At 41.9% G+C, this 230,686-nt stretch carries 218 protein-coding genes, 5 pseudogenes, 6 riboswitches and 1 other annotated feature (1 of these 230 cut by a window edge); of the genes and pseudogenes, 160 read left to right on the top strand and 63 right to left on the bottom strand.

All coding sequences use genetic code 11. The annotated features are described in order from the left end of the window. Positions 1–743: 743 nt before the first annotated feature. A complete protein-coding gene (locus ACQKMF_RS02245; RefSeq protein ID WP_402939222.1) occupies positions 744–2,156 on the bottom strand; it encodes a sigma-54 interaction domain-containing protein in 1,413 nt (470 codons plus the stop codon). Positions 2,157–2,540: 384 nt separating this feature from the next. Between ACQKMF_RS02245 and pruA the strand changes: the two genes are divergently transcribed. From pruA to ACQKMF_RS02335, 18 genes and pseudogenes are all read left to right on the top strand, one after another. Further along, complete coding sequence (gene pruA / locus ACQKMF_RS02250) at positions 2,541–4,088, top strand: L-glutamate gamma-semialdehyde dehydrogenase (RefSeq protein ID WP_101223092.1); 1,548 nt, start codon at positions 2,541–2,543, stop codon at positions 4,086–4,088. Between the two features lie 18 nt (positions 4,089–4,106). Beyond that, positions 4,107–5,300 carry an ornithine--oxo-acid transaminase gene (locus ACQKMF_RS02255; protein ID WP_034309472.1) on the top strand — a complete coding sequence of 398 codons (1,194 nt, stop codon included), beginning with the start codon at positions 4,107–4,109 and terminating at the stop codon, positions 5,298–5,300. A 22-nt stretch (positions 5,301–5,322) separates the two neighbouring features. Then, positions 5,323–6,588, top strand: coding sequence for a Glu/Leu/Phe/Val family dehydrogenase (locus ACQKMF_RS02260; RefSeq protein WP_260358427.1), 1,266 nt, complete (start codon positions 5,323–5,325; stop codon positions 6,586–6,588). Between the two features lie 35 nt (positions 6,589–6,623). Further along, positions 6,624–6,878 (top strand): hypothetical protein, encoded by a 255-nt coding sequence (locus tag ACQKMF_RS02265; RefSeq protein ID WP_076364404.1) that lies wholly within the window; start codon positions 6,624–6,626, stop codon positions 6,876–6,878. Positions 6,879–6,995: 117 nt separating this feature from the next. Next, positions 6,996–7,184 (top strand): annotated as a pseudogene (locus ACQKMF_RS02270) (M20/M25/M40 family metallo-hydrolase); the annotation flags it as partial. A gap of 447 nt (positions 7,185–7,631) precedes the next feature. Beyond that, on the top strand, positions 7,632–8,303 hold the full coding sequence (locus tag ACQKMF_RS02275; protein ID WP_101223087.1) for a DUF975 family protein: 672 nt from the start codon (positions 7,632–7,634) through the stop codon (positions 8,301–8,303). Between the two features lie 124 nt (positions 8,304–8,427). Then, entirely contained in the window at positions 8,428–8,607 is a 180-nt protein-coding gene (locus ACQKMF_RS02280) for a DUF4083 domain-containing protein (RefSeq protein ID WP_230176665.1), read from the top strand. A 655-nt stretch (positions 8,608–9,262) separates the two neighbouring features. Then, entirely contained in the window at positions 9,263–10,498 is a 1,236-nt protein-coding gene (locus ACQKMF_RS02285) for a cytochrome P450 (RefSeq protein WP_427572403.1), read from the top strand. Positions 10,499–10,788: 290 nt separating this feature from the next. Beyond that, positions 10,789–11,439: a phosphatase PAP2 family protein gene (locus tag ACQKMF_RS02290; RefSeq protein ID WP_402939215.1), complete on the top strand. Its 651-nt coding sequence runs from the start codon at positions 10,789–10,791 to the stop codon at positions 11,437–11,439. An 83-nt stretch (positions 11,440–11,522) separates the two neighbouring features. Continuing rightward, entirely contained in the window at positions 11,523–12,134 is a 612-nt protein-coding gene (locus ACQKMF_RS02295) for a DedA family protein (protein WP_402939212.1), read from the top strand. A 178-nt stretch (positions 12,135–12,312) separates the two neighbouring features. Further along, positions 12,313–13,950: a spore germination protein gene (locus ACQKMF_RS02300; RefSeq protein WP_402939209.1), complete on the top strand. Its 1,638-nt coding sequence runs from the start codon at positions 12,313–12,315 to the stop codon at positions 13,948–13,950. Further along, positions 13,940–15,166, top strand: a complete 1,227-nt coding sequence (locus ACQKMF_RS02305) for a Ger(x)C family spore germination protein (protein WP_402939206.1) — start codon at positions 13,940–13,942, stop codon at positions 15,164–15,166. Before ACQKMF_RS02300 ends, ACQKMF_RS02305 begins: the two co-directional genes overlap by 11 nt. Before the next feature lie 21 nt (positions 15,167–15,187). Continuing rightward, positions 15,188–16,327, top strand: a complete 1,140-nt coding sequence (locus tag ACQKMF_RS02310) for a GerAB/ArcD/ProY family transporter (RefSeq protein ID WP_402939203.1) — start codon at positions 15,188–15,190, stop codon at positions 16,325–16,327. Further along, positions 16,324–16,557, top strand: a complete 234-nt coding sequence (locus ACQKMF_RS02315; protein WP_098186276.1) for a hypothetical protein — start codon at positions 16,324–16,326, stop codon at positions 16,555–16,557. Before ACQKMF_RS02310 ends, ACQKMF_RS02315 begins: the two co-directional genes overlap by 4 nt. Before the next feature lie 169 nt (positions 16,558–16,726). Next, on the top strand, positions 16,727–19,936 hold the full coding sequence (locus ACQKMF_RS02320; protein ID WP_402939199.1) for an SNF2 helicase associated domain-containing protein: 3,210 nt from the start codon (positions 16,727–16,729) through the stop codon (positions 19,934–19,936). 207 nt (positions 19,937–20,143) lie between these two features. After that, on the top strand, positions 20,144–20,626 hold the full coding sequence (locus ACQKMF_RS02325) for a DUF2975 domain-containing protein (RefSeq protein WP_101223078.1): 483 nt from the start codon (positions 20,144–20,146) through the stop codon (positions 20,624–20,626). Positions 20,627–20,636: 10 nt separating this feature from the next. After that, positions 20,637–20,858: a helix-turn-helix domain-containing protein gene (locus ACQKMF_RS02330; protein WP_101223077.1), complete on the top strand. Its 222-nt coding sequence runs from the start codon at positions 20,637–20,639 to the stop codon at positions 20,856–20,858. Between the two features lie 58 nt (positions 20,859–20,916). Beyond that, the gene (locus ACQKMF_RS02335; protein ID WP_402940140.1) at positions 20,917–21,708 is read left to right on the top strand and encodes a DUF817 domain-containing protein; all 792 of its coding nucleotides are present in this window, start codon (positions 20,917–20,919) and stop codon (positions 21,706–21,708) included. Between the two features lie 168 nt (positions 21,709–21,876). Here the strand turns inward: ACQKMF_RS02335 and ACQKMF_RS02340 are convergent, their stop codons facing one another. The 3 genes from ACQKMF_RS02340 to ACQKMF_RS02350 form a co-directional block, all read right to left on the bottom strand. Next, positions 21,877–22,191: a DMT family transporter gene (locus tag ACQKMF_RS02340; protein ID WP_034309447.1), complete on the bottom strand. Its 315-nt coding sequence runs from the start codon at positions 22,189–22,191 to the stop codon at positions 21,877–21,879. Next, complete coding sequence (locus ACQKMF_RS02345; RefSeq protein ID WP_063232562.1) at positions 22,191–22,532, bottom strand: DMT family transporter; 342 nt, start codon at positions 22,530–22,532, stop codon at positions 22,191–22,193. The genes ACQKMF_RS02340 and ACQKMF_RS02345 overlap by 1 nt, the downstream gene beginning before the upstream one ends. A 72-nt stretch (positions 22,533–22,604) precedes the next feature. Continuing rightward, a riboswitch (guanidine-I (ykkC/yxkD leader) is annotated at positions 22,605–22,705 on the bottom strand. A gap of 287 nt (positions 22,706–22,992) precedes the next feature. Next, positions 22,993–23,964 (bottom strand): DMT family transporter, encoded by a 972-nt coding sequence (locus ACQKMF_RS02350; RefSeq protein WP_101223076.1) that lies wholly within the window; start codon positions 23,962–23,964, stop codon positions 22,993–22,995. 486 nt (positions 23,965–24,450) lie between these two features. Between ACQKMF_RS02350 and ACQKMF_RS02355 the strand changes: the two genes are divergently transcribed. Next, on the top strand, positions 24,451–24,735 hold the full coding sequence (locus ACQKMF_RS02355) for an AbrB/MazE/SpoVT family DNA-binding domain-containing protein (RefSeq protein WP_053536026.1): 285 nt from the start codon (positions 24,451–24,453) through the stop codon (positions 24,733–24,735). Between the two features lie 61 nt (positions 24,736–24,796). On the opposite strand, the gene ACQKMF_RS02360 is transcribed toward ACQKMF_RS02355, so the two are convergent. The 4 genes from ACQKMF_RS02360 to ACQKMF_RS02375 all read right to left on the bottom strand — a co-directional run bounded on the left by ACQKMF_RS02360 (position 24,797) and on the right by ACQKMF_RS02375 (position 29,284). After that, positions 24,797–25,234, bottom strand: coding sequence for a GNAT family N-acetyltransferase (locus ACQKMF_RS02360; RefSeq protein WP_427571629.1), 438 nt, complete (start codon positions 25,232–25,234; stop codon positions 24,797–24,799). A 340-nt stretch (positions 25,235–25,574) separates the two neighbouring features. Beyond that, entirely contained in the window at positions 25,575–26,720 is a 1,146-nt protein-coding gene (locus tag ACQKMF_RS02365) for a Ger(x)C family spore germination protein (protein ID WP_402939188.1), read from the bottom strand. Positions 26,721–26,724: 4 nt separating this feature from the next. Next, on the bottom strand, positions 26,725–28,209 hold the full coding sequence (locus ACQKMF_RS02370; RefSeq protein ID WP_402939185.1) for a spore germination protein: 1,485 nt from the start codon (positions 28,207–28,209) through the stop codon (positions 26,725–26,727). Beyond that, on the bottom strand, positions 28,184–29,284 hold the full coding sequence (locus ACQKMF_RS02375; RefSeq protein WP_402939182.1) for an endospore germination permease: 1,101 nt from the start codon (positions 29,282–29,284) through the stop codon (positions 28,184–28,186). The genes ACQKMF_RS02370 and ACQKMF_RS02375 overlap by 26 nt, the downstream gene beginning before the upstream one ends. 226 nt (positions 29,285–29,510) lie before the next feature. Between ACQKMF_RS02375 and ACQKMF_RS02380 the strand changes: the two genes are divergently transcribed. The 9 genes and pseudogenes from ACQKMF_RS02380 (at position 29,511) to ACQKMF_RS02420 (ending at position 38,257) form a co-directional block, all read left to right on the top strand. After that, positions 29,511–30,035: a YfiT family bacillithiol transferase gene (locus ACQKMF_RS02380; protein WP_427571632.1), complete on the top strand. Its 525-nt coding sequence runs from the start codon at positions 29,511–29,513 to the stop codon at positions 30,033–30,035. Between the two features lie 2 nt (positions 30,036–30,037). Next, entirely contained in the window at positions 30,038–30,574 is a 537-nt protein-coding gene (locus tag ACQKMF_RS02385) for an N-acetyltransferase family protein (RefSeq protein WP_427571634.1), read from the top strand. Positions 30,575–30,597: 23 nt separating this feature from the next. After that, positions 30,598–31,083, top strand: coding sequence for an SRPBCC family protein (locus ACQKMF_RS02390; RefSeq protein ID WP_427571636.1), 486 nt, complete (start codon positions 30,598–30,600; stop codon positions 31,081–31,083). A 644-nt stretch (positions 31,084–31,727) separates the two neighbouring features. Further along, positions 31,728–32,978: an MFS transporter gene (locus ACQKMF_RS02395; protein WP_427571638.1), complete on the top strand. Its 1,251-nt coding sequence runs from the start codon at positions 31,728–31,730 to the stop codon at positions 32,976–32,978. 128 nt (positions 32,979–33,106) lie between these two features. Beyond that, a complete protein-coding gene (locus ACQKMF_RS02400; protein WP_101223067.1) occupies positions 33,107–33,304 on the top strand; it encodes a hypothetical protein in 198 nt (65 codons plus the stop codon). 165 nt (positions 33,305–33,469) lie between these two features. Then, positions 33,470–33,598: pseudogene (locus tag ACQKMF_RS02405) on the top strand (DJ-1/PfpI family protein); the annotation flags it as partial. A gap of 284 nt (positions 33,599–33,882) precedes the next feature. After that, the gene (locus ACQKMF_RS02410; RefSeq protein WP_101223065.1) at positions 33,883–35,964 is read left to right on the top strand and encodes a methyl-accepting chemotaxis protein; all 2,082 of its coding nucleotides are present in this window, start codon (positions 33,883–33,885) and stop codon (positions 35,962–35,964) included. Between the two features lie 247 nt (positions 35,965–36,211). Continuing rightward, entirely contained in the window at positions 36,212–37,567 is a 1,356-nt protein-coding gene (locus ACQKMF_RS02415) for an arsenic transporter (protein ID WP_402939163.1), read from the top strand. A 24-nt stretch (positions 37,568–37,591) separates the two neighbouring features. Next, entirely contained in the window at positions 37,592–38,257 is a 666-nt protein-coding gene (locus ACQKMF_RS02420) for a DUF2642 domain-containing protein (protein WP_101223063.1), read from the top strand. Here ACQKMF_RS02420 and ACQKMF_RS02425 read toward each other — a convergent pair. Continuing rightward, positions 38,228–38,452, bottom strand: coding sequence for a hypothetical protein (locus ACQKMF_RS02425; protein WP_402939160.1), 225 nt, complete (start codon positions 38,450–38,452; stop codon positions 38,228–38,230). The genes ACQKMF_RS02420 and ACQKMF_RS02425 overlap by 30 nt on opposite strands. A 394-nt stretch (positions 38,453–38,846) precedes the next feature. On the opposite strand from ACQKMF_RS02425, the gene ACQKMF_RS02430 reads away from it, so the two are divergent. Further along, a complete protein-coding gene (locus ACQKMF_RS02430; RefSeq protein WP_427571641.1) occupies positions 38,847–40,049 on the top strand; it encodes an NlpC/P60 family protein in 1,203 nt (400 codons plus the stop codon). Positions 40,050–40,054: 5 nt separating this feature from the next. Here ACQKMF_RS02430 and ACQKMF_RS02435 read toward each other — a convergent pair whose 3' ends face one another. From ACQKMF_RS02435 to ACQKMF_RS02470, 8 genes are all read right to left on the bottom strand, one after another. Then, positions 40,055–40,684 (bottom strand): poly-gamma-glutamate hydrolase family protein, encoded by a 630-nt coding sequence (locus ACQKMF_RS02435; RefSeq protein WP_101223061.1) that lies wholly within the window; start codon positions 40,682–40,684, stop codon positions 40,055–40,057. A gap of 69 nt (positions 40,685–40,753) precedes the next feature. Continuing rightward, positions 40,754–40,903, bottom strand: coding sequence for a CapE family protein (locus ACQKMF_RS02440; RefSeq protein WP_402939153.1), 150 nt, complete (start codon positions 40,901–40,903; stop codon positions 40,754–40,756). A 69-nt stretch (positions 40,904–40,972) separates the two neighbouring features. After that, on the bottom strand, positions 40,973–42,556 hold the full coding sequence (locus ACQKMF_RS02445; RefSeq protein ID WP_427571644.1) for a gamma-glutamyltransferase family protein: 1,584 nt from the start codon (positions 42,554–42,556) through the stop codon (positions 40,973–40,975). A gap of 69 nt (positions 42,557–42,625) precedes the next feature. After that, complete coding sequence (locus ACQKMF_RS02450) at positions 42,626–43,903, bottom strand: CapA family protein (protein WP_427571646.1); 1,278 nt, start codon at positions 43,901–43,903, stop codon at positions 42,626–42,628. A gap of 10 nt (positions 43,904–43,913) precedes the next feature. Further along, positions 43,914–44,363 carry a poly-gamma-glutamate biosynthesis protein PgsC gene (gene pgsC / locus ACQKMF_RS02455; protein ID WP_048687555.1) on the bottom strand — a complete coding sequence of 150 codons (450 nt, stop codon included), beginning with the start codon at positions 44,361–44,363 and terminating at the stop codon, positions 43,914–43,916. A gap of 15 nt (positions 44,364–44,378) precedes the next feature. After that, positions 44,379–45,560 (bottom strand): poly-gamma-glutamate synthase PgsB, encoded by a 1,182-nt coding sequence (gene pgsB, locus ACQKMF_RS02460; RefSeq protein ID WP_427571648.1) that lies wholly within the window; start codon positions 45,558–45,560, stop codon positions 44,379–44,381. Positions 45,561–46,344: 784 nt separating this feature from the next. Next, positions 46,345–46,560, bottom strand: a complete 216-nt coding sequence (locus tag ACQKMF_RS02465; RefSeq protein ID WP_101223058.1) for a hypothetical protein — start codon at positions 46,558–46,560, stop codon at positions 46,345–46,347. Positions 46,561–46,998: 438 nt separating this feature from the next. Further along, positions 46,999–48,678, bottom strand: coding sequence for a methyl-accepting chemotaxis protein (locus tag ACQKMF_RS02470; protein ID WP_427571650.1), 1,680 nt, complete (start codon positions 48,676–48,678; stop codon positions 46,999–47,001). Between the two features lie 185 nt (positions 48,679–48,863). Then, a riboswitch (PreQ1 riboswitch) is annotated at positions 48,864–48,906 on the top strand. A 55-nt stretch (positions 48,907–48,961) separates the two neighbouring features. Here ACQKMF_RS02470 and queC point away from each other — a divergent pair. From queC to queE, 3 genes are read left to right on the top strand one after another with little or no spacing between them, the layout of a single operon-like run. Continuing rightward, the gene (gene queC, locus ACQKMF_RS02475; protein ID WP_101223056.1) at positions 48,962–49,627 is read left to right on the top strand and encodes a 7-cyano-7-deazaguanine synthase QueC; all 666 of its coding nucleotides are present in this window, start codon (positions 48,962–48,964) and stop codon (positions 49,625–49,627) included. Further along, on the top strand, positions 49,627–50,097 hold the full coding sequence (gene queD, locus ACQKMF_RS02480) for a 6-carboxytetrahydropterin synthase QueD (RefSeq protein ID WP_101223055.1): 471 nt from the start codon (positions 49,627–49,629) through the stop codon (positions 50,095–50,097). Before queC ends, queD begins: the two co-directional genes overlap by 1 nt. After that, positions 50,090–50,818, top strand: a complete 729-nt coding sequence (gene queE, locus ACQKMF_RS02485; RefSeq protein ID WP_402939139.1) for a 7-carboxy-7-deazaguanine synthase QueE — start codon at positions 50,090–50,092, stop codon at positions 50,816–50,818. Before queD ends, queE begins: the two co-directional genes overlap by 8 nt. Before the next feature lie 52 nt (positions 50,819–50,870). Here queE and ACQKMF_RS02490 read toward each other — a convergent pair whose 3' ends face one another. Beyond that, positions 50,871–51,218, bottom strand: a complete 348-nt coding sequence (locus ACQKMF_RS02490) for a DUF4260 domain-containing protein (protein ID WP_101223053.1) — start codon at positions 51,216–51,218, stop codon at positions 50,871–50,873. 50 nt (positions 51,219–51,268) lie between these two features. Next, entirely contained in the window at positions 51,269–51,838 is a 570-nt protein-coding gene (locus ACQKMF_RS02495; protein ID WP_101223052.1) for a TetR/AcrR family transcriptional regulator, read from the bottom strand. Positions 51,839–52,068: 230 nt separating this feature from the next. Between ACQKMF_RS02495 and ACQKMF_RS02500 the strand changes: the two genes are divergently transcribed. Beyond that, positions 52,069–52,392, top strand: a complete 324-nt coding sequence (locus ACQKMF_RS02500) for a hypothetical protein (protein ID WP_402939133.1) — start codon at positions 52,069–52,071, stop codon at positions 52,390–52,392. A gap of 23 nt (positions 52,393–52,415) precedes the next feature. Beyond that, the gene (locus ACQKMF_RS02505; protein ID WP_427571653.1) at positions 52,416–53,384 is read left to right on the top strand and encodes an HD domain-containing protein; all 969 of its coding nucleotides are present in this window, start codon (positions 52,416–52,418) and stop codon (positions 53,382–53,384) included. A 136-nt stretch (positions 53,385–53,520) separates the two neighbouring features. Here the strand turns inward: ACQKMF_RS02505 and ACQKMF_RS02510 are convergent, their stop codons facing one another. Both ACQKMF_RS02510 and ACQKMF_RS02515 read right to left on the bottom strand, forming a co-directional pair. Next, positions 53,521–53,961, bottom strand: coding sequence for an SRPBCC family protein (locus ACQKMF_RS02510; RefSeq protein WP_402939127.1), 441 nt, complete (start codon positions 53,959–53,961; stop codon positions 53,521–53,523). A 28-nt stretch (positions 53,962–53,989) separates the two neighbouring features. Continuing rightward, positions 53,990–54,472: an SRPBCC family protein gene (locus ACQKMF_RS02515; protein WP_402939124.1), complete on the bottom strand. Its 483-nt coding sequence runs from the start codon at positions 54,470–54,472 to the stop codon at positions 53,990–53,992. 249 nt (positions 54,473–54,721) lie between these two features. After that, positions 54,722–54,764, top strand: a riboswitch (PreQ1 riboswitch). Positions 54,765–54,814: 50 nt separating this feature from the next. On the opposite strand from ACQKMF_RS02515, the gene ACQKMF_RS02520 reads away from it, so the two are divergent. Both ACQKMF_RS02520 and ACQKMF_RS02525 read left to right on the top strand, forming a co-directional pair. After that, entirely contained in the window at positions 54,815–55,357 is a 543-nt protein-coding gene (locus tag ACQKMF_RS02520) for a VUT family protein (RefSeq protein ID WP_402939121.1), read from the top strand. Positions 55,358–55,378: 21 nt separating this feature from the next. Then, the gene (locus tag ACQKMF_RS02525; protein WP_402939118.1) at positions 55,379–55,528 is read left to right on the top strand and encodes a hypothetical protein; all 150 of its coding nucleotides are present in this window, start codon (positions 55,379–55,381) and stop codon (positions 55,526–55,528) included. Between the two features lie 397 nt (positions 55,529–55,925). Here the strand turns inward: ACQKMF_RS02525 and ACQKMF_RS02530 are convergent, their stop codons facing one another. Then, complete coding sequence (locus ACQKMF_RS02530; protein ID WP_101223047.1) at positions 55,926–56,246, bottom strand: PadR family transcriptional regulator; 321 nt, start codon at positions 56,244–56,246, stop codon at positions 55,926–55,928. Between the two features lie 310 nt (positions 56,247–56,556). On the opposite strand from ACQKMF_RS02530, the gene ACQKMF_RS02535 reads away from it, so the two are divergent. After that, positions 56,557–57,303: an alpha/beta hydrolase gene (locus tag ACQKMF_RS02535; RefSeq protein WP_101223046.1), complete on the top strand. Its 747-nt coding sequence runs from the start codon at positions 56,557–56,559 to the stop codon at positions 57,301–57,303. A 102-nt stretch (positions 57,304–57,405) separates the two neighbouring features. Here the strand turns inward: ACQKMF_RS02535 and ACQKMF_RS02540 are convergent, their stop codons facing one another. Further along, positions 57,406–58,110, bottom strand: a complete 705-nt coding sequence (locus tag ACQKMF_RS02540; RefSeq protein WP_427571657.1) for a DUF421 domain-containing protein — start codon at positions 58,108–58,110, stop codon at positions 57,406–57,408. 254 nt (positions 58,111–58,364) lie between these two features. Further along, positions 58,365–58,465, top strand: a riboswitch (purine riboswitch). Positions 58,466–58,631: 166 nt separating this feature from the next. Here ACQKMF_RS02540 and ACQKMF_RS02545 point away from each other — a divergent pair. After that, a complete protein-coding gene (locus tag ACQKMF_RS02545; protein ID WP_101223498.1) occupies positions 58,632–59,825 on the top strand; it encodes a nucleoside transporter C-terminal domain-containing protein in 1,194 nt (397 codons plus the stop codon). A gap of 89 nt (positions 59,826–59,914) precedes the next feature. Here the strand turns inward: ACQKMF_RS02545 and ACQKMF_RS02550 are convergent, their stop codons facing one another. From ACQKMF_RS02550 to ACQKMF_RS02560, 3 genes are all read right to left on the bottom strand, one after another. Beyond that, the gene (locus tag ACQKMF_RS02550) at positions 59,915–61,057 is read right to left on the bottom strand and encodes a CAP domain-containing protein (RefSeq protein ID WP_427571659.1); all 1,143 of its coding nucleotides are present in this window, start codon (positions 61,055–61,057) and stop codon (positions 59,915–59,917) included. Positions 61,058–61,095: 38 nt separating this feature from the next. Continuing rightward, on the bottom strand, positions 61,096–61,401 hold the full coding sequence (locus ACQKMF_RS02555) for a hypothetical protein (RefSeq protein WP_101223496.1): 306 nt from the start codon (positions 61,399–61,401) through the stop codon (positions 61,096–61,098). A gap of 229 nt (positions 61,402–61,630) precedes the next feature. Continuing rightward, positions 61,631–62,002 (bottom strand): winged helix-turn-helix transcriptional regulator, encoded by a 372-nt coding sequence (locus ACQKMF_RS02560; RefSeq protein ID WP_063232600.1) that lies wholly within the window; start codon positions 62,000–62,002, stop codon positions 61,631–61,633. A 188-nt stretch (positions 62,003–62,190) separates the two neighbouring features. On the opposite strand from ACQKMF_RS02560, the gene ACQKMF_RS02565 reads away from it, so the two are divergent. From ACQKMF_RS02565 to ACQKMF_RS02590, 6 genes are all read left to right on the top strand, one after another. Then, positions 62,191–63,396, top strand: a complete 1,206-nt coding sequence (locus ACQKMF_RS02565) for an MFS transporter (protein ID WP_101223044.1) — start codon at positions 62,191–62,193, stop codon at positions 63,394–63,396. Positions 63,397–63,577: 181 nt separating this feature from the next. Continuing rightward, a complete protein-coding gene (locus ACQKMF_RS02570) occupies positions 63,578–64,420 on the top strand; it encodes an aldo/keto reductase (protein ID WP_427571662.1) in 843 nt (280 codons plus the stop codon). A 165-nt stretch (positions 64,421–64,585) separates the two neighbouring features. Beyond that, positions 64,586–65,614: an NADH:flavin oxidoreductase/NADH oxidase gene (locus ACQKMF_RS02575; protein ID WP_427571664.1), complete on the top strand. Its 1,029-nt coding sequence runs from the start codon at positions 64,586–64,588 to the stop codon at positions 65,612–65,614. Between the two features lie 161 nt (positions 65,615–65,775). Further along, entirely contained in the window at positions 65,776–66,087 is a 312-nt protein-coding gene (locus ACQKMF_RS02580) for a rhodanese-like domain-containing protein (protein ID WP_034309364.1), read from the top strand. A 267-nt stretch (positions 66,088–66,354) separates the two neighbouring features. After that, a complete protein-coding gene (locus ACQKMF_RS02585; protein ID WP_427571666.1) occupies positions 66,355–67,437 on the top strand; it encodes a tartrate dehydrogenase in 1,083 nt (360 codons plus the stop codon). 64 nt (positions 67,438–67,501) lie between these two features. After that, positions 67,502–67,687 (top strand): sporulation protein Cse60, encoded by a 186-nt coding sequence (locus ACQKMF_RS02590; RefSeq protein WP_048682016.1) that lies wholly within the window; start codon positions 67,502–67,504, stop codon positions 67,685–67,687. Between the two features lie 123 nt (positions 67,688–67,810). Here the strand turns inward: ACQKMF_RS02590 and ACQKMF_RS02595 are convergent. Then, positions 67,811–68,738 (bottom strand): annotated as a pseudogene (locus tag ACQKMF_RS02595) (SDR family oxidoreductase). Positions 68,739–68,886: 148 nt separating this feature from the next. Here ACQKMF_RS02595 and ACQKMF_RS02600 point away from each other — a divergent pair. The 3 genes from ACQKMF_RS02600 (at position 68,887) to ACQKMF_RS02610 (ending at position 70,190) form a co-directional block, all read left to right on the top strand. Next, positions 68,887–69,057, top strand: a complete 171-nt coding sequence (locus ACQKMF_RS02600) for a hypothetical protein (protein WP_260358390.1) — start codon at positions 68,887–68,889, stop codon at positions 69,055–69,057. 238 nt (positions 69,058–69,295) lie between these two features. Continuing rightward, complete coding sequence (locus tag ACQKMF_RS02605) at positions 69,296–69,856, top strand: MEDS domain-containing protein (protein WP_402939088.1); 561 nt, start codon at positions 69,296–69,298, stop codon at positions 69,854–69,856. A 1-nt stretch (position 69,857) separates the two neighbouring features. Beyond that, positions 69,858–70,190: an MGMT family protein gene (locus ACQKMF_RS02610; protein WP_101223038.1), complete on the top strand. Its 333-nt coding sequence runs from the start codon at positions 69,858–69,860 to the stop codon at positions 70,188–70,190. Between the two features lie 172 nt (positions 70,191–70,362). On the opposite strand, the gene ACQKMF_RS02615 is transcribed toward ACQKMF_RS02610, so the two are convergent. Continuing rightward, entirely contained in the window at positions 70,363–71,628 is a 1,266-nt protein-coding gene (locus ACQKMF_RS02615) for an NAD(P)/FAD-dependent oxidoreductase (protein ID WP_427571669.1), read from the bottom strand. Between the two features lie 205 nt (positions 71,629–71,833). Between ACQKMF_RS02615 and ACQKMF_RS02620 the strand changes: the two genes are divergently transcribed. Then, on the top strand, positions 71,834–73,435 hold the full coding sequence (locus ACQKMF_RS02620) for a putative polysaccharide biosynthesis protein (protein ID WP_230176692.1): 1,602 nt from the start codon (positions 71,834–71,836) through the stop codon (positions 73,433–73,435). 124 nt (positions 73,436–73,559) lie between these two features. Continuing rightward, positions 73,560–74,282 (top strand): pseudouridine synthase, encoded by a 723-nt coding sequence (locus ACQKMF_RS02625; protein WP_101223035.1) that lies wholly within the window; start codon positions 73,560–73,562, stop codon positions 74,280–74,282. Between the two features lie 84 nt (positions 74,283–74,366). Here the strand turns inward: ACQKMF_RS02625 and ACQKMF_RS02630 are convergent, their stop codons facing one another. Continuing rightward, entirely contained in the window at positions 74,367–74,588 is a 222-nt protein-coding gene (locus ACQKMF_RS02630) for a DeoR family transcriptional regulator (RefSeq protein WP_034309346.1), read from the bottom strand. 525 nt (positions 74,589–75,113) lie between these two features. Here ACQKMF_RS02630 and ACQKMF_RS02635 point away from each other — a divergent pair. The 4 genes and pseudogenes from ACQKMF_RS02635 (at position 75,114) to ACQKMF_RS02650 (ending at position 77,765) form a co-directional block, all read left to right on the top strand. Then, the gene (locus tag ACQKMF_RS02635) at positions 75,114–75,464 is read left to right on the top strand and encodes a hypothetical protein (protein WP_101223034.1); all 351 of its coding nucleotides are present in this window, start codon (positions 75,114–75,116) and stop codon (positions 75,462–75,464) included. Between the two features lie 442 nt (positions 75,465–75,906). After that, positions 75,907–76,664: pseudogene (locus ACQKMF_RS02640) on the top strand (isocitrate lyase/PEP mutase family protein). A 22-nt stretch (positions 76,665–76,686) separates the two neighbouring features. Then, positions 76,687–77,259 (top strand): bifunctional transcriptional activator/DNA repair enzyme AdaA, encoded by a 573-nt coding sequence (locus ACQKMF_RS02645; RefSeq protein ID WP_427571672.1) that lies wholly within the window; start codon positions 76,687–76,689, stop codon positions 77,257–77,259. 29 nt (positions 77,260–77,288) lie between these two features. After that, entirely contained in the window at positions 77,289–77,765 is a 477-nt protein-coding gene (locus ACQKMF_RS02650; RefSeq protein ID WP_101223031.1) for a methylated-DNA--[protein]-cysteine S-methyltransferase, read from the top strand. Between the two features lie 393 nt (positions 77,766–78,158). On the opposite strand, the gene ACQKMF_RS02655 is transcribed toward ACQKMF_RS02650, so the two are convergent. Next, positions 78,159–78,917, bottom strand: coding sequence for a DeoR/GlpR family DNA-binding transcription regulator (locus ACQKMF_RS02655; RefSeq protein WP_230176695.1), 759 nt, complete (start codon positions 78,915–78,917; stop codon positions 78,159–78,161). Positions 78,918–79,145: 228 nt separating this feature from the next. On the opposite strand from ACQKMF_RS02655, the gene ACQKMF_RS02660 reads away from it, so the two are divergent. From ACQKMF_RS02660 to phnX, 5 genes are read left to right on the top strand one after another with little or no spacing between them, the layout of a single operon-like run. Continuing rightward, positions 79,146–79,898: an ABC transporter ATP-binding protein gene (locus ACQKMF_RS02660; protein WP_101223028.1), complete on the top strand. Its 753-nt coding sequence runs from the start codon at positions 79,146–79,148 to the stop codon at positions 79,896–79,898. Further along, positions 79,891–81,507, top strand: coding sequence for an ABC transporter permease subunit (locus ACQKMF_RS02665; protein ID WP_427571675.1), 1,617 nt, complete (start codon positions 79,891–79,893; stop codon positions 81,505–81,507). Before ACQKMF_RS02660 ends, ACQKMF_RS02665 begins: the two co-directional genes overlap by 8 nt. 13 nt (positions 81,508–81,520) lie before the next feature. Beyond that, complete coding sequence (locus tag ACQKMF_RS02670) at positions 81,521–82,513, top strand: extracellular solute-binding protein (RefSeq protein ID WP_230176696.1); 993 nt, start codon at positions 81,521–81,523, stop codon at positions 82,511–82,513. Between the two features lie 25 nt (positions 82,514–82,538). Continuing rightward, a complete protein-coding gene (gene phnW / locus ACQKMF_RS02675) occupies positions 82,539–83,633 on the top strand; it encodes a 2-aminoethylphosphonate--pyruvate transaminase (RefSeq protein ID WP_101223025.1) in 1,095 nt (364 codons plus the stop codon). Next, positions 83,630–84,445: a phosphonoacetaldehyde hydrolase gene (phnX, locus tag ACQKMF_RS02680; RefSeq protein WP_427571677.1), complete on the top strand. Its 816-nt coding sequence runs from the start codon at positions 83,630–83,632 to the stop codon at positions 84,443–84,445. Before phnW ends, phnX begins: the two co-directional genes overlap by 4 nt. A gap of 251 nt (positions 84,446–84,696) precedes the next feature. Here the strand turns inward: phnX and ACQKMF_RS02685 are convergent, their stop codons facing one another. Both ACQKMF_RS02685 and ACQKMF_RS02690 read right to left on the bottom strand, forming a co-directional pair. Further along, positions 84,697–86,052 (bottom strand): APC family permease, encoded by a 1,356-nt coding sequence (locus ACQKMF_RS02685; RefSeq protein ID WP_427571679.1) that lies wholly within the window; start codon positions 86,050–86,052, stop codon positions 84,697–84,699. 343 nt (positions 86,053–86,395) lie between these two features. Continuing rightward, positions 86,396–87,517 carry an alanine dehydrogenase gene (locus ACQKMF_RS02690; protein WP_101223022.1) on the bottom strand — a complete coding sequence of 374 codons (1,122 nt, stop codon included), beginning with the start codon at positions 87,515–87,517 and terminating at the stop codon, positions 86,396–86,398. A 445-nt stretch (positions 87,518–87,962) separates the two neighbouring features. Between ACQKMF_RS02690 and ACQKMF_RS02695 the strand changes: the two genes are divergently transcribed. Continuing rightward, complete coding sequence (locus ACQKMF_RS02695) at positions 87,963–89,603, top strand: PucR family transcriptional regulator (protein WP_427571681.1); 1,641 nt, start codon at positions 87,963–87,965, stop codon at positions 89,601–89,603. A gap of 309 nt (positions 89,604–89,912) precedes the next feature. Continuing rightward, positions 89,913–90,977, top strand: a complete 1,065-nt coding sequence (locus ACQKMF_RS02700) for an NAD(P)/FAD-dependent oxidoreductase (RefSeq protein WP_230176701.1) — start codon at positions 89,913–89,915, stop codon at positions 90,975–90,977. Between the two features lie 52 nt (positions 90,978–91,029). On the opposite strand, the gene ACQKMF_RS02705 is transcribed toward ACQKMF_RS02700, so the two are convergent. From ACQKMF_RS02705 to ACQKMF_RS02720, 4 genes are all read right to left on the bottom strand, one after another. After that, on the bottom strand, positions 91,030–92,976 hold the full coding sequence (locus tag ACQKMF_RS02705; protein ID WP_101223019.1) for an FtsX-like permease family protein: 1,947 nt from the start codon (positions 92,974–92,976) through the stop codon (positions 91,030–91,032). After that, the gene (locus ACQKMF_RS02710) at positions 92,966–93,727 is read right to left on the bottom strand and encodes an ABC transporter ATP-binding protein (protein WP_402939046.1); all 762 of its coding nucleotides are present in this window, start codon (positions 93,725–93,727) and stop codon (positions 92,966–92,968) included. The genes ACQKMF_RS02705 and ACQKMF_RS02710 overlap by 11 nt, the downstream gene beginning before the upstream one ends. A 100-nt stretch (positions 93,728–93,827) precedes the next feature. Then, the gene (locus tag ACQKMF_RS02715; protein ID WP_260358370.1) at positions 93,828–94,832 is read right to left on the bottom strand and encodes a sensor histidine kinase; all 1,005 of its coding nucleotides are present in this window, start codon (positions 94,830–94,832) and stop codon (positions 93,828–93,830) included. Next, positions 94,829–95,518: a response regulator transcription factor gene (locus ACQKMF_RS02720; RefSeq protein ID WP_054400643.1), complete on the bottom strand. Its 690-nt coding sequence runs from the start codon at positions 95,516–95,518 to the stop codon at positions 94,829–94,831. Before ACQKMF_RS02720 ends, ACQKMF_RS02715 begins: the two co-directional genes overlap by 4 nt. 153 nt (positions 95,519–95,671) lie before the next feature. Between ACQKMF_RS02720 and ACQKMF_RS02725 the strand changes: the two genes are divergently transcribed. Further along, positions 95,672–96,013, top strand: a complete 342-nt coding sequence (locus ACQKMF_RS02725) for a zinc ribbon domain-containing protein YjdM (protein WP_402939041.1) — start codon at positions 95,672–95,674, stop codon at positions 96,011–96,013. Between the two features lie 51 nt (positions 96,014–96,064). On the opposite strand, the gene guaC is transcribed toward ACQKMF_RS02725, so the two are convergent. Next, positions 96,065–97,048, bottom strand: a complete 984-nt coding sequence (gene guaC, locus ACQKMF_RS02730; protein ID WP_101223016.1) for a GMP reductase — start codon at positions 97,046–97,048, stop codon at positions 96,065–96,067. A 1,099-nt stretch (positions 97,049–98,147) separates the two neighbouring features. On the opposite strand from guaC, the gene ACQKMF_RS02735 reads away from it, so the two are divergent. Next, positions 98,148–99,005 (top strand): PHP domain-containing protein, encoded by an 858-nt coding sequence (locus tag ACQKMF_RS02735; RefSeq protein ID WP_402939038.1) that lies wholly within the window; start codon positions 98,148–98,150, stop codon positions 99,003–99,005. A gap of 228 nt (positions 99,006–99,233) precedes the next feature. Beyond that, a complete protein-coding gene (locus ACQKMF_RS02740) occupies positions 99,234–99,935 on the top strand; it encodes a GntR family transcriptional regulator (protein ID WP_402939035.1) in 702 nt (233 codons plus the stop codon). Positions 99,936–100,441: 506 nt separating this feature from the next. Here the strand turns inward: ACQKMF_RS02740 and ACQKMF_RS02745 are convergent. Further along, positions 100,442–100,945, bottom strand: coding sequence for a DinB family protein (locus ACQKMF_RS02745; RefSeq protein WP_057276759.1), 504 nt, complete (start codon positions 100,943–100,945; stop codon positions 100,442–100,444). 631 nt (positions 100,946–101,576) lie between these two features. Here ACQKMF_RS02745 and ACQKMF_RS02750 point away from each other — a divergent pair. From ACQKMF_RS02750 to ACQKMF_RS02760, 3 genes are all read left to right on the top strand, one after another. Then, a complete protein-coding gene (locus ACQKMF_RS02750; protein WP_402939031.1) occupies positions 101,577–102,245 on the top strand; it encodes a YdeI/OmpD-associated family protein in 669 nt (222 codons plus the stop codon). Between the two features lie 116 nt (positions 102,246–102,361). Next, positions 102,362–103,372 carry a permease gene (locus ACQKMF_RS02755; RefSeq protein ID WP_101222996.1) on the top strand — a complete coding sequence of 337 codons (1,011 nt, stop codon included), beginning with the start codon at positions 102,362–102,364 and terminating at the stop codon, positions 103,370–103,372. Beyond that, positions 103,372–104,136 (top strand): TIGR03943 family putative permease subunit, encoded by a 765-nt coding sequence (locus ACQKMF_RS02760; protein ID WP_402939028.1) that lies wholly within the window; start codon positions 103,372–103,374, stop codon positions 104,134–104,136. The genes ACQKMF_RS02755 and ACQKMF_RS02760 overlap by 1 nt, the downstream gene beginning before the upstream one ends. Here ACQKMF_RS02760 and ACQKMF_RS02765 read toward each other — a convergent pair. After that, positions 104,107–104,253: pseudogene (locus ACQKMF_RS02765) on the bottom strand (hypothetical protein); the annotation flags it as partial. The gene ACQKMF_RS02760 and the pseudogene ACQKMF_RS02765 overlap by 30 nt on opposite strands. 121 nt (positions 104,254–104,374) lie before the next feature. Between ACQKMF_RS02765 and ACQKMF_RS02770 the strand changes: the two are divergent. After that, positions 104,375–104,815, top strand: coding sequence for a ferritin-like domain-containing protein (locus tag ACQKMF_RS02770; protein WP_427571687.1), 441 nt, complete (start codon positions 104,375–104,377; stop codon positions 104,813–104,815). A 120-nt stretch (positions 104,816–104,935) separates the two neighbouring features. On the opposite strand, the gene ACQKMF_RS02775 is transcribed toward ACQKMF_RS02770, so the two are convergent. Further along, a complete protein-coding gene (locus ACQKMF_RS02775; RefSeq protein ID WP_427571689.1) occupies positions 104,936–105,133 on the bottom strand; it encodes a hypothetical protein in 198 nt (65 codons plus the stop codon). Positions 105,134–105,270: 137 nt separating this feature from the next. Here ACQKMF_RS02775 and ACQKMF_RS02780 point away from each other — a divergent pair, with 137 nt between their 5' ends. From ACQKMF_RS02780 to ACQKMF_RS02830, 11 genes are all read left to right on the top strand, one after another. Then, the gene (locus tag ACQKMF_RS02780; protein WP_101222993.1) at positions 105,271–105,726 is read left to right on the top strand and encodes an RrF2 family transcriptional regulator; all 456 of its coding nucleotides are present in this window, start codon (positions 105,271–105,273) and stop codon (positions 105,724–105,726) included. 74 nt (positions 105,727–105,800) lie between these two features. Beyond that, positions 105,801–106,511 carry a DsbA family oxidoreductase gene (locus tag ACQKMF_RS02785; protein WP_101222992.1) on the top strand — a complete coding sequence of 237 codons (711 nt, stop codon included), beginning with the start codon at positions 105,801–105,803 and terminating at the stop codon, positions 106,509–106,511. A gap of 130 nt (positions 106,512–106,641) precedes the next feature. Beyond that, the gene (locus ACQKMF_RS02790) at positions 106,642–106,923 is read left to right on the top strand and encodes a hypothetical protein (protein WP_101222991.1); all 282 of its coding nucleotides are present in this window, start codon (positions 106,642–106,644) and stop codon (positions 106,921–106,923) included. A 350-nt stretch (positions 106,924–107,273) separates the two neighbouring features. Next, positions 107,274–108,089, top strand: a complete 816-nt coding sequence (locus ACQKMF_RS02795; RefSeq protein WP_101222990.1) for a uroporphyrinogen-III synthase — start codon at positions 107,274–107,276, stop codon at positions 108,087–108,089. 13 nt (positions 108,090–108,102) lie between these two features. Beyond that, positions 108,103–109,551: a uroporphyrinogen-III C-methyltransferase gene (gene cobA, locus ACQKMF_RS02800; protein WP_402939017.1), complete on the top strand. Its 1,449-nt coding sequence runs from the start codon at positions 108,103–108,105 to the stop codon at positions 109,549–109,551. A gap of 203 nt (positions 109,552–109,754) precedes the next feature. Further along, complete coding sequence (locus tag ACQKMF_RS02805) at positions 109,755–109,928, top strand: hypothetical protein (protein WP_157831021.1); 174 nt, start codon at positions 109,755–109,757, stop codon at positions 109,926–109,928. A 170-nt stretch (positions 109,929–110,098) separates the two neighbouring features. Then, complete coding sequence (locus tag ACQKMF_RS02810) at positions 110,099–110,512, top strand: DUF4064 domain-containing protein (protein ID WP_101222988.1); 414 nt, start codon at positions 110,099–110,101, stop codon at positions 110,510–110,512. A gap of 388 nt (positions 110,513–110,900) precedes the next feature. Beyond that, positions 110,901–112,571, top strand: a complete 1,671-nt coding sequence (locus ACQKMF_RS02815) for an immunoglobulin-like domain-containing protein (RefSeq protein ID WP_427571693.1) — start codon at positions 110,901–110,903, stop codon at positions 112,569–112,571. A gap of 439 nt (positions 112,572–113,010) precedes the next feature. Further along, on the top strand, positions 113,011–113,394 hold the full coding sequence (locus ACQKMF_RS02820) for a DnaJ family domain-containing protein (RefSeq protein WP_101222986.1): 384 nt from the start codon (positions 113,011–113,013) through the stop codon (positions 113,392–113,394). Between the two features lie 64 nt (positions 113,395–113,458). Beyond that, complete coding sequence (lepB, locus tag ACQKMF_RS02825; RefSeq protein WP_101222985.1) at positions 113,459–114,037, top strand: signal peptidase I; 579 nt, start codon at positions 113,459–113,461, stop codon at positions 114,035–114,037. A gap of 233 nt (positions 114,038–114,270) precedes the next feature. Continuing rightward, positions 114,271–114,756 (top strand): DedA family protein, encoded by a 486-nt coding sequence (locus ACQKMF_RS02830; RefSeq protein ID WP_101222984.1) that lies wholly within the window; start codon positions 114,271–114,273, stop codon positions 114,754–114,756. 86 nt (positions 114,757–114,842) lie between these two features. On the opposite strand, the gene ACQKMF_RS02835 is transcribed toward ACQKMF_RS02830, so the two are convergent. Further along, positions 114,843–115,577, bottom strand: a complete 735-nt coding sequence (locus ACQKMF_RS02835; RefSeq protein ID WP_101222983.1) for an SDR family NAD(P)-dependent oxidoreductase — start codon at positions 115,575–115,577, stop codon at positions 114,843–114,845. Positions 115,578–116,031: 454 nt separating this feature from the next. Here ACQKMF_RS02835 and ACQKMF_RS02840 point away from each other — a divergent pair, with 454 nt between their 5' ends. The 8 genes from ACQKMF_RS02840 to ACQKMF_RS02875 all read left to right on the top strand — a co-directional run bounded on the left by ACQKMF_RS02840 (position 116,032) and on the right by ACQKMF_RS02875 (position 125,519). After that, complete coding sequence (locus tag ACQKMF_RS02840; RefSeq protein ID WP_101222982.1) at positions 116,032–117,369, top strand: MATE family efflux transporter; 1,338 nt, start codon at positions 116,032–116,034, stop codon at positions 117,367–117,369. A gap of 324 nt (positions 117,370–117,693) precedes the next feature. Then, on the top strand, positions 117,694–119,106 hold the full coding sequence (pepV, locus tag ACQKMF_RS02845; protein WP_402938999.1) for a dipeptidase PepV: 1,413 nt from the start codon (positions 117,694–117,696) through the stop codon (positions 119,104–119,106). A gap of 20 nt (positions 119,107–119,126) precedes the next feature. After that, on the top strand, positions 119,127–119,981 hold the full coding sequence (gene dat, locus ACQKMF_RS02850) for a D-amino-acid transaminase (protein ID WP_101222980.1): 855 nt from the start codon (positions 119,127–119,129) through the stop codon (positions 119,979–119,981). A gap of 203 nt (positions 119,982–120,184) precedes the next feature. Continuing rightward, positions 120,185–121,423: an Nramp family divalent metal transporter gene (locus tag ACQKMF_RS02855; protein WP_427571698.1), complete on the top strand. Its 1,239-nt coding sequence runs from the start codon at positions 120,185–120,187 to the stop codon at positions 121,421–121,423. A gap of 499 nt (positions 121,424–121,922) precedes the next feature. Further along, a complete protein-coding gene (gene thpR, locus ACQKMF_RS02860) occupies positions 121,923–122,480 on the top strand; it encodes an RNA 2',3'-cyclic phosphodiesterase (protein WP_230176851.1) in 558 nt (185 codons plus the stop codon). A 19-nt stretch (positions 122,481–122,499) separates the two neighbouring features. Further along, positions 122,500–123,501, top strand: a complete 1,002-nt coding sequence (locus ACQKMF_RS02865) for an NERD domain-containing protein (protein WP_427571700.1) — start codon at positions 122,500–122,502, stop codon at positions 123,499–123,501. Beyond that, on the top strand, positions 123,488–124,444 hold the full coding sequence (locus ACQKMF_RS02870; RefSeq protein ID WP_427571702.1) for a diacylglycerol/lipid kinase family protein: 957 nt from the start codon (positions 123,488–123,490) through the stop codon (positions 124,442–124,444). Before ACQKMF_RS02865 ends, ACQKMF_RS02870 begins: the two co-directional genes overlap by 14 nt. Positions 124,445–124,736: 292 nt before the next feature. Next, the gene (locus ACQKMF_RS02875) at positions 124,737–125,519 is read left to right on the top strand and encodes a phosphotransferase family protein (protein ID WP_063232868.1); all 783 of its coding nucleotides are present in this window, start codon (positions 124,737–124,739) and stop codon (positions 125,517–125,519) included. Here ACQKMF_RS02875 and ACQKMF_RS02880 read toward each other — a convergent pair whose 3' ends face one another. Beyond that, complete coding sequence (locus tag ACQKMF_RS02880) at positions 125,520–125,795, bottom strand: YtzH-like family protein (RefSeq protein WP_101222975.1); 276 nt, start codon at positions 125,793–125,795, stop codon at positions 125,520–125,522. Positions 125,796–126,048: 253 nt separating this feature from the next. On the opposite strand from ACQKMF_RS02880, the gene trmB reads away from it, so the two are divergent. Both trmB and ACQKMF_RS02890 read left to right on the top strand, forming a co-directional pair. After that, the gene (gene trmB / locus ACQKMF_RS02885; RefSeq protein ID WP_101222974.1) at positions 126,049–126,687 is read left to right on the top strand and encodes a tRNA (guanosine(46)-N7)-methyltransferase TrmB; all 639 of its coding nucleotides are present in this window, start codon (positions 126,049–126,051) and stop codon (positions 126,685–126,687) included. Positions 126,688–126,830: 143 nt separating this feature from the next. Beyond that, entirely contained in the window at positions 126,831–127,676 is an 846-nt protein-coding gene (locus ACQKMF_RS02890) for a YtnP family quorum-quenching lactonase (protein WP_427571704.1), read from the top strand. Between the two features lie 42 nt (positions 127,677–127,718). Here ACQKMF_RS02890 and ACQKMF_RS02895 read toward each other — a convergent pair whose 3' ends face one another. Next, a complete protein-coding gene (locus tag ACQKMF_RS02895; RefSeq protein ID WP_101222972.1) occupies positions 127,719–128,036 on the bottom strand; it encodes a PepSY domain-containing protein in 318 nt (105 codons plus the stop codon). A 177-nt stretch (positions 128,037–128,213) separates the two neighbouring features. Here ACQKMF_RS02895 and ACQKMF_RS02900 point away from each other — a divergent pair, with 177 nt between their 5' ends. From ACQKMF_RS02900 to ACQKMF_RS02910, 3 genes are all read left to right on the top strand, one after another. Next, entirely contained in the window at positions 128,214–129,287 is a 1,074-nt protein-coding gene (locus tag ACQKMF_RS02900) for a M42 family metallopeptidase (RefSeq protein ID WP_053535952.1), read from the top strand. A gap of 81 nt (positions 129,288–129,368) precedes the next feature. Further along, entirely contained in the window at positions 129,369–129,890 is a 522-nt protein-coding gene (locus ACQKMF_RS02905; protein WP_101222970.1) for a DUF84 family protein, read from the top strand. Between the two features lie 118 nt (positions 129,891–130,008). Further along, positions 130,009–130,878, top strand: coding sequence for an AraC family transcriptional regulator (locus ACQKMF_RS02910; protein ID WP_402938981.1), 870 nt, complete (start codon positions 130,009–130,011; stop codon positions 130,876–130,878). A gap of 133 nt (positions 130,879–131,011) precedes the next feature. On the opposite strand, the gene ACQKMF_RS02915 is transcribed toward ACQKMF_RS02910, so the two are convergent. Continuing rightward, on the bottom strand, positions 131,012–131,461 hold the full coding sequence (locus tag ACQKMF_RS02915) for a YtoQ family protein (RefSeq protein WP_427571707.1): 450 nt from the start codon (positions 131,459–131,461) through the stop codon (positions 131,012–131,014). A gap of 123 nt (positions 131,462–131,584) precedes the next feature. On the opposite strand from ACQKMF_RS02915, the gene ACQKMF_RS02920 reads away from it, so the two are divergent. From ACQKMF_RS02920 to murC, 6 genes are all read left to right on the top strand, one after another. Continuing rightward, positions 131,585–132,091, top strand: a complete 507-nt coding sequence (locus ACQKMF_RS02920; protein WP_101222967.1) for a hypothetical protein — start codon at positions 131,585–131,587, stop codon at positions 132,089–132,091. Positions 132,092–132,200: 109 nt separating this feature from the next. Continuing rightward, complete coding sequence (locus tag ACQKMF_RS02925) at positions 132,201–132,512, top strand: thioredoxin family protein (protein WP_101222966.1); 312 nt, start codon at positions 132,201–132,203, stop codon at positions 132,510–132,512. A gap of 50 nt (positions 132,513–132,562) precedes the next feature. Beyond that, a complete protein-coding gene (locus ACQKMF_RS02930) occupies positions 132,563–133,369 on the top strand; it encodes a DUF1444 domain-containing protein (RefSeq protein WP_101222965.1) in 807 nt (268 codons plus the stop codon). A 140-nt stretch (positions 133,370–133,509) separates the two neighbouring features. Next, positions 133,510–133,612: riboswitch (glycine riboswitch) on the top strand. Positions 133,613–133,836: 224 nt separating this feature from the next. Then, a complete protein-coding gene (locus ACQKMF_RS02935) occupies positions 133,837–135,024 on the top strand; it encodes an amidohydrolase (protein ID WP_230176852.1) in 1,188 nt (395 codons plus the stop codon). Positions 135,025–135,442: 418 nt separating this feature from the next. Continuing rightward, the gene (locus ACQKMF_RS02940; RefSeq protein WP_427571710.1) at positions 135,443–138,283 is read left to right on the top strand and encodes a DNA translocase FtsK; all 2,841 of its coding nucleotides are present in this window, start codon (positions 135,443–135,445) and stop codon (positions 138,281–138,283) included. Between the two features lie 285 nt (positions 138,284–138,568). Further along, the gene (gene murC, locus ACQKMF_RS02945) at positions 138,569–139,873 is read left to right on the top strand and encodes a UDP-N-acetylmuramate--L-alanine ligase (protein ID WP_101222964.1); all 1,305 of its coding nucleotides are present in this window, start codon (positions 138,569–138,571) and stop codon (positions 139,871–139,873) included. 48 nt (positions 139,874–139,921) lie between these two features. Here the strand turns inward: murC and ACQKMF_RS02950 are convergent, their stop codons facing one another. Beyond that, positions 139,922–141,034: an aminopeptidase gene (locus ACQKMF_RS02950; protein ID WP_260358334.1), complete on the bottom strand. Its 1,113-nt coding sequence runs from the start codon at positions 141,032–141,034 to the stop codon at positions 139,922–139,924. A 228-nt stretch (positions 141,035–141,262) separates the two neighbouring features. Between ACQKMF_RS02950 and ACQKMF_RS02955 the strand changes: the two genes are divergently transcribed. The 5 genes from ACQKMF_RS02955 (at position 141,263) to ccpA (ending at position 145,830) form a co-directional block, all read left to right on the top strand. Next, positions 141,263–141,772, top strand: a complete 510-nt coding sequence (locus ACQKMF_RS02955) for a DUF948 domain-containing protein (protein ID WP_101222962.1) — start codon at positions 141,263–141,265, stop codon at positions 141,770–141,772. A gap of 48 nt (positions 141,773–141,820) precedes the next feature. Then, a complete protein-coding gene (locus ACQKMF_RS02960; RefSeq protein ID WP_230176732.1) occupies positions 141,821–142,393 on the top strand; it encodes a YtxH domain-containing protein in 573 nt (190 codons plus the stop codon). A gap of 127 nt (positions 142,394–142,520) precedes the next feature. After that, positions 142,521–142,847 (top strand): bacillithiol system redox-active protein YtxJ, encoded by a 327-nt coding sequence (ytxJ, locus tag ACQKMF_RS02965; protein WP_427571713.1) that lies wholly within the window; start codon positions 142,521–142,523, stop codon positions 142,845–142,847. Between the two features lie 519 nt (positions 142,848–143,366). Further along, positions 143,367–144,443 carry a bifunctional 3-deoxy-7-phosphoheptulonate synthase/chorismate mutase gene (locus ACQKMF_RS02970; protein WP_101222960.1) on the top strand — a complete coding sequence of 359 codons (1,077 nt, stop codon included), beginning with the start codon at positions 143,367–143,369 and terminating at the stop codon, positions 144,441–144,443. A 382-nt stretch (positions 144,444–144,825) separates the two neighbouring features. Beyond that, entirely contained in the window at positions 144,826–145,830 is a 1,005-nt protein-coding gene (gene ccpA, locus ACQKMF_RS02975) for a catabolite control protein A (RefSeq protein WP_101222959.1), read from the top strand. A 91-nt stretch (positions 145,831–145,921) separates the two neighbouring features. Here the strand turns inward: ccpA and ACQKMF_RS02980 are convergent, their stop codons facing one another. The 3 genes from ACQKMF_RS02980 to ACQKMF_RS02990 are packed head-to-tail and all read right to left on the bottom strand — an operon-like array spanning position 145,922 to position 148,405. Beyond that, complete coding sequence (locus ACQKMF_RS02980) at positions 145,922–147,103, bottom strand: acetoin utilization protein AcuC (protein WP_427571716.1); 1,182 nt, start codon at positions 147,101–147,103, stop codon at positions 145,922–145,924. Further along, a complete protein-coding gene (locus ACQKMF_RS02985) occupies positions 147,096–147,746 on the bottom strand; it encodes an acetoin utilization AcuB family protein (RefSeq protein WP_101222957.1) in 651 nt (216 codons plus the stop codon). Before ACQKMF_RS02985 ends, ACQKMF_RS02980 begins: the two co-directional genes overlap by 8 nt. Before the next feature lie 26 nt (positions 147,747–147,772). Next, a complete protein-coding gene (locus tag ACQKMF_RS02990; protein WP_034309235.1) occupies positions 147,773–148,405 on the bottom strand; it encodes a GNAT family N-acetyltransferase in 633 nt (210 codons plus the stop codon). Positions 148,406–148,743: 338 nt separating this feature from the next. On the opposite strand from ACQKMF_RS02990, the gene acsA reads away from it, so the two are divergent. Beyond that, on the top strand, positions 148,744–150,462 hold the full coding sequence (acsA, locus tag ACQKMF_RS02995) for an acetate--CoA ligase (protein WP_427571718.1): 1,719 nt from the start codon (positions 148,744–148,746) through the stop codon (positions 150,460–150,462). Positions 150,463–150,594: 132 nt separating this feature from the next. On the opposite strand, the gene ACQKMF_RS03000 is transcribed toward acsA, so the two are convergent. Next, positions 150,595–153,621: a transglycosylase domain-containing protein gene (locus ACQKMF_RS03000; RefSeq protein ID WP_402938961.1), complete on the bottom strand. Its 3,027-nt coding sequence runs from the start codon at positions 153,619–153,621 to the stop codon at positions 150,595–150,597. 148 nt (positions 153,622–153,769) lie between these two features. Beyond that, positions 153,770–153,986 (top strand) — a binding site (T-box leader). Positions 153,987–154,051: 65 nt separating this feature from the next. Between ACQKMF_RS03000 and tyrS the strand changes: the two genes are divergently transcribed. Next, positions 154,052–155,308: a tyrosine--tRNA ligase gene (tyrS, locus tag ACQKMF_RS03005; RefSeq protein ID WP_101222954.1), complete on the top strand. Its 1,257-nt coding sequence runs from the start codon at positions 154,052–154,054 to the stop codon at positions 155,306–155,308. 96 nt (positions 155,309–155,404) lie between these two features. On the opposite strand, the gene rpsD is transcribed toward tyrS, so the two are convergent. Both rpsD and ACQKMF_RS03015 read right to left on the bottom strand, forming a co-directional pair. After that, the gene (rpsD, locus tag ACQKMF_RS03010; RefSeq protein ID WP_241592485.1) at positions 155,405–156,007 is read right to left on the bottom strand and encodes a 30S ribosomal protein S4; all 603 of its coding nucleotides are present in this window, start codon (positions 156,005–156,007) and stop codon (positions 155,405–155,407) included. Positions 156,008–156,459: 452 nt separating this feature from the next. After that, positions 156,460–156,939, bottom strand: coding sequence for a GAF domain-containing protein (locus ACQKMF_RS03015; RefSeq protein ID WP_427571722.1), 480 nt, complete (start codon positions 156,937–156,939; stop codon positions 156,460–156,462). A 154-nt stretch (positions 156,940–157,093) separates the two neighbouring features. Between ACQKMF_RS03015 and refZ the strand changes: the two genes are divergently transcribed. Continuing rightward, positions 157,094–157,732, top strand: a complete 639-nt coding sequence (refZ, locus tag ACQKMF_RS03020) for a forespore capture DNA-binding protein RefZ (protein WP_101222952.1) — start codon at positions 157,094–157,096, stop codon at positions 157,730–157,732. Between the two features lie 14 nt (positions 157,733–157,746). On the opposite strand, the gene hisJ is transcribed toward refZ, so the two are convergent. Beyond that, the gene (gene hisJ, locus ACQKMF_RS03025; protein WP_402938954.1) at positions 157,747–158,550 is read right to left on the bottom strand and encodes a histidinol-phosphatase HisJ; all 804 of its coding nucleotides are present in this window, start codon (positions 158,548–158,550) and stop codon (positions 157,747–157,749) included. 168 nt (positions 158,551–158,718) lie between these two features. On the opposite strand from hisJ, the gene ezrA reads away from it, so the two are divergent. From ezrA to rarD, 7 genes are all read left to right on the top strand, one after another. After that, the gene (gene ezrA / locus ACQKMF_RS03030) at positions 158,719–160,413 is read left to right on the top strand and encodes a septation ring formation regulator EzrA (protein WP_101222950.1); all 1,695 of its coding nucleotides are present in this window, start codon (positions 158,719–158,721) and stop codon (positions 160,411–160,413) included. Between the two features lie 233 nt (positions 160,414–160,646). Next, positions 160,647–161,795 (top strand): cysteine desulfurase family protein, encoded by a 1,149-nt coding sequence (locus ACQKMF_RS03035; RefSeq protein ID WP_427571725.1) that lies wholly within the window; start codon positions 160,647–160,649, stop codon positions 161,793–161,795. Then, positions 161,792–163,003 carry a tRNA uracil 4-sulfurtransferase ThiI gene (gene thiI / locus ACQKMF_RS03040; protein ID WP_427571727.1) on the top strand — a complete coding sequence of 404 codons (1,212 nt, stop codon included), beginning with the start codon at positions 161,792–161,794 and terminating at the stop codon, positions 163,001–163,003. Before ACQKMF_RS03035 ends, thiI begins: the two co-directional genes overlap by 4 nt. An 82-nt stretch (positions 163,004–163,085) precedes the next feature. Next, on the top strand, positions 163,086–163,292 hold the full coding sequence (locus tag ACQKMF_RS03045) for an alpha/beta-type small acid-soluble spore protein (protein ID WP_034309203.1): 207 nt from the start codon (positions 163,086–163,088) through the stop codon (positions 163,290–163,292). A gap of 904 nt (positions 163,293–164,196) precedes the next feature. Then, complete coding sequence (gene mbcS, locus ACQKMF_RS03050) at positions 164,197–165,780, top strand: acyl-CoA synthetase MbcS (RefSeq protein WP_427571729.1); 1,584 nt, start codon at positions 164,197–164,199, stop codon at positions 165,778–165,780. A 150-nt stretch (positions 165,781–165,930) separates the two neighbouring features. Continuing rightward, positions 165,931–167,532, top strand: coding sequence for an amidohydrolase (locus ACQKMF_RS03055; RefSeq protein ID WP_402938942.1), 1,602 nt, complete (start codon positions 165,931–165,933; stop codon positions 167,530–167,532). An 80-nt stretch (positions 167,533–167,612) separates the two neighbouring features. Beyond that, positions 167,613–168,542, top strand: coding sequence for an EamA family transporter RarD (gene rarD / locus ACQKMF_RS03060; protein ID WP_427571731.1), 930 nt, complete (start codon positions 167,613–167,615; stop codon positions 168,540–168,542). Positions 168,543–168,609: 67 nt separating this feature from the next. Here rarD and ACQKMF_RS03065 read toward each other — a convergent pair whose 3' ends face one another. Next, complete coding sequence (locus tag ACQKMF_RS03065; protein WP_402938936.1) at positions 168,610–169,431, bottom strand: protein-glutamine gamma-glutamyltransferase; 822 nt, start codon at positions 169,429–169,431, stop codon at positions 168,610–168,612. A 313-nt stretch (positions 169,432–169,744) separates the two neighbouring features. Further along, positions 169,745–169,854, top strand: a riboswitch (TPP riboswitch). 133 nt (positions 169,855–169,987) lie between these two features. On the opposite strand from ACQKMF_RS03065, the gene ACQKMF_RS03070 reads away from it, so the two are divergent. The 5 genes from ACQKMF_RS03070 to ACQKMF_RS03090 are packed head-to-tail and all read left to right on the top strand — an operon-like array spanning position 169,988 to position 173,574. Next, a complete protein-coding gene (locus ACQKMF_RS03070; protein ID WP_427571734.1) occupies positions 169,988–170,983 on the top strand; it encodes an ABC transporter substrate-binding protein in 996 nt (331 codons plus the stop codon). A gap of 11 nt (positions 170,984–170,994) precedes the next feature. Beyond that, a complete protein-coding gene (locus tag ACQKMF_RS03075) occupies positions 170,995–171,279 on the top strand; it encodes a thiamine-binding protein (protein WP_034309193.1) in 285 nt (94 codons plus the stop codon). Further along, a complete protein-coding gene (locus tag ACQKMF_RS03080) occupies positions 171,276–172,058 on the top strand; it encodes an ABC transporter permease (RefSeq protein WP_402938933.1) in 783 nt (260 codons plus the stop codon). Before ACQKMF_RS03075 ends, ACQKMF_RS03080 begins: the two co-directional genes overlap by 4 nt. Continuing rightward, a complete protein-coding gene (locus ACQKMF_RS03085) occupies positions 172,042–172,785 on the top strand; it encodes an ABC transporter ATP-binding protein (protein ID WP_427571736.1) in 744 nt (247 codons plus the stop codon). Before ACQKMF_RS03080 ends, ACQKMF_RS03085 begins: the two co-directional genes overlap by 17 nt. An 18-nt stretch (positions 172,786–172,803) precedes the next feature. Beyond that, positions 172,804–173,574 carry a TatD family hydrolase gene (locus ACQKMF_RS03090; protein ID WP_402938931.1) on the top strand — a complete coding sequence of 257 codons (771 nt, stop codon included), beginning with the start codon at positions 172,804–172,806 and terminating at the stop codon, positions 173,572–173,574. 38 nt (positions 173,575–173,612) lie between these two features. Here ACQKMF_RS03090 and ACQKMF_RS03095 read toward each other — a convergent pair whose 3' ends face one another. Beyond that, positions 173,613–174,413, bottom strand: coding sequence for an NAD kinase (locus ACQKMF_RS03095; protein ID WP_402938928.1), 801 nt, complete (start codon positions 174,411–174,413; stop codon positions 173,613–173,615). A gap of 306 nt (positions 174,414–174,719) precedes the next feature. Here ACQKMF_RS03095 and ACQKMF_RS03100 point away from each other — a divergent pair, with 306 nt between their 5' ends. The 9 genes from ACQKMF_RS03100 (at position 174,720) to tpx (ending at position 183,632) form a co-directional block, all read left to right on the top strand. Next, the gene (locus ACQKMF_RS03100; RefSeq protein ID WP_402938925.1) at positions 174,720–176,387 is read left to right on the top strand and encodes a sigma-54-dependent Fis family transcriptional regulator; all 1,668 of its coding nucleotides are present in this window, start codon (positions 174,720–174,722) and stop codon (positions 176,385–176,387) included. A gap of 155 nt (positions 176,388–176,542) precedes the next feature. Next, positions 176,543–177,517: a 2-keto-3-deoxygluconate permease gene (locus ACQKMF_RS03105; protein WP_402938922.1), complete on the top strand. Its 975-nt coding sequence runs from the start codon at positions 176,543–176,545 to the stop codon at positions 177,515–177,517. A 28-nt stretch (positions 177,518–177,545) separates the two neighbouring features. Then, complete coding sequence (locus tag ACQKMF_RS03110; protein WP_402938919.1) at positions 177,546–178,838, top strand: four-carbon acid sugar kinase family protein; 1,293 nt, start codon at positions 177,546–177,548, stop codon at positions 178,836–178,838. After that, the gene (gene pdxA / locus ACQKMF_RS03115; RefSeq protein ID WP_402938917.1) at positions 178,838–179,833 is read left to right on the top strand and encodes a 4-hydroxythreonine-4-phosphate dehydrogenase PdxA; all 996 of its coding nucleotides are present in this window, start codon (positions 178,838–178,840) and stop codon (positions 179,831–179,833) included. Before ACQKMF_RS03110 ends, pdxA begins: the two co-directional genes overlap by 1 nt. A gap of 276 nt (positions 179,834–180,109) precedes the next feature. Continuing rightward, entirely contained in the window at positions 180,110–181,111 is a 1,002-nt protein-coding gene (gene sppA, locus ACQKMF_RS03120; RefSeq protein ID WP_137018152.1) for a signal peptide peptidase SppA, read from the top strand. Positions 181,112–181,243: 132 nt separating this feature from the next. Then, the gene (locus tag ACQKMF_RS03125; protein ID WP_402940135.1) at positions 181,244–181,663 is read left to right on the top strand and encodes an RDD family protein; all 420 of its coding nucleotides are present in this window, start codon (positions 181,244–181,246) and stop codon (positions 181,661–181,663) included. 100 nt (positions 181,664–181,763) lie between these two features. Then, complete coding sequence (locus ACQKMF_RS03130) at positions 181,764–182,456, top strand: DUF2953 domain-containing protein (protein ID WP_402938914.1); 693 nt, start codon at positions 181,764–181,766, stop codon at positions 182,454–182,456. 16 nt (positions 182,457–182,472) lie between these two features. Continuing rightward, positions 182,473–182,955, top strand: coding sequence for a GerW family sporulation protein (gene ytfJ, locus ACQKMF_RS03135; RefSeq protein ID WP_137018154.1), 483 nt, complete (start codon positions 182,473–182,475; stop codon positions 182,953–182,955). A gap of 176 nt (positions 182,956–183,131) precedes the next feature. Continuing rightward, on the top strand, positions 183,132–183,632 hold the full coding sequence (gene tpx / locus ACQKMF_RS03140; protein WP_101222931.1) for a thiol peroxidase: 501 nt from the start codon (positions 183,132–183,134) through the stop codon (positions 183,630–183,632). A gap of 206 nt (positions 183,633–183,838) precedes the next feature. Here the strand turns inward: tpx and ACQKMF_RS03145 are convergent, their stop codons facing one another. Beyond that, positions 183,839–184,150, bottom strand: coding sequence for a hypothetical protein (locus ACQKMF_RS03145; RefSeq protein WP_101222930.1), 312 nt, complete (start codon positions 184,148–184,150; stop codon positions 183,839–183,841). Between the two features lie 615 nt (positions 184,151–184,765). On the opposite strand from ACQKMF_RS03145, the gene ACQKMF_RS03150 reads away from it, so the two are divergent. From ACQKMF_RS03150 to ACQKMF_RS03165, 4 genes are all read left to right on the top strand, one after another. Next, positions 184,766–185,752, top strand: a complete 987-nt coding sequence (locus ACQKMF_RS03150) for a class I SAM-dependent methyltransferase (protein ID WP_402938909.1) — start codon at positions 184,766–184,768, stop codon at positions 185,750–185,752. Between the two features lie 177 nt (positions 185,753–185,929). Next, positions 185,930–187,135: an acetate kinase gene (locus tag ACQKMF_RS03155; protein WP_402938906.1), complete on the top strand. Its 1,206-nt coding sequence runs from the start codon at positions 185,930–185,932 to the stop codon at positions 187,133–187,135. A gap of 211 nt (positions 187,136–187,346) precedes the next feature. Next, positions 187,347–188,189: an EcsC family protein gene (locus ACQKMF_RS03160; RefSeq protein WP_101222927.1), complete on the top strand. Its 843-nt coding sequence runs from the start codon at positions 187,347–187,349 to the stop codon at positions 188,187–188,189. Further along, a complete protein-coding gene (locus ACQKMF_RS03165; RefSeq protein WP_402938903.1) occupies positions 188,186–188,698 on the top strand; it encodes a MogA/MoaB family molybdenum cofactor biosynthesis protein in 513 nt (170 codons plus the stop codon). Before ACQKMF_RS03160 ends, ACQKMF_RS03165 begins: the two co-directional genes overlap by 4 nt. 58 nt (positions 188,699–188,756) lie before the next feature. Here the strand turns inward: ACQKMF_RS03165 and ACQKMF_RS03170 are convergent, their stop codons facing one another. Beyond that, positions 188,757–189,071: a hypothetical protein gene (locus tag ACQKMF_RS03170; RefSeq protein ID WP_101222925.1), complete on the bottom strand. Its 315-nt coding sequence runs from the start codon at positions 189,069–189,071 to the stop codon at positions 188,757–188,759. A 213-nt stretch (positions 189,072–189,284) separates the two neighbouring features. Between ACQKMF_RS03170 and ACQKMF_RS03175 the strand changes: the two genes are divergently transcribed. Together ACQKMF_RS03175 and argH are read left to right on the top strand one after the other, a co-directional pair. Continuing rightward, the gene (locus tag ACQKMF_RS03175) at positions 189,285–190,490 is read left to right on the top strand and encodes an argininosuccinate synthase (RefSeq protein ID WP_402938900.1); all 1,206 of its coding nucleotides are present in this window, start codon (positions 189,285–189,287) and stop codon (positions 190,488–190,490) included. After that, entirely contained in the window at positions 190,487–191,866 is a 1,380-nt protein-coding gene (gene argH, locus ACQKMF_RS03180; protein WP_101222923.1) for an argininosuccinate lyase, read from the top strand. The genes ACQKMF_RS03175 and argH overlap by 4 nt, the downstream gene beginning before the upstream one ends. 55 nt (positions 191,867–191,921) lie before the next feature. Here the strand turns inward: argH and ACQKMF_RS03185 are convergent, their stop codons facing one another. Then, the gene (locus ACQKMF_RS03185) at positions 191,922–192,356 is read right to left on the bottom strand and encodes a universal stress protein (RefSeq protein ID WP_402940132.1); all 435 of its coding nucleotides are present in this window, start codon (positions 192,354–192,356) and stop codon (positions 191,922–191,924) included. A 221-nt stretch (positions 192,357–192,577) separates the two neighbouring features. Here ACQKMF_RS03185 and bamE point away from each other — a divergent pair, with 221 nt between their 5' ends. Then, on the top strand, positions 192,578–193,147 hold the full coding sequence (bamE, locus tag ACQKMF_RS03190; RefSeq protein WP_101222922.1) for an outer membrane protein assembly factor BamE domain-containing protein: 570 nt from the start codon (positions 192,578–192,580) through the stop codon (positions 193,145–193,147). Positions 193,148–193,228: 81 nt separating this feature from the next. Here bamE and ACQKMF_RS03195 read toward each other — a convergent pair whose 3' ends face one another. Continuing rightward, positions 193,229–194,326, bottom strand: a complete 1,098-nt coding sequence (locus ACQKMF_RS03195) for a M24 family metallopeptidase (RefSeq protein WP_402938893.1) — start codon at positions 194,324–194,326, stop codon at positions 193,229–193,231. Between the two features lie 119 nt (positions 194,327–194,445). Here ACQKMF_RS03195 and ACQKMF_RS03200 point away from each other — a divergent pair, with 119 nt between their 5' ends. The 3 genes from ACQKMF_RS03200 to ACQKMF_RS03210 all read left to right on the top strand — a co-directional run bounded on the left by ACQKMF_RS03200 (position 194,446) and on the right by ACQKMF_RS03210 (position 196,942). Continuing rightward, positions 194,446–195,126, top strand: a complete 681-nt coding sequence (locus ACQKMF_RS03200; protein WP_402938891.1) for a metal-dependent hydrolase — start codon at positions 194,446–194,448, stop codon at positions 195,124–195,126. A 200-nt stretch (positions 195,127–195,326) separates the two neighbouring features. Then, positions 195,327–195,551 carry a hypothetical protein gene (locus tag ACQKMF_RS03205; RefSeq protein ID WP_034309145.1) on the top strand — a complete coding sequence of 75 codons (225 nt, stop codon included), beginning with the start codon at positions 195,327–195,329 and terminating at the stop codon, positions 195,549–195,551. A 71-nt stretch (positions 195,552–195,622) separates the two neighbouring features. Continuing rightward, entirely contained in the window at positions 195,623–196,942 is a 1,320-nt protein-coding gene (locus tag ACQKMF_RS03210; protein WP_137018167.1) for a DRTGG domain-containing protein, read from the top strand. A gap of 27 nt (positions 196,943–196,969) precedes the next feature. Here ACQKMF_RS03210 and ACQKMF_RS03215 read toward each other — a convergent pair whose 3' ends face one another. Beyond that, positions 196,970–197,272: a YtpI family protein gene (locus ACQKMF_RS03215; RefSeq protein ID WP_260358625.1), complete on the bottom strand. Its 303-nt coding sequence runs from the start codon at positions 197,270–197,272 to the stop codon at positions 196,970–196,972. A 168-nt stretch (positions 197,273–197,440) separates the two neighbouring features. Between ACQKMF_RS03215 and ACQKMF_RS03220 the strand changes: the two genes are divergently transcribed. Beyond that, the gene (locus ACQKMF_RS03220) at positions 197,441–198,376 is read left to right on the top strand and encodes a DHH family phosphoesterase (RefSeq protein ID WP_402938888.1); all 936 of its coding nucleotides are present in this window, start codon (positions 197,441–197,443) and stop codon (positions 198,374–198,376) included. Positions 198,377–198,447: 71 nt separating this feature from the next. Here ACQKMF_RS03220 and ytrI read toward each other — a convergent pair whose 3' ends face one another. Both ytrI and ACQKMF_RS03230 read right to left on the bottom strand, forming a co-directional pair. Next, positions 198,448–198,951: a sporulation membrane protein YtrI gene (gene ytrI, locus ACQKMF_RS03225; RefSeq protein WP_402938886.1), complete on the bottom strand. Its 504-nt coding sequence runs from the start codon at positions 198,949–198,951 to the stop codon at positions 198,448–198,450. Further along, positions 198,948–199,283, bottom strand: coding sequence for a YtrH family sporulation protein (locus ACQKMF_RS03230; RefSeq protein ID WP_034309135.1), 336 nt, complete (start codon positions 199,281–199,283; stop codon positions 198,948–198,950). The genes ytrI and ACQKMF_RS03230 overlap by 4 nt, the downstream gene beginning before the upstream one ends. A gap of 182 nt (positions 199,284–199,465) precedes the next feature. Here ACQKMF_RS03230 and dnaE point away from each other — a divergent pair, with 182 nt between their 5' ends. The 10 genes from dnaE (at position 199,466) to aceA (ending at position 213,649) form a co-directional block, all read left to right on the top strand. Continuing rightward, complete coding sequence (gene dnaE, locus ACQKMF_RS03235) at positions 199,466–202,825, top strand: DNA polymerase III subunit alpha (protein WP_427571746.1); 3,360 nt, start codon at positions 199,466–199,468, stop codon at positions 202,823–202,825. A 112-nt stretch (positions 202,826–202,937) separates the two neighbouring features. Then, positions 202,938–204,179 carry an NAD(P)-dependent malic enzyme gene (locus ACQKMF_RS03240; protein WP_101222916.1) on the top strand — a complete coding sequence of 414 codons (1,242 nt, stop codon included), beginning with the start codon at positions 202,938–202,940 and terminating at the stop codon, positions 204,177–204,179. Between the two features lie 5 nt (positions 204,180–204,184). Next, positions 204,185–204,814, top strand: coding sequence for a FadR/GntR family transcriptional regulator (locus tag ACQKMF_RS03245; protein WP_101222915.1), 630 nt, complete (start codon positions 204,185–204,187; stop codon positions 204,812–204,814). Positions 204,815–204,904: 90 nt separating this feature from the next. Beyond that, positions 204,905–205,768 carry an acetyl-CoA carboxylase, carboxyltransferase subunit beta gene (accD, locus tag ACQKMF_RS03250; RefSeq protein ID WP_101222914.1) on the top strand — a complete coding sequence of 288 codons (864 nt, stop codon included), beginning with the start codon at positions 204,905–204,907 and terminating at the stop codon, positions 205,766–205,768. Next, the gene (gene accA / locus ACQKMF_RS03255; protein ID WP_101222913.1) at positions 205,765–206,763 is read left to right on the top strand and encodes an acetyl-CoA carboxylase carboxyl transferase subunit alpha; all 999 of its coding nucleotides are present in this window, start codon (positions 205,765–205,767) and stop codon (positions 206,761–206,763) included. Before accD ends, accA begins: the two co-directional genes overlap by 4 nt. Positions 206,764–207,041: 278 nt before the next feature. Further along, positions 207,042–208,001: a 6-phosphofructokinase gene (gene pfkA / locus ACQKMF_RS03260; RefSeq protein ID WP_427571749.1), complete on the top strand. Its 960-nt coding sequence runs from the start codon at positions 207,042–207,044 to the stop codon at positions 207,999–208,001. A gap of 120 nt (positions 208,002–208,121) precedes the next feature. Continuing rightward, a complete protein-coding gene (gene pyk / locus ACQKMF_RS03265) occupies positions 208,122–209,882 on the top strand; it encodes a pyruvate kinase (RefSeq protein ID WP_101222911.1) in 1,761 nt (586 codons plus the stop codon). An 81-nt stretch (positions 209,883–209,963) separates the two neighbouring features. Next, the gene (locus tag ACQKMF_RS03270) at positions 209,964–210,356 is read left to right on the top strand and encodes an FxsA family protein (RefSeq protein ID WP_034309123.1); all 393 of its coding nucleotides are present in this window, start codon (positions 209,964–209,966) and stop codon (positions 210,354–210,356) included. 377 nt (positions 210,357–210,733) lie between these two features. Continuing rightward, complete coding sequence (aceB, locus tag ACQKMF_RS03275; protein WP_260358300.1) at positions 210,734–212,326, top strand: malate synthase A; 1,593 nt, start codon at positions 210,734–210,736, stop codon at positions 212,324–212,326. A 39-nt stretch (positions 212,327–212,365) separates the two neighbouring features. Then, positions 212,366–213,649: an isocitrate lyase gene (gene aceA / locus ACQKMF_RS03280; protein ID WP_101222909.1), complete on the top strand. Its 1,284-nt coding sequence runs from the start codon at positions 212,366–212,368 to the stop codon at positions 213,647–213,649. Positions 213,650–213,736: 87 nt separating this feature from the next. On the opposite strand, the gene ytvI is transcribed toward aceA, so the two are convergent. Next, complete coding sequence (ytvI, locus tag ACQKMF_RS03285; RefSeq protein WP_101222908.1) at positions 213,737–214,861, bottom strand: sporulation integral membrane protein YtvI; 1,125 nt, start codon at positions 214,859–214,861, stop codon at positions 213,737–213,739. Positions 214,862–215,053: 192 nt separating this feature from the next. On the opposite strand from ytvI, the gene ACQKMF_RS03290 reads away from it, so the two are divergent. After that, positions 215,054–215,515 carry a DUF441 domain-containing protein gene (locus ACQKMF_RS03290; protein WP_101222907.1) on the top strand — a complete coding sequence of 154 codons (462 nt, stop codon included), beginning with the start codon at positions 215,054–215,056 and terminating at the stop codon, positions 215,513–215,515. 17 nt (positions 215,516–215,532) lie between these two features. Here ACQKMF_RS03290 and ACQKMF_RS03295 read toward each other — a convergent pair whose 3' ends face one another. Next, positions 215,533–215,739, bottom strand: coding sequence for a hypothetical protein (locus ACQKMF_RS03295; RefSeq protein WP_427571753.1), 207 nt, complete (start codon positions 215,737–215,739; stop codon positions 215,533–215,535). Positions 215,740–216,054: 315 nt separating this feature from the next. On the opposite strand from ACQKMF_RS03295, the gene citZ reads away from it, so the two are divergent. From citZ to ACQKMF_RS03355, 12 genes are all read left to right on the top strand, one after another. Continuing rightward, the gene (gene citZ, locus ACQKMF_RS03300; RefSeq protein WP_095390768.1) at positions 216,055–217,170 is read left to right on the top strand and encodes a citrate synthase; all 1,116 of its coding nucleotides are present in this window, start codon (positions 216,055–216,057) and stop codon (positions 217,168–217,170) included. 94 nt (positions 217,171–217,264) lie between these two features. Next, the gene (gene icd, locus ACQKMF_RS03305) at positions 217,265–218,581 is read left to right on the top strand and encodes an NADP-dependent isocitrate dehydrogenase (protein WP_402940129.1); all 1,317 of its coding nucleotides are present in this window, start codon (positions 217,265–217,267) and stop codon (positions 218,579–218,581) included. A 122-nt stretch (positions 218,582–218,703) separates the two neighbouring features. Then, positions 218,704–219,639, top strand: coding sequence for a malate dehydrogenase (gene mdh / locus ACQKMF_RS03310; protein WP_101222904.1), 936 nt, complete (start codon positions 218,704–218,706; stop codon positions 219,637–219,639). Positions 219,640–219,882: 243 nt separating this feature from the next. Beyond that, positions 219,883–220,602 (top strand): response regulator transcription factor, encoded by a 720-nt coding sequence (locus tag ACQKMF_RS03315; RefSeq protein WP_101222903.1) that lies wholly within the window; start codon positions 219,883–219,885, stop codon positions 220,600–220,602. Next, positions 220,599–222,377 carry a two-component system histidine kinase PnpS gene (pnpS, locus tag ACQKMF_RS03320; RefSeq protein WP_230176755.1) on the top strand — a complete coding sequence of 593 codons (1,779 nt, stop codon included), beginning with the start codon at positions 220,599–220,601 and terminating at the stop codon, positions 222,375–222,377. The genes ACQKMF_RS03315 and pnpS overlap by 4 nt, the downstream gene beginning before the upstream one ends. 448 nt (positions 222,378–222,825) lie before the next feature. After that, a complete protein-coding gene (gene hflK / locus ACQKMF_RS03325; protein ID WP_230176855.1) occupies positions 222,826–223,860 on the top strand; it encodes an FtsH protease activity modulator HflK in 1,035 nt (344 codons plus the stop codon). Beyond that, positions 223,857–224,789, top strand: a complete 933-nt coding sequence (gene hflC / locus ACQKMF_RS03330) for a protease modulator HflC (RefSeq protein ID WP_101222900.1) — start codon at positions 223,857–223,859, stop codon at positions 224,787–224,789. Before hflK ends, hflC begins: the two co-directional genes overlap by 4 nt. A gap of 127 nt (positions 224,790–224,916) precedes the next feature. Then, complete coding sequence (gene polA, locus ACQKMF_RS03335; RefSeq protein WP_427571757.1) at positions 224,917–227,541, top strand: DNA polymerase I; 2,625 nt, start codon at positions 224,917–224,919, stop codon at positions 227,539–227,541. Positions 227,542–227,560: 19 nt separating this feature from the next. Then, entirely contained in the window at positions 227,561–228,391 is an 831-nt protein-coding gene (mutM, locus tag ACQKMF_RS03340) for a DNA-formamidopyrimidine glycosylase (RefSeq protein WP_230176758.1), read from the top strand. 79 nt (positions 228,392–228,470) lie between these two features. Beyond that, positions 228,471–229,103, top strand: a complete 633-nt coding sequence (gene ytaF / locus ACQKMF_RS03345; protein ID WP_101222895.1) for a sporulation membrane protein YtaF — start codon at positions 228,471–228,473, stop codon at positions 229,101–229,103. A gap of 24 nt (positions 229,104–229,127) precedes the next feature. Then, positions 229,128–229,727: a dephospho-CoA kinase gene (coaE, locus tag ACQKMF_RS03350; RefSeq protein ID WP_101222893.1), complete on the top strand. Its 600-nt coding sequence runs from the start codon at positions 229,128–229,130 to the stop codon at positions 229,725–229,727. A 159-nt stretch (positions 229,728–229,886) separates the two neighbouring features. Beyond that, on the top strand, positions 229,887–230,686 hold the 5' portion of the coding sequence (locus tag ACQKMF_RS03355) for a glyceraldehyde-3-phosphate dehydrogenase (protein ID WP_230176759.1). 238 nt of this gene lie beyond the right edge of the window; 800 of the gene's 1,038 nt are visible here — the first part of the coding sequence; the start codon lies at positions 229,887–229,889; its stop codon lies beyond the right edge, outside the window.

The raw sequence follows: 230,686 nt of genomic DNA on the forward strand, positions 1-230,686 counted from the left end.
CGGGATTTAATTCGCCCGTTGATGCATTAATTCGACCTACACGGGATTTAATTCGCCCGTTGATGCATTAATTCGACCTACACGGGATTTAATTCGCCCGTTGATGCATTAATTCGACCTACACGGGATTTAATTCGACCGTTTGAAGCATTAATTCGACCTACATGGCATTTAATTCGCCCGTTGATGCATTAATTCGACCTACACGGGATTTAATTCGACCGTTGAAGCATTAATTCGACCTACATGGGATTTAATTCGACCGTTGGGGCATAAATTCGACCCTTAATTCGACCGTTGAAGCATTAATTCGACCTACATGGGATTTAATTCGACCGTTGGGGCATAAATTCGACCCTTAATTCGACCGTTGGGGCATAAATTCGACCCTTAATTCGATCGTTGAAGCATTAATTCGACCTACATGGCATTTAATTCGACCTACACGGGATTTAATTCGACCGTTGATGCATTAATTCGACCTACATGGCATTTAATTCGACCGTTGAAGCATTAATTCAACCTACATGGCATTTAATTCGACCTACACGGGATTTAATTCGACCGTTGATGCATTAATTCGACCTACACGTAACTTAATTCAACCGTTCACGAATTTTTTTAACCTTCACCTCACTATTCGGAATTTGGGCATTTATTTTAGGGTATACGCATGAAACCCGCTCGCTTTCCGCCGATAAACTAAAGGGCCCACCTTATATATAATGGGGGCCTTCTTTGTGTTATTTGACCTGATACTTTTTCAAGCGGTATTGAAGACTTTGGCGGCTAATATTCAGGGCCTTGGCTGCTTTGGAGATATTCATCCCATGTTCTTTTAAAATCTTCTCCAAGTATTGCTTTTCAGTATGGGCGATATAATCATCAAGAGATAAGGTCGACTCCTGTAAATCTCCATTTTCATGATTTTCTTTTTTATCGGGACGAATGTCTTCCAAATGGGCTTTCTTCCTAAATAGAGCCGGAAGGTGGGTGATGGCAATCTTTGTATCGCCAGGTTCCATTAAATTCATGGCCCCCTCAATGATATGTTCAAGTTCCCTTACGTTCCCGGGCCAGTCGTAATCATAAAAAAGCGAGTAGACATCTTCGCTGATTCCTTCTATATTCAATTCGAACAGCGCATTGAATTTCTCGATGAAGGATTGCGCCAGCAGAGGAATATCCTCTTTCCGTTCACGAAGAGGCGGGATGAATAACGAAACGACACTTAATCGGTAGTATAAATCCTTTCGTAAATGATCATTTGCAATGGCATCTATCGGATCTTCATTTATCGTTGCAATGACCCTAACGTCAATTTTTTTATCCTTTGTATCCCCAACACGGCGAATCGTCCTTTCTTGAAGGGCTCGTAATAATTTTGCTTGCATGTTCGGATTTAATGAGTTGATTTCATCGAGCAGGATGGTACCGCCCTGTGCCTGTTCGAATAATCCAGGCCTTTCAATCGATCCGGTGAAGGCGCCTTTCTTTGTTCCGAAGAGTATTCCTTCAATTAGACTATCTGGCAGGGCAGCACAGTTTTGGCTGATGAAAGGATGTGTCGAACGGCTGCTGCCATTATGGATGCTTTGGGCGAAGAGCTCTTTTCCTGTGCCCGTTTCTCCGACGACGAGGATGGAGGATGCCGTTCTGGTCGAGCGCTTGCTCTTTTCTATGACTTCCAGGAAATTTTCACTCGTTCCGATGATGCTGTCAAACGTATATTTGGTATCGCCCTTATTTAAGATATTATCTTTAATGATTCTTTCCAGATTCGTTATATCCTTTGCCACTTCAATTGCTCCGATGATATTTTGCTTTTGATCCAAAATCGGAAACGTATTATTGATTGTTGTAATTTCCTGACCAAGATTATTGAAGTAGGTCTGCTTCGAGTTCTCGGTTGTCTTACCCGAATGAAGTGCCCTTATTAATGTACTCTCCGTTTCTTCCTTGAATTTAAAGATTTCGTGAATCTTCTTCCCTAACACTTCTTCTGAATCCATTCCTTCTATTTCTGCCATTTTCTTGTTATATACAATGGTCCGCCCTTTTATATCGATTATATGTATCCCTGTATCGATTACATCCACAAGCGAATAGAGGATGGATTGGAAACCATCTATTTTAATGATTTGATCTAAATTCATGAATGCCTCCCGTTTTTCTTCTTTTCTTAGAGCTATTGTAGAGGAATTGAAGTAAAGGCGCAAATAAAATTTGCACAGCAAGATAATTTTGCATCGAAGTGCAAAAATATTTTGCGGAAAAAGTGAAAAAACACTGTTTTTTATGGTTTTTATAGTTGGCATGAATCTTGCATTAATAAAAAGTGTAAGGTTTAAGCGACATAAATAGGGATTAGAGCAAAAAAAGATGGCATACTATGTCAATTTTGCCCCAAAAGTGCTGAATTTCATTGCATATCTAATGAAATATCATTATTTTTTCAAAAAAATGAAAAGTTGGCACGGAACTTGCTTGTTAAGTAAGGGTGAAGAAAAAAACATAAAATTTTAGGGAGATGAGCTATAATGGTCCAAACATATAAACACGAACCATTTACTAATTTTAAAATCGAAGAAAACAATAAAGCTTTTCAAGCGGCATTGAATGATGTAGCTAATGATTTAGGGAAGAAATATCCGTTGATCATTAATGGTGAAAAAGTGTTTACTGATGAAGTCATTACCTCTGTAAACCCAGCAAATAAAGAAGAAGTTATTGGAACCGTATCCAAAGCGAATAAGGATCTTGCTGAGCAAGCTATGCAAGCGGCAGATAAGACATTCCAAACTTGGAGAAAAACGAAAGCGGAAGTGCGTGCAAATATTTTATTCAGGGCTGCAGCCATCGTACGGAGAAGAAAACACTATTTCTCGGCTCTATTGGTGAAAGAAGCAGGAAAGCCTTGGAATGAAGCGGATGCGGATACAGCGGAAGCGATCGACTTCATGGAATACTATGCACGTCAAATGCTGAAGCTTAAAGACGGCATGCCAGTGGAAAGCCGTCCGATTGAACACAATGCTTTCAATTATATTCCGCTTGGTGTCGGTGTCATCATCTCACCTTGGAACTTCCCGTTTGCGATCATGGCAGGCATGACGACGGCAGCTCTTGTTTCAGGAAATACGGTCTTATTGAAACCGGCCAGTACAACACCGGTCATTGCAGCTAAATTCATCGAAGTGCTGGAAGAAGCGGGCATGCCTGCAGGAGTTGTGAACTTCATTCCAGGAAGCGGTGCTGAAGTTGGAGATTATTTGGTAGATCATCCTCGTACACGTTTCATCAGCTTTACTGGATCTCGTGATGTTGGAATCCGTATTTATGAGCGTGCGGCAAAAGTTCATGAAGGCCAAATTTGGTTAAAACGTGTCATCGCTGAAATGGGCGGTAAAGATACGATCGTTGTTGATAAAGAGGCTGATCTGGAATTGGCGGCACAATCAATTGTCGCTTCTGCATTCGGATTCTCCGGTCAAAAATGTTCTGCTTGTTCACGTGCCGTAATAGTGGAAGATGTATATGACCAAGTCTTGAATCGTGCCATTGAATTAACGAAAGAAAAAACAGTCGGGGAACCAACAGATCTAAACAATTTCATGGGTCCGGTTATCGATCAAGCAGCTTACGACAAAGTCATGAGCTACGTTGAAATCGGTAAAGAAGAAGGGAAAATTGTTACAGGGGGAGAAGGAGACAATTCAAAAGGTTTCTTCATCCAGCCAACTATCATTGCCGATGTGGATGAGAACGCACGTGTCATGAAAGAAGAGATTTTTGGACCAGTGGTTGCATTCTGTAAGGCAAAAGATTTCAATCATGCAATCGAGATTGCCAATAACACGGATTATGGATTAACGGGTGCGGTCATCTCGAACAACATTGAACATATCGAACAAGCGCGTGAGGATTTCCACGTAGGTAACTTGTACTTCAATCGCGGCTGTACTGGTGCAATTGTAGGATACCAGCCATTTGGCGGATTCAATATGTCAGGTACAGATTCAAAAGCGGGCGGTCCTGATTATTTAGTTCTTCATCTTCAAGGAAAAACAACTTCTGAAACGCTATAAATCTTAGGGGGAATCAACATGACAACATTAACGGAAAAATTAATCGAGCAAACAGAACAATATGGTGCAAACAATTATAATCCACTTCCAATCGTCATTTCGAAAGCAGAAGGAGTTTGGGTTGAAGATCCTGAAGGCAACAAATATATGGATATGCTTAGTGCCTATTCAGCAGTGAACCAAGGCCACAGGCATCCGAAAATCATCGACGAATTAAAAAAACAAGCTGATCGCGTAACATTAACGTCCCGTGCATTCCATAGTGATAAATTAGGACCATGGTATGAAATGGTTTCGCGCATTACGCAAAAAGACATGGCACTGCCTATGAATACAGGTGCTGAAGCTGTTGAAACTGCAATCAAAGCTGTTAGACGCTGGGGTTATGATGTTAAGGGAATCGCAGAAAACCAAGCTGAAATCATTGCATGTATCGGGAATTTCCACGGCCGGACGATGGCAGCAGTGTCCTTGTCATCCGATGATGAATATAGAAGGGGCTTTGGACCGATGCTGCCAGGAATCAAGCTTATCCCTTACGGCGACCTTGATGCATTGAAAGAAGCGATTACACCGCAAACGGCTGGATTTTTAATCGAACCGATTCAAGGTGAAGCGGGAATCATCATACCGCCACAAGGATTCTTGAAAGAAGCTTACGACTTATGTAAAGAAAATAATGTCCTATTCGTTTCTGATGAAATTCAGTCAGGACTTGGACGTTCAGGAAAAATGTTCGCCTCTGACTGGGATGGAGTAGTTCCGGATATGTACATTTTAGGTAAAGCGCTGGGCGGCGGGGTTTTCCCAATCTCTTGCGTAGCTGCAAACCGTGAAATCCTTGGCGTATTCAATCCTGGTTCCCATGGTTCTACATTCGGCGGCAATCCATTGGCATGTGCGGTTTCCATCGCTTCATTGGAAGTCCTTGAAGAAGAGAAGCTTGCTGAACGTTCATTGGAGCTTGGACAATACTTTATGGATAGTTTAAAAGAAATCAAGAATCCAATGATTAAAGATATCCGCGGCAGAGGCTTATTCATCGGAGTCGAATTAACGGAAGCAGCAAGACCTTATTGTGAGCAGCTTAAAGAAGAAAAATTGCTATGTAAAGAAACACATGATACAGTTATCCGTTTTGCTCCGCCATTAGTGATTACAAAAGAAGACTTGGATTGGGCAATCGAACGCATTAAAAAAGTTTTATCCTAATATACCTATGAGGTGAATTCAATTGAGTACAACAGTCAAAGAAGAAAAAGAAACTGCCAGTTTGCTTGATTCAACACAGGTCGTAATCAAGGAGGCGCTGGATAAGCTTGGCTATTCTGAAGAAGTGTTCGAGCTTTTGAAGGAACCTCTTCGGATGCTGACCGTCCGGATTCCAATCAAGATGGATGACAATTCGACGAAGATTTTCACTGGATACCGTGCACAGCACAACGATGCTGTAGGTCCGACGAAAGGCGGAATCCGTTTTCATCCTGAAGTCGATGAGGAAGAAGTCAAGGCACTTTCAATGTGGATGAGTTTGAAATGCGGAATCGTGAATCTGCCATATGGCGGAGGAAAAGGCGGCATCATCTGTGATCCGCGCCAAATGTCCATCGGTGAATTGGAAAGGCTTAGCCGTGGATACGTTCGGGCAATCAGCCAAATAGTGGGGCCGACTAAAGATATTCCGGCCCCGGATGTTTATACGAATTCACAAATCATGGCATGGATGATGGACGAATACAGTAGAATAAGAGAACACGATTCGCCTGGTTTCATTACAGGCAAGCCACTGGTACTGGGCGGTTCACACGGTAGGGAAAAGGCGACGGCACAAGGTGTCACCATCTGTATCGAGGAAGCGGCAAAGCGTAAGGGCATAGAATTGAAAGGTGCACGCATCATCGTCCAAGGGTTTGGGAACGCAGGAAGCTTTTTGGCCAAATTCATGCATGATGCTGGTGCGAAAGTGATTGGCATATCGGACGCATATGGTGCCATCTATAAACCGGATGGTCTGGATATCGATTACTTACTTGATAAAAGGGATAGCTTTGGAACGGTAACGACACTATTCGATAATACAATCACCAACCAGGAGCTTCTGGAACAAGATTGTGATATTTTAGTGCCTGCTGCCATTTCCAATCAAATCACCAAAGAAAATGCACATCTTATCAAAGCCCAAATTGTTGTGGAAGCAGCTAATGGACCTACCACTTTGGAGGCAACCAAGATCTTGACGGAACGCAATGTGCTTCTCGTACCTGATGTATTGGCAAGCTCAGGCGGTGTGACAGTTTCTTACTTTGAATGGGTTCAAAATAATCAAGGTTATTATTGGGAAGATGCAGAAGTCCAAACCAAATTAAAAGAGTTATTGGTCAATTCATTTAATCAAGTATATGAAATGTCCGAGACAAGAAAAGTGGATATGAGGCTGGCAGCGTATATGGTGGGTGTCAGAAAAATGGCAGAAGCCTCGATATTCCGTGGCTGGGTATAAGCTAGCCAAATAATGGAGAGTGGAGGAGTGATTCCGTGTTAAAACCGATTCATACCATCGAGTGTGCTCAGGATGGGACCGTCGAACAAGTTTACGTTCAAAAGAATTCCTATGTTTATGAATGGGAGAGGCTCTTTTTAGTGAAAACGGAGGATGGGAAATTGATTGATGTTTCAATAGGTGCCAGTGGTCACATTACTGAAATTAATGTTTCGGCAGGGGATCCTATAAATAGAAAGCTTCCTTTAGCTTTGCTCCAAGACGATTTTGTTATAACTGGCTCTGATTGATTATAGGAAAGAGGGTGTTCCAAAGGCGGAAGTGATTTCTGCTTTGGGGTGCTCTTTTTTTTGTTGTGATGATTTATATGGTGATGACAAAGCCAGGAAAAAGTTTGAAAAGAAAAAACGATGGGGGCTGAGGACTTTTCGGCTTTCCGACAAAAGGCACCTAGCAATTATTTCTTGATAGGAGCTGGGAATAAGGAAAAGGGAATAACCTACCCCCACCATCATCCGCGTTTTACTTTTGACGAAGATGCCATAGAGTATGGTGTTAACATTTTTATACACGTTGTTCGAATGATTTTAGGATAGAATTAAATGAGTGGCCCGGTCTATCTGGGAGAAGGAAAAAGGAACTAGAAAGTACATTATCCAAAATCTATGAAAGCACCTTCGCTGACCGTACACTTAATTGGGTATGGTTACGCGAAGGTTTTTTCAAATGGAAGGAATTAAATGGTTTATGGCACTGAATGATTGATGGCATATTGTCATATTCGCTTTCATAAACTGTTACAAGCCAATAGCCAAGGCGAGAAAGGAGTTGTTCATGGTTGCTCGAAACCGATTCAACAGCTTTTCTTTATCTGTGTGTGCTTTCTAGGAAATTAAGCCCACAGCTAGAAATATTATGTTAGAATACAACATGGGATTTAAACATCAAAAAAATAGTGGTTTTTCTTTATTCGACCAGATTTTACAATTAAATGGTGAATATTCAGAATTCCGCTGTTTAAAAAAGGGGAGTTAAATAGGAGTATGAGAATCTCAGAATTAAAAAGGAACGCCCTTCAGTCGTTGGGAGGTAAATGGGGAGTAACTGTATCGCTGATGTTGCTTCTGTTCTTGATCAACATCATTTTACCTTTAATTGTCGAAGTGATAGGAAGCGGTGGGTTTTCACAATGGCTCATGCAGGAAGAAACACCGATATGGTCTGATATCTTCAGTCTCGTCTTTTCCATTGCCTTAATCCCGCTTACCATTTCAACCACTTGGTTCTACCTGAATTTGGTTAGGGAAGGAAACCCTGATATTCCAGAAGTATTTGCTATCTATAAAGAAGGAAAAACCTCTTTCAAGCTTATTGGGGCATCCATCTTACAAGGTATTTTCATTTTTTTATGGTCATTATTATTAATCATTCCGGGTATCATCAAAGGCATCGCCTATTCGCAGGTGTTTTTCTTATTGAAGGATCATCCTGAATACACGGTGCTTGAAAGCATTACAGAAAGCAGAAAAAGGATGAAGGGCTTGAAATGGAAGTATTTCCTTATGCACCTAAGCTTCATCGGATGGGGCATCCTTAGCATGTTCACGCTGGGAATTGGTTTACTATGGTTGATTCCTTATGCAGGAACAACAATGGCTGCATTTTATAATGAATTAATTGTGCCACAAGATGACGATCAACAATTAGAGGTATAAAAGATCAACCGATAGCAACTGGCTATCGGTTTTTTTATTCCCGATTCCCCTTAAAAAGGTTAAATTGTTCATTTTGCCTGGTGTATAATAGAATATTGAGAATGCCATTTAGGGGGATTACATAGTGAGTGGGTATAATATTGCGGATATGGTATACCAATTGTTTTGTCTTGTATTTCTAATCCTGATCATCGTGGGAACCGTATCTCTTTTCCGTTCAATCAAGCACCGTAAAACAAGACTGGATATCATGGAAAAGAAGATGGATGATTTGCATGAACTGATTAAAAGGGGCAAAAATTGACGGCTACAGTGCAGCCGTTCAGACTGTAGACAAACTCGAAGAAAAGCGAGTCTGCCTGCAGTTTTTTTCTTTTAAAAATTTCCAGCTTGATTTCAGAAATCCGCTACCTTTCCGCCGATTGCCTGCCAAAGCCTCCTCACCGCAACCGGCTGTGGGGTCTCGGCCATCCCAGTTATTCGGCAGGAGTGTCACAAATTCACTTAAATCCAGTGAGGGATTAACTAACCTGACGGCTGCATTGTGCAGCCGTTTTTCCATGCAGTGGATTCATTCAGAATCAAACTCGGGTATTATAAAAATAATTTATACTGAAATAACTTAGTGAAAGGACTTTCACCGAATATGAAAATGAGGATTGGATTTTAAGCTTCAATTGAGAGACATAAAAAAATAGAAAAAGAAAGGGAATTGTAAAAAATAAGCAGTTTTACATAGGGTTGTTGGGATTGTGGGGCAAATTTCATGTAAGGCTGCTGGTATGGAAGATGCATGGTTTGTTGCGGGGTTTTACCCTATAATGGAATAGATGTGTATTTAAGGATATGGTGAAAAAGTCTATCAGGAATGCTCGACCCTTTAACAAATCGACTGAGATGGTAATGCTGAACATTCGATCCTTTTGTTAGGTAACTTTTAAGAAGTGGGAGGAGTCGGTATCATGAAAGAAGTTATTGCAGTAAAAGAAATTACTAGGTTTAAAACACGGACGGAGGAATTCAGTCCGTACGCTTGGTGTAAACGGATGTTAGAAAATGACCCGGTGAGTTATCACGAAGGAACGGATACGTGGAATGTTTTTAAATATGAAGATGTGAAGCGGGTTCTCAGTGATTATAAACATTTTTCAAGTGTGCGTAAACGGACTACCATATCGGTTGGAACGGATAGTGAGGAAGGTTCTGTGCCTGATAAAATCAAAATTACTGAGGCGGATCCACCTGAGCATAGAAAACGCCGTTCACTGTTGGCCGCAGCATTCACACCTAGAAGTCTTCAAAACTGGGAACCTCGCATTCAGGAAATTACGGATGAGTTGATTGGACAAATGGATGAGGAAACGGAAATCGATATTGTACAATCATTGGCGAGTCCGCTTCCGATCATTGTCATGTCGGATTTGATGGGCGTTCCCTCGAAAGATCGTTTATTGTTTAAGAAATGGGTGGATACCTTATTTCTTCCTTTTGATAGAGAAAAACAAGAAGAAGTAGATAAATTGAAGCAAGTGGCCGCAAAAGAATACTATCAGTATTTGTATCCGATTGTTGTGCAAAAACGATTGAACCCGGCGGATGATATCATCTCAGATCTATTGAAGTCAGAAGTGGATGGGGAAATGTTTACGGATGATGAGGTTGTCCGGACGACCATGCTGATTTTAGGGGCAGGGGTAGAGACAACTAGTCATTTACTGGCCAATAGCTTTTATTCCCTGCTATATGATGACAAGGAAGTTTATCAAGAGTTACATGAAAACCTGGATTTAGTTCCGCAGGCGGTCGAAGAAATGCTCCGATTCCGATTCAATCTTATTAAATTGGATCGAACCGTAAAGGAAGATAACGATCTATTGGGAGTGGAATTGAAAGAAGGGGATAACGTGGTTGTTTGGATGAGTGCAGCTAATATGGATGAAGAGATGTTTGAAGACCCCTTCACCCTTAATATCCACCGCCCTAATAATAAGAAGCATCTCACCTTCGGAAATGGCCCGCATTTCTGCCTGGGAGCGCCGCTAGCCAGGCTGGAAGCGAAGATTGCGCTTACTGCCTTCCTGAAGAAATTCAAGCATATTGAAGCAGTGCCATCGTTCCAGTTAGAAGAGAATCTTACCGATTCAGCGACCGGGCAAACTTTGACATCATTACCGCTTAAGGCAAGCCGCATTTAAAAAACGAAAAACCTTGTGCCCTAACCTGCATAAGGTTTTTTTCTTTTTGCATGTTGAATGGCACCCTTTAAATCGAGTTGATGTTCCTGTAGTCGTCGGGAAATCTTATAGTAACCTGAAGTTGAGGTGACAATGACGAATGGAGTAGTATGATAAAGTAGTAAATTTTGTGCCCAGGCAAATTCCTGAATTCGGTTGGCGGGCGATTACACTCACCATGCAATGTAGAAGATATGATAAAATGGAAATTTGCATATGAATCGGTTTTAAATAAGTGAAAGGATGTTATTATGAAATTAAAGCAGCAATTAACCATTGCCTTTATAGTAAGTGTACTTTCTTTAATCGGGTTCAGTTTCATGGCATTTACCATAAGTGCAAATGAATACCTGAAATTTGATGAAGATGTGATTTCCTTGGTGCAGGGATGGGAGTCTCCACTTCTCACGGACATCATGAAGTTCTTTACCTACATAGGTTCAACCGTTTCCCTGATCATCCTTTCCTTGGTCATTTTGTTTTTCCTATATAGGGTTTTGAAGCATCGTTTGGAACTAGTCTTATTCACTGCAGTCATGGTGGGTTCACCTCTTCTCAATTTGATGGTTAAGCTATTCTTTCAACGCGCCCGGCCCGATTTACATCGACTCATCGAAATTGGGGGGTACAGTTTCCCAAGTGGACATGCCATGAATGCATTTTCTTTATACGGTATTCTTACATTTTTGCTATGGCGTCACATTACGGCTAGGTGGGCAAGGATTCTATTGATTCTGATCAGCATGATCATGATTCTCTCGATAGGTATTAGCCGAATATATTTGGGGGTCCATTATCCTAGTGATATCATTGCCGGGTATTTGGCGGGCGGTTGTTGGATTGCGATTTCCATCTGGTTTTTCCAAAGGTATCAAGACCGGAGGAAGAACAAAGATCGTTAATAAAGGGAGCAAGGTTATTGCAAGATAAGCAGCCGGCAGGTAACATGCCAGCTGTTGATTCAAGAAAGTTAGGAGCGTATTAAATGGAAAACTGGATTACGGAATTCATGAATGATTTTGGGTATATGGGAATCTTTCTATTAATAGCATTGGAGAATATTTTCCCGCCGATCCCGTCTGAGGTCATTCTTACTTTTGGCGGTTTCATGACGACAACAGCGGATATGACGATTATGGGTGTCGTGATCGCTGCGACTATTGGGTCAGTGGCAGGGGCAGTCGTCCTTTATGGAATTGGTTTACTTCTTGATGTGAAGGTCATTGAAAAGTTCGTGGAAAGATGGGGCCATATTTTTCGGTTAACGGTGTCGGACGTCCATAAGGCGAATTCTTGGTTTGACAAGTATGGGGCATGGACCGTGTTTTTCTGTAGATTGGTTCCGCTAATCAGAAGTTTGATCTCGATTCCAGCAGGGATGTCCCATATGAGCTTTTGGCTCTTCCTGCTTTACACAACATCCGGAACATTAATTTGGAACATCATCTTGGTGAATATCGGGGCAGCAGTTGGCTCTTCGTGGGAAGATATTGTAGGGTACATGGACATTTATTCAAACATCGTATATGCGATACTGGCCTTGCTATTGATTGCTTTCGTTGTTTTGATTTTTAGAAGGAATAAAGGCAAAGTATAATTTCAGTTTAGTTGATTGGGCCGTTATCATCGGCACTTCATTCCCAAACCGAATATGACCATCAAAGGCTGTCATTGCGACAGCCTTTTTTGTATGGAAGGAAGTAGGCTGAACCAGAATAAAGGGGGAGTGCTTTGGACAAAATGAGTGAAACGAAAAAGGAATGAGGTTCGGTGCTATGGCTTCTTTTTTCAAACAAAAGAGACAAGTGAAGCAACGTGAAAAGAAAAAGGAAGATGAAAGTCAATCCAAAAGCAAAACGCCTGATTATATTGAAAGTTCCCTTTCGGCCAATCTGGAAATCGTGAAGAAAAAGACGGGAAAAAGTCCCGACATCATTATCCGAACGCTGAAAATCGGGCAAAATCCGGAGATTAAAACAACTATTTTGTATGTGCAGGGTCTGATTGATAATCCAAGCGTTACGGACTTTTTAATTGAATCAATCATGAAAAATCCTCATCTATCAGAAAAAATACTTCCACAAGAAGCGTTGGATGTAATCTCTGAGGACGTGGTTTCCCTCGGTGGTGTAGAAACGGTCACGGACTGGGAAAAACTATTTTTATCCTTATTATCAGGGGACAGCATCATTTTTGTTGATGGTATCAACATAGCCCTTGTTGCCAGTACAAAAGGGGGAGAGCGGCGCTCGATTCAGGAACCAAGCACGCATTTGACTGTCCGGGGATCAAGGGAAGGGTTTACGGAATCGATTGGAACGAACATTGCCATGTTACGCCGGATCATCAATACCCCGGATTTATGGATAGAGTCGATGAAAATAGGCACGGTGACAAAAACGGACGTTTCCATCATGTATATAAATGGAATTGTTAAAGAAGGGATCGTCGAGGAGGTCAAGAAGCGCTTAAATCGAATTAACATCGATAGCATTCTTGAATCAGGATATATTGAACAATTGATAGAAGACCAGGTCATGACCCCATTCCCAACCCTTAACCATACAGAAAGACCGGATATGGTCGCAGGAAACCTTCTGGAAGGAAGAGTGGCGATATTCGTTAATGGAACGCCTTTTGTCCTGGTGGCACCGGCAATATTCGTACAGTTTTTCCAATCTGTCGAAGACTACTATAATCGCTTCGACATTGCTTCAGCCACACGTTTTTTACGGATCATCGTTTTCATCATCTCGATAGTCGGGCCGGCTGTCTATGTTGCAGCCACGACTTTTCATCAGGAAATGATTCCAACGAAGTTGCTGGTCATTGTAGCGGCCCAAAGGGAAACGGTTCCTTTGCCTGCCGTCGTTGAAGCGCTTCTTATGGAAATGACCTTTGAAATATTACGGGAAGCAAGTCTTCGGATGCCAAAGGCCGTTGGTTCGACGATGTCCATTGTCGGAGCATTGGTCATCGGGCAGGCGGCTGTCCAGGCTGGTATCGTATCGCCGGCAATGGTCATCATCGTCTCGATCACGGCGATTGCCAGTTTCGCAACCCCTTCTTATTCCATAGCGATTTCTGCACGCATTGTGCGGTTCGGATTCATTATTTGTGCCGGCACTTTAGGCTTTTATGGGATGATTTTAGCCTTTATCGTCCTTATTGTCCATTTATGCAGCCTGCGTTCACTTGGAGTTCCTTATATGACACCGCTCGCCCCTCTGAATCCGGAAGGGTTGGGTGACACATTCTTCAGAAGACCCATGTGGGCATTTAAGGAAAGGCCAAAATTTTTAACCAACGAAAATAATCTGATAAGGGAAGGCGAGAATCAAAGACCATTGCCTCCTGAATCGCGCGGAATGAAAACTTCTGACGGGAAAAAAGGTGAAGGCAATGAATCGTAAAAGATTAGTTCCGCTCTTGATGATGTTAATCGCCACCACATTCACCACAGGCTGTTGGGATAAAACAGAGTTAAACGAAATGGCCATCGTCTCGGCGGTCGGACTCGATAGAAATAAAGAAGGAAAGTTAGTGGGAACGTTCCAAATCATCAATCCAAGCAATGTAGCGGGAGCTCTTCAGGGCGGCGGCGGGACAAATCCACCGATATCCATTTATAGGGCCACCGGAAATAATGTGCTTGACCTGGATAGCATCGCTTCAACGAAAATCTCCCGAGATATGTATTTTGCTCATGCCAACCTGGTTGTCATCGGTGAGGAACTAGCAAAAGAGGAGGGCCTCAACGATATTTTCGATGCGTTTGAGCGCTCACCGGAATTCAGGGCAACTACGAGGATCGTGATTGCCCGGGGTGTGAAAGCAAGGGATATTGTAGAAACGTTAACTGCAATCGATAAGGTATCTGCTGAAAAAGTCATTAGGACGATTGAAACCACTGAAAAAACCCAGGGGAAAAGTATTAGCATCAATCTCCAAGAAACGATCAAGAATCTGCTTAGTACCGGAAAAGAACCGATAATAAGCGGTTTTACCGTGAAAGGAAACACGGGTAAGGAAAATAAAATGGAGAATACTATGTCCTCGGATATTGAGGCAAACCCTACTGCAGCAGGGATAGGTGTTTTTAAAGATGGAAAATTGATTGACTGGCTGGATGGTGATAAGGCAACAGGATCAATGTGGGTATTGGATAGGATCGAAAATACCTATTTAAACCTTGATTGGGAGGGTAAAAAAGACGCAATCACCTATTCAGTTATTCGGCAAAAAACCAACGTCGGGGTAAAATTGGTAAACGGCAAACCGAAAATATCGATAAAGGTCCGTGCAGAGGGAGATGTCCGGGAGGTGAATGTTCCTTTGAATCTAACCGATATGCATGTTCTGATAGATATTGAAAAGAAGTTAGCGAAAGAATTGAAGAAGGAGATGGAAGGTGCGATCGTTCGGGCACAAAAAAATAAATCCGATATTTTTGGCTTTGGGGAGCTCATGCACGAATCCCATCCGAAAGAATGGAAGAAACTAGAGAAAAACTGGGACGACGATACTTTTCCTAAACTGGAAGTTGATGTGCAGGTAGAAACTTTCATTCGCCGTACCGGATTACGTAATAAGCCATTTCTTTCAAATTTAAAAAAGAAAGATCAATAATGGAAAGGAAGTGGCATTCTCATGGAAAAGGCAAAAATCAGCGGTTACCAGCTGTTCGTCCTTATTTTCATGTTTGAAATGGGCAGTGCACTTTTGGTTCCGCTTGCCGGTGAAGCCAAGCAGGCTGCTTGGCTAGTCATCCTTATTGCGATGACAGGCGGATTTTTATTATTTTTCGTTTATTATGGCCTTTTTCAATACTACCCTGAGCAGCTGTTAACAGAGTTTGTAAAACATATATTGGGAAATTTTCTAGGCAGGATCGTAGCTTTTCTATACATCCTTTATTTGATCTATCTTGCTGCAAGGTGTCTGAGGGATTTCGGAGATACACTCCTTACTTTTGCCTATCCTCATATTCCGTTATTTGTTGCGAACGCAGCATTCATTTTAGTCGTGGTGTATACGGTCCGTAAAGGGATAGAAGTATTGGCGAGGACGGGGGAACTATTCTTTGTCTTGGAGAATTTACTTTTAATGACCTTCATGCTTCTGATTATTGCTTCAGGCATGATCCATTTAAACAACTTAAAACCCATTTTTGAAATGGGCGGGACAGAGATGGTGAAAATGGGCTTCACTAAAACCGTATTTTTTCCATTTGGCGAGATCATAGTGTTTTTAATGATTTTTCCTTATTTGAACGAACCTCAGCGACTGAAAAAAATTGGGATAGGGAGCTTGGCGACAAGCGGTATTTTTCTCGCGGTCATAATGGCTGTGAATGTTGCTGTACTTGGTGTGGACCTTACGACACGTTCGCAATACCCTCTTCTTACCCTCATACAGTCCATAGAGGTCGCTGGCTTTCTTGAACGTCTCGATGTGTACTTCTTGTTTTTGTTGTTGATTGGCGGGTTCATCAAGATAAGTGTATTAACTTATGTAGCGGTAACGGGTACGGCGAATGTTTTCAATGTTAAACAGCCCTCCAGACTTGCATACCCTGTTGGCATCGTCATTTTATTGATTTCGATCATTATGTCAAGCAGCTATACGGAACATATCTATGAAGGGCTAGATGTCGTACCAAATTACATCCATCTGCCATTTCAGGTGATCATCCCGTTAGTTCTCTTGATCATTGCCTTTTTTAAGAATCGGAAAAAAAGGAAAGGCCAGCAACAAAATAAGTTCCAAGGCGGAGTTGATCAAAAATGAAATTCTTCGGTATTACGCTTTTGCTTCTGACCCCTTTAGTGGTCATATCTTTAGGTATGGATATTCTATTGGGATTTGATTTGGATAATTCAATCAAGCATGCCTTTAACCCATTTTTGGTGAAGGACCCCGCTGAACTTATCCTTTTTTACATTCTTCTTGCATTCCTTGTATTCAGCTTCTTTTATCGAAAAAAAAAGAAAAAGAACCAGGTCAAAGGACAACAATGAAGTTGCAATTCCCGTTGCTGAAAAATTGAGATGAACTCCGAATAGGGGAGTTTGTCTTTTTGCTTTTTTCCACCCTGTAAACCCATTTCATAGTATGATGATAAAATGAGATATTTTCAGCGGAATGTAAAATCACTCAACAAAAAACCCCCGGGAGGAGGACGGCAATTTGGATATCAAATTAAATCAAAAAATCATAAAAGACATGTGCGGGGCCGTCTCCTTCAAAAGAGGGGAAGCTTTTCATCGTGCCAATAAAGTGACATTTGAAAGCTATCGTCATGATGGCTGTGAAGCATCGGTTAGAGGCAAGGAAGACTTCCATGTCACGATTGAAGTGGATGCAGTCGGCGGATTTCAGACGAAATGCAGCTGTCCTGTGCTAGCTTCCTTCCCTAGGGATTGCCAGCATATTGCAGCTGTCCTGCTGTCGGTATACGACCATCAGCGAGATGGAACGATTCCTGAAGGCCTGCATGCAGCCGGTTCTGATGCTACAGCCCATGAGAAGTTGTCAGAGGGCTTGCTGACCCTTTTCAATAATCAGCCTGTACGCAAAAGCGGTCATCAGCGCCATTTTGAAAAAAGAAAGATGCTTGAAGCGGAATTTACGTGTAAACCAGTATGGATGGGCATGGACCAATATATGTTAGGACTGGAAATGAAAATCGGTTCTCTCAATGTGTCGAATGTCCGGGATTTCCTGAAGCGAGTTAAAGAAGGAAAGCCTGCCCAAGTGTCCCCTTCATTTATATATGACCCGGTGCTGCATTGTTTTCAAAATGAAAATGATTCCGTGCTTCAGGAGCTCATTACAGTGATATCGGATGAAAAAGTCTACGTGGACGCCCTGACGGATATATCTGAATATACATTGGACGATCACTTATTACTTTTGCCTCCATCTTCTTTCCGAAGGCTTGTCCCCATCCTTGAAGAGGCGCCAATGGTGAAGCTTGCCTATGGCGGCCTTACATTCAATGGCTTTCGTGTAACAAACGGACCGCTTCCTTTACAGTTTGACTTTACCGAAAGCGAGGTCAAAGGTTATCACCTGAATATTAAAAGGCTGCACGAGATGATCGTCATGAATGCATACACATTGGTCCTATTTGAGGGGAAATTGGTTCAGCTTGAAGATGGGGATTTCCAACGCCTTTCAGAGTTGAAGCAAATGATGGAGGATTCGGGGATGAATCAAATTCCAATCCATCATGACCAGCTGGAATTATTCCTGGACAAAGTGGTACCAGGTTTGAGAAGACTTGGTGAAGTCCATATAGCAAGATCCATCACCGAATTGTTTTTGAAGACACCGCTGGTTGCAAAGCTATACTTGGATCGAGTGAAAAACAGGCTGCTTGCCGGGCTGGAATTCCATTATGAAAATATCGTGATCAACCCTTTGGAAAAACAGGAATCCAAGGTCATAAGGGATGTTGAGAAAGAGGCGGAGATAATAAAGCTGATGGAGGATAGCCAGTTTGCCAAGACGGACGGCGGCTATTTCTTGCATAACGAAGAGTTGGAGTATGAGTTCTTGTACCACATCGTTCCTAAACTCCAGAAGCTGGTACAAGTCTATGCCACGACCGCTGTAAGAAACCGAATTTCCCGTGGAAATGCTGCACCGCGCATTAGGGTGAAAATTAAAAAAGAGCGTACTAATTGGCTCGAATTCAAATTTGAAATGGATAATATCCCAGATAAACAAATACGTGAGGTCTTAGCAGCGCTTGAAGAAAAAAGGAAATACTATCGTTTAAGGAATGGATCGCTGCTTTCCCTTGAAACAAGGGAATACGAGGAAATCAATCGTTTTCTGAATGCACTGCCCGTACAGGATGAAGACCTGGAAAGCACACTGAACATGCCAATCATAAAAGGGCTCCAGCTCCTTGACTCCGTTCAAGACAGCCAGACATTCACGATGGAAGAATCATTCCGGCAGTTTTTGGATAACATCAGGAATCCGGGCGCCTTGGAGTTCAAGGTGCCAAATAGTCTGGACCCGATTTTGCGCGAGTATCAAAAAAACGGCTACAAATGGATGAAAATCCTTGCACAATACGGTTTTGGCGGGATTCTTGCTGATGATATGGGTTTGGGAAAAACACTGCAAAGCATCACGTTCATTTTATCCGAGCTACCTGACATCCGTAAGAAAAGGGTTCCGGCGCTTATTGTCTGCCCATCATCATTGACCTACAATTGGCTTAGTGAATTCACTAAATTCGCTCCTGATATACAAGCCGTCGTCGTGGATGGAGACAAGGCGGAAAGGTCGAAGCTGCTTAAAGAAATGAAGGACGTGGATGTAGTGATCACCTCTTATCCATTGCTTCGGAAAGACATCAAGTCGTTTGAAAAAGAGGACTTCCATACGGTGTTTTTCGATGAGGCACAGGCCTTTAAGAACCCGGTGACACAAACGGCACGAGCGGCCAAGAAGATAAAAGCGGCACATCGCTTCGCGTTGACTGGTACGCCTATCGAGAATTCACTAGAAGAGCTCTGGTCCCTTTTCCACGTCGTATTCCCTGAACTATTCATGGGGTTAAAGGAGTATAGCAATCTCTCAAGGAAGCAGATTTCCCGCAGGATCCGCCCATTTTTGCTGCGGAGAATGAAAGAGGACGTGCTGGGTGAACTTCCGGAAAAAATCGAGTCGCTGGAATCGATGGAACTGCTTCCTGATCAGAAGAAACTGTACGGGGCCTATCTGGCGAAGCTGCGGCATGATACGCTGAAACACCTGGATAAGGACACCCTCCGGAAAAATCGGATCAGGATCCTCGCTGGCTTGACCCGGCTTAGGCAAATATGCTGTCACCCCGCGTTGTTTGTGGACGGATATAAAGGCAGTTCAGCTAAATATGAGCAACTGATGCAAATTATCGAAGAATCGAAGCATTCTGGAAGACGGGTGCTGATTTTCTCGCAATTTACAAAAATGCTTCAAATTATCGGCAGGGATTTGGCCATGAAGGGACAACCTTTTTTCTACCTGGATGGACAAACCCCATCAAAGGAACGTGTGGAAATTTGCAATCGATTTAATGCAGGAGAGCGGGATATATTCCTCATTTCATTGAAAGCGGGAGGTACGGGTCTCAACTTGACAGGTGCCGATACAGTCATTCTATATGACCTTTGGTGGAATCCGGCAGTTGAAGAACAAGCCGCGGACCGTGCCCATCGAATGGGACAGAAGAATGCTGTTCAAGTCATCAAACTTATTGCCCGTGGCACAATCGAAGAAAAAATGAATGAACTTCAAGAGAAAAAGAGACACCTTATTGAAGAAATCATCGACCCTGGAGACAAATCGTCGTCTGCACTTACAGAAGAGGATATCAGGGAAATCTTGATGATATAAGGGAACAGCTGAAGGTAATCTTATTAATGAATCGAATAGTTCAGTTATGGAGCATTCCTTTGTAAATGAGGAGTGCTTCTTTTATTTTTAAAAGAAAAGGATATTACGGTAACAATAATAATATAATAAAAAACAACAATGTTTTATTGTAAAACGATAAAAATTGTGTTAAATTCAAATTGATAAAAAATAAATGAGGTGCTTTTTATGAAACAAGTGTCAACGATCTTTTTGAAGATAGCCGTTATTCTTATTGGAATGCCGATTCTTGCTTTGTGCATCTTTGTGGTGCCTGAGATTGCGAATTTTGCAGCAGAATTATATCCGGATATGCCTTATTTGAAATATCTCGTTTTAATCGATTTGTATGCTTCGGCGATACCTTTTTACTTCGCTCTATATCAAGCCTTTAAACTTTTAAGCTATATTGACAAGAACAAAGCTTTCTCGGAATTATCTGTAAGAGCTTTAAAGACAATAAAAAATTGTGCAATCACAATCAGCAGCTTGTATGTGGTAGGAATGCCGCTCTTTTATCTCATTGCGGAGATGGACGACGCCCCAGGCATCATAGTAATCGGATTGGTCATCATTTTTGCTTCAATGGTGATTGCAGTCTTTGCTGCTGTTCTTCAAAGGCTTTTGCAAGAGGCCATCGATATAAAATCAGAAAATGACTTAATAGTCTGAGGTGAATAAAATGGCAATTATAATCAATATTGATGTAATGCTGGCTAAAAGGAAAATGAGTGTTACAGAACTTTCTGAGAGGGTTGGAATAACGATGGCTAACCTTTCCATATTGAAAAACGGCAAGGCAAAAGCGATTCGATTATCAACTTTAGAGGCGATTTGCAAGGCGTTAGAATGTCAGCCCGGAGATATTTTAGAATACCGTAATGATGAAGACACCCAAGGATAATGGTAAAGGGGAGTAAAACATGAATTTTTTAACCATTAAAAAAGAGGAAACACCAATCATGCGAGCACTAAAACAACTCGTTCGGTTTGGCTGGGAGCAGGCCCTGTCATGTTTGTTTCCTGCAGCTATTTGTGCTTCTTTGGCTATTACAAAATTCATTCCGCTTCCCTTCCTGCCGCGGTATGACTGGCTGCTCATCATCTGCCTTCTGATGCAGTGGTGGATGCTGCGTTCCGGGCTTGAAACACGGGATGAACTAAAGGTTATCACATTGTTCCACCTTATTGGACTTGCTCTTGAACTTTTCAAGGTACATATGGGCTCCTGGACTTATCCAGAGGAAGGTATTTTTAAGATCTTTGGAGTGCCTCTGTATAGCGGATTCATGTACGCAAGTGTAGCGAGTTATCTTTGCCAGGCGTGGAGGAGGTTAAAGGTTGAACTTGTCAAGTGGCCGCCGTTTTTGGTCGTTGTATCTCTTGCAGCTGCGATTTATTTGAATTTTTTCACCCACCATTATTGGATTGATGTTCGTTGGTGGTTATCTGGACTTGTCATCATCGTCTTTTGGCGGTCATGGGTCACATACGAGGTTGGTGGAACTCTATATCGTATGCCAATCGCGCTTTCTTTTGTGCTCATCGGATTTTTTATATGGATAGCCGAAAATATCGCAACGTTCTTTGGGGCATGGGAATATCCAAACCAAACCGATGCATGGAGTCTTGTTCATCTAGGAAAGGTAAGCTCATGGCTCTTATTAGTAATTGTTAGCTTTCTTATAGTAGCGACGCTAAAGCAGGTTAAAGGGAAAGATTCCACTAAGATGGATGCTAATCATTTTTTATAAAATGGCTTCACACAAGAAACTAAATAAGTAAGGACGACACATTAATTCGATATATCAAAATTGTGTCGTCTTTGTTTTTCTATGCTTTTATATACCAGATAACATAATGGTAATGCGGTGTCATATTCCGAATTTCTATAGACAAAAGAAAATCACCTTCACTCATTCTTATGAAACAAGTTTTAATCCCACTGCTGCGCCAAGGACCATGGCTATAAAAACGACTCTTCGCCAATCTTTGGATTCCCCATATAATAGCATCCCGATTATCGCTCCGCCTGATGCGCCGATTCCTGTCCAGATAGCATAAGCAGTCCCCATCGGCAAGGTTTTCATGGCATAAGCAAGAAAAAGGAAACTTGCTCCAAATCCGATGAACAACAGCAGCAAGGATTGCCAATTACGGTCTTTGTGCAATTTATTTATCATCGCAACCCCAAACATTTCAAATAGCCCCGCTAAGATTAAAGAGACCCAAGCCATTATGATTCATCCCCTTTCTCTGCCTTATCATCAGTCACTAGCTTCAAGCCAATCACCCCTGATAATAAAAGGAGGATCAATAGCGTTTTGCTCAGCTTGAAGGATTCTCCAAAGAAAATGATTTCTGAAAAAACGGTACCGGCTGTCCCCATACCAACAAAAACGGCATATACCGTACCGACAGGAAGCTTCCTGCCAGCCATTATCATCAAGTAAAAACTGATGATGATCGAAATGACCGTTCCAGACCAAGTCCAAAAGTCATCTGCATGTTTTAAGCCAATCACCCAAAATACTTCAAAAAAAGCTGCAATGAATACTTTAATCCAGTTTGTGCTCATGAATACCGCACCTCCGATTTTATTCTTTACCAAAAAAAACAAAAAAAGCCCAAGAGATAACTGTTAAACAGTTTCTCCCAGGCTTTTATCCTTCCGTGACACAGCATGCTGTGAGTTTTCTCTCGGACCAGACCAGCAATAAGACGCACTGCGGAACCCTAGAAAACCTTTGACATATGCAATTACCTTTCATTATACATACTTTTTGAACTTACTCAAGATAAAGATTTTTTTGCCAAGGCCATGCCCAATTTGGTCTAATATCAGCAAATGCCCCGTAACGTTTGCAGCAGAGATGACTGAAAAGTTTAATGATAAAAATGGAAGGTGAGCTGTTTGCCACTTTAAAAAATCATCAATTTATCATGACCTGTCAATGGAAAAAAAGAACGTAGGCAGTTTCTGTTTTTAAGGTCAAAAAAGCCCCGAAATCTTATCCGGGGCTTTTTTGACTTGCTATTTAGGCACTCACTGTCCGTTTCCGGGATGAACCTTCTTTTTTATGTGAAACATAGCTATGCAGGATCATTCCTATGATGACGATAAAGATACCGAACCACGATAACGGAGAAGGGATAGGTAAAGATAGGAATAGTAATTCGCCGGCGAGGGCAAAAAGGACCTCCATCGATTGTGTAGCTTCGACTGAAGCTAATTTCTGCATATTTCCACTTACCAAATCGGTCGCCTTGAAAAAAAGGACTGTGGCAATGACACCTGAAAATAGTGCGACCAAAAGGGATTGGAAACTCTGCATCTTCGTCGGTGCCCCTACTGTAAAGAAACCGTACAATGAAAGCAGGAACCAGAATGGCAAACTCGCCAAAGTCATTCCCAATACACGCTGGTAAGCATCTAAACGACCTTCGGATACTTCCATCATTTTGCGATTTCCCAAAGGATATGCAAACGAAGCGATGACGATTGGAATCACTCCCAGCCAAAGATTGGCCATTGAAATGTGTTTAGTATGTTCCAGCTGCATCAGGATGATCCCAAGCAGAATGATCATGGACATGAGGAGGCCTTTCACAGAAACCCTTCCTCTTTGCCTTTCGATCCCATCTTTCGTTTGGACACTTTCAAAAAACAGCGGCGCAAGCAGCGCACCCGAAATGATCGTGATTTGCCAAGTGCCGGCGATCAGCCAGCCAGGTGAGTAGGCGGACGCAAAGCATAAAGGAGCATAAAATAACCCAAATCCGACAAAACTCCAAAGCAGCCAAGGACCTGGCTTTTCTCTCATCACTTGTAAAAGGGGACGCAGGTTTTTTCTGCTCAATACGATACACAACAGAAATGGCACCATGAAGAAATAACGCAGCGAAGCACTCCAAATCCAACTTCCGCCAGACAGCTCCATGGCCTGATTCAAAACAAACGTAAATGCAAAAAAGAAAGCAGAACAAATACCTAATATAATCGGACGCAATTGACTCACCTCAATCTGTTTTATGAGTCAATAAGACTCTGGAAGGATGGCAATCGTTTCGGCTTTCTGAATCCACTGTTTTAAAAGCGGAATGAATTTTCGGAATATTATAAGCGATCAATTTAAATTTTCCTTCAAAAGCAAAAGAAAATCAACAGGATTCTTTTAGGCTAGTGAAATTCATTCTTCATGATTCGACATGACTTAAAAAGAATGCTTGTTGGAATTAAATGAAGGCGTTTCCATTTTAATATTCATTTTAACAATATATACCAACTAAAGAAGCGGGAAACGTTGTCAAGACGCGTGTTATGAAGGTATTACTAATATTTTATATAAAAATCATATAGAGGCAGATAATATATGAAGATACGAGAATTGACGAATATGGTAGGTAGTGGTATCTTAATAGAAGTGCAAATAATGTCGAATGGTGACGAAATATATAAATGCAACATTCGCAAGAAAGTTAGTGGGGTAAATTAAATGAAATCTACAGGTATTGTACGTAAAGTTGACGAATTAGGACGGGTAGTCATTCCAATTGAACTGCGCCGAACATTAGGAATTAATGAGAAAGACGCTCTGGAGATTTATGTAGAACAAGAGCGCATCATCCTTCAAAAATATAAACCAAACATGACTTGTCAGGTTACAGGTGAAGTTTCCGATGACAATATGAAACTTGCTGACGGTAAATTAATACTTAGCCCTGAAGGTGCCGAACTTCTAATTAAAGAAATTCAAGCCAGCATGGAAACTGCTAAATAATTAATATGCTAGATTAATAGCATCCAAGTGTAGGGAGGTTTTCCCTACACTTTTTTTTATATTAAAGGGTGAAATAATAAAAATGATTCGATTCACGGACGAAACCAATTTTTTCATAAAGCTTCTGTGCATTAACATTATCCTTACCTGTCTCCAGTGAAACCCCTTTGGCACCTGTTTCCCGTGCAAAACTGATGGCCGCGTTCAATAACTCCTCGCCAAATCCCTTTTTGCGGGCGGACTCCTTCACGAATAAATCATTCAATACCCATGACCGCATCATACTGACAGACGAAAAAGAAGGATACAATTGTACAAAACCAATTGGATTTCCTTCATCAAACGCCATAAAAACCACAGACTCCCCATTTGTCAGCCTTTCCCTTAAAAACTCCGTTGCGCGACCAGGATCAGAGGTTTGCTCATAAAACACCCTGTATAAATCAAAAAGTTCCGTCAGTGATTCCAGCTCAAGTAATGTAGCCTTTTGTATGCTCATAAATGGACCCTCCAATTGTTAGAATACTCTAAATTTACCATTTAATCATACTTCCCGCCAAATTCAGGACCACATTTTCCGGCGCCAAAAATCAGGATGGAGCCTAAAAAGGCACCATCCTACATGAAAAGGGCTATTAAACCCAAGTTGGGCTGTAAACTCATGGATTATAAGCGATAATACGTCAAATGCAGCAGCAAACTCACGAATTATAAGCTTTTACTTGTGAGTTTTGGCAATTTACTCGTGAAATTAGAACAAATACTCGTGAGTTTGGCCGATTTACTCGTGAAAGGAGCATCATCAAATTGGGACCTAAAATAATAAATCAAATCCTTCATTACTCGAGTGGTTTAGCTTCTAAACCGCCTGTATTAAGGATGTGAACTTTAACGTTTATATCATGTAGTGAATCGTTATCTAAGTAGTCCTTCGGATCATTTATATGATTCTTTTGCCAGTATTTTGTCTCTTTGATATAAAGGATTTTACCTAAGCTTAAAGGATCCGCGTTCTTTTGAATCCCTGTCATGAAGGTTGTTTGGATTTCTTTTTTTATTTGGCTTTCGAATTTTCGTTTTATTTTATCGATATCCATTTGTGTATCAAGCCCCAGTATCTTACCTGATACATCAACGTCAATATTGAATTTGTACTTTCCATCCATGAGAACAGGCTTTACTTGATAATGCGGATGGGAGAAAGAGGCATAGATGTCTTGCTTATTCATGTTAATATTTAAGGGTGTTTTGTTGGTCCTTTTATTGAGCCAGCGTAAACCGCTCAAATCCTTTTCAGAGAACCAGGGCTGGGACACTTTATAGTAAATGACATAAGCACCATCCATATAGATGCTTTTTCTTTTTTTATCTTTTTCCTTCCATACTTTATCGTTCCAGGAAATGGAGGGCAGGATGGTTGTAGATGCTTTTTCCCGTTGATTGGAATAATACCTTTGGACCGTAATGGGTTGGATGAATGATCGATTCCTGTAGACATCCTCAGGAAAATATAATGTCGTGTATAAAGGCGATAAATTAAAATATCCATTAATGGAGAAAAGCTCATCCATGGAACTTTTTGTGGCAAAGATATTGGCTGAATACCTAAGTAACTGGTTTCTGTATATATAATCCACTATTTCTGTACTTTGCAGCTTCAAAACATTTTCACTGATGACAAATGTGGAAACATGCCCTATATAGAGAGACTGTTGAGTATTGCGCATTAGTTTATTAATGGCGATCGAGATGGAACGCGCTTTTTGTTTCCCTACATATACGGGCGGGGCTTGAGTGGGTTTTGCCTCCGTTTTAGCTACCGCAGAGAAGTCCACAAGTTGCGTATAAACAATGTATTCCCCATCTTTGAAATCTATCCCGATGGCCGTTATATAATGAAAATCCTGGATCGTTTTTTCATCCCAGCAGCCTGAAAGTAAAAGGAATAGAGGGATGGTTAATAATATTTTGCAGATGCGGAACATGGCCTTACTGCCCCTTTCTGGTCTTATCATTAGCTGCCAAGGATCGTTTGCTCATGGAATTCCATGGCCTCATTATGAATGAATCCAGTAGTTTAGTGAATATTGGCGGGTTCATTCCGCCAATATATGAAATCCCGAATGAATCAAGCCTGGATAGTAAAGTGACAATGGAAAGGAAACCGATTATCGTGCCATAGATTCCATAAATACAGCTTAGTAACAGCACAAACATGCGCAGAATCGTTACGGCCCCTGTTAAAGACTGGTTTACAAGAGTATAAGATGCGACAGAGGTTACGGCAGTAACCACAAGCATGGTTTGTGAGGTCAGTCCGGCCCTTATCGCGGCATCACCGACAATGAGTCCGCCTACAACGGCAACTGTCTGCCCAACCGCTTTAGGTAACCTGACTCCGGATTCGCGGAATAATTCAAATAAAATGAGCATGAGAATGAATTCCATGGTGGCGGATAAGGGAAGTCCAAGCCTTGAAAGGGTGATGGTGGCCAATAACGGGAACGGCACCTGTTCAATGTTGAAAGCGGAAATGGATATCCAAAACCCCGGCAATAAAATGGTAATGCCAAGCCCCATAAAGCGAAGCAGTCGCTCAAGACTTACAAATAGATAAGGAAGATTCGAATCTTCTGCTGTTTTTATTTGCAATAATAATGTAGAAGGAGCCACGATTATTGTTGGCATTCCGTCCACGATTAGAATGAATCTTCCTTGATTGAGTGCTTCCACTCCAAAGTCGGGGCGACTTGTATAATGAGTGAGTGGAAATATACTAAATTTACTGTTAGTGATCAATTCCTCCAATTGTTGGCTGCTCACCAATATATCAATATCAATGGAGTTAATCTTGGACCTCACATTTTTGACCAGTTCTTTATCAATGATGTCATCCATGTACATTAGTGCGACTTTCGTTTGACTGCGCCTGCCGACAATAAAGTCTTCATAGGCGAGCGATTTTGTTTTTAGCCGCTTTCTGATTAAAGCGGTATTTATGGATAAATCCTCGACAAATCCATCTCTTGGTCCTCTTACAGAGACCTCGAAGGAAGACTCCTCAGGCTGCCTGTTCGGAACATTGGACAAATTTATTGAAAATAACTTTTGGTTTGATGGAATGAATAATAAGGCATTCCCGGAGAAAATCAGCTGCTGGACGCTATTGAATTCACTATCAATTGTCACTTTAGTCAAATCTATCAATGGTTTTAGCTTGTTGATTGCCTCTTCTTCATCGATTCTCTCATCCAATTCCATCATTTTGTTTAACTTTTCCAAAATCCCCTCGTTCAGTAAACTGATATCGGTCATACCCGAGCAATAAAAGATAAGGACAGGAATGGGCCTTTCGGTTTCTCCAATATAAATCGTGTCAAATATGATATCCGAGCTTGAACTGAATAACTCCCGAAATGTCTCCTCCTTTAATTCAGGCAGGGTTGGTTCATTTTTGGATCGTTTCATTCTCATGTCGTTTACCCTCCTTAGATCTAATGAACGTGCCGATAAACAAAAAGGCGGACAAAAGTAACAGGAAATAAAAAGCGCCAGGATAATAAAAAGTTTGGGTCACATGCAAAAACTTGAAATTACTGAATGGTACGATGGAGATGACGACCATGAGAAAGCCGACAGCGAAAAGAATTCCTACCTTCATTTTTTCAGTTTTCCTATTAAAGATTTCCGTTATTAAGAATAATGCCAGTGAAACACGGATATAGGCACCAGCAAGCCATTGATAAATGGAAAAGAAATCTGTATGTTCGATATATTTTCCAATAGTCAGCAGACGCCACTGTTCAAATGCAGGGTACCTCATGGCTTCGGCTAAGGTCGGTCCGAATTCGGCAATTGCAGCTGTTAATGGTCCTAGAAGTAAAAACACTAAACCGAGGCATATGAAAACCAATACTTTCCGACTGATTTTATCAGTAAGCTTTTCCTGGAAAAAAGCGATTAAAATCAGTTCGGCAAGACCATAACCAGAATATTTCATGGCTTTAACGCCATGAAAATAGCCATTCTCGAAAAGGGGAAGGAGGTGGCTATAGTCTTTTGTCGGTATATTTCCGGTCGCAACAAACATGCCAAGAATGACGACTATTGGCAATAATACAGAAGAGCAAATGGCGATGGAGCGCATACCTGAATGGGCAAGGAAGATGCAAAGCAGTGTAAACGGAATGATAATCGCTAAACTTGGGGTTTCAAAAAGAAAGCTTGTCGTAATCCAATCAATCGTTTCCTTTGTGGTGGCCAATACAAGACTGATCAGATAAATCACGATAAAGAATAAAACGATATTTTTAATAGGATTACCAAATCTATTTTCAAGCCAATTTGTAAGGGATTGATTATTCATATTCTTGATTATCCTCGATAATATGTAGACCCAAACCGGTATCAATCCAATAGTCAGGATAGAAAAAAACCAAGAATCCCTTCCGCCGGTGGATAGAAGGAAAGGGATCAAGATAACGTGATTTAGAAGGCCGATTGATAAAAAGAAGATGCTAAGAGTTTGTATCGATCTGATTTTCTTCAAGATGATCCTTTCCCCATTTCCATTGTTTAAAGATTGTATTAATGCAAATGCCATTCTTTTGTTATGGTTGCTAAATGTGGAAATAGTATACGTGCTAATGATATGGATTAAATTTCCTGATGTTTAGTGATGAGCAGTAGAGCAAAGCAAAGTATGCCGGAAAAAGGATTTGTCTTAATTGATAAAGAATATATATAGATGCATTTTTATTGAACATCAAGGGGGAATGAAGGTGGATTTAAGATACCCGATTGGAAAGTTTCAGTTTGATGGGGAGATTACTATTGGTGTAGCCGAGGGGTGGCTCAACGAGATCGATGCTTTGCCTCGGATGCTGCGGGAAGCGGTAGGCAACATGGAAGATGAACAACTGGATACGGCTTATCGGCCTGGAGGATGGACGGTGCGCCAAGTGGTGCATCATGTTGCGGATAGCCATATGAACGCGTATATTCGCATCAAATTGGCCCTTACGGAAGAAAGTCCGGTCATTAAACCATACGAAGAGGGGCAATGGGCAGAGCTGCCTGATTATGATTTGCCGATTGAAGTTTCTCTATCACTGCTCGAAGGTATACATATTCGAATGTGCAAACTTTTATCGGGTCTTCATGCGGATGATTTGAGCAGAACATTCATCAATCCTGATTCGGGAGAGGTGACAGTCGGTGAAAATATAGGGATTTATGCCTGGCACGGACGCCATCACCTGGCTCATATTACTTCTTTATCAAAGCGCCAGGGATGGTGAATATGACTGAGAAAGGTGTGATTACTGTGAATGCCGAAGTGAAAATCGAACAATTAACATCAATCGAAGAACATCTTAATGATCTTTCCGACCTTTTGGTGCAAGTGGTGGATGATGGCGCGTCCATCGGTTTTTTACCTCCCATGGAACGGTCTGAGGCGATTGATTATTGGAGTAGTGCCATAAATCCTGATGTGATTCTATTAGTTGCTAAATTACAGGGTAAGATAGTCGGGAGTGTACAGTTACATTTATGTTCAAAGCAAAACGGCGGCCATCGAGCGGAAATCGCAAAATTAATGACGCATACTGGTTATAGACGAAATGGAATAGGACGTTCACTCATGCTAGAGGCTGAGAAGAGGGTCAAGCAGGAGGGACGGACATTATTGGTCCTGGATACAAGGGAAGGGGATCCTTCTAACTCCCTGTATACATCATTGGGATATATTCAGGCAGGCAGGATTCCTGATTATGCGAAATCTGCAAATGGTGAATTACATCCGACCATGTTTTATTATAAAAATAAAATCGGGTAACGAATTGTAAGGGGGGAATCCAATTGCAAGCTGTAATCGAAAAAGAAGGTAATGGGATTATCGCAAGATTTGATCGCCTGCTCAATCATTCGGTTGAAAAGGTATGGGGTGCTTTAACGGAGAATGATAAGGTGGAAAAGTGGATGTCCAACCTGGAAATGAAAGACCTTCGAAAAGACGGGACCATAAAATTCAATTTCAATGATGGGTCAGGGAAATCTTTTGATATGAAGGTCAGGGACTTCCAAGAATTTTCCGTTTTAGATTTTGAATGGGGGGACGGCTGGGTTCGTTTCGAGGTATCCCCTGAAAAGGATGGATGCTCATTAGTATTGAAAGAATCCATCACGCCAGTTAATGATCATACATCAAAAGATTTGGCAGGCTGGCATATATGCCTTGATATGTTTAGTGATTTACTTAATGGTCATCATCAGGACTTCCCGATGGATGAATGGGAAAAAAGGCATAAGGAATATACGGCCGCCGTCAAACGAATTGAAGGATGAATGGAATGTGTGACATGCAGGTGGATGCATAAGGAAGCGGAAAAGTGAATTTCGGCCAAAACCGAAGTGAGGCTTCTGCCATTAAGGCAGTTTTTTATTGATATTCCAGTTGGCTCCATGTTAAGATGACTTTAACTTTTAAGAAATGGAGGTTTTCCTTGTGACATTTATCAGACTGCGTTTCCAATCTTTGAACCGTTAATTGAATACGTTCAAAGGCTCTGCATGTCCGCAGGGTGAATGGGAATGGTCTGTCTATTTTTAAGGAAACCTTCATTTTACGCTTTAGTGAAAAAAAGAGACGATTTCAACCTCTTTTTTTTGTGTCCAGCTGATGCCGCGACAACCTTTGTGATCAAAGGGTTTCGCTATTCCAGTTGACTTTAAAATAGAAGAATTATTAAGGGGAGAAATACTTTACCTATCCAAGGAGGTCATTTTGGATACGTGTAAAGTGGTGAATTCTCCATTGTATTGACCAAACCGAAGGCCAGTAGGAGATTACTTTTTATCGTGAAAATAATCATCCTCTCAGTTTCTTTAGATAGGTTCTGATCCATTTACTCTAAACACAGGCAGATAGCCTGTGTTTTTTTTAGGGCATTAAGAAAAAAATATTGAAAATAGAATGAGGTGTTTAAGAGATGAAATCATTAAATGAACAAGTAAAGGACAATTGGAAAAAGAATATCACTCTTTTTCTAGGCAGTCAGACCATATCCCTCTTTGGTTCGTCCTTAGTTCAGTATGCCATCATGTGGTATATCACGTTGAATACACAGTCGGGTGTCATGATGACGATATCCATCGTTTGTGGTTTCGTGCCTACCTTTATACTCTCCCCAATCGCGGGGGTATGGGCAGACCGCTATAATCGGAAGATGCTGATCATTCTTTCGGATTCATTGATTGCCATTTCAACGCTGATTTTGGCCATCTTGTTTTTAATCGGCTACGATGAGCTTTGGCTGCTTTTCGTCATGTCCGCTGTCCGGGCGATAGGAACTGGAATCCAGACTCCTGCAGTCGGGGCCATTCTTCCGCAGCTTGTGCCAGAGGATAAACTTACGAAGGTGAATGGGACAAATGGAAGCATTCAAGCGCTGGTGATGCTAGTTTCCCCCATGGTGAGCGGCGCGCTGCTTACGATGGCTTCAATCGAAACCATTTTCTTCATTGATGTGATTACAGCTGCAATTGCCATCTTCACTTTGCTGGCATTTTTGAAAATTCCAGCACATGCGAAGGCATTACAAAAGCAAACTACCAGCTATTTCACCGATTTGAAAGAAGGATTCAGTTATATCAGGAATCACGACTTTCTTAAGAAGTTCTTTATATTTTTCGCATTTTTCTTCGTGCTTGCCGCACCTGTAGCATTTCTTACACCGCTTCAGGTCACACGCTCTTTCGGGAATGATGTTTGGCGGTTGACTGCGATAGAGATCACTTTTGCCATCGGAATGATGCTAGGCGGGATTTTCATGGCTTCGTGGGGAGGCTTTAAAAACAAGATCCATACGATGACACTTGCGAGCCTGATAATTGGCGCCTGTACTTTCGCTCTTGGAATCATCCCCGTTTTCTGGATTTACTTGATCATCATGGGGGTAGTCGGATTGGCGATGCCCATCTTTAATACGCCGTCCATGGTCTTGTTACAGGAGAAGGTAGAGGGTGATCTTCTTGGAAGGGTATTTGGTGTTTTAGGGATGATCTCGACATCGATGATGCCCCTGGGAATGCTAGTATTCGGACCGATATCCGACATCATTAAAATTGAGTTGCTGCTTATAGGAACTGGTTTATTGCTGTTCATTCAAGGTTTTTTCCTGCTGGGCAGCAAAGTGTTGATCGAAGCCGGAAAACCAATCTCGAAAGATGCCCCCGAGTAATGGTACACGGGACATCATGTGAGCTGAAGGACTGGAGCCAGAAGGGTATTGGATATTAGGGCAGCACTCCAGTTTTTTATTCTTATTACACCATGAAAGTCATCATTAGATTGGCTAAGGAGGAAAAGATGGATTTTTTGGGAAAGTTATTTAATTGGATGGTAGTTATCGGAATGATCCTACTTATAGGACGACTGCTTACGATGGCGTTTTTATTTCTGGAAATTCCATTTACGACCTTTTTTAAGGACTACAGTCTCATTTCGATCATCATTTTAATAATAGGTGCAATTGGTCAGCAATTCACCAAACCGGGTAAAAGGTAAATTGGTTTGAGTTATCATCTTTCCTTTTCATGGGAAATGATCAGCTTCGAATCCAACAGATCGACATATTCTATTGTCGGTCTAAAGTTTTTCTGGAAAAACGGAAGGTATGAGACTCCGCGCAAAGCGAGTGCCTGGAGTGGAAAGTGAGTTCACTAAGTTCCTGACGAATTGAAAGCCAATTCCGTTGAATATGCAAAACAGCATGTCGTTGCGCATGATGATATCATTACAGGTGATGGTCCGGATGGTGCAAAAGAATTCGGAGAGAGCCTAGCTGCAGCATTACGCTAAATCTCGTTTTCTGCTAACCTTGTTATTACCCATTTGAAACCCTTGGATTCTATGTAATCCAAGGGTTTTTTGAATTTGAAAACGCAATAAGTTCTTTATACCTACATATTTATCCTTAATTGGCAATTGACAAGGTTTGATTAGGTATATAGTATGTTTATGTGGAAAAATAAAGTAAGTGATCGTAAATAAGGAAGGATCCATTTTGAGCATAGATTGAATCTTTGTTTTCACACAGGTAAGCGAAGCATTTTTGCAGGTCAAATAAAAAGGGGAAATTATTAATGAGAAGTTCATCGATTGAAAAGAAAGAAAAAGTGAAGAGGAGGATATCGGTCCGGATAAAATGGTTATTATTTATATGCACATCCGTTTTTCTAGCTATTGTCGTATCCGTTTCGATAATGGGGGTAAAAGTGACCTCCATTTTTAAAGAAGATAGTATATCCATCAACAAAAGCTCGGCCCAAAATGCGGCGGCACAAATCAATTTGAGCATGGCCACGTATGAGAATTCGCTAGAGCAGTTATCACAGCTAGTTTCCAATCAGATCAAGAATGGTGATTCAATCAAGGATATCCAAAAAACGATAGAGGCATTTCAAAAGAACAATGAAGATTTAATTTCTGTTTATTATATGGATGGATCGGATGGTTCCTTGTATGCTTCGCCCCAAATGGATTTCAATCAGGATGCAAGGGAGACCAAGACATATACGCAGCTGACCGAAAGGCCAGAAACGAAATGGATGGATGTGTATAAGGATGGAGTTTCAGGGATGATCATGACTTCCGTTGTAACGCCCGTTTTATCGGACGGGAAAATGGCAGGAGCCCTGGGCTATGACATCGACCTTTCGACAATCGGGAAAATGAGGACAACCATCGAAAAAGAGTCCACTAGCAATCTGGTTATATTGGATTCACAAGGTTTTATTGTGAGTTCATTCATGCAGGGGATGGACGGGAAGAATATGAATCCTGAAAAAAGCGGGATGGAAGTAGGTGTGGAGGATTTCATGGCGGATACTGACCGATTCAATTCAGAGTTCAAGTGGGTGGCCGACATGTATAATGGCAACGTCAAGGCGAATCAGGCCTTGACGTTGGAAGGTGAAGATTATACAGGTGAATTGAGTACGGTCCCTGAAGTGAACTGGAAGGTTTTGGCGCTCAATCCAGATAAAATACTGCAATCAAAGCTGGATGACATTAATAGAATCGTAGTGATATCAGGTATTTTAGGTCTTCTATTCGGGACGGCATGTGCTCTTTATCTAGCAGGAAAGTTAACGAAGATCATGGCCGACTTCCAAAAAATCATAGAAAAGACAGCTAATGGGGATTTAGTGTCCGAATTTGCCATTAAATCCAATGATGAGATTGGGGACTTAAGCAAAAGCTATAACTCGATGTTGGGGAAATTAAGAGGATTGGTTGCCAAGGTAAACGGCAATGCGGAATCGGTGACAAAGGCCAATGCCGGCTTAAGCCAAATAGCTGCTGAGAATAGTGCGGCCATTACAGATGTTTCACGCGCGATAGAAGAGATTGCAGCGGGAGCATCGAATCAATCTGAACAAGTGGAGCATGGTGCGGGCACGATCCAGGTTCTTAGTGGCGAAATCGATGGGTTATCAAAAAAATCGAGGGAGACCCAAACCGTATTGGAGCTTGCATCTGAAAAAATAGAGTCAGGGAAACAACAGGTAAGTGGCTTGGAAACGTCGTACCATAAATTAGAAATGGCTTTTGCTGCAGTCAACAGCATGAGCTTAAGACTTGTGGAAAAATCAAAAACCATTTCCGATGTCACGAATGCCATCTCGAAAATATCGGAACAAACCAATTTGTTATCTTTGAATGCATCCATAGAAGCGGCAAGGGCAGGTGAGTCCGGCAAAGGGTTTGCCGTCGTGGCGAATGAAGTAAGGAGCTTGGCTGATGATTCAAAAGAAGCTACAAAAAACATTCAAGCCATCATCCAAAGCATTCTATCAGATACAGAGGAATTGCTGAGGACGACCAATGAAACGAATCAAATCAGCAAGGATCAGAAAAATGCTGTGATCACGGTAAGTGAAGCCATGAAAGAGCTGGAGGATTCCGTTGAGGAGATTTCTAATTCGATCCAGGAAGAAACACGATCCATTGAAAGTATCAATCAACAGAAAGAAACGGTTATTAAAGTAATAGAAGAAATCACCGCCGTATCTCAGCAAACGACAGCTTCATCAGAGGAAATTGCATCATCGATGGAGGAACAAGCAGCTTCATCCAATGAACTAGCTCAATATACACAGCAGCTATCACAGTTAATAAATGATTTGGAGCATACGCTCGGGGAATTTCAGATAAAGGATTAGAGGAACGGACAACATAAGTGTTTCGAAAAGGGGAGGCCACTAAGTGGTCTCCCCTTTGTTGTATTGCCATTGACCCTGATTTCTGTGAACTGGGCATCTCTCTTTAGTGGACAAAATCACTAGAAGTACAAAAGTACAATTTAGAAGGACTGGTCAAGTATCCATGCTTTTTTTACAAAGGGGAATAATATATAGGAATCGGACAAGTAGGGTCCAATGGCTCAAGGCCCAAAAAGGGGAGAACAACATGCATTTCGAAATAGGAATGACTATTTTTGTGTTCGTCATGACAATGATAGTTATATTGTGGAGGCCAGGAGGTATCAATGAAGCATGGCCAGCTTCAATCGGTGCAGTGATAATTTTACTGAATGGCACAGTATCCCAAGGCGATATTTTGGATATCATCAATAAAATCGGGGGCGCATCGATCACCATCATGGCAACGATTGTCATGGCAGTCATCTTGGAAAGTTTCGGATTTTTTCACTGGGCGGCTGCGAGACTTGCGATCCTTGCCAAAGGATCGGGGTATCGTCTGTATTGGTACATTCAATTATTGTGCTTTTTAATGACCTTGTTATTCAATAACGACGGCAGCATCATGATTACGACCCCCATCTTGATCTTGCTTTTGAAAAATCTCAGATTAAAGCCGCATGAAGCCATCCCGTATCTTTTGAGTGGAGCATTGATTGCAACAGCTTCAAGTGCGCCTATTGGTGTGAGTAATATTGTTAATTTAATCGCTTTGAAAATTGTGCACATGACGCTTTATATGCATACTGCCATGATGTTTGTACCTGCAACTTTGGGGTTGGTCTTCATGTCATGGTTGATGTTCGTAGTGGTCAAGAAAAAATTGCCCAAGAAACTGCCAAAAATTTCTTATGACATTGAGGAAAGTTTCTTCACTAAGAATTTCCACCCCCTAAAGGGGAAAGTGACGGTTGAAACAAAAAGGCAACGCACAAAATTCATGTTGAAAGTATTGCTCTATGTGTTCGTGGTGCGCTGTTTACTCTTTGTAGCTTCTTATTTTTCCATTCCAATCGAGTGGGTTGCTGTACTTGGCTCTTTATCTTTACTGATCTGGAGGTGGTACCATTTACGGACAAACCCTGTCGATATCTTAAAAAAGACCCCATGGCACATCCTGATATTCGCATTCTCCATGTATGTGATCATTTATGGTCTACATAATGTAGGCCTTACAGACATGCTCGTACAGATATGCGAACCGATTGTAAATCAAGGGTTACTGAGTGCGAGCTTTGTCATGGGAGGATTGGTTTCGATTCTATCAAACATCTTCAATAATCATCCAGCATTAATGATAGGTACCATTACCTTAACCGAAATGGGACTGGATCCGATCACATTAAAAACTATCTATCTAGCTAATATAATCGGTAGTGACATGGGATCATTGTTATTGCCCATCGGTACTCTTGCCTCACTTATCTGGATGCACATCCTGAAACAAAACAAAGTGAAAATTAAGTGGAAAGATTATTTAAGTGTAACCCTGATAGTCATACCAATAACGACAGTGGTGACACTGCTCTTATTATTTTATTGGGTGCAAATGATTTTTAGCTGAATAACCCCCTAGGAGGAGATAGTAATGAGTGATGCGTTTGCATTACTGGGTAAACAGATTGATGTCCAAATCTCAGGAAAAAAAACTTTCAAAGGAATTCTAACTGATCTGAGCACGGATATTCTAGTGTTGTTTAATGGACAGCAGTTTTTGTATTTTCCTATGCTGCACGTCCATAAATTCAATCTGAGTACAGAGATTGATAACGAGATCAAAAATCCTATGGAGTCCCCCATAATGGAAGACATGGCGTCGATTTCCTATCGTAAAACACTAATGAACGCAAAAGGGGTTTTTTCAGAAATCCATGTTGCTGGACACATTCCTTTACACGGCTATATAACCAATGTTTTCAATGATTACTTTGCATTCTACTCGCCTGTATATAAAATGATGTATGTCTCGCTGCATCACCTTAAATGGCTTACCCCGTACAATCAAAGTGCCACACCCTATACACTCAGTAAAGAGAGTTTTCCCGTCAACCCTTCAGATGTGCCAATGCTGCGTTCTTTGGAAGACCAATTAAAGAAAAATGCAGGAAAGCTAGTAGTATTTGATGGGGGAGAGGACCCGATGAAAATCGGTATGCTTAAAAAGGCGGAAAACAACTTGGTTGAATTAACGACAGCCAGTGGAGAACATGTGTTTTTGAAGCTTTCACATATTAAAACGGTGTACATGCCATAGATTCTTAGAAACGAGGGGAAGGCCATTAAGCTTTCCCCTTTTTTCTTCTGCTAGATGATGGGTGATGATATCAATGGATTCGGGTTCCTGATCCTTTTTTAGAGTTGCCAAGCTATATGTGTAGTTCATCACGTTACAGCAAGGTCTGTTTATGCCAAACCTCAAATGCGTTGCCCCTCCTAAACTATGTTGCATATCTTCACTCCTATATCGTTAGTACGACTTTATCATCACTGGCCTCAGCTAACTTTACCCATTCTGTCCAAAAAAATAAAATCTTCTAGTAATTTTCCGATTCCAACCATGAACATTTCTCCATGACCTGGGTAGCTATAGGGAAAGTCACACTGTGACGGTAAAAGAGCATAATATAGGAATAATGGTTTGTTTTTAAAGTGGTTTTATTGAATCGGATTGATGATAATTTGTGAAAATAGGCTAAATGTTTTATTCTGTTCGCCGATAATATGGAAGTGTTGAGAGTTAAGGCTCATTTTTTTGGGTGGATGATAGGATAAAAGATTCGTGTGATGGAGTTTACTTGAACATCGTATATTTAAAAATATTTCAGCTATAAAGGAAGGTTAAAATGTTTAACGGAAAATTAAGCGGTATGATACTTACATTGGTATTCATGATCAATTTCACTTTTTTACCTGGCTTAATGGTCGAGGCAGCAGAGCCTGTGCATACTGTAACCTCTGGCGAAACGGTTGAATCGATTGCCAAGACATATGAGATATCGGCTGAACAATTAATGAAAACGAATGGTTTACCGGATGATAAGTTATTTGCGGGCCAAAGGTTGACAATCATTCACACGGCGTATACTCCTTCCATCTTTCAATGGTCGGAGAGAGGAAAAAAAATTGCAAACTATGCGAAATCCTTTATAGGGTTTAAAAAGACAGCTGGAGAGGAGACGCCTGAAAAAGGATTTGATTCGAGCGGATTGATTCATTGGGTGCTTTCCCGGCAAAATGTGCCGGTCGACCGTTTGACAGTAGATGGTTTTTATAAGCAAGGGATGGATACAGCCACTCCGAAAACGGGGGATATTATATTCTTTCTGGAAAAAGACAGCTTAAAAGTCGTGACTGCGGGTATTTATGTCGGCAAAAACCAATTTATCAATTCTGGATATGGTGCGGAAACGGTGCAGGTGAGATCCACTACAGAAGATTACTTTGCAAAATACCAAGTGGCGTACAAAACATATACGCCTAAAGGAGAGCATATCGTCCAAACGGGAGAAACGCTTAAAAGTATATCGGAGAATTATAGCATTTCCATGAGGACGATCAAAAGTCGCAACGCTTTAAGTACGGATGAATTGATGCAAGGGCAGTATCTTCAACTATACAGCAACCCGTTGTATCCGTTTTATGTAAACCAGGAGGCTGCATATGATAAAGCATATGATGTCATCAAGTATGCATACACTCTACGCGGATTCAACTATGTTTTCGGTGGGGAAGATCCGATGATCGGAATGGATTGCAGCGGATTCATTTATTGGGTCATGAAGGAACAGGGCCTTTCAGTAAAACGGGGTTCTGCAGCGGATTACTTCTCATTACTGTCCAAAATCGAAAATCCAAAGGCAGGGGATTTAGTGTTTTTTAGGGACACAGGAACAAGGCTGGGTGTGACCCACGTAGGTATTTATCTAGGTGATGGCCGTTTTCTCCATACAACGGAAAACACGGGCGTTCATATCTCCAATCTTTCGTCAGTTTATTTTGCCGAGAAATTCGAAAGCTTCGGCCAAGTTGAAAGCCTTATGGACTAAGAAGATCATTCAATCTGTTTATATTCAAGAGTCGCTTTTTCAATGGCAGTAACGAACCGTTTAAAAAGATCACAGTGATTGACCCTGTTTTTACTGGTAAAGTCATCACCTTTGAAAAAGCTTTTTCTAAGCTTAGTGGAAAGTTCCAATTGCACGCCTGCACCCGTTTTGGATATGTTGGTGATGTTGTTTCCTTTCATCCCTGAAAGGTGCTGCGGTGCATGAGCAGTTTGGAATCCAGCTTTGTTGAGGCATTGCTGTATCAGGTTCTTAAAGGGTTCGTTCCTTCCGCCAAAGTAAATCAGCGCATTATGTACGTCGTAGTGGCCATGGATGGAAAGGGTGGTTTGTGCGTTCGCTGCCATTGAAACGCCGATCGGTTCATTGAACAAGCGGGATGTTATATGGAGGACCTGGTTGCCCCTTGGTTTAAGACCTTCGAATAGATAGGTGCTTGCACAAAGTCTCTCTCCAAGTGCGGCTGCAATCTCGCTAGTTCCTGGTTCGATATTCCCGCCATGTATGGCTAGAACTGCAATATCAGGATTCCTGTGATGAACGATGATACGGTAATCGAGGTCTTCTTGTTCATTTTGCTCTAGTTCAATAAAATCAGTATAGTTATTTTCCTTCATGGTTATCCTCCGTATATCTTTCACTCGTTGACGGCAAAAATAAAAAAAGCGGGGATGCCCCGGCTTTTTTCATTTTTCGACAGTCGTATATTGTTCTATCTTTTTTTTCTCGTCGGGTGTTAAAGTTTCTGTTCGTTTAAACGTATTCATGGTCACAAGCAGGGCCGCTATTATAAAAACGGGTATGACCCAGCTTGTTATTTTTTTTACGATATTCATATTCTACGTCCCCTTATTCATCGCTAAAATTCATATGATATTTAGAAAAGGAGGAGCTGGATTGCTCGTTTATTGCTGAGCTTTCCAGCTTCCATTTCTTCTTTTATCCCCTGCTCCGGATAATTGTCCATTTTTCTCGTTTTTAACAAGTACTTGAACACCGCCATAATACATGGGGGAAATCTTCTGAATGACTTCATATCCTGAATCTTCCAATTCTGATATTGTTTCATCCGAAAGCCTGGATTCTGTATAAATCTTCTTTCCATCAAAGACGAACCGATTACGGTCGACGATATCCTGAAATGGGCCTTCATTCTCTGTGTAAGAATAAAGAACCTGCATCAATACTTGCGGAATCCTATCACCGCCTGGTGAGCCGATCCCAATCGATTCCTGCCCTGGTTTCTTGAGAATGGTCGGAGCGGTGAAAGTTCTTGACCGTTTATATGCCTCTTGAGAATTCAAGCCGGACCGGAAATTTTTCAATTGATCGTTAAGGAAAAATCCATTCGTATAATCCCCAGATCCGAAAAAGTTACTGAGCGTATTTGTTGTTGAAACGACAGTGCCATACTTGTCCATTATCACAAAGTGTGTCGTACTTTCATGTTCTTCTGAACCATTCGATTCTTTATCGTCCCATTTTTCACTTTTGATCTTATTTTTAAGATTATCCAAATGAATGGGGGAGAGCAATTTTTCCGCTTTAGAGTGACTTATTCCATCTCCAACATGGGCGGACCGATCTTGATAAGCAGTATCCGTGATGCCCCCCAAGACTTTCATATAAGCTGATTTGCTTGAAGTATCACCTAGGTTCATTACCTCGGCGAGCTTTAACATTTCAAGAACTGTAATTCCTGAAAAGGGCGGAGGGGCGGTAAAAACATCATAACCGGCAAATGCTCCTTGGACCGGCTTACGTTCCTTCACCTCATAGCGTTTTAAATCCATCAAGTCGATATCTGATTCTCTTTTAATATCCCGTGCAATTTCCCCTTTATAAAAACCATCAGGACCTTCCTTTTGAATCTGCTTCAATGTTTCAGCAAGTCTTTCTTGGACGAGAGTTTTGCCTGGTTCAATGGCATCACCATCAGGATAAAAAAGAGAAGTCGCATCGGAAGATATCCTTGGCTGAGCTGCTTCTAAGCGTGATGATAACGATTTGTCGACTTCAAATCCGTCTTCAGCCAGATCTATCGCCGGCTGAAGTAGATCCTCCATCGGTACGCTCCCATACTTATCACTTATAACCTGCATGCCGGCCACTAAGCCTGGAATCCCTGTATCGTGTCTTGAACTTGGGTCTTCCGGAGAGGATTCACGATAATCGATAAAATTGGGATCGCCGGATTCCGGGGCAATCAGCATACCGCCGCCGCCACCCACGCCAGATCCATAAGGTTCAACTACACCTAATACATAGGATACCGCAATGGCGGCATCTGCCGCCGTTCCACCATTTTTTAATATATCCATCCCTACATCTATTGCGATTGGGTTTGAAGAACTGACCCCATATGATTGTTCCGTTTTACTCTCTATCGGATCATTCGTGTCAGAAATAGGGGGTGTCTTCGAACATCCAGCAATATATATGAGTATGCTAATGGGAATGAGCACTTTTCTCGTCATACGGTTAATCATCGATTATTCCCCCTTCTCGTTGAGCTTCCAAGTTGTTTCTCTTTTCACATAGTAGTATCCAATTGATCCTTACTGAATGGGCTGGATGTCCTGTTGTATAGCTTGTGCTGCCTTTTTCTCTTGTGCAGCTTTTTTCCTTTCCTTTGCTTCCTTCGCTGCTTTTGCTTCTTGTTCACGTTGTGCCTTATGGTCGATTACCTTTTTGTGATCCAAGGTAATCTCGATGCGATCCTCTTTTTTCGACCACTGGACCTTTTTACTCGTTTCCTTCGTCAACTGCCGGTAAACACGTGATTTGTCGATTGAAGAGGTAGCTGGCCTTGGTGTTGCTTCTTCAATTTGAAGTGGAACGACATCGATTGTAGCTTTTCCGTCTTCCGCTAAATGGTATTGAACCATGGCCGAATCCTTTGTGCGTGTCCAGCCTTGATCGAATATGAAATTTCCTAAACTATAGAAAATGATTCCATCTTTATAAACATCAAACGATTGAAGCACGTGGGGGTGATGGCCGATGATGATGTCAGCCCCCGCATCGATGATAGCTTTAGCCAAGTCTTTTTGACGAGCGGTGGTTGATGTTGAATACTCTTGTCCCCAGTGCATATTCACCACAACCAAGTCTGCGTTGCCTTGCTTGGCATTCCTTGCTTTGCCGATCATTTCAAATAATAAATCAGGGTTGGAGTTTAATAGTCCGGCTTTATCATTTTTTGACACGGCATCCTTACCGTAAACATCTGTGAAGCCAAGTGTTGCGACACGTACGCCATCAACATCCGCATAGTCGATGCTATTTTTAGCTTCCGCAGTGTTCGATCCAACACCGACATAGTGCATATCTGCACTTTTGAATTCATCAATCGTGTCAAGGAGTCCTTGTTCTTCATAGTCCATCATATGGTTATTTGCCAAAGACATCACAGAGAAGCCAGCATCTTTAACGGCTTCCACACCACTAGTATTGGAGTTTAACCGGATGGGCGTATCTGCTTCCTTGTAGTTAGATACCTCTTCTTTTAAAGCGGTATGTTCATAATTCCCACTGACATAATCTGAATTGGCGAAATATGGCTTCATATACCGGAAGAGGTATTCATACCCGTGCCTTTCCGTCACTTCTTCAACATAACGTCCCATCATCACATCACCGACCATTGTCATAGTCAATGGTTGATCGGATTTTGGAGCGGTTGTTTTCACTTCTTCAGCCCGTCCCATCCAAGTGGTGATGACCAAAGCGATTAGTAATATAGGTAGTATGATTGCAGAGTATTTAAGATTCTTTTTCTTAGTGCGTTTAATAAAGATAAGTGTTTTTTCTTTTGCATTTAAAGTCCGTTTCATTTTTTGCACCTCAGAATAGGTAGTACACGTTCATTAAACCGAAAGTCAAGCCGGATAATAAAAGCGTGCTGCCAAGTGTCAATGGCATTCCTTGTCTTTGAATCGTATTCGCTATCAATCCAGGTACGATTATACCGATTCCCCGAAACTCGAATATTTCAAATGGCATGACGGGGTAGACTAAGTCCAATAGGAGCTTCAAGCAAATCCCGGTTACCATCATGGCTGCGAATTTTCTTCTTCCATATAAAATCACCCATCTTGAAAGACCATGAGTGACGATTAAATAAGTTACGACACTGATGATCAGGATGGTCAGCATGATTTCCCATTGGTCAAATACCAATGCCAAATAACCTGGCACGATAAGTCCTGCGGGTACGACACCCGTTTTTTCTGAAAATATAAGGCTAAGCGTAACTCCTAGCACTAGGGCTACATATAAATCCGATCCAAACATTAAGGTTCCTCCTACTTAACTCGCTTTTTGCTTCGTTTTAGATTTCATGAATGCTTCAATTAATGGTTCCGCTGCACCGTGAATATTCCCGACACCGTAGACGATGCGATTTTTCATCATTGGGCGGAGGCGGGCTACGATTTCTTCAGTTGACCAGTTTTCCAAATCCCAATACTCTTTTGTATCCAATTTACCTTGCTCGAATGCCCGAGTGATCGGTGATGTGGTTTCACCAATGGATATGACGATTTCAGATTTTATGTAAGGCAATACATCTCTAGCAAATTGCTCGGTACGGTCCACACGGTCGGGACGGCAATTCATGATGACGATAGGAGGTTCTGTGCTGTATCCGAATGTATTGACTCGTTCCCAGATGTTCAACGTCGATGACGCGTCATTGGCAGCAAAGCCATTGACAAAGAAAGTTGGCTGGATGGGATCTCCGAATTTGGTGATCCGCATGGCACCTGGATCGGGATGCGCATTCAACATGCCGCGAAATGCTGTTTTTTCATCAATGCCCAAAGCTTCCGCAACGGCCAATGCGAGGGATGCATTATCCGGAAATACCATATAGTCGAATTCGCGTAGAAATTCTTCCGAAATTCTGGAGTTATCTGCAACAATCACTTTTGTGTTGCGTTCTTTGGCAATTTGCTTGAAAAAGTCCAAGTATTCACTTTCGATGGTTATTAAGTGACCATTATAGGGAATGGTAGCGGTGAAGGCTTCAGCAACCTCATCCAAAGTCGGTCCCATGACATCCATATGGTCTTCCAATACATTCACGATGACCCCGATGTTTGCTTGGATCATTTTGTTTTGGAAGATTAGTTGATAGTCAGGCTGTACGGCCATACATTCACAAACCAACGCTTCGGTTCCTAAATCGGCAACTTCTTTAATTACACGCCGTTGTTCTCCTATGTTGGGTCCTTCCGGTCGGCGTACAATCGGTTTTTCCTTGTCGGTAAACCAATAGATCATTCTTGCTGATGTACCGGTTGTTTTACCTACTGTTTTGTACTTAGCTTCCTGGATCACACCTGTAATCAGACGCGTTACAGTCGATTTCCCTCGGATCCCATTCACATTCACACGTACCGGGATGGAGTCGAGACGCTTCTGATGGCGCTTTTGTTCGCAAATGCCATAGCCAAGCAAAAAGATCGCACAAATAAATATTGGTGCCATTTTTTAACCTCTCTTTTTTTAAATATTTGATTTACTGAATACACACTACATGATTTTAAACTTAATAGGCAAGAGTCAATTATTCTATTGCAATATAGTTATTATCAGCTTTTTCAAATAAATGTATATTGGAGTGTAATAGTATCTAATGGGATAAATTGTTTTATGAGTACAAAGATATGGCTGGAAATCAAGGGAATCCTCGGTTTATTTACACTAAATTATGGAAAGTTTAATAAAAACCCATTTTGATTAGAATCAAAATAGATTCATGAGCATTTAAACCTAATTCATAATGGCTATATTTGAATAATAATTGTTTTTGAAAAGTGAGGTTTATTACAGTTTGTTAATTGTTTCTACCCATTGTTTGACATAAACGTAACAATTTTTAAGCATTTGTCATTCAATGTGAAATATTGCATCTAACGACTCAATTAGTTGAACTCTTTTGAATATGGACAAAGATGAGTAAAAGAACACATCTCTTTTTTTTGATATTTACCGGTTTTTTCCTTAGGTAATACCCATGGGTCTATCATTGATCTTTTACCTAAAACGAAATAAAATAAAGTTAACCCATTTTTTAAAAAAATACCTAGTTTCTTCTATAGATATAGTGTTTATAGATGAATGCAAAATAAAAAAGCTCAGAAGCATTTCTGAGCTTTCGGCTTATATATTGCAAATGAATGGAATGGTCACGAATCTCCGTTCATCTGGAGATTTAACGTTGGGGAGTCTTGAGCTGCAGTCTGGGTAGCTGATTATGGAAGGAATCAGGTCAACTGGATTTCTTTCTGTCAGAAATTTCAAGGTTGGAGCCCTTTTTACCGCCATCAATCACATAAAATCTAGGAGTTAATCTCCTTCTTTTTCCTTGATTGTCAGGATTCATCTTCATATAATTTTCGTATTCTTTGCGAAAGAATTCATCGGTTTCCCGTTCCAGTGCTTTTCTTTCGTTAAAATCTGTTATGAATTTGAAAAAACGTTTCATATGAATTCCTCCTTATGGGGTTAAAAGGTCTTGGTTTAATAGTATCATATCATTAGTGAAATTTAACCTTTTTAAAAAATTTGAAGTGGGAATCGTGTTTTTGTGTGAATAAAGTTGTGAATGGCTTGATTCGAGAGAAAGCATGCAATGGAACCTTACTGGGTATATGTTCTCGTGCATGTTGAAAGGAAATGTCGGGATTTGCAGTAGCAGGTATTGGAAGTAATGAATATTTAAGTTAAAATATTCCTTTAATCAATTATACACTAAATATTCTGAAAACAAAGGGAAATATTCACTTCCAGCCACTTCTGATAGATTTGTTTTTTAATGGTTCATTATTGTGTATAGTTATTTATTCCCCGAATATACGAAAATGAAACAACCCTTATAATGGAAGGGAAAAAGCAATTTCCCGCATTCGGGAAATTGCTAGTGTCATAATTGGAACTTCTTAACCTGTTCAGTGAGCAGTTCTGCCGAAGATGCAAGTTCACTGGCATGATTCGTGATTTCATCCATCGAAGAGCTGGATTGCTGAGCGGAGGCGGAGACTTGTTCGATTCCTGCCGCGGACTCTTCAGAAACGGCTGCGATATCTTCGATAGCCTGATTGATTTTTTTGCTATTTGAGGAAATATAGTTCAATTCGTCTGTTATATGCAGTATTTTCATTTCCATATTCCCGACAGAATGATTGATTGTTTCAAAGGTTTGCCCTGTGAGCGTGATTTGTTTCGTGCCTTCATCCACTTGAGTATAACCATCTTCCAGGGAGTGGACGACCGTTTTTGAACCTTTTTGAATGGCGGAGACAATATTGGTGATATCCCCAACGGAGTCTGTGACCTCTTCAGCGAGTTTCCGCACTTCATCGGCGACGACGGCAAAGCCCTTGCCATGTTCACCAGCACGAGCAGCTTCTATGGCTGCATTCAGCGCCAATAGATTAGTTTGATTGGATATATCCTTGATGACCTGCACAAGCTGCGAAATTTGCTGTGATTGAGAATCGAGCCCTTTCACTTGCTCTACGGCATTTTTGACAATCCCATCAATACTTTGCATCTGTTGGACCGAACTGCGCATTAAAGTGGTGCCTTCCTTGGTCAAGGAAAGGATTTCGGTTGAACTGTTAGCTACATCCACCCCTTCTAGGTGGGCAAGCTTAATCCTGCCGGTGAAATCATCCATGATGCGAACCATTTCAGATGCCAGGTTGGCTTGTGACTCCGAACCTTCCGAAAGTTCATACATAGTAGTCGCTATCTGTTTGGTGCCCTGCTGCACTTCATTTGCTGATTGAGTCAGATCTTCGCTTTGGTTGGAAACGGATTGCGAAACAATGAGCATTTTTTCAATCGTATCACGAAGGTCTTTCTGCATTTGATTGGCGGATACCGTTAGTTCGCCCATTTCATCATTTGACTTTTGCTCCAGGGGCTCATGATTCAGCTCTCCTGCAGCCACCATTTTCATCCTATCCCTGATTTTAAGGAGGGGGGTGGTAATGAGGTTGGCGGTAACAACCGCAAGGACAAGGCCGATAAGGACTGCCGCAATGGATATGATGATACTTGTCGTCTTAACCGATTTCCCGCTGGTGATGACGGTTTCACCTGAAGCGACAATCAATTCCTCGCGTTCCGAAGCAAGCTCCTTGAAACCCTCCATAACTTCATTGCTTATTGGCGCCACTTCATTTTCGAGTATCTCTTTAGCGCGTTCTTCATTTCCATTTTCATATTGTGGAAACACCCGGTCTACAATCATCGTGCTCCAATCCACGCTTTTCTCGATTAATTCCTTCGCTTTAACAGAATCGCTTAAGGCAAGAAGATCCTCCTGGATGACCTGGCTTTCTTCGGTATATTGTAAGAACCCTTCTTTATAACTCTCGTCACCATAAAGAATATATGCCCGGGCGTATGCGGTTCTTTGTGCTAGATTGTATAGCAGCTTTTCGTCTTGGATAAGAAGCGGAAGCTCCTTTTCGATGATATCCTGGGAATATACCAGTGACTTGTTGCTGCTGTAGATATTGAATGATCCTAAGATGACACATAAAGATATGATGAGTGAAAATGCCACCAATACCTTTGCTTTAATGCTTTTCAAATTATTGGACCCCTTTATCGATATTTTATTCACACTGTTTTATCGGATAAATAAAAGGATATTTAAGCAATGAAAAGTTAACCAAATTTTCCATCAGATCCAATGTTCTCTTAATAAAAACATCTTGATTTCTTATCGTTTTCAAGTTACTATTGACTTGGAAAAATATAATATTCCGTGTTAAGGCGGAAGAGGTTCTAGCTACCCTCTCAAAAAAACTAAGGAGAAACAGTGCTCTATTCTTAGGGTGCTGTTTTTTTCCGTAAAAAGGAGTTTTATAGAAATGAAGAAGAAAGAAAAGGCAGTGGTTGTGTTTAGCGGAGGTCAGGACAGTACGACGTGCCTGTTCTGGGCGATGGAGAGATTTGAGGAAGTGGAAGCGGTGACGTTCGATTATAACCAGCGGCATAGCTTGGAAATCGAATGCGCTCAAAACATTGCCAAGGAATTGGGCATAAACCATCATATCCTTGACATGTCGCTGCTGAACCAACTGGCACCAAATGCGCTGACGAGAAGTGATATTGCGGTGGCGGACGGAGAAGAAGGGGAATTGCCGTCGACGTTCGTACCAGGGAGGAATTTGCTGTTCCTTTCGTTTGCCGGAGTGCTGGCGAGTCAGATTGGCGCTAAACATATTGTCACCGGTGTTTGTGAAACGGATTTCAGCGGATATCCGGACTGCCGCGATGTATTCATTAAATCATTGAATGTGACCTTGAACTTGTCGATGGACCAGTCATTCGTCATTGATACGCCGCTAATGTGGCTTAATAAAGAGGAAACATGGGAGCTAGCGGATCAGCTAGGCGCGTTCGATTTTGTGCGCGAAAAGACCCTGACTTGCTATAACGGAATCATCTCCGACGGCTGTGGAGATTGTCCGGCATGTAATCTGCGGAAAAAAGGACTGGATGACTATGTAAGCAGACGGAAGGTGCTTTCATGATGTACGGTTTTACGATAGTTGATAAACTCCAAAAAATAGATGAAGATATTCAGCGCAGCCAATTGAAGTATACAAACAAGAGGGTTCTCGTGAGTAAGGAATTCACCTTTGATGCGGCACACCATCTGCATGATTATGAAGGAAAATGCAAGAACCTGCATGGCCACACGTATAAGGTCATTTTCGGATTAAGCGGGTATACAGATTCACGCGGGTTGATGATAGATTTTGGGGACATCAAGGATATATGGAAAAATGAAATTGAAATCCACCTGGATCACCGTTATTTGAATGAAACCCTGCCGCTCATGAATACAACAGCTGAAAATATGGTTGTCTGGATTTATGAAAAAATGGCCGAATCCCTTTCATTAAAAGAATATGAAGGTGCTAGAGTCGAATTTGTTCGACTGTACGAAACGCCGACAAGCTATGCCGAAGCCAGACGGGAGTGGATGGAAAGTGAGTAAACTCCCGGTTATGGAAATATTTGGGCCGACCATCCAAGGGGAGGGAATGGTCATTGGCCAAAAAACCATGTTCGTTCGGACGGCCGGTTGCGATTATTCGTGTGCCTGGTGTGATTCCGCATTTACATGGGATGGCTCCGGTAAGGAAGATACCGTCCAGATGACTGCCGAAGAAATATGGGATGAGCTGAAGCGTATTGGGGGTTCCGCTTTTTCCTTCGTTACGATATCAGGAGGAAACCCGGCTCTGTTGAAAAACCTAAACGGCTTGATAGCGATCTTACATGAAAATAAAATGAAAATAGGTGTCGAAACCCAAGGGAGCCGATGGCAGGATTGGTTTCTCGATATTGATGAACTGACTATTTCACCTAAGCCGCCGAGCTCTGGAATGAACACCGACTTTACGGTGCTCGACAAAATCATCTCGAACCTTGCCAATCGAAATCCTGACAACCATGTCTCATTGAAAATCGTCGTATTTAACGAGGAAGATTATCAATATGCCAAACATGTACATGGGCGTTACCCGGAAATTCCTTTTTATCTGCAGGTCGGCAATGACGACAGCAGGACGGCGGATGATCGTCAATTGATCAGCGGCCTATTGAAGAAGTACGAAGAGTTAATTGATAAAGTGATAACAGATGATGAATTGAATGATGTGAAAGTCCTGCCCCAGCTGCATACCTATATATGGGGTAACAAGCGGGGCGTATAAAGAAAAGAAAGCGGAGGCAGTGTGATGCGTAATCACACTGCCTTTTAAGCTATTACAACCTTTGAATGTGTGTAGCTTTGAAGGATGATGTGTATTTAAGGCCATATCCAAATAAGCGATCCATTCCAATATGCGCAGTCCAAATTAAACCAATCAGCATCAATGCATCAGACTTTAGAAAAATGGCTAGCAAAATCATGAAGATGGACAGAGTATAAGTATGAAATAAGTTATAAACCCTTGCTCCAATCCGATCATTGATCAGGTAGGCCAGCATGGAAACATCAGGCGATAAAATCAATAGAAGGAAAATCCACCAGCTGAATTCATATAACGAATAGATGTAAATCACCGCTAAAAGGACCATGAGTCCTTCAATATGAAGGTATTTCTTTACCATATTAAAACCTCCAATGTTTAATTGACCTATGGTCAATAATATTCAAAAAATTATATGATGTTCCTGATGATATTTTTTACATGAAAATAAGCTAAGCCTTTTACATCTTGATAAGTTAGCTCAGAATTAATATAAAAAGTTATGAATCCGTGAAGAGAAAGAAAAATCGACCATATGGATGCAGGATTCAATTTGTTGTCCGTTAGGTCCGTCAGGGACTGGATGAGCTTTTCATATGTTTTATTAGAATCAAATTGAAGTAACTGCTGAATTTCTTTTTCCTTCGATAAAAACATGATGGAATAATGATTTTGTTGGGTTAGACCGAACTCCAAGAAGCACAATAAAATCTTTTCCATTTTTACAGAAGAATCCTTTTCCGACATGATGATATCATCGATTAAATTATTTAAAACGGAGAAATCCGTTTTTACCAAACTATAAAATATTTCCGCCTTATTTTTAAAATGATAATAAATGGCTCCATGGCTGCAATCCAATGATTTAGCCAATTGCCTCATGGAGACATTAGAATACCCTAACGTTGCAAAAAGGTTTCTAGCTTCATTCAACACCATGTCCCTGGATAATTCTTTACCTGCCGATTTCCTTGGCGACATCTTGTCACCTCCTTATTAATTGACCACTGGTTAATTAGGATGATAGCTCACTGATTTCCAAATGTCAAATATTAGATTGAATAATAAATTCCTGTTTTTAAAGATAAACTTTACCATTTACTGAAGCGGAATTCCACCAGTGTTGCAAAGGGGAGCATTCAGGACATTGCAGCGTTTTTATTTTTAACTTTAATACCCTTATATGGTATTATAAGGATATTATTGGAGATTTGAGGGGATGGATAAATGAAAAAGAAATTCGGTATTTTGGCATCAATTTTCATAGTCTTGACGGCTTTTTTTTATTCAATAAACCGTATAAAGATAAAACAATTCCTGTAGAAGACATTTTTGAAGTGTATCCACGAGAACAGGTAATAATAAATGAAATGGTGATCATAGATGGAGTTGATGAGGACAATCCGAGTGATGTCGATTTGAATGATGAAGAGGAATTGGAAAATTTGGTAAAAAAGCAATATGAGCAAAATCAAAAGGGAGAAAAAAATTTTTGCAGAAAAAAATCAGTGAAATCACCTGTCTGTAATGAGTAAACTAATGGTGGAGGCGGCAGTTATTGATAGTTTCGGATAGTATCTATGGGGAACACATTGTAGAGGGAGTTCTGGAAGGGCTGATAGTAAGTAAACCGGTCCAAAGATTGAAGGGGATACATCAAGGCGGGGCAAGTTATTTAGTTAATGAGAAGTGGGATGTCACACGATTTGACCATTCAATTGGTGTGATGCTTTTAATAAAAGCGCTTGGAGGTTCATTGGAGGAACAAATCGCGGGCTTGCTGCATGACGTATCCCACACTGCATTCTCACATGTAATTGATTTCGTTCTGGATTGTAAGGATGAAGATAATCATGAAAAAATATATGAACAAGTCATTATGGAATCCGAAATCCCATTTATACTGAAGGAATATGGATATGATCGTAAAGTCATTTTTCAATCAAAATGGGAATTGCTTGAACAGCCAGCACCTGAGTTATGTGCCGATCGGGTAGATTATACTCTCCGGGATATGTATCAATATGGACATATCACCATCGAAGCCATTAAAGAATTCCTAGAACATGTAATCATAATAAATGGAAGGATGTATCTGGATAATATTGAATCGGCGGAATGGTTTGTGAAAACGTATTACAGCGAAGTTATTGATTTTTTCATGAACCCACTTAATATATATGGCTATGATATCTTGGCAAAGACCTTAAAAGTGGCTTTAGCAAAAAAACTGATCAGCCTTGATGACTTACTCGGTACAGAAGAAGTCATGTGCTTGTTAAGCTTCACTGAAGACCATGAAGTTCAAAACCTATTAAAACGGATCCATGGTAACGTAAAGTTGAAAGAAGATCAAGTGGAATACGATATACATCGGAAAAATAAAATGCGCCTGATAGATCCTTCAGTTATTCAAGGAACCCAATTGGTAATAGCATCCAGTTTATCGGAAAAAGTCAAGAAAATGGGAATTGAAGCCTACAAAAAAGCTTCAAAGGGCATGTATCTAAAAGTGATTTCCGATTGAATTTCGTGTCAAACCATACGGGAAGTTTTTTCTCGGAAACATCTAGGTCTCCTCCCTTAGTTGATTTAGACAATCGACATTAGGAAGGAGCTTGCTTAACGGATGCCTTATCATCTGAACCAGCACCCTTTAATAATTAAAAAACCAATGATGCTCTCAAAGTATTAACGCCATTTTCTAAATAACCCTTTAAACAGGTTAATGTATAAACCCAACCTTCTTTTTGTCCGATCATTTTGTTTATTATTTCAGGGTCGTCCTCACTCAATCCTGATTCGTTTACTTCAATGATTGTACTCGTTTTATCCAACTCTTTTAGTGTAATGGTAACAATCGTTTCTTGATCATTTCCGCCCCACGCAAACACGATTTTCCTATTTTCCTCAACTTCCATTACATTAATGACCACTTCAGCATCGTATTCGTTGTATCTCAATGTAAGTGTCCTGCCTTGTTCCCATCTTTCCGAACTCGATGAGAACCAGAAATTCCTGATTTTTTCAGGATTCACTATGGCTTCAAACACTTCATTAGCTGGCTTGATTATCTTAAATTTCGTGATTATTTGGGTATCCATACTAAAACAACTCTCTTTCGATTTGTTTTTATTTTTTTCCACTATCCCAATCTACTGATATTGACGGCAGTGTCCGTCCAGTTTCAAGCAAGCTCTTCAGGTTACTTAGAATGGCTGGCCATCCATTATTCAAGCCTTCATAGGTATTTTCATCATATACGAAATCTGTCTTCAAAAGCTCCTCATGCCTAAGAATTAACTTCACAGTCGAATCGTCCATTTTCTGTAATTCAAAAGTGACCCGTGTAGGCTGCTCGCGAGGTGTTTCGTCTCCTGCCATGATCCATGTAAACGAGAGCAGGTGCAACGGCTCGCATTTAAGTACATTACCATGATCAGTAATCCGCCCATCTTCCAGCAAATATTTAACGGCTGCCCCTTCTTGCCAGTCAGACTGTACTTGCAATCCAAAGTGATATTTCTTCGTGACTTCACCACTCGTCAAGGCTTCCCAAAGCTTCTCTGGTGTGGTTGCGATATAAATAGGATAGACAAACGTAGTTTTTTTCATAATTCTTTTTCCTCCTCGCCAAATAAGGTATCAAGATCGTAAATGACTCTATCATTGATTTTCGGCTTTCATATACAGGCGGTCAAGCAGTTTTTTGCGACAGAAATCGGCAAAGTCATTGCATTGAAGAAGATTTGAAGTGAATTGCTAATATCGGATTCTCCGTAACATAAAAGGGCCATATGGAAACTTCTTGATTTCCAATCGTTTTCAAGCTACGATAAATGAGGAAAATGATAATCCGCCCGGGCGGAAGAGGTTCTAGCTACCCTCTCAAAAAAACTAAGGAGAACAGTGCTCTTTCTTAGGGTGCTGTTTTTTCTGTATAAGGAGAATTAAGAAATGTTAAGAATTTTATTGTATTTAGTATCCATAATCACGGCGAATGTGGTTACAGCAGCTTTTGCGCCATTACATTTTGGCATGTTCATCATCCCGATGGGGACATTGCTCATCGGGGGAACCTTCATCTTCCGAGATCTGGTCCAGAATAAATTCGGCCGCGCGAAGACCTATATATGTATCGTCACTGCACTTATTTTATCTGCATGTGTATCATTTTTATTAGGGGATACGTTACTGATTGTATTTGCTTCCGCATTATCGTTTGTGGTCGCAGAAACGGCGGACACGGAAATTTATACCCGTTTAAAGCTTCCGATGAGTTGGAGGGTGTTTTACAGCGGGATCGTTGGAGGATTTTTCGATTCGGTGATATTTGTCGTGATTGGCCTAAGTCCACTGGGTGCCAATATATTGCCATGGGAAGCAGTACCCGCTGCGGTCATCGGGCAAATCATCGTTAAAACCATCATACAGTCAATTGGTGCCGTACTGTTGGGACGAATCAACGTAGAACTGGAGAAACGTGTAGTCGCCAGTTAAATGCCAGGAGGGGTGCACTCGATGGAAGGAACCAAAAAGGAAGAAGATAAATGCTATTGCCTCGAGGCCTTTCGTGAAAAATATGGCCCCCATGTTCAAGGGGAATGCATGAAGCTCTCCTGCGCCAATTATCGCAAGCATAAAGGAATTGACAAAAAAGGACCAAATTAGGTCCTTTTTTTTGCGCGTTAACGGAGTAACTCAAGAGTAAACGTGAAAAACTCACGATTAAATAGTGCGAACTAAGTGTGCAGTACGAATTCACGAGTAAAAGTGCAAAATTCACGAGTAAACAGTCCAAACTCACGAGTAAAAGTGCGAAACTCACGAGTAAACAGCGCAAACTCGCGAGTAAACGTGAAAAACTCACGATTAAATAGTGCGAACTAAGTGTGCAGTACGAATTCACGAGTAAACAGCGCAAATTCACGAGTAAACAGTGCGAACTCAAGAGTAATTCACGAATAAACAGTGCGAAATTATGAGTGCAGGACGAATTCACGAGTAAACATCAAAAAAAGCTTCCTGCACCGTTCCATTATTGGGGCTAGGAAGCTTTGTATTTTGTTTAGAATTGCTCTGTGGTTTTCCGAACTAATTTTTCGAGGAAGAAAAAGCATTCTCGCTTCCGTTCAAGTTCGGTTTGTCCATTTTCGGTGACATGATAATATTTCCTGCGGCCTGACTCGGACTCTTTCCAATGGCCTTTTATGAATTCTTTTTTTTCTAACCGTTTCAGGGCGGAGTAGAGGGTGCCTTCACTTATTTGATATTTGCCCATGCTCATTTCCTTCAAGATCTTCGTGATTTCATAGCCGTATAGCTTTTTTTGTGAAAGAAGTGAAAGCAAAAGGAGGTCAATGCTTCCCTTCATTAATTCTTTATCCAAATAAATTCTCCTCCTTTTCATTTCTAAAGTGTAATACGTTGTACATCGTATCACAAGGTGCATTTTACTTTTCTAAAAAAAAATGGTTAAATGACGATTGCTAAATAAATTTAATCATAGTAAAATGTGCTTCGGAACGGATGAGTTGTGAAGAGTGTGGTAAGGATACTATATACATGATTTAATTGTTTTAATGAAAATACGGAATAGGATAGAAGAATCACTACTCAAGGGGTATTAATTGATTTTTTTTCAAAAATCATTTAGATTCTATTTATCAACAAGAGCAAAGAAAGAAGGTCCTAGATAGATGAAAGTGAAAGCACCAGAGCCATTCACATATATTGGTGGAAAGAGAGCTGTTCTTTTACTTCACGGGTTTACCGGAAGTACAGGAGATATGAAGAAATTAGGGAAATACTTGAATGATCTTGACTATACTTGCCACGGACCTCTTTATAGAGGGCATGGAGTATCTGGTGAGGAACTCGTTAAGACTGGTCCAAAGGAATGGTGGGAAGATGTAGTTAATGGCTATAAATTCCTTAAAGAAGAAGGCTATGAAGAAATTGCTGTTGTAGGAATTTCTTTAGGAGGAGTTTTCTCATTAAAAGTGGGAATTGAATTGCCTGTAAAAGGCGTAGTTTCAATGTGCGCTCCGACGCAAGGGAAAAGTATCGATCGACAAAAGAACCGCTTGCTCAATTATGCACAGGCTTATAAGAAGTTTGAGGGCAAAAATGCAGACCAAATTGCTGCAGAAGTGAAGCTGCTGGAAGAAGAGCCTATGCCTCAACTTAAAGATGTGCTGAATATTATAAATGAGACAGGTGAAAATTTAGATTTAATCACATCACCAACGCTTGTTTTACAAGGGCGCTTGGATGATCCTGACTATACGGAGAGTGCTACAGCGATTTTCAATGAAGTCGATACGCAGCATAAACACTTGATATGGTATGAAAATTCAGGTCATATTATCACATTGGGCAAGGAACGTGAACAGGTGTATGAAGATGTGTATAAGTTCTTAAATACACTGAACTGGTCGGAGTAATAAGCGAGTTGATAAATCCCCTTTAAGTTAATATGTGTAAAGCTTGCATTCATAAGTAGGCTTTACACTATACTTGAGGGGGATTTTACTTTGGCTGAAGATTTATTTGTAGAAAAAGACCTTTAAGGCATCATTATTGTCAATGGTTGCCAATAAAATGTCGTTCACGTCGGCATTATATGTTATTTTGATTCTGTTTTTCAGCCATGCTTCGTCCTTGCCGCCCCGATTTAATTCTTTAGAATCAATCTTTCCCTCTTTAATAATCGTTTTAGGAAATGTGAAGGCATTTGTTGCTAGGTGCATATCTGCTGGGGTTACCGCTTCATATTGAGGATATAAGAACAATGAAATGGTACCATCTGGTTCCCATAGTGCGAGTGATACTTTTTGAATATCTTTGACTTTTTCTTTTCTTAATTCCGATAATAAAACATCGATCGAGATTCGGGCCCTTGCCAAGCTTTTGTATATGATTTGTCCATTTTCGATAAGGGGAAGGGGATCAGAGTCAAAAAACCTTCGGAGTTTACCCCACTTAAGGCTTGTAAACACACTAATTATATATAAAAAGACCAATACACCTGTTGTTATCATTGAGCCCTCCAAACCTAACTGTTCATCAGATAAAGGGTGAGCAAGAATGTTTCCAATAATTAATGCCATTATGAAATCAAGTAACCGTAACTGCGAAATGGACCGTTGTCCCATCAATTTAACCGAAAAAAGTAAGAAGATGAAGGATATAATGGCTCTTAAAGTCCACTGGATTGCAGTAAGAGTTTCCTGGCTATTAAAAAATTCCACAAAAAATTCACGTCCTTATTTCCTTTAAAGGAGATGTAATGGTCAGTAGGATGAATTGAAACAACTGGGAGCGTATTTAAGACATCTTTAGATGGGGCCGTTTATAGTTTAAGCCACCTCCTTCTTAAGTATTACCCAACCTCGGTCCTTCTGAGACTTTCTTAAATGTTTTCAAAAAATTTATATTAATATAACAACTTTAAAACGTATTGTAATTAAAAATAAACTGATTTAAAATGATATCTTTCCTAAGAAATTTATTTAAAAAATATCCTTGTATAATATCAGTGACGATGGTCTGATAGTTTCTACCTGGCAGCCGTAATGCCGGACTACAAGGAAGTATGAATATAGAAGAGATGGACAGGTTCATGTTGGTTCGCTTGTGATCCATATAACATGTTTGAATGGATGCTCTTACTTTTTCACACTTTCTTCCTGCGGCTGAAGGTGTAAAAAGGTGAGGGCTTTTTATATAAAAAAAACGAATGGGAAATGATATAGCCAAAGGGGATGAAAGCATGTATTTCTTATTGAATATATTAGGTGTTTTAGTTGTAATGGGCATCGTTTACCTTTGTTCACCTAATAAAAGGAACGTTAAGTGGAAAGCCATTCTTACCTTGCTGGTTCTAGAATTGCTTATCACATGGTTCATGTTATCGACAAAAATTGGGGCGTGGGTCATTAATCTGATCGCTTCATTCTTCACCTGGTTGATTGAATGTGCGAATGAAGGGATTTCTTTTGTCTTTCCTTCACTTATGGCAAATGAACAAGTGGATTTCTTTTTCAGCGCATTGATGCCAATTATCTTCATTATCACGTTTTTTGATGTTTTATCGTATTTCGGTATACTTACCTGGATCATTGATAAAGTGGGATGGCTCATCTCAAAAGTATCCGGATTGCCAAAACTTGAGAGTTTCTTTTCGATTCAGATGATGTTCCTAGGAAATACTGAGGCACTTGCCGTACTCCGCCTTCAGCTCAGTGCGATTAAGGATCAGCGTCTTTTGACATTTGGAATCATGAGCATGAGCAGCATCAGCGGTTCAATCATTGGAGCCTACCTGTCCATGGTACCGGCAACCTATGTTTTTGTAGCGATACCTTTGAATTGCTTAAATGCCCTGCTGATAGCTAACATGCTGAATCCTGTCGATGTCAGTAAAGAAGAAGACGTCGTTTATGTACCTTCCAAGGAGGAACGTAAAGATTTCTTTTCCACCATTTCCAACAGTATGCTGGTTGGGGCCAAAATGGTCTTCGTCATCATGGCAATGGTTATCGGCTATGTGGCGTTAACGGCCAGCGTAAACGGCATTTTCGGTTTCTTCGTGGATGGATTGACCATTCAAAAGATTTTCTCTGTCATTTTTAGTCCATTTGCATTCTTGCTTGGATTATCTGGACATGATGCCATGTATGTTGCTCAATTGATGGGAATCAAGCTTGCCACAAATGAGTTCGTTGCCTTGCTCGATTTAAAAGATAAAGTCAGTACACTGCCTCCGCATACAGTTGCTGTGGCTGTCACTTATCTGACGTCATTTGCCAACTTCAGTACAGTGGGCATGATTTATGGAACATTCAATTCCATTCTCAATGATGAGAAATCGAACATTATCGGAAGGAATGTTTGGAAGCTGCTGGTTAGCGGGATGGCTGTTTCCTTGCTAAGTGCCATGGTCGTTGGATTATTCGTTTGGTGATTTAACACATGGGCATCCATTTTTATGAATGGGTGCCCTCTTTTATATGAAAAAAGCTGTGCAGGTTTTCCCTTGCACAGCTTTTTCGTTTATTTCGTCAAATAGTTTTCCGTATAATATGGTTTATCTTCCTCATCGAAGGCAACTCCGACACCGAGCGATTCAAAATCCTTCTGTAATTTGTTTTCCCTGTGTCCAATGGAATTCATTAGGCCTTCATGGGCAAAGATACTGCTATTCTGACCGGCAGCCAGGTTTTCCCCAGCCATTCGAAAATTGATTTTGTCATCTTCCATCCGGTCAAAAGGGGATTCTCCTTCAAGGTTTGTATGGTTGAAGTATTGATTAACGGCCATATCTGAACTATGATCCTGTGCAGTGACCTTCACTTGTTTATCCCATGAAAGCACTGAGAGCTCATGATTGACCCGTGAGGCATTGGTCAAATCGAATAATTGATATTCAAAGCCCTTCTTTAATCCAGGACCGGCTTCTGCAAAATAGCCGCTCTTTTGCTTTTCGAGTTTTGCGTCGATGATTTGGATTGCCGTGACTGTATTTTTCTCATGTTTGTCATAAAAAATGGTCACATAGCTATTATCCATTTCAAACATATCGTATTCGCCGCTGTCACTTCGAATTTGGTAATAGACGTTTCCTTTAAGCAGTTTTGTTACAGGCTCCCCCATTTTCCCAGTCACGGTTTCTTTGGGGGTGCCGCGTTTAATGCCCTCCTTTGAGGAAATCAAATCTTGGTTCGTATATAAACCAACAACTTTATTGTTGTTATCATAGGCAACCATGAAGAAGTTTTGATAATTTTCGTGATAGGCGAACCAGTCCACGCCATATTCATTTCGCGTATTCCGTTTTGCTTTACCAGCCAATTTTTCTACATCATCCTTCGTATCGCCAATTTCGATATTACGGACTGAGAAGGATGCATCAGCAGGTGCTTCCAGTGCTGGTTTTTTCACTTTTTCCGTTTCCTGCAATTCTTTTTCAGAAGCGGTATCCAATGTTTCCGACAGCGAGCCAATCAGGCTGCGGACTCCAGTACTCAGTTTTTCCAAAGCGGTTGAAACCTCGGGCCCGTTTATAAAGGAACGAACATCTGAAGCAAAGGCACTAACTCCTGCTTTGAATCCAGACTCCTGAATATCTTTACCATATCCATACCATAATCCAGAGAGTAGGAGTATGAGGACCACAATATTAAACAATTTCCGCAAATCGATCACTCCTGCTCTATCCAGGATATAAATCCCGTTTAATGAAAGATCATCGGCACAAAACTTAAGACAGGTGGGGCACATAACAAAAATAGTGAACACAGAATGAGTATTTGTGAGGCTGTTTTTGGAAGCTTTTCCTTCCCTTTTCCCGAGTACCAGCCACTGAACTGAAGTTTATTTCTATACCAGACGAATAATAAAATCAGTATCGCAATCGATCCTAGCCAGCCATACTGATTCACTCCTATGTTTATATATATGCCGTTTACAATGCTCGAAATGATTGTGCCGGCTATCCCGAATATTAATATGATGCGTATCAATTCTAATAAGACCCTCATATGTCACTCCTTGGTTTCATCATTATACTTCTTCGATTAAAAAATAAAAACTTTAAATGATGTGATATTACATATTATACCAAAAAGAAGGAGGGGAATAAAACAGGTGCCTCTTACGATGGGGAATTTATGGGAATATGGGGCTAGCTTTAATTATTGGTTAAACCAGGAGAATTCTTTATAAACAAAAAAGGATTAGCAACCTCAAGCTAATCCTTTTTGTTTAAGATTACTTTAATTGATCATTCAATACACTTTCCTCTAGAACGGAAAACTTATCACCATACACCCTGGTTATGTGGTTTTCCCCCCACGTACATAGTGCGGATAGGATGCTTTCCAGGCTTTGTCCATACTCACTTAATTCATATTCCACTTTTGGGGGGACCTGGTTATAAACGATCCGATTGATGACACCGTCCTGTTCCAACTCCCGCAATTGTTGAGTCAGCATTTTTTGGGTGATGTTTGGCATTAGGCGCTTCAATTCACTAGTCCGCTTTTTTCCGTGAGTCAGATGGCAGAGGATTACGCATTTCCACTTCCCGCCTAGTACTTCCAGTGTTGCTTCAACGGATATATTGTACTTCTTTTTTTGCATGATTTGTATACTCTCCTTATTTTATAGGAACTTTAAGGTACCTATATTACTTTAAAGTACGTACTGTTTTTTATTTGTATTATATCTCATAATAACATTTGCACACCGAATTCCACTGTACCATTTATAAAAAAAGTTGCTTAGGCAATTTCAATGATAGTACAAAACAACAAGAAGGAGAAGAGGATATGATTTCAAATAAAAATAGAAGTACATGGGCATTGCTCGCTTTAGCGATTAGCGCCTTTGCAATTGGAACAACCGAGTTCATCAGCGTGGGATTATTACCGCTCATTTCTAAAGATTTACACATTACAGTCACGACGGCGGGGTTGACGGTATCTCTATACGCCTTGGGGGTCATGTTCGGGGCACCTATCCTTACATCCCTTACATCGAATATGTCGAGAAAGACCTTATTGCTTTGGATCATGGTCGTGTTCATTGCCGGAAATGCATTGGCGGCTTCTGCGACCACGATCAGTGTATTATTGATCGCACGTGTCATTTCAGCGCTTGCACATGGTATTTTCATGTCGATCGGCGCTACGATTGCGGCTGATTTGGTCCCTGAAAACCGCAGGGCGAGTGCCATCGCCATCATGTTCACAGGTCTAACGGTGGCAACGGTGACCGGAGTTCCGTTTGGAACGTTCATCGGGCAGCAATTCGGCTGGAGATTCGCTTTCATCATCATTGTGGCAATCGGCCTGATAGCTTTCATCGGAAATGGCATCCTTGTCCCATCCGATTTAAGAAAAGCTGCACGGACGACGTTCCGTGACCAAATCAAATTGGTGACGAATGGACGTTTGCTGTTAGTATTCATCATTACAGCGTTAGGATACGGAGGTACATTCGTTGTCTTCACGTACCTGTCGCCATTACTTCAGGAAGTAACAGGGTTTAAAGAAGGAACTGTGGCCTTGATTTTGCTAGTATATGGAGTAGCCATAGCGATAGGGAATACTCTCGGCGGGAAATTGGCCAATCGCAATCCTATTAATGCCCTATTCTATATGTTTCTTATACAAGCCATTGTACTGGTGGTCTTGACCTTCACGGCACCGTTTAAGATAGCTGGTTTAATTACGATCATTTTAATGGGATTGTTTGCATTCATGAATGTTCCAGGGCTTCAAGTCTATGTCGTCATGTTAGCGGAGCGTTTCGTGCCGAGTGCAGTGGACGTGGCTTCAGCCATCAATATTGCCGCCTTCAATGCGGGAATCGCCCTTGGTGCCTACTTAGGAGGGGTGATTACCGATTCGATCGGACTGATCCATACAGCGTGGATAGGTGGAGTCATGGTGTTTGCAGCAGTGATTTTAACAGGCTTGAGCCGGGCCTTGGAAAGTAAAGACCGTACCAAGGGAACGGACAAAATAGCATAGGAATGAAAAAGTGATGCATGTTAGAAAAAGCATGCTATGCGTTTAGCGTATCAATAACCAAGTATCATTGCATCCCTTCAGCGAATGATGGAAGGTTCCTTGAAGGGATGTAATGATACTGATACTTAAACGCATTACAATCTTAAAAAACAATGAAGAGAAAATTTGGAGGTAGAGTATAATGGTGAAAAATTTACAAGATACAACTACGTTGCATAATGGAGTTAAAATGCCTTGGTTCGGATTGGGCGTATTTAAGGTGGAAGAAGGACCGGAGCTGGTAAATGCAGTTAAAGTGGCCATTAAACATGGTTATCGCAGCATCGATACGGCTGCCATTTATGAAAATGAAGAAGGGGTTGGACAAGGGATCCGTGAGGGATTGAAAGAAGCTGGAATCTCGAGGGAAGAATTATTCGTAACATCAAAAGTCTGGAATGCTGATTTGGGATATGAATCAACAATCGCGGCTTACGAAAAAAGCTTAAAGAAACTTGGCTTGGAGTACTTGGATTTATATCTTATCCATTGGCCAGTGGAAGGGAAATATAAAGAAGCTTGGAGAGCGTTAGAAACTTTATATAAAGAAGGAAAAGTAAAGGCGATCGGTGTGAGCAATTTCCAAATTCACCATCTAAAAGATTTGATGGAAGATGCAGAAGTGAAGCCGATGGTCAATCAAGTGGAATGCCATCCGCGTTTAACTCAAAAAGAAGTTCAGGCATTTTGTAAGGAACAAGGAATACAACTTGAAGCATGGTCTCCTTTGATGCAAGGTGAACTGCTGGATAATGAAGTATTACAAGCAATTGCAACCAACCATGGCAAGTCTGTTGCACAAGTCATTTTACGCTGGGATTTACAAAATGGGATTGTAACGATTCCAAAATCAACTAAAGAACATCGTATTGTCGAAAACTCAACTGTATTCGATTTCGAATTGACAGAAGAGGAAATGAACCAAATTGATGGATTGAATCAGAATCACCGTGTTGGTCCAGATCCTGATAATTTCGACTTTTAATTAAGTATGAAGGAGAGGGACGGGATATCCGTCTTTCTCTTTTTTTATGGATTTCTGCATCGGAATTTACAATGACAGCTTCGGGAATCTGATTAGTTGACACAATATTACTGGGATGATATAAATGCATGTGCATGCATTATATAAAAAAGGAGATAAAAAATTATGAATGATTTATTTTCACCTTATCGCATAAAAGAACTTGAACTGAAAAATAGGATCGTCATGCCGCCGATGTGCCAATACTCCGTCGAAGCGGAAGATGGTATACCAACGAATTGGCACCATCAGCATTATGTAAGCAGGGCAGTTGGCGGTACGGGGTTAATTATAGTTGAAATGACCGATGTGGAGCCTGATGGGCGCATTTCGAATCGCGATCTTGGATTATGGTCCGACGATCAAATTGGGGCTTTCTCCAACATCGTTAAGGAAGTTCATCAATACGGTGCAAAAATCGGAATACAAATTGCCCATGCAGGCCGTAAAGCGGAGGATGCGGAAACGCCGGTGGCACCATCAGCCATTGCGTTTGATGAAACGTACAAAACACCAAGAGCTTTAGAAACGGAAGAAGTGAAGGAAATGGTCGATAAATTCCGGGCATCGGCCAGAAGGGCAGTTACAGCAGGATTTGACGTAATCGAATTACATGGTGCACACGGGTATTTAATCCACCAATTCACATCACCGCTTACGAATAAACGTGATGATGAATATGGAAGAGACCTGAACAAATTCGGAGTGGAAGTCATTAAAGCAGTGAAAAACGAAATGCCTGCCGACATGCCTTTAATCATGCGCATTTCTGCAAAAGAATACGTTGAAGGCGGATATGGTATTGAAGAAAGCATTGCATTTTCACAAGTCTTTAAAGAAGCAGGCGTCGATATGTTCCATGTGAGCTCTGGAGGAGAAGGCCCGATTGGAGCAGACGGAAGGCCTGGTACCCATGCCAGCTATCAAACTCCGTTGGCCAGGGAAATCAAAAAAGCTTTGGATATTCCGGTGATTGCCGTAGGTAGATTAGATGATCCGATTCTTGCAAATTCAATCATAGGTAATGAAGAAGCGGATTTGGTTGCCGTCGGCAGAGGAATGCTGCGAAACCCTTATTGGGCATTGGAAGCATCTAAAGCTTTGAATAAAAAAACGGAGATCCCTGAACAATATCAACTGGGATTCAAGCATTAATACGAACTCATGCTTTAAAACGCCGGCGAATAATATATTCGCCGGCGTTTTTACAGTCAGGCTTGAGGGAATTTTCATCAGGAAATCGATTACGTGATGTTTAACTGGAAATTTTGCTATAATGAAAAAGATAAATCAAACGATAATTCGAGGTGCTAATTATGGAAGAAATCAAAATCATTACAACTGAAGAAGTGGAAGCTAAGCTTGAGGCAGGAGAAGCGATGGAACTTGTCGATGTTCGTGAAGACGAAGAAGTGCAAGAGGGAATGATCGAAGGCGCTAAACATATTCGCATGAATGATATCCCGGCAAACCTTGACTATTTTGATAAAGAAAAAGAATATATTTTTATCTGCCGTTCAGGACGCCGCAGTGAAAATGTATGCCATTATCTTCAGGAACAAGGATATAAAGTGGCAAACATGGTTGGCGGAATGCTTGAATGGGACGGCGAAGTCATCGTTAAGTGAGGTTCCTCAAAAAGACCTGTTACTTTTGTAAGCGTAAATCCAGGAATGTGACGGTTTATTTGAATGAAGAAAGAAAAAAGATCATGGTTTGTTCACAGTGCCGTGAATATGCAGAAAGACGCGCATATTTGAAGGCGTAAAAAAAGAGACCTTTCATCATGAAAGGTCTCTTTTTTCTGTATGGACCTCTTCTAACTGGAATGTATAAATTATATGTTAAAATTAGGGGGTTAAAATCAGAAAATATAGAAAAAGGAGAGTTGAAGCATGAATGTTCATAAAATAGCGGTCATTGCGGGTGATGGGATAGGCCCTGAGGTGATTGATGAGGGTGTAAAGGTCCTTAAAGAAGTAGCTGCAATTGCCGGGGATTTTTCTTTCCAGTTCAGCTATTTTCCATGGGGCTGTGAATATTATCTTGAGCACGGTAAAATGCTTCCCGACGACGGACTTGAACAACTGATGAAGTTTGACGCTGTGTATCTTGGGGCGGTCGGTTATCCTGGTGTCCCGGACCATATTTCTTTACGTGAACTTCTGCTGAAAATCAGAAAGGGATTTGATCAATATGTGAATGTTCGACCCGTTAAATTGCTTCAAGGTGCACCCTGTCCATTAAAAGACGTGACTCGGGACCAAATCGATATGGTTGTCATCCGTGAAAACAGTGAAGGAGAATATTCCGGTGCCGGTGATTGGCTTTTTAAAGGCAAGCCGGAAGAAGTCGTCCTGCAGACGGGGGTCTTTTCAAGAAAAGGGACGGAGAGGATCATCCGTTATGCGTATGAACTTGCGCGTAAGACGGGCAGGACGCTAACGAGTATAAGCAAGGCGAACGCTTTGAATTATTCAATGGTTTTTTGGGATCAGGTTTTTGAAGAAATTGGACAGGAGTTTCCGGATGTAGAAACGAATTCCTATTTGGTCGATGCTGCAAGCATGTATTTTGTCAAGCAGCCCGAACGGTTTCAAATCGTTGTAACCTCCAATTTGTTTGGTGACATCATCACGGATTTAGGTGCTGCCATTGCAGGCGGGATGGGACTGGCGGCCGGTGCCAATTTAAACCCGGAACGGATTTATCCTTCGATGTTCGAACCGATCCATGGTTCAGCCCCGGATATAGCACATCAAGGCATTGCCAATCCACTTGCGGCCATATGGTCCGCCAGTCAGATTCTCGATTTCTTTGGACATGAGGTTTGGGGTGCTAAAGTGTTGGACGTGATCGAACAGGTGATGGTCGATAAAAAGGCGCTCACCCCTGATATGGGCGGGACAGCTTCTTCAGGAGAAGTCGGGGATGAAGTGGTTGCATTAATATCCGCTTTACAAACAAATCAAGTATAATATTTTTGAAAAATGGGCATCCTGCACAATAACTATCATTATAGTAAAAGGGCGGGGAGAGCCGATGATACAAGTCAAATTATTTGATTATGAGCATGAAAAGGATCTTGAGGATGAAATGAACTTTTTCCTTGAAGATATTCGTGATAATCAAATAGTCGATATCAAATACAATGTCGCCACTACAGGTGAAGAGGAAGAGGAACAGATCTACTGTTTTAGTGCGATGATCATCTATAAAAAAAAATAAAGGCCGGCTGGCCTATAATCAACATTAGACTACCTATTGCTTGCTGGCAGGCAATAGGTAGTCTTTTTTTTATGGAAATCAGAATTTTGACTTCCTCGGAAGGGAGCATATACGATGTGGAAATTAGGACGATGTCGCTTCCCCGCCGTTGACATGAAGTGTTTGTACTGTCACAAAACGGGAATCATCAGAAGCGAGATAGACAAAGGTGGGAGCCAGTTCAAATGGCTGGCCTTGACGCTCCATCGGGTTATCGACTTGTCACTTCGTCTGCCGAGAAACTTGCCGGGATGAGGGGTGTCCAAAACCTTCCGGGTGCAACGGCGTTCACCCGGATGCCTTGATCGACAAGACTGTTTGCCAAGGCACGGGTAAAACCAATGTTGGCCCCTTTAGTCGCCGTGTAATCAATTAATTGCTTATTCCCATTAAACGTCACGACAGAAGATGTATTAATGATGGAGGACCCAGCTTTTAAATGGGGAAGGGCAGCACGGGTCGTGTAGAAGTGGGAATAGATATTCACCTTAAAGGTATCATCGAATTGCTCATCCGTAATATCAAGCAAGCTTAATTGTTGAAATTGAATACCCACGTGGTTACAAAGAATATTGAGCTTTCCAAATGTTTTGATGGTGTCTTCCACGATCTTGATGCATTGCTGTTTATCCCTTAAGTCACCAGGCAGCAGTAAGCAACGTTGTCCAAGCTCTTCAATTCTCGTTTTAGTCCGATTGGCATCCTCATGTTCATCCAGATAAGCGATGGAAACATCTGCGCCTTCTTTAGCAAAAGCGATGGCAGCCGCAGCGCCAATTCCACTGTCTCCGCCAGTTATCAATGCGACACTGCCTGTTAATTTTCCACTGCCCTAATAATTGGGATTTTCGGTGATGGGCCGTGGCACCATTAATTTTTCTACACCAGGCTGGCGAAATTGGCGTTGCTCCGGAACCGTGAGGGGGACGTCTTGATAACGAGTGATTTTTCCATAATTCGGATGCATGGGATAGCCTTCACATGATGATTTCTTTTTCTTATCTTCTGCCATGAGGAGTCCTCCTAAAAAAGAATTTAGTCGGATTACTCTATGACGATCAGGTATATGCCGTGCATGAAGAACATGTATGGGGACGGGCTCGTTGCCGTACAGCTCGAATATGCTGAAGTGTAGAAAAAAAGTTTTTGGAGGCCTCAATATGCCATATTATTATAGCGAAGAAGTGAAATTGTTATTGGTCGATCAATCTGATGAAAAAGTGGAGTTGTTATATGATTCCAACCCAAATACCTTTGAATTGCCGCTGATAGGACCAAGACCGCCATATTATTATAACCCGCGCTATGTGCCGCATTATCCCGTGATTTAAGGTCAACGTACTAGGGGGAATGCATGAAGAAAGGAGTTTGCTGAAATGGGCTGCCTTGGTCTTTCGATGAGTGGACTAAAAGCAGCCTCAATTCGATTCAACTAAGTTCCGGATCATAACAGATGTCATTAAGAAAAACTGATTATATTTATCTATGAATTTTACAAACACGGAGATAATAGGTAAAGTTATACATAATACATAGAGCGGACTGGTGTATTTAAAGGAGAGATCCATTTTGGATAACAATATGAAACAACTAATAGAAAATCTACAGCAATCGGATGGTGGACATATCTTATACTGTTTTAATGAATTGGAAGCCTACATTGAAAATGAGGCAACATTCATCATTGAGGGTGTTGAACAGGGAGACCATCTTCTGGTCGTCGAAAATGACCGTATCTTTCCTTTTGTGTACAAGAAATTGCAGCTTCATTTAAATGAGGAGCAATTGGAGCAAGTGCATCTTATGAACAATTTTGATTTTTATTGTTTTCATGGAAACTTCCATCCTTCGACGATGGTTAATTATTTCTTGGAAAATATCGTTACATATACTGAACGCAATCAGCACGTGCGGACTTGGGGCCATGTTGAATGGGGCCATGACGATCAAGCCACCTTAGCGATAGGAGAATATGAAAAAGGAATCGACAAATTGATCAAGGAACGAGGATTGATTTCTGTTTGTGCGTACGATGACTGCAGAGTGCCTGCCGAGCTTAAAATAAACTTGATCAAGCATCATGGGGTCCTGATAACCGATGAAAAAATCACGATTTTAGCAAACGGATAGAATGGAAGGGGCGAGTTATTTGGAAAGTTTTACTGAACGGGTAATTAATATCATACAACAAATCCCTTCCGGTAAAGTGATGACATATGGTCAAATTGGACAGCTCGCCGGAAGTCCGCGCGGTGCAAGGCAGGTCGTAAGGATCCTTCATTCAAGCAGCAAAAAGCATGACCTTCCTTGGCACCGGGTAATCAATGCCAAAGGAGAAATCGGCATAAAAGCGGAGGGAGCCGCAGAACACCAGAAGGCGATGCTCGAGAGTGAAGGCGTCACTTTCACGAAACGGAATACCATTGATCTTGAAGCCTTTCGCCATCATCCAGAAATATTTTAAACGAAAAGCCGGATAATAGAGGCGTCGCGGGTACGGCCCAAAAAAGTACGGTGAAGACCCAAATAACCGCATCTTCGCCTGAATCAAAGCCCAACAAACACCGAATGGATGTATAGGCTTACGAAATCGCATTAAAAGAGGCTGATCCAAGCGGATCAGCCTCTTTTACGAATTATGAACGGGCATACATGGCAGCATTCATTCCGGCGAGTCTTCCGGTTACTAATGCCGATGTGATATTATAGCCGCCTGTGTATCCGTGTATATCCAGAATTTCACCGCAGAAATACAGTCCGTCCATTAGTTTGGATGCCATTTCCTTTGGATGTATTTCTTTGACGGATACGCCGCCGCCCGTGACGAAGGCTTTTTCCAGCGGCTGGGTGCCGTGCACTCCGAATTGGAAGTCCTTGCATAATTCTGCAAAGCGGCGGATTTTTTCATTTGATATCGTCGCTCCTTGTTCTTGAAGGTCGATCCCGCTTCGCTCAAGCAGGAAGTGAAGGTATCGTTCAGGAACTAAGCCTTTTAAGGTGTTTTTAATGGCTTTTTTCGGTTCGGCCTTGATTTCCTTCATGATATCTTGAAAAACCTCTTCCTTGTTTCGGTCCGGCAGGGCATCGAGTTTCATAGTCACTTCCGACAGGTTCCATTTTTTCATCGCTTTCACGACGAATTGGCTGCATCTTAGAACAGCTGGACCGGAGACGCCAAAATGGGTGAAGAGCATATCCATTCGGTGTGTAATCTGGGCCTTGCCCTTTGGGTTAAGGACACTCAATGAAACATCGCGAAGTGCGAGACCTTGAAGTGTTCGATTTTTAATGAATGTTTCATTGCTAAGTACGGGAACTTCAGTTGGGAAAAGCTCGGTAATAGTATGTCCCGCCTTTTTAGCCCATGCGTAGCCGTCTCCCGTTGAACCGGTGTGGGGAACTGATTTTCCGCCGACTGCAATCACGACTGCATCCGTGTCAATGGTCTGGCCATCTTTTAACTGGACACCGCTGGTTTTTCCATGTTCATAGAGAACTTCCGCAACTGGGGAGTTCTTATAGATCGTTACTTTTAAATTCGACAGGCGCGTCAGAAGGGCATCCACGACACTTTGCGCTTTATCGTTGACAGGGAACATCCGGCCATGGTCCTCTTCTTTAAGAGCCACGCCCAATTTTTCAAAGAATTGAATAATGTCTTCATTATTGAACTCTGAGAATGCACTGTATAGAAATCGCCCGTTTCCAGGGATATGCTGAATGATTTCATCGATTGAGAGCCTGTTCGTCACGTTGCAGCGTCCGCCGCCCGAGATTGCAAGTTTCCTGCCAAGCTTCTCGCCTTTATCCACTAACAAGACATGGGCACCTTTTTCCCCGGCTGCAATTGCTGCCATCAATCCGGAAGGACCGCCGCCAATTACCACTACATCATATTTCAAGTTGATCACCACTTTATCATTTTCAGTCCCTTCATTATATAGCAAGAGCCCGTCAGATTGCGAATGTAGAAGAAAAGGAATTATTTGTTTGTGTATTATCATCGAAAACGATAAACTTGAGTGTAGTTTTCTATAGAAAAAATTCTTTAATATGATAAGATAAAGAGCGTGTGAAACGTAACTGACAGAGGCAGGAAGGGATTAGATGTCATCTAAGTTTTTAAAAGGGGCTTTTATATTAACGCTGGGAGCGATCATTTCCAAGATACTTGGTTTATTTTACGTTATCCCATTTGAACATATGGTTGGGAATAAAGGGGCTACCCTCTATCAATATGGGTACGTTCCATATACCATTTTCATTAGTTTTGCAACGGCAGGCATGCCGCTTGCTGTTTCTAAATTCATTTCGAAGTATAATGCGCTTGAGGAATACGCAGTCGGTGAGAAGTTATTTAAATCGAGCCTGAAATTAATGGTTGTCACAGGTTTTCTCGCTTTTTTGATTCTCTATACGATGGCCCCGCTGTTTACTGGAGTCTTTGGGGTCAGGCAGGAAGATGTCAGTGATGTCACCGAGATCATACGGGCGGTCAGCTTCGCCTTGATTTTTGTACCGTTCATGAGCATCATCCGCGGCTTCTTTCAAGGTCATGAAGCGATGGAACCAACGGCCATCTCTCAGGTTATCGAACAAATTGTCCGCATCGTGTTCCTTTTGGCCGGTGTGTATGTTGTTTTGAATGTCCTGGATGGAGAGTTAGTGAGAGCCATCCAAGTAGCTACCTTCGCGGCAACGGTCGGGGCTGTCGGCGGTTTAGTGGTGTTATTTTGGTATTGGAAAAAACAAAAACCCCATTTGGACAGCTTGATGAAGAAAGACCGGGGGACGATGGAAATTTCCCTGAAGGAGATTTATAAAGAAATATTTCTTTCGTCGATTCCTTTCATATTTGTCGGAATCGCGATGCCATTGTTTCAGTTTGCGGACTTGCTGTCTTTCAATAAGGCGATGTCTTCAATCGGTTTGCAGCACGTCGCAGAAGATGCCCTTGGGGTGTTGAATGTATATGCCCAGAAGCTTGTCTTGATTCCGATGACACTTGCAACCGGATTTTCAATGGCGCTTCTTCCCTCGGTGACGAAGGCATATGTAAGCGAGGATTCGGAAGAGTTAAACCGCCAGCTGAACCAAGCCTTCCAAATTTTGTTGTTCATTACCATTCCAGCTGTCGTTGGCATGTCGGTGCTAGCCGATCCAATCTATAGTGCCTTTTACAGCCATGATCCACTTGGAATCAGTGTCCTGAAGGCATATGCGCCCGTTTCCATCTTATTTGCGCTTTTTTCCGTTTCGGCGGCCATTTTACAAGGCATCAATCAGCAAAAATATACAGTGCTCAGCCTGCTTGTGGGCTTTTTAATCAAATTGAGCTTGAATATCCCGTTGATCAAGCTGTTTGAAACGGAAGGATCCGTTTATGCTACGGCATTCGGCTACTTGGCTGCTGTGCTGCTGAATTTGTATGTCATTACCTACTTTACTGGATATCGTTACGGCCTTACCATCAGAAGATCTGTTTTGATCACAGTTTTTTCAATAATAATGGGACTGGCTGCATGGGGCATGAACAGTTTATTATCGCTTTGGCTTACAACGGAAGGGCGCTTCCAGGCGATTTTGATCGTGGCCGTTTGTGCAATTTTTGGAGCGCTCATTTATGCGGCGCTTTCCTTGAAAAGCAAACTTGCCCATCGTTTGTTCGGTACCCGGATCGATCGGTTAAAAGCTAAATTAGGATTATAAGCTGGAAGTTTGATGTGTAAAATAAAGGGTATTGAATGTTGAATCCCCAGATTAAAATATATTGGCCTTGCCTGACATTTAAGTGGGCAAGGCTTTTTACTGAAAAAGGCTTTAGGAGGAAACGATGAGAATAGATAAGATTTTATCCAATATTGGTTATGGCAGCAGGAAAGAAGTGAAAAAGCTCCTGAAATCCGGCGCCGTGAAGGTCAATGACAGGCTTCTTAAGGACCCGAAGGAACAAGTGGACCCTGAAACGGAAATAGTTACGGTTCATGGTGAACGGGTTGAATACAGGGAATTCATATATTTAATGATGAATAAACCGCCAGGCGTATTGTCGGCAACGGAAGACAACTACCAAGAAACGGTCATCGACATCTTGGAGCCGGAGGATTCGGTATTCGAGCCATTTCCTGTAGGCCGTCTTGATAAGGACACAGAAGGTTTATTGCTAATAACGAATGATGGAAAGCTTGCCCACCAACTGCTTTCTCCAAAGAAACATGTCCCTAAAACATATTTTGCGGTCATTGATGGCGAAGTGACGGAACGGGATATCGAGGCATTCCGCAACGGCGTGACCTTGGATGATGGATACGAAACAAAACCAGGTGAATTGAACATTTTAAAATCAGGTCTGACATCGGATATCGAGCTAACGATCATGGAAGGAAAGTTCCATCAGGTGAAGCGGATGTTTGAGTCCGTTGGCAAACGTGTCGTCTACCTAAAGCGTCTTTCCATGGGGAGTTTACAGCTTGATGAGGAACTTGAGCTTGGTGAATACCGTGAGTTGACGGCGGAGGAGCTTGAACAGTTAAAGGCAGGCCAACCGACTGAATGATAGCTGGATACAAAAAATGAGGCGGACAATATTGTCTGCCTCAAAGTATTTTACATATCGATCTTGTTCGGGTGGTCGTTCTTTTTACGATGACATCTTCACCTTTTTACTTGTTGTCGTCCAAAGGCCACGGCTTGGGCTTTGAACAAGGTCATTGTATGCTAAGACATTTAAATCGCGCTGCACAGTTCGAGGAGTGATGCCAAATTCTTCTACAAGCTCTTGAGTAGAAACCGTACCGTTATTACTAATGAACATATAAACGGATTTAATACGGGTTAACATGCGATTTGTTGAAGGTTTCAAAAAATCACTCCTTATTCTTTTCATTGTTATTTTGAACAAATGAAAACAACCGATATGTCGGACAGCATTTCAGCTGTCACTATGTACTTGCTATACCCACCCTATAACTCCTCGGAAACATTTAGAAAAAATAAGATGTCATTAGCTTCATTCTACCCCTTTGCAAAAGCAAATTCTAGGAAAAGATACTAATTGACTAAATATTACATTTATTATATCAAATTTTAACAAAATTATTCTCTATACCTATAGAAAAATTAATAAAGAGCTGTTCCATTTGTTCATGATCATATTTTTCCAATACAGGATGCTTACTATGCATCCTGAGATGCCGCACAAAACGAACGTTGACTTTTAAGGCATATACATGTTAGATTGTAAATCGTAACAATTACGCTTTGTGTATTGGTATAGGAATTGCTTGATGGCTTGCGGTTACGATGTCATAATGAGGTATCGGGCAGTATAGACTTTTCATACATATCCAAGAGGATTTAAATATAAACCAATTCGAGGTAGAGCCATATGAACGAAAGATTAATGGAGTTTTTATTGCGCGACGAAGTAACCAGACTTTCTGGCGTCAAAAAACAAGTGTATGAATTCATTGTGAACGAGGAAGATTATCTTGCATCGAAGGCGGACACGGTCGATCAATTCATGAGATTGCTGGTAAAGCATTCTCCGCCAAGGCTCGCAGCCCGTCATTTCAACATGCCATATGGGGAAATCATTCGTTTCATGAATGAAATAGAAGATGAACTGAATGAGAGATTAGAGGAAAGATGCAAGAAAGTGAAGTGGATGGACTACACGGAAAAGGACCAGCAGGCATTTGAGGAATATCATAGGAAGTTATATCTATTTGTAAATTAATAAATTGGATCATCAAGATGCCCTGGTATGAAAGGGCATTTCAGACTGTAGCCAAACTCGATGAAAATCGAATTTGGCTACAGTTTTTTTTGCTTGTACAAATTTAGACGTTGATTTCCACTTCAGGCACTCGCTTTCCGCGGGCGGTCCGGGAGCCTCCTCGGCGCACTTGCGCCTGTGGGGTCTCCCTTGGACTCGCTATTCCCGCAGGAGTCTCGCACCTTCCGTTCCAAACAACTTTGTAATAACTTTAGATAGAACCCTTTTGTATACAAACTGAAATGCCCTGGTATGAAAGGGCATTTTTTTTATTTGTCCGGAACCGTTAAACGGGTATCCAGCACAATCATTGTTTGAATGGACCATAAGAGCAAGAATGAGGACGATTTGGAGCTGGGTTGATTGTTAGAATAAGGACAAATAAATTTTAGGGGCATCTATAATGACTAACATTAAGGAATTCAATGAATTACACTTTTCGAAGGACCTGTTGATATTGGGGAATGCCTGGGATCTATTATCGGCCTTGATTCTCGAGAAATCAGGATTCAAGGCGATTGGAACGACAAGCTGGGGAATTGCCAACTCCCTGGGTTATTCTGATGGCGAATTGATTGATTTTGAAAGACATTTAGGTATTATTAAACTAATTGCGGATAATGTGAAAATTCCCGTCACTGCGGACATTGAAGCAGGCTATGGTGAAACCGAAGAAAAGATTGTCGATAATGTGTTAAGGACGGCAGACGTCGGTGTAGCCGGGATCAATATTGAGGATTCATTCAAAAAACAAAAAGGTCTAAGAGATATATCTCAACACTGCAGCCTACTATTAAAAATAAGGGAAGCGTTGGATTATAATGGGTATGAAGGTTTTTACATCAATGCTAGAACAGATACTTATTTTCAAAAAGAAAATCATTTCCAGGAAACGGCAGAGCGGGCAAAAGCGTATGTGGAGAGTGGTGCCAGAGGAATATTCATCCCTGGATTAACGAACCATGATGATATAAAGGAAATCACTTTGAATGTAGGCGCTCCCCTTAATGTATTATCTTTGCCTGGATTGACGAATGGTAAGGAGCTTGAGGAATTCTCAGTTTCGGAAATGCCCTATCCGATAAAGTCTTTGCATTGATAGAACGAGAGACAGCACGAATAGTAGAGCTAAATGACACCTCACATTTATATGGGAACTAAACCTGAAAGGATGCGGAGTATAATGGCTGTTGCTATAAATCTTACTTTTGAAGAAATGTGGGAGAAGATCATTGCTTGCGACCCTAAATATGACGGACTATTCTTTACGGCAGTAAAGACAACTAAAATATACTGCCGCCCTTCGTGCAGGTCAAGGGAGCCGAAAAAAATAAATGTGAAATTCTATCATGACATCGATGAAGTCGAAAAGGCTGGTTTCCGTGCTTGCAAACGATGCCAACCGGAAGTTGATGATTCCCCTCAGTTGGGACTTGTAAGAGATATCATTGCTTTCTTGGTAAATCAGTATAATCAAAAAGTGGAATTAAAGGATATTGCCAATCATGTCGGTGTAAGTTCCTATTATCTGGAGCGGCTGTTCAAAAAGGAAACATTAGAAACTCCCCGTTCGTACTTGGAAAAAATAAGAGTGGATAAAGCTTCATACCTTCTAACAAGCACAAGTCTAACGAACCTTGAGATTTGCCTTGAAGTGGGCTTCCAAAGCCCTTCAAACTTTTATAAAGTATTTCGCCGTTTGAAAAATTGTACTCCAAGTGAATATCGTAACATGAATCTTAAGAATCGAATGTAAGCCACATATACAGAATTGGAGTTCCTTATATGCCTGAATTATATAAACTAGATTATGAATCGCCGATTGGAGTTATCGAGATATCAGGAACGAATGATGCCATTTGTTCCATACTGTTCGCTGAAAGGGATATAAAGATAAATATTATGCAAGAGCAAACGCCCAAGGTTTTGGCGGAGTGCTTTAGTCAGCTTGATGAGTATTTCAAAGGTGAACGCAGGGAATTTACATTTCCTTATATACTTGAAGGGACCATCTTCCAAAAAAACGTGTGGAACGCATTAACAGGAATCCTGTACGCTAACACGGGTTCCTATAAAGACATCGCCGTTTCAATCGGTAATGAAAAAGCCATTAGGGCAGTAGGGAGCGCTAACGGCAGAAATAAGTTAAGCATCGTGATTCCTTGTCATCGAATAATAGGTTCAAATGGGAAATTAACTGGTTATGCGGGTGGCTTATGGAGAAAGGAATGGCTCCTTCAGCATGAAAGGAATTTTAATTGAGGTACTAGGCTCAACTTTATGGGAATCGCCCGGGCCCGGTCAGAGTCAAAACCAGAAATTAGCCTGAGTTTCACTCTCCATTGATGGAGGACACAGTTTTTTATTTAGGAATGGTCTCATCCCGATCCCTCTCATGATTTTAGTGAGGGGTTTTTTTACCACATTTTTCAAACAAAACTTGGTTATCTTTCACGTATTTTTACTGTTTTATAGGATGAAAACTCTCTGGATTGAAGAAATTTGCGACACTCCTGCCGAAAAACTGGCTAGCCGAGACCCCACAGACGCTTGGCAGACAGTCGGCGGAAAGGGAGCGGGTTTCTGAAATCAACTGCAACTTGAACAAAAAAACGGGAATTATACTATTGTATAGTTCCCGTTTTTTTCTTGCTTTTAAGAAAGAATCAAATGTGTGTCGTTCTCTTTAAACGAAGAGATGAAATCTTTATGTAAATGATCGTCGGTTATGATGTAATCGATTTTATCCAGTGAAGATATCCCGATGGTCACGTCTTTCCCAAACTTTGTGCTGTCAGCGGCAACATAGACTTCTTGGGATAGATCTATGATTTTTTTTCGTGTGTTCGCTTCTTCTAAATTATAGTCGGATATGCCTTTTTCAACGGTTATGCCGCTCGCACAAATGAATGCTTTTGTAATATTCAATTCACTAAAGTTGAATAAGTAGTCAAATGCAACGATGGATTGTTCATTTCGCCTGACTTTCCCGCCAATGATCAATATCTCGATGTCGCTATGAATGAGCTCATTTACAACGGGGATCGAACTGGTTATCACGGTCAGTTTCTTTTTCTGTTTTATATATTTAGCGATTTGATAGGTTGTCGAACCACTATCGATATAAATGCAATCACCATCGTCGATATACTCACTGCATTTTTGAGCGATGGATTCCTTTTCTTCTAATTGACTGAACATCCGTTCATCTATCGTCGACTCTCCAAACTTCGATTGAACCAGCTTAACGCCGCCATAGATCTTTTCTATTTTTCCTTGCCTTGTAAGAAGGTTTATATCCCTTCTGATGGTTTCGATGGAAACTTGCATTTCTTCAGTAAGCTCGGCAATCTTCATAACTTTTCTAATCGTTAATAACTCGATGATCTTCTTTTGCCTTTCAAGAGGAAGCATAAGTTACACCCGCCTATTCTTCATATCTATCTTCCTGATATTCAGTTTAAGTGTACTGTTTACCCCAAACATATTCAACATATAGATGATAAAAATATCACTAGTTGGTCAAAAGTTAGTATTAAGTTAGTAATAAAGTGTTCAATATTTACAGGGTATTTACAAAAATCGCAAATTCGTTTTACAAATGGCTTTTATACTAAGGGTGTATTAAAGGAGGTGAACGGTTTGCTAAAATTACAAAATATTAGCAAGCAATTCGATGGAAAATCAGTTTTGGATAATATAAATCTTGAAATAAAAACGGGGGAGATCGTTTCACTATTAGGACCAAGTGGAAGCGGCAAAACTACTTTATTACATATAATTTTGGGCTTGACGGGTATCAATCATGGAAAAATCATTTTCAATGATACCGATTTGAGTAACGTGCCCATGAAGGACCGGGGATTTAATATCGTTTTCCAGGATTACGCTCTTTTCCCGCATTTGAATGCCTATGAAAATATCGTTTATGGATTGAGGAACAGGAAGGGATCCGTTTCCAAGGAAGAGCTTCAAGAATACATAGATTTCCTGGAATTAACACCGCATTTAAAAAAAAGGATCAGCGAATTATCCGGGGGTCAGAAGCAAAGGGTTTCGATCGCAAGGACTCTTGTAATGAAACCGAAAATCCTATTACTTGATGAGCCGCTGAGTGCTTTGGATGGTGTGATCAAGGAATCGATAAAGGAACGCATCAAATCCATTGCCCGAGAATTTAAGCTCACGACGATCATAGTGACACATGACCCGGAAGAGGCTTTGACGATGTCCGATAAGATTTTGATCATTAATCAAGGGAATATTTCTCAATTTGGATCGCCTCAAGAAATAATCAATCAGCCAGCCAATGATTTTGTGAAGGAATTCATTCTTAAACAACTGGAGATCAAGAGAGAAAATATTTACAACTTATTCGGTGAAAAGTATGCCTGATGTAAAACCGGCAATGAGAGTCATTTATATACCTATCTTACTGCTATTTGCCGCTTTTCTTTTCTTGCCGCTTGGGATATTGTTCGTCCGTTCTTTTGAAACGGCTGATGGAATCAGTCTCTCGAATTATCTAACGGTCCTTTCAAATGCAGAGCTGATGATGTCATTTGGAAGCAGCGTGAAAATCTCAGGGCTCACAGCCGTCATTACGACCGTTTTAGCCTTTTTCCTGGCCTATTCCATCCATTGCACCCGATTATATAGGCCGTTAAAAAGTGTAATTAAAACAGGGATCCTTATTCCGATGCTGCTTCCGACGATAACTTTCGGGTTTGCGATCATCTACTCTTTCGGAAATCAAGGAATCATAACGAAGATTTTTGGAAGGAATCTATTCGATATATACGGATTTAATGGATTATTGATAGGTTATGTGATTTATACATTGCCATCAGCTTTTCTGCTCATTAATAATTCCTTCAAGTACATGGATAAAAAGTTCATCATCGTTTCAAAATTAATGGGTGACGGAACGATAAGAAGTTTCATGAATACGATCATACGGCCATTATCGGGAACTTTGGGAGGAGCCTTTGTACTTTCATTCATCTTGAGCTTCACCGATTTTGGGATACCAGCTTCAGTCGGCGGGACCTACTCCGTTGTTGCGACGCAGCTGTATCAAGTCATGCTAGGTTCAATCCCTGATTTCAATAACGGTGCAGTGATTGCCATTCTCATGCTCATTCCGGTAGTATTCAGTGTTTTTCTATTAAACTATCTCGAAAAACTTAATTTTCATTATGACAAGTTCAGCGATATCGAATTGACGAAGCACATAGGAAGGGATATATGTTTTGGGGGTATCTCGCTGCTGGTCTTGATAGGGATGTTTTCTGTATTTGCGGTCATGTTCATTGCACCATTTTTAACTAGTTTCCCTTACGATCTCTCGTTCACCATAAAGCACTTTATCGACACATTCCAATCAAGCGATTTAACGGCAGTTTATAAAAACTCCTTATTCGTTGCCTTGATGACGGCTGTAATGGGAACGTTCATCGCCTTTAGCTCTGCGGTTTTGAATGTCCGGACGCCCCTTAAGGGGAAATCGTCAATGGATGTCATTTCGATGCTGACGAATACAGTACCGGGAATGGTGTTGGGCTTATCGTATTTGCTGCTGTTCAACGGCAGCAGCTGGAAGGGAACCTTTGCCATCATCATTCTATGTAACATTGTCCACTTCTTTACAACACCCTATTTAATGGCGAAGAACTCTTTATCCAAAATGAACCCTGGTTGGGAAACCACCGGGAATCTATTGGGGGATAGCTGGATCAGGACAATCTATCGTGTCATTCTGCCAAATTCGGCATCTACGGTGATCGAGATGTTCAGCTACTATTTCATCAATAGTATGGTGACGATCAGCGGAATCATCTTTTTGGTCACGGCCCAAACCACATTAGTGGCCAGTAAAATTAAAGAGCTTCAGCATTTTGCGAAATTCAATGAAATATTCATCCTGTCTTTACTTATCTTTTTTACAAATCTAGTCGTGAAGCTGCTTTGTGATCATTATCAAAAAAGACAATTCAAACATTAATGAGGGGGATATTATGTCTAAAACATTGAAGATAGCCTTACTTTCTTTAGTTGCTTTAAGTTTGGTATTTGTATTGGTCGGCCGTAACAGCGGCAAAGCGGATGAGGAAAAGGTGGTCATTTATACGAATGGAGATGAAGAAGCCACTGCAGCAATGGAGACTTCCCTGAAAGATGCCGGATATGAAGGGAAATACGTCCTTCAATCATTAGGCACATCTGAATTAGGAGGGAAACTGCTCGCAGAAGGCGCTGAAATCGAGGCCGATGTCGTGACGATGAGTTCCTATTTCATTGAAAGTGCCCAAGATCAGCACTCCATGTTCAAGGACCTGTCATTCAGTGCAAAAGCTTTGGAAAAAAATCCAGCCTATTACACGCCGATTTTGGCAAATACCGGTTCCATTTTTGTAAATACGGAAGTGCTTAAACAAAAAGGCCTGCCGATGCCTACCTCGATTAAGGATTTAACAAAGCCGGAATATAAAGGATTCGTTTCAATTCCTAATATCCTGGACTCTTCAACAGGGTGGCTGTTAGTTCAAGCAATAATCAGTCAATACGGTGACGCAGAGGGGAAAAAGGTTCTCCATGATTTAATAGCAAATAGCGGTCCGCATCTTGAGAGCTCAGGTTCAGGTCCAATCAATAAAGTTCAAGCAGGGGAAGTGGCTGCCGGTTTTGGTTTACGCTACCAAGCCGTGATGGCTAAAGAGTCGGGCTTACCGATCAAGTTCGTCGATCCGGTTGAGGGGAATTTCTCCTACACGGAATCTGTGGCTGTCGTGAATAAAGATAATGAAGGTAGAACAAGTTTAGCAATGAAAATGGCAGAAACAATCAGTAAAGATGCTAGAGAAGAATTGCTGAAACATTACCCGGTCGCACTTTATGAAGGTGAAAAGGTAACGGAAAAGAACAAACCGGCCCATCCTAAGAAATACAAGCAGCCCCTAACGGTTGAATTATTAAAACAGCATCAAGAGTTCTTTAAATCAGCACAATGATAAATACAGTGAGGAGTGAAGTAAAATGAATACCTATAAACTATTGACGCCTGGACCGCTGACCACTACAAGTACGGTGAAACAGGAAATGCTTGTTGACCGCTGTACGTGGGAAAATGATTATAAAGAAATTACACAAAAAATCAGATCCCAGCTTCTTGAATTGGCGTATGCTGCAAACGGAGAATATACGGCTGTACTTATGCAGGGAAGCGGCTCGTTTGTTGTAGAATCTGTGCTGACGACTGCACTTTCAAAATCCGATAAAGTGCTGATCATAACGAATGGTGCATATGGGAAACGGATTGTGAAAATGGCGGAGTGCATCGGGCTGAATCATGTGGAGTATGGCGTTGAGTACAATGAGTTTCCAAATGAAGCTGAAATCCGGAACATTTTACTGGATGATCGTGACATCACACATATAGCAATGGTTCATTGTGAAACGACGACAGGGATTTTAAATCCGATAGAAATGGTTTCGAAGATATCACAGGAACAAGGAAAAATCTTGATCATTGATGCGATGAGCAGCTTTGGCGGAGTTGACATGAATGTGCCTGAACTCGGAATTGATTATTTGATCAGCAGTGCAAATAAATGCATTCAAGGAATCCCCGGTTTTGGTTTTGTCATCGTAAAGCTTGAGAAATTATTGGCTTGTGAAGGCAATGCCCGCAGTTTGTCCTTGGATTTATATGATCAGTGGAAAGAGATGGACAAGGATGGGAAATGGCGTTTCACTTCTCCAACACATGTAGTGGCCGCGTTTGCTAAAGCGTTGGAAGAATTAACGGAAGAAGGCGGCATCCCAGCTAGATTCTCCCGCTATAAAAATAATAATGACAGGCTGAGGGAGCTGATGGGAAAATTGGGCATTCATGCATATATCTCACCTGATAAACAATCGCCTATCATTACAACTTTCCTTTTTCCAACTGAAGCCTTTGATTTTGAGGACTTCTATAATTTTATCAAAGAGAGGGGATACGTAATATACCCTGGAAAGCTTACTGACATAGATACATTCCGAATTGGCAATATTGGCGAAATCCATGAAGAAGATATCGAGGAACTTGGCAGGATCGTAGAAAAATATATGAAAGTGGTGACAGTATGAATAAGGTAGAAGGAATCATTTTGGATTGGGCAGGAACAGCTGTGGATTTTGGATGTTTTGCACCAGTGAATGTTTTTGTGGATATTTTTAAGAATGCTGGACTGGACGTGACGATGGAGGAAGCCAGAGCCCCGATGGGCATGCTGAAAATCGACCATATTCGTGCGATGCTGACCATGCCAAGGATATCTTCGTTATGGGAGGAACGATACGGAAGGCCATTCAATGAGGAAGACGTTGAAAAACTATATGCTGAATTCGAACCGGCACTGATGATGTCATTGGCGGATTATACAGATCCCATTCCGGGGGTTATCGAGACGGTGGAAGCATTAAGGAATCGGGGCTTGAAGATTGGGTCGACAACGGGATATACGGATACAATGATGGAGGTCGTCTCAGCAAATGCTTTGCAAAAAGGGTATCGGCCGGATTTCCATGTAACCCCGGATCAAACCGATTCGATTGGAAGGCCTTATCCTTACATGATATATAGGAATATGGAAAAATTGAAATTGGCGGCTTCATGGAAAGTAGTGAAGGTGGGCGATACCATTTCCGATATGCAAGAGGCAGTGAATGCTGGAGTATGGTCGGTCGGAATCATTGTCGGAAGCTCTGAGATGGGATTGAGTTTGGATGAGTATACGAGTTTACCAGAACGAGATAAACAAAACCTCATCTCTAAAACGGCAGACACATTTATGCAAAACGGAGCCGACTTCACCATCAAAACGATGGAGGAACTGCCTGAACTCATAGATACCATCAACCTTCTAATAGCGGATGGGAAAAGACCTCGTTCAAACTAACATTCAGTGCGAAGAAAGTGCAGCATATCCTTCATTCTCGATTGGGAATGAGATATGTCTGCACTTTATCACTTTTGGACTGATTGTTATCCCTATATTCTTTATTTTTTTTTACAAGGTGGAAGACTTACGACATCAATCTTTTCGTTAGATAACCATTCGATAGATAATCCAGTAATGAACTGTAGGTCTCATACCGACAATAGTTTATGTCTAAACCGTTTTTCATCTTTTTTATAAACAGCGTGACTTTATTTTAAATCTACACTATAATTTTCTTCGATTTTTAATACTGGTGGCTGTTTTTTAAGTCCTTTTGTCAATACAAGTAAATAAATGAAGCCTATTATTAACCAACTTACTCCAAGTACTTTTGAGTGCGCATCAAGATTCACAAGAAGTAAAATATCAAGGGCAGCTCCAATAATAGGAACAAATAAATATAAGACAGTTCCTTTAACCGAACGTTCTCTATTTCTAATATAATAATGAGCAATTACGGAAATATTAACACAAGTGTACGCAAGAAACGCCCCGAAATTAATAAATGATGCTACAAGATCTAAACTTAAAAATAAAGCAAGCAAAGAGACAAAACTAATGATCAGTATATTATTTACGGGTGTTCTATATCTCGGATGCAGGCTGCCAAAGAACTTTTTAGGAAACTGCCCATCTCGCCCCATCGTATAGAGGACTCGTGATGCACTTGCCTGGGACGACATGGCACTACCCAATACAGCTAATGCATAAAGCGCAAGATATACTGAGTACATCGCCTTTCCACCAACAAGTTTAATAATTTCGTAGGCAGCCGAATCAGGATTATTAAATGTGTTATACTCTGGCCATACAAGATACGAGAAATATGAAACACTTGTAAAGATTAAACCACCACCAAGAGTAATTAAAATAATAGCTCGGGGAATTGTTTTCTTAGGGTTCACTGTCTCTTCCGCAAACGCTGTAACTGATTCAAACCCAAGGAAACAAAAGCATAATAAAGCTGCTCCAGCTATTGTATAAGAAAAGGGTTCTTTCGAATTATAGAATGGCTCAAGAGATAAAAGAGTTGCCGTGCTTTCTCCCATAAAAATTTCCTTAATCGAAAAACCTATAAAGATAACGATAAAAAGAAAAGCAAAAATCGTTATGAATGCGTTTACATTTGTGGCAATCTTCAATCCTTTAATATTAATAAAAGTGACGAGAATCAGCATACCTAAAATCCAGATGTAACTTGGAATTGTAGGAAAGGCTGCTGAGAAAAAAATACCAAATACTAAATAATTCACCATGGGCATAAATAAATAATCCATTAAGATCACCCATCCGACAAGAAATCCAACAGAGGGATTGAGCGATTTTTGCGTATAAACATATGCAGAACCTGAAGATGGAAACGCAATTGCCATTTTCCCATAACTGTAAGCAGTAAACATCATTACCACTAGAGCAACTATCATTGCTCCCGGAACCGTACCGTGGGAAATATTGGCCGCAATACCATACGTAGTAAAAGCTGTGGTTAACCCCATAAATGAAAAACCAAACAATACAACTGGAATGAGTGTCAGTGTTCTATCCGTTTTACTTAAATTTGACATGTAAAATACTCTCCTCTTTTACCTGATTTAACTTTTTACAAGAAATAGGATCAATATTATTACATCTTTTTTAATGCGTGGTTTTCTAGAAATCATAAAAAAGTCAGAAAGATGCTAGGGAGCCTACTTTGAATTATCCATGAATTTGTTGTCTTGTTTCCCCATTCCTCGTAAGGAATTCCGTCTGCAGAATAACAAAGATAATTCCTGCAAAAATCTTCTCGCCGGCATCTTTACTGACTCCTGGAATTTCTTTAGTAGCGACTTGTTCAATAACGTGTACACTGATTTCTAATCAATCGAAATGAAACGTAGGATATGAGATGACTCTAAGAACGCTTTATTATTTTGACAATAGTAACTCCGTTTTTATATCTGTATAAGGCATGTCATGATTGATCCCAACTTCGTGATGAACAATTTCACCGTTCAAAGTGCTGATACAATTTCTTACTATTACATCATTTTCTACAACCTCTTTCAAACCATTATTCGCAATGTTCATAATATATGGGCCGGTTGTCATCAGCATCATGTTTGTCGAGGTTTGTGGACATAGAGCCGGCATATTCGGGACACAGTAATGTAGGACTTCTTGTTCGTAGTAAACTGGATCCTCTAAAGTCGTATAACGTGAGGTTTCAATTATACCCGTTCCTGCAATATCAATAATAATAGAATTAGGTTTCATCTTACTGACCATCTCTCGTGTAATGAGAGGCTCGGTTACCCCTGGCATCGGATAAATTGTATTAATTAAAACATCACTTTGAATAAGTTCTTCAAACATCATATCTTTATCCCAACCCAAAATGTCCACCTGTGGCAACTGGTTGTTCAAATAATCAATGCGTTTCATTGATGCTTCCATGATTGTTACATTCAATCCAAGACCCACAGCAACTTGCGCAGTATTGAGTCCAGCATTGCCACCACCAAGTATGAGTACATTGCTCGACGGTAAACCGGCCAGTTTCCGGAGAAGTATACCTTTTCCTCCATAACCATATTGAGCATATTTGACTGCTTCAAGCATTGCTAATGTTCCGGCAATTTCACTCATTGGTTTAATGGTAGGTCTTGTCCCGTCAGGTAAAACGATTAATTCCATTGATAATGAAATGGCTTTTTTATCTAGTAATGCCTGTGTCATTTCATGATTTACATCTTCTGCCAAATGAAACCATGCCATTATCATTTGATCTTCTTTAAGAAGGCCGTATTCATAGGGTTGAAGTTCCTTCACTTTAACAACAAATTCTGCCTTCTCATAAATTTCGTCAATCGTGTTTACTATTTTTGCTCCAGCCAAAACATATTTCTCGTCACAAAAACCACTAGCTTCTCCTGCCATGCTTTGTATTAGTACTTCATGACCGTAAGCTGTTAATTTTTTTACCCATGTTGGATTTAATCCCACTCTAGTCTCTGCAGTTTTTAATTCTTTAGGAACTCCTACTATCATTGTTCATTCTCCTTTTTAATTGCATTTAATTTATTGAACATTCTAAAATCTTACAGGGAAATGATAACCCTTTCATTAGACACGGGGTTAAATTTATATTAGTTTTTTTTTAACCAAGCACTTTTGGCCATTTTGTACTTTTATGAATATAGCATTGGTGAAAAGTGATGATTTTTCCATTGTTTATCGAATGTTTTGGTCGTTTAAAGTTTCAGTACTCCACCGTTCATGCACACATATAACTGATGAATAATGGTGAGAATTATGATAGATTATCAGGTTGATTAAGGTTTTCAACAAAGCACGTAAAAGAACTTACTTATAGACATTGGTCGTATTACTTGGGGTTAAACAAAGATAGGGTACCATATTTTATGGGCTTAGACTTTCTAGTATAGTTATAATAAGATGATACAGCTAACCATTATTAAATGAGGAGGTACATATGCTTACAGTACAAGATGTTCTTAAGCGCTCACTCTTTTCAAAGACGGAGGTAGTTGCGGGGGCAAACGGGTTGCACCGTCAAGTCAAATGGACACATGTCCTTGAAATTCCGTTTTTTGATGATACCATCTTTCAGGGAGGGGAACTGATACTCTCCACCGGATTTGGGTTTGAATGGAGAGACTCCTCTAATACTTCATTTTTGTTAAATCTAATCGAACGCAACGCCTCATGTTTATGTATAGAACTTGGACACCACTTCGACAGGGTCCCTAAAGAAATGATCGAGATGGCAAATGAGTATAACTTTCCGATTATTATTTTCAAAGAATTCATAAATTTCGTCGAAATAGCACAGGATCTACATTCGTTTATCATTAATGCTCATCATGAGAAGTTGGTTACACTAGATTCTATTTCCAGAAAGTTCCATTCTTTGTCACTCACTACTCATGGGTTATCAAATATTTTAAAGTTGTTGCAACAGAAGACAGAAGCACCAATAATCTATCTTCCTATAGAAGGAACACCTTTTTCGATTCCAGGATTGAAAAATGAATTTATGGAAAAGCTACTTCACACGATTTATGAAGATAAAGAACACTGGCATGACCGAATTACAAATGATTCGCCCGTTGAATGGAAGGCATTAAACCATACTATTCTTCTCCAACCGATCGGAGCAATGGATCAAATCTGGGCGTACCTTGTTATGGTTTTAGATCGTGAATCGGATGAATTTGATTTCCTAATCCTTGATCGTGCTTCTCTAGCAATCTCACAAGACTTATTGCGCAAACATTATTTGGATGAAAAACGATTACGTTTAGAATCTACATGGCTAAATGATTTACTTAATAGACGCATCAATAATGAGGAACAGGCAAGGGGATTTATTTCTTTAAAATCGAAGCGCGCTTCTATACATTATCGAATAGCAATCATTGATATCGAAGATGTTTTTCATCCGTCTTCATTAGGTTTATCGGATGAAGAAAATGAATCCGCTATTTATCATTATTCTTTAAAAATTCGGTCTGGGTTCGCAAAATATTCTTTTACACCCTATATCACGTCTGTAAGAAATCAGATTATTGTATTAGCTATTGATCTTGGAACTGCCGATTCCTCTAAGGCACGCTTCTTGAAAGTGATCAATGCCTTGCTATATGTTAAAGAAGGTGAATCTAGCCAAATCCGTATAGGCGTTGGGCGACAATACCAGTTACTTTTGGATGCTCATACTGGTTATCGAGAAGCGCAGTTAGCTTTAAATTATCGTATGTTTTCGACAAGTGCCTTTTACGAAGACCTTGGCATCTTTCGGTTGATACAATTAATTCAGCATGATCAAGATACAGCACATTTTATTGAAGACTATCTCTCTCCTTTAATATCCTATGATAAGGAGTATGGAACGGAATTGCTTCTGACTTTAGCAAAATACTTTGAGCTTGATCGCTCAAAGAAGCTTACTGCTCAAAAATTACATGTTGTAAGACAAACACTCTATCATCGGCTGGAAAAGATAAAAAAGATTCTTGATCTTGACTTTGATATGCCGGAGAACAGATTAAACGTTGAAATGGCTTTGAAAGCATATCAACTTATACAGCAAGTGGAAGTACCTACGAAGTAGTTATCAACCGCCAACCACGGGGCGATGTTAAGGCCGAGGATAAAAATAATTTAGCAATAATATTCATTGACGTCCCATACCCTTATTCCTTTTTTAACCTAATTTTTCATACTAATTGTAATACTCCACTTATCATTTATACGTACTTAATGAATGGTAAGTTTTTAGTGATTGGAATTAAAAAACTCTGTTGATTGTTAAAATGAACAGAGTTTTTTAATAAATCCATATTGTAAAAAGTGAGAAAAGAGTGTACGATTAAATGAGAATGATAATCAATCACATTTGATTACCGGGGAGTGGACGTAAATGGAACAGCAAGATTTATTTGATGTAACGGTTATTGGGGGAGGGCCAGCAGGTCTTTACTCCACTTTTTATAGCGGACTTAGAGAAATGAAAGTTAAACTGATTGAATACCAGCCACGGCTAGGCGGAAAAATTCATGTCTATCCAGAGAAAATGATTTGGGATGTAGGAGGGCTGACACCCACTACTGGGGAAAAATTAATTGAGCAGTTAGTGGAGCAAGGTTTAACATTCAATCCAACAGTCGTCTTGAATGAAAAAGTGGAATCAATCACTCGTAATGAAGAAGGTATCTTCGTTTTACATACCGCTTCAGGGCAAATGCACTTTTCCAAAACGATCATTGTCGCGGTTGGCGGCGGAATTCTGAATCCGCAAAAGTTGGAAATAGACGGGGCTGAAAGGTTTGAAGTCTCCAATTTAAACTATACTGTTAAGTCTTTCAATCGATTCAAGGATAAGACGGTGATCATTTCAGGCGGCGGGAATTCTGCAATAGACTGGGCAAATGAATTGGAGCCCATCGCCAAAAAGGTGTATCTGACATACAGGAAAGATAGTTTAGCAGGTCATGAATCACAAGCAAGGCAATTGATGGAAAGCTCTGCTGTTTGTTTCTTGAATACGACGATTACAAAACTGATCGCCTGCGCTGATCATGAATCAATTGAACATGTTGAACTGACGAATCACGCAACGGGAGAGGTTTCTTACTTGCCGATCGATGAAGTCATCATAAATCATGGTTATGAGCGTGATACATCTCTGCTTCGAAATAGTAAAGTGGATATTGCCATAGCCGACAATTATTATATTGAAGGTACTCCTTCAAGTGAATCCTCGATGGATGGAATATACGCTGCCGGTGATATCTTAAGTCATGAAGGTAAATTGAACCTGATAGCAGGCACTTTTCAAGATGCTGCAAATGCCGTAAACAAGGCAAAGCAATATATCCAGCCTGACGCTCACGGAGTGGGAATGGTTTCTTCCCATAATGAAATCTTTAAAAAGCGCAACAGGGAATTGATCAAGGAAATGATGAAACCGGCTGGGGTACTTTAAAGGGAAACGGAAAAAGCTCCAGGGCCTCATGGGCCCTGGAGCTTTTAGCAGTTTATAGAGATTCTTTAATGACCTTCTTGTAATGAAATACGGATAGGATTCCGAAGATCGAATACAATGCCGTGTATAATGCCATAACGATGATCATCGGTGTCCAAACTTCGGTCCCGAATAAGAACCATCCTGATTGGACTGCGAAATAACTGTGAAGCAGACCGACGACTAAAGGAATGCCGAAATTGAAAACTTGTTTTGCTTGGATTCCCCTTAGTAAGTCACCACGCGTGAATCCCAGTTTTCTTAAGATAGTATAATTGGATTTTTCACCTTCACTTTCATCCATTTGTTTGAAATATAGGATACAGCCGGATGTGATGAGGAAGGTTAACCCTAAGAAGCCGACGATGAACATGATAAGCCCCATGTTCTTCTTCTGGGTGTTGAACATTTCAAATTGGGAATCATTCACATGTTCTTCTTTAAAACTCATTTTATTGAATAGATCATTCGCTTTTTCAAGTTCAGCTTCATCCTTCACATCAATGCCGATATTAACGGATGATACTTTTTGGATTTTCGGGTCGACATCCTTTTTCAAACGGTCGAATATCGTTTGGTCTACAATGGCAACGGGCAGTCCGCCATTCGTGAAGTAATAGGACAGGAAGGTATCATCATTCAAGCCCATATATGTTTGCGGAATCACTTCATTTTTGCCCTTCAGTTCAATCTTTCCGGAATCCTTCAAGGACATGACCTTCTCCATCATATTACTGTATCCGCTGAAAAGGGTCTCATCTTCAGCGAGGTTGATTCCTTTAACGGATTCATCACTGATGACGGGAACGGTCATGATGTCGGGATCAAAGTTCACTCCTTCGAGGCTAGTCTCCATAATTTCCTTTACATTGACATCCACTTGAATGACATCGATCACCTTTTCGTCATAATCAATTTTACTGTCGGATAAAGCTTTTTTGAATGTATTCGCATCTCCCTTATCCGTCATCGAAAAATCGGTGGGGATACTGCTTTGTGCCATTTTCTCCGCTGAGTAGTAGGAGATATAGCTTAATGATAATAACCCGATCGCCAAAGCGGAAACGGTCGTGATGATCGTCAATAATATCGCATTCGATTTCATCCGGAACATGATGGATGAAAGGGACAATACTTCATTAATGTTCAAATAGCCATTTTTCTTTTTACGGATGATATTAAAGATGAAGCTTACGGATCCTTTATAGAACAGATAGGTACCGATGATGACGGTTGCCAAAATGAATATCATGGCCATAAAAAGCTCGGTCATCTCTGTAAAAGCTCCATCGAATAATTTGGATGAAACGACATAGCCAGCAATGATCAGGATGATTCCGAATATCCCGAGGATCATTTCGAACATCGAAACCTTTTTCACTTTTCCTTCCGTCATTGAAGTTACTCTAAATAATGATAGAATGGTTTGCCTTTTAATGAAGGTATAATTCATCAACATGATTAAAAGATAGATGGCGCTAAAAACGAGCAAGGTTTGCACTAGCGGCTGAAAAGAAAATTTAAGAGTCGCGATCGCCTGGACACCCATTATTTTAAATAGTATCATGATGATCAATTTTGAAGCGGCAAACCCTACAAAGATTCCGAGGAATACGGAACAGAAATACAGGATCAGGTTTTCCACACTCAGGATACGGAATATCCTGTTCTTCGTCATGCCTATCAATTGGAATAAGCCAATTTCTTTACTGCGTCTTTTTATGAAAATGCTATTGGCATATAAAAGGAATATGGAAACAATCGCAACAAGCAGGATCGATGCAGCCTTGATGGAGGCGGCCCCTTTCACCGTACCCTCCGCTTCATCCAGCGATGGGTCATATTGCAAGGTGACAAAAGCAAAGTAAAGGGAAGCGCTGAAGACCAGGGCAAACACATACAGATAATAGTTCTTCAGATTTTTCTTCAGATTTCGCAAGATGAGTTGATTAATGCTCATTTTGAACCCCTCCCAATACACCTTGTGTTTTCATGATGTCCTTGAAGAAGGTTTGTCTGGATTCTTCACCTTTATTCAATTGGGTATATATTTGACCATCTTTAATGAAAATGACTCGGCTGCAATAACTGGCCGCCACTGGATCATGGGTTACCATGATGATGGTCGCTTTGCGCTTTATATTCATTTCGCTCAGTTTGTTCAGTAAATCGGAAGCTGATTTTGAATCAAGCGCCCCAGTCGGTTCATCGGCAAATATGATGCTTGGATCATGGATGAAAGCCCGTGCTGCAGACGTTCGCTGTTTTTGACCACCGGAAATTTCATTTGGGTATTTATCCTTCACTTCATATATGCCCAGTTCCTTCGCCACGCTATCAAACTTTTGTGCCGCTTCATTAGCGGGCGTTTTTGTAATGGATAAGGGCAAAAGGATATTTTCTTTGACAGTCAGTGTGTCCAATAGGTTATATTCCTGGAAGATGAAGCCTAGATGGTTTTTCCGGAATTCGGCCAAATTCTTTTCTTTCATCCCTGAAATCTCTTTTCCATCGATCGTAATGGTGCCGTTGCTGATTTTATCTATCGAGGAAAGGACATTCAGCAAAGTCGTTTTTCCTGAACCGGAAGCACCCATGATACTTACGAACTCACCTTCTTGTATGCTTATATCGAGACCCTTTAAGACTTCTTGTTTATTGAATTTATTACCATAGCTTTTATGGATTTTTTTCGCTTCTAATATATTCATTTGGATACACTCCTTTTTTTCTATATCCTCATTATAAAAGGCCATGTATTTCTTTTCCTTCGTTTGGACGAACAAAGAATAAAAGCATGTGACACTTTTGTCACATGCTTGTGATATTCACGAAATCATTTCTTTTTGGGAAGGTCAAGGTAACGGTCGTCCCGGTTCCAAGCTCTGATTTAACATCAATGGAGATGAATAGGGACTCGGCCGCATTCTTGGTTAAATACAACCCCATGCCGGTTGCCGCATTGTCATGATGGTTTGTCGTGGAAGTGAATCCTTTATCAAATATGCGGGATAAATCCTTTGGGTCAATGCCCCGTCCGGAATCCTGAACTTCAAGAACCGTTTGTCCGGCTTGTTCATGGCAATATATCGTGATATCTGAGTTTTCACTGTATTTAATGGAGTTGGTCAAGAGCTGTCTCATGATGAAGGCCAGCCATTTGGCATCAGTAAGCACTTCGGTTACATCCAATTGTATGTCGAAGCCGATCCCTTTTTGAATGCACCATGATTGCAGCGTTTTAATCTCATCAAAGATTATTGTTTCCAAATCGGTTTTCTCTATATACAAATCATTTTCGATGAAAGGCATGCGCCTTTGATGGAGCTGCTGATCAAGAAGAAGGTGAATGCGCAGCCACTCATAAGTCAAATGCGATTTCAGCAATTCATCATCCAAGCGGTCAATCATTAAATGCATTGCTGTCAATGGGGTCTTCACTTCATGAATCCAAGATAATAATTCATCCTTCTCCTGCTCTAAAGTCATTCGGCCAATTGCTGCGGATTGTTTCAATACTTCGGTTTGGTTAATGATGCTGTTTTCTATGATTTTTTCGAAAGGGCTCTCTGGTTCGGCTATATTCGTTATATCCAGGTTGTCTTCCCGCGCTTCTAGACTTTTATAAAAGGAAGTTTCTTTTTTATAGCGGAAAATCAAAAAGATACTGAACATGAGCAATGATAAAAAGGCAATATACAGTATTGGCTTTAACGGAATAGCCGAATCAAGATAAGCGACAAAGATAATGAATAGATGAAGAATTATGTAGAATGTGATCCAGCTGAACCTTTCCATGAGATATTTTCTGATCATGCATTTGCCTCTTCTACGGCGATATAGCCCTGTCCGACCTTCGTTTCGATAAAATGTCCTAAACCCAGTTCATCCAACCTCTTTCGTAAACGGTTCACATTCACTGTAAGGGTGTTATCGCTTATGAAACGTTTGTCATCCCATAAGCTGTTGATTAACTCTTCGCGGCTTACGATCTTATTTTTCTGTTCAATGAGCTTTTTCAAGATGAAAATTTCATTTTTCGTCAATTCGATTGTACCAGTCTCGGCCGATACCGTGTTCTTCTCATAATCCACAGTTGCGCCGCACCAGGTTTTCAATTCGATTTTTTCGGTATTGTAATTATATACCCGGCGGAGGGTGGCCTGTATTTTTGCGATGAGTACATCGAAATGAAAAGGCTTCTGGATAAAATCATCAGCTCCAAGCTGCATGGACATCACCATGTCGGTCGGATGATCGCGTGATGATAAAAAGATGATGGGAACATTGGAATGGGCCCGGATCATTCTGCACCAATGAAATCCATCAAACTTCGGCAACTGTATATCAATGATGACCAAATCAGGTTTTATGTCCGTGAATTCCTGAACCACTTTACTAAAATCGCCAATTCCGTAAATATCATAAGACCATTGCGCCAATCTATCTTTAATTTCATTGAATAACGTCGTATCATCTTCTATCAATAGAAGTTTAAACAATGGATTCACCGCACTTTCCAGCTTTTTCTTAAAAGTATATAGTAAAACCTTTATAGGTTCTAGAGGAAGGGGGACAGGAGCAGTATAACCTACTGGTTGTGTGTAAACCATTATTATATTAAAATTGGCATAATGAATGGAGGAAGTGAATTTATGCCTGATTTTCCTAATTGCCCTGCATGTGATTCAGAATATACATACGAAGACGGTAGTCTTTTTGTTTGCCCGGAATGCGCTCATGAGTGGACGGTGGAAGCGGAAACGGAAAATGGTGATCAAAAGAAGACGATCAAAGATGCTAATGGAAATGCCTTGAACGATGGTGATACCGTTACGGTAATCAAGGATCTTAAAGTGAAAGGGAGCTCATCCGTTTTAAAAATGGGCACTAAAGTCAAAAGCATCCGTCTAGTTGATGGTGATCATGATATTGATTGCAAGATTGATGGTTTTGGTGCAATGAAATTAAAATCCCAATTTGTTAAAAAGGTATAATTAAAAAAACGGCCTAATCCATTGATTAGGCCGTTTTTTTTACGTTACTTCTTAATAAACTTTGTCACCGTTAAAGATTGAATTCTTAACGACCACATAATCCACATTCCTGATGGCTTCCAACTTGGTACCACCTGCATATGAAATTGAAGACTGAAGATCTTGTTCCATTTCCTTCAACGTATCTTCCAAAGATCCTTTGTGCTCGACAAACATCTTTTTGCCTTCAACGTTTTTCTTTTCACCTTTTTGGAATTCTGAAGCTGAACCAAAGTATTCTTTAAAGGCCTTTCCATCTTTCTCGATCGTTTGACCTGGAGATTCCTCATGTCCGGCAAATAGTGAACCGATCATAACCATCGAAGCGCCAAATCTAACTGATTTAGCAATATCACCGTTCGTGCGAATGCCGCCGTCAGCTATAATTGGCTTGCTTGCCGCTTTTGCACACCAGCGAAGTGCAGCTAATTGCCAGCCGCCCGTTCCAAATCCAGTCTTGATTTTAGTGATGCATACTTTACCTGGTCCAATGCCCACCTTTGTAGCATCTGCACCGGCATGTTCCAATTCCCGTACCGCTTCAGGAGTTCCCACATTTCCTGCAATGACAAAACTTTCAGGTAAATGTTTTTTAATATGCTGTATCATCTTTATCACGGCATTGGAATGTCCGTGTGCAATATCTATCGTAATGTATTCAGGCACAATGTTGTCATTCGATAACTGTTCGATGAAACCGTATTCTTCTTCTTTAACGCCGACGCTGATGGAAGCGATCAATTCTCGTGAATGCATGTCTTTAATGAAAGTCACTCGTTTTTCTGGCTCAAAACGATGCATTACATAAAAGTAACCGTTTTCAGCCAAGTAAATGGCAATCTTTTCATCAATGATCGTTTGCATATTGGCAGGTACTACAGGTAACTTGAATGTATGCTTACCCAAAGTAACGGATGTATCACACTCAGAACGGCTATTTACTACACATTTTGCAGGAATTAATTGAATATCTTCATAATCAAACACGTTTTCCATGTTATGCACCTCTATATACGAATATTTTTATATTTATTTATTAAAATTGTTCGCCCAATAGGTAATGTACATCATTTTTGACAGTAAGTCAAAATTTTTAATGGTTTTATTTTGATTTTATTTCAGCTTGATGGAGAATCCGTAACTGGATAGGAAGCGAAATATACAATGAAAATGATTTCCACTCCAGGCACTCGCTTTCCGCGGGCGGGAGCCTCCTCGGCGCGCGCCTGCGGGGTCTCCCTTGCCGCGCTTTCCCCGCAGGAGTCTCGCGCCTTACGTTCCAATCAACTTTGTTTTATTTAGATAGAACATTTTTGTTCACAAACTAGATAATAATAATTTGCCGACAGCTTTTTTGTAGGTTTGTAAAATGGGAACGTTGATTTCCTCTCCAGGCACTCGCTTTCCGCGGGCGGTCCGGGAGCCTCCCCGGCGCCTTGCGCCTGTGGGGTCTCCCCTGGACTCGCTTTTCCCGCAGGAGTCTTCGTACTTTCCGTTCCAATCAACTTTGTTTTATTTAGATAGAACCTTTTTGTTCACAAACTAGATATAATTATTTGCCGACAGCTTTTTTGTAGGTTTGTAAAATGGGAACGTTGATTTTCTCTCCAGGCACTCGCTTTCCGCGGGCGGTCCGGGAGCCTCCCCGGCGCCTTGCGCCTGTGGGGTCTCCCCTGACTCGCTTTTCCCGCAGGAGTCTCGTACCTTCCGTTCCAATCAACTTTGTGTTTTAAAAGAAAGAACTGCTGGCTCGTCTTATTCCAAACCCTATTTAAGACTAGTATATCCTTCATGTTTTTTTCCTGTAATCCTTAATGGATGGAAGAAATTTACGACACTCCTGCCGAGTAATTTGCTGGCCGAGACCCCGGAGACGTTTAAGTCGAGGAGGCTTGGCAGACAGTCGGCGGAAAGGGAGCGGATTTCTGAAATCAACTAGAACATATTTATTTATCTACAGCCTGAAATACTTAAGTATTTTCACCAATTTGTATGGCTTTTACACCTTTACGTTTTTTTACATCATCTTAACGTTGACCGACATGGCACTAAGTTAAAATGATAATGGGTAACGAAAAAGAATGGGGGGATTGGCATGAAGGTTGAATTACATTGTCATACGAACATTTCAGATGGTTCCAGTTCTTTTGAAGAACTATTGGAGGTTGCAAAAAGGGAGAGCATTGGTCATTTAGCCATTACGAATCACGATACAACGATAAGGTTGCAAGAGATGGTGGAACGGGGAAAGGAAATAGGAATTGAAATCATCCCTGGTATAGAAGTGTCTGGTTATGACTTTGCAAGAGGCAGGCGTGTACATATTCTGGGCTATTTTGTTGAGCCTGGTCATAAGGCACTTGAGGAGCTTTGTAATCCATTGATTGAAAAAAGGAATGCAGCTTCTGAAAAAATGGTGGAACGACTAATTCATGCAGGCTATCGAATAACTTGGGATCAGGTTTCTAAATTCAGGGGAGGAACCGGAGTTTATAAACAGCATATTATGCTAGCGCTACGGGAATCGGGGTATACGGATTCCATCTATGGTGATTTGTATAAGAAAATCTTCAGTCGCGGCCAAAATGGAGAAGTGCCAGGCATTGCCTTTATTCCTATGGAGTATGTGGATGCCATTCTGGCTGTAAAGGCGATTCGAGCTGCCGGAGGCGTCCCGGTCCTTGCTCACCCTGGACAATACGGGAGCTTTGAAATTATTCCTGAGCTTGTAGAAGCAGGGCTTGAAGGGATTGAAGTTCTTCACCCGCATCATGGGCATGCAGAAGAGGAAAGAGCGATTTCATATGCAGATCAATATAATCTCATTAAGACAGGAGGTTCGGATTTTCATGGGGATTATGGGGAGAAGCCGATTCGTCTTGGCAGTATGAGCCCAGGAAAGGAATGTGTGGCTGCTTTGAAATCAAGGAAAAAAAGCATGGCCATTAAATGATGTTCATTAAACCAGGAATTTTGCTGTGAAAGCGGCCTGCTCATTTGCTGGATTAGGAATTTGAAAGACTGAACATGATGTTGTATTGAGAAAAATCCATAAAATAAGCATTCCTTTCGTTCTGGTAATTGACCAGGACTTTTTTTTTACAAGAAAATCATGTTAGCTTCATATTTTCTCATTACACTGACAGTAACAAGGAAAAATATATGTAAAGGGGGATTTCTGTTGGCGGAAAAAAACTTTTTAGTGGATCATTTGATATCTGAAATTAAGAGTGGAACCTTTCAATCAGATAAAAAGTTACCTTCAGAGCATATACTCGCCGATCAATTTAATGTGCCAAGAATGGTTGTCAGGAAAGCATATGAGCAGCTTCAAGATTTAGGCTTTATCTATTCAAAGCAAGGTAAAGGAAGTTATGTCCAGGAAACAAAAAAACAAATTCCGTTAATTCTATCCGGAGATGTTAGTTTCACCGAGAAAATGAAAGAATTTCAGTTTTCCTTTCAAACGAGTACTATTTTTTGCGAAGAAATTTCTTATGATCAGAAGATCTTTCTAAGCCTTGAGGTGGAAAGTGATGATAAGGTCTTTAAAATTGGCAGGCTTAGGTTAATGGACGATTTCCCGATTGCTCTTCATACATCTTTTGTAGCAAAATCAACATTTCCTGAAATAGAAAAGGACGGTCCGGATATAACCTCCATGTTTCAATATTATCGGCAGCGTGGCTTTGTAGAATTCGGATCCAGCAGCAGCACGTTGAATGTGATTTTTCCTACTTTATTCGAACGGGATATTTTGCAGTGTTCAAGTTTGATTCCACTTTTGCAAGTGGAATCAGTATGCCAGGATAAGCGAAGTAATCAAGTCCTTGAGCACACGGTCATAATCTATCGGAGCGATTGTTTCACATATGTTATATAAAAACTTCCATTCCAGATATCGGTCGAATTCACTAGTAAATGCCCTGAATTCACGAGTAAAAGTAAGAAACTCACGAGTAAATGTCCCGAATTCACGAGTAAAAGTACGGAACTCACGAGTAAATGCATTGAATTCACGAGTGAAGCACGAAATTTGAATAATGTAGGTCCGGCTTTAACACATTCCATACAAGATTTACTCTTTCTTAACGTACGTTCACTTGGCAACAAGATACATTGAAGATGTTAGCTTGAAACTAAAACATATTTTATCCTGATCGTCGCCTTGAAATCTTCGCAACACAAATCAAAAGGAAACTAAAAGTATCATCTTGATACTAGAATGCTGGCTAGGGAAATATGGGCTCTGCCAATCTATCAACTTGGTGCAGCCCCCGACAGTCACGATCGTTTCATAGCATGCATGAAAAAAGACCACAAAATGACGTGGTCTCTTTGTTTTGTTTGAAAAGTCTCCGGCTGATTATCTAATTTGTCATGAAAGGCTTATATTAGGGCGGTCTTTATTTCTTGAATCTGTTTGATATGCCTTTGTTCATGTAAGGATAATAACTCAATCCATTGATCCAATGAGAGGTCCCCGAACAGGGGATGTTTGGCTTTCTTTCTATTTAACAGGATATCTGAATCCATATCATAAAGAACCTGTAATAATCGATCCCTTGATTCTGCCAGCAAATCCATGAGGCTCGATAATTGAAATGGGGCTGAAGAGGGTGAAATGGCCTCAGGGGATGAGAATTTCCTTGTTCTATCAGTAACGAAGTAAATGTTTTTTTGAATGATATTATTAAAATCCCTTTCCCGAATGCCATTTGCTATAACTTCTGTAAAAACCTGTTCCGTAAGATATAAATGATGGCAAATTTGGGCGATGTTCCATACTTCAGGCACAGGCTTATGGTGGAGCGTTTTTTCATCCAACTCCGTAATTTCCTCAATTAACTGTTTTCTTGATTCAAATAGCAAATCATACTCGATATAATTCATGAGAACTCCCCTTTTGTGACACCCACATATGAAAGCATCACTGAATTTTTTGAAATAGGAAAAAAAGGGATATCTGATTGCATAAAGAATGCATAAAAACTACGGGAAAAACACCTGATTTAAAGTGGATTCATGATGATTGAAGGAGTGCGACACTATGTTTTGAAGCATGGTTTCTATTTAATGAAGAGTGTTAAAAGATATCTCTTATAGTACAACGAAAAGACATGTTCACTGGTATTTATAATTTTGGGAAGAAATGCAAATCTGGAATCCGGTCTGTATTTCCAGGGACTACATTTTTTCTGGAGCTTTGATACCCTATCATGCCTATGCAAAAAAGTTGAGTTTATGCCTACTTAGAATGTTGGCCTAGGGCCTCCGCTAATAAACCGAAAAATGAAGCTGGCATTCAAAGGGAAAAGAATCTATAGATGCTGGACATTAGAAATTATTATATCTGAATTATAGCACAGTTAATATTTTCCTATAAATGATTATTTGAAAAGAGACGGAAGGTTTCCACATCGAATTTTGACTTTTTATACTGTCTAGAGAAAAGTTGCTAACGCAATGGGAAGCTTATAAACTGAAGGTAGAAAAAATCAACCAGGATTGGATGGTGAATGCAATGGCTAAAACAATAGTCGAAAAACTGAATTTACATAAATATGAACGGGTAGCAGTCTTGAATCTGCCAGCCGGGGCGGATTATTTAACAGAGCTGCCGGATTACGATACAGAGCTTAATGAAAGTGCCTATGATCTTATATTTGCCTTTGTATTGGATATGGGTTCTTTAAAAGGAATCGTGGATAAGGTAATCGAGAAGAATCATTTGAGTAAAAACGGCTATATTTATTTGGCGTACCCCAAGAAGGGGAATAAGGGCTATGCTACATATATTCATCGTGATGATCTGATGCAAGGCCTTGGTGCGGATGATGAAGGTTATGTTGGCTCGAGTGACCTGAAGTTTGCACGTATGGTTGGGTTGGATGATGTCTTTACGGTAGTCGGACTGAAAGAAGATTCGAAAAATAGAAACCGTCCATCTACCAAAGCAAGCCAATCAGTAGATGATTATATCGAAATGATTTCTGAAATTGAGAAAGATTTACACGATTCTCCTGATTTGCTTGCGTTCTATCAATCACTTACCCCAGGGTATCGCAAGGATTGGGCCCGTTACGTGTATAGTGCGAAACAAGAGGCGACCCAAGTGAAACGGCGCCAGGAAATGAAAATGATTTTAGGAGAGGGTTACAAAAGCAGGGATCTATATCGAAGAAATAAATGAGGGTGGGGAATGTCTACCATTCTCTTTTTTCTTGTTCTGATCATCCTATCAAAAGCATATACTAGACCGAATCCAAACTTAAATCGTAATAATTATGATTTGTGAGGTGGTTAAATATGCTTTTGAAACGCTACACGGGAAATTTGCTGTTAGTGATACTGCTGTTTTTGCTGCTGGCATTCTTTTTTCTAGGAGATGTATTCATTCCCAAAGCGATTGATTTCTCGGGCTACCCGATGCTTCACTCTGTATTCGTCGTGTTTTTGGGATTGTTTTTAGAATCGATTCCTTTCCTGTTCCTCGGGGCCATTGCTTCATCGTTCATCCAGCTGTTCATCAGTGAAGAAATCATTCAGCGGATGATACCAAAAAGACCCCTGACCGCCATTTTTGCATCGATAGCGGCGGCGCTTATCATTCCGGTTTGCGAATGTGCAATCATCCCGGTCGTCCGGAGATTGATTCAAAAAGGAGTCCCGGTCCATGCAGGTGTGGTCTTGCTCGTAACAGCCCCAATATTGAATGTCATCGTGTTCGGCTCAACTTATTATGCGTTCCAAAATAAACCTTCCATTCTATATGGAAGAATCATACTTTGTGTCCTGACGGCCATAATAGCAGGTTTATTTATTCATTTATTCAGCACTAAAGATGTGGTGAAAGAGGACAAGCTGGAACTGGTACATGGGCATGAACATGATAGTCAGTCCAGTAAATGGACAAGCTTTATTGATCATACTTCACAGGAATTTTTTATGGTCGGAAGATACTTTATCATCGGGGCCTTGTTTGCCAGTGTATTTCAAGTGTTCATGGATCGATCTGTAATGGCCGATATTGGTCAAGCGCCAATAAAAGGCACGGCGTTGATGATGGGAATTGCATTTGTGCTTTCACTCTGTTCATCAGCAGATGCATTCGTTGCGGCCTCCTTTTCCCATAGTTTTCTGCCAGGCTCGATACTGGGTTTCCTTGTATTTGGCCCCATGCTGGATTTGAAAAATGTTTTGATCATGATGTCCTGTTTTAAACGGAGCTTCGTCGTCACGTATGTCTTGCTTGTTTTCGCAGTCGTCTTCAGCCTGTGCCTGATTGCAGGCGGATTGATCAGTAAGGGGGGCTTCTGATGAAACGTTTTTTTATCCAAAGACTTGAAGGATTGCTGCTGCTTGGAATTGGCCTCATGATCTTTAAATTGTATGTTTCAGGATATTTAACGAAATTGATTGCACCCAAAATGGTTCCATATGCATTGGCAGCGCTTTTTGCTTTTTTAGTGATCAGCCTTCTCCGAATGAAAAAACAAAAACAGGGTGAACAACATTGTGATTGCGGATCGAAGGGAGAGTCTTCCTCGTCCGCACTGGTCCTGAAATATAGTTTGTTCTTCATTCCGATTCTTCTTGGCTTCACCTTGACCGATTTTACATTAAGCGGGGAAGTGCTGGCGAAAAGAGGGATGGCGAAGCAGCAGGCACAGATGGTAAGTTCTTATGATTCAGGGAAACATGCGAATGGGGAGAAAATCTCCGTAACCGATGATAATTATTTTGAAGTGCTGGATGATTTACTGAACAACCTCGATACGATAGAGGGTAAGGAAATAGAGATTTCGGGGTTCATATACCGTGAGGATACATTTACAAAAAAACAAATGGCCATCTCCCGCCTCTCCATGTCCTGCTGTGTGGTCGATGCGACGTTATACGGATATATGGTAAACGGGAATGTGGAAGGAATGAAGACGAATGATTGGTATACGATTACAGGAACATTAAAAAAAGGAAGCTATAAAGGGGAACCCGTACCGGTGATCGATTTAAAAGAGTCGAATAAAATAAAGGCACCCGAAGAAGCTTATTTATATGAAAATGTACCAATCATTCAGTAGAAGTTGAAAGGGGTGTTTTGCCTGTACGAAGACACCCTTTTCATGTAAAAAGGCCTTAAAGCCATATATACCATCATAAGATCCCATTCCTCTTTTATTTATACAGCCAAATGGCAGAAAACGTGGGCGGTGAGAATTCTCTTCAAATTCATATTTTGAAGGCAAACATTTATTTGATGGGCACCTGGTTCTCTGTTATTCATACTATATGGGATAAAGAACAGAGAGGGGTTATGCCATGTATGGGCATGATATGTATGATGGTGATTGGAACAGACAGCAGGATATGTTGATTCAGCTTGAAAAGGCGATAAATGGCGAGTACAGTGCCATCCAGTGTTATGAGAAATTGGCAGCATTAGCGCCGGATGAAAAGCAGAGGAAACAAATCATTGAAATAAGGGAAGATGAAATAAAACATTTTCAAGCATTCACCCGGATATACAACAGCTTGACCGGGATGCAGCCACAGCCTAAAGTGACGGAACCATGCCCGGACTCCTATGCAGCTGGATTGGAATTTGCCGTTCAAGATGAACAGGAAACAGTAGATTTTTATCAGGATGTTGCAGATGGTGCGGCTGATAGAACCATTAGAAAGGCGTTCCGGCGTGCTGCCGCGGATGAACAAAACCATGCCGTCTGGTTTTTGTTTTACTTAGTAAAACTCAAAGGCTGATTCAATAGTAAGTAAAGTGAAAAAAAGCCAGGAGATTATCCTGACTTTTTTTCACTTTAGGACAGCTCCTGGTTCATCAATATCCCCATGTAATGGATCGGAGTCGGCTCTTATGCGGAATCATCTCTTTGACGATTTCACCTGGGATACGAAAAAATGTTTGTATACCGTATATGAAGCTCCGGCCCCCAGCGCAAGCAGCGCACCACCTATTGCAATGGGATGGGCTCCATCGGGGGCGAATGACTGGGCCGTTCCGGTCGTTCCCCAAAGCATTGCCCCAAGGATGACGAGTAAATAAGGGTATTTTTCCTTCATGGAAGTTATCCTGTAATAAAGATTTACTATTCAGACTATATGATTGTGCCTATTAAGTCAAAGGGGCCTATTTGTTCGAGAGAACGTAACATAGTATAATGGCCTTACAATGGATAAGAGTATAAGGGGGGATAATCTTGTCTTCAGGTAATCGAAACAATCAAATTGGGCCGCCGCGGTTCGCTATTGCCATTCACTCTCTGGTTTGGCTCGCACAAAGCGAAAAGCTCCTGACAAGTTCGGCAATCGCTTTAAAGGTGAAGTCACATGCCACTTTTTTAAGAAGGGTGATGGCTCAGCTTGCAGCTGAGGGGATCGTCGAAACAAAGGAAGGGCGGGAAGGCGGATACAGCTTGAAGGTGCCTGCCTCTCAGCTGACTTTGGCCGATGTGTATCAAGCGGTACGGCCGGAATGTCTTGTTTGTATGGAAACGAGCGAATGCGGTGAAGTCGGGAAACAGCTGGATACGGCTTTGGAGGAGATCATGAACGAAGCCGAAAAGGAAACATTGCGCCTGCTAAAGGGCTATACATTGGAAGAATTCATGAAAAAAGTCGACTTTACCAATTTTGAAAATGAGTGTCTAGGGTAATATCCTTGCAAGAGGATACCTAGGAATATATAATGTGCTTAATGCGATTGCATTTGAAATAAGGAGGTATTTACATGAAGGTGGAAATTTGGTCGGATTATCAATGTCCGTTCTGTTATATAGGAAAGCGTCGATTCGAAGAGGCGTTAAAGCAGTTTGAAAATAAAGAACAGGTAGAGGTTTCATTTCGGAGTTTTGAGTTGAACCCAGAAGCTGAACGGGATATCAATATGACTCAAAATGAAATGCTGGCCAAGAAATACGGCATGTCTCAAGCACAGGTGGAAGCAAACAGCCAAAACCTGACTCAACAGGCCAAAGAATTGGGACTCGATTATCATTTGGACAAAGTGGTCTTAACGAATTCGTTCGATGCCCACCGCTTGATGCATTTTGCTGAATCAAAAGGTAAAGAGAAAGAAATGAATGAACGCCTATTTAAAGCTTACTTTACGGAAGGCAAACATATTGGCGATCACGCTACATTGGCTAGTTTGGCTGAAGAGGTTGGCCTTGAAAAGTCCGAGACGGAGGCCATGCTGGCAGGAACGGCATTCACGGCTGAGGTTAGGGGAAATGAGCAAGAAGGAAGCCTGCTTGGTATTACAGGAGTGCCATTCTTCGTCATTAACCGCAAGTATGGAATTTCTGGTGCCCAGCCAACAGAAGCGTTCCTGGATACGCTAAAAAAAGTATGGGCTGAGGAAAATCCGCTTACGATCGTGAATGATCCAGCAACAGGCGACGCTTGTACGGACGATTCATGTAACGTGCCGGAAAAATAATGAAGATATGAAGAAGGAGACCCGAAACTGGGGTCTCCTTTTTTACATAAAAAGGAAATGTTATATATGGCAAAGAATATAGTGTACAGGATGGCTTTTCAAAAAAGTCCGAATGAAAGGAAGCTAAATGGTGTATATAATGATTGGAATACTAGTCTTCGTGATTGCATGTGCAGTAACTGCCAAACTAATTTCCTATAAATATTGGACATGTATTTATTCAGCATTCGGGAATGAAAATTATTTTAAGGCGGTTGCGAAATTGGAAAGGGAAGGGATACAATTCAAAACGAAAACGCCTATGAATTTAGGCTCTGAAAGCTTTCAAAATCGCGATGAAACCACTCAATATGATGTTTTTGTGAAAAAAGAACAGAAACATATTGCCCAAAGGGCACTAAACAAGAATTAACAAAAGTAAATCGCTGTCCTGATGGCAGCTTTTTTATTGCCGGTGTTCAGGCAAACTATATCCCCTTACATAATTATTTTTAAATGATGAACACAATATACAACCTGGAGTAAACTCCAGATCAGTTTTACTTTCTTGGAAACTCACGAGTATTTGCTCCAAACTCACGAGGGTGGGACTTAAAAAAAGCAAGGTGCTTCTAATTCATCTTTCGATTGATTTCATATAGGATAAAAGAAAGAAAAAGCGTTGATTTTGATATTGAATTGGTTTTTTATAGTTTCAAAGACTGAAAATTTGTATAATGGGTGAGATGGATTTAATTGAATGTACATATAGGAGGGGCATGGATGAGTAAGCTTAATGGCAGGACCGTTGCTTTATTGGGAGCAAGGAAGACGGAAGAACTTAGTAAAATCGTTCAAAATCTTGGGGGAGTCCCGCTCGTTCGCCCGGCACAGGGGACGGTATTCCTTGATGATTCCCATTTGGAAGAGGATGTCACCCGGTTGATGGAAGGGGAGTTCGATTGGATTATCCTCACGACGGGAGTGGGGACGGAATTATTATATAAAACGGCCGTGAAGATGGAAGCGGGAGATCGTTTCGTAGAAGCCTTGCAGTCTATGAAAATTGCAGCTAGGGGCTATAAAACGGTGAATATGCTGAAAAAGCTTGGCCTGCAGCCATTAATCCGTGATGATGATGGCAGTACGGCAGGGCTTGTTCGCAATCTGGAAGGCCATCTGCCAGGAGGTGTAAAGGTCGCTTTGCAGCTTCACGGCGATCCGGCGCCACTTTTGATGAACTGGTTGGATGAACAAAAAGTGGAGCATAAAGAAATCCTGCCATATGAACATATACCGCCCGAAAAGGAAACGATGCAGCAGCTGATCCAAGAACTCCTTGAAGGCAAAATCGATTCGGTTGTGTTCACGAGTGCACCGCAGCCGCGAAATTTAATGAGATTTGTCCGTGAACAAGGTGTGGAGGATAAGATAGCCGACCTGTTTGCATCAGATGTAATTGCTCTTGCGGTCGGAAAGGTAACGGCGCAGGTGGTAATCGATGAAGGGATCGAGCGGGTCATTTATCCTGAAGATCAACGGATGGGCAGTGCAATGGTGGAGCTGGTGAAATATTATCAGGGAATAGCAAGCAGATAGGGGTGAGTTCAGCATGGCCAAGGGCAAGGTCTATTTTGTGGGTGCAGGTCCGGGTGATATGGGCCTGATTACCGTAAAGGGTCAAAAAGCGATTGAAAAAGCGGACGTCATTTTGTATGACAGATTGCTAAATCCCAAACTGTTGGAGGCTGCCACCCTCAATTGTGAATTGATATATTGTGGAAAGACACCTTATACTACTGGCATCAGTCAAGGGGAAATCAATGAGCTGCTTGTTTCCAAAGCACAGGCAGGGCAGCGGGTCGTCCGTTTGAAAGGGGGTGACCCTGCCGTTTTTGGAAGAGTCGGGGAGGAAGCGGAATCGTTGAAGGATGAGGGAATCCCATTCGAAGTCATTCCGGGGGTTACGTCCAGCATTGCTGCATCGATATACGCAGGAGTACCTGTCACACATCGGGATTTCGGACGCTCCTTTGCGATGGTGACGGGCCATGACCGAACGAAGAAGGATATAGATTGGAACGGGCTTGTGAAAAGTATAGATACGGTCGCCTTTTATATGGGTGTGGCCAATCTTCCTTATATCCGTGAAAATTTGATCAATCATGGAAAGCCGGGGAACACGCCGGCACTCGTCATCCAATGGGGCACATATGGAAGTCAGGAAAGTGTCGAGGGGACCTTGGCTGATATCGTCGAAAGGGTAAGTGAAAGGTCGCTTGGCAATCCTGCGATCACCTTGGTCGGGGATATCATTTCACTAAGGGGCAAACTGCAATGGTTCGAAAAGAAGCCACTATATGGACAGCGGTTTTTAGTGGCCCGGACCGGAACGGCAAAGAGTTCCTTGGCAGAAGCCCTGCATGAACTTGGCGGCGAAGTCATCGAGTTTCCTAAATGGAATGCGGCAAAAGTGAAAATGGAAGAAAGTCAGCTGCTCTCTTTTCTTTCGTATGATCGAATTCTCTTCACTTCCCCCGAAAGTGTCCATGGATTCTTGGATTCACTCACTGAACATGCTATTGATTTCCGACGGATTTCTTCGAAACTTTATGTGTTATCAAGGAAATCAAAAAAGGCTTTACAGCAACGGGGACTGATGGCAGAACTCAAATCCGAGATGGCGGAAGCCGGGACACTGTTGGTTGTCGGAGATCGAAACAGAGATCAAAGAGATTTGGCCCATGGGGACGGAGACTATTTTCAATCAATCGATAAATTCGTCGATGAAAGATTCCTTGAAATCCTTCCGAGAATGCTGGACGGGAAAGCTGTCGGAACGGTGCTTTTTTCGAATCGGCATTCTGTTGATATGCTGATGCAATATGGGAACAAGGCAGACGTGGATGTTGAAGGGCTGCTAAATCAAGCCTCCATTGGGGTAATCGGGGAAAGTACCGGCAATAGACTTAAAGACTATGGATTTACATTGGATATGATGCCCATTGAACCGTCTGTCGAACAATTGGTGGAGTTAATCGTGAATAGGTATGTTTTTTAGGCTCTGATAATAACAGAGTCTATTTCCTTTGGAGGGGCTTCGTTAATCATTCCTGCAGAACTGTTGTTTGCATTCAGTGTTATGGTCTATCGTGTTATCATTTAATTACGACATAACAAAATGCGGAAAGTTTGAAAAGGCATCACTTACCTCTTTTATTGGCCAGAATTGATGTTTACCATTCATAGACAGGGGGTGACTTAATGTTTAATATTGTTGATATTTTATGGCAATTATTCTACCTTGCCCTGCTAGTTCTGCTATTCGTAATGGTTGTGAAGTCGATCCGTTTCTTTATAAAACATATGACAAAAATGAATAACCTTGAAAATAAAAGAGATGAATTAAATGAACGATTGAAAAAGAAGGATGAGTGACGGCCGTATCTCCGGGGCGGTTTCCTGTTTGCGAGTTATGGCAGGGGTAGATTGGATTAGCCTTGCCAAATGGACGCTCGTAAGATTTTGAGGAGTAAAGAATAAAAGTCTTTTATTCCTTCCCGGATTGGGTATTATATATAAGTGACTTTTCCAGGGAGGCGAGGCAAATGAAACGGACATGGGAATACGTATTAAGTATCATAGGCGTGAGCATCGCTGCAATTTTTTTAATCGTGACGATCATAACGGCCGTTTATCTCAACAGTATCGATTTGAAAGAAATGGTGGACTACTCATTAATGACAGATTCTCAGGAGTTTTCTTCATCTGAGATAGATATGTCAGTCAAATTTTTCATGGGCTTATTATGGGCTGGAATCATATCGCTGTTCATTGCCTTGGCAGGCGGTTTGATCGCTATCTTTCTATTAAAAGGCGGCAAAGCGAAGGGAGCCGGAATCTTATTGATCATTACGGGCATTCTGACGATTTTTCATGTTTGGCCGCTTATCTTCTTCATCGTACCGGGAATCATGTGCCTTGTAAGGAAGCCGAGGGAAACGGTGGAAGTGATCGTATAATACGACACCATACATAGTTCTGTGATTTGAAAATAAAGGAGCTGGCCCGAAAATGCGGGTAAGCTCCTTTATTTGCTGTAAGGATATTATAGGAGGATATACCTTTTTATACCTGCAATAACCAGTCTATCATGTTACTATTATTATAGATTTAAATATAAATAGACTGGAGTTCAATCAATGAAAATACCATATTGAAGGTTGGGGCACTGACCTATTTAACACTCGGATTGTTCAATGGACAGGCTTTTGCGGAGTCTGGTATAACCAATGCGTGTTCATCATTCGGTGAGATTCAACCCAATGAAAATCCTTCCCATAAGCAGATTAACTGCTTACTGACGAATGCAGCAATAGAGGCTGAAATCCCCCTGAAGTGGTAAAAGCGGTGGCTACACAGGAAAACGGGGATTGGAGGCAATTCAATGAGGACGGTAAACCGATTAAATCCGACGATGGCGGTATCGGTCTAATGCAGCTTACCAATAAAACTGGATATGATCAGAAAAAGCTGGAAAATGATATAGTCTACAATATCGAGGCAGGCGTCGAGGTCCTGAGTGGCATGTATTCAAGAAGTGATTTGCCGAAGATCAAAGGTGCAGGACGCAGGGTCATCGAAAATTGGTATATCCCTGTCATGGCATACAATGGGACAAAACCGGTGAACAGTCCTCTTTACCAGGAAAACGGACAAAGAAATGCGAGTGCCTACCAAGAGGAAGTTTTTGCTGAGATAGAAAAACAAAGTTATTTGGATGGCCCAAAACTGGCCAAATATCCATTCAAAACAACGGACTTTCAATATGACCGGGAAAGCACAGAAAATATCATCTTTAAAAATCTTGAATACACACTGACAGATCAAACGCATGACTCCGTTTATTGGTTCAAGGCAGGAGACAAAGTTGTGACGACATCCAGTGCGAATATCAGGAAAGAAATAAGCACTACGGCAGGTGCAGTACGTGTGCCACCAAATACAAGCATGATCATCACAGGGAATTTTGATTATCACGAATCTACGGGAAATAAATTTGTCTTTTACCCCGTACAAACGGAAGACAACAGTATTAAGGGGTATGTTTCATCGGCTTACATCTCCAATGGGCCATCGATTGTCAAGGATACGGATATGCCTGTGATTTCAGGAGCTGCCGGTAAATCGATACCATTCAACTCAACCTTCAATCCTAAAACCGGCATAAAGGCGAAGGATGATAAAGATGGTGACTTAACGAGTGTCATACGTGTTGAAGGTAAGGTGGATACCAAGAAAGTGGGCACCTATAATTTGACTTATACGGTAGCCGACAAGGCTGGGAATGTTGCCAAGGTCACAAGGAAAATAACTGTTTATGATCAAGTCAAGCCAGTGATTTCAGGTGCCGGGAATAAAACCATCAAACTTAATTCTTCATTCAGTCCAAAAACGAACGTGAGTGCCAAGGATAATGTCGATGGCAACTTGACTAGTAAAATCAAAGTGACGGGTACAGTCAATACGAAGAAAAAGGGGACCTATACATTGAAGTATACGGTCACCGATTCATCGAAAAATGCAGCTACAGTTACAAGGAAGATCACGATTGATGGCACCAAGCCAGTCATCTCGGGAGCCAATAGTAAGACAGTTGCCTATTATTCGACATTCAACCCTAAATCAGGTGTTTCTGCGAAAGATAACCTTGATGGCAACATGACAAGTAAAATCAAAGTGACAGGTACGGTGAATACGAAGAAAAAGGGAACGTATACATTAAAGTATACAATCACTGATTCATCGAAAAATACTGCGACAGTCACAAGAAAGATTACGGTAGACAGCACCAAGCCGGTCATTTCCGGTGCCAAAAGCAAAAACATTGCCTATAACTCGACATTCAATCCTAAATCAGGTGTATCTGCGAAAGATAATCTTGATGGAAGTTTAACAAGTAAGATTAAAATAACAGGGACTGTGAATACGAAGAAAAAAGGTAACTATACATTGACTTACACAGTTACGGATAAATCGAAGAACAAGGCAGAAGTAAAAAGGAAAATCACAGTTAAATAGATGGCAAAAAAGGATTCCCGCAATAGGGGGAATCCTTGAATTTGTAGGCAAGGGTTTATCTAAATTTCAAAAAAAGTTGATTGGAGCGGGTGTGCGAGACTCCTGCTGGAAAAGCGAGTCGAGGGTAGACCCCACAGGCGCAAAAGCGCCGAGGAGGCTAACGGACCGCCCGCGGATAGCGAGTGCCCTACGTTTCAATCGACATCCGAGATTTTACAAACCCTCATAAAAACTGTAGATAAACTTGATTTTCAACGAGTTTGTTTACAGTCTGTAGGATTCCCGTCATAGGGAATCCTTTTTTGATGTCTAAATGTATTTGGCTGAAAGGTATGCATATATAATAGTAGAAAGTGTCTTTCAGGGTGGAGTGGATATTGATAAAAATGTTATAATTGTAAATAGATGTAACATAAAGTGATCTGAAGGGGGATTGTTTATGGGCAAAGAACACGGGCATGTAAACTGGATGGATCAGATTTTTAAGGAATATGAACGTGACGGCGGGTTGAAGAATAATCCTGGCTTTGGAAAACCGCTTCCGGAGTCGGCGTTATCGGGAAATATATATGACAATTTCTTGGCAAAGGCCAAGGATGCCGGCTACCTTCCGCTTTGGATAAAATGGCAAAAAGAAATTCGGGAAGAGTTATCCGGATTGGTTAGATTGAAAAAAATGAATGGACCTGAATCTGAAATAATGAAACGAATTGATGAAATAAATGAGAAAGTACGTACATATAATGCGATTTGTCCAGCCAAAATGCAGCGCAGGGAAATAGAGTTGGAAAGCATCGATATCCAATATGAAAAATGGAAGTAATTTACAATGTGTGAAATGTGGGTATTTGTATGACGTGATCATTAAAGGATTATGATATAATGGCATGAATAAAAAACAGAGAGAGGGACTTCGATTGGAAAATAGAAAAGAAGTTTTTTCATGGATAAAAGCGATATTGATTGCAGTCATTCTAGCTTTTTTAATTCGAACGTATATTTTTGCACCGATTGTCGTGGACGGTGAGTCAATGATGCCGACTCTGCAAGACCACGAGAGAATTGTTCTTACCAAGTTTGGAACGAGTATCGATAATATCGACCGGTTTGATATTGTCGTTTTTCATGCAACGGTAGATAAAGATTATATAAAAAGGGTTATCGGTCTGCCAGGAGACCATATTGAATATAAAGATGATACGCTTTATATTAATGGGAAAGCTTATGAAGAACCATACTTGGACAAATATAAGAATCAGATGGCAGGGGTGCCGCTGACTGAATCCTTCAAGCTCGAAGATATTACAGGCAGCATGACTGTGCCGGAAGGTCAGCTGTTCCTTATGGGGGACAATCGCCAAAATAGTTTGGATAGCCGTGAAATCGGCACGATTTCCGTCGATGAAATTGTAGGCAAGGCGAATCTAGTGTATTGGCCGATCAATGAAATAAAGATTGTGAAATAAGAAGAAGCGGACTCAGGTTTAGAGTCCGCTTTATTGTTGCGTTTTACATTCCATTGTCATACAGGTTTTTCAACAAAAAACGTGTCAATTCTACTTTTTTTATCTTTTTTTATGAAAATCAACTCATTTGGGTTAAATTAGGTTATCCTATTAAAAAGAAGTAATCACGTTACCCAGGCCCGCATAAGAAATTGGATTACTTTAAAAAAGGGTGCTGAGATGGAGTACTATAGATGGATATAGTAAAGGATTTAATATCAAACTATGGTTATTTCGCGATATATGCGCTGTTGGCCATTGGGATTATCGGCTTGCCGGTTCCTGATGAGTTCATGATGACTTTTGTCGGCTATTTGTCATCCATTTCCGTTTTGAATGTCCAGGGAGCATTCCTTGTCAGTTTCCTTGGATCGATATCCGGGATGCTTTTCAGTTATTTCATCGGGAAAAAGGTAGGGAAGCCTTTTTTGAGGAAGTATGGTAAGTGGATCAAAATGACCCCCGCGAGGTTGGAAAAATTGGAGAAATGGTTCAATAAATACGGTCCTTGGACCATTATCATAGCCTATTTCATCCCAGGAGTCCGTCACTTCGCCAGTTACATTTCCGGTATGAATGGAATGGGGAAACGAAAGTACTTTATCTTTGCCGGAGCAGGTGCTTTCAGCTGGTGTTTGGTATTTACGACTTTTGGCTATTTCATTGGTGTGTTAACTTAAATCATTTCAACTTCAAAATTTCTTTATTGAATCAGAAAAACCCGTTTCTGGATTCCAGAAACGGGTTTTTCCATTTCTGCCTATAATTATTGAGCTGAGTATCCACCGTCGATGACAAGCTCGGCACCAGTTACGTATGAAGCGTCATCGGAAGCAAGATAAAGCACGGCATTTGCAATATCCGCCGGCTGACCCAAGCGTTGTAATGGTGTTGCCTTGATCATTTGGTTCACTAACTCTTTTGACTCTTCTAATTTTTGAGTCATCGGTGTTTCGATGATACCAGGGAATACAGCGTTGACACGGACACCCATGCGGCCATATTGCGTTGCGGCAGCCTTGGAAATAGCACGAACGGCACCTTTTGAAGCAGAATAAGAGTTTAAGCCCATTCCGATTTGAGCAGTAAAGGAAGAAATGTTCACGACTGCGCCTTTACCTTCTTTAGCCATGTAAGGAACAACGTGTTTCATTCCAAGGAATGGTCCAAATCCATTGATGCTTAACATTAGCTGCCAATCGGCCAATGACGTATCGTTAATGCCTTTTTCCGTTGAGATACCGGCATTGTTAACCAAAATGTCGATCTTGCCAAATTTAGCGATAACTTCATCCGTCACTTTTTTCCAGCTTTCGTCTGAAGATACATCAAGTACAGCTCCATGGACGTTATCCAATTCATTCACAACAGCTACAGCTTTTTCATTGATATCAGCAGCAATGACCTGTGCTCCTTCTTTTGTGAATAGGTCAACCATTTCCCTGCCCATACCAGATGCTCCGCCAGTGATAATGGCTACTTTATTAGTCAATCTTCCCATCATGATCACTCCTAATTGGTTGTTATAACGATGAATATATGTTTAAGCATAGTTCAAAAGTTATATTATCAACGAGCAATACTATAACTCCTTTTAAAATCCGTCTAGCTTTTTATTTTTTCGCTTGCGATTTTGCTTTTTCTTGCTGGGTAAAAAAATTCATGTACGTTTGTGGAAAAAGGAATTCCCATGTTGAGAGCGTTATCAATCTTTTAATCTACAAAATTGATACCGTAGATCATCAATATCTAAAATAGCTTAATCCGTTCTATTTGAACCGATTAACAAGTAATCTTGTAGAGGCATCGTATGCATGTTGGGGAGCACCATATGTTCAATTCTAGTAATTAAAATGGAATACTGCAAACTTTTTGTACTTTGGATACAAATTTTTATAACATCATTCCAATTCTAACTTTTCAGAACTTTTCTTTACATTGGAGGTCATCATTTTATGAATAACAGAATGTATCTTTCCTTAGCCATCCCGCTTACGATTTCGACGATGAGTACGCCCTTGCTCGGTGCGGTCGATACGGCTGTGGTTGGAAAGTTGAGCGATCCCGCATATATTGGCGGGGTGGCTGTCGGAACCATTATTTTTAATACGATGTATTGGCTTTTTGGTTTTCTTCGGGTCAGTACATCTGCCTTCGCTGCACAAGCGGAGGGGGCAAGGGATGAAAAGCAAAGCCTGATGGCCTTGGTTCGGCCATTTTTCATAGCAGCGATCATCGGTCTTCTTTTTATCGTGATCCAGAAGCCCATTTTGAATGTTTCGTTAGGCGCAATCGGTCCGGAATCGGACGTTTCCGCCTTTGCCGCAGACTATTTCGGCATCCGGATATGGGGGGCACCTTTTGCGCTATTGAATTATGTCATCTTAGGCTGGTTAATCGGGAAATCCAGGATAAAAACATCTTTGTTCATTCAAGTTTTCATGAACGTGATGAATATAGTCTTATGCCTCGTTTTTGTAAATGGCTTTTCATGGTCTGTATCAGGGGTTGCTGCCGCTTCATTGATATCAGAGATTGCCGCGTTTTTCCTGGGCTTGTGGGTGATCCGGAAAGCGGTCAACGTACCGGATTCATTTTCATTCCGGGAGGGGTTCGATCGGGCTTCCCTGAAAAAAATGATGGTGGTCAACAGGGATTTATTCATCAGGACCATTTGCCTGATCACGGTTTTCAATCTTTTTACGGCCAAGGGAGCCACTTTCGGGACAGAGACACTGGCGGCAAACGCCGTACTCATTCAAATCCATTACCTGATGGCCTATTGCTTTGATGGCTTCGCGAATGCATCGAGTCTTCTGGTCGGGAAGGCGATTGGTTCGAGAGATATAAACCTTTATAAAAAAACACTCTCACTATCGGCACGGTGGGGCTTGTATGCTTCGTTCATACTTGCCGCATCTTACTATCTATTCAGCGATGAGGTCATTCTCCTTTTCACGGATATTCCCGGCGTCATCGAATTGGCCCATGAATATGGACTTTGGATAGTTCTATTCCCGTTCACTGCCTTTATCGGACTCATTTTTTATGGAGTGTTCACCGGAGCGACTGAAGCCGTTCCAGTAAGGAACTCGATGCTCCTTGCACTAATGGCTTTTCTAATAGTCCAATTCGCAGCAGTAAGCAATCATGGCAATCATGGATTATGGCTTGCATTCCTGGCTTTCAGTTTAGGACGTTCTTTGTTTTTAGCATTATACATCCCAAGGCTAAACCGAAAAGTTACAAAGCTTATGGATGCCGATAGTTTAATGAAATCATCCTCTTTTTAATAAAAGAGGGTGTTTTTTTGTAGACAAAAGGAAGTCTATCTAAATTTTTGATGAAGGAAAAGGTGTGCGAGACTTTTGCGGGAAAAGCGCGTCCAAGGGAGACCCCGGAGGCGTATAGCGCCGAGGAGGCTCCCGGAACACCCGCGGAAAGCAAGTGCCTGGAGAGGAAATCAACGGGGTGTTTTTTATTTATATAAGGGCTTTTATCGGTAGTTTGACGGTAGCGATAATACGGGAATACGAAGAATAGGTAGCAACGCTTGGCGAATGTGGTAGTAAAAGTGATAAAATGAAAAATATATATAAAAGAGGAGTTGTCGTATTTTGAGTGAATTGAATTGGCGAGAAGAAGTTGAAAAACGGAAAATGGACTTATTACTGGATACTCAAAACTTATTGAAAATAAAAAGTGTACTGGATGAGGAAAATCCTACAGAGGAGGCCCCATTCGGTAAAGGGGTGAAGGAAGCACTTGAATTCATGCTTCAATTAGGCGAAAAAGACGGTTTCACTGTGAAAAATGTCGATAATGTTGCTGGTCATATTGAAATGGGTGAAGGCGAGGAGTTAATCGGGATATTATGCCATGTCGACGTGGTACCTGAGGGAGATGGCTGGAGTTCGGAGCCGTTCGGCGCTGAAATCCGCAATGGCCGCATATATGCTCGCGGTGCAATCGATGATAAAGGGCCGACGATGGCTGCCTATCATGCGATGAAGCTGGTCCGGGAGCTAGGAGAACCTTTGAACAAACGTGTGAGGATGATCATTGGAACCGATGAAGAATCGAATTGGCGCTGCGTTGACCGGTACTTTGAAGTGGAGGAAATGCCCTCGATAGGCTTCGCACCAGATGCTGATTTCCCGATCATCAGTGCGGAAAAAGGAATCTGGGATTTCTCGGTTATCCATCCTGCCGATGCAGGAAATGGCACGAACTCAGACGTGAATGTCATCGAGTTTTCTTCAGGTCGAAGGACGAATATGGTACCGGATTTTGCGACGGCTATTGTGGAAACGGACAACACTGCTGAAGTGGCGGCAAACTATCAGGATTATTTGCAAAAGTACTCATTGGAGGGGCAAGCCGTTCCGCAAAAAAATCAAGTGCTGCTTGAAATGAATGGTGTCTCGGCACACGCGATGGAACCGAACAACGGAAGAAATGCAGGTCTACATTTAGCCGTATTTTTAGCTGATCTCACTCTTGATCCGCATGCGAAAGCCTACTTCACTTTCATCAAGGATCGTTTGTTCGAAGATTCCCGCGGAAATAATTTAGGTGTGGCTTATTCGGATGAGCAAACAGGAGAATTGACGATCAATGCCGGAGTTTTCAATTATTCTAAACAAGGCGACAGCTCGATCGGTTTCAGCATGCGTTATCCGGTCACGTTTGATTGGGAACAGCAAAAGGCGGCGCTGGAAGAAAGGCTTGCGGCATATAATTTGAAAGTGAAGACTAATTCGCATTCAACTCCACATTATGTGGACAGTGAAAGCTTCTTGATCAAGACCTTGCAGGAAGTGTATGAAGCGGAGACAGGTGATAAAGCCGAGCTTCTTTCGATTGGCGGCGGCACATATGCCCGTTCATTGAAAGAAGGCGTTGCATTTGGCCCACTTTTCCCAGGCAGCGAAGACATTGCGCATCAGAAAGATGAATATATTGATATTGAGGATATGCTTAAGGCTACGTCCATTTATGCACGTGCCATTCATGAATTGGCTAAATAAGAGGTAAAGAGGGAGAAGACATGGGAAAAATCATTTTTAACGGGGACCTAAAAAGCAGGTCCGAAGTAAAGGTAGATATTGAAGACCGGGGATATCAATTCGGTGATGGCGTCTATGAAGTCATCCGGGTTTATAATGGTGAATTATTTACAGGGGACATGCATTTGAACCGTCTGATCGACAGTGCGAAGTTGATACAGATGAAGGTTCCCTTAACCATAGCGGAAATCAAAACCCGCATGAAAAAGCTGATCGCTGAAAATCAACTGAAGGACGGTATCGTCTATATGCAGCTGACAAGAGGAGTATCTGCGCGTACACACTCTTTTCCAACTGCAGAGGTGGAACCGGTCTTTGTCGCCTATACAAAGGAAATGCCTTATACAGGCAAAATGAAGCCAGGGGTCAATGCTGTTACCACCGACGATATACGCTGGCTGCGCTGTAATATCAAGAGTTTAAATCTACTTGGTAATATAATGGCTAAACAGCAAGCGATCGAAGCAGGCTGTGATGAAGCAATCCAGCATCGTGATGGTACGGTGACGGAGGGTAGTTCGTCAAATGTATCAATCGTGGTGGATGGGCAACTTAAAACGCATCCGGCCACAAACTTGATCCTGAATGGAATTACCCGTCAGGTGATGCTGAAGCTTTGCGCGGATCATGGGATTCCCTATGTCGAAGAAGCCTTCACGGTCGAAGACATGATGGCAGCCGACGAAGTCCTTTATACAAGCACTAGCGTCGAAGTGACACCAATTATAAACATCGATGGCCAATCGATTGCAGCCGGGGAACCCGGTCCGATTACCCGAAGACTGCAGAACCTGTTTTCCGAGGAAATCGAAAAGCAATGCGGTTCCGTTAACTAGAAAAAAAAGCCCCTTTGCCACTATTGGCAAAGGGGTTTTTTTATGTGTACTCGGAAGCGAGATAGACATCTCCAAGTTAATTACTCCATATGCAATCCTCCCTTTTTGACATTTTCAAGAACCAGGAATATACTTGCTAATAACCTAAAAAGTTTACCTGTCGCAACAATTTAAGTTGCGTATAAAAAGGAGTTGACATAGATATGTCCGATGCGTTGCATCAATCTTCTTCGAGAGGAATAAAAAAACTTCTTCCCTATCTAGGGCCTGCCTTTATAGCAGCTGTGGCCTATATTGATCCAGGGAATTATGCGACCAATATTACAGCCGGATCAAAATATGGCTATACGCTATTATGGGTTATCTTCGCATCCAATTTAATGGCTGTGCTAATTCAATCACTATCAGCTAAATTGGGAATAGCCACTGGAAAGAACCTTCCAGAGTTATGCAGGGAAAAATTTTCGAAAAAAACATCTTTCTTCTTATGGATTCAGGCCGAAGCCGTTATAATGGCAACCGACCTGGCTGAATTCATAGGAGCTGCACTAGGGATTTATTTGCTATTTGACTTACCGCTTATCACATCGGCAATAATTGCAGCGATTGGTTCCTTTGCCATTTTGGAAATCCAGCGCAGGGGTTATCGAACATTCGAAGCTCTGATCACTGTCATGATATTTGTAGTTGTGATAGCATTTGGTGCTCAAGTTTTTTATGCAAAACCTGATACATCAGCCGTTGTTTTAGGACTCTTCACTCCAAAGTTTGAGGGAGTGGACAGTATTTTACTTTCAGCCGGTATGCTTGGAGCCACCGTTATGCCACATGCGATATACCTTCATTCATCTTTGACGCAAAGAAGAATAGTCGGAGTAAACGATTTGGAAAGAAAAAGGATTTATCGTTTTGAGCTCATTGACATTATCATCGCCATGTTGATTGCAGGTGCGATCAATGCCGCCATGGTCATCGTTTCAGCTGCCCTATTTCATAAGAATGGAGCACTGGTTGAGGACTTGGATGTTGCCTACCAACAGTTCGGGGCCATGCTTGGACCATCAGTCGCGATGTTTTTTGGAATAGGACTTTTATTTGCCGGCTTATCCAGCTCATCCGTTGGTGTAATGACCGGTGATGTAGTCATGCAGGGATTCATTAAAAGACATATACCCATTTATTTGAGAAGGATCATTACAACCGTTCCGCCCCTGCTCATAATATTATGGGGAGTGAATCCATCCAAAGCACTTGTGATGAGCCAAGTTGTACTCTCGTTTGGCATCGCGTTTGCCCTAGTGCCCTTGATCTTGTTTACAAGCAATAAAAAAATCATGGGCAGCCTGGTCAACCATAAAATCACCTCGAGCGTAGCTTGGCTTATAGCTGTCCTTATCATTGGACTGAACTTGTTCCTGCTTTACGAAACAGTTTTCAGTTAAAAGAAGCAGGGAAGGACCAATCTTTGGTCCTTTTTTGTTTGGATTTTTGCTGTGTGTTTCGTTAATCCGGCTCAGCGGGTTGATCATTCGACCTTGTGCGCGGATAATCCGGCCCAGCGGGTTGATCATTCGACCTTGTGCGCGGATAATCCGACCCAGCGGGTTGATCATTCGACCTTGTGCGCGGATAATCCGACCCAGCGGGGTATAATCCGACCCAGCTCGGGTATAATCCGACCCAGCTCGGGTATAATCCGACCTAGCTCGGGTATAATCCGACCCAGCTCGGGTATAATCCGACCTAGCTCGGGTATAATCCGACCCAGCTCGCGGATAATCCGACCCAGCCCGAAAAAATCCCTCCTGGACCGCTTTCATAGTAAGTAAGATTTGGAATATTCCTGATGGAGGGAATATTTATTAGGAAGCCCAAGAAAAGGTATATGCAATGGGAATTATGGTAAAATTAAAGGGAAAATAGGAAGGAATGAACGTGACCATGAATACTCATTTTTTCTTTGCTTTAGTATTGCCTGATGATATTAAGGCTTATTTAAATGCTGTTACGGAACGACTGAAGCCAGAATTTCCATTTAAGAAATGGCTGCATCCAGCCGATTATCATATTACGATGGCATTTTTGGGAAATGCTCCCGATACATTGAAAGAGGATGCCATGGGGCGTGTGGAAAGCGAGCTTTCCAATGAGGCTTCATTCGGCTTGGAACTCGGCGATATCGGCGGTTTTGGCAGGAGTGACAGTCCAAGGATCCTTTGGGCTGGCGTCAAGCAGCAAGATAGGCTATTTGCCATCCAAAGGAAAGTCTATAATTCTTGTATCGAAGCGGGTTTTGAACTTGATAAAAAGCCTTTTAAGCCTCATATAACGCTGGCAAGAAAATTCGAGGGTGAAAGTCCCTTTTCGTTGGAGAGCGTCCGCCAGATAGCGAATATGAAGGATAAGCATTTTGAAGCAGATCAGGTTGCGTTATATCAAACACATCTTGGAGCGTCCCCTTCATACGAGAAGGTTTTCACGATAAACCTTCAAAAATAGAGAGAGGGGTGGTGGTCGAATGGCACAGCTCATAAAGATGCAGGATTATATTTCCCGGTATGAGCAGGATATTTATCGTTATCCAACGCAATTTGCACGTTTGAAAAAACAGCAATGGGATAAATTGAAGGCTGCTTATAATGCGGGCGAGCTAGCTCGGTTGTATAGCGAGCATACTGAAACACAAGTCAAATTCGATCCGCCTCAGGAAGAGACGAAGGGCCTGTTAAAAAAGGTTAAAGGCATCTTCCACCGGACAGGTAAACAGGAGGCAGAAGCAGAAGAACTGCCAATACCGGCACAGAATGAAGATGCTAATGTTTTTTCATTAAGATTTCCGTTCCGTCCGGCAAGTCTGGATGAATTAAAGCAAAATTATTTAAATCAATTACTCCGCTTTCAAATGAAGTGGGGTAGTTCGACGCTTCATGAAAAGTCATTTGTGGACCAATCATTCATTTTGGATGAGAGGCTCCGCTTTTTTCTGCAGCGTTTTCCGGATACGTTTCTCGTATTATATAAACCTATATTTCTATTGAAAAATGCGCCTGTTGAAGTCGAAGTCATTTTATTGACCCCTGTTGATGCTTGGTGCATCACTTTTCTGGAAGCGGAAGAAGACGCTGCATTCATCGGTTCGAGTGATCGGTTCTGGGTCCGCAGGCATCATAAGCATCCAGATAAAAAAGTGCTTAATCCTTTGTTGGGCGCAAATCGGATGACGAACATCGTCTCCCAGTTATTTGAGCTATATGAAGTGAACATGCCGATAAAAAAGGTGATTTTATCCCGGAATGGATATGTTGATTATCCCGAAGCCCCTTATGATATTAAGGTATTGGATAAACGGACCTTCCCGGAATGGTTTGAAAGGATGCGGGCAATATCGTCTCCTCTTAAGGCACAGCAGTTAAAAGGGGCACAGGCATTGCTTGAATATTGCCAAACTACATCAAGCCTGCGACCGGAATGGGAAGCCGAATATAACCAACCAGAAGGAAATGAGTATGCCGCACCTTAATGAAACGGTGTATTTCATTGTCAATCCAGTGGCTGGAAATGAAGCGAGTTTAAAGATTTGGAAAAAAGCCGAGGAAATACTGAAATCAAAAGCTGTTCCCCATGAGGTGTTTTTCACACGGGAAAAGGGGCATGCGCTAAGATTGACGAAGGAAATACTATCAGGGACTAATCAGGATACCCGGGTGATTGCTGTTGGGGGAGATGGCACGATTAATGAAATGATAAATGGCGCCATTGGTTTCCCTCACGCAATCATCGGCTCCCTTGCGGCTGGGTCCGGCAATGATTATGTAAGGGGCATTCAAAAAACTGAGAGTATGGAAGAAGCCCTTTCCTTATTTCAGGATAATGCCTTTAATACCATTGATATTGGAAAGTTCGAGACGAATGGCAAGGTGGGTTATTTTGTGAACAGCCTGGGAATGGGCATTGATGCTGAAATTTCCGATGAAGCAAATCGTGCCCCCCTGAAAAAATGGTTTAATTTTGTCAGAGCGGGTAAATTAATTTATCTGTTGATTTTTATAAAAATGTTATTTTCTTACAAGCCCAGATGCATGGAATTGATCATTGATGGAAAACGGCATCATTTGAAAAAGGTATGGTTCATCGTTATTGCGAACCAGCCCTACTTTGGAGGTGGAATGAAAATTTCACCATTGTCGAAGGTGGATGATGGCAGGTTGAACGTGATTGCAGTCCATGATATTACTATGTTGAAATTATTGACCGTCTTCATCACCGTTTTATGGGGCGGTCACCTCAACATTAAAAATGTTGATTCTTTTTCTGGTAAAATGATAAAAATGAAGAATCAAGGTTCAGTAAAAATCCAGTCTGACGGGGAAATTGTTGGTAGGAACGAAGTAGCTGCAGTGGTTCTGAAAGAGAAATTGCGCGTCATGTTCAAGGGTGATAACCGATACAAAAATATGAAATGATTTATTTGTTTTTGTTTTATGCGTATAATCGTTTTATAGTACTTGACGAAGAAACCGTTTTTCAACTAAAATTTAATTTATGGCTATTGTTTAATTGCTCAATAGCTATTTTTTTATTTCTCTAAAATGAGGATGTTTTTAATTGCGGGTATCATCCCGATGCAAGTATAAATGCAGCTTCGCCAGCAGGCGGATTTTTTATAAAACATGGACTCAAAGTAGTGGTAATACATACACTAGGTGAACGTACCCACATTTGTATGATTAAGCGAGGAAATCGAAGGTGAACCAGTTGGAACATTTATTAGGTCAGGAGTGGGATATATCCCCTGCTGGAGGAGCTACGGGAGAAGCCTTTATTGCCGAGAAAGAGGGGCAGAAGCTCTTCCTTAAACGAAATTCATCGCCATTTTTAGCTGTTCTTTCAGCTGAGGGCATTGTTCCAAAGTTAATGTGGACAAAACGCCTGGAAAACGGGGATGTAATTACGGCCCAGCATTGGATGGAAGGCAGGGAGCTATCTCAGCAGGAAATGAACAATATAAGAGTCGCAAAGCTGCTTCAAAAAATTCATCAATCCGATCCTTTGTTAAGCATGCTCAAAAGGCTTGGGAAATCCCCTTTACGACCTGAAAGTATACTTACAGACATAGAAACCGGGTTATCTTCGGATGTTACGGATATTCCGATAATCAAGCAGGCCATCCATTTTTTACAGAATAATCTCCTGTTGATTGAATGCGACGAAAAAGTCGTCTGTCATTGTGATGTGAACCATAATAATTGGCTCATGACCGAAACCGACGGATTGTTCCTGATTGATTGGGACGGAGCGGTCATTGGCGATCCGGCCATTGACCTCGGCATACTCCTGTATTCATATGTCCCAAGGGAAGAATGGAATCAATGGCTTGCCCGCTACGGCAAGAAGCTAGACGCAGGCCTGGAGATGAGGATGAAATGGCACACGGTTTCACAACTTGTGCTTTCCATCCAATGGCATCATCGCAGAAAGCGGTACGAGGAAAGAAATGAATTACTGCAAAAACTGGAAGCATTATTGATGGTTGGCTGATCAGAATTGATCTATATCATCCACCCACTGGGACAAGTCGTTCTGGTGGGTTGAAATATGTGCATCTAAATCGGCGGTACCGATGCCAGTCTGGCTGTATTCGTAAATCTCCGTCAGTACCGTTTTTACATTGCTGTCTATATCCATATTGATCATTAAGGATTTGACGAGCCTTTCAACCTGTTCACATTCAGAAACGGATCCGCAGCAGTCTGATTGATGATTGGTCAATATATCTTTCAATAGTGACATTTGATGTTCATGGGAAAGCGGCATATAATACCTCTCCTTTCTTAAATATGGATTCAAGGGATTCTCAGGTGGTTCTTGCCTGCCCTTCACTTATTTATGGTGTGTTTTGCGGAAAGTTTTATACATGAAAACTACAGAGACTGTCGCCTGGATGGCCGGCAGTTTTTTTATTTGTTAAGTCGGTGCATGCAGGATTTTTCCTGAAAAAATCAACTTGCAGGAATCCATCCACTCGTGGTATGGTTTGAACGATTATATTATAAATAGGGGTGTCATCATGCGTTTAAGAAATAAACCTTGGGCTGAAGACCGTTTGAATGATTTTCCACAATATGTAATTCAGCAGCCAGTGAGCCATAAAGGTAAATGGCATGAAGTTTTCGGTAACGATAATCCGTTATATATTGAAGTGGGTACGGGCAAAGGCCGATTCATCACAGAAATGGCAAAAGCCCATCCTGATGTGAATTTCATTGGAATTGAAGTATATGGAAGCGTCATTGTAGCTGCGTTGGACTTGCTGATTGAAGCGGATGTTCCAAATCTAAAGCTGTTGAATGTTGACGCAGCGAACTTGGGGGATTATTTTGCAAAAGGTGACGTGGATCGCGTCTACTTGAACTTTTCTGATCCGTGGCCGAAATCACGTCATGCAAAACGCCGGTTAACGTATAAGACCTTCCTCGAAGTATATGAAGGCATCCTGCCAGACAATGGCGAGATCCACTTCAAGACGGATAACCAAGGGTTATTCGAATCTTCCTTGAAGAGTATTTCCGAATACGGCATGCTCTTGAAATATGTAAGCCTTGATCTGCATAACAGCAATTTTGAAGGCAATATCATGACTGAATATGAAGAAAAGTTCTCGAGTAAAGGCAACCGGATATACAGATTGGAAGCAATGTTCCAATAATCATAAACAGATAAAAAACCAGGTGCACAGCATCTGGTTTTTTATCTGTTTATCGGGTGTATTTCTATCACAAGGATCCCTTGATCGTTATCAATTTCAATATATGGAAGTGGGTGTTAAACTATAGGAAGAGGAGGGGTATAATGGAAAAGATGCAAATAGGGGAAATTAAATTAACATGGTTGAATGGCGGTGTGACTCACTTGGATGGCGGTGCGATGTTCGGTGTTGTACCGAAGCCGCTTTGGTCCAAGAAGTATCCTGTTAACGAAAATAACCAAATCGAACTAAGAACGGATCCGATTTTGGTGCAGGCTAATGGATTGAACATGCTTATAGATTCCGGTATTGGCAATGGAAAGCTGAATGACAAGCAGAAACGGAATTTTGGGGTGACGGAGGAATCCAATCTTGTCGAAGATCTTGGCAGACTTGGGCTTCAGCCAAATGATATCGATTACATTTTAATGACCCATCTACATTTCGACCATGCCTGCGGTTTGACGAAACGTGATGGTGAAACATGGGTGCCTGTTTTCGAGCGTGCAGAAATCATTACGACCCAAACTGAATGGGATGAAATGAAAAACCCGAATATTCGATCAAAAAGTACATATTGGGCAGAAAACTGGGAGGCTGTCGCTTCTCTTGTACGTCCTTTTGAAGGTGAGCAGGAAATTACGGACGGTATTAAAATGATCCATACTGGGGGACATAGTGATGGACATGCGATCATCATCATTGAGGATGCCGGGGATAGATTGATTCACATGGCAGATATTATGCCGACGCATGCCCATGCGAATGTCCTCTGGGTCCTCGCATATGATGATTATCCGATGACTTCCATCGAAGCGAAGGAAAAGTGGATGAAATCCGGACTGGAAAATGGGTCTTGGTACAGCTTTTACCATGATGCACAATACTGTGCCATCAAATGGGATGGAACGGGTAAGGAGATAATAGACGAATTGAAACGGAAGCGGTAAAGCAAAAGGAGGACGTCATTTTGACGACCCTCCTTTTATGTTTCAATCATTTTGCGCATTAAGCTCCAATATCGTTCCTGTTGAGGCATCTGCAACAAATTCGAATTGCTCGCGTTTACCCTCTGTGTTTCTGGTGATCCCGCCTTTGTACACTTCATAGTCCAAATCATTTTTTGAATAGTTTTCCGGCTTCATCAAGATCCATGAGCCATATATATTTCCATCTTTTTTGACTGTTTCCTTCACTTGGGCCAAGACTTTATCGGGAGAAGGTTTACTAGATTGATCCAATAGTTGTTTTGTCGCATAGCCCGCAGCAAACCCGGCTGCAGTACCCAGTAAAAACGTTTTCCAATTCATTGATTTCTCCTCCATTGCATTTTTTAAAATCACTTCTTCCAGTATACAGAAGAACGCTTTATTTGACTAATAATTTGAAATTTTACCCATTAACTGATAAATTAGAACTTTCTAGTGTAACACGATGCTAAGTTCTGTAAAATAGTAAGAAACAATACATAGGTAAGGGGTAGAAAAATGAATCATGAGACTTTGGAGCTTTTTAAAACATTGACGGAATTACCGGGAGCCTCGGGAAATGAACATGCAGTTCGGAGTTTCATGAAAAGTGAGCTGGAAAAGTATTCCGATGAAATCGTCCAAGATCGCCTTGGCGGAATATTTGGCGTAAAAAGAGGCAATGAGGATGGTCCGACTGTACTAGTTGCCGGGCACATGGATGAAGTGGGATTCATGGTTACCTCCGTAACGGAAAATGGAATGATCCGCTTTCAGACCCTAGGAGGCTGGTGGAGTCAAGTGCTTTTGGCCCAAAGAGTCGAAATCATAACTGATAACGGTCCGGTCATTGGTGTCATCGGTTCGATTCCGCCTCATTTGCTTGATGAGTCGCAACGCTCAAAACCAATGGATATCAAAAATATGCTGATTGATATCGGGGCGGATGATAAGGAAGATGTTAAGAGGATCGGTATTAAGCCAGGTCAGCAGATTGTACCGATTTGTCCATTCACGCCGATGGCCAATGAGAAGAAAATCCTCGCAAAAGCGTGGGATAATCGTTACGGCTGCGGACTTGCGATTGAATTGTTAAAAGATTTAAAAGGTGAAACGTTACCGAATGTCTTATATTCCGGGGCAACTGTCCAGGAGGAAGTGGGATTACGGGGCGCTCAAACTGCAGCTCATATGATCAAACCGGATCTTTTCTTCGCTTTGGATGCAAGTCCGGCGAACGATATGTCCGGCAGTAAAAGTGAATTTGGTCAGCTTGGAAAAGGGGCACTGCTACGCATTTTCGATCGTTCGATGGTAACGCATCGCGGCATGAGGGAATTCATCCTTGATACGGCAGAGTCGAATGAGATTCCGTATCAATATTTCGTTTCCCAAGGCGGCACGGATGCAGGGCAAGTCCATATTGCAAACGAAGGCATTCCAAGCGGGGTGATTGGCATTTGTTCCCGCTATATTCATACACATGCATCCATGATTCATATTGATGATTATGCCGCTGCACGAGAACTGATTGGTAAATTGGTTCGTTCCTGTGATAAAACGACATTCGAGACCTTGATAAAAAACGGTTGATGGAGGAAGCTGAAATGGAAAGGGATGCTGTCATGAATCCTTTTCCATCAGCTTTTTTTACATAGAAGGAAGGTAATTATATTGAAAATAGCAGTAGGCAGTAAGAATCCGGCGAAAATAAGTGCCGTGCTTGGTGTATATGAAGATGCTAAAATCATTTCGCTTCAAGTGGAGAGCGGGGTCCCGGAACAGCCTTTTTCAGACGAGGAAACGATGGAGGGGGCAATGACACGTGCCCGGAATTGCTTGATTCAAAGTGATGCCGATATGGGTATCGGACTTGAAGGCGGTGTCGTGAAAATGGGACAAGCCCTGTTTCTGTGCAATTGGGGTGCAATGGCCACGAGGGACGGCGAGGTCTTTGTAGCTGCCGGAGCGAGAATCCCGGTACCGGGAATTGTTGCCGGGAAGCTGCTGGACGGTGAAGAGTTGGGACCGGTGATGGATGCCTTCACAAGGCAAGAGAATATAAGCAAAAAGGAAGGAGCAATCGGCGTATTTACAAATGAGCGAATCACTAGGGGCGAAATGTTCCTTCATATCATGAGGATGTTAGCCGGTCAATACGAATATAAGCTGAAAATGAAAAAGCAGGATTTTTGAATCACTGCCATGGAAAGGCGGGCTTCGAATGATGAAACGAACACTGCCAAAACAGAGCAGAATAAGACAGGGTTTTATTGAGCGGCTTTGCTAATATAGTGACAAGGGGTGAGCGGATATGGGGTGGGTTGAATCAATCCAAAAGGCCATCGACTATATCGAAGAGCACTTATTGGAGGACCTGACAATCGAGAGCATTTCCAGGCAGGCGAATGCTTCAGCTTTTCATTTTCAACGGACATTCACCATTTTAACGGATATTTCCATTGGTGAATATATCCGGCGTCGAAGACTGACCTTGGCGGCCCAGGAGATTTCATCCACAAATGGCAAGGTCATTGATTTAGCCTACAAGTACTGCTATGACAACCCCGAGGCATTCTCAAAGGCTTTTCGAAGGCAGCATGGGGTATCTCCAAGCGAAGCCCGAAAGTATATGGGGAAGCTGAAATTCTATGAACGCCTGATGATACAGGTTATTCTGAAAGGGGCAAAACCGATGAAATACAATATCCTTGAAAGAGATTCCTTTCAATTGATTGGAATCAAGCAAGAGTTTTCCTTGGTCAATGAAGAGAATTTGATCGGGATTCCAAAGTTGTGGGAGAAAGTCAATTCGGATGGAACAGGAGATAGGTTAGCGAAGCTGAACAATGGCCAAATAAATGGCTTGCTTGGTGTATGTATCGATAAGCGGGCTGTGGAAAAAAATGAAACGATGGATTATTGGATAGGTGCAGAGTATGCCGGGGAAGCGCCTGAAGAGTTTTCGACCCTTACGATACCGGCTTCCAAGTGGGTTGTATTTGAAGTTCACGGACCTATGCCTGATAGCATCCAACAAGCTTGGAAGCGAATTTTTTCCGAATGGTTTCCTACCAGCGGTCATGAACATGCCGGCACTCCCGAATTGGAAGTATACACGAATGACGACGCTTCAAACCCAGACTATTACTCCGAAATTTGGATTCCCATTAAAAAGAAATAGTGTTCAACCATCAAAATTTATTCGTTTTTCGCTTGCAGGTGAGGTTAGGAATCTAACTTTCTCCTGCAAGCTTTTTATTTGGGTAAACAAAAATCCTTCATACTTGAGCTGGAAGGTTAAGGGACAGGGAGATTTACAGCCCTTCTTCAAAAATATAAGAAAGCACCTTCATGGCTTGGTTCACGGATTCGACCGTGACACTCGCCTTTTCCGATAATTCCTTTAAGGCATGGTGATGGGATTCCGGGCGAATCAAAATAAGCGGTTTACCCAGGGAAACGGCGGTGCTTGCGTCCATGGCAGTATTCCACTGTTTATATTTCTCACCAAAAAGGGCGACGACAAGATCGGCTTTTTTCATCAAAAGACCTGTCCGTAAATTATTGATTTGGGAAGCGGCCGCATCCTTCAGGATAGGATTCGGCTGTTCCCCCAGGATATCTTCACCGATATTATCGGAGCGTTCATGATTTTCCATCGGGCTTACGAATTCTAAAGGAAGCTTCAGTGCAGCGGCCTTATCTCTCAACTCGCTTCTCCAATTTGAATGGATCTCCCCAGCAAGATACACGATTAACTTCATTGTTTTCCTCCTCGATAATAAAATTGCTTTCATTGTACCATGTTTTTTAGAAAATGGATGAATTCCGTAAATAAGGATAATATTATCCATATGGTAGTAAAAGAGACGGCTGGAGGAATGACGATGGCTTTATCGAATAAGAATTTTCTTGTTTTCCTGTTGATAAGCAGTTTGATCGTGGGCTGCTCAGGTATCGAAAGACAAACCGAAAAGGCAATGAAGGCTGCTGAAGTGGCTTTTCGTGACGATGAAAAACAGCCCAATCAAGAGGCAGGCCTAATTCAGGTCTATCTGCCAAACGATTTTAAAGTTGTGGAAGAACATGATAATAATTTGATTTTACAAAAAGGTGATAAGATTTATATATTATTTGTCAATCCGAATGAAAAAGAAGACAGCTCCGTGTTATATTTGGCCATAAAGGAACAAGAGGATCAATTTGAAGTACTGCATTCTTTTCAAACCGATGATAAATTCGGCTTTATTTCGATTAAAGAGATACCGAAAGAAAAGTATGAGCTTGCAGTGGGGATCGGCGGAGTGAAGCTGACAACCGAAACGGATAAAGACCAATTAAAAACCGATGCAAAACAAATGATGGAAATCGTTTCATCCGTGCCCCAGAAATAAGAGGACCAGTGACTTTCAACCGATCCGTATTAATGGTTGATTCCTGGAGACTCTGGTATGATGGGATTATAAAAAATAAGGTGTCATTTAGAGCAGGAGGAATATACAAATGGAAAAATTACAAACAGTAGAGCAATATGATGCATTTAAAAATGAAGGCAAACATATCTTTCTTTTTTCAGCAACATGGTGTGGAGATTGCCGTGTAATCGAACCGATAATGCCGGAGATTGAAACGAAATTTCCTGACTTTACATTCATTTATGTGGACCGTGATGAATTCATCGATGTGTGTGCGGCTAATGATGTATTCGGTATACCAAGTTTCATTGCGTATGATAATGGCAAGGAGCTAGGCAGATTTGTGAGCAAGGATCGCAAAACGCAAGAACAAATTGAGGAATTCATTCAATCACTATAATCAATTTCCCCTTCTCGCTGGGGATTTTTCAATGAAGAGGAGGGTCAGTCATGAAAATGGACAGCACGAAGCTGAAAAATATCTTGAAGGAGCGTTTAAAAGATGAGAATCGCTCATTCAAATTCGATAGCAAGCAAGATACGTTACGGGTGGAAAATGTGAAGACCGGGAAGGGGATCACCATCGAGTTGCCTCCTGTGCTTGCTAACTATGAAAACGTACAGGAAAAGGCCATCGATGAAATTACCTATTACGTGGAAGAGGCCCTGAATGTGATGGGGGAAGAACACAGTATGGAAGGCAAGGAGAAATTCATTTTCCCAGTCATCCGCTCGACCTCCTTTCCAATGGAATCCGAAGAAGGAAATCCGTTTTTATTCGATGAGCATACGGCTGAAACCCGGGTTTTTTATGCCCTTGATTTAGGGAAAACCTACCGTCTTATAGATGAAAAGATGATTCAACGGGAAAATTGGCAGGGTGACAGGATCCGTGAAATTGCCCTATTCAATGCCCGTTCCCTCACCACTGAAATGAAGTCGGATATCGTTGCAGGTAATGCATTTTATTTTTTGAACACGAATGATGGATATGATGCCAGCAGGATTTTAAATGAATCATGGCTTCGGGAAATGAAGGACAAGATCGAGGGAACCATGGCTGTGGCCATTCCCCATCAGGATGTCATCATCATTGCCGATGTGAAGAATGATACGGGCTATGATATTCTTGCGCAAATGGCGATGAGCTTCTTTGCCAGCGGTCATGTTCCGATAACGGCTCTATCATTCCTTTATGAAGAAAATGAGTTGGAGCCCATCTTCATTATGGGTAAAAACAAAAAGCCTGAACAATAATGAATCACAAAAGGATCGTGTCAGCATCTGGCAGCGGTCCTTTTAAAGTTTAATAGAGTTTATAACTCAGAGTTGATATTTATTTTTTAATCGGCGATAATATAATTGGAATATTTTGAGAATATAAAAAGAACAAGCGGATGAACGTTGTGGGAGAGTGCAAGCATTGAGCCACCGAAGGAGCAAGTTCCAAAAAGATCCCTTGGAGCAAATCTCTCAGGTAAATGGAACCGCAGCTGGACGCAGCTCTGGAGAGTGCGCAGGAAGCAGTGTGCCACCAAAGGGGAAATCTCCATGACCAAAAATGGAGCTAAACTCTCAGGTGAAAAGGACAGAGAAGGGGAGCGGTAAGTTTACGCAATCCTTCACTGCCCTTTTTTAATTGGCACTTTGTATCGGAAGGCATGCACCGAACATGGAACTACTAATATGCTCAACTTGAAATAAGGGGGAGAATAAACGTGAACGTGAAAAGCAAATTAATGAACATGCTGGAAGCCCGTAAAGGGGAAATGGTTCAAATCCGCCGTCATTTACACGAGAACCCGGAACTATCCTTCAAAGAAGAAAAAACGGCACAATATATCATTGATTTTTATAAGGGTAAGGATGTGTCGATTCAAACGAATGTAGGAAATGGATTAGGGATCATCGTAACGATCGAAGGCGGAAAACCTGGGAAAACGATAGGTCTCCGTGCGGATTTCGATGCGTTGCCGATTACAGAAGAAGCGGATGTCCCGTTCCGTTCAAAAAATGAAGGTGTCATGCATGCCTGCGGACATGATGGGCATACCGCTTATTTATTGGTTCTGGCAGACTGCATCAATGAGCTTAAAGATTCCCTATCCGGTACGATTAAAATAATCCATCAACATGCAGAAGAAACACCCCCAGGTGGAGCAAAGAGCATTATGGAATCAGGGTTTTTGGATGAACTTGATGCCGTTTTTGGAATCCACTTATTTCCGTCCCATCCTGCAGGGGTTGTCGGGTATCACGGCGGCTATTCGATGGCTGGACGGACCTATTTCAAGCTGGCGATTAAGGGTGTAGGCGGCCATGGTTCGTCCCCGCATATGGCCAATGATGCCATTGTGGCAGGCGCCCATTTCGTGACAGCCGTACAAACCGTGATCAGCCGCCGCTTGAACCCTTTTGATATGGGCGTGGTCACAGTCGGCTCCTTCGATGGAAAAGGAAGCTTTAATGTCATTAAAGATCGTATAGAAATTGAAGGGGATGTCCGTTATATGACAGCAGAGACCCAACAGCTGATCGATAGGGAAATCCACCGCATCGTTAAAGGGATAGAAACGGAATTTGATGTTCAGTGCGAACTAACATATGTGCCTGATTATCCTCCGTTATATAATGACCCTGAATTGACTGGATTCGTGAAAAATAGTCTGGAAAGCATGAAAGACCAAGATATTAAAAAGGTTATGGAATTTCCGGTTTTCTCTGGTTCAGAGGATTTTTCGTATTATGCAGAAAAGATTCCTGGCTGCTTCTTTTACATTGGCTGTAAACCAAAAGGGGTGGAGAAGGCATATTTCAATCACCATCCCAAATTCGACATTGATGAAGATGCCCTTTTGATCGCATCCAAATCAGTGGCCCAAGTTGTATGCGATTTTTATGAATGGGAATAGTTCCATTGGTATATTTGTTTGCAAAAAAGTGCAGAAACCCACAAAACACCGTTCGGTATTAACGAACGGTGTTTTATGGGTTTCAGGATGCCACCGGAGGTTTCGTGAAGGATGCTTCAATGAATTGACCAGTCTGCTTCTTGCGCCGCATGAAAACTTAATCTCTTTGTAAACGCGATTTAACAGCGGTGTTTTATTTAAATAGTAGACTAAGGGCTAATGTTATTTCACGAAGTGCAGGTTTAAACTCATACCAGAAGGGGTTTAATAGGGTAGGAGTTCTGCGAAATACGTTAAGTTAGTAAGAGTGCGATAAAAAAATAGATACTAATCCCAATTTAGCTTAAATTTTCTCGATATTTTTAAAATAACTGGTAGAATTAGTTACATAACTACAGATGTAGAAAGAGTGATAGTTTTGAAATGGCTAAATAAGATGAAAAAATGGTTCCAAGCAGAGGAAATTATTGAAATTGAAGAGATTATTATAGATGAACCGCTTGATGAAGAGACATTAAGGAAAATGGATTTTTCAAAGCTTGCGAAGTCAAAGGAAGAAGAAATAAAGGTTTACAATCAAAAAGTGGAAAAAATGTCGCAGACGCCAGACCCTGATACGAAAATCCTGTTTCAATATCCAAAAGGGCAGTTCAAGTTTCCGCTCATTCCAGATCGTGAACAGAGCAAAAGAAAGCCTAGGGAAAGAAACAGGGAAGATCATGAACCCAAAAAGGGAAGCGCGGCCAAAGAAACAAGAAGGCCTGTGAGGGATCCTGAACCAAAACGGAGAAACTTCGAACGGGAGGAAGTCTCAAAAATAGTCCCTTCAAATACTCCATTCCGTCCGACGGAAATCCCTTCACCCATTTATGGGTTCCGTCGTCCGGAAAAAAAAACAGTCGTTTCTGAAGAAATTGTCGAATATGAATTAGAAAGCAAAATGCCCGTCCTAAAAAAGGAAGAACCCGATATCGGGATTCCAGCATCGATTCCTGAAATCCCAAAAGAAGTGTCACATGAGGAATTGACGACAGAACCATCCGTTCTTATACCGGAACAAGCGGAAGAAAAACTGGAAGATTCAGAGATACCCGCTTTCTTTCGCAGGAATTCCATTGAGATACTGCCAGAACAAGCAGTAATCGAGCCCAACATAATTGAGCCTGCGGTGGAAAAAGAGGCTATTGAACAGGACGAAGTAGAATTTGGACGCGAAGTCGCTGTATCCATCATGGAACAGACGGACGACACACCGCCTGAAGCGATATCGGTTCCTGGGGAGATTGCTGTACAATCAAATCAACCATCCGTTAGTCAAGGGACAATGCCTGAAGACCCATCTGAGGCAATACCTGAAGTGCAGCTCAAACGTCCGAAAAAACATATCCCATTTAATGTGATGATGCTTAAGCAAGATCGGAAAAAAAATGACTTCATGAATAAAATGATGCCGGAAAAAAAAAGCCTTAATTCGGAAAGGGCAGTAGTATCACCTGATAAGCGGCCAATGGATGATTCTGCCCAAACAGAGGCAGGACAAGCGAAACCAACCGCCATTCCTGAACGGAAACAGGAGGAAGGCAGAGTTATTCCGAAAGAGCAGACTCCGGCCATATCACTTTCCTTTTCGGACGCTAAGGTTGGTTCCGAAACCGTCGCTGCTGTGCCTGAAAATACAGTCGAATCCAACATCGGTTCCAACCCTAAGCCGCTCTTGGAACAGGAATCCCCGATTTCTGGACACGGGTATCAAGAAGCAGTATATACAGAGGAAGCGGCAGAAGGCAGTAAGGGCGAAATCCCGGCAGTGTTTGGCTCCGTCGAAGCGGATGAAAATGAAAATCCATACTATGTGTTTCCTAATATCGAATTGCTGACACCTCCCACTTATGCTGTGCATGATGATGTGTGGCTCGAGGAACAGACTTTATTACTTGATGAGACATTGAAAAATTTCAATGTCCGTGCAAAGGTCGTCAATGTCACTCAAGGACCGGCAGTAACCCGTTTCGAGGTGCATCCGGAACCGGGAGTGAAGGTGAATAAAGTGACGAACCTGATGGATGACATCAAACTAAGCCTTGCTGCTCAAGATATGCGGATGGAAGCGCCTATTCCGGGTAAACATACAATTGGCATAGAGATTCCGAACAGGAAAAGCAAACCGGTATTTTTGCGGGAGGTTTTGGAAAGTACTGAGTTTCAAGAGCATGAATCACCGCTTGCTGTGGCCTTAGGGCTCGATATATCCGGTCAGCCAATCATCACCGATTTGAGAAAGATGCCGCATGGATTGATAGCCGGGCAAACGGGGTCGGGGAAAAGTGTCTGTATCAACACCATGCTGGTAAGCTTGCTTTATAAAGCGACACCGCAGGAGTTGAAATTGCTGTTGATCGATCCGAAAATGGTTGAGCTCGCCCCATATAACCGGATCCCGCATTTGGTCAGTCCAGTCATAACCGATGTAAAAGCCGCTACGGCTGCGTTGAAGTGGGCTGTAGAGGAGATGGAACGGCGTTATGAATTGTTTGTACATGCCGGTGTCCGTGATATCACCCGCTTTAATGACCAAGCGGAAAAAGCCGGTCAATATTCAAGCAAGCTGCCTTATATCCTGGTGATCATCGATGAGCTTGCAGATCTAATGATGATGTCCCCGGCTGATGTAGAGGAAGCGATTTGCCGGATTGCCCAAAAGGCCCGTGCCTGCGGCATCCATTTGATTGTAGCCACTCAAAGACCTTCAGTCGATGTCATAACTGGATTGATCAAGGCAAATATCCCGACAAGGATCGCTTTTTCGGTTTCTTCACAGGTCGACTCCCGTACGATCATCGATAGCGGCGGTGCAGAAAAATTATTGGGAAGAGGAGATATGTTATTCGCTGAAAACGGCTCTTCAAAAACGGTGCGCCTGCAAGGGACTTTTGTTAGTGATGAAGAAATCGACCAGGTCGTTAACCATGTTAAACTGGAGCAGCAGCCAAAATACCTGTTCGAGCAGGAAGACTTGCTGAACAGGGCCCAAGTCACGGAAGAAGCGGATGAACTGTTTTTCGAGGCCTGTGAATTTGTCGTGAGCCAGCAGGCTGCATCTGCTTCTAGTGTCCAAAGGCGCTTCCGTGTCGGTTATAACCGTGCATCGCGCCTAATAGAAATGATGGAGCAACATGGAGTAGTTTCCGAATCCAGGGGTTCAAGGCCCAGGGATGTATTGATTACGGAAGAAGAACTGGAATTTTTACATGTTAATTAAGAGAACCTAATAAAAGGAAATTGTATATAATGTGAAGGGGTGAAAACCCTTTTTTATCACTTTAATTAAGGGAAAAGCCAATGATTTGATAAATTGGCATCTGCCTGACATGGATGAATGAATAAAAAAGTGATATAATAGTTTTTTGTTGATGAATGATTGAAAATATAAGCTTGAAAAACCTATGAAGAAATTGCGTTACTAACAAGTCTCGTAATGAAAAAACAAATAAAAGATGACGTCATATACTGTCATACAGGTAGACGATTGGTGGAGGTTCGCTTTATGACTGCTTACCATTTTGTGGGAATTAAAGGGTCGGGTATGAGTGCTCTTGCACAAATACTGCATGATATGAATATTGAAGTGCAGGGTTCCGATTACGAAAAAGAATTTTTTACACAATTGGCATTAGAAAAAGCCGGGATTAAAATCCTTCCTTTCAACGAGGAAAATATTCAACCTGGAATGACCATCATTGCAGGAAATGCGTTTCCGGATAGTCATCCGGAAATCGTGAAGGCAAAAGAACTTGATTTGCCGATCATCCGTTATCACCGTTTCCTAGGTGATTTCATGAAAAACTTCATCAGCGTGGCGGTTACGGGAGCGCATGGTAAAACATCGACGACCGGCTTACTTGCCCATGTGATGGGGGGCGCTAAACCGACATCCTTCTTGATTGGGGATGGAACGGGTAAAGGAATCGTGAATTCTGATTACTTCGTATTCGAAGCATGTGAATATCGCCGTCATTTCCTTTCCTATTATCCGGATTATGCAATCATGACGAATATCGATTTTGATCATCCTGATTATTATGCCAATGTCGAAGACGTGTTCGAGGCTTTCCAAACGATGGCCCTTCAAGTCAACAAAGGCATCATTGCGTGCGGGGATGATGAACATTTACCACATATTCAGGCGAAAGTACCGGTTATTTTTTACGGATTTGCAGAAGGAAATGATTTTCAAGCAAAAAATGTTTCCGTCACTCCGGATGGCACGACTTTTGATGTGCATGTAAGGAACAATTACTATGATACATTCACTATTCCTACTTTTGGAAAGCATAATGTGTTGAATGCACTTGGTGTCATTGCACTTTGTAAATATGAAAACTTGGATACGGAAGCTGTGAAAGCCCAATTGCGGACTTTTGGCGGAGTTAAACGCCGGTTCTCAGAAAAGGAAATCGGAAGTCAGATCATCATTGATGATTATGCACATCATCCGACCGAGATCTCTGCAACTGTCGACTCGGCGCGTCAGAAATATCCAGAGCGTGAAGTTGTTGCGGTATTCCAGCCGCATACTTTCTCGAGAACTCAGGCTTTCCTTGATGAATTCGCCGACAGCTTGAATTTGGCCGACAAAGTATACTTATGTGAAATTTTTGGATCTGCTCGTGAACATCAAGGGAAGTTATCGATTGAAGACCTTCAAGATAAGATTCCCGGAGCCGAGCTGATTACGGAGAACACAACATCAATATTGCAAAATCATGAAAACAGTGTCGTGTTATTCATGGGTGCGGGGGACATTCAAAAGTTCCAAGCAGCCTATGAGCATTCACTGCAGGTAAAATAAAAAAACGATCGTCCCGTTAGAGCGGGTCGGTCGTTTTTTTATTTTACTTTATTTTAAATTTTCTGGATTTAAATTTTCCAGTTCCGGTAAAACGAAGCGTCCGTCCTTACGTATCAAGACGTCATCAAAATGTATTTCCCCTCCGCCATATTCAGGCCGCTGGATATTGACCAGGTCCCAGTGAATGTCTGAATGGTTTCCGTTAAAGGCATCATCATAGCATTGTCCGGGAGTGAAATGAAAACTTCCATCAATTTTTTCATCAAAGAGGATATCTTGCATCGGGTGTAGAATATAAGGATTTACACCAATTGCAAATTCACCGACATATCGTGCGCCTTCATCAGTATCAAAAATTTTGTTGATGCGTTCCGTATCATTCGCAACCGCTTCAACGATTTTTCCATCCTTGAATGTTAACTTCACGTTTTCAAAAGTAAAACCCTGATAAGGGGACGGAGTATTATACGAAATAACTCCATTGATGGAATCTTTAACCGGAGCCGTATATACTTCACCGTCAGGAATGTTCAGCTCACCCGCACATTTGATGGCTTTAATGTCTTTGATGGAGAAAGTTAGGTCCGTACCGGGCCCAGTTAAGCGGACCTTATCCGTTTTATCCATCAATTCAACAAGGTTGTCCATCGCTGCGCTCATTTTGCCATAGTCGAGGTTGCAGACTTCGAAATAAAAGTCTTCGAATGCTTCTGTGCTCATTTTGGCTAATTGGGCCATGGAATTTGTCGGGTAGCGAAGCACGACCCATTTTGTTTTTGGCACGCGGATATTTCTATGTACTTTACCGACTGTCTGTCCATGAATCGCCATCTTCTCTGAAGGGACATCGGAATGTTCATTGATATTATCCCCGGCACGAAGCCCGATATAGGCATCCATCTGGTTCATTACGTTTGCTTCAAACTCACCCATCATCTTGTACTGTTCTTCTTTGGCACCCATCAGCAAGGCACGATCCACTTGGTGATCCTTTAAAAGGACGAATGGGTAACCACCTGCTGCATAGGCTTCATTCACAAGTGCGTTAACAAGCTCACGCTGCAAACCAAAGTTTTCAATCAAGATTTTTTCACCTTTTTGAAGCTTCACGGAATAATTGATTAAGTTTTTGGCCAATGTTTCAATTCTGGGATCTTTCATAAAAAATACCTCCATTGTTTAAATTCGACTTATCTTTTCTATCATACCCGATTTCCTGCCATAAGTGTGACCCATGAACTTACGGAGGAACTGGATGCAGACAACAATATTTCCATATTAGGGTTTGATAGGGTATATTGAAAAAATAAATACGTTTATAATATTAGGGAAGGGGTAATTAATATCTAACAGCTATTAAATAAGTCGATTTTTTTCGGAGGTGTTCCAATGGAGATTATTTTATACGTAAGTGCTGCTGTTGCAGCGATAGCTTTTTTGGTACTCGTTATTTTCCTAACAAAGGTACTGACATCACTTCAAACTACCCTGGACAGTGTGGCCCGGACGCTGACAGGACTAGAGAGCCAAATGCAGGGCATAACGCTCGAAACTACTCAGTTATTACATAAAACGAATACGTTGGCTGAAGATTTGCAGCACAAGTCAGAAAACCTGAACACGGTGGTGGATGCGGTGAAGGATGTAGGCACATCCATCTCCAGCTTCAATTCTTCCATCCAAAAGGTTTCCCATAAAGTGCAGGCTGAGATTGATAATAATCAAGACCGAATCTCACAAATTGTACAATGGAGTAATGTTGCCATGGAGATCAGAGACAAGTGGAAGGCCAGAAGCAAACAGGCTGCCCCGACTCCAACCGAAAGGGCGGAGTTAGAAAGGGAAGCGCTTGAAACAGATAACCTGCCTAAAAAAAGGTTTTTACGTTCTAGATCCTAAAATCTAGTTAAATAAAAAATGAACTGAAAATTGAAAGGGGAATGTATTATGACTCAAAAAGAATTTGCGGCAAAGGACTATCAGAAATCTTATGAGGACGAACGCGACTCGATCAATTCGAAGGACTTTATGATTGGCGCCTTGATCGGCGGGATGATCGGAGCGGCTACAGCATTGTTCATGGCTCCGAAAACAGGCAAGGAATTAAGGAATGACTTCAATGAACAAGCTAGAAACATTTCCGAGAAAACAGAAAGATTAAGACAAACGGCAATGGAAAAAGGTACAGTCCTTGCTGATACTGCAAAAGAAAAAACAAGCTCCGTCACGGAAATCGTTTCCAATAAATCTTCGAATATCGTCAACAAAGTGAAGAGCCTGAAAACAGGAAAAGAAAACGGCGACGCTGCTGATGATACAACGAATTCAAGCAATAAGGATATTGATGTAACCGGAACTACCGATGCTCCTATCGTATCCGTCGAAACGAACTTTGCTAACGGCAATGATTCGGAAAATAATTCAGCAGATCCTACAAGCGGAAACAAGAATGCGGCAAAATTAAAACTTGATGAAGCGAAAAAGGCATTTGATGAAACGGAGAGTAAACTAAAGAATTAAACTCCCTGGCTTCTTTAATGGGAATGAAGAGTCATTAAGGGACGAAGAATAAGGCGGTGAAGTGCTTCGATGGCTTCATCGCCTTTTTGATGGTAAAATTTATATGACAAGGAAAGGAGACTGCTATATGGTCATGAGCAAAATCGAAACAGAAGAACAATTCAATGAGCTTCTAAAAGAGGATACATTCCTGCTTTTCAAGCATAGCGTAACATGCCCTGTCAGCGCTGAAGCATTTGAACAATATGAGAGGTACATCTTAGGGAACGAACAACTTAAAACAGCCTATTTGGCCGTCCAGGAAGCTCGTCCACTATCCAATTATGTAGCAGAAACCTTTGAGGTCAAACATCAATCACCTCAGGCCATCCTTTTTAAAAGTGGAAAACCTGTCTGGAATGAATCTCATTGGCGGATTACATATGATTCATTGAGCAAGGCCATTTTAGAATGAATGGAAGGCTGGATCCCTTTGGTAAGGGGTCCGGCCTTTTATTATTCCATTGATTGGCGGGCCTAAGGATGTTAATCCTGGGGAAACCTTTTCTAGGAAGGCCTTTCCGTAAAACCTCTTTAAACATTTCTCGGCTTCGGACAAGTGGCAGAAGATTTAAACTTTTCTATGCTCTTGTGAAAAATGATCAATTAAATGATAGCTTTCCTGTTCTATTTCCAATATAATTCCTACAACGGATCGTGTTTCAATATTCTGTGTAATCGTTTTTCTGGCATGAGCGGCACCTAGTTTTATGCATTTATAACTTTAATGCTTAAAAGCGTTTAATTATTAAAGAAAAATATAGTGACATTTATGGACACTTCATTTATAATTGATTTAATCATACATGAAATATTCTAAATTTTTCATTGATAAAACAATCGGGGTGGATGTTCGAGGATCCGGATGGGATTTTTTTTAGTTTGAGTCCGCTGAACCGATTTCTATTTTAAAAAACGAAGGGATGGATTTGTAATGAGCAACAAAGAGCTTGATGGACTTCGTAATCAACTGGATGATGTGAACCTTCAGTTATTACATCTTATTAATCAACGTGCTGAACTTGTACAGGAAATTGGTCGCGTTAAAGAAAAACAAGGTGTAAACCGTTACGATCCGGTCCGTGAAAGAACAATGCTGGATCTTATCGAAGCCAATAATCAAGGACCGCTTGATCTTGGTTCGATTAAACATATTTTCAAAGAAATCTTTAAATTGGGCTTGGAGTTACAAAAAGATGATCAGAAGAAAACGCTTCTTGTATCGAGAAAACAAAAGGCTGAAGACACGATCATCGACATTAAGGGTGAATTGGTCGGTAACGGGATCCCTAGCTTCGTTTTCGGACCATGTGCCGTTGAATCTTATGAACAGACAGCTGCGGTGGCGGAAGTCATTAAAGCTAAAGGTTTGAAATTGATGCGCGGCGGTGCATTTAAGCCACGTACATCTCCATATGACTTCCAAGGGCTTGGTTTGGAAGGATTACAAATACTTAAACGTGTTGCTGATGAATACGGCTTGGCTGTAATCAGTGAAATCGTTAGTGCCAACGATATCGAAGCGGCAATCGATCATATCGATGTCATTCAAATCGGGGCGCGCAACATGCAAAACTTCGACTTGCTAAAAGCGGCAGGTGCTGTAAATAAACCAGTTCTTTTAAAACGTGGACTGGCGGCAACGATTGAAGAGTTCATTCATGCAGCGGAATACATCATGTCGCAGGGCAATGGCAACATCATCCTTTGTGAGCGCGGTATCCGTACTTACGAAAAAGCAACAAGAAATACACTTGATATCTCTGCTGTACCGATTTTAAAACAAGAAACTCATTTACCGGTCATGGTTGATGTAACGCATTCAACTGGACGTCGCGATCTTCTGCTTCCTACGGCTAAGGCGGCTCTTGCAATCGGTGCTGACGGTGTTATGGCTGAAGTGCATCCAGATCCTTCCGTTGCTTTATCGGATTCTGCACAGCAAATGGACTTCAAACAATTTGATGAATTCTACGAAGAAATTAAACGTTTGAACTGGGTAACAGTATAAGCTAAGAAATTCTTTAAATGATCTATTTACGGCCCTTACCAACTTGGCAAGGGCTTTTTTTAATGGTAAAATACTAGTTTTTGCAGAAAAAGCTTCGAAATGAGCACTATTGGATTGCAGGAAAGATTCGACTATCGTATGATAAATAACAAGAATGAGAACTGTTCGGAAGATTGAGTCATACATAAAGTGATATCTATGTGAATTTTATACTTGAATAGGGTATTGAATATTTGACTGAGAAGAGAGTAGGACTGCATTTTTTGTTAGGCAGATCGTTCCTAAAATAATCTTCCTTATAGAGAAAAACGCATAAAAGATTATTTTGCGAAATAATTCGGGTCTTTTATGGGGAAAATGAAAGAAATGGAGGAATGGATAAATGAATAATATAACCATTTATGATGTGGCGCGTGAGGCGAATGTTTCCATGGCCACCGTTTCCCGCGTAGTTAACGGGAATCCAAATGTAAAGCCTGCAACAAGGAAGAAAGTTTCAGATGTAATTGAGAAGTTAGGGTACCGTCCCAATGCAGTGGCAAGGGGACTTGCCTCAAAGAAAACGACTACAGTCGGGGTCATCATCCCGGATATCTCAAGCATCTTTTTTGCAGAATTGGCACGGGGCATAGAAGATATAGCCACCATGTATAAATACAATATCATTCTAAGCAGTTCTGATGAGAATATAGATAAGGAATTCCATTTGCTGAATACGATGCTTGGAAAACAAGTGGATGGTATCGTATTCATGGGCGGCAACATTTCTGATGAGCATGTCAAAGAGTTTAAGAATTCACCTGTTCCAATCGTTCTGGCAGGCTCGGTGGATGAAAGCGGACAAGTTCCATCGGTCAATATTGATTATGAGGCGGCGGCATTCGACGCAGTGACCTTCTTCGCTAAAAAAGGCCACAAGCATATCGCTTTTGTAAGCGGAAACCCTTCGGCGTTGATTAATGAAATGAAATTGACTGGTTATAAACGAGGATTGAAAGAAGCTGGGCTTCCATTTGATGAAAGTTATGTCGTTGAAGGTGATTATACATATGATTCAGGAATTGAATCTTTTGAAAAGTACCTGGAAGCTGAAGACAGACCGACAGCATTCATAGCCGGTGCTGATGAAATGGCGCTTGGAATTGTTCATGCCGCTCAGGACAAAGGGTTTAATGTACCGGAAGACTTTGAAGTGATCAGCTTCGATAACACGAGATTGACCTTGATGGTACGTCCGCAAATCACGACGATCGTTCAACCTTTATATGATATTGGTGCGGTTGCGATGAGGCTTCTTACAAAGTTGATGAATAAAGAACAAGTGGAGGAAGGTCTTGAAAAAGTGATCCTGCCACATCGGATTGAAAACCGTCAATCAACGAAATAAACTGGTTTGGAGAGTGTCCCGAGGGCACTCTCTTTTTGTTTCTCAAATGTTTGCCCCGAACAAAAAAGATCGTTTTTCAACGATCTTTTGGTTAACTTTGTTCATTGCTTTTCGTTGTTTGCCTGGAAGACCTAATGGGATAAAGGACCTTTTCAAGCGTCAGGGCATTCTTCTCGGTAATTTCAGGCTTCCTCGGAATGGGTTCATATATATCCTCCATGTCATCCCATTCATTCGGCAGGGGAACAGGGGACTCAGGCTGCCAGCAATCGAGCCATTCCTTTGATAGGGGACCTGATATATCATTATTCGTCATTTCAAGCCAGACCCTCGCCCAAGCCCTCGGGACGACGCGCCATATATCATATCCACCGCCGCCCACTGCAATCCACCGTCCTTCACAATACTTATGGGCCATTTCGTGGGCCAGCTTTGGTATTTCCCTATAAATTTTCATGGTGGCTGATAAATGGGTGAGCGGATCGTAATAATGGGAGTCGGCTCCGTTTTGCGTTAATATGACATCCGGTTTGAAGAATTCAATGACTTCTTTAAAGGAAGCCATGTAGCAATCGAGCCATGATTCATCTTCAGTGAACGCATCGACCGGGATGTTGAATGAATAGCCGTAGCCTTTTCCCTGGCCTCGCTCGTTAATATTGCCGGTGCCGGGAAATAAGTAGCGGCCCGTTTCATGGATGGATAGTGTACAAACATCCGGGTCATCATAAAATGACCATTGGACTCCATCACCATGATGTGCATCGGTATCGACATACAAGACACGCGCCCCATATTTTTTTTGCAGGTATTTAATCGCGACCGAACTATCGTTGTAAATGCAAAAGCCCGAGGCTTTTCCGCGGAAACCGTGATGCAGGCCACCGCCAAGATTAAGTGCGTGCAGGGACTGGCCGGTCATGACGGCATCCACAGCCGTTAAGGTACCGCCTACAAGCAATGCACTTGCTTCGTGCATTTTGGGGAAGATGGGGGTATCCTCCGTTCCTAGCCCATAATTCACAGCCTTTTCAGGGGGGAGCTTTCCCTGGCCTGCCAACCTGACAGCGTTTACATAATAGTGATCATGAATCAGTTCCAATTCTGCATCTGTTGCCATTCTGGGCTTGATAATTTGATCATCATTGATTGCATGGTGTTTTTTTAATAAATCAAGCGTGAGTTTAAGCCGTTTTTGATTGAATGGATGCTCATCGTTGAATTTGTAGGTAAGGAGTTCATCCGAATATACGAAAAGGGATGTATCATTCATGTGAAAACCCCGGTAGACTAGGCCATAAAACGGTATAGCCTTCTTTCTTCAAATCCTCCACCACCATAAATGGATTCATCGTCTGTACACGAATTACAAGAATTTTATAGTCGGTTCCATTTTTTTCAGGATAAACGAGGGTGCTCAGGATATTCGTATTGCGCCTTTTGAAAATATGGGCAATATCATGAAGGGAACCTGCCTTATCCGGGATTCTGATTTCGATTTGGGAACCGGGCTGATTGACTCCAGTCAACTCAACGTATGAATGAAGTAAATCAGAACCGGTTATGATTCCCACTAACTTCCTTCCCTTTACGATTGGAAGGCAGCTGATATTGTTATCACAGAAAACAGCCCCGATTTCTTCCACGAAATCCAGCGGGTGCCCTGTGATTATTTCCGTTTTCATGATGCTTGATAGTGGTTTTTGTAAATCATTTTTGTATTCTTCGGTACGGAATATAGAAGGGGCAGCATCCCGAATATCACGGTCGCTGACTAATCCCACAAGTTGAAAGCTGTCATCGACAATGGGGATATGGCGAATTCGCTTCTCCTTGATGATCAAGACAGCGCTATGGATTGTATCGGTTGGAGTGAGGGTGATAATATCCTCATTCATTATTGTTTCAACAATCATTTTCCTTCCTCCTCTTACTCGCCTCTTTAATACATAAACCGATTCATAAAACGCAATTGGTCGAATTTCTGGATGGATTCCGGCGGGACCCTTTTGCCAATACGGGCCATCAGACAGTTGGCCGGGTGGGAACTGATTTCAGGGTCATCTGTTGCAAAGTAGACCAAACCACCGGCACTCATCATTTTTTCCATGACCTTGCGATAGTCCCAAATATTCAGACCTGTCCCTTTCAAATCCCAATGCCAATAGTATTCAGTGGTGATGATGATGAAGTCTTCAACCGAATCGTCTTCCATGGAAAGGCGGATTAGGTTTTTCCCGACGGAGGCACCCCGGTATTTAGGGATGACCTCGATTGCACCAAGCTCAATCAGGTCCTCCATCTTGATTTCAGACCAGCGCTCCAAGGGATCGGGATATAAGTAAGTTACATAACCCACGATTGTTTCATTTTCACGGGCAATAAAGATCCTGCCCTCAGGCAAGTCTGCAATCTCTATTAACGCTTTATGCTGCAAAGCAGGCGGGCGAAAGGCGACCAAGTCTTCGTGAAACTCATAAGCGGACATTTTTTCGCCACTTAACGGCCCCTCGATGATGAGCGTTCCGCTTAATGTCTGCAGTTCCTTAGTGTAAAAGGTCTTACTATATTCCATTCTTTCACCACCCTTGTTATATAGTAATCTTACACTCTCGCATTCCGGAGTATACGAAGCATTGCTTTTAAAAACTGACCGAATGGAAAGCTTACATAAATTATACATGAAAACGAGGGGCATAATTCAGAAAGTTCAAGGCGCTTTTGTTACAGTGCTTCGTCTTTCACGGCCATCATATGGATTCGCCTTAACCATAACAATATACCAGTTGCTTTCAAAATTCACCAAGAAGGGATTTCCCTTATATGGAAGTATTCAATATTTTAAAAATTGAGATAATTCGATTCTTATACTATAATAAAAATATAGAGCCGAATGAAGGGGGAGTTTGTCGTATGAATGTGAAAGCGTTACCAGTAGTGGAAGGTAATTTTAATTTAAAGAATTATGATGAAAAATACAATGAGTTTGACTGGTCTGAGACGGAAAAGGAATTCTCCTGGTCTGAAACCGGTAAAGTGAATCTTGCGTATGAAGCCATTGACCGCCATGTCGAAACATACAAAAAGAATAAAGTGGCCCTTTATTACAAAGACGATAAAAGAAATGAAAAGTATACATTCAAGGAAATGAAAGATTATACGAATCAAGCGGCCAATGTGTTCAAGAACATTGCCAATGTGGAAAAAGGAGATCGTGTTTTCATCTTCATGCCTCGCTCCCCGGAGCTTTATTTTGCATTGTTGGGTGCGATTAAAACGGGAGCGGTCGTAGGGCCGTTGTTCGAAGCCTTCATGGAAGGAGCCATAAGGGACCGTCTTGAAGATAGTGAGGCAAGTGTGATAGTGACGACACCTGAACTTTTGCCGCGTGTCCCGGTGGATGAATTACCCCATTTAAAGCATATTTTCTTGGTGGGGGAAAATATAAAAGAAGAAGGAAATTACCATAACTTCAATAAAAAATTAAAAGAAGCCGACAAAAAATTCGAAATTGAATGGGTGGATCGGAATGACGGTCTGATTCTTCACTACACCTCAGGTTCCACAGGCAAACCAAAAGGAGTGCTGCACGTTCATAATGCGATGATCCAGCATTATCAAACGGCAAGGTGGGTCCTTGATTTGCAGGATGAGGACGTGTATTGGTGCACAGCGGACCCTGGGTGGGTGACAGGGACGTCTTACGGGATATTTGGACCTTGGCTGACAGGGACCTCGAATGTCATTGTAGGCGGGCGGTTCAAGCCTGAATCCTGGTACAAGACCTTGGAGGACTTTGGTGTCACGGTATGGTATAGTGCCCCGACTGCCTTCAGGATGCTGATGGGCGCAGGTGACGAAATCGTTAAGCGGTTCGATTTGAGTTCTCTCCGCCATATATTAAGTGTGGGTGAACCGTTGAACCCGGAAGTGGTGCGCTGGGGAATGAAGGTATTCAATCACCGTATCCATGATACATGGTGGATGACGGAGACCGGGGCACAGGTCATCTGCAATTATCCTTGCCTGGAAATCAAACCTGGCTCGATGGGCAAACCGATTCCAGGTGTGAAGGCGGCAATAGTGGATGATCAAGGCAACGAGCTTCCGCCGCATAGAATGGGGAACCTTGCCATCAAGAAAGGCTGGCCTTCGATGATGAAGACCGTCTGGAAGAATGAAGCTAAATATGAATCTTACTTTATGCCAGGTGATTGGTATGTTTCAGGAGATTCCGCATATATGGATGAAGATGGTTATTTCTGGTTCCAAGGCCGTGTTGATGATGTCATCATGACGGCAGGGGAGAGGGTAGGTCCTTTCGAAGTGGAAAGCAAATTGGTCGAGCATCCAGCCGTAGCCGAAGCGGGGGTCATCGGTAAGCCGGATCCGGTTCGGGGGGAAATTATCAAAGCGTTCATCGCACTTCGTGACGGATACGAGGCAAACGATGAATTGATTGAGGAAATTCGTACATTTGTAAAGCATGGTCTAGCAGCACATGCGGCACCTCGTGAAATTGAATTCAGGGATAAACTTCCTAAAACAAGAAGCGGTAAAATCATGCGCCGTGTCTTGAAAGCTTGGGAACTTGATCTGCCAACTGGTGATTTATCATCGATGGAGGATTGAAAACTTAGTCTTACTGATTATTGAGAAGGAAAAGGCATCCATGGTCACTTCCATGGATGCCTTTTTGGGGAGAGTATAAGGAAACAGGCTGTCGGGGTAACCGACAGCCTGTTTTTAGTTCAAGAAAGAGTGTCATTCTTCCTCTTCTTCAGCTTTATCCGTGTCTTGCTCTTTATCATTGACGGTGCCTTGCTCTTTGTCGGTCTCTTGATTTTCCTGATCTGTATTCTCTTTGTTTTGATCTTTATCTTGAGCTGGCTCTTTATTATTATCCGTTTGCGTTTCTTTTTCTGGTTCTTTTTCTTTTACTTTATCTGAACCGTTCTCTTCTTTTGAGTCTGTTTTTTTATCTTCGTTAGCTATTTTATCTTTTCCACGATCATCTTTAGTTTTTGTGGAATCTTCTTTTGAACCGGTCTTTTTAGCGCCGCTTTCAACACGTTGAGAAGGGGCTGATTCTTTGCCGACTATGTCTACGGCCGTTACATAATAGGAACCGCCTGAGCCGACTTTATAAACAAGGCTCTCCCCAGCATTGATGCTCGCCACTTTCTTGCCGTCTTTATAGACACGATAACCGACGACATCTCCTTCATCATGCAAGCCCCATGTAATTTTATCGTTACCGATCGTTATGGATAGGGGATCTGGTGCTTTGCCATTATCATTCAATTTCGCTGTCGCCCCGACGACATTTCCTGATTTTTCGGCTCCAGGAATCACGGAGCCCGGGTCAACGACATATCTCAATCCGATATCTGCAAATGAATCTGGATTCAACATGAACCCGCCGCTTGTGAATTCGCCAGGCGTTTGCGGAAGGGCTGCGTAGCGTTTGCTGCCGACTGATACATATTGTCCATCTATGAAACTATCATCCGCCCTGGATGGAGCATATTTCGCGATGAATAAATCCGATTTGACAAGCCCGGCCTTTTGGCATGAACTTGAAGGAAGCAGTCCTGAAACGCCACAGAAGGAACGGCTGACAATTCCGCCCGGCATTTCAAATCGCTTATCGGGGTCGATAAGTTTAGGGTCGACTTTATATGCGGCATTGATCAGATCTGCCCAATAATACATATTACGTTTATTATATTCAAGACCATTATAGGTCCCTTGCAAGGATTTCGGTGTATCATATCCCAGCCATGTACCGAATGATACATTGGGATTCGTAGCGACGAACCAAGCGTCCCAATAGTTTTGTGAAGTACCGGTCTTACCTGCCCAATCGCTTGAGAAGGCAAGTCGGTTCCTGACCGAGGACGCCGTCCCGCTGTTTACGACATCACGCATCATATCAAGCGTCAAGTAAGCGGCTTGCGGAGAGAAAACATCCACTGGTTTCACTTTATGCTGATAGATGACTTTGCCATCTTTCGAAACGATCTTATCGATCATATAAGCATCGATGAAATCTCCTGAATTGGCAAATGTACCAAATGCATTGACGTTTTCTTCAACGGTTACACCTTTTTCCATCGCACCTAATGACAAGGCAAGATTGGAGTAATCCCCTTTCGTCACGGTGGAGAAGCCCATTTTTTCCAAATACGAAGCGGGGCTCAGGTTGATTATTTTTTTGTAAAAGAGCGCTGCCGGGATATTGTAGGAATTCTTCAGGGCCTCGCGGGCAGTCGATACTCCCGTATAGCTGCCGCCGCCATAGTTTCCTGGACTCCACGGTTTGCCGCCTGTTGGAATGGAAATCGGCACATTAGCCGATACGCTGCCAGGCGAGATCTTGCCTAGCTCGATGCCTGGACCATATATCACCAAGGGCTTCATCGTAGATCCGTTCGATCGCAATGATGCGGTGGCGTGGTTCGTCTGTTCCCGCTTGAAATCACGGCCGCCTACGAAACTGATGATTTTTCCTGTTTTATTTTCGATGAGAATGGCCCCGGCTTCAACGGGCTCACCCACCGTTTTCATTTCCTTCGTATCTGGATCGACGACTTGTGCCGTTTTATCGTATCCATAATTCGGATAGTTTTTCGTAACTTCCTGCATCTTGTCATAAATCTTTTTATCGATTGTCGTATAAATCTGATAGCCGTTTTGCCGGAGCTTACGATCGGCAAGTGCTAGATATTGAGCTTTTAAATCATCATTCTTTAAATCTTTCTCTTCATATCCATCTTCTTTTGCCAGACTGACAGATAGGATTTCGATGGAGCGTTTTTCGATTTCATAGGTGAGCCATGGATATTTCTCCGACGGCATCTCCGTTTTACCGATAAAGTCTTTTGTAATGTCGTATGCGTTTGCTTTATCATATTCTGCTTTTGTTATGTATCCGTTACTATACATCCGCTTTAAAACGGTTTTCATCCGGTTGATGCCGGGCACTTGATTTTCCTTCAATTTTCCTTTCTGGGTATATGGTGTATATCCGAAAGGGCTTTGCGGCAATCCAGCGATAAAGGCTGATTGGGGCAGTGTCAGATCTTTGGCCTCCACGCCAAAAATACCTTCAGCGGCGGACTCGACCCCGGCGATGTTACGGCCTGAAGAGTTTCGTCCCAAAGTGGAGACGTTTAAGTACGTTTCCAAAATCTCTTCTTTTTCAAAGAATTTTTCGACCCGGAGCGCAAGCAGGATTTCTTTTGCTTTCCGTTCAAACGATACTTCGTTGGTCAGGACCTGGTTTTTAATGAGCTGCTGTGTTAATGTACTTCCTCCCGATTGGACGGTTGCATTCGAAAATTCCTGGTAAATCGCACGCAGGATAGCTTTCGGAACAACCCCGTCATGCTCATAAAAATACTCATCTTCAGTAGCGATGACTGCATTTTTTAGATGCTCGGAAACTTTATCGATGGACACTTCTTCACGCTCAAGGTCACTCTTAAGCTTGCCCAAGTATACTTCATCAGCAAAGTATACTTCAGAGGTCTCTTCATAATTGTAAATGTCTTTTTTCAAATCTTCTTTTGAGCGTACCGGCTCATCATTGACGAGGGCAGCGAAATAGCCGGCTCCGACGCCGCCGGCGAATGAGAATCCTAGAATCCCGACAATAATGAAGATCAGCGTTAAATTCCAAATGACTTGGTATGTAACCCGCGCGTTCTTATGTGTTTTTTCATTTTGAAAAAAACGGGTCAGCTGCTTCCAGACTGTTAGAAATCTATCTTTTTGATTATTATTCATCGTATCATACCCCCTGAAATCACATATATTATAGCATACAACAGGTAGGGGAAAGGGCATCTTTCTTATTTTTCTATAATCTGTAAGGGTATGTTGACAAGGAATCTTATGTATGATAAAAGTTTATTAACAACAATAAAATGATTAAATGATCGCGATGATAGGACCCAGTAGTCAGACTATCCCTGTTTCAGAGAGCCGGTGGTTAGTGGAAATCGGTACAAATAGTATGATGAATTACTTCCTGGAGCATTTGCTGTGAAATGATTAGTAGCAGGAAACGGTTGACGACCGTTATTCGTCTTGAGCGGAGGGCATAGTATGTCCTCAAGTTGGGTGGTACCGCGAATTCATTCGTCCCTTCATATTTATGAAGGGGCGTTTTTGTGTGCTTTTTGCGGTTTTTTTCTAAGATGAGGAGGAAAATTAAATGGAATTGCTTAAAGACCTCGAATGGAGAGGGATTATTTATCAACAAACGGATGAAGAGGGGTTTAAGAACCTTTTAGAAAAAGAGAAAATTTCTTTATACTGTGGTGTCGATCCAACAGCGGATAGTATGCATATCGGACATCTATTGCCATTCTTGACATTGCGCCGTTTTCAGCAGCATGGCCATCGTCCCATTGTATTAGTGGGTGGTGCGACTGGACTTATCGGTGATCCAAGCGGTAAAAAAGAGGAACGCCAGCTGCAAACGCTGGAAAAAGTGCTCTATAATGCCGACTGCATAAAAGGGCAGCTATCCCACATCTTTGAATTCGAAGGTGAAAATGGTGCGATCATGGTCAATAACTATGACTGGATAGGTAAAATCGATATGGTCACGTTCTTGCGTGATTATGGGAAATACATCGGCATTAACTACATGCTGGCAAAAGATACGGTTGCTTCCCGCTTGGATACGGGAATTTCCTTTACTGAATTCGCGTACACGATCTTACAAGGAATTGATTTCGGCCATTTGTACAGCAATTACAACTGTAAATTGCAAATTGGCGGCAGTGATCAATGGGGCAATATTACGACTGGGCTGGAAATGATCCGGAAATCCAATGATGAGGATGCAAAAGCATTCGGTATGACGATCCCGCTCGTAACGAAAGCGGATGGAACGAAATTCGGTAAAACGGAAGGCGGAGCGATTTGGCTTGATCCTGAAAAGACGACTCCGTATGAATTTTACCAATTCTGGATCAATACAGCCGATGCTGATGTCGTGAAATACCTGAAATTCTTCACATTCCTATCTCGTGAGGTGATTGAAGAGTTAGAGCAATCCGTACAGTCCGAACCGCATTTGCGTAAAGCGCAAAAAGCTTTAGGGGAAGAAATGACCCGTTTGATTCATGGTCAGGAAGCTCTTGACCAGGCAATCAAAATCTCTGCAGCCCTATTCAGCGGAGAGGTGAAGAATTTAAGTGCGGCGGAAATCAAATTGGGCTTCAAAGATGTTCCTAGCTTCAAACGTGAAAGCAAGGAAGATATCGGTTTGGTCGATTTAATCGTTGAAGCGAAAATTTCGCCATCAAAGCGTCAAGCCCGGGAAGATATTCAGAATGGGGCAATCTCCATAAATGGGGAGAAAGTGACTGATCTGCAATATGTAGTGACGGAAGCTTCTAAGATTGAAGGGGAGTTCATCCTGGTTCGTCGCGGCAAAAAGAAATATACATTAGTGAAATGATTGTTCAAGGCCCGGCTGAATTACAGCCGGGCTTTCTCATGCAGGGGTGTTTAGATGCAAAAAAAACCCCATCCAAGGATGGGGTTTTTGAAGTTATTAACGAGAGTAGAACTCAACGATAAGAGCTTCGTTAATTTCAGCAGGCAATTCAGAACGTTCTGGTAAACGAGTGAAAGTACCTTCTAATTTCTCAGCATCAAAAGTAAGGAAATCAGGAACGAAGTTAGTTGCTTCAACTGATTCTTTAATGATTGAGAAGTTACGTGATTTTTCACGAACTGAAATTGTTTGTCCAAGAGACACTTTGTAAGATGGAATGTCTACGCGGCTTCCGTCTACAGTGATGTGACCGTGGTTAACAAGTTGACGTGCTTGACGACGTGTACGAGCTAAACCAAGACGGTAAACTAGGTTATCAAGACGTGATTCAAGAAGAACCATGAAGTTTTCACCATGTACACCTTTAAGTTTGCCAGCGCGGTCGAACATTGTGCGGAATTGACGTTCAGTGATTCCGTACATGTGACGAAGTTTTTGTTTCTCTTGTAGTTGCATTCCGTATTCGGAAATTTTTCTACGTTGGTTAGGACCATGTTGTCCTGGAGCATAAGGGCGTTTTTCTAATTCTTTACCAGTACCTGTTAGGGAAATTCCTAAACGACGGGATAGTTTCCAGCTTGGGCCAGTATAACGAGCCATAGGATGACTCCTCCTTTAAATGTTTTTATTTTGGTAAAATAAAAACCGTGTGAATGTACGATTATGACCATTTTGTTTTCATGTACCTTCGCCCTAGCAGCAGAGGGTTACGAGATACACCTCTGTATTGAGGAACAAAATGAGAACATAAAGGCTGTCACATAGGCTGCAATATTTTACACAAAGAGTATTGTATAATATTTAGCTCAATGAGTCAAGGACAGTTGTGATTAATTAAAAGGCGTAGATAAAGAGAATCGCAGCAGGTAAATTTAAAAACGGCAATTTTTTTGTGAGGTTTTTTCAATGTAAGCGTGATAATGAATGGAGAAAAATATCAAATGGGCCGATGAGGCGTTATATATTGTGAAGAATTCAGGAAGGACCGGGTACATGTACATGGGGCCTGTAATGGAAAAGGGAGCAGGCAAGGATTGCCGCTCCCTTTAACTTTATAGATGCCTGGAAAGGATTTCAGCGAACTTCTCCAGTCCTTGCTGATCCATTTCGTCAAAACGGTCCGTGACCGGACTGTCGATATCGAGGACACCGATCAATTTGCCATCCTTCATGAGCGGTATGACAATTTCAGATCTTGATGCCGCATCACAGGCGATATGTCCAGGGAATTGGTGGACATCCTCTATGCGAAGGGTTTTTTCAGTCGCCGCTGAAGTCCCGCAAACACCCCTGCCCATTGGAATGCGGACACAGGCTGGAAGGCCCTGGAAGGGTCCCAAAATTAATTGGCCTTCTTCGTATAAATAGAAGCCGACCCAGTTAATCTCATCAAGAAACTGATTAAGTAAAGCTGCCGCATTGCTTAAATTGGCTATCCGGTTCGTTTCATCTTCAATTAAGGCAAGAAGCTGCTTTTGGACCAGATCATAGTTATTTTCTTTTTTTTCTTGATACATTTCGACATTAAACAAAAGCGTTCACCTGTCTTCCGCATATTTTTACAGCACTTTCTAATCATGTTGCTTTATTGTTGGGAAATTGTCGAGAACTTACTAAAGGATTCAGGCTCTTCCGTGAAGAAATAGTCCACAAGACTTGTCTCAAAGAAAGCGAGGGATTGCCTGAATGAATCGCCAGACGCCAACGAAACAAGCCATTGTGGAAGCTGCATTGCATTTATTTCATTTAAAAGGCTATCATGCTACATCCATACGGGATATTGCGAATAAAGCCAAAGTGAACGCTGCGAATATTGCCTACTATTTCAAGAATAAGCAGGGGTTGCTGGAATTCTGTTTCACTTCCTATTTAGAAGAGTATATCCTGGTCCTTGAGACGAACATGACACTGCTGGAACTAAAAGGCCCGCAGCATTGCTTGATGAATCTTGTAAAGGATATTCTCGCTTTCCAGAGGGAAAACTTCCTTGCTGCACGGTTCATATATGGGGAATCTTCACTCGATTCCAATTTAAATCGTGAAATTCATTCGACTTATTTTACAAAGGAAAAGTCTTATTTTCAATATATTTTGGAACAGGGGATCAAGAGCAGGAGTTTCCAGCAGGTCTCGGTTCCCATGTATATGCTGCAGTTGAAGGGTTTATTGACGGCCCCTGTCCTGCATACCCATTATGCGATGGATGTGCTTCATGTGTTCCCGCAGGAAGCCTATTACACGAATATATATGCCAATGAAGTCGGACGTTTTTTGCAGGATACCCTTTTCATCGACCTACAGCCACTGTTAGCCGGGCGGAGCTGAAGTGTATACATGAGTTACCCATTGAACCCTTCAATCAGTGCCTGATGGCCCTGACCCAAATCCTTAGCCTGATGTGCATCGGAACCGTAAATAAGCGGAATGCCGAGATCGAAAGCACGCTTTGCAAACCGTTCAGGAGGGTATGGTTCACGGCATAGCGGCTTTACCTGCCCTGCTCCATTATAATCTAGTTCGTACCTTTCTTCTTTGATCATGTCGAGCACCTTGTAAACCCGCTCGTCAAAACTAGAAGCCGGCGGATATCGATGCTGGAATTTATGGACAAGCGTAATATGCCCGATCCGTTTTGGTTTATAAATGCCTAAATCAGTTGTTATTGATTTTTCCAGAGTATCGTAATATTTGGCATACACCGATTCCACTGAACCTAGTTCATTGGCAATCTCACCAAACCCATTTTCGCTGAAATCGATGCAGTGCCAACTGCTTTGATGCTTGATGAAGTGGACGGAAAGTATACTATCATCAAGGAATTCTCCGATTTCGTCGAGGAATTCTTTTGTTTCTTTTTCATAACCCTCTATAAAGTCAACCTCCAGACCTGTTTTGATCAGGATTTTGTCTTTATGGCGTTCTTTCAGTACGCGGAGCTCTTGAAAGTAATCCAGGAGCAGGGCAGCGTCCATGCCGCTGTCTTTTTCAGGCGTAGGATCTTGAAAATTTCGTGGCAATGGAGCATGTTCCGTAAATGTGATTTCCTTTAATCCTAGTTCGATTCCCCGCGTAATATATTCATCGAATTTATCCGTAGAGCCGTGAGGGCAAAACGGAGTGTGCACATGACCGTCAGCTTTCATGGTCCTTCCCTCCCAAAAAACAGGTATTTGTAGCAATTTTCTACAAAAAAAACATTTTTCTCGTCAAAAATTATTGCTAACATGGTATCATAAAAGCATTAAATTTAACATTTTTAAAATTGATATATAAACGGGCAAGACTGTAAGGATTAGAACAGGGGGCTTACCATGGATTACATAATTGGGGTAATTGTATTAATTTTGATTTTCATCATTTGGGGTTATTTTTTCAAAAAGAGATATTTTAAAGAAATCGATCGACTGGAATCCTGGAAAATAAGCATCATGCACCGCCCCGTGCTGGAAGAGCTTTCTAAAGTCAAACAATTGAACATGACAGGTGAAACAGAGGAAATGTTCGAAAACTGGCGCATTGAATGGGACGCCATCATTACTGATCATATGCCCGAAGTCGAAGAGCTTTTATTCGATGCCGAGGAATTCGTCGATAAATACCGTTTCAGCCGATCAAAAGAAGTACAGCGCAAAATTACAGTCAAGCTGAATGAAATCGAGGAAATGATCAAAAAGATATTATACGAACTGAATGAACTCGTAGGCAGTGAGGAAAAAAACCGATTGGAAATTGAGGATATCAAGGAATCCTACCGTCAATTGAAGAAATCCCTGCTTGCACATAGGCATAATTACGGGAAAGCTGCTGATAAGCTGGAAAGTACCTTGGATGAAGTATTGCAGATCCTTCAAAAGTATGACGAAGAGACCGTGAATGGCAATTATTTGAATGCGAGGGAGCTTGTTCTATCCATTAAGGAAAAATTGGCGGTTCTGTCGGTTAAAATGGAAATGCTCCCGAAATTATTGGTAGATAGCCAATCCGAGCTGCATTCCCAGCTTCAAGAATTGAAGGATGGTTATGAGGAGATGTCAGGACAGGGGTATCTGTTGAGCCATATCCAATTCGAGCAGGAAATATCCCGGCTTGAGGAAGAGCTGGAACTATATAAAACACAATTGGAAAATGCCGAAACGGAAGCAGTGGATAAAGGCATTAAAGATATGCGCGAAAGCATTGAGGTGCTTTATGACCTTTTGGAAAAAGAAGTACTTTCAAAACAGTATATCTTGAAAAATGATGAAGTTCTCAGGAAAACGATTAGTGACCTTGAATATGAAAACGATAAACTTAAAGTTGAAACCATACATGTTCAACACACATATCATCTGACGGAAAATGAGCTCGATGCACAACGGAAAATGGAAAAGCAGATTGCCCAGATTTCGAAACGCCATCAATTGCTTGTATTGAAAATGGAGGATAATGTGATGGCAAGCTCCCTTATCAGCGAAGAGATGCAGGGGCTGGCTGCACAGTTGAAGGAATTACAGGAAAATCAGAAAGACTTCACCATTAAATTACAGGCTTTACGGAAAGATGAAATGGATGCCAGGGATTCACTGGCTGAATTGAAACGTAAAATGGTCGATACAGGACGATTAATTGCAAAAAGCAATATTCCGGGTCTTCCGGAAGAGTATAAATTGGTGCTATCTGATGCCAAAGAAAGCATGGATGATGTCCAGGGGAAACTTGAAGAAAAGCCGCTTGACATGGCAGCTGTTTATATTTATTTGGAAAAAGCGGTTCAACAGGTGAATAGGGTCCACGAAAAAGCCCAAGAATTAATCGAACATATGTATTTGGCCGAAAAGGTGATCCAATTCGGAAATCGCTATCGAAGCAGTCACGATATGGTTGCCGAGAGCCTTAGGGAAGCCGAGGCGAAATTCCGAAGCTATGAATATCAAGCAGCGTTGGAAACGGCAGCAACGGCCATAGAAAAGGTCGACCCAGGCAGTTTACGAAAAATCGGGGCGAACATAGAAGAAGTCCTTTCCTAAAAACCCGCCAAGGCGGGTTTTTTTCTTTTACCGGATGGACCGTGAATAGACAGGTGGGAAGTTTAAATCATTCTGAGGAATAAAAAGAAGCAATTCTCCTATCATTCATGGACCAGTGTTTTACATTCTCTTTCAAATTCAATTATGTTAATATTAGATGTTGCAACAGCAACATTGAAACTTATATTTAGTAGAGTGACCATCATAGATACAAAAACATGGAAGGTGAGCCCATGATTTATTTTGATAATAGTGCAACAACAAAACCATATCCCGAAGTAATCGAATCATTCATGAAGGTTACTTCGGACTATTTCGGGAACCCCTCTTCACTTCATGGACTTGGGGTGCAATCCGAAAAACTGCTTTCCGCTGCAAGAAAGCAAATCGCTGATTTATTAAAGGTGAAGAGTTCGGAAATATATTTCACTTCCGGGGGGACGGAAGGAAATAATCTTGCCATTAAAGGAACCGCACACTTTCAGGGAAATCGCGGCAAACACATAATCACGACAGCGATTGAACATCCTTCTGTAGAAGATGCATGCCAATCATTGACGAAAATGGGTTATGAGATCACATATCTTCCCGTTAATGAATTTGGGCAAATTGATGTAATGGACCTAAAGGATGCATTGAGGGAGGATACCATTCTGGTTTCCGTCATGCATGTTAATAATGAAGTTGGCTCGATACAGCCGATTGCTGAAATCGGCAAATTGATAAAACAATACCCAAACGTGCTCTTTCATGTCGATAATGTGCAAGGAGCAGGCAAAGTTTCTTTATCATTGCGTGATGCCAATGTGGATTTATGTACAATTTCCGGCCACAAGGTCCACGGCTTGAAGGGGACGGGCATCCTTTATGTTCGTGAAGGCGTTCGGATCGATCCGCTTTTCCATGGCGGCAATCAAGAAACAAAAATCAGGAGCGGCACCGAAAATGTTGCGGGAATCGTCGCCCTATCGAAGGCTTTGCGTATTAGTATGAACAATCAATTGCTGTATCATGATAAGCTGCAGCAAATCAAAACTTATTTATATAAAGGTTTGAAGGAAATGGACGGGGTGTTGGTTAACAGTCCTGAAGAAGGGGCGCCACATATTGTGAATTTTTCCGTTCCTGGACTTAAATCCGAGGTATTGCTGCATGCACTAGAATCGGAAGGAATATATGTTTCGACAACTAGTGCCTGTTCTTCGAAAAAAAGGACGATAAGCAAAACGGTGGATGCATTGTTCCATAATTCGGCTCGTTCCGAAAGCGTCATCCGAATCAGTACTACCTATGGCAATGAAATGGATGAAGCAAAGCAAGTTCTGGCGGCGATACAGAAAATAGTCGCTAATTTAGAAAAAATAATGAGGGTTGCAAAATGAAATTTGATCATATAATTATCCGTTATGGAGAAATCTCCACGAAAAAAAGAAACCGTAAAGGCTTTGTAGACAAAATGAAGGCACATATTCGCTGGAGTTTAAAAGATATTGAAGGTGTAGTGCTTACAGCCAACCGGGAGCGGATGTACGTACTCCTGAACGGTGCTGACCATAAGCCTGTCATTGAACGATTGAAAGGCATTTTTGGAATTCAGTCATTAAGCCCTGCGATAAAAATAGAGCGTGATCTGGAAGTGATGAAAACGGCAGCATTGTATTACCTGAATCATACTCTTGAAGAGGTAAAAACGTTCAAGATCACGACAAAACGCGCGGATAAGGATTTTCCATATAATACCGATGAAATTAACAGGGCAATCGGCGGGCATTTGCTTCGAAATACAGAGGATTTAAAAGTGGATGTAAAGAACCCTGATTTGAACCTGTTAGTGGAAGTGAGACGCGAAGCCGTGTATTTGACAGGTGAAATCATCCAGGGGGCAGGCGGTCTTCCATTCGGGTCAAGCGGAAAGGCGATGCTGATGCTTTCAGGCGGGATTGATAGCCCTGTTGCGGGATTCCTTTCGATGAAACGGGGATTGGACGTGGAAGCTATCCATTTCTACAGCCCACCGTTCACGAGCGAACGTTCACGTCAAAAGGTCATTGATTTGGCGGGCAAGCTTGCCGAAATAAATGGAAGCATGAAAGTGCATATCGTTCCATTTACGGAAATCCAATTATTGGTTCAAAAGCAAATCCCGGAAAACTACTCTATGACTACTACCCGTCGTTTAATGATGCGGGTCGCCGATCGAATTCGTGAAAAGGAAGAAGCCATGGCACTGATTACCGGTGAAAGCCTTGGGCAGGTTGCGAGCCAGACGATGAGCAGCATGTTCGCCATCAATGAGGTGACGAATACACCGATCCTGCGCCCCCTGATTACCATGGATAAAACGGAAATCATCAAAATTGCAAGAGAGCTTGATACTTTTGAAATATCCAATCTGCCGTATGAGGATTGCTGTACGGTCTTTACGCCGGCAAGCCCAAAAACGAAACCGAAACGTGAAAAAGTCAATTACTATGAAAGCTTCGTCGACTTTGATTCCTTGATTGAAAAAGCAGTCTCCGAAACAGAAGTATTGACAGTTAAACCTGGTCAGACTTTCGATAAGGAAGAAGCGATGGAAGACTTATTTTAATATCCTGTAATTACCAATAAAATAGTGCGAATGAAGCCATGTGTTTTAACACACTCTATAATCACAAGGAGGTGAAAAACACATGGCAAACAACAACAGCTCAAACGAATTATTGGTACCTGGAGTGGAACAAGCTCTACAACAAATGAAATATGAAATCGCTACAGAATTCGGCGTACAACTTGGTGCCGACACAACATCTCGCGCTAACGGTTCAGTTGGTGGAGAAATCACAAAACGCCTTGTTCAAATGGCTGAACAACAATTAGGCGGAGGCTTCAACAGATAATTTAATAAATATGGCTACAGAGAGCGGGTTTTAACACCCGCTCTCTTTACGTTTACGGACTGAATTCGTGGACGGCTGAATAATTAACGATTTAATAAATTCCTTAGTTTTACTACATAATTGTTTACTGTTTTATATAATATGAAACCTTATTGGATGGAAGAGATTTGCGACACTCCTGCCGAATAACTGGCTAGCCAAGACCCCACAGGCGCTTGCGCCAAGGAGGCTTGGCAGACAGTCGGCGGAAAGAGAGCGGATTTCCGAAAGGGGTATGTGTAATGATTTCCACTCCAGGCACTCGCTTTCCGCGGGCGGTCCGGGAGCCTCCTCGGCGCTCGCCTGCGGAGCCTCCTCGGCGCTCGCCTGCGGGGTCTCCCTTGGCCACGCTTTTCCCACAGGAGTCTCGTACCTTACGTTCCAATCACTGGAACTTCTATTTTAAGAAATATTGTAGGGAAACTGGCTAATCTTCTCCAATTCGTCTACAGTCTGGCGGGTTCCATCAATTTTCCGGCAAAAGGAGTTCCGAATTGCTCTCGCCCCGAACCAAAATTTTAAAAGTAAACTAGATTATCCTTCATAGTTTTTTACAGTATTTCTTAAAGGATGGAAGAGATTTGCGACACTCCTGCCGAATAACTGGCTAGCCAAGACCCCGCAGGCGCTTGTGCCGAGGAGGCTTGGCAGACAGTCGGCGGAAAGGGAGCAGGTTACTGAAATCAGCGGAATTTTCAAAAAGAAAAACTGCAGACAAACTCACTTTAAGAGTTGTCAAAAGGCTATAAGAGAGTGGGTTCCTAAACCCGCTCTCTTTATTTATTTGTAAAAATAAATAGAAATATTAGAGAAGTATCTTGTATAATGAGTAGGTACTAAGAGTTCATAATTGGAGGGGAAGAATATGAAGCGTGAAGACTTATTGGCTCCGGAACATTACAACTTAGTGAGTGAAATGGAACGTTATGCAAAAGATCCAGAAAAAGTTGCCGTACTCTGGGAGAACGAAACCGGAGATAAAAAACAACTTACATATGAGAATTTATTAAAAAGTGCAAATAAAATTGGAAATGCCTTAAAGAAAAAAGGACTGGGTAAAGGTGATACGGTCCTTATCATAATTCCTCGTTTGGTGGAAGCATATCAAGTGTATTTAGCCGCATTGAAAATTGGCATGATTGTCATACCTTGTTCGGAAATGCTTCGTGCGAAAGACTTGCAGTATCGAGTCAACCATGGTGATGTTAAAGGAATCATCAGTTATCATGAATATACTCATGAATTGAATGAAATAGAAGGAGCGGAAAGCCTTCTGAAATTCTCAATCGGAAAACGAATCGAAAATTGGTTGGATTTGAATGAGCTTGCCGGCAAAGAATCCGATCAGCTGACAATGGCCGACACGAAGAGTGGGGATATGGCGTTCTTATCGTATACTTCCGGAACGACAGGAAATCCAAAAGGGGTCGTCCATACACATGGCTGGGCTTATGCACATTTGAAAACGTCTGCTGCAAACTGGCTCGGCATCAGCGAAACGGATGTGGTTTGGGCAACTGCGGGTCCAGGGTGGCAAAAGTGGATTTGGAGTCCTTTCCTGGCGGTTCTAGGAACGGGAGCGACCGGTCTTGCTTACCATGGGAAGTTCGAGGCGAAAAAGTATCTACAGTTGCTTCAGGACTACAAAGTGAATGCATTATGCTGCACACCAACCGAGTATCGATTAATTGCAAAGGTGGAAAACCTTGATGACTATGATTTATCCCATCTTCATAGTGCTGTATCAGCGGGAGAGCCTTTAAATCAAAAAGTGTTCGAGGTCTTTAAAAACCATTTCCATATTGAAGTGCGTGATGGATATGGACAGACCGAAAATACCCTGTTGGTAGGTGTAACAAAAGGAATGGAAATTAAATTGGGCTCCATGGGCAAACCGACACCGGGCAACCATGTGGATATCATTGATGATTCCGGTAAGCCCTGTTCTCCTGGTGTAGTGGGGGATATTGCCGTACATGTCGATACACCTGCACTCTTTAAAGAATATTTTAAAGATCCCGAGCGGACATCGCAGCAATTCCGTGGGGATTATTATATCACTGGCGATCAGGCGAAAAAGGATGAGGATGGTTACTTCTGGTTTGAGGGTCGTTCCGATGATATCATCATCAGCTCGGGATATACGATTGGACCGTTTGAAGTGGAAGATGCCCTCGTTAAGCATCCATATGTTAAAGAGTGTGCCGTTATAGCAAGTCCTGATGAAATAAGGGGAAATGTGGTCAAGGCGTATGTCGTCTTGATGGATGATATCGATCCGAACAGCCAGGACTTGATCAAGACGCTTCAATCGCACGTGAAAGAATTGACTGCCCCATATAAATATCCAAGGAAAATCGAATTTTTAGAAGAGCTGCCCAAAACGACGTCAGGTAAAATCAAACGGGTGGATTTACGGAAAAGGGAAGAAGCACTCCTTAACAATTGATCGAAATGCATGACCGTCAGCCTCCAAGGCTGGCGTTTTTTATTGACAGGGGCTAAGGTAAAAGCATAAATATGGGAATTCGTGATATGAGATGGTACACTTACTGCATATCTGCACAGTAACAATCATTTAATAAGGAGTGTAAAGCCGGTGGGAACGTTATGGTTCAATGGGTCGATTTATACGATGATTAAAGAAAATGATCAAGTGGAGGCAGTCTACACTGAAAAGGGGGTAATTGTTGATACCGGCAGCCAGGGCTATTTGAAAAATGAGTATGCCGGCAATATTTCCAGGGAAATCGACTTAAAAGGACAAACGATGCTGCCGGGGTTAGTGGATAGTCACCTTCATTTGGTCGGGCATGGTGAAAGGCTGCTTCGTTTAGACCTCTCTTTGATGGATAGCAGGGAGTCGATCATGAAATCCTTGAAGGAAAAGTGCTCAAAGACCCCGGCTGGAAAGTGGATCGTTGCCGAAGGGTGGAATGAAAACGAATGGCCGAGTCCTGAATTGATATTACGGGATGAGCTCGATGTGATATCGACGGAACATCCCATCGTATTGAAAAGGATTTGCCGTCATGCCTTGGTGGTCAATTCCCGCGCCCTTTTGGAAGCGGATATTAAAGAAGATATTAAAGAACCTTCAGGCGGGGTGATTTGCCGTTATCATGACGGACGTTTAAATGGTTTATTTAAAGAAAGTCAGGCACAGAACCTTATTTTAGACAGTCTTCCCGGCATTGATCAAGAGTATATCGAAAACGCACTCACAGAGGCCATAGAAGACGCATATAAGCTAGGTTTGACTGGCGGACATACTGAGGACCTCCATTACTATAATGGCTTCATGCCGACATATCAGGCGTTTAAATCGGTAATCGAGGACCGGGAAATGGCCTTTCGCGCGAACTTGCTTGTCCATCATGAAGCGTTTGAAGAAATGCTGGCAGCAGGAGGCGGTTATCAGAAAGGTACGCGATATATTAAATTCGACAGCATGAAGATATTTACGGATGGCTCCTTAGGGGGACGAACAGCCCTGTTGAGCGAGCCTTATGTAGATCAAAAGAATACGAATGGAGTCGCGATATTCACTGAAAACGAGCTTCAGGAATGGGTGAAAAAAGCAAGGGCTGCCGGAATGCCGATTGCTGTCCATGCGATTGGCGATCTCGCTTTTGAATACGTCTTGAATGCAATTGAGTCACTCCCCCCGCAAGAGGGACAGAGGGACCGGCTCATCCATGCACAGATCGTCCGGCCGGAGCTGTTGCAGCGGGCGGCAAAGCTGCCGTTAATCTTTGATATCCAACCGGGCTTCGTCCCGTCCGATTTTCCGTGGGTGGAAGAAAAGGTTCCAGCCAATCTGTTGGAATCCTCATATGCCTGGAAAACCTATTTGAATTTGGGCATCATTTGTGCGGGTGGGTCGGATGCACCCATTGAGCCATTAAATCCAATTTTGGGCATTCATGCAGCTGTCACAAGGATGAAAATCAATAGTGAGGACCATACCGTATATGGCTTGTCTGAAAGGCTTTCCGTTTACGAGGCTTTCGCATTGTATACCAAAGGGAGTGCTGCAGCAATCGGCCAGGAAAAACGCCGCGGTGTGATCAATAAAGGGTACGATGCCGATTTTACCGTGTTTAATCTGGATGTCTTTGCTGTTGCGCCGGATGACCTCCTAAAAGCTGAGGCGGTCATGACGGTCATCGATGATAAAATCATGTATGATAAAAATTAACAGTTGCAAAAAAAGAAATGGAAATACAAAATTGTTAGATGGAATTAGATAAAGGAATGTAAATGGAGAGAAGGCTTGTTATGAAAGTGGATGAACAAAAAGAAGGGGCGATTTATGCAGCCCTTTCTTACATGATGTGGGGAATCGTGCCGATTTACTGGAAGTTCCTTCAGGGAGTCGGTGCAATAGAAATTTTAGCTCAGAGGGTATTATGGTCTTTCGTGTTCATGCTGGTTTTATTGATGTTCATGAAAAAATGGCAGGCGTTTCTTGTCTATGTCAAAAACATATTGGGAAATCCCAAACTCTTTGTGGCATTACTTACGGCGTCACTGCTTGTTACAGCTAATTGGGGAGTGTTCATCTGGGCCGTTAATACAGGACGGATCCTCGACACGAGCCTTGGATATTATATCAATCCGCTAGTCAGTGTACTATTGGGAGTGATAGTCTTAAAAGAAAAATTGAGCGGGGCCCAAATCATTTCATTCCTGCTTGCAGGAATCGGAGTCTTGATCCTGGGCATTCATTTCGGCACGATCCCGTGGATCTCTCTTGTTTTGGCCATGACCTTTGGATTATACGGTCTGGCAAAAAAAATGATCAAGGCCGAAGCGGCGATCGGGCTGACTCTTGAAACGATGATGGTAACGCCTCTGGCCCTAGGTTACCTGATCTACTTGATGAACCGGTCTGAAATGCAGTTCTTTACAGATGGGAGCACAAGCTTGCTGCTGGTGGGCGGCGGGATTGCCACGGCCTTGCCTCTTTTATATTTTGCGAAAGGGGCGGAGAAGATCCCGTTATCGATGCTTGGCATTTTTCAGTATATCGCTCCGACCTTATCTTTATTGATAGGCGTATTCATCTATCATGAAAGTTTTACCAAAGCACATCTTTTAGCCTTTTTGTTCATATGGTCAGCCTTGGCCGTTTATACACTATCCATAACGAAATGGGGTCAGGCGAATGCCCGCAGGCTTAAAGGCAAAGGGAATATTGGTGCATGAATAAGAAAAAATGCTTGGGAGATCTCTCCCCAAGCATTTTTTTATGCGGGTATATAAAACAAAGAGGTCATGAAAGGTAAATCTTCGAACCTATTTCAGAAACAATACAATTGGAAAGGCTGACAGGACAGTGATCGGGCTTTGCTCTATTTAGTTGGAATTGACTATAGAAGGAACTATCCAGGAAAATGATATGCGTTGTCAGGAATGCTGATTTGGTTGCGTACGGCTTTCTATTGCTATTCAATTCATTGATGATTCCCTGTGAAGTGGTAATCCCGATTCCGTGGCCATAAAAGAGGTTATTCCCTAATAATATGGCATTTTCACCTTGCCATTCAGGAGTTGACTCGTCGTGATCGGGGTTTATGAAGTAAACGCAATCGCCTGGTAAATAATCCCTTCCTTGATGAATATTAAGAGCCATATTCTCCGGAGGGCGCCAGTCATATAAAAAAAGGTTTGAAAAAAGGTAATCGAAATTCCTAGGGCCGATCAAATCCAAAATCGCCTTTAAAAAAGTGACGACTATTGCCGTCCCGCATTCGAAAGCATAAAGCCTTCCATTCATGAAAATGTCCAGAAGTGCAGCATGAGGGAGTATCCCTGGCTGAAGGGTGAAGGTGCCACCCTTTGAAAGGTGCCAATATTGTTTATTGGATTGCGATTCCTCAAGTGTTGAAAATTCTACCTCACTTTTATTCAATGAAATCGCTGCCTCAATGACATGGCGCCGCAGCTGTATATCGAAATTAAACTCTCCAAAATTCCGGTATTCAAAAACGTTAGTATCTTCATCCAGCAATTGGAGAATTTCAAGCGACTTAGCAGATGCTATTCCTGGTTGGATGTGACTGACATCTAACCATCTGTGATTAATCTTTATCATGATCATATCCACCTTTTGCTTATTAAATTAACGGTTTATAAAACCAGTAAACATAAATGTCTACAGATAATGCTCATTATATGAATGCCTGCAATGAAATGACTATTTAGAAATTGTCAGCCACCGCTGCAGTCAAGAATGATTGGAATGAAAAGAGGCAGAATTACATTGATTTCAATGATTTTCGTTCCAAAAGATGTTTTGCTAGATATCCTTAAGAGTAAGGAATACCTTTCCAATTAGTGATAAGAAGCAAATTAGTATTCCCTTTTCCCTATGAATTGATATAATGAGAGAGAAAAGTTCATATGTGCGAGAAATGTAGGGGGGCCAGTACTGCTGGCTGAGATTGCATCCTTTAGATGCTGACTCTTTGAACCTGATCTGGATGATGCCAGCGGAGGGAACATATTATTACTGACTTTCTGTTTTGTATGTTAACGTCCGAATTCATCTTCGGGCGTTTTTTGCTTTTTATCCAGTATTTGAATAGACCCTGGAGCCCCATTATGGTTCCGGCATATGGATCTTATATGATGTGTAGGAGGATAATAACTTGAATAAATTCTTACCACTGTTAACTTCGTTGTTCCTTTTGGCTGGATGTGGTGCAGGCGGAATTAATGAAAAAGAAGAAGCATCTAAAAATGAAGAATTAAAAAAGGTATCGGTCGTGCTCGATTGGACACCGAATACAAACCATACAGGATTGTATGTTGCCAAGGAAAAAGGTTATTTTAAAGAGCAAGGTCTTGATGTGGAAATTATCATGCCAGGTGAAGCTGGAGCGGATAAGCTTGTCGCTTCAGGAAAATCTGAATTTGGCGTAAGCTACCAGGAGGGCATAACACAGGCCCGCGTGCAGGGCGTGCCAATTGTTTCGATTGCTGCAGTCATCCAGCATAATACCTCTGGATTCGCTTCCCCTGAGGCAAAGAACATTAAAACTCCCAAGGATTTTGAAGGGAAAACGTATGGTGGCTGGGGTTCTCCGGTTGAAAAGGCCATTATTGATTCACTCATGAAAAAAGAAAATTCGGATGTAAATAAAGTGGATATAGTCAATACAGGAGACATGGATTTTTTCACTTCGGTTAAAAGGGATATAGATTTTGCCTGGATTTATTATGGATGGACAGGTATTGAGGCTGAGTTGCGAAATGAAAAGCTTAATATGGTTTACTTAACCGAATACTCTGATAAGCTTGATTACTATACGCCTGTTTTGACTACAAATGAAAAGATGATAAAAGAAGATCCCGAAACTGTTAAAGCATTCGTTCATGCAGCATCAAAAGGGTACCAGTTTGCGATTAAGAATCCTGCTGATGCAGCAGACATGTTAATTAAGTCTGCGCCGGATCTTGATGCAAAACTAGTTAAGAAAAGCCAGGAGTGGCTTGCAGCCAAGTATCAGGATGATGCTCCGCGTTGGGGTGAACAAAAACTGGAAATCTGGAAGAATTACAGTGATTGGATGACTGAAAACAAGCTTCTTGAAGGTGATTTCGATCCTGAAAAGGCATTTACCAATGAATTTTTACCAAAATAGGAGGAAATACGATGGCCAATTCATTAATTAGTATACAAATTATTCCTAAAGGGGAAAATGTCATCCCTATGGTCGATGAAGCAATCAAGATCATTGAAGAATCTGGTGTCAAGTATGAGGTTCACCCCCTTGAAACGACAATGGAGGGCGAGCTTTCCGAACTTTTTGCCGTGATAGAAAAAATGAATGTAAGAATGATCGAAATAGGATCGCCGAATGTCATTTCCCAAGTGAAAATATTATATCAGCCAAGCGGGATTACGATGGATACGTTAACGGAGAAATATCGGGCATGATCGGAAGGGGAATTTGGAAGAAGGGGGCTCCCTTCTTTCTTTTATTATTGTTGCTGATAGTTTGGGAGTCAGTGACAGTCTTATTGAAGGTTGAAGAATGGCTGCTTCCCGCTCCATCGGCCATTTTCATTGAAGGAATTGAGTCGTCGCGCAATCTTTACGGACACCTTATATCGACAACCGAGCTTGCGTTGTCGGGTTTTTTTATTGGAAGCTGCATCGGCTTATTGGTTGCTGCAACCTTACACCTATTTCCAGGTGTGAAGGACGCGGTTTATCCTCTGCTCATACTATCACAAAATATACCTATCATAGTTTTGGCCCCGCTATTGGTGATCTGGTTTGGCTTTGGCATGCTGCCTAAGCTAATAGTGATTTCGCTCGTATGTTTTTTTCCGGTTGCGGTTGCATCATTGGACGGTTTTCGCCAGACACCATACGAACTTAAGCATTATTTCAAGATGATGGGAGCGGGGAAAAACCAGTTATTTTGGAAGCTGGAATTTCCTCACTCAATCCCGTTCATTTTCTCCGGCCTGAAAATTTCGGCCACCTATAGCGTAATGGGTGCGGTTATTTCAGAGTGGCTCGGGGCAAAATCGGGGATTGGTGTTTATATGACGCTCGCGTCCTCTGCGTTCAGGACAGACCGAGTGTTTGTTGCCATTTTCATCATTATGGGAATGAGCCTGGTCTTTTTTGGAATCATCACCTTCCTGGAGAAATACTTAGTTTCTTGGAAGAGAAAGGAGGGCGGCAAGGATGAAGCTGGAAATTAAAGATGTCTCCTATTCTTTCGATGGTAAACAGAATATATTGGAGAACATGAATTTTCGTGTGGATGATGGGGAATTTGTCACGATCCTTGGGCCATCGGGCAGCGGTAAAAGTACTTTGTTCCACTTGATCGGAGGTATTTTGAAGCCGGATCATGGCATCATTTCACTGGATGGTAAAAAGATAAATGGTTTAAAGGGCCATATCAGCTATATGCCGCAGCAGCCTTCCCTTTTACCTTGGAGAACGGTATTGGAAAATGTTTTGCTGGGAAGTGAACTTGCTGGGATCAGAGATAAAGAAAAGGCAAAAGCCCTATTGATGAAAGCTGGATTAGAAGAGTATGAGAAAGCATATCCGCATGAATTATCAGGAGGCATGAAGCAAAGGTCCGCATTCATCCGGAGTATCTTAAGTCCACAGGACTTGATGTGCCTGGACGAACCCTTTTCTGCCTTGGATGAACTGATAAGATTGCAAATGCAAAAATGGCTGTTGTCGGTTTGGGAGGAAAATCGGAGGTCGGTGCTTTTTGTTACGCATAGCATAGATGAAGCGGTTTTCCTATCCGATAGAATTTATGTGTTATCTGCAAAACCGGCTGCGGTCATCAAAGAAGTCAAAGTTCCGTTTCCAAGGCCAAGAAGTGAAGAACAGCTTCTTAGTGATGAATTTTTTCATTTGAAAAGAGAGTTATATGCAGCATTAATGCCAACTCTTTCTACTTAAGTAAGGAGGCTATTAAATTTGAGAATCATCGACAGCCATATCCATTTGGATAAATATGATGTTGTTAAGCGGAAGCAGATTCTGACTGACATGGAAAAGGTTCATTTGCAATCCTTGCTGACTGTTTCCATGAATTTGGCTTCTTCTATTAACAATTATCAGCTTTCACTGGAGGATTCCCGAGTTAAGCCAGCCTTTGGCTTTCATCCAGAGCAGCCCCTCCCGAGTGATGAAGAAGTGAACGAATTATTGAACTGGATGCGGGAACATCGTCAAGATATGGTTGCCATAGGTGAGGTTGGACTGCCCTATTATCTAAGGCAGGAAAATCCCGATATGGATAACTCAGCGTATATAGTGATATTGGAGAAGTTCCTGGCTTTTGCTAAAGAGATGGAAAAGCCGGTTATCCTTCATGCCGTCCATGAAGATGCACCTATCGTTTGCGACCTTTTGGATAAGCATCAAATCACAAAGGCGCACTTTCATTGGTTTAAAGGAGATATCCGCACAGTCGAAAGAATGGCCGAAAAGGGCTACCGCATTTCGATTACACCTGATGTTTGTTATGAGAGGGAAATACAGGAATTAGTTTCGGCATACCCACTTAAGCTGATGATGATTGAAACGGATGGCCCATGGCAGTTTGAAGGGGTTTTCGAAGGGAAATGGACCCATCCCGGCATGATGCATGACAGTGTGCGTCAAATTGCTTCGATTAAAGGATTGCCGATTGAGGATGTTTATGAAACCCTTTATCAAAATACGAAAGAATTTTATCATATTTAAAGGTACCGGCTATCATATCCGGTACCTTTTTAGTACGTTCAAAGGAAGGTCCTTTTAACCTTTTCCCAAAAGGAATTGTCTTTTAGCTTAACGGTCTTGATGACTTTACCGCTTAACCGGACCTTTACCTGTTCGACATGATTGATGCTTAAGGCTTCATTGTCCATTCCGATGATCGGATAGCTTGGTCCGTTTTGTTCAAGGTGGATGGTCAAAGTCCTATCACCGCTAAGAATGAATGAGGAGCCTAAGGTCCGATAGGTATTATTATTGATGGAAGCAAGCTCGCTCACTTGAAAGCAAGGGAGAAGGGGATCGACAACCGCCCCATTGACCGATTTATTATAGGCGGTGCTTCCGGTCGGAGTAGCAATGATGATTCCGTCCCCGCGAAAAGTTTCAAAATGGAGTCGATCAATGAAAATATCCATGATGAACGTTTTGGTGATGGAAGACCGGATACTGAGTTCATTAAGGGCATAAAAGGAGGGCTGATCGTCCAATTGGATATCGATGGCTGGATATTTACGCACCTCGATTTGCTCTCTAGTCATGGCATCGATCATTTTATCCGTATCTTCCAAGTGGAAATCGCAATACATATTCAAGTTACCTGTGGTGGAAATGCCAGCATATAAACAGTCATCCCTGAACCCGGTTTTACGGGCTGCCTGCAGGAATGTGCCGTCATCACCGATGCTTACGATGATGTTTGCTTTTGTGAAATCCTGGATGACTTCATACGAATGTTGCTTCGCCAAGTCTGACAAGTATTCAACCTTGCTAAGCATCTCTGCATTCGGTGCATGGAAAAAATAAATATTCCTTCGAGTGTTCATCATGATCCCTCCTAGTATGTATGTTTATGAAAGGGCTTTCTTTTCTTTTGAAAAAGTAAAACCGCAGTACAAAATGCAACTGTACATTTCGTACATTTTTATATGACATAGTTTATCATGGAATGAAGCACTTTTGTTAAAGCGGTAACGAAAAGAAAGAATGGTCCGCTCTTGCATGATTAACTAGGATCGTCTTTTTAGGAAGTGAAAAGAGAATAATGGTATAATGAATTCTCAGTAAGGGCTCTTTAAATCCCTGCCATACAAAGGGTAGGGTTCGGATATATAAGAAAGTAGGTTATGTGTATGAAAGTACATATCATTGCGCCGTATGAATCAATGATTCCAATTATAAAAGCGTGTTTGCCACTTTATCCAGACTTGGAAATAGGGTATTCCATAGGCGACTTGGAAAAGGGTGTTGAACTTGCAAAATTGGAAGAGGAAAACGGAGCGGATGCCATAATCAGCCGGGGAGGAACGGCCAAGTTAATTAAGAAATCGGTCAATATCCCAGTGATCGACATGAACCTTTCCGGTTATGATATGATCCGATCCCTGACATTGGCCAGTGAGCTTAAAGATAAAACGGCCATCGTAGGATTTTCAAATATAACATCAGGCGCCCAATCGATTATCGACTTATTGGACCTTCCTTTACAGGTTTATACGGTCCGTGAATCAAAAGATGTAGCTCCTCTCATCTTGACTTTGAAAAACGAAGGCTATAAACAGATTGTTGGTGATGTGATTACAATAAATACAACCATCTCTTATGGAATGAAAGGATTCCTCATTCAATCGGGAAAGGAATCAATCATAAGGGCCATCAATGATGCTAGGGAAATGATTACCTATCTTCAATACAAAAGCGACATCAATAGGATGTTTGAAAGGCTTTTAGTCAAAGAAGTCCATAATATCGTCATTTTAAATAGTGATAATCAAATCGTCTATGAGCATTTAACGGATTTTGACTCCAACCCATTGAGCGATGATCAATATAGAACCATGAATGGAGAAGTGAACGTAAGTAAGCAGCTTCATACCAGTTTTTCACAGGATGGCAGCAGTATAGAGGTAGACGGCTTTTGGCATGATGGTTTGTACTCGTCATATGGGGTTTATGTATTAGATGCGAGTCCTGTGAAACGATTCGATCAAAAAGGTGTACAGATCAAGGCAGCTTCCATCTCAGAACCGGTTGCCATGGATACCGTTCTGATAAATAATGTAACAGCACTCTATAAGAACCATGAAATCATTCACCTAAAAGGAAATCGAGGGACGGGTAAGGAGTTTCTTGTACATTATATACATAATGAACAAACTAAAAATGGAAAGCTACTTATAATTGATTTCAAAGAATTCAAGGAAGCTGAGCTTAACAAACTGCCTCTTGAGCATATCCGCACCATAACTCTGAAGAATATCGATTGTCTAAATGATTATGAACCATTAAGAGAATTTCTAAGCATTTGCTGCAGAAAAAGTCTAGCGATATTCATTGTATCAAATGGTCAAGTCAACGAAGCCATTGCTGGGCATTTTGCAATAAACACGATTCATATGCAGGATTTATCGCAACGAAAGAGCGATATAGGAAACTTAACGAAATTCTTTTTATCCTATTATCATCAAACGTATGGAACGACAGCTATGAATATAAAAAGTGATGCCCTTGCTCTTCTGGAAGAGTATTCGTATCCTAACAACATCGACGATTTAAAACAGTTAATTAAGCAAATAGCCTTAAATGAAAAAGAGTATGTGATACGAAAGGAAACCATTGAGAAAATAATAGAAGATAATAACATTCCGACTGATATCTTCGTTTCACAAAAAGCGACGCTAAAAGAAATGGAAAAGTATATCATTCAGCGAGTTCTGAAAGAGGAAAATTATAATCAAACGAAAACTGCCGAACGATTGGGGATCAACCGGGCAACATTATGGCGCAAACTTAAAGAATGACTTTAAGTTTGCTTTTTTTTTGATCGAAGTATTGCATTTTTAAACTATTTTTATTAAAGATAGTTTAATATTTTTATAAGTGTTGCTTTTATTAACATCATATTTTAATATAAATATTGTAAGCGCTTTAATAATAAAACAAAGGGGTTTTTATTATGAGAATTAAAGCAACGCTTGATCGTATCCCAGGGGGGATGATGGTTGTTCCGCTATTGCTGGCAGCCACTATCAATACATTATTTCCTAGTCTATTAAGGATTGGCGGTTTTACGGAAGAACTGTTCGTGAACAGTTCAAGTGCTTTGATAGCATTATTCCTCTTAATTGCCGGAACGCAAATCAATCTTCGTACAGCAGGCACTTCGGTGAAAAAGGGCGTTACACTTTTAACATATAAGTGGGTGTTAGGAGCACTGGTCGGCCTACTTGGATTCTGGCTGGCCGATAGTAACGGATTGTTTTTAGGAATGGCACCATTGGCAATTATTGCTGCCATGACAAATTCCAATGGCGGGCTTTATATTGCATTAGCCGGTCAGTATGGAAAGGAAGAAGACAAGGCCGCCTACCCATTTCTCGCTTTAAGTGACGGTCCATTCTTAACAATGGTAGCGCTTGCTATTTTCGGGACAATGGGCTTCGCTGATGGCATGTTCTCTCCAACTTCGTTCATTGCCGTATTGCTTCCGCTGCTAGTCGGGGTGGTATTAGGGAATTTAGATTCCGAGATGAAAGATTTTCTTTCTAAAGGAAGCGATAAGCTTGTTCCGTTCTTTGCTTTTTCATTAGGAATGGGGATTAATTTCACAGCGATAATCCAAGGTGGATTAAGTGGAGTATTGCTTGGTGTGATTACAGTTCTCCTAACTGGTGGAGGAGGGTATCTGATCTTTAAGTGGATAGGATGGAACCCGATTGTCGGTGCTTCTGAAGGCTCCACTGCGGGTAACGCCGTCGGGACTCCGGTGGCTATCGTGGCAGCGAATGCTTCATTCGGGATCCATGCGGAGCTTGCTACTGTACAAATTGCAGCAAGTGTCGTGACAACAGCTATTCTTCTCCCGATATTCATCGGCTTCCTATCCAAGCATTTGGATAAGAAGGGTGGAGTGGCTAAATACAATAATTAGGCTAGCCCATGCTTTGGAGGGGATTTAAATGAAATTAGCGATTATTGCGGATGATTTAACTGGCGCCAATGATAGCGGAGTCCAATTGGCTCGACATGGTCTTAAAACGACCGTACTATTTGGATTGGATGAAGAAAATGTACGGGATTATGATGCCGTCGTATTTGATACAGACAGCCGCTCACTTGAGAGGCAGGATGCTTATGATAAAGTCAAGGCAGCGGCAGGCTTTTTAAAGCGGGCTGGCTTCTCAACGATCTTCAAAAAGCTAGATTCGACAATGCGCGGAAATATCGGTGCTGAAATAGATGCCATCTATGATGCTGTAAGGCCGGATTTAGTCATGATCGCTCCGGGTTATCCTAAAAATGGAAGATCAATTCTGGGTTCTACCCACTATTTAAATGGTATTCCTCTTGGAGAAACAGAGATTTCCAAGGACCCAAAAACGCCTGTGACCCAATCTTATCTGCCAGAGTTGATTGGCGCCCAGACATCACATAAAATTGGTACAATTACAGTGAAGGATTTGGACAAAGGCAAAAACCATGTGAACAGTATGTTATTAGGTTTTGCAAAGGATTCGATAACGTATATCATCATCGATGCAACCGAAGAGCAGCATTTGAAAGACATATTGAATTATACAAAGGAAATGAATATTGACGTGGCATGGGCGGGGTCGGCAGGGATCGCCAATTACCTGCCTGACCATTATTCCATACCAAACAAGGAAAATCGATTGAAGATCCCTAATTCAAGCTCGCCGGTCCTTACAGTGATCGGAAGTGTAAATAAGAATTCACGGAAACAATTGAAAAAAATGTTGGAACAGACCCAGGTACATGCCATATCATTCGAGTCCCATAAAGCTGTAGGGGACGACCGGGAAAGAACTGAGGAAATCAGGAGAGTTTATCATGAGGCCATCCAAATGGCAGCACAAGGGCAGGATGTCGTCATTTATTCCACTGCAGAAAACGCGGATATTGAAAGGGCTTGGAAAACAGGCGAATCTAAAGGCCTTACTCATACACAGGTCAGTAACGAGATTGTGAAAGCGATTGGAACAGTATGTTCTGTCCTGTTAGAGAAACAATATTTTAAAGGTGTGACAATGACAGGCGGCGATACTGCCAAGCAAATATGCAATCTATGGGATGTAAAAGGTTTCGAATTGCTGGATGAACTGGAAATAGGGGTCCCGATCTCCAAATTCCTAGGTAATGACGCTATTCATGTCGTCACGAAAGCTGGAGGATTTGGTTCAGAGGACGTATTTATCCATGCGATGAATAAGTTGAAGGGGGAGAATGATTGATGAGACCCATTATCGGAATTACGATGGGAGATGCAGCGGGAATTGGCCCGGAAATTATCGTAAAAGCATTGTCTCACGTTGAGGTGTATCAACAGTGCAGGCCGCTTATTATCGGAGATGCGAAAATAATAGAAAAGGTAAAGCCTATCGTAGGCTTTGAGGGGATGGTTCATGCCATAAAAGATCCTGCAGAGGCGAAATATGAGTTCGGTTCGATAGATGTTCTGGATCTGGACATCCTACCTTTGGACCTTCCGTTTGGAGAGGTATCTGCCTTAGCGGGAGACGGCGCCTTTCAATACTTGGCAAAGGCCATCGACCTGGCAAAGGAGAAGAAAATTCATTCAATCTGTACAGCCCCACTGAATAAAGAAGCGCTCCACAAAGGTGGTCATATGTATCCGGGTCATACAGAGATTCTTGCTGACCTTACGGATACAAATGACTTTTCGATGATGCTGACCACTCCCAATTTAAAGGTCATCCATTTGACGACTCATATGGGGCTGATTGAAGCTATTGAAAGCATTAATCCTGAACGGACGTACAAAGTAATTAAGCTTGCACATGAAACGCTGACAAAGGCGGGCTTCCAAAACCCAAGCATCGCCGTTTGTGGTATAAACCCTCATGCAGGGGAAAATGGCTTATTTGGAAATGGTGAAGAAGAAGAGAAGTTAATGCCTGGAATAGAGAAGGCACAGGCTGAGGGAATCAATGTAAGCGGGCCGCTTCCTGCAGATACATTGTTCTTCCGGGCTGGCCGTGGGGATTTTGATATTGTCATTGCCTGTTATCATGATCAGGGACATGCCCCAATCAAGGTTATGGGAATTGAGGCTGGGGTCAATATTACTGTAGGGCTCAAGGGCGGCATAGTCCGAACTTCCGTAGATCATGGCACAGCCTTTGATATCGCTGGAAAGAACATCGCTGATGAAAAAAGCATGCTTGCGGCCATTCAGTCAGCAATTGAATTAGCACCAAAGCAATAAATAGAGAAGCTGCCAGGATGATCCCGGCAGCTTTTTAGTTGAGCTGATTTTCCCTTTACGTGATTTACTGCTCAGCTCAAAAATTGAAACTTGGGAAAATTAATATATTAATGGATATTGAAAAAACAAATGGAGATTGTCCAAAATGAACCAATTCATTTCCAATTTGAGGATTATTTGCTACAATTTTATATGTCTTGGTTTATCATGGAATGAAACATTTTCGTCTTTAGTTCGTATGGTAAGAAGGATACATATATTTAAGGGGGAAAACAGATGAATGGAAAGCGTTGGGCGGCACTTGGAATTGCAGCCGTTTTATTTTTTGTTTCTATTGCTGTAGGGACGGCTACGACTCTATTTACAGCGGATACGGAAAATATCATTGATGATTTATTTGCTTCTGAAAGTGCATTTTATGAGGAAGTCATAGAAGGCGATGATTTCTCTAATGTTATTGCCGTATTCGATGTAGAGGGCACGATTCAAGATACAGGAGAAGCCTCATTACTTAGTTCGGCAACATATAATCACCGTGCCTTCATGGATAAGCTGAAGATGGCTGAGGAAAATGACGATATCAAAGGAATCATCCTTCGGGTGAATTCTCCAGGCGGCGGTGTCGTCGAAAGTGCAGAGATATATGAAAAGATCCTTGATATCAAGAAAGTGAAAAAACCTGTTTATGTATCAATGGGGTCTATGGCAGCTTCAGGTGGGTATTATATTTCTGCACCAGCCGATAAGATTTATGCTAGTCCGGAAACGATGACGGGTTCACTTGGTGTCATCATGCAGGGGTATAATTACGAGAAGTTGGCCAAGAAGTATGGTGTTGAGTTCCAAACCATCAAAAGCGGACCACACAAAGATATTATGAGTCCGACCCGGGAAATGACTGGTGAAGAACGTGAAATACTCCAAGACATGATCGATAATTCTTATGACCAATTTGTAAAAATCATTGCAGATGGACGCGGTATGTCAGAGAAGGAAGTAAGGGAAATCGCAGATGGCCGCATTTATGATGGACGTCAGGCTAAAGAAAACCATCTAATCGATGATTTCGGCCATTTGGATGATGTAATTGCAGCGATGAAAACGGATATCGGTGAAAAGGATGCTCAAGTTATCCGTTATACAGATGAGGCAGGATTCGGTTCATTATTCAGTATGGGTGCGCAAAAAATGTTGGGAAATGATGTGGAAACGGCAGTCTTGACAAAAATCCTTTCCTCTTCAAATTCTCCACGCTTAATGTATTTGTATGCGGAATAGGGGGGCTGAAGGATGACGGAACGAAATGAAAATAATGAACAAATTGCTTCATCCAATCTAATGGCAGATCAAGAGGTTCCCGTTGAGCAGGGATTTACACCAGTCAGTAATGCCGTGGAGGATGACGGAGTAATGAAAGTGCATTTTGCCGGTTTTTGGATGAGGTTTTGGGCCTATTTAGCCGACCTATTGGTTATCGGAAGTTTGAACAGGATTTTGATTCATCCCATCTTCAAGTTTTATGAAGGGACAGATGATCTCTGGTTTTCCGCAGAGGGATTTTTAACGGGGGTCGTATTCTTCTTATACTTTGTTTTGATGACCAAATTCTTGAACCAAACTCTTGGTAAAATGATTTTTGGACTGAAAGTCGTTGCATTGAAGGAAGAGAAAAGAAACATTTCATGGGGCACGATTTTGTTCAGGGAGCTGATTGGCCGTTATATTTCAAAGATCACTTGGATCGGCTATCTCTTGGCAGGCCTATTACCGAAGAAACAGGCTTTGCATGATATCTTTGCAGACACGGGCGTTGTGTTGATCAGAAGATGATTTCTTCCAGTCATAAATCTGTAAGAGCGTGATTTTCGCTTTTACAGGTTTATTTTTTTTTGCATAAGCCAATAATGATAGGCTGAAGGGGTGTGGGTGCATGAAGTGGCTTTTGTTGATTATAGGTATCCTCATTTTGGTGTTGCTAATAGTTGTTTTCACAAAAGTAAGAGTGTCCATCGACTACAAACGTGTCCAAACGAATGACCTAATACATATTAAATTATCAGCTTGGTATGGGCTTTTTCACTATACAATCAAGGTTCCGGTCATCAAAATGGAAGATGACTCGACAACTGTAGTAGTAAACAAAGAGCAAGAAATGAACGGAAAAACAAAAAAGGAAGAAAAGAAAAAAATTACAGCCGAAGATATGCGTGACGGATTCGCAGACATTCTGGAGATGCTTCAGCATATAATCGGTTTCCATAAGATCGTCCGTCACTTCGCTGGGAAAGTCCAAGTCAAAAAATTCACTTGGCATAGTAAGGTCGGTACTAAAAACGCTGCACACACCGGTGTTTTAACTGGAGCATGCTGGGCACTCAAAGGTTCCATCATCGGTTTGCTGACAACCTATTTCAACTTCCGGATCATGCCCTCCTATTCCATTACACCCGACTTTCAGAGATGGCAGGCAAACACGTCGATTTCCTGCATATTACAATTTAGAATCGGGCAGGCTATGGTGACTGGAATAAAACTGCTTCGTTATTGGAAAGGCGGGAAGCCGCATTTCAAGTCGAGTAAATTAGCGAAGCTATCAGGTGATTCCAATAAACAATCGTTCTAGAGTGGAGGGAATTTAAATGTCAGATCATCCGATCCAAGGTTTAATGAAAGAAGCAATGGAAAATCTGAAAGAAATGGTCGATGTGAACACGATCATCGGAGATCCGGTGGAAACTCCGGATGGAAGTGTCATTTTAACCGTATCCAAAGTGGGATTTGGTTTTGCAGCCGGTGGCAGTGAATTTGTGATGGATGGAAACCATCAAGGACAGCAAGGTGGTTCCAAGCAGCCTTTTGGCGGCGGTAGCGGCGGCGGGGTTTCCATAACACCAATTGCCTTTTTGATTGTCGGTTCCCATGGGGTGAAAATGATCCATCTGGATGAAGGGACGCATCTTCTCGAAAAAATGATGGATTTAGCTCCTCAAGTCGTCGATAAGATTCAGTCCATGCTATCCAAGAAAGACAATAATCAAAAGCAGGGCAGTAATCAAAACCAAGGCGGCAGTCAACCAGCTGCAAAAAGGTACCAAGAACCTAAAATGGATATAGATTTCTAACTGCGACTCGGCATCCGCCGAGTTTTTATTTTTGCTGCAGTATATCATTACACATTCAAAAGCTTGGAAGTCATGTACAAGCGCCAATCACATTTCCCAATTCAATTAATTGCAAAATTCCGGCAAAACAAATATTATTATGCTTGTACATATAGCAGAAAAAGGAGGAATTTTTAATGGCTTCAGTTACATTTAAAAACAACCCGATCACTTTAGTGGGACCAGAACTAAAAGTTGGGGACAAAGCACCTGATTTTACAGTATTGGCTAATGACTTATCACCGGTTACTTTAAACGACTCCAAAGGTTCTGTCCGCATTATCAGCGTGGTGCCATCTGTGGATACAGGTGTTTGTGACGCACAGACACGTAAATTCAATGAAGAAGCGGCAAAATTGGATAATGTAAAAGTACTTACGATAAGTAACGATCTTCCTTTCGCGCAAAAACGCTGGTGTGCTGCAAGCGGATTGGACAATGTTCAAGTTCTTTCCGATCACCGTGACCTTTCATTCGGTGAAGCATATGGTGTCGTCATGCAAGAACTTCGTCTATTGGCTCGCTCTGTATTCGTAGTGAACAGCTCTGATGAAATCACTTATGTAGAATATGTAAGTGAAGGTACCAGCCATCCTAATTACGAAGGTGCAATCGAAGCGGCTAAAGCGGCAAAATAAGATGCAAATTTTAAAAAACCGGGCTCAATGTGCCCGGTTTTTTGTTTTAATGTTGATTTTCTTGTTGATAAACACCTTGTCGTTGAAGTGGACAGGTCCTTTTTAGGCTCTAATATTCATTTAAGTTGTGCTTATTATTAATTTCTGAGGTCGATCGATACAGTTCGTTTCTTTTGACGAGTTTCATTTATTATATGCTGGATCAGTTAAGGCTCGAAAGTCGGACCATTTTGTGGTAAAACAACCTTGCCAGACCACTCTTGACCATTAGGTGTTCCAACTTTTATGTCAATTTCATTAGGCCACGACGGCATTTGTCTTGGTCCTGGGAAAAACCCCTGTTGTTGCCCTGCTCGAAATCCTTCTCGATACCCTTGTCGATACCCTTGTCGAAATCCTTGTCGAAACCCTTGTTGAAACCCCTGTTGTTGCCTGTTTAATTCATCTGCTGACTGAATATCATGTTGCTGATTTATCGGATTAACCTGCCCATGATAGTTTTGATATTGATTATCCATATATAATCACCACCTCATGCATGGTATTCTGTTGGGGCATTCATTGAGCCTATCCAAGTAATAAAAAATACAGGGCAACAACACAATCCGTATTTGAGTTTTTAGACAAAAGAGTTTCTATCTGAATTTCAAAACAAAGTTGCTTGGAACGTAAGGTACGAGACTCCTGCGGGAAAAGCGCGTCCAGGGGAGACCCCGCAGTCGCAAGCCGAGGGCAGACCGCCCGCGGAAAGCGAGTGCCTGGAATGGAAATCAAGTCCACCAAAACATTTCATGGTTCGGGGTGTGACCATTCCTAGCCACTTTTTTAGACAAAAGAGTTTCTATCTGAATTTCAAAACAAAGTTGCTTGGAACGTAAGGTACGAGATTCCTGCGGGAAAAGCGTGTCTAGGGAGACCCCGCAGGCGCAAGCCGAGGAGGCTCCCCGACCGCCCGCGGAAAGCGAGTGCCTGAAGTGGAAATCAACGTCCGAATTTTACACCTTGTATTTAATAATTTCAAAGCAGAAAACAGTACGTTAAACAGACGAAGAATGATGAGCAGGACGTACGGCTTGTATCTCTTTCTTCTTACCATTAAAATAGGGACAGAAGCAAACAGGAGGAATTAATAAGTGAAGTCTACCCCAGTTGAACAATTATTTTATGAATTTGATGAAACAGCCCAAATATTGCAAAGTGAACTATCATGTACGTATCTGGATGCCCTGGGTGAAACGGGCGAGAATTTCTTCGAAGGGAAAGTCCTGCAGGAGGAAATCAGTGAAGTATCGAAAAAAAGGTTAGTGAAGCATTATGCTTCATTTTCACCAGGGAAATATGAAAAAGAAGCAATCCGAAAAGCGTACCAGCTTGCCATTTTAAAAGGCATGCAGCAGAGCGTTCAGCCGAATCATCATATGACTCCTGATGCAGTCGGCATGTTCGTCAGTTATTTAGTAGGTAAATTCACAAAGGATCAAAAAGAGATAGTCATGCTCGATCCAGCCATCGGAACGGGGAACTTACTATTTGCGATCTTGAATCAACTTACTGATAAAAACATCGCTTCATATGGTGTCGAGATTGATGAAACCTTGATCAGGCTTGCTTATGCAGGTGCCAACCTGCAAGAACACCCGCTGCAATTTTTCAACCAGGACAGCCTGGAGCCGCTTTTCATCGATCCTTCAGATGTTGTGGTCAGTGATTTGCCGATTGGTTATTATCCGAATGATGTGCGTGCAGCTGAATATGAATTGAAGGCCGATAAGGGACATTCGTATGCCCACCATTTGTTTATTGAACAAGGTGTTAAACACGCGAAGGAAGGCGGACATCTATTCTTCATTGTCCCGAATAACCTGTTCGTCTCGGAGGAAGCGCCGAAACTCAATGATTTCCTGAAGAAGCATACACATATTCAAGGGATGGTGCAATTGCCGCTTTCCATGTTTAAGAGTGAAGCGGCTGCGAAAAGCATCCTGATTCTTCAAAAGAAAAAAGAGGGTATCGAAGCACCGAAGAAGGCATTGCTCGTACAGCTTCCGAAGTTGTCGGATTTCGAAGCGACCAGGTCTGTCATGCAACAGATGGACGATTGGTTTAAAGAGGAAAAATAGTCAATGAAAGCTGATGCCCCGGGCATTGGCTTTCATTTTTTTATTTGAGAGTGATTATTTGCAATTGTTCATTAATATTTGGTTGAACCTGCTTGTCATGATAAGATTGTTCAATACACTGCACGTTTCGTTGAGATAACATTGGAAGAACTAGCTTAGAGAAAAGGAGCAGGATGGATGTCAAAAATCATGGCTATTAATGCGGGCAGCTCTTCATTGAAGTTTCAGCTTTTTGAGATGCCTTGTGAAAAAGTAATTACAAAAGGTCTTGTAGAAAGAATCGGCTTGAAAAATTCCGCATTTACTTTAAGCGTCGAAGGCGACAAGGTTTCTGAAACGCTTGATATACCCAATCATGAAGTGGCTGTAGGGCTTTTATTGGAAAAGCTGATTGACCATCGCATCATTGACTCCTTTGAAGAGATAGATGGCGTAGGGCATCGGGTGGTGCATGGCGGTGAGGTATTCAGCGAATCGGTCTTGATTACGGAGGACGTAATAGAGGAAATCGAAAAGCTTTCCGAGTTGGCGCCCCTTCATAATCCCGCCAATATCACCGGGATCAAAGCCTTCAGGCAAGCACTGGATGATGTGCCAGCGGTTGCGGTATTCGACACTGCCTTCCATCAAACGATGGCAGAAGGTTCCTATTTGTACAGCTTGCCTCTTGAATATTATGAAAAATACGGAATAAGAAAGTATGGGTTTCATGGTACTTCACATAAATATGTATCACAGCGTGCTGCCGTAATGATTGGCCGCCCAATTGAACAGCTTCGATTGATATCGTGCCATTTAGGGAATGGTGCAAGCATCACGGCCATAAAGGGCGGCAAATCAATTGATACATCAATGGGATTTACACCATTGGCCGGTGTTACTATGGGAACGCGTTCAGGGAACATCGACCCTGCATTGATTCCTTATATCATGGAGAAGACGGGTAAAACAGTAGATGAAGTTCTGGATGTCCTGAATAAGAAAAGCGGCCTGCTGGCCCTTTCCGGTTTTTCCAGCGACCTGCGCGATATTCAAGTTGAAGCGGATGAAGGCAATGAGCGGGCTGAACTCGCACTTAAAGTATTCGCAGACCGAATTCACAAGTACATTGGCTCCTATTCAGCTAAAATGGGAGGTGTGGATGGCATCATTTTTACAGCGGGCATCGGTGAAAACAGTCAAACCATTAGGGGCCGAATCTTGGAGGGACTTGAATTCATGGGAGTTTATTGGGATAAGGATCTCAATCGCACCTCGGGTAAGGAAGCGTTCATCAATGCACCCTATTCCCCTGTAAAAGTCATGGTCATCCCCACTAATGAAGAAATCATGATTGTCAGGGATACGATGAAGATAGCCTTGAGCGAAACTTGGAAAACATGACTTCCTGTTTTTTTATAATGATCCCTTATTCCACTGGTAAGGGGTCTTTCCCATGAAATTCCCTCCTCAAAGTCCGACTCCTCATGGAGTTTATGTCCATGCAGCCCATCCCCATTCACACTGGATTCCTATCATCCGTTCTCTGAAAAGCTTCCCTCTATGGTATACTTAAGGGAGAATCCACCAATTCTGTACATAGGAGGCTTGATGCATGGAATTCACGAACCGGGAAATGAAAATTTGGAATGAAATTAGTGAATGGCAGGAAAAACTTTATCAATATGAGCCCACGGACCTTGCTGCACTGTATGATAAATGGTTGGAGCAGGGGTTTGCCCTGCTTCCTGAAAACGTCCAACAACAGTTTTTTGAAAAGCTGGATACCTGGCTTTTTCATTTACATGCCATGGTTCAGAGCTCACAAGTTCAAATAGATGCAAGAGAGCGGATTTTAGCATCTGCGCGCGTGTTTAATGAAGAAATCGAAACGTTGAGTGATTTGAATCACTTATCGATCGATCAGTTGAATTACATAGCCAATCAGCATATCGCTAAGCATCGCTTATATTCATTTGCACAGGGCGGGATGAGCGGATCAGGAGGCCTCCTTCTGCTAGGGAGCGATATTCCAGCCATGACGGTCATCAATGTCAGGATCGTACAGCTAATTGCGATGTCTTATGGTGTTGAGGTGAATACGCCGTTTGAAATGATGTTGGCCCTTAAGGTATTCAATGCAGGAGCGATGCCAAAGAGGCTCCAAGGAATAGCGTGGGAAGAATTGATCCGCGAGGTCCAGACCGCAGAAGATGACTATTTTTATTTAGGAATTGAAGAACTGACAAACCCTACCTGGATGGAACAGCCTCTGAAGCAGCTGTTGAAAGCATTATCCATTACTGTTTTTCGAAAAAAATTGGTTCGTGGCATACCGTTCATCAGTATGGCCATCGGGGCTGGATCCAATTATCAAATGACCCGGAGTGTCAGTGAATTTGCCCAGAAGTTCTATCAATATCGTTATTTACTGGATAAGAAGGCTGATGAAGAATGAGTGTCAAGAATCATAAAAAAGCCATCACGGAGGCAGTTCGCTGCATGGTGATAACCGTCAGTGATACACGTAATGAAGAAAGCGATAAAAGCGGAGCACTGATGATGGATTTGCTGAATTCGAATGGTCATGAAGTGAATGAATATGTAATCGTTAAAGATGAGCGGGAAGCGATTCAGGATGCGGTCACTTCTGGTAGCAAAAGCAGCAAGGTCGATGTCATATTAACAAATGGGGGCACTGGCATCGCCAATAGGGATGTAACGATCGAGGCGGTCAAAGAGTTGATGACCAAGGAAATTCCCGGTTTTGGCGAGATTTTTCGAATGCTTAGTTATCAAGAGGATATCGGGTCTGCCGCCATTTTATCCAGGGCGATTGCCGGAGTCGTGAACAATAAAGCCGTTTTTTCCACCCCAGGCTCATCAGGGGCGGTTCGGCTTGCGATGAATAAATTGATTCTTCCGGAATTGGGACATGTCGTTGGTGAACTTCGCAAGGATTTATAAGAGGATGCAAAAAAAGCCACAGTTTTAAACTGTGGCTTTTTTTTGCATGGAATAGGCCTTAATTATGCATCTTTTCACTTACGACTTGATTGGCACGATACCATAGCCATAAATCATTGATGATGGAAGCAAGTTCCGCAATTTCGGAATTGAGCTGGCATGATTTAGCGAAATTACTCTCATCGGAGAGCCGAAACTGCTTTCGGTTAATGGTGGATTCAAGTTCCTTGATGCGGTCCGGGATGCTTCCCCGGATATTCTCCCAGTGTACGAGTATTTGCTGTTGCTCGCCTTTTGTATATTCATCCCACTCCAGATTCAAATCGGGAATTGAGATGCCAAGCCGTTCATCAAAGGTAAATAGTTCTTTCATATGCCCTCCGCTTTTCGATTTATCATACTCCTAGTTTACTATATTCCCGCGGAAGCATCCAATGTGTAAATTCACTAAAATTATTAGCGGATTATTTAGCAAAATCTTTAAAATACCCCTTGTATTCCTTTAATAAAGATGATAAAGTACTAATCATAGATTGAATAAAAATAACAAACGATGAATTTTTATTCACATGAAAGGACGATGGAAATGGAAAATCAAAAAGTTGTTTTAGCATATTCCGGAGGTTTGGATACTTCCGTTGCAATTAAATGGTTACAAGATCAAGGATACGAAGTTGTGGCATGCTGTTTGGATGTCGGTGAAGGAAAAGATTTGGACTTCATTAAAGAAAAAGCGATCACTGTTGGTGCGGTAAGTTCCTATGTCATTGATGCGAAGGACGAATTCGCTGATGAATTCGCATTGATGGCTCTTCAGGCACATACTTTGTATGAAGGGAAATATCCATTGGTATCAGCTTTATCACGTCCGCTGATCGCAAAGAAATTAGTGGAAGTGGCTGAAGCGGAAAACGCGGTAGCTGTTGCGCACGGTTGTACGGGCAAAGGAAATGACCAAGTGCGTTTCGAAGTATCCATCTCCGCCTTGAACCCTAATTTGCAAGTTCTTGCACCTGTTCGTGACTGGAAATGGTCTCGTGAAGAGGAGATTGAATATGCAGCGAAAAATGGCATTCCCGTTCCGATTGGCATGGCGAGTCCGTTCTCGATTGACCAAAACCTTTGGGGAAGAAGTAACGAGTGTGGAATCCTGGAAGATCCTTGGGCTGCTCCGCCCGAAGAAGCATATGATTTGACTACAAGCCTTGAATGTACGCCAGATACTGCCGATATCATTGAAATTGGTTTTGAACAGGGTGTGCCGGTTACATTGAATGATAAAAACTATAAACTGGCTGACCTGATTGTCGAGTTGAATCAAATTGCCGGCAAACACGGAGTTGGGCGTATCGATCACGTTGAAAATAGATTAGTAGGAATCAAATCACGTGAAGTCTATGAAGCTCCCGGTGCGATGACATTGATAGCTGCACATAAAGAACTTGAAGATATCACGCTTGTAAAAGAATTGGCTCACTTCAAGCCAGTGATTGAGAAGAAAATGACTGAATTGATTTATGAAGGACTTTGGTTCTCTCCGCTTCAAAAGGCTTTGGCTGCATTCCTGAAAGAAACACAAGTGAATGTAACGGGTACGGTCCGTGTCAAACTATTCAAAGGTCATGCGATTGTTGAAGGAAGAAAATCCGAGTACTCCCTATATGACGAAAAATTGGCTACCTATACAAAAGCGGATGAATTCGATCATGATGCAGCAGTTGGATTCATTAAGTTATGGGGTCTTCCAACGAAAGTGAACAGCATGGTCAATAACAAGAAGGTGACAGTGTGAGCAGCAAGCTTTGGGGAGGAAGATTCACGAAATCTGCCGAAGAATGGGTAGATGAGTTTGGAGCTTCCATTTCCTTTGACCAGGAACTTGTCCTTGAAGATATTCAAGGCAGTTTAGCTCATGTAACCATGTTAAAGCAATGCAGCATTTTACCTGAGGAAGATGCGGATCAGATCATTGCAGGTCTGAAAAGTTTACAGGAAAAGGCTGAGAAGGGTGAATTGACTTTTAAGGTTGAGATGGAAGATATCCATCTTAACCTGGAAAGTATGCTAATAAGCGAAATCGGTCCAGTTGGCGGAAAGCTTCATACAGGAAGAAGCCGTAATGACCAAGTTGCAACCGACCTTCATCTATATATGCGGAACCAAACGAAAGTGATCCTGGAACTCATCAATGATTTGCAAGTAGCGATTTTGGGACAATCCAAGAAAAATGTGGAAACGTTAATTCCAGGTTATACACATTTACAGCGTGCACAGCCCATTTCATTTGCGCATCACTTAATGGCTTATTTTTGGATGCTTGAGCGTGATAAGCAGCGCTTCACCGAGAGTTTCAAAAGGATCAATATTTCTCCATTGGGTGCTGGGGCATTAGCTGGGACGACTTTCCCGATTGACCGTGCACTCAGTGCGGAGCTATTGGGGTTTGAGGGGATTTACGAAAACAGCCTTGATGCGGTAAGTGATCGTGATTTTGCGATTGAATTCATGAGTAACAGTGCAACAATGATGATGCATTTATCCCGTTTCAGCGAAGAAATCATTCTCTGGTCAAGCCAGGAATTCCAATTCATTGAATTGGATGATGCGTTTTCCACGGGAAGCAGCATTATGCCGCAAAAGAAAAATCCTGATATGGCGGAATTGATCCGTGGTAAAACAGGACGGGTTTATGGGAACCTAACGGGGTTATTGACTGTTTTGAAAGGACTGCCGCTTGCTTATAACAAAGATATGCAAGAAGATAAAGAAGGCGTTTTTGATACGGTTAAGACCATTGTTGGTTCACTTAAAATATTTGCCGGCATGATTTCAACGATGAAAGTGAAAACGGACGTAATGGAAAAAGCAACAAAAAATGACTTCTCGAATGCGACGGAATTAGCTGATTACCTAGCTTCAAAGGGAATGCCTTTCCGTAAGGCGCACGAAGTGGTCGGGAAGCTTGTATTGTTCTGTGTCCAGAATGGCTGCTATTTAGTGGACCTAAGCATTGAACAATTCCAGGAAGCTTCCGATTTGTTTGAACATGATATTTATGATGCATTAAATCCTTATGAAGCCGTTAAACGCCGTAACAGTGCGGGCGGTACAGGTTTTGCCCAAGTCTTGCTGGCGATTGAAAAAGCGGAAAAACTGGTAAGTGAATAACAAGGAAAAGCTCGTTCACCAATTTGGCGAACGAGCTTTTTATCATTTTCTCTTATTAATTCGCACGCACGACCATAACATCACAGTTTGAATGGCGAACGATGCCTTCCGACACGCTGCCGATAAGGAAACGTTCGACTGCATTAAGGCCCGTTGCACCGCAAACAATTAAATCGATCGAATGCTTTTTCGCTAAATCCCTTGGAATTTGAACTTTAGGAGAACCATATGCAACTTCTGTTTGGACCTTTGTAATCCCAGAAGCAATGGCTTCCGTTTTATACTTGTCCAATAACTCATTGGCAAAGGTTTCAGAGTGATCACGGATAGTCATATCATAAGCTTCGACAGTAGGGAAATTCCTTGTATCCACGATGTGTGTGAGCACAAGGGTAGCGTCACTGAGTTTTGCTAAGTAGATTGCCTTTTTTAGAGCCCACTCTGCTTCTTCCGAGCCGTCCACTGCAACAAGAATATTTTTATAATCTATACTATTCAAGTGAATCTCCTCCTTCTATTTAAATCCTATTATACTATGATTTACCTAATGGATCTGATTTCAATTGTAACAAATTAGCGAATGTTTATGCCAATAATCTGGAAATTGAAAAATGGAACAATATGTTTCCAACTCTTATGATGTAAGGAATCATTGCAGGAACCCATTTGTTTATTTATGGTAATCTTTAATGTGAAAGGGGAGTTTTTTCTTTGAGTGTTTCAAAAATAGTAAACTATGCATTATATTCATTCGTGCTTTTGTATGCTTTGATCTATTTCATTTATATTTTTTTCATCAATGCTGCACATGCTTCTATCAGTTTAATGAGTATATCAGCACTGCTGCTTCCATTTATTCTATTACTATTTTTTCAATGGATTTCATGGAAATATACCGACCGGCATAATAAAAGGAAACTCAAAATTAGATTTATAGTCATTACATGCCTTGGCTTTGCCCTTCTATTTTTTTGTGTGGTTCTGTTGGGGGTGTATGAATATGAATCAAGCTTCACCGCTGAAAGATGGCTAAATGATGATGAAGGAAGAGTATACCTGGTAGAAGATTTAATGAATGAACACGAATTGATAGGCATGACAAAAGAAGAAGTGTTTACGCTTTTAGGGTCTCCAACAGAAACGGAATATTTTAAAGAGGAAGATAATGTTGTTTATTATCTCGGTGCCGAAAGGGGAATCATAAGAATTGATAGTGAATGGCTGGTCATTTGGTTTGACGGCAGTGATAAAGCAATGAAGTATGAACTGCGGACCGATTAGTTGAAATGTTGAATAAATACCCCCGTCTTAAATGAAGGCGGGGGTATCCGGTTTTTGTTATATTAATTGGTTAATGCATTATCATTTTATGATTTGCAGGCTCTTCGGGAATTTGGTCAAAACCTCACAGCCAGTATCCGTGATCAATAGATCATCTTCAATCCTTACGCCTGCAACATTTGGAACATATATGCCAGGTTCGATGGTATAAACCATTCCGGATTGAAGCTCGAGGGAATTCGTTTCAGTCAAGGATGGATACTCATGGACGCTGATCCCAAGCCCGTGGCCGAGTCTGTGCGGGAAGAATTCACCGTATCCCTTTTTGCTGATGATGTTTCTGGCCGTCAGGTCTATCTCGGAACAGGATACACCAGGTTTACTGGCTCTAACGGCAGCTTCTTGTGCTTTAAGTACAGTTTCATATATTTCTGCCTGTTTATCATTGATATCTCCGTAAGCGACCGTTCTAGTGATGTCAGAGCAGTACCCTTCATGAACGACGCCAAGGTCAAAGAGGACGAGGTCGCCGCGCTGAACCTTCGTATTCCCAGGTGTGCCATGTGGGGAAGCGCCATTTTTACCAGTCAGGACCATGGTGGAGAAAGACATTTGGCTGACTCCGGCTTTTTTCAATTCGTATTCTATCGCTGCAAGGATTTCCATTTCCGTTTTACCTTCATGAATTTCGCTGACACCCACTTCAATCGCAAAGTCGGCAAGACGGCATGCTTCACGGATTTTGACCATTTCATCTTCCGACTTGATCATTCGCATCCTTTGAAGTTTTTCTTCTGCGGAAACGAGCTTTGGGGCTCCGAAGTGTTGTTGGACCTTTTCATAACGTTCTACATTCATATGCTCTTTTTCAATAGCCATTTTATTAATGGATAACCCGCGATTCTCCACTGCTTGCTTAACTTTTTCCCATGGATCTTCAATGTCGGTGTAACCGATGATATCTCCAGCCCATCCAGCCTGTTTAGCATCCGGAACTTCCATCTTCGGGCAGACAAGGAATGGGTCGGCATTTGCAAAAATGGCAAGTGCCAGCAGTCTTTCGTGAGGATCACTAAAAAAACCGCTCAAATAGAAGATGCTCTCTGTAGATGTAAGTAAAGCGGCTTCAGTCTCATTGGCCTGTAGCCAATTTTGTAGTTCTGTCAAACGTTCATTCATGACGATACCTCCATTAATAAGATATAATTACCATAGCAATATTTAAAAGTATAGTAAATGGGAAAGGCCTAAGAAAGCTACTTAAAAAAATTAGTGGGTATGGGAAGGGAGCATCAAAAATGAAAGTATCTTTTCATGGACATGCAGTTGTAAAAGTCGAAACGAATGGTAAAACGATTTTAATCGATCCATTCATTACTGGAAACGAATTGACCGATTTGAAGGTAGAAGATGTGAAACCGGATGTGATCATCTTAACACATGGCCATAATGACCACGTCGGTGATACGGTTGAATTGGCCAAAAGGCATGATGCACTTGTCATCGGCATTGCAGAGATGGCCGACTACCTGGGTGCTCAAGGAGTTCGAACACACGGGATGAGCATCGGCGGAGCTTTCGAGTTCGACTTTGGAAAGGTGAAACTGACGCCAGCATTCCATGGAACGGGATTCAATAACGGGGATGGGCAAATCATTTATTTGGGAATGCCTGCTGGCATATTGCTTACGATAGAAGGGAAAACGATCTATCATGCAGGGGATACAGCGGTATTTTCCGATATGAAGCTGATCGGGGAGCGACATCCGATTGACTTGGCATTCCTGCCAATCGGCGACAATTACACCATGGGCCCGGAAGATGCCGCACTTGCAGCGAAATTCCTTCAATCCAAACAAGTCGTGCCGATTCATTACAATACTTTCCCTGTCATCAAACAGGATCCTAACAAATTCATTGATTTGCTTGAAGAGGGAAATGGACTGATCATGGAAGCCGGAGATGAAATCGAATTATAAAAGAAGCGGGAGCCTGCAGGGCTTCCGTTTTTTTATGTGTACGTGTGGGGATGACCAGCCGAAATGACGGGTTTTCCCAGCAACATTGCCTTTCATGCAGGGTCATTACAGCAATCGGAAAGTAAAGTCTCGTTTTGCAGCCAAGTCTTTTTTCCTTTCACAGGCATAAAATGAATAGATGAAAAAAAAGGGGGGATTGGATGAAACAGAGGTTATTACTGTGTTTGCTACTATGCGGTGTGATGCTGTATTATGCCGTGCCGCGTTTATCGTTGGAAAGTGGTGGTCTGGAGGGTCTGTTCGCTGGATCTTGGCTGTTGTTTGCATTGTTGGCGGTAGCTGGAAACTTGACGGGCATACTATATTCTCCTAAGAAACAAAAGGTAAAACGACAGCCTGAATATAAAAGGTTGCGCCAATACTAGTAGTTGTTTGATAAACTAGGCTCTTTGACCTTATAATGGGGAATAGGAATACCGTGAAAAGGGTGAAGCGCTTGGCTACAAAGCATGAACAAATATTAAAACATATCGATGGGCTCCCTGTTGGCGAAAAGATTTCCGTCCGTCAAATAGCGAAAGCATTGAATGTTAGTGAAGGTACGGCATACCGGGCAATTAAAGAGGCGGAGAACCAGGGCTACGTGAGCTCGATTGAGCGGGTTGGCACGATTCGCATTGAGAAAAAGAAAAAAGAGAATATTGAAAAGCTCACTTTTGCAGAGGTAGTCAATATTGTTGACGGACAAGTTCTGGGTGGGAAAACGGGACTTCATAAGACATTAAATAAATTCGTCATCGGGGCGATGAAGCTGGATGCCATGATGAGATATACGGGTGCAGGAAACCTGCTGATCGTCGGGAACCGTACACAGGCCCACGAGCACGCGTTAAAAGCGGGTGCAGCGGTGCTGATCACCGGGGGATTCGATACGGAAGAGCCCGTTAAAAGGTTAGCCGATGAATTGGAGATGCCAGTCATCTCAACAAGTTACGATACGTTTACCGTCGCAACGATGATCAATCGGGCAATCTATGACCAATTGATCAAAAAGGAAATCTTGCTGGTGGAGGATATTTTGACACCCGTACAGGAGACGACCTTTTTAACGGTGGGTGACCGGGTTCAGACTTGGCATGAACTGAATCAGGAATCCGGGCATAGCCGTTTCCCTGTTGTCGATGACAATATGAAGGTTCAAGGAATGGTCACATCAAAAGATATCATCGGACAGGAAGAGCTGACGCTCATTGATAAGGTGATGACGAAAAACCCGATGACCGTAGGCGATAAAATGAGTGTGGCATCTTCTGCACATATGATGGTTTGGGAAGGGATTGAGTTAATCCCGGTCGTGAATGACAGTCATATCCTCAAGGGTATCGTGAGCAGGCAGGATGTCCTGAAGGCACTGCAAATGAGCCAAAGGCAGCCTCAGGTCGGCGAAACGATCGACGATACGATCACCAGCCAGCTTGTGATGACTTCGAATCGGGGCAAGGGCGAGGAAGTGTATAACTATGGAGTCACTCCGCAGATGACCAATTACCTTGGAACCATTTCAAGCGGTGTGTTCACGACATTGGTCACCGACTCAGCAAATCGTGCACTTCGAAGCTATAAGCGCGGTGACTTGGTCGTGGAAAACATGACGATTTATTTCATCAAGCCAGTCCAGATCGACAGTACGCTTGAAATCCATCCTCGTGTACTCGATGTAGGACGTAAATTCGGAAAAGTGGATGTTGAAGTGTTTAACCAAGGCAAACTTGTCGGCAAGGCGATGTTGACTTGCCAATTGCTCGACCGATCATGAAAAATAAAAAGGATAATCGAATTTCGATTATCCTTTTTGATTTGCAGCTTCTTCGATTGCATGCGGCAAATAAAATTTATACATTTTATAGCCGCCCCAAATACTGAATAGGCCAACGAAGATGAAAACGGCAGCAATGATATAAGTGATGGTCGTGTGGAATAGAAAAAGCTGATTGACTCCGAATAGTGCGACAAACGCACCTAGGGCAATGGAAGATTTCCCTGAAATCCACTTTTTCTCCATCGGCATTCTGGTTCGGACCGATTTGATTTTATAAAACAGATAGACCCCTAATGAAAGAACGATCAAGGTGACAAGAATAGGCATCGTTTGAAATTCCCCCAATTTAACATATGTACCTTTTTATTGTAGCGGGAAATGAAAGAGAATGCCACAGTAAACAAGATGAGTCTTCCTATTTCCGCAATTTTTTGATTAAATGAAATATATCATCTTTATTAGGCTCGATAATACATATGTTAAGGGGAGATCTATATGAAAGCTGAAATATTAGCAGATATAAAGCGTTATGACACTATCATTCTTCATCGTCATGTCCGTCCAGATCCGGACGCTTATGGTTCACAGGGGGGATTGGCGGAAATCCTGAAAGCATCTTTCCCCGAAAAGCGAATTTTTACGGTCGGGAAAGAAGAACCGTCATTGAATTACTTAAGAAGGCTTGATGTGATTTCGGATGAAACATATCAAGGTGCTCTGGTAATCGTTTGTGATACCGCAAATACGGACCGGATTTGTGATGCACGGTACACAACGGGGGATAAACTGATTAAAATCGATCATCATCCCAATGAAGATCCATATGGCGATATGCGCTGGGTCGATACATCGGCAAGTTCGACAAGTGAAATGATTTATGAGTTTTACCAGTTCGGGAAAGAGGAAGGCTTGAAGATGAGTGATGAAGCGGCACGCCTTCTATATGCAGGCATTGTTGGCGATACAGGTCGTTTCCTATTCCAAAGTACGACTGAAAAGACATTTGCCTATGCCAGTGAGTTGATTCACTACTCGTTCTCCCGCCCTCAGTTATATCAGGAAATGTATGACGTCGAGGAAAGCATAGTCCGGTTGAATGGCTATGTGCTGCAGCATTTTGAAATCCTTCCCTATGGCACAGGGAAAATGATCATCACAAAAGATATACTTGAAAAATTCCATGCTTCCACATCTGAGGCATCTCAGCTCGTTTCCTCACTCGGTTCTATTAAAAATGTTAAGTCTTGGGTCTTCTTCATTGAAGAGGATAAAGAAATCAGAGTCCGTTTCCGTTCTAAAGGACCAATCATCAATACGATTGCCCGGAAATATAACGGCGGAGGCCACCCGCTTGCAGCAGGGGCTTCGATTCATTCTTGGGATGAAGTGGATAATATCCTTGCCGACATGGAAGAGTTGAATAAAGCGTAATGAAAAAACTTAAAGACCAAATCGCATATGATTTGGTCTTTAAGTTTGGTAGAAATCAATTAAGCCAACATCTAAGAAGTAGTCCTTTTTAGTTTGATTTCAATATTCATTTTCGTATAAAACATGATCTCGACGACTTCAAGTTGATAGCGCTTTTTATTGATGGTCACGATCTTATTTTCTATCGATTTTTTCAAAAGCACCTTTCCTTCATAAACACTGGCGACATCTTTGGCGAGAAGAGAGGAAAGGTCGTCCTCAATCACATCCTCCGCTTCTGCAATACTGAGCCGATCCAGACTGTATTTTTCATTCGTGATGGTTACTTCCACTTCCTGAATCGTCAGGATTTCCTCGTTTTTCTCATTCAATTTTTTATAATCCTGCTCCCAAATTGCGATTTCCCCGTTTAAATCCTTGATTTCTTCTCTTTGTTCGTGAAGGATCCGGATCTGCTTCTCCTGCTGAACACCATGCATATAAAAGAAAATAACCCAGCTGATCAATCCGCCAAGTGCGGCTCCGGCAAAAAAACGCTGCCAGGTGGGAGACCTGTGATAGGGAGGAATTCTCATGGTGAAATATGCTCTTGCGTGAACCAGTTTATGATCAGTGCTCCTGTCTGTGCCCCTCCAAGTGCAGATAGAATCAATAGGACCTGTTTGACTATATCCTTCGTTTCTCCGTGGAAAATACCGCGTTCAAAATTATAGACCATATCAAAGGTACCCCCGATCGCAGCGACAATGGCCCAAATACGAAGGCTGTCCGACAGCCGGAATACAGTCGTCATCGGGGCTTGTCCAGTAAAAAAAGCCGCGAGGCCCCCGATTATAGAGCCGCCAAGCAATACGCCAAGCGATATGAAAAAGCTGTTGAGAAAGGCTGGAACAAAGGCTTCATTCATATATCATCATCCTTTTTTGCTTGATATTCTTCTATTCCATTTATATGGGAAGTTCAGAGGGAATATGATAGTCGCAGGAAATCAGGAAGTTAAATTGCATTGGTAATGAGAACATATTTTCTTTTTTTGAAATAAACACTATAATGAAAAGAAACATGCCTTACAAAGGTGGGAGAAAAAACGTGTATACTCATCTCCATATTCAGAGCGGATACAGCCTGCTGACAAGTACGGTGAAGATCACTGAACTTGTGGCCAAAGCGAAAGCGGATGGCTGTACAAGTCTTGCCTTAACCGATCGAAATGTTATGTACGGTTCGGTCTATTTTTATAAAGAATGCAAGAGACAAGGTATAAAGCCGATCATCGGCATACTTGCGGATGTCCTTGATGAACGGGAATCGCCACATGGACTTCTTTTATTGGCAAAAAGTCTACAAGGATATCAAAACCTGCTTAAAATAAGCAGTGCCATAAAAACGAAATCCCCGTCAGGCATTCCGATGAATTGGCTAAAAGCCTATTCCAGGGGTTTGATTGCAATCACACCGGGTGCGGAGGGGCAAATAGAAACGCTATTGAGAGAAGAAAATCCTGAAGAAGCCAAACAGGCAGCAGGGAGATTTCTGCAAATTTTTGGTCATGATAATTTTTATATATCCATACAGAGACTTTCGATTGCGGATGAGGAAAAAGGTAACGAAGCCATAAGTCAGTTGGCGAGAGATTTAGAGATAAAGATTGTCGCGACGAATCCGGTCTATTATTTGAATGAAAGCGATGCACTCGCACAAGAAGTCCTGTTGGCAATTGGAAATGGCGACAAGCTGGCGGATGAGACGCATACGGTACTTGAATCAGATCAATTTTATTTGAAAAGCCGGGCTCAGATGGCAGAACTATTCCATGACAGACCGGATGCACTCGAAAATACACTACATATTGCCGCGCAATGCAATCTGGAAATCCCATTTAATCGTTCACTGCTGCCTAAGTACCCTACTGAAGATGGAGTAACAGCCGAGGAAATGCTCGAAGCCATCTGTTTCCAAGGGCTGAAGAAAAGATTGCCGGAGCCATCCATCCAATATGAAGAGCGCCTACGATATGAGCTGGATGTCATCACAAAGATGAAATTCAGCGATTACTTTTTAATCGTCTGGGATTTCATGAAATTCGCTAAGGACCATCAAATCCTTACTGGTCCTGGAAGGGGCTCTGCCGCCGGGTCGATGGTAGCTTATGTCCTGTCGATAACGGATGTCGATCCTATCGAACATTCCTTGCTGTTCGAGCGTTTCCTGAATCCGGAGCGTGTCTCGATGCCGGATATCGACATTGACTTTCCGGATAACCGCCGCGAAGAAGTGATTGCCTATGTCGCGAAGAAGTACGGGGAACTTCATGTAGCACAAATCATTACATTCGGAACTTTGGCTGCCAAGGCTGCGTTAAGGGACACAGGACGTGTTTTCGGCTTGAATTCAAAGGAACAGGAAGCGGTATCGAAAATGATTCCAGGCCGTCTGGGCATCACGCTTCCCGAGGCTTTCAAGGAATCGAAAAGGCTCAGGGAATTCGTTAATGAGAGTGACCTGAATCAAAAACTTTTTCAAACCGCGTTATTGCTTGAAGGTCTGCCTCGCCATGCTTCGACTCATGCTGCCGGCGTTGTCATCAGCGACCAGGCACTGACCGAGCATATTCCGATTCAGGGAGGGCATGACGGAATCCATCTGACTCAATATCCAATGGACCTTCTCGAAGAACTGGGACTTCTTAAAATGGATTTTCTTGGACTTCGCAACTTAACGCTCATCGATAATATTCTAAATAACATTAAAAAGGGAACGGGGAAAAAGCTCGACTTGTCCCATATCCCTATGGATGACCCCGAGACGCTAGCCCTTTTAGGGAGAGGAGAAACAACCGGGGTGTTTCAATTCGAATCGGATGGCATCCGAAAGGTTTTGATAAAGCTGAAACCGAACCGATTCGAGGATATCGTCGCGGTCAATGCCCTATATCGTCCAGGTCCGATGGAAAATATACCGCTGTTCATCGAGAGAAAACATGGACTGGCTCAGATTGATTACCTTCACGAGGACTTGAAGGATATCCTCGAGCCTACTTACGGGGTCATCGTATATCAAGAACAAATCATGCAAATTGCCTCCCGCTTAGCCGGGTTTTCACTAGGGGAGGCTGACCTGCTCCGCCGTGCCGTTTCCAAGAAGAAGAAGGATGTTCTGGATCAAGAGCGGCAGCATTTCGTGAGCGGCTCATTGAAACAAGGATATTCCGAAAAAACGGCAGATGAGATTTATTCCTTGATTGTCCGCTTCGCTAACTACGGATTCAACCGAAGCCATGCGGTGGCGTATAGTTTCATCGCTTATCAGCTTGGTTACTTGAAAACTCACCATCCGGAATATTTCATGGCAGCACTCTTGACATCGGTCGTCGGGAATGATGAAAAGATTTCGCAATATATCCGTGAAGCAAAAAAGAAAGGGATATCGGTTCTGCCTCCCTCGATTAACCGGAGCGGATACCCGTTTTTACCCGAAAAGGAAGGGATCCGATATAGCCTTGGAGCCATAAAAGGGATAGGCGGTACGGTCCTTAAAGAAATATTTGCTGCGAGGAGGCAGAAGAAGTTCGCTGATTTATTCGATTTCTGTTTGCGCGTTTCAGGGAAAATCGTAAATAGGAAAGTGTTGGAGGCGCTTGTGCATTCAGGTGCATTTGATGAATTCGGTGAAGACCGGGCAACATTGTTGGCGAGCTTGGACGTAGCGATCAATCATACGGAATTGGTTAATCCGGATGATGACCTATTCGATATGTTTTCGGATGGTGAGTTTTCACTCAAACCGAAATACAACCGGGTCGATCCCATCCCTATCGAGCACAAACTCTCATTGGAAAAAAGCGCATTGGGCCTTTATCTATCGAATCATCCGGTGACAAGCTACAGAGAACTTTTTCAGCACTTCGGCTGCTTGACCATAGATGAAGCTACCGATAAAAAGGAATCAAAAGTCTTACTTGGCGCATACATTACGTCGGTTAAAACAATAAGGACAAAAAAGGGCGATGTGATGGCTTTCTTGAGCGTTAGTGATGAAGAGGGGGATATTGAAGCGGTCGTTTTTCCAAATGTTTATAAAAGCCACTCTGCTGAATTGAATCATGGACAACTCGTTATGCTGCAAGGAACATTGGAAGAGCGGGATGGAAAAATACAGCTCCTGATCAGGAACGTTTACCCGCTTGAAAAAGTGAAGCAGATGAAAGAGGAACAAAACGGAACGATATTCCTGAAAATTGAGGCCGGCAAGCAAACGAAGGATACACTGCAAAAAATAAAAAAAATTTTAATGCAGCATAGCGGTGAAACCAAGGTCATGCTTTTTTACGAGAGGGAAAACCGCTATGTACAGCTATCTTATTGGGATTGGGTCAATCCTTCAGATAGTCTGATGCAGGCATTATTTGACTTGGTTGGAAAAGGGAATGTGGTTTACAAGAAAGAATAACTGTTTTACAACTTTAATAGTTATGTTATATTGAAAACAGGCCGCTGTGGTCTGACCACTAGATTTCAGCATATAAGATATGGGTTATCCAATTTGTTTTAGGAGTGAAACTATGACATTAAGAGAAGAAGCATTACATATGCACCGCTTGAATCAAGGGAAATTAGAAACAGTTTCGAAAGTACCGGTAAGGAATGCAGTAGATTTAAGCCTGGCTTATTCTCCTGGTGTCGCAGAACCGTGTAAAGATATTTACGATAAGCCGGAAACCGTCTATGACTATACAATGAAGGGGAATACTGTTGCCGTTATTTCTGATGGAACGGCTGTGTTGGGACTTGGAAACATCGGTCCGGAAGCTGCTATGCCGGTTATGGAAGGAAAAGCCGTTTTATTTAAAAGTTTCGCTGGAGTGGACGCTTTCCCAATCTGTTTAAAAACGACGGATGTGGACAAAATTGTAGAGACCGTTAAATTACTCGAACCGACTTTCGGTGGAGTGAACTTAGAGGACATAGCCGCACCAAATTGTTTTGAAATTGAAGAACGACTCAAGAAAGAAATGAATATCCCTGTTTTTCATGATGATCAGCACGGTACAGCCATTGTTACTGTTGCCGGTCTTGTGAACGCGTTACGACTTGTGAATAAATCAATGTCGGAAATTAAAGTGGTGGCGAATGGAGCAGGCGCTGCGGGCATTGCCATCATTAAATTGCTTTATAGCTATGGAGTTCGTGACATCATCATGTGTGATACGAAGGGTGCCATTTATGAGGGCCGTTCGACAGGTATGAATGATACAAAAGAACAAGTGGCGAAAGTCACCAATCGAAATAAGGTTTCAGGACCTTTGGAAACTGTCATTCAAAACGCTGATGTATTTATCGGTGTTTCTGCCGCAGGTGCTTTGACAAAAGAAATGGTTTCTTCGATGAATCGGGATGCGATCATTTTCGCGATGGCTAATCCAGATCCGGAAATCATGCCGGAAGATGCGAAAGCAGCAGGTGCCAAGGTTGTAGGAACGGGCCGTTCGGATTTCCCGAATCAGGTCAATAACGTCCTAGCTTTCCCAGGGATTTTCCGTGGTGCCTTGGATGTACGTGCAACACATATCAATGAAAAAATGAAGGTTGCAGCAGTACAAGCCATTGCCGGTTTAATACAGGAACATGAGTTAAACGAAGACTACGTTATCCCTGCTCCATTTGATGAGAGGGTAGCACCTGCCGTTGCGGCTGCTGTTGCCAAGGCAGCGATGGAAACGGGAGTGGCTAGAATTAATGTGGATCCCGAGGAAATTAAAGAAAAAACAAGGAAATTAGCGATCATTGGAAAAAGTGAGGAATAATTAATTTGGCAGGTCGTACATCTTCATCCAAAATTTATCTCGATGTAGTTGAGAGCCTACGTAGCATGATTGAAGCGGACAGCCTCCTGCCGGGAGATAAAATCCCATCAGAACGGGAGTTATCGGATCGTTTTAATGTAGGCCGTTCCTCTGTCCGTGAAGCATTGCGTGCCTTAGAGCTATTAGGATTAATAGAAACAAGGCGTGGTGAAGGGACGTTTATCAGGGATTTCCAGGAGCATAAGCTAGTCGAGCTTCTGGGAACCTTTTTTTTGCAAGATAAAAAAGTACAAGAAGATTTGTCTGAGACGAAAAGGCTGATTGAAATTGACTGTTTGCGGATCGTCGCCTTTTTCGCTACGGCTGAGGACATCAAAAGATTAATGGTCTGGGTCAAGGCGGATGAGTTTCATGATGATGATTTCTTCTTAAGGATTGCCATTTTGAATCGCAATCGATTGCTGGAAAGAATTTGGCGCATTGTCAACAGCTATGCTAGAACATCAGAGATGGTACAGGGTAATGTGAAAAAAGAAGATTATCTGTCACTTCTTACATATTTGCTCGAACGTGATGAAGAAAAAGCCATCGAAACGTATCTTATTAGAATTAGAAATATGTCGAAGGACGAGTGACACCTTTTTACACGATACTAATTTTATTTCTGATATAGTTTGTACCAAGTATCATAAAATAGATAATTGGTGGTAAAGGGAGGATTAAGCTTGCTTAAAGAGCTATTTGCGAAGTCTAAGAAGAAATATGCAACGGTTCCTTTAGATCGGGAGAAACAAGATGTACCAGAAGGAATCATGACAAAGTGCACCGGCTGTAAAAAAATCATGTATACAAAAGAATTGGTGAAAAACAAGAAAGTTTGTTTACATTGCGGGCACCACCATTCGATGTCTTCCCATGAGCGCATCGAATTTTTATTCGACGCCGGCAGTTTTAATGAATTTGATAAAGAAATGATTTCAGTTAACCCGCTTGAATTTCCGGATTATCTGGAAAAGTTGGAAAAAGATAGAAAGAAAGCCAAGATTAATGAGGCGGTTGTAACAGGAGTTGGAAGCATCAATGGGTACCAAGTTTCAACAGCCATAATGGATTCGAATTTCCGGATGGGGAGCATGGGATCCGTTGTTGGGGAAAAAATTACCCGTGCCATTGAACGTGCAGGTGAGTTGAAGATTCCGTTCATCATTTTTACCGCATCAGGCGGCGCTCGGATGCAGGAGGGTGTTTTAAGCTTGATGCAAATGGCAAAGACAAGTGCAGCACTCAAGATATTCAGCAATGAAGGTGGACTGATCATATCAATGATGACCCATCCTACCACAGGCGGGGTTTCGGCAAGTTTCGCGTCACTTGGCGATATTAATCTAGCCGAGCCTGGAGCCCTTATTGGTTTTGCGGGAAGAAGGATCATTGAACAGACGATCCATGAAGAGCTTCCTGAAGATTTCCAAACGGCTGAATTCTTGATGAAGCACGGCCAATTGGATGCGGTCGTCAAACGTACGGAAATGAAGGAAACCTTGACGACGATCCTTAAAATCCATGCCCCGGGCGGTGAATGGTTATGATTTACGAATTGGAGTTCGAGCGTCCCATTACGGACCTGAGAAATAAGATTAAAGAGCTAAAGTCAATTTCGAAGGATGCTGATGTAGATCTTACAGCTGAAATCGAAACATTGGAAAAGCGTTTAGAGAAGCTGGAAGTGGATATTTATAACCATCTTAAACCGTGGGATCGTGTTCAGATTGCCCGGCATCCAGCACGTCCGACTACGCTTGATTACATTCCGCTATTATTCAATGACTTCATCGAGTTTCATGGTGATCGTTATTATGGGGATGATGAAGCGATTGTCGCTGGAATCGCGGAATTTGATGGACTTGCCGTGACGGTCATCGGCCATCAACGAGGTAAGGATACGAAGGAAAACATCCGTCGTAACTTTGGCATGCCCCATCCTGAAGGCTACCGAAAAGCATTGCGTCTGATGAAACAGGCTGAAAAATTCAACCGGCCGATCATTTGTTTCATTGATACGAAGGGAGCTTTCCCTGGTAAAGCGGCTGAAGAGCGCGGGCAAAGTGAAGCCATTGCGAAAAACCTATTCGAAATGGCAGGGCTGAAGGTACCGGTAATCAGTATAGTCATCGGTGAAGGTGGAAGCGGAGGTGCATTGGCACTTGGCGTCGGAGACCGAATTTTCATGCTTGAGAACTCAACATATTCGGTAATTTCCCCAGAAGGGGCTGCTGCCTTGCTGTGGAAGGATGCCTCCCAGGCTAAGAGGGCTGCGGAATCGATGAAAATCACGGCTCCCGACTTAAACCGCTTAGGAGTCATTGATGAGATCATTCCTGAAGTGAGGGGCGGCGCCCATCGGGATTCGAATTTACAGGCTGAAGCCATCAAGGATATCCTGAAACGTTCATTCAAGGAACTTCTGCCATTGAATAGTGATGATCTTATCAACCGGCGTTATATGAAATTCAAGAAAATCGGTGAATATGAATTTGCAAAACAACCTGAGGGCGAACCTAAGGAAGTGGAACAGCATTCATAAACACATTTTGTAAATGGAAAAACGTGCTGCCTGGGGCAACACGTTTTTTCATCCTTTCATGGCACATATGTATTCATTACCGAAACGAGTAAAGAATATGGTTTGTGTGTAGAATGTAAACTTTTACGCCATTTTACTTCAATTTCTGAAGAGAATCGGTTAGGCTTATAACATCAAGTGAGCATAAGTGAAACAAGTACTGCTTATTGAGGCATGAAAAAGGGTACAATGATATAATGGAGCTTGAAATTGATTAGTGCTGTAGAGAGGTGACATTTATGAAAAGAATAGGTGTATTGACAAGTGGAGGAGATTCTCCAGGAATGAATGCGGCAGTCCGAGCAGTTGTCCGGAAAGCAATTTTTCATGAAATAGAGGTCTTCGGGATTTATCATGGTTATCAGGGTCTAATAAATGGAAATATAAAGAAGCTAGAACTTGGGTCGGTCGGGGATATCATCCATCGAGGCGGCACGATGTTACATACGGCTCGCTGTCCGGAATTTAAGACAGAGGAAGGCCAGCTGAAAGCGATTGAACAATTGGATAAACTTGGTATCGAGGGCATTGTCATAATTGGTGGCGATGGTTCTTACCGCGGAGCGAAAGCTTTAACGGAAAGGGGCTTTCCTTGTATCGGAGTTCCTGGAACAATTGATAATGACATACCAGGTACGGACTTTACGATTGGTTTCGATACGGCCCTGAATACAGTCATCGATGCTATCGATAAAATTCGGGATACGGCTACTTCTCATGAAAGGACTTATGTAGTTGAAGTGATGGGAAGAGATGCCGGCGATATTGCGCTTTGGGCTGGATTGGCTGGCGGAGCTGAAACGATACTTTGTCCTGAATATGAATATGAAATAGATGATTTGATTGGAAAGCTGAACCGCGGACATGACCGAGGGAAAAAGCACAGTATCATCATAGTAGCTGAAGGTGTTGGAAGTGCCGTTGATATCTCCAGGAGTATTGAGGCGAAAGCAGGAATTGAAACCCGTGTAACTGTCCTGGGCCATGTTCAGCGCGGGGGATCTCCTTCGGCTAATGACCGGGTATTGGCAAGCCGCCTTGGAGCAAGAGCGGTTGAATTGCTTCTTGAAGGAAAAGGAGGCAGGGCTGTAGGGATAGAACAAAATCAACTTGTTGATTATGATATCATCGAAGCCCTTGCTAAACCGCATACAATTGACAAGAAGATGTATGATTTATCTGCAGAGCTATCGATTTAATCATTATTGATAGGAATTGCTTTTTAAAGAATTGGGTATTTAAATAGAGGACATAAAACACTGCGCCCCTGTCTTCAAAAGGTGGACAGGCGGCGAGTTTTCCTTAAAGGAGGATGACACATGCGTAAAACCAAGATTGTTTGTACGATTGGACCCGCGAGTGAAAGTATAGAAAAGCTGGTTCAATTAATAGAAGCAGGGATGAATGTGGCACGTCTTAACTTTTCTCATGGAAATCATGAAGAACATGCCGCTAGAATTCGCAATATAAGGGAAGCTAGCGAAAAAGCGGGTAAACAGGTTGCCATCTTGTTGGATACAAAAGGACCTGAAATACGAACAAATAATATGGAAAATGATTCTATAGAGCTTGTAGCCGGCAATGAAGTCATTATTTCCATGAATGAAGTCCTGGGAACACCTGAAAAATTCTCCATTACCTATGAAGGGCTTCTGCATGATGTCCACCCAGGATCTAAAATCCTTTTGGATGATGGATTGATCGGGCTTGAAGTGTTGAAGATAGATCAGGTAAGAAAAGAAATCCATACGAAGATCTTGAATAGCGGTACACTCAAGAACAAAAAAGGCGTGAATGTTCCTGGGGTTTCGGTAAACCTGCCTGGCATAACGGAGAAAGATGAACAGGATATCCTTTTTGGAATCGAACAGGGTATCGACTTCATTGCTGCCTCATTTGTACGCAGAGCTTCCGACGTGCTTGAAGTTAGTGAATTATTACAGCAAAATGGAGCGGAACATATTCAAATCATCCCAAAAATCGAAAATCAAGAGGGCGTAGACCGTCTTGATGAAATTTTGGAAGTTTCAGATGGCTTGATGGTAGCACGTGGAGACTTGGGAGTGGAAATTCCTGCAGAAGAAGTGCCATTAGTCCAAAAACAAATGATCAAAAAATGTAATAATGCTGGGAAACCAGTCATAACGGCTACACAAATGCTCGATTCGATGCAGCGTAACCCAAGGCCGACCCGTGCAGAAGCAAGTGACGTGGCCAATGCCATATTTGATGGAACGGATGCAATCATGCTTTCTGGCGAAACAGCTGCTGGAACCTATCCTGTCGAAGCGGTGCAAACGATGCATAACATTGCTTCACGTGCTGAAACTGCCCTTGATTATCGGGATATATTATCAGTCAGAAGCAAAGTGAACCGTCATAATGTCACTGATGCTATTGGCCAATCCGTTGCCCATACAGCGCTTAATCTTAATGCAGGGGCAATCATCACCCCTACGGAAAGCGGCCATACGGCAAGGATGATTTCCAAATACCGCCCTAAAGCACCGATCATTGCGGTTACATCCAATGATCATGTTACAAGAGGGCTTGCATTGGTTTGGGGAGTCTATCCGCAGATTGGTCCAAAAGCAACGACTACCGATGAAATGCTTCAAACCGCAATAGATGAAAGCTTACATTCTGGCTTAGTTTCCCATGGGGATTTAGTCGTCATTACAGCCGGTGTGCCTGTAGGTGAAACAGGTACGACTAACTTGATGAAAATTCATGTGTTAGGAGAGGTTCTTTTGAAGGCTCAAGGAATCGGCAGGAAATCAGCTAAAGGTGAAGTGGTTATCGCTAAGAATGCCAAGGAAGCTTTGGAAAAAGTGACGGAAGGCTCTGTATTGGTTACGATCGGTTCGGACCGCGAAATGATGCCGGCGATTGAAAAGTGTGCGGCATTGATTACTGAAGAAGGCGGTTTGACAAGCCATGCAGCTGTTGTAGGAGTCACATTGGGCATACCGGTCATCGTTGGGGCGGAGGACGCGACCAAGGTTTTCAAGGATGGTCAAAGAATAACAGTCGATGCAGGTCGCGGAGTCATTTATGATGGACATGCCAACGTACTGTAAAACGAAATTTTGGCTGATTCCGTGCCAATGAGGTAAGATGGATGTACCGCACCAGAAATGGGCTGTGCAGGAGGAATGTAGATGAAATATTTTTTAATGTTTATCATTGCGATGCCGGTCGTTGAAATTATTGTCCTTTTGCTGTCAGGCAATCTGATTGGTTTTTGGCCAACGCTGTTCCTGATTGTAGCCACAGGCTTGATCGGAGCCTATTTGGCTAAACGGCAAGGGATGGAAACATGGAAAAAGGCACAGGAACAGATTCGTTACGGTATGATGCCAGGAAATGAAATCATTGATGGAATCTGTATCTTTATCGGAGCTGCACTGTTGCTGTCCCCTGGGCTCATCTCGGATATCATGGGATTGATCCTTGTGTTTCCGCCAACCCGGAATCTCCTCAAACCGATTGTTATCCGATTTATCATGAACAGAATGAATAAAGGGAAAGTTACCATCATTCGGCATAAATAATATAAGGCTGTCTAAAGGCTCAAGCTTTTAGGCAGCCTTTTTGGTCTGGAAAAAAGGTCAAACAAAAGCATCCAAGTTTTTTATAGGGTGCTTTTTTGCTTTCATTAAAATGGGAGTTTCAATGTAAATGGATTTTCTCTGTTTCACCATAAAATGATGATTTCCATGAGAATGAAATGTGTATAATAACAGGATTTAAAAATTATTAACTCCTTGGAAACATTGGTAAAACAGGCTTTTCCATGCTAAAAAATCTTTTTTTAGATTTTTTAGAAAAAACTGGTGACAAATTTATACAACGTGTTATATAATACAAACAGGAAATAAAACAACTGTATTATAACATAGAAGAGTTGGAAAGGATGTGGAGAGGCAACATGATTACGGAAGCAAAAGGCTTACAAATTACAGGCAGCATTAAGCCAGGATATGAACAAATACTTACAACGGATGCTCTTCAATTCATTGGAAGAATTGAACGGCATTTCAGTGGAAGAAGGGCAGAACTTCTGGAACGGCGGAAAAGCGTTCAGGAAGAACTGAATCAAGGCAAGCTTCCTGATTTCCTTGAAGAAACGAAGCATATTCGTGAAAGTGATTGGACAATTGCGGCCCTTCCGAATGATTTGCAGGACCGCAGGGTTGAAATCACTGGACCTGTCGATCGTAAAATGATCATTAATGCCATGAACTCAGGTGCCAATGTATTCATGGCGGACTTTGAAGATGCCAATTCACCCACTTGGGAGAATTGCATTGATGGTCAATTGAATCTGCGCGATGCAATCCGCGGAACCATCTCATTTAAAAATCCAAATGGTAAAGTGTATGAATTAAATGAAAGAACAGCTGTCTTAAAAGTAAGGCCGCGCGGCTGGCATTTAGAGGAAAAACATGTCCTTTTGGATGGACAGCCTATATCAGCAAGCATTTTTGACTTTGGACTGTACTTTTACCACAATGCAAAAGCATTGATTGAAAAACAAAGCGGTCCATACTTTTACTTACCAAAATTGGAAAGCCATCTCGAAGCAAGATTATGGAATGAAATATTCGTATATGCACAGAACGATTTGAGAATTCCGCAAGGAACCATCAAGGCAACGGTCTTGATAGAAACGATTCTTGCTGCATTCGAAATGGACGAAATTCTGTACGAGCTGAAAGAACATTCGGCAGGCCTGAACTGTGGCCGCTGGGACTATATCTTTAGTTTCCTGAAAAAATTCCGTCACTCGGATGATGTTATCTTCCCAGACAGGCAGCAGGTCACGATGACCGTCCCGAATATGAGGGCGTATTCCTTACTGGCAATCAAAACATGTCACACTCGTAATGCTCCTGCAATTGGCGGGATGGCCGCGCAAATTCCTGTTAAAAATGATCCGGTTAAGAACGATGAGGCTTTTGCGAAAGTAAGGGCAGATAAAGAACGCGAAGCAAGAGACGGTCATGATGGAACATGGGTTGCCCACCCAGGTATGGTAAGCACGGCAAAAGAGGTTTTTGACCTGCTCGTCCCAAAACCGAATCAAATTTTCCGAAAACGGGAAGATGTCCATGTAACAGCTCAAGAGCTGCTTGCTGTACCGGAAGGAACGATTACAGAGGCAGGATTAAGGACGAATATTAACGTAGGCATCCAATATATCGCCTCTTGGCTAAGCGGCAGAGGTGCGGCACCCATCAATAACTTAATGGAAGATGCTGCAACCGCTGAAATTTCAAGGGCTCAAGTCTGGCAATGGATCCGTCATCCAAAAGGCATTCTCGAAGATGGCAGGAAAATAACCGAGGAATTATTCCATCAAATCAAAGAAGAAGAATTGGCGGTCATTAAATCGGAAGTAGGGGAAGAAACTTTCATATCAGGAAAGTTTGAAGAGTCTACTAAACTATTTGAACAATTGATTGAAGCGGATGACTTTGCAGATTTCTTAACCAACGCGGCATACGAAAAATTATCTTAATATTCAAAAAAATATAATATAAATTAGGAGGAAATAATGATGATGAATGAGAGAGCGCAAAAATTACAACAAAGCTGGGAAAATGACTCACGGTGGACTGGAATCAAGCGTCCTTATACGGCAGAAGAAGTTATTAAACTAAGGGGTTCCATCGATATTGAACAAACATTGGCACGCCGTGGTTCTGAAAAACTGTGGAATCTATTAAATACAGAGGATTTCATCAATGCATTAGGAGCATTGACTGGTAACCAAGCCATGCAGCAGGTGAAAGCTGGTTTAAAAGCAATCTACTTAAGCGGCTGGCAAGTGGCGGCAGATGCTAACATCGCAGGGCAAATGTACCCTGATCAAAGTTTATATCCAGCCAACTCCGTACCGCAAGTGGTTAAACGCATTAATCAGACACTTCAGCGTGCAGACCAAATCAGCTTTGCTGAAGGAAAAGATGATATCGATTGGTTTGCACCAATCGTGGCAGATGCTGAAGCAGGCTTTGGCGGTTCCCTTAACGTCTTCGAATTAATGAAAGGCATGATCGAAGCTGGAGCGGCAGGCGTTCACTTTGAAGACCAGCTTTCTTCCGAGAAAAAATGTGGTCACCTAGGCGGTAAAGTTCTTCTTCCAACCCAAACGGCAGTACGCAATTTAGTTTCTGCCCGATTGGCAGCCGATGTAATGGGTACACCGACTATTCTGATTGCCCGTACGGATGCTGATGCTGCAGATTTGATCACTGATGATATTGATCCGGTCGATGCACCATTCATCACGGGTGAAAGGACTCCGGAAGGATTCTACCGCACGAACGCAGGTCTTGACCAAGCAATTGCAAGAGGTCTTGCTTATGCTCCATATGCCGACCTTATCTGGTGTGAGACTTCTGAACCTAATCTAGCGGATGCTCGCCGCTTTGCCGAAGCGATCCATGCAGAGTTCCCGGGCAAACTGCTTGCTTACAATTGTTCACCATCATTTAACTGGAAAGCGAAATTAAGTGATGAAGAGATTGCCAATTATCAAGTGGAATTGGGTAAATTGGGTTACAAATTCCAATTCGTTACACTTGCAGGCTTCCATTCATTGAACCATAGCATGTTCAATCTTGCTCTTGGTTATAAAGACCGCGGCATGGCTGCATACTCAGAACTTCAACAAGCGGAGTTCGCTAGTGAGCCAGACGGCTATACAGCAACACGTCATCAGCGTGAAGTGGGAACTGGTTACTTTGATGAAGTGGCACAAGTCGTTTCTGGTGGAACATCATCCACAACAGCACTTGCAGGTTCCACTGAAACAGAACAATTTGAGACGTCAAAATAATTTTAGCGTAAAACCAAAGATCCGCCTTGTACCCGAGGCGGATTTTTAAATGGAAATTGGTGAATGCTAAGGATATTCTTGATCAACTTAAGTTGTTTTCTTTGTATCCCCGATGATGAAAGTCCATATGGCCTTGAAGACATTTGCACGCTGAAGTGTATTGAATATGACAAGCACTACAGGTCCTGCAATCAAACCTAGGAAACCGATCAATTTGAAGCCTATGAACAAGGCGATGAGAGTGGCAAGCGGATCCAAACCAATACTGGAAGAAAGTACTTTTGGTTCTATTAGCTGGCGTTGGACAACGACGATTATGTAAAGGACGGACAAACCGATTGCGAGACTTGTATTACCGGCGATGAATTCAAAGATGATCCATGGAATGAAAATCGTACCTGTCCCTAAATAGGGGATGATATCGACCAGCCCGCATATCAAGGCAATGGTAATTGAATAATTCACCCCTAAAATGAGAAATCCGATTAAAATCGTGACAGTCGTCAATGAAACAAGAGTGAATTGTGCCCGGATAAACCCGAACAAAGCCCTTTTTAAATCCTTGAATAAACGCTTTGCACCTGCAAAAATCTTATCAGGCAACACTTTTCCGGTCATTCGGCCAAAGGTATCCCAATCTTTGCTGATGAAGAAAGTGCCCAGCAGGGTAAAAAGGAGTGCTGTTGCTGTAGTTGGAAACCATCCGATGATTGTGGGGATGTTCTTCAAGAAAGCTTGAATGAAGCCGCTTACTCCGGTAGTGATGGACTCACCGATATTTTGGATGTTCTTGAGGACGGTGTCTTGCTGTTCGATATCCAAATTATTGAACATGGCAGCTATTTGATTATATAAAGGGATGATGGTGGACGCTATGTATGTTTCTATATAATCCACTATGGTTTCAATGTGTTTCGGGATGACTCCGGCAAGGTAATTGGTTCCTGAAATGATCTCGGCAACAAGTAAAGTGATAAGACCTGCAAATAAAAGGAAAATGAGTAACAGGGAAACGAATACAGCCAATCCTCGGGGCAGCCTCCCTTTCCTTTCGAAAAAAGTGACCAGGGGATTCATCAAGAAAGCGATTATCATGGCAATGATGAATGGATATGTATATTTAGATAAATAAAACACGGCAATCCCGCCTAAAATAACCCCTCCAACGACCAGTAAAGAGCGAATGAAACGATACATATATACCGGATTCAAGTCATATCCTCCTTCAATCATAAAGTTTGTATTATAATTGTAACGATGATGGAAAAGAAAGGAAAGATTCTTTCATCTTTCGGCTTATCTTTTTTCGCCGATACATCGTTCCATAAATCATTTTTCTCCTAGGAAACAAGGGAGTTTGTTATGTTAAAATAACAAAAAAGAAAGGAAGAAGGTGAAGGGATAATGATCAACGGTCCTGTCGTATTTTTAATTCTGCTTGCTGCAATAGGTTGGTTTGGGAAAAATACTTCACTGATCATGGCTGCGGGTTTTCTTTTAATCATGAAACTGATTGGCCTTGATGCCAAAGTGTTTCCATACCTGGAAGCGAAAGGAATCAACCTGGGCGTTACGATCATTACGATTTCCGTACTGATACCAATAGCAAACGGGGCGATAGGTTTCAAGGAACTAGGAGACGCGATAAAATCTCCTTATGCCTGGATTGCGCTTGCATCTGGAATAGCCGTTGCGCTCATAGCAAAAAATGGGATTACGCTCCTATCACATGATCCGCACATTACCACGGCTCTTGTTTTTGGGACGATTCTTGCGGTCGCATTATTCAAAGGTGTGGCTGTCGGTCCGTTAATCGGGGCGGGAATTGCTTATTTATGCATGCAGATATTCAATTTCTTTAAATGAAGCGAATGGCTAATGGCTTAAAAGTCCGTCAGTCCCGGTAATATAAATTTTCTATTTAATGTTTCATTTATTCTGCCTTGGGGCAAATTTTCAAAAAAACCGTATTGAATCGCATTAAAATAAGCAAGAGAATATGTAGCTAATTTTTCTAATAAAATAATAATTTTTTCACATTTTAAGTGCTTTTCATTCCCAAAAAAGTGTTTATTGTTTATAATAATCATGTAACTGCTCTGATTTATTAAAATTGGGATTCGGAATATCATTGATATTTTTGAGGAATCTTAAAAAAAAGATGTAGTTATTGAGCAAGCGCTCACTAGGAATAGCTACAAGCATTATTTTTAGAATTTCGTATTAAAGATTATCGTACATTTTATATTGTTGGGGTCATATTCTGTGAACGCTTCCAATACAAGGTGTATGTCTTCTGCTAAAAAATAGATGGTTGTTTATAAAAGCTAATTTCTTGGAAGCGCTACATTTATACGCTAATAGCAAGGGCATAGGGGAATATCTAGGAAAAGGAGAGATTTAGTATGACAGCAACAAAAGGTCTTGAAGGTGTGGTAGCAACAACTTCATCAGTAAGCTCCATTATCGATGACACATTAACGTATGTAGGATATGACATCGATGATTTAGCTTCAAACGCAACATTCGAGGAAGTAATCTATCTTTTATGGCACGGAGCTCTTCCGAACAAAAGCCAACTAGAAGAATTAACTAAACAACTTGCTGAAAATGCTGAAATTCCAGCTGAAGTGGTTAATCACTTCAAAACATACCCAATTGATAAAGTACATCCAATGGGAGCTCTTCGCACTGCAGTATCTCTACTTGGTCTTTATGATGAAGAAGCAGATGTAATGAGTGAAGACGCTAACTATCGTAAAGCAATCCGCATCCAAGCAAAAATCCCTACATTGGTAACAACTTTCGCTCGCGTCCGTCAAGGGAAAGAAGCTGTTGCTCCACGTACAGATTTAAGCTTTGCTGCTAACTTCTTATATATGTTAAGCGGTAACGAACCAACGGCAATCGAAGAAGAAGCATTCAACAAAGCATTGGTTCTTCATGCTGACCATGAATTAAACGCTTCTACATTCACTGCACGCGTTTGTGTGGCTACATTAGCTGATATCTATTCTGGTGTAACTGCTGCGATCGGCGCTTTAAAAGGCCCTCTTCACGGCGGAGCTAACGAACAAGTCATGAAAATGCTTACAGAAATTGGTTCAGTTGATAACGTTGAGCCATATATCAACGAAAAATTAGCCAATAAAGAAAAAATCATGGGCTTTGGCCACCGTGTATACCGTAAAGGTGATCCTCGTGCTAAACACCTTAAAGAAATGTCACAAAAACTGACTGAACTTACTGGACAACCGCAATATTATGATATGTCCATCAAAATTCATGAAATCGTAACCGGTCAAAAGAACCTTCCGCCGAACGTGGATTTCTATTCTGCTTCTGTATACCATAGTTTAGGTATCGAGCATGACCTATTTACACCAATCTTTGCTGTAAGCCGTGCTTCAGGCTGGATCGCTCATATCCTTGAGCAATATTCAAACAACCGCCTTATCCGTCCGCGTGCAGAGTATGTTGGACCAGGTATGCAAAAATACGTACCGATTGAAAACCGCTAATTTAAATTTTTTCGAAAAATCATTTTTTATTTCATCGAATTTGTAGTAAATTAATAGATGTGAGTAAAAAAGGTTAGTGGTTCTGCCTTATTTAATGGCAGGCCATCTAACCTTTGAATTTGAATCGGAGGTAAGAGACATGACACAAAGCCAAAAAATCACAGTTACTAACGGTGCTCTTAACGTACCAAACAATCCAATCGTTCCTTATATTGAGGGAGACGGAATCGGTCCTGACATCTGGGCTGCAGCATCCCGCGTTTTAGACGCAGCAGTTGAAAAAGCTTACAATGGCGAAAAGAAAATCGAATGGAAAGAAGTTTTAGCTGGACAAAAAGCATTTGACCAAACGGGCGAATGGCTTCCACAAGAAACTCTTGATGTCATTAACGAATATCTAATTGCTATTAAAGGACCTCTTACAACTCCAATCGGCGGCGGTATCCGTTCATTGAACGTTGCATTGCGTCAAGTTTTGGACTTATTCGTATGTCTTCGTCCAGTACGTTACTTTGAAGGTGTACCTTCACCAGTTAAACGTCCAGAAGACACTGACATGGTCATCTTCCGTGAAAACACTGAAGACATCTATGCTGGTATCGAATATGCAAAAGGTTCTGACGAAGCTAAGAAATTGATCGATTTCCTGCAAAATGAATTCGGTGTTACAAACATCCGTTTCCCTGAAACTTCAGGTATCGGAATCAAACCGATTTCCGAGGAAGGAACAAAACGTCTAGTTCGCTCTGCACTTAACTATGCGATCAAAGAAGGCCGTAAGTCATTAACGCTTGTTCATAAAGGTAACATCATGAAATTCACGGAAGGTGCATTCAAAACTTGGGGTTATGAAGTTGCAGAACAAGAATTCGCCGATAAAGTGTTCACATGGAACCAATATGACAAAATTAAAGATGCTGAAGGCACTGAAGCTGCTAACAAAGCACAATCCGCTGCTGAAGCTGAAGGCAAAATCATCGTTAAGGATTCCATTGCTGATATCTTCTTACAACAAATCCTGACTCGTCCTAAAGAGTTTGATGTTGTTGCAACAATGAACTTGAACGGAGATTACATTTCTGATGCATTAGCTGCACAAGTTGGCGGAATCGGTATCGCTCCAGGAGCAAACATCAACTACGAAACTGGACATGCCATCTTCGAAGCAACTCACGGAACGGCTCCTAAATATGCTGGTCTTGATAAAGTTAACCCATCTTCAGTTCTTCTTTCAGGCGTTCTTTTACTTGAGCACCTTGGCTGGAACGAAGCTGCAAACAGCATCACGAAATCAGTGGAACAAACAATCGCTTCTAAAGTTGTTACATACGACTTTGCCCGCCTAATGGAAGGTGCAACAGAAGTTAAATGTTCTGAGTTCGCAGACGAGCTTATTAAAAACCTTAAATAATTCATTGTATGCTTTCTGGAAAAGTGCCTGAACGGGCTGCTTTTCCAGGAGGCTTATATATATTTTCAAGAGAATGTTAAAAGTATTCCAAAAGTATTTATATATTTTAAGGAGGAAATAACATGTCTAAACGTAAAAAAATCACAGTGGTAGGTGCCGGATTCACTGGCGCTACAGCAGCATTCCTGGCAGCTCAAAAAGAACTTGGTGATATCGTTTTGGTTGATATTCCGCAAGCTGAAAACCCTACAAAAGGTAAAGCCCTTGATATGGCGGAAGCAGGACCTGTTCTAGGTTTCGATGCTAATATCACCGGTACATCCGACTATGCAGAAACTGCTGATTCCGATGTAGTGATCATCACAGCCGGAATTGCCCGTAAGCCCGGCATGAGCCGTGACGACTTAGTTCAAACTAACCAAAAGGTCATGAAATCAGTAACAAAAGAAGTAGTTAAATATTCCCCTAATACAACAATCATCGTTTTGACTAACCCTGTAGATGCAATGACTTACACTGTATACAAAGAATCTGGTTTCCCTAAAGAACGCGTTATCGGTCAATCAGGTGTACTTGATACAGCTCGTTTCCGCACTTTCGTTGCTCAAGAATTAAACTTATCCGTTAAAGATGTAACTGGTTTCGTACTTGGCGGACACGGAGACGATATGGTACCTCTAGTGCGTTACTCTTATGCAGGCGGAATTCCTTTGGAAACATTGATCCCTCAAGATCGTTTAGAAGCAATAGTAGCTCGTACCCGCACTGGCGGCGGAGAAATCGTAAACCTTCTTGGAAACGGAAGCGCATATTATGCACCAGCTGCATCTCTTGTGGAAATGGCTGAAGCAATACTTAAAGACCAACGTCGCGTTCTTCCATCCATCGCTTATCTTGAAGGTGAATACGGCTTTGAAGGTATTTACCTAGGAGTGCCGACTGTACTTGGTGCAAACGGTATTGAACAAATCATCGAACTTGATTTGACTGAAGATGAAAAGGCTGCACTTTCGAAATCAGTCGAATCTGTTAAAGCTGTTATGCAAGTCCTTCAATAAGAGAGATCATCTATAGACTGCCCGGATATTGGAAGAACAGGCCAAGGCCTTTTTCCGACTCCGGGCAGTCTTTTAATCCGCTTCAAAAGAATCCTGGAACTTATAATCTCCCTGCTGAAGATAGGAATAACTTTATTTCAGTTTTTTTTATGTGTAATTTTCATATAATATTCTTTATAATGGAATTGGATGAGTAGACCAAGGAATTGGTCTTTTGGGTAATACATAATTCAGGAGGATCTAATGTCAAAGAAAATTCTCGTAGTGGATGATGAGCAATCAATAGTTACCTTACTTCAGTACAATTTAGAACAATCAGGCTATACGGTTATCACAGCTTTGGATGGAGAACAAGGGCTGGAGGCTGCCGTGGATATACGCCCCGATTTAGTGGTATTGGATTTGATGCTGCCTAAAATGGACGGGCTTGAAGTATGTAAGCAGCTTCGCCAGCAAAAAATCAATATACCGATCTTGATGCTGACAGCTAAGGACGATGAATTTGACAAGGTGCTGGGACTGGAACTAGGTGCGGATGATTACTTGACCAAGCCATTTAGTCCCAGGGAGGTAGTGGCCCGGATTAAAGCCATTTTAAGAAGATCCCAGTTGCAATCGAACGGAAGTGAGTCAAGTCAGGATCAGGAAGATGGTCTCTTGAAATTAGGGGAATTGAAAGTGTTCCCGGAACGATACGAAGCATTCTTTGATGAACAGCAATTAGAATTGACTCCAAAGGAATTTGAATTACTTTTATACTTGGCGAAGAATAAAGGAAGAGTACTGACCAGGGATCAACTGCTCAGTGCGGTATGGAATTATGATTTCGCGGGAGACTCACGGATCGTCGATGTCCATATCAGCCATCTTCGTGAAAAAATAGAGAAAGATACAAAAAAACCTCTCTATATTAAAACGATAAGGGGCTTGGGGTATAAGCTTGAGGAGCCTAAAAAAGAATGACGACCTATCGTAAAAAGCTCTTATATACCCTCATCACATTGGTGATGGTCGTCCTGATGGCCGTGGGCTTTTTATTAGGACACTTGTTCAAAAGTTATTATATTAAAACGTTCAATGAGCGTATACAGAACGAAACATTTTTCATTTCTACATATATTCAGGAGCATGGCGGAATCGAGTCCTTTTTGGAAAAAGGGAAGACGGCAAAATTGACACCCCTTTTAGATTCGAATTTAACCATTCTCTCCAAGAGTGGGGAAATATTATACGATTCCACATCATCCAATGAAATACTTAAAAGCCACGCTAATGTCCTTCGCAAAATAACATTGGAAAAAGGGCTTAAGCATGGGGAAGGGTATGAAGTGGTCGAAGGGGAATCGGACCTCCATTATTATTGGAAGACCGTTGAAAAGGACGGCGAAATTGAAGGCTTTGTCGTCCATAGCAATGAAATAGAGGCCATCCATCAAGTAAATAAACAAATGTGGCAAATATTGATCATTTGTTTAGGGGTTGCCTTGATCATCATTCTCATGCTTGCGAGCAAAATCACTTCATATTATACCCGTCCGATCGAAGAGGCGACGATGGCAGCCATTGAATTGGCAAAAGGGAATTACGGAACCCGGACATTCGGGAGGCATTCCGATGAAACGGGAATGCTGACAACTTCCTTGAACATATTGGCGAGGAACCTTCAGGAAACAGAGGTAGCGAGGGAAATGAATCAGGATCGTTTGGAAGCGCTTGTTGAAAATATCGGTAGTGGAGTCTTGCTGATAGACAGTAAAGGGTATACGACCTTAATCAATCGGGAATTCAAGAAAAGCTTCCATGTGAACGCCGCTACGTTTTTGTTCCAGGAATATTATTCGGTCATTAAAGATCAGGAAGTGATAGCCATCATCGAAGAGATCTTTCGAACGGAAAAAACGATAAAACGACAGGTGAAGATACCGCTTGCCATAGAACGTAAGCATTTTGAGATTTACGGGGCTCCCATTATCGGGAATCATGATGAATGGAAGGGGATCCTCCTCATTTTCCATGATATCACCGAATTGAAAAGGCTCGAGCAGATGCGAAAGGATTTCGTCGCTAATGTGTCCCATGAATTGAGGACTCCGATCACATCCATTAAAGGTTTTTCTGAAACATTGTTAGATGGCGCACTAAAAGACGAAAAGACCCTAAAGCACTTTTTATCGATTATCCTGAAAGAAAGTGACCGGCTGCAAGAACTCATTCAGGAGCTTCTGAATTTATCCAAAATGGAGCAACAGGAATTTGTTTTAAACGCAGGGGTCGTGGATATTACCAAAGTGCTTGGCGAAATACAAGAGATGCTTATAGGCAAGCTGAAGGAAAAAGAAGTATCCCTTGAAATTAAAACATCACCGGAACCAGTATTCATTGAAGGGGAATCTGACAGGATCAAACAGGTTTTCATCAATTTGATTACGAACGCATTGACCTATACACCAAATGGCGGCAGGGTCAGCGTTGATATCATTGAAAATGAACAGACGGTCGATATTGCAGTTCAAGACAGCGGGATCGGCATCGAAGAAAAAGAACTGCCAAGGATCTTTGAACGATTTTACCGAATTGATAAGGCGAGGAGCCGCGATTCTGGAGGAACGGGCATTGGACTGGCAATCGTCAAGCATATAATTGAAGTCCATAAAGGTAAAATCAACGTCGAAAGCATACCTGGAACAGGGACGACTTTTACAGTCACTTTAAATAAAAGCTTAAAAGGGAAAATGTAGCGGGTTTCTTATTTACAAGTCCTTTACAATTCCTTAAAACTGACTTCATAATGAAGGGGTACAATGGTTGTACAACCCCTCATCCAAGGAGTTAAACATTGACAGAGACATAGTCTCTGTTTGATTTTTTTTGTATAAGTTCAATCTAAATTTTAAAGCAAAGATGATCGGAACAGGTGAGCGAAACTCCTGTAGGAATAGCCCGTCCAAGGAGTCCCCTTAAGCGCAAAGGGCTGACCGGCCGCGGGAAAGCGAGTGCCCAACGTTCCAATTGTACAAAACCCTTAAAAACTTTAGACAGAGACATAGTCTCTGTCTTTTAATTTTGGCTATATTCCCCGGGAACCATTCCTCTTTCCTATTTTTCTAGGAAAATATTTGATTTTCATGAAACTTTAGGCCCTTTCTTGCGTAAATAAGATATAACTGCAAAGAAGGGGTGATACATATCGTTAGCTTAAAAAGGATATATACGATCACAGGTCTTGTCTTTCTTATTTTAATTTTAGGTGTAGTTGCGATATCGACCTGGTACACGGTTGATGAATCCGATCAAGCTGTCATAATGACGTTTGGTAAAGTGGAGGAGACGATAACGGAACCAGGACTTCACTTTAAACTGCCTTGGCCCATTCAATCGGTTGAGAAATTATCTAAAGAAACATTCAGTCTTAAATTTGGATATAAAGAAGAGGATGGAGAGGTGACGAATTACCCGAGTGAAACCAAAATGATTACGGGTGATGAAAATATTGTGCTTGCCGACCTAGTGGTTCAGTGGAAAATCACCGACCCTCCAAAATATCTATACAATGCAGATGACCCGGAAAAAATTTTATATGATACGACTTCAGCTGCATTACGGAGCATTATCGGCAGCACGAAAATCGATGATGCCCTTACATCTGGAAAAGCGCAAATCGAAGCGGATGTACGCGATTTATTGTCACAGCTAATGGAGAAATATGATGTCGGGATTTCCATATCTGCGGTTAAACTCCAGGACGTGGAGTTACCGAATGAAGAAGTGCGGAAAGCATTTACCAATGTAACGGATGCCCGGGAAACGGCGAATACGAAAATCAACGAAGCGGATAAATATGAAAATAAGCGTATGAATGAAGCGGAAGGGGAAAAAGATGCCCTCATTTCTCAGGCTAATGGGGATAAAGCTGCCCGTACGGAAGCTGCCCGCGGGGATGTAGCGGTCTTTGAAAAATTACTCAGTGAGTATAAGGGCAATAAGGGGATTACGAAGGACCGCCTTATTATTGAGACCCTTGAGGAAGTATTGCCGAATGCAGAGATTTATATTATGAATGATGATGGAAACACAATGAAGTACTTGCCGCTTCGCTCGCTTGAAAAGGAGGAAACGAAAAAAACTCCTGCCCCTGATGAAGCCGCTATACCTGAAGAAGAAACGAAAAAAGGGAATGGATCGGAAGAAAAAGCGACAGGGGAAGGGGGCGCTAAACAATGAGCGGAAAAATAGTAGATTTCTCTGAACTCAAAAAAGGGAATTTTCATTGGAGGGGCTATGTGAGATTCGGCATTTTCCTGATTATCATCATCGCTCTGCTGCTAATCATCTTCACCAATGTATATATCGTCAAAGAGGGAGAATATAAAGTCGTCCGCCAATTCGGTGAGGTGGTAAGGATCGATAAGACCCCGGGATTGAAAGCGAAGGTGCCATTCATTCAGAGTGTCGTGACATTGCCGAAGTATCAGATGAGTTCTGATGTTTCAGAAGCGGAAATCAATACGAAAGATAAAAAGCGGATGCTGATCGACAACTATGCCGTTTGGAGAATAGAAGATCCGAAGAAATTGATTACAAATGCAAGGACACTTGAGAATGCCGAAACGAAAATGGAAGAGTTCATCTATTCGGCAGTTCGTTCGGAGCTGGGCCAGCTGAATTATGATGAAATCATCAATGATGAGAAGTCATCCAGGGGAAGTTTAAACGACCGCATAACCGAAAAAGTCAACGATCTGCTGCAAAAGGACAGTTATGGCATAAGCTTGACGGATGTCCGGATAAAGCGGACTGACCTGCCCGCCGAAAACGAAGCGTCCGTCTTCAAGAGGATGATTTCAGAGCGGGAATCGAAAGCGCAAGAATACCTTTCCAAAGGTGATGCGAAGAAAAACCGGATCATTGCGGATACTGATAGGAAAGTGAAAGAATTGCTCTCTACTGCAGAGGCTGATGCGGAAGTGATCAGGGCTGAAGGAGAAGGGGAAGCAGCGAAAATCTATAATAAGTCGTTTTCCAAAGATCCCGAATTCTATAAACTATACCGGACTCTAGAATCCTACAAAAAAACGATCGGAGATCAAACTGTAATCGTTCTTCCTTCGGATTCCCCATATGCCAGCTTGTTAATGGGAAATACTAAATAACCTTGATGCCGTCATTTTTCTTTCCGCTTCTACTCATGGTAGAATAGAGAAGGAAAATGGACGGCTTTTTGCGTTTTTATATAGAAGCTATAACTACATAAACCTGTATGACTGGAGGAAGACGGATTTGGATAAAAAGCTAGTACTAATAGATGGAAACAGCATAGCATACCGTGCGTTTTTTGCGCTTCCGCTCTTGAATAATGATAAGGGGGTCCATACCAATTCCGTGTACGGATTCACCATGATGCTCAACCGCATTCTTGAAGAAGAAAAGCCAACGCACATACTTGTGGCATTCGATGCGGGTAAAACGACATTCAGACATGCATCATTTAAAGAATATAAGGGAGGGCGCCAAAAAACGCCGCCAGAATTATCGGAGCAATTCCCTTTCATTCGCGAGCTGCTTGATTGTTTTCAAATAAAAAGGTATGAACTGGAGAACTACGAAGCCGATGATATTATCGGTACGCTTTCTTTGCAAGCGGAAAAAGATGGTTTTGAAGTGAAGGTCATTTCCGGTGATAAGGATTTAACGCAATTATCCTCCCCTAGTACGACGGTTTCCATCACGAAAAAGGGGATTACTGAAATTGAGGAATACACTCCAAAGCATATACATGAAAAATACGGTCTTTCCCCTTTGCAAATCATTGATTTAAAAGGGCTGATGGGAGATGCCTCTGACAATATTCCCGGTATTCCGGGAGTTGGTGAAAAGACTGCCCTTAAATTATTGCATCAATTTGAAACAGTTGAAAACCTTTTGCAGTCGATTGATGAGGTAAGCGGACAGAAATTGAAAGAGAAAATAGAAGAACATAAAGACCTGGCCCTATTAAGCAAAGAGTTGGCTACAATAACGAGGGAAGCGCCGCTTGAAGTTTCCGTAAACGAGACTGAGTATACTGGCATGGATCAGGATCGAGTCATCTCATTCTATAAAGAGCTTGGCTTTTCGACTTTGCTCGATAAATTGGATATAACGGAAAGTGCGTTGCTTGAACAGGAGAATATTGAGGTTCACTCGGCTGAAATGACAGAAGGAATGTTTGCCGATGAAAGTGCTTTGTATGTTGAAATTTTAGAAGATAATTATCATCGTGCCGATATAATAGGAATCGCCATCAGTAATGAACAAGGTCATTTTTACTTCCATGGAGATGATGCCCTGAATTCCGGGGCCTTTAAATCCTGGGCAGAGGATGAAACAAAAAAGAAAACGGTTTTCGATGCGAAGCGTACGGTTGTGGCACTTCGCCATCGAGGAGTCGAAATAAAAGGCATCGATTTTGATGTGTTTTTGGCATCCTATATCCTGGATCCGGCAGAGTCAGTGGACGAAGTGGCTGAAATCACGAAAACTCAAGGTACTATCCGCCTTGAAACGGATGATGTTTTTTATGGAAAAGGTGCAAAACGCAAAATACCTGAGGAAGCGGAATTGAGGGAGCATATCGCCAGAAAAGCGAAGGCGATTTCGTCCCTGAAAGAACCGATGATCGATAAACTGCAAGAGTTCGAGCAATTTCACCTATTTACGGAACTGGAGCTGCCACTATCGATAATCCTGGCCAATATGGAATGGCAGGGAATCAAGGTGGATATAGGCCGACTGAAAAACATGGGACAGGAATTAGCCATTCGCTTAAGAAACATCGAGGCACGAATTTTTGATTTGGCTGGAGAGGCGTTCAATATCAATTCACCTAAACAGCTTGGGGCCATCCTGTTTGAAAAGTTGGAGCTTCCTGTCATGAAGAAAACCAAAACAGGTTATTCGACGTCAGCCGATGTGCTGGAAAAACTGGAGAGCAAGCATGATATCGTTAAGGAGATACTATTGTATCGCCAGCTTGGTAAGTTGCAATCCACTTATATTGAGGGGTTGCTTAAGGTGGTCAATGGCAAAACGGACAAGGTGCACACCCGGTTCAACCAAGCATTGACCCAGACCGGCCGGTTAAGCTCAACAGATCCCAATCTTCAGAATATCCCGATCAGACTGGAAGAAGGAAGGAAAATCAGGCAGGCCTTCATTCCTTCCGAAAAGGATTGGATCATTTTTGCTGCCGACTACTCCCAGATCGAATTGCGCGTTCTGGCGCATATCGCCAATGACAGCGGATTGGTGGAAGCATTCCAGGCCGGGATGGACATCCATACAAAGACAGCCATGGATGTGTTCCATGTATCGGCAGAGGAAGTCACTTCGAACATGAGGCGCCATGCCAAAGCGGTCAACTTCGGAATCGTTTATGGTATAAGTGATTACGGGCTATCGCAAAGTCTTGGCATCACAAGAAAAGAAGCTGGAGAGTTCATCGAGAAGTATTTAAGAAGCTTTCCTGGTGTTCAGGAATATATGGAAGAAAGCATACATGAGGCCCGTCAAAAAGGATATAGCACGACTCTGATGCAAAGGAGGCGCTATATACCTGAGATAACAAGCAGGAATTTCAACATAAGGAGCTTTGCCGAACGGACAGCAATGAACACGCCGATTCAGGGCAGCGCCGCGGATATCATCAAGCTTGCCATGATAAACATGAATAAGCGCCTGAAAAGTGAAGGGCTTAAAACGAGAATGCTTCTTCAGGTGCATGATGAATTGATTTTTGAAACCCCTCCTGAGGAACTGGAAATCCTTAAAGTGATCGTTCCGGAGGAAATGGAAAGTGCCATTGAATTGAACGTGCCCCTTAAAGTGGACTATGCTTTCGGGCCAACATGGTTTGATGCCAAATAATAAAAGATAGGTGATTGCAATGCCAGAACTTCCAGAAGTGGAAACAGTCAGAAGAACGTTAGAGCAGCTCGTACTCGGAAAAGAGATCAAGGAAGTGTCCGTCTTTTGGCCAAAGATCATTAAAGCGCCTGAACCTGTCGAACAGTTTCAGGATGCTTTAAGGGGACAGACGATAAGGGGAATAGGCCGTCGGGGCAAGTTCCTCATTTTCACCTTGGATGATTATTCGATGGTTTCGCATTTAAGAATGGAAGGGAAATACGGCGTGCATCCAAAAGAAGAGCCGTATGATAAGCATACCCATGTGATCTTCACATTCACTGATGGCAGTGAACTTCGGTACAGGGATGTCCGGAAATTCGGAACGATGCATCTATTTGCCAAAGGGGAAGAACTTGATCGGCTGCCCCTTTTGCATTTAGGGCCGGAACCTTTGTCTGAAGATTTTACTGTCGAGGGGCTAAGTAGGAAGCTGGCAAGAACCAACAGGAAAATCAAGCCCGTTCTCCTTGATCAAACGGTTGTCGTCGGGATTGGGAATATATATGTGGATGAGTCGTTATTCCGCTCCCGTATTCATCCAGAGAGAATCGCTTCTTCACTTTCATTGCAGGAAATCAAGACGTTGCATGGAGAAATCATTGCGACTTTAGGGGAAGCTGTGGAAAAAGGCGGAAGTACGATTCGTTCATACATTAATTCCCAAGGGCAAATCGGCATGTTTCAGTTGGAATTGAATGTTTATGGACGAAAGGGCGAGAACTGCAAAACATGCGGCACGCCCCTTGAGAAACTGGTTGTTGCAGGACGCGGTACACATATTTGCCCGTTATGCCAGCCGCTTAAATAGGTAATGTTTTTTCTAACACATCGGATGGGCTCCTTCCATATACTAGGGTAGCAACGAGTAGGGAAGGAGTAATATTCCGATGTGGCTACAAATTATTTTTCTTGCTTTTGCAGTTAGTATTGACGGATTTGGCGTAGGTTTGACATTCGGTATGCGGAAGATGAAAATCCCCTTAAGGTCAATAGCGGTCATCTCATTTTGCTCTGCATTGAGTTTAGGTATAGCGATGGTCATCGGACAATTCATCAGTCAGCTCATATCTATCGGAGCGGCTGAAAAAACGGGTGGCATCATCCTCATTTTTCTTGGTGCCTGGATGGTATACCAGTATTTTAAGCCTGAAAAAGAACTGAAAGATGATAGATATCATGAAAAGATCATCTTTAATTTTGAAATAAAATCACTTGGGGTAGTCATTAATATTTTACAAAAACCATTGAATGCCGATTTTGATAAATCAGGCACGATTACTGGAGTTGAAGCGCTTGTTCTCGGGTTTGCACTTTCGCTGGATGCTTTCGGGGCCGGAGTTGGAGCGGCTATGATCGGCATTTCACCGATTATTCTCGCAGGGTGCATCGCTGTTATGAGTTCGATTTTCATTTGGAGCGGAATTCAAAGCGGGAAATTACTTTCAAATAATAAAGTTGTCCAGCATTTGACCTTTCTTCCAGGTGTACTATTGATTATCATCGGTATATTCAAGTTATGATACATGGTTTAAAAGGGGGAGCTTATGGGACAAATCATCGGAATCACCGGAGGCATCGCCAGTGGGAAAAGCAGCGTCAGCCTCTATTTACAGGAACTCGGATTCACGATTGTAGATGCAGATCTGGCTTCCCGTGCTGTCGTTGAGCCAGGTGAAGAAGCCTACCATCAAATTGTGAAGGCGTTTGGTGAAGATATATTATTGACGGATGGGAATATAGATCGCGTAAAGCTTGGGTCGATCATATTTCATGATCAAGAAAAGAGATTGCTATTGAATAGCATCGTGCATCCTGCCGTCAGGAGTTGGATGCTTCTCAAAACGGAAGCGGCACTATCATCAGGTGAAGAAACGGTGTTCATGGATATTCCGCTTCTATTTGAAAGCAAGCTGACATTCATGGTGGATAAGACGCTATTGGTCTATGTGGATGAGGAAGTTCAATTGCAGCGATTAATGAACAGGAATGGTCTTTCGGAGACTGATGCACTTGCCAGGATCAATTCGCAAATGCCCTTGGCCGATAAAAAGGCTTTAGCGGATGCCGTCATCGATAATAATGGGGACATTAATGAAACGAAGCGGCAAGTGAAGTCCATACTTAGCGAATGGTATGTCATATAATTATGATAAAAAGAAGAAACCGCCCGGTTTCTTCTTTTTATGTTGAAAAAATAAGAACAATCCGCATTTTTATTAGCACAATTCCTCTGAATTATGTTATACTAATTACATGTGAAAGGTAATAAGTATAACACTAATATTTTCTGGAGGGTCCGAACAATGAATTCAAGAATAGCGATTAACGGATTTGGGAGAATTGGAAGAATGGTTTTCCGAAAAGCCATATTAGATGAGAGTTTGGACATTGTTGCCATTAATGCAAGCTATCCAGCTGAAACTTTAGCACACTTACTAAAATATGATACGATACATGGTAAATTCGACGGTATCATTATAGCTGAAGATGATTCACTAATAGTGAATGGCCGCCGAGTAAAACTAATAAATAACCGCGATCCAAAGCTATTGCCTTGGAAAGAGATGAACATAGATATTGTAATTGAAGCCACTGGCAAATTCAATGATCGTTCTAAAGCAGCTCTTCATTTAGAAGCAGGAGCAAAAAGAGTTATATTATCAGCGCCGGGTAAAAATGAAGACGTTACCATTGTAATGGGAGTAAATGAGGAAGTGCTGGAAATTGACAAGCATTTCGTCATATCCAATGCATCTTGTACAACGAACTGCCTTGGACCGGTTGCAAAAGTGCTTGATGAAAAATTCGGCATAAACAACGGTTTAATGACAACGATACATTCTTATACTAATGATCAAAATAATATCGATAACCCGCACAAAGACTTGAGACGTGCCCGTGCCGCTGCGGAAAGCATGATTCCTACGACTACAGGAGCTGCAAAAGCCATCTCACTAGTGTTGCCGCAATTAAAAGGCAAGCTTCATGGAATGGCGATACGTGTACCGACACCTAACGTATCTTTAGTCGATCTTGTTGTGGATTTAAACCGTGATGTCACGATTGATGAAGTGAACCAAGCCTTCATCGATGCTTCAGAAAA

The sequence above is a fragment of the Peribacillus sp. NPDC101480 genome, from assembly GCF_050277335.1.
Lineage (GTDB): Bacteria > Bacillota > Bacilli > Bacillales > DSM-1321 > Peribacillus.

Coding starts and splice junctions, on each gene's coding strand:
- ACQKMF_RS02245 (WP_402939222.1), bottom strand. CDS start 2,156: ATGAATTTAGATCAAATCATTAAAATAGATGGTTTCCAATCCATCCTC.
- pruA (WP_101223092.1), top strand. CDS start 2,541: ATGGTCCAAACATATAAACACGAACCATTTACTAATTTTAAAATCGAA.
- ACQKMF_RS02255 (WP_034309472.1), top strand. CDS start 4,107: ATGACAACATTAACGGAAAAATTAATCGAGCAAACAGAACAATATGGT.
- ACQKMF_RS02275 (WP_101223087.1), top strand. CDS start 7,632: ATGAGAATCTCAGAATTAAAAAGGAACGCCCTTCAGTCGTTGGGAGGT.
- ACQKMF_RS02290 (WP_402939215.1), top strand. CDS start 10,789: ATGAAATTAAAGCAGCAATTAACCATTGCCTTTATAGTAAGTGTACTT.
- ACQKMF_RS02295 (WP_402939212.1), top strand. CDS start 11,523: ATGGAAAACTGGATTACGGAATTCATGAATGATTTTGGGTATATGGGA.
- ACQKMF_RS02300 (WP_402939209.1), top strand. CDS start 12,313: ATGGCTTCTTTTTTCAAACAAAAGAGACAAGTGAAGCAACGTGAAAAG.
- ACQKMF_RS02305 (WP_402939206.1), top strand. CDS start 13,940: ATGAATCGTAAAAGATTAGTTCCGCTCTTGATGATGTTAATCGCCACC.
- ACQKMF_RS02310 (WP_402939203.1), top strand. CDS start 15,188: ATGGAAAAGGCAAAAATCAGCGGTTACCAGCTGTTCGTCCTTATTTTC.
- ACQKMF_RS02315 (WP_098186276.1), top strand. CDS start 16,324: ATGAAATTCTTCGGTATTACGCTTTTGCTTCTGACCCCTTTAGTGGTC.
- ACQKMF_RS02325 (WP_101223078.1), top strand. CDS start 20,144: ATGAAACAAGTGTCAACGATCTTTTTGAAGATAGCCGTTATTCTTATT.
- ACQKMF_RS02330 (WP_101223077.1), top strand. CDS start 20,637: ATGGCAATTATAATCAATATTGATGTAATGCTGGCTAAAAGGAAAATG.
- ACQKMF_RS02335 (WP_402940140.1), top strand. CDS start 20,917: ATGCGAGCACTAAAACAACTCGTTCGGTTTGGCTGGGAGCAGGCCCTG.
- ACQKMF_RS02340 (WP_034309447.1), bottom strand. CDS start 22,191: ATGGCTTGGGTCTCTTTAATCTTAGCGGGGCTATTTGAAATGTTTGGG.
- ACQKMF_RS02345 (WP_063232562.1), bottom strand. CDS start 22,532: ATGAGCACAAACTGGATTAAAGTATTCATTGCAGCTTTTTTTGAAGTA.
- ACQKMF_RS02355 (WP_053536026.1), top strand. CDS start 24,451: ATGAAATCTACAGGTATTGTACGTAAAGTTGACGAATTAGGACGGGTA.
- ACQKMF_RS02360 (WP_427571629.1), bottom strand. CDS start 25,234: ATGAGCATACAAAAGGCTACATTACTTGAGCTGGAATCACTGACGGAA.
- ACQKMF_RS02365 (WP_402939188.1), bottom strand. CDS start 26,720: ATGTTCCGCATCTGCAAAATATTATTAACCATCCCTCTATTCCTTTTA.
- ACQKMF_RS02370 (WP_402939185.1), bottom strand. CDS start 28,209: ATGAGAATGAAACGATCCAAAAATGAACCAACCCTGCCTGAATTAAAG.
- ACQKMF_RS02380 (WP_427571632.1), top strand. CDS start 29,511: ATGAAGGTGGATTTAAGATACCCGATTGGAAAGTTTCAGTTTGATGGG.
- ACQKMF_RS02385 (WP_427571634.1), top strand. CDS start 30,038: ATGACTGAGAAAGGTGTGATTACTGTGAATGCCGAAGTGAAAATCGAA.
- ACQKMF_RS02395 (WP_427571638.1), top strand. CDS start 31,728: ATGAAATCATTAAATGAACAAGTAAAGGACAATTGGAAAAAGAATATC.
- ACQKMF_RS02400 (WP_101223067.1), top strand. CDS start 33,107: ATGGATTTTTTGGGAAAGTTATTTAATTGGATGGTAGTTATCGGAATG.
- ACQKMF_RS02410 (WP_101223065.1), top strand. CDS start 33,883: ATGAGAAGTTCATCGATTGAAAAGAAAGAAAAAGTGAAGAGGAGGATA.
- ACQKMF_RS02415 (WP_402939163.1), top strand. CDS start 36,212: ATGCATTTCGAAATAGGAATGACTATTTTTGTGTTCGTCATGACAATG.
- ACQKMF_RS02420 (WP_101223063.1), top strand. CDS start 37,592: ATGAGTGATGCGTTTGCATTACTGGGTAAACAGATTGATGTCCAAATC.
- ACQKMF_RS02425 (WP_402939160.1), bottom strand. CDS start 38,452: ATGCAACATAGTTTAGGAGGGGCAACGCATTTGAGGTTTGGCATAAAC.
- ACQKMF_RS02430 (WP_427571641.1), top strand. CDS start 38,847: ATGTTTAACGGAAAATTAAGCGGTATGATACTTACATTGGTATTCATG.
- ACQKMF_RS02435 (WP_101223061.1), bottom strand. CDS start 40,684: ATGAAGGAAAATAACTATACTGATTTTATTGAACTAGAGCAAAATGAA.
- ACQKMF_RS02440 (WP_402939153.1), bottom strand. CDS start 40,903: ATGAATATCGTAAAAAAAATAACAAGCTGGGTCATACCCGTTTTTATA.
- ACQKMF_RS02445 (WP_427571644.1), bottom strand. CDS start 42,556: ATGATTAACCGTATGACGAGAAAAGTGCTCATTCCCATTAGCATACTC.
- ACQKMF_RS02450 (WP_427571646.1), bottom strand. CDS start 43,903: ATGAAACGGACTTTAAATGCAAAAGAAAAAACACTTATCTTTATTAAA.
- pgsC (WP_048687555.1), bottom strand. CDS start 44,363: ATGTTTGGATCGGATTTATATGTAGCCCTAGTGCTAGGAGTTACGCTT.
- pgsB (WP_427571648.1), bottom strand. CDS start 45,560: ATGGCACCAATATTTATTTGTGCGATCTTTTTGCTTGGCTATGGCATT.
- ACQKMF_RS02465 (WP_101223058.1), bottom strand. CDS start 46,560: ATGAAACGTTTTTTCAAATTCATAACAGATTTTAACGAAAGAAAAGCA.
- queC (WP_101223056.1), top strand. CDS start 48,962: ATGAAGAAGAAAGAAAAGGCAGTGGTTGTGTTTAGCGGAGGTCAGGAC.
- queD (WP_101223055.1), top strand. CDS start 49,627: ATGTACGGTTTTACGATAGTTGATAAACTCCAAAAAATAGATGAAGAT.
- ACQKMF_RS02490 (WP_101223053.1), bottom strand. CDS start 51,218: ATGGTAAAGAAATACCTTCATATTGAAGGACTCATGGTCCTTTTAGCG.
- ACQKMF_RS02495 (WP_101223052.1), bottom strand. CDS start 51,838: ATGTCGCCAAGGAAATCGGCAGGTAAAGAATTATCCAGGGACATGGTG.
- ACQKMF_RS02510 (WP_402939127.1), bottom strand. CDS start 53,961: ATGGATACCCAAATAATCACGAAATTTAAGATAATCAAGCCAGCTAAT.
- ACQKMF_RS02515 (WP_402939124.1), bottom strand. CDS start 54,472: ATGAAAAAAACTACGTTTGTCTATCCTATTTATATCGCAACCACACCA.
- ACQKMF_RS02520 (WP_402939121.1), top strand. CDS start 54,815: ATGTTAAGAATTTTATTGTATTTAGTATCCATAATCACGGCGAATGTG.
- ACQKMF_RS02525 (WP_402939118.1), top strand. CDS start 55,379: ATGGAAGGAACCAAAAAGGAAGAAGATAAATGCTATTGCCTCGAGGCC.
- ACQKMF_RS02535 (WP_101223046.1), top strand. CDS start 56,557: ATGAAAGTGAAAGCACCAGAGCCATTCACATATATTGGTGGAAAGAGA.
- ACQKMF_RS02545 (WP_101223498.1), top strand. CDS start 58,632: ATGTATTTCTTATTGAATATATTAGGTGTTTTAGTTGTAATGGGCATC.
- ACQKMF_RS02555 (WP_101223496.1), bottom strand. CDS start 61,401: ATGAGGGTCTTATTAGAATTGATACGCATCATATTAATATTCGGGATA.
- ACQKMF_RS02560 (WP_063232600.1), bottom strand. CDS start 62,002: ATGCAAAAAAAGAAGTACAATATATCCGTTGAAGCAACACTGGAAGTA.
- ACQKMF_RS02565 (WP_101223044.1), top strand. CDS start 62,191: ATGATTTCAAATAAAAATAGAAGTACATGGGCATTGCTCGCTTTAGCG.
- ACQKMF_RS02570 (WP_427571662.1), top strand. CDS start 63,578: ATGGTGAAAAATTTACAAGATACAACTACGTTGCATAATGGAGTTAAA.
- ACQKMF_RS02575 (WP_427571664.1), top strand. CDS start 64,586: ATGAATGATTTATTTTCACCTTATCGCATAAAAGAACTTGAACTGAAA.
- ACQKMF_RS02580 (WP_034309364.1), top strand. CDS start 65,776: ATGGAAGAAATCAAAATCATTACAACTGAAGAAGTGGAAGCTAAGCTT.
- ACQKMF_RS02585 (WP_427571666.1), top strand. CDS start 66,355: ATGAATGTTCATAAAATAGCGGTCATTGCGGGTGATGGGATAGGCCCT.
- ACQKMF_RS02590 (WP_048682016.1), top strand. CDS start 67,502: ATGATACAAGTCAAATTATTTGATTATGAGCATGAAAAGGATCTTGAG.
- ACQKMF_RS02600 (WP_260358390.1), top strand. CDS start 68,887: ATGCCATATTATTATAGCGAAGAAGTGAAATTGTTATTGGTCGATCAA.
- ACQKMF_RS02610 (WP_101223038.1), top strand. CDS start 69,858: ATGGAAGGGGCGAGTTATTTGGAAAGTTTTACTGAACGGGTAATTAAT.
- ACQKMF_RS02620 (WP_230176692.1), top strand. CDS start 71,834: ATGTCATCTAAGTTTTTAAAAGGGGCTTTTATATTAACGCTGGGAGCG.
- ACQKMF_RS02625 (WP_101223035.1), top strand. CDS start 73,560: ATGAGAATAGATAAGATTTTATCCAATATTGGTTATGGCAGCAGGAAA.
- ACQKMF_RS02635 (WP_101223034.1), top strand. CDS start 75,114: ATGAACGAAAGATTAATGGAGTTTTTATTGCGCGACGAAGTAACCAGA.
- ACQKMF_RS02645 (WP_427571672.1), top strand. CDS start 76,687: ATGGCTGTTGCTATAAATCTTACTTTTGAAGAAATGTGGGAGAAGATC.
- ACQKMF_RS02650 (WP_101223031.1), top strand. CDS start 77,289: ATGCCTGAATTATATAAACTAGATTATGAATCGCCGATTGGAGTTATC.
- ACQKMF_RS02655 (WP_230176695.1), bottom strand. CDS start 78,917: ATGCTTCCTCTTGAAAGGCAAAAGAAGATCATCGAGTTATTAACGATT.
- ACQKMF_RS02665 (WP_427571675.1), top strand. CDS start 79,891: ATGCCTGATGTAAAACCGGCAATGAGAGTCATTTATATACCTATCTTA.
- ACQKMF_RS02670 (WP_230176696.1), top strand. CDS start 81,521: ATGTCTAAAACATTGAAGATAGCCTTACTTTCTTTAGTTGCTTTAAGT.
- phnW (WP_101223025.1), top strand. CDS start 82,539: ATGAATACCTATAAACTATTGACGCCTGGACCGCTGACCACTACAAGT.
- phnX (WP_427571677.1), top strand. CDS start 83,630: ATGAATAAGGTAGAAGGAATCATTTTGGATTGGGCAGGAACAGCTGTG.
- ACQKMF_RS02685 (WP_427571679.1), bottom strand. CDS start 86,052: ATGTCAAATTTAAGTAAAACGGATAGAACACTGACACTCATTCCAGTT.
- ACQKMF_RS02690 (WP_101223022.1), bottom strand. CDS start 87,517: ATGATAGTAGGAGTTCCTAAAGAATTAAAAACTGCAGAGACTAGAGTG.
- ACQKMF_RS02695 (WP_427571681.1), top strand. CDS start 87,963: ATGCTTACAGTACAAGATGTTCTTAAGCGCTCACTCTTTTCAAAGACG.
- ACQKMF_RS02700 (WP_230176701.1), top strand. CDS start 89,913: ATGGAACAGCAAGATTTATTTGATGTAACGGTTATTGGGGGAGGGCCA.
- ACQKMF_RS02705 (WP_101223019.1), bottom strand. CDS start 92,976: ATGAGCATTAATCAACTCATCTTGCGAAATCTGAAGAAAAATCTGAAG.
- ACQKMF_RS02710 (WP_402939046.1), bottom strand. CDS start 93,727: ATGAATATATTAGAAGCGAAAAAAATCCATAAAAGCTATGGTAATAAA.
- ACQKMF_RS02715 (WP_260358370.1), bottom strand. CDS start 94,832: ATGATCAGAAAATATCTCATGGAAAGGTTCAGCTGGATCACATTCTAC.
- ACQKMF_RS02725 (WP_402939041.1), top strand. CDS start 95,672: ATGCCTGATTTTCCTAATTGCCCTGCATGTGATTCAGAATATACATAC.
- guaC (WP_101223016.1), bottom strand. CDS start 97,048: ATGGAAAACGTGTTTGATTATGAAGATATTCAATTAATTCCTGCAAAA.
- ACQKMF_RS02735 (WP_402939038.1), top strand. CDS start 98,148: ATGAAGGTTGAATTACATTGTCATACGAACATTTCAGATGGTTCCAGT.
- ACQKMF_RS02745 (WP_057276759.1), bottom strand. CDS start 100,945: ATGAATTATATCGAGTATGATTTGCTATTTGAATCAAGAAAACAGTTA.
- ACQKMF_RS02750 (WP_402939031.1), top strand. CDS start 101,577: ATGGCTAAAACAATAGTCGAAAAACTGAATTTACATAAATATGAACGG.
- ACQKMF_RS02755 (WP_101222996.1), top strand. CDS start 102,362: ATGCTTTTGAAACGCTACACGGGAAATTTGCTGTTAGTGATACTGCTG.
- ACQKMF_RS02760 (WP_402939028.1), top strand. CDS start 103,372: ATGAAACGTTTTTTTATCCAAAGACTTGAAGGATTGCTGCTGCTTGGA.
- ACQKMF_RS02770 (WP_427571687.1), top strand. CDS start 104,375: ATGTATGGGCATGATATGTATGATGGTGATTGGAACAGACAGCAGGAT.
- ACQKMF_RS02775 (WP_427571689.1), bottom strand. CDS start 105,133: ATGAAGGAAAAATACCCTTATTTACTCGTCATCCTTGGGGCAATGCTT.
- ACQKMF_RS02785 (WP_101222992.1), top strand. CDS start 105,801: ATGAAGGTGGAAATTTGGTCGGATTATCAATGTCCGTTCTGTTATATA.
- ACQKMF_RS02795 (WP_101222990.1), top strand. CDS start 107,274: ATGAGTAAGCTTAATGGCAGGACCGTTGCTTTATTGGGAGCAAGGAAG.
- cobA (WP_402939017.1), top strand. CDS start 108,103: ATGGCCAAGGGCAAGGTCTATTTTGTGGGTGCAGGTCCGGGTGATATG.
- ACQKMF_RS02805 (WP_157831021.1), top strand. CDS start 109,755: ATGTTTAATATTGTTGATATTTTATGGCAATTATTCTACCTTGCCCTG.
- ACQKMF_RS02810 (WP_101222988.1), top strand. CDS start 110,099: ATGAAACGGACATGGGAATACGTATTAAGTATCATAGGCGTGAGCATC.
- ACQKMF_RS02820 (WP_101222986.1), top strand. CDS start 113,011: ATGGGCAAAGAACACGGGCATGTAAACTGGATGGATCAGATTTTTAAG.
- lepB (WP_101222985.1), top strand. CDS start 113,459: ATGAATAAAAAACAGAGAGAGGGACTTCGATTGGAAAATAGAAAAGAA.
- ACQKMF_RS02830 (WP_101222984.1), top strand. CDS start 114,271: ATGGATATAGTAAAGGATTTAATATCAAACTATGGTTATTTCGCGATA.
- ACQKMF_RS02835 (WP_101222983.1), bottom strand. CDS start 115,577: ATGGGAAGATTGACTAATAAAGTAGCCATTATCACTGGCGGAGCATCT.
- ACQKMF_RS02840 (WP_101222982.1), top strand. CDS start 116,032: ATGAATAACAGAATGTATCTTTCCTTAGCCATCCCGCTTACGATTTCG.
- dat (WP_101222980.1), top strand. CDS start 119,127: ATGGGAAAAATCATTTTTAACGGGGACCTAAAAAGCAGGTCCGAAGTA.
- ACQKMF_RS02855 (WP_427571698.1), top strand. CDS start 120,185: ATGTCCGATGCGTTGCATCAATCTTCTTCGAGAGGAATAAAAAAACTT.
- thpR (WP_230176851.1), top strand. CDS start 121,923: ATGAATACTCATTTTTTCTTTGCTTTAGTATTGCCTGATGATATTAAG.
- ACQKMF_RS02865 (WP_427571700.1), top strand. CDS start 122,500: ATGGCACAGCTCATAAAGATGCAGGATTATATTTCCCGGTATGAGCAG.
- ACQKMF_RS02870 (WP_427571702.1), top strand. CDS start 123,488: ATGCCGCACCTTAATGAAACGGTGTATTTCATTGTCAATCCAGTGGCT.
- ACQKMF_RS02880 (WP_101222975.1), bottom strand. CDS start 125,795: ATGCCGCTTTCCCATGAACATCAAATGTCACTATTGAAAGATATATTG.
- trmB (WP_101222974.1), top strand. CDS start 126,049: ATGCGTTTAAGAAATAAACCTTGGGCTGAAGACCGTTTGAATGATTTT.
- ACQKMF_RS02890 (WP_427571704.1), top strand. CDS start 126,831: ATGGAAAAGATGCAAATAGGGGAAATTAAATTAACATGGTTGAATGGC.
- ACQKMF_RS02895 (WP_101222972.1), bottom strand. CDS start 128,036: ATGAATTGGAAAACGTTTTTACTGGGTACTGCAGCCGGGTTTGCTGCG.
- ACQKMF_RS02900 (WP_053535952.1), top strand. CDS start 128,214: ATGAATCATGAGACTTTGGAGCTTTTTAAAACATTGACGGAATTACCG.
- ACQKMF_RS02910 (WP_402938981.1), top strand. CDS start 130,009: ATGGGGTGGGTTGAATCAATCCAAAAGGCCATCGACTATATCGAAGAG.
- ACQKMF_RS02915 (WP_427571707.1), bottom strand. CDS start 131,461: ATGAAGTTAATCGTGTATCTTGCTGGGGAGATCCATTCAAATTGGAGA.
- ACQKMF_RS02920 (WP_101222967.1), top strand. CDS start 131,585: ATGGCTTTATCGAATAAGAATTTTCTTGTTTTCCTGTTGATAAGCAGT.
- ACQKMF_RS02925 (WP_101222966.1), top strand. CDS start 132,201: ATGGAAAAATTACAAACAGTAGAGCAATATGATGCATTTAAAAATGAA.
- ACQKMF_RS02930 (WP_101222965.1), top strand. CDS start 132,563: ATGAAAATGGACAGCACGAAGCTGAAAAATATCTTGAAGGAGCGTTTA.
- murC (WP_101222964.1), top strand. CDS start 138,569: ATGACTGCTTACCATTTTGTGGGAATTAAAGGGTCGGGTATGAGTGCT.
- ACQKMF_RS02950 (WP_260358334.1), bottom strand. CDS start 141,034: ATGAAAGATCCCAGAATTGAAACATTGGCCAAAAACTTAATCAATTAT.
- ACQKMF_RS02955 (WP_101222962.1), top strand. CDS start 141,263: ATGGAGATTATTTTATACGTAAGTGCTGCTGTTGCAGCGATAGCTTTT.
- ACQKMF_RS02960 (WP_230176732.1), top strand. CDS start 141,821: ATGACTCAAAAAGAATTTGCGGCAAAGGACTATCAGAAATCTTATGAG.
- ytxJ (WP_427571713.1), top strand. CDS start 142,521: ATGGTCATGAGCAAAATCGAAACAGAAGAACAATTCAATGAGCTTCTA.
- ACQKMF_RS02970 (WP_101222960.1), top strand. CDS start 143,367: ATGAGCAACAAAGAGCTTGATGGACTTCGTAATCAACTGGATGATGTG.
- ccpA (WP_101222959.1), top strand. CDS start 144,826: ATGAATAATATAACCATTTATGATGTGGCGCGTGAGGCGAATGTTTCC.
- ACQKMF_RS02980 (WP_427571716.1), bottom strand. CDS start 147,103: ATGAATGATACATCCCTTTTCGTATATTCGGATGAACTCCTTACCTAC.
- ACQKMF_RS02985 (WP_101222957.1), bottom strand. CDS start 147,746: ATGATTGTTGAAACAATAATGAATGAGGATATTATCACCCTCACTCCA.
- ACQKMF_RS02990 (WP_034309235.1), bottom strand. CDS start 148,405: ATGGAATATAGTAAGACCTTTTACACTAAGGAACTGCAGACATTAAGC.
- acsA (WP_427571718.1), top strand. CDS start 148,744: ATGAATGTGAAAGCGTTACCAGTAGTGGAAGGTAATTTTAATTTAAAG.
- ACQKMF_RS03000 (WP_402938961.1), bottom strand. CDS start 153,621: ATGAATAATAATCAAAAAGATAGATTTCTAACAGTCTGGAAGCAGCTG.
- tyrS (WP_101222954.1), top strand. CDS start 154,052: ATGGAATTGCTTAAAGACCTCGAATGGAGAGGGATTATTTATCAACAA.
- rpsD (WP_241592485.1), bottom strand. CDS start 156,007: ATGGCTCGTTATACTGGCCCAAGCTGGAAACTATCCCGTCGTTTAGGA.
- refZ (WP_101222952.1), top strand. CDS start 157,094: ATGAATCGCCAGACGCCAACGAAACAAGCCATTGTGGAAGCTGCATTG.
- hisJ (WP_402938954.1), bottom strand. CDS start 158,550: ATGAAAGCTGACGGTCATGTGCACACTCCGTTTTGCCCTCACGGCTCT.
- ezrA (WP_101222950.1), top strand. CDS start 158,719: ATGGATTACATAATTGGGGTAATTGTATTAATTTTGATTTTCATCATT.
- ACQKMF_RS03035 (WP_427571725.1), top strand. CDS start 160,647: ATGATTTATTTTGATAATAGTGCAACAACAAAACCATATCCCGAAGTA.
- thiI (WP_427571727.1), top strand. CDS start 161,792: ATGAAATTTGATCATATAATTATCCGTTATGGAGAAATCTCCACGAAA.
- ACQKMF_RS03045 (WP_034309203.1), top strand. CDS start 163,086: ATGGCAAACAACAACAGCTCAAACGAATTATTGGTACCTGGAGTGGAA.
- mbcS (WP_427571729.1), top strand. CDS start 164,197: ATGAAGCGTGAAGACTTATTGGCTCCGGAACATTACAACTTAGTGAGT.
- rarD (WP_427571731.1), top strand. CDS start 167,613: ATGAAAGTGGATGAACAAAAAGAAGGGGCGATTTATGCAGCCCTTTCT.
- ACQKMF_RS03065 (WP_402938936.1), bottom strand. CDS start 169,431: ATGATAAAGATTAATCACAGATGGTTAGATGTCAGTCACATCCAACCA.
- ACQKMF_RS03075 (WP_034309193.1), top strand. CDS start 170,995: ATGGCCAATTCATTAATTAGTATACAAATTATTCCTAAAGGGGAAAAT.
- ACQKMF_RS03080 (WP_402938933.1), top strand. CDS start 171,276: ATGATCGGAAGGGGAATTTGGAAGAAGGGGGCTCCCTTCTTTCTTTTA.
- ACQKMF_RS03085 (WP_427571736.1), top strand. CDS start 172,042: ATGAAGCTGGAAATTAAAGATGTCTCCTATTCTTTCGATGGTAAACAG.
- ACQKMF_RS03095 (WP_402938928.1), bottom strand. CDS start 174,413: ATGAACACTCGAAGGAATATTTATTTTTTCCATGCACCGAATGCAGAG.
- ACQKMF_RS03100 (WP_402938925.1), top strand. CDS start 174,720: ATGAAAGTACATATCATTGCGCCGTATGAATCAATGATTCCAATTATA.
- ACQKMF_RS03105 (WP_402938922.1), top strand. CDS start 176,543: ATGAGAATTAAAGCAACGCTTGATCGTATCCCAGGGGGGATGATGGTT.
- ACQKMF_RS03110 (WP_402938919.1), top strand. CDS start 177,546: ATGAAATTAGCGATTATTGCGGATGATTTAACTGGCGCCAATGATAGC.
- pdxA (WP_402938917.1), top strand. CDS start 178,838: ATGAGACCCATTATCGGAATTACGATGGGAGATGCAGCGGGAATTGGC.
- sppA (WP_137018152.1), top strand. CDS start 180,110: ATGAATGGAAAGCGTTGGGCGGCACTTGGAATTGCAGCCGTTTTATTT.
- ACQKMF_RS03125 (WP_402940135.1), top strand. CDS start 181,244: ATGAAAGTGCATTTTGCCGGTTTTTGGATGAGGTTTTGGGCCTATTTA.
- ACQKMF_RS03130 (WP_402938914.1), top strand. CDS start 181,764: ATGAAGTGGCTTTTGTTGATTATAGGTATCCTCATTTTGGTGTTGCTA.
- ytfJ (WP_137018154.1), top strand. CDS start 182,473: ATGTCAGATCATCCGATCCAAGGTTTAATGAAAGAAGCAATGGAAAAT.
- tpx (WP_101222931.1), top strand. CDS start 183,132: ATGGCTTCAGTTACATTTAAAAACAACCCGATCACTTTAGTGGGACCA.
- ACQKMF_RS03145 (WP_101222930.1), bottom strand. CDS start 184,150: ATGGATAATCAATATCAAAACTATCATGGGCAGGTTAATCCGATAAAT.
- ACQKMF_RS03155 (WP_402938906.1), top strand. CDS start 185,930: ATGTCAAAAATCATGGCTATTAATGCGGGCAGCTCTTCATTGAAGTTT.
- ACQKMF_RS03160 (WP_101222927.1), top strand. CDS start 187,347: ATGGAATTCACGAACCGGGAAATGAAAATTTGGAATGAAATTAGTGAA.
- ACQKMF_RS03165 (WP_402938903.1), top strand. CDS start 188,186: ATGAGTGTCAAGAATCATAAAAAAGCCATCACGGAGGCAGTTCGCTGC.
- ACQKMF_RS03170 (WP_101222925.1), bottom strand. CDS start 189,071: ATGAAAGAACTATTTACCTTTGATGAACGGCTTGGCATCTCAATTCCC.
- ACQKMF_RS03175 (WP_402938900.1), top strand. CDS start 189,285: ATGGAAAATCAAAAAGTTGTTTTAGCATATTCCGGAGGTTTGGATACT.
- ACQKMF_RS03195 (WP_402938893.1), bottom strand. CDS start 194,326: ATGAATGAACGTTTGACAGAACTACAAAATTGGCTACAGGCCAATGAG.
- ACQKMF_RS03200 (WP_402938891.1), top strand. CDS start 194,446: ATGAAAGTATCTTTTCATGGACATGCAGTTGTAAAAGTCGAAACGAAT.
- ACQKMF_RS03205 (WP_034309145.1), top strand. CDS start 195,327: ATGAAACAGAGGTTATTACTGTGTTTGCTACTATGCGGTGTGATGCTG.
- ACQKMF_RS03215 (WP_260358625.1), bottom strand. CDS start 197,272: ATGCCTATTCTTGTCACCTTGATCGTTCTTTCATTAGGGGTCTATCTG.
- ACQKMF_RS03220 (WP_402938888.1), top strand. CDS start 197,441: ATGAAAGCTGAAATATTAGCAGATATAAAGCGTTATGACACTATCATT.
- ytrI (WP_402938886.1), bottom strand. CDS start 198,951: ATGAGAATTCCTCCCTATCACAGGTCTCCCACCTGGCAGCGTTTTTTT.
- ACQKMF_RS03230 (WP_034309135.1), bottom strand. CDS start 199,283: ATGAATGAAGCCTTTGTTCCAGCCTTTCTCAACAGCTTTTTCATATCG.
- ACQKMF_RS03240 (WP_101222916.1), top strand. CDS start 202,938: ATGACATTAAGAGAAGAAGCATTACATATGCACCGCTTGAATCAAGGG.
- accA (WP_101222913.1), top strand. CDS start 205,765: ATGATTTACGAATTGGAGTTCGAGCGTCCCATTACGGACCTGAGAAAT.
- pfkA (WP_427571749.1), top strand. CDS start 207,042: ATGAAAAGAATAGGTGTATTGACAAGTGGAGGAGATTCTCCAGGAATG.
- pyk (WP_101222911.1), top strand. CDS start 208,122: ATGCGTAAAACCAAGATTGTTTGTACGATTGGACCCGCGAGTGAAAGT.
- ACQKMF_RS03270 (WP_034309123.1), top strand. CDS start 209,964: ATGAAATATTTTTTAATGTTTATCATTGCGATGCCGGTCGTTGAAATT.
- aceB (WP_260358300.1), top strand. CDS start 210,734: ATGATTACGGAAGCAAAAGGCTTACAAATTACAGGCAGCATTAAGCCA.
- aceA (WP_101222909.1), top strand. CDS start 212,366: ATGATGAATGAGAGAGCGCAAAAATTACAACAAAGCTGGGAAAATGAC.
- ACQKMF_RS03290 (WP_101222907.1), top strand. CDS start 215,054: ATGATCAACGGTCCTGTCGTATTTTTAATTCTGCTTGCTGCAATAGGT.
- ACQKMF_RS03295 (WP_427571753.1), bottom strand. CDS start 215,739: ATGATTATTATAAACAATAAACACTTTTTTGGGAATGAAAAGCACTTA.
- citZ (WP_095390768.1), top strand. CDS start 216,055: ATGACAGCAACAAAAGGTCTTGAAGGTGTGGTAGCAACAACTTCATCA.
- icd (WP_402940129.1), top strand. CDS start 217,265: ATGGCAGGCCATCTAACCTTTGAATTTGAATCGGAGGTAAGAGACATG.
- mdh (WP_101222904.1), top strand. CDS start 218,704: ATGTCTAAACGTAAAAAAATCACAGTGGTAGGTGCCGGATTCACTGGC.
- ACQKMF_RS03315 (WP_101222903.1), top strand. CDS start 219,883: ATGTCAAAGAAAATTCTCGTAGTGGATGATGAGCAATCAATAGTTACC.
- pnpS (WP_230176755.1), top strand. CDS start 220,599: ATGACGACCTATCGTAAAAAGCTCTTATATACCCTCATCACATTGGTG.
- hflC (WP_101222900.1), top strand. CDS start 223,857: ATGAGCGGAAAAATAGTAGATTTCTCTGAACTCAAAAAAGGGAATTTT.
- mutM (WP_230176758.1), top strand. CDS start 227,561: ATGCCAGAACTTCCAGAAGTGGAAACAGTCAGAAGAACGTTAGAGCAG.
- ytaF (WP_101222895.1), top strand. CDS start 228,471: ATGTGGCTACAAATTATTTTTCTTGCTTTTGCAGTTAGTATTGACGGA.
- coaE (WP_101222893.1), top strand. CDS start 229,128: ATGGGACAAATCATCGGAATCACCGGAGGCATCGCCAGTGGGAAAAGC.